We start from the raw sequence: 229,410 nt of genomic DNA on the forward strand, positions 1-229,410 counted from the left end.
CTGCCGGGGATCCCGGCCGTGCGGGCGAACCTCACGGATCTCAGGGCGCTCCTCACGGATCCGGTCGGCGGGACGCTGCGGGACGAACACTGCGTCGTCGTCGGCGAGCCCGGGGACCCCACCGGCATCGGCCTCCCCGTCACCGAGGCGGCCGGCCAGGCCACGGACGTGCTGCTCGTCTACTACGCCGGTCACGGACTCGTCGACGGGCAGGGCCGGCTCCATCTGACCGTGTCACGGACCGACCCGGCACGGCCGAGTGTGACCGCGCTGCCCTACGAGGTCCTGCGGGAGGCGATGGTCGACAGTCGCGCGAAGGTCGGGGTGCTCGTACTGGACTGCTGCTTCTCCGGCCGGGCGACCGGGCCGATGGGGGACGGGCAAGGGCTGATCGGCGGGCAGATGGACATCGCCGGCACGTACGTCCTCGCCTCGTCGTCGGCGACCAGGCCCTCGCAGGCTGTGCCGGGCGCGACCCACACCGCCTTCACCGGGGCAGTGCTCACGGCGCTGCGCCGGCCGGATCCGCCCACCCTGGACGCGTTGTTCGAAGCGGTGCACCATGACCTCCTCGCCCGGTCGTTGCCGCTGCCCCAGCGGCGGGTGGTGAACGCGGCGGGATCGCTGGCCCTGGTGAAGGGCCCTCCTTCCGTGGCGCCGCCCGACGGCACGCCCCGCGCCACGGGGGCGCCGCCGGCCCGGTGGAACCGGCGCGGGTTCCTGGTCGCGGGCACCGCCGCCGGACTGGCTCTCGGCACCGCCGCCGTGGAATGGACCGTCCACGGCGGGTTCGACCGTGACACACCTCCGTCCGGCGGGCCGTCGAAGAGCGGTTCCCCCGGTGTGGAGGTGATCGGTGCGCCTTCGGGGCAGGCCCCTGCCGATCACCAGGGGGCCGTCCAGTCGGTGGCGTTCCGCCCCGGTGGAAGAATCCTGGCCGGCGGCAGCACCGATCGGACGATCCGGCTCTGGACGGTGGCCGACCCGGCGAGAACGACACCGCTCGTCTCCCTGACCGCCCCCACCGACGACGTCGACACGGTGGCGTTCAGCCCCGACGGCGGTCTGCTGGCCGGCGGCGGCAACGACAGGTCGGTGAGGCTCTGGCAGACGACCACCCCGGCCAAGCCGAGGCTGCTGAGCCGGCTGACCGGCCACACCGACGCCGTCTTCGCCGTCGCCTTCAATCCCGACAGCACCGTCCTGGCCAGCGGCAGCGCCGACCGGACGCTCCGCCTGTGGAACGTGTCGGACCCCGCGAAGCCGACAGCGATGGGCCGTCCCGGGACCGGCCACACCGACGCCGTCCTCTCCGTGGCGTTCAGTCCCGACCGGAGCCTCCTGGCCACCGGCAGCGCGGACGACTCGATCCTGCTGTGGAACGTGGCCACCCCGCCGTCCGTCGTGGGCGCACCCGTCCCGGGCCACAGGAACCGCGTCCACAGCGTGGCCTTCAGCCCCGACGGCAAGGTGCTGGCCAGCGCCGGCGGGGACCGGATGGTCCGCCTGTGGAGGGTGACCGACCTCGCGCACCCGACCCGGATCGGCGAGCCCCTGGCCGGCCACACCGACGCGGTCTACTGTCTCGCCTTCACCACTGACGGCAAGCTGCTGGCCAGCGCCGGTGCCGACAGGAAGGTACGGCTCTGGGACCTGACCGACCCGGCGGAACCGGCCCCGCTCGGCCACCCCCTCGTCGGTCACACGGGCGCCGTTCACTCCGTCGCCTTCACCACCGACGGCAAGCTGCTGGCCAGCGCGGGCGCCGACCGCGAGGTCCGGCTCTGGACGGTCGCCCGTTAGGTGTGCCGGCCGGTCCCGGCGCCGGGCGGACCGGGGCCTCTCTTTCGCACCAGGGCGGCTCCGGGCGACGGTGCCTGTCGGCCGGCCCGACCCCGCGACCCCGGCAAGATCCGGAAGGGAGGCCCTAGGAGGCCGTGTCCTCCGCTTCGGGCCGGTTGGCGGTCCACGGCCAGGCGGACTCGCGGCCGGCCTCGATGAGGCCGACCATCCGGAACGCGGCGTCCGTGAGGCCGCCGAAGGTGTGCCGGTGGGGGCCCGCGGGACCGTGGGCGGGCCGGTACCCCGCCAGGTTCCACGTGTAGACGGGGATGTCGGCCGGGACCGGTTCGGCCGGGCCGCCGGGGCCGTGGGGGGCGGCCTGCTCGTCGGTGACGATCAGGACCCGGTCGTGGTCCCGGTAATGGGTGCGCACCGCCTTCGTGGTGTGGGTGCCGCCGAGTGCGTGGAACCGTTTCAGCACCTCGAGGACCGGCTCGCCCGGCTCGAACGGCACTTCTGCGCTGCGCCAGCCGAACTCCACCAGATCCGCCTGCTCGGCGCGCATGGCCAGCGCGGTACCGAACACGGCCGCCGCGTCCGCCCGGGTCAGCCGGGACCGCTCGGAGACGGTGTCCCAGAACATGGAGTCCGATCGGTCCACCAGGACGAGGGTCCGGCCGGGCAGGGCGGGTACGCAGGCCAGGGAGTGACCCAGTGCCCGTTCCAGTGCCGCTGCCCAGCGCGGCGACGGCGCGTGCCGGTGGGCGGCCAGGTAGCGGAAGGGGAACTGCCGGGACCGGGCGACCCCGGAGGCGTCCGAGAGCCGTGCGGCGACCCGGGCCGCGACCTCGTCCGAGATCCCCGCCTCGTCGAAGTTCCGCAGGTTCCGCAGGAGCGCCATCGGCGCCATCGTGGGGATCACGGCTTCCCAGACGGCGGCGTCCACCGGCCCCTGCAGCCAGCCCGCCACGGCCTCCCACGTCATGCCGGCCGCGGCCAGCCGTTCGGGACCGCCCGGCCCGGTCACCACCGCCCGCCGCTCCCCCACGGCCGTCTCCATCAGCGCCCGGTGGGCGGTCAGCAGGTGGTCGGAGGCCGGCGGTACCGCCTGCTCCGGATGGTGGCGGCGGTCCAGGGCGTACCGGAAGAGCGCGGCCTGCCAGGGCTTCTCCGGGTCGGGGCCGGCGTGGACCAGGTTGAGCACGTCGCCGAAGCGGAAGCTCCTGGACGGGGTGTCGTACTTGAGCAGGGACCGGGACGTGTACAGCCGGCGTACGGCGTCGGCGACGCCCCGTTTGACGGGCTGCGGCACGTTCCGCCCGTAGGCCGAGATCCAGTGGGCGAGCAGCTCGCCGGGCTCGTCGGCGCGCTGGAGCACCGAGTCGATCACGGACCGGTTGGACGGGCCGCCGGTCGCCCCGGCCCGGAGCCGGGCCCGTACGTACGCGGCGGCACCCACCAGGGACGCCGTGCGCATGTTGCCCTCGCCGCGGAGCCAGCGCAGCAGGCCGGCCGTCCACACCGGGTCCTGGACGGCGAGTTCACCGACGAGGCGGGTGTACCGGTCGTCCCGGTCCGCGGCGCTCTCGTAGAAGGTCTCCTGGGAGACGAAGTTGCCGACCGCGAGGAGGAACAGTTCCTCGCGGGGCTCCCGGACGAAGGCGGGGCCGCCCTCGTGGGTGCGGAAGTCCCGCGCGGCGGGTGCGTGAGGGCTCCGTGGTGGCTGCGGGGAGCGGGCGGCCGCCGCCGAAACGTGCGGGGCGACGAGCATCTCGGGCCAGATCTTGGAGACGCGTGGGGTGTGACGAGGCAGCGAATCCCCCCGGATTCGAGGCAGGGAACGGCCCGGTCCAGGGGCCGACGCGACGGGTGAGGGCGCCCGCGCCCGCCGAGATCAAAGAGGCGGCGGCGTCACTTGGTTGTCAGAGGAAGTAGCCGCAGCCGAGCGCATCGGAGGCGCGGTCGCGATGCCAACCTACAAGGGCCACCGGGCCGCGCACCAGCGAATTGAATCCGTGGCTCGGCCGACGGTCGTGTGCGGAGGGCGGCCGGCGCCGGGCGGGGGCGGCGCGGTGCCGGAAGGGGAGGCACGGGTAGTCGGGTGTGGGGTCGGTGGGACGGAGGACTGTCACGTGGACGGAGGGCTGTGACGTGGACGCAGGCGGGGTCGGCGGGGCGCGTGGACCGTGGGCGGCGGCGGGCCGCGTCCTGGAGGTCGCCTGCGACGAGTCCGGGTCGGACGGGCAGAACCTGGTCGGCGGGAACACCGAGGTGTTCGCGCACGCGAGCGTGGCCCTGCCGGTGGAGGCGGCCCTGGAGTGCGTCGGGGAGATCCGGCGCCGGATCCGCTCGCCCGCCGAGGAGTACAAGGCGGGTCATCTGCTGCGCGAGAAGCACCGGGCGGTGCTGGTGTGGCTGCTGGCCGAGGACGGGCCGGTGCACGGGCGGGCCCATGTGCACCTGACGGAGAAGGCGTTCCTGGTCGTGGACAGGGTCGTGGGGCTGCTGTCGGCCGGCCCGGAGGACTCCGTCGCCCTGTACCGGCGCGGGCCGGAGGACTTCGGTGCCGCGGGGTGGCGGGAGTTCCTGGTGACCGCCAACGCACTCCTGCGGGTGGGCCCGGGCGGGGCCGGGGACGCGACCGGAGAGGCGTTCTTCACGACCGTCGACCGGCTCGTACGGTCGGCTCCCGGATCCGGGGCCGCGGTGATCCTCGGCCGGCTGGCCGCGGCCCGGTCGCGGGCGGAGGACTACCGGGCCCGGATGCGGACGCTGCCGGCCCTCTTCCCGGTGCTCGATCCGCTGTTCCCGGCGGTCCGGCACACGGCCGCGCACTGGAGCGCGGGCGGGCGGCCGGTGGTGCTCGTGCACGACCGGCAGAACGCGCTGACGCCGGGACGGATCGCCCGGATCGTGCAGTCCGCCCGGCGGGACGGGATCGCGCTGGCCGGGCTGCGGCTGGTCGACTCCCGGGACGACGCCCGGGAGTCGATCGCCGACTTCCTGGCCGGAGCCGCCCGCAAGATCGCCTCGGACGAGCTGGCCGGTGCGGGCGATCCGGAGCTGACGGCCCGTCTGCGGCCCTATGTGGGGGCGGAGTCGGTGTGGAGCGACGCGCGCAGCTGGGCGCGGCTCGCTCCGGGCGCGGAAACCCCGGGCCGGTCTGCGGAGACCGGCCCGGGCGTCTAGATTGCGTGCTGCACGGTGTACTTCCCGCAGGTTCTCCCTCAGGTATCCAGGAGCTGACCCACGTGACCGACAACCCGGCAGCCACCAACGACGTGGCCGCGTCGCTGCGCGCCCGCATCAACACCGGCCAGCCGCACACCGCCCGGATCTGGAACTACTGGCTGGGCGGCAAGGACCACTACGAGGTCGACCGTGCGGCCGGCGACCAGATCCGGCAACTGCACCCGGGTATCGGGGAGTACGCGCGCGCCGACCGGCTCTTCCTGGGCCGGGCCGTGCGCCATCTGGTCGGCGAGGTGGGCATCCGGCAGTTCCTGGACATCGGCACCGGGCTGCCCACCGCCGACAACACCCACGAGGTGGCGCAGCGGATCGCGCCGGAGTCCCGGATCGTGTACGTCGACAACGACCCGCTCGTCCTGGCGCACGCGCGTGCCCTGCTGACCAGCACGCCGGAGGGCCGTACCGACTATCTGGACGAGGACCTGCGCAATGTCGACGCGATCCTCGAACACGCGGCGAAGACACTGGACTTCAGTGAGCCGGTGGCGCTGATGCTGCTCGGGGTGGTCATCTTCGTCGGTGACGAGGAGGATCCGTACGGCCTGGTGCGGCAGTTGACGGACCGGCTGCCCGCGGGCAGCCATCTGGTGCTGTCGCACACCGTCACCAGCCCGTCGATGCCGGACGTGGACGAGGCGGTGAAGTTCTGGAACGAGCACGGCACTCCGAAGCTGACGCAGCGCACGCCGAAGGACGTGGCCCGGTTCTTCGACGGTCTGGAGCTGCTGGAGCCGGGCGTGGTGTCCTGCTCGAGGTGGCGTCCGGAGGGCGGTACCGGGGCCGAGCCGGAGGAGGTCGCGATGTTCGGCGGGGTGGCCCGCAAGAGCTGACCGGGTGCGGGAGTTCGCCGCCACCGGTGAACGCCGTGGCCCCGGACGCCGTATGGAGGTGCGGGCCCTCGACGGTACGGGGGCCTCGCGGTGCCGGTACGGGCAGCGCGCGTTCGGGTTCGGCTTCGGGAGCCATGCATGCGGCACGCACGACGACGGGTCGTCCGGCGAGTGACACGGCTGGCGGCGGTCGGCGGACTCCTCCTGGGGGGCGCGATGGTCACCCAGGCGGCCATGGCGAGCGAAACGCCCCCCGCCTCCGCCAGACCGCTCGCCGCCAGGGGCGACACGGGTGCCGCGCTGGCGGCGCGGCTCGGCACCGCCCGCACGGCGGGCAACTGGATCGGCGCGGACGGGCGGCCGGTGGTGGCGGTGACCGACGCGACGGCGGCGCGGGAGGTGCGGCGGGCCGGGGCCGAGGCCAAGGTCGTCGCGCACAGCATGGACGAACTGAAGTCGGCGACGGCGACGCTGCGTTCCGCTCCCCGGGTGCCGGGCACGGCGTGGGCGGTGGACTACCGGACCAACCGGGTGGTGGTACGGGCGGACCGCACGGTGTCCGCCGGTGACTGGTCCCGGCTGAGCCGGGTCGCCGCCGGGATCGGCGGTTTTGTGCACATGGAGCGGACGAAGGGCGCGTTCACCACGCGGCTGAACGGCGCCCAGCCGATCCTGTCGACGGGCGGCCGCTGCTCGGCGGGGTTCAACGTCACCAACGGGCAGTCGGAGTTCATCCTGACGGCCGGCCACTGCGGGCCGTCGGGGTCCACCTGGTTCGCCGACAACCAGGGGAACCGGCAGCTCGGCACGACGGTGAACAGCGCGTTCCCGGGCAGTGACTTCTCGCTCGTGCAGTACGACGGCGGCAAGGCGGGCGCGGGTGCCGACGTCGTCGCGATCGGCGGCGGCAAGGGGGTGCGGATCACCGGGGCCGCCGATCCGGCGGTCGGGCAGCGGGTGTTCCGCAGCGGCAGCACCAGCGGTCTGCACGACGGCCAGGTCACCGCGCTGAACGCGACCGTCAACTATCCGGAGGGGACGGTCACCGGGCTCATCGAGACGAACGTGTGCGCCGAGCCGGGGGACAGCGGCGGCCCGATGTTCTCCGAGGGCGTGGCGCTCGGTGTCACCTCGGGCGGGAACGGTGACTGCACGACGGGCGGGACGACGTTCTTCCAGCCGGTGACGAAGGCCCTGACGGCGCTCGGGGTCCGGCTGATCGTGTCGGCGCAGAACGCGGGCGGCACCCCTGGCGGCACTCCCTCCCCCGCGCCGTCGGCGGCGGGTGCCCAGGGGGCGATGGCCCCCAGCGCGGCCTCGCCGGGCTCCTCGGCCCCGGTGACGGGCGCGTCGGAGGGCAGCACCCTGCTGGCGCGGCTGACGGACACCCGGAACGTCGGGCCGGGGCTGCTGGTCATCGCGGGCAGCCTGATCGCGCTGGTCGCGACCCGGTACATCCGGGCCGAGCAGGACCGCAAGGCGTATCAGCGGCACTACTCGGCGACGTGGGGCTGAGCGGACGGTCAGGGCACGACGACAGGGGCACCCGTACACTCACGGGTGCCCCTGGTGCGATGTGCGCGAGGTCGGTCAGACCGCCCGGTGCGGGTGCGGGGCCGCGGCGGCCCACTCCATCACGAGGCGCTGGTACTCCGCGCGCTGCTCGGTGGTCAGTGTCCCGCCCGACCGGCGCCACAGGGCCCGGATCTCCTCGTTGACCTCCGCGGCCGATCGCTCGGAGACGGCTTCAACAGTGGTGGACATGCTGTGAAGCATATGCCGACCGAGGTGAAGACGCTGTGAGTAAGTATCCGCAATCCGGACATTACGGACCGTGTTACTCATCACGTCAATGCGCCGGCCCCGCAGGTCGGCCACCGGCTCAGGTGCCCGGCTTCCGGCCGTACACGAAGACGTCGTCGCCGTTCCTCAGCAGGGACCAGTACTTCTTGGCGTCCTTGGTCGTCATGTTGACGCAGCCGTGCGAACCCGGCGGGTTCCACATGCTCAGGCCCACCGAGTGGAAGGCCTGGCCGCCGTCGAAGAACTGGCTGTAGGGCATCGGCACGTCGTAGATGGTCGAACGGTGGTCGATGTCACGCCAGTAGATCTTCTTCAGGCCGGTGCGCGTCTCGTAGCCGTCGCGTCCGGTGCGCACCGGCACCGGGCCGAAGACGAGCCGGCTGCCGTCCTGGACCCAGCTGAGCTGGAGCGTGAGGTTCACGCAGGCGATCCGGCCCTTGTCCACCGGGCACTTGCCGTCCCTGTTCGGCTTGTTCCCGACGGCCTTCTGCTTGTTCATGAGGTCCATCACCCCCCAGGTGACGGAACCGGCGTAGCCGATCGCCGGGGTGATGCCGTGCTTGTTCTGGAAGGCCTGGATGGCCCGGCAGTCGGTGGCGGACTGCCTGCCGTCGACCGGCCGGCCCAGGAACTTCTCCACCTGCTTCTGGTACGGCCCCGTCCGCGTGGTGCAGCTCGCGGCCTGCGCCGGCGCCGCGGTCAGCGCGAGCGCGAGCGGCGCCACCAGTCCCGTGACGCCCAGCGCCACCACGCCTCTTGTGCGTATAGCCCCCATGGCGGCCTCTTCCCCTTCGCCGTGTGCCGGTTCGATCGCCCGGGCCTCCCCGGTGCTCTCCAGCGCGATTCCCGCGGTCTGTGACTACTAGACCCGCCCGGGCGGGGCAGGGTTGTGGTTCCGGTCAGGCTGTGACGAAACGGTGAACTTCAGGTCGTGACGCCCTCGGCGGAGAAGCGGGGGACCAGAGGTCCGGCGGTCGCTCCGGTCTACGCTGCGGCGCATGCACCGCATGCTCGCCGGTGATCTCGCCCGGCTCCCCGAACTGCTGCAGGCCGCTTGTGACATCGCCGCCCGGGAGGTGACGGGACTGGCCGAGCGACCGGTCGCCGCGCCCGGGCCGGTGCCCGGACGGGATCCTCTCCCGGAGGGGGGTACGGGCGGTGACGGCGCGCTCGCCCGGTTCGCCGAGCGGTGGGCGCCCGGCTTCTCCGGCTCCGCCGGTCCGCGCTACCTCGGCTTCGTCACCGGCGGTGCGACGCCCGCGGCCGTCGCCGGGGACTGGCTGACGTCCGCGTTCGACCAGAACCTGTCCGGGGCCGGCGGGTCCTGGGCGCAGGAGCTGGAGCGGGAGACGGTGGCGTGGCTGCGGGAGCTGTTCGGGCTGGGAGAGGCGCACAGCGGGGCGTTCGTGACGGGCGCGACCGTGTCGAACACGGTCGGTCTGGCGATCGGCCGGGAATGGGCCGGTGAACGGCTGGGCGTGGACGTGTCCCGGGCCGGCGCCGCCGCGCTGGGCCCGCTCGACGTGCTCTCGGGCAGCCCGCACTCCAGCGTCACGAAGGCGATGTCGGTGCTGGGCCTGGGCCGGGACCGGCTGTGCCGGGTGCCGCTGCTGCCCGGCAACCGGGAGGCCGTCGACGTGACCGCGCTGGAGGCGGCCCTGGCCGAGCGGGCGGGCCGGCCGGTGATCGTGGTCGCGAACGCGGGCACCGTGGACACCGTCGACTTCGACGATCTGCGGGCGATCGCGGCGCTGAAGGAGCGGTACGACTTCTGGCTGCACGTGGACGCGGCGTTCGGTGCCTTCGCGGCGCTCTCCCCGCAGCACGCCGCGCTGGTCGACGGGCTGGACGCGGCCGACTCGGTCTGCGTGGACCTGCACAAGTGGCTCAACGTCCCCTATGACGCGGCCGTCCAGTTCACCCGGCGACGCGATCTGCAGGTGGCGGTGTTCCACAACGCCTCCCCGTATCTGGGCCTGCCCGGGGACGAACCGGAGTTCCTGCATCTGACCCCGGAGAACTCGCGCCGGCTGCGGGCCCTGCCGGCCTGGTTCTCGCTGGTGGCGTACGGGCGGTCGGGACACCGGGAGATCGTGGAACGCAACGTGGCCCTGGCCCGCACGCTCGGCGCGGGCATCGACGGGCTGCCGGGCCTGCGCCTGCTGGCCCCGGTCCGGCTCAACGTCGTGTGCTTCACCCTCGCCGCGGATCCCTCGCCGGAGCGGGTGGCGGCGCTGGCCCGGGCGGTCGCCGCGTCCGGCGAGGCCTATCTGACCCCGACGGTGTACGGCGGGGTGCCCGGGCTGCGCGCGGCGTTCAGCAACTGGCGCACCACCGGGGCCGACACCGAGCGGGTGCTGCGGGTGCTGGCGGCGGCCTCAGGCTGAGCGCGGCCGGGACGGCGTACGCGGGCCGGTGAGGACGTGGTGCGGGCCCGGTGCCGGCGGCGGTCAGGAGCGTCGTACGGCCGTGTGGAAGCCGGTGTTGACGGCGGTGAGGCCGCCGTCGACCACGAGGGCGGTGCCGGTGATCCAGGCGGCGTCGCGGGAGGCGAGGAAGGCGACCGCGGCGGCGATGTCCTCCGGTTCGCCGACCCGGCCGAGCGGATACAGGGCGCGGACGGCGTCGAGGGCGTCCTCGCGCCCTTCCCACGCCGAGGTGCGGACCGTGCCCGGCACCACGAGGTTGACCCGGACGCCCCGGGCCGCCGCGTGCCCGGCGAGGGTGCGGGTGAGGGAGGCGAGGCCGGCTTTGGCCGCGCTGTAGGCGTGGTTGCCGAAGTCCTGCAGGCCGTTGACGGAGCCGATGCTCACGATCGCCCCGCGGCCGGAGGCGGCGAGGTGGGGCAGCGCGGCCCGGCAGCAGCGGTGGGCGCCGGTGAGGGTGACGTCGAGGTCGTGTGCCCAGGAGTCGTCGGGGTCCTCCTCGTAGCGCGGGACGTCCGGGGTGCAGTGGGCGGCGCAGTTGACGAGCACGTCGAGCGAGCCGAACGCGGTGACGGCTCGGGCGACGGCCGCCTCCACGGCGGTGCGGTCGGCCACGTCGCAGGCGAACGCCTCGGCGGTGCGGCCCTCCCCGCGCAGCGCGGCGGCGGTCCGCTCGGCCTTCGGCAGGTCCCGGTCGGTGACCAGCACCCGGCCGCCCTCCTCGGCGATGCGCCGGGCGACGGCCGCGCCGATGCCGCGGCCGCCGCCCGTGACGAGAACTCCGTGTCCCGCGAACCGTGTCGGATCAGTCATGGGCCGACGGTACGGCTCCCCGGGCCCGGTTTCACCGGTGCGGGGCCGGGTCCGCCGGGATCCGGTGACGTCCGGCACCGGTACCGCGCCCGGTTCTCACCGGTATCCGGTGACATCGGCCGGCTTGCCCGCGTCCTGCACCTCGACCAGGTACCGCCAGGCGTCCGGCCGGCTGCCGTCGAGGTCGGTGAAGCCGTACGCCCGCGCCAGGCCGCCGCTGGAGAGGGACTGCCCGTTGAACCGGGACACGTCCGGGTCGGCGGCCAGGGCGGCGACGGCCCGGCCGGTGAAGCGCGGGGTCTCGGAGATGGCGAAGTGGGGTTCGCGTTCCAGGGCGTCGCGCCAGTTGTCCTCGCGGACGCCGAACGCTTCGAGCATGATCTCCGAGCGCATCCAGCCCGGGGTCAGGGCCACGGCCGTCGCGCCGCGCCGGCCGAGTTCGTGGCCGAGGGCGAAGGCCATGCGCAGGACGGACGCCTTGGCGAGGTCGTAGAAGAAGTTCACGCGGTAGGTGTCGCGGTTGTAGTCGGCGGTGCCGTCGGTGACCTCCACGACCAGACCGCCGGGGTGGCGCAGCAGCAGCGGCAGCGCGTAGTGGCTGGTGACGGCGTGGGTCTCGACGGCCAGGCGGAGGAGCCGGAGCCCGTTGTCGAGGTCGTGCTCCCAGACGGGGGTGTCCCACGAGAACAGCTTCTCGCCGCCCCAGATGTCGTTGACGAGGACGTCGAGGCGGCCCTGCTCGTCCGCGACGCGGTCCACGAGGTCGCGTATGGCGGTCTTGTCCAGGTGGTCGGCGGGTACGGCGATGCCCTGCCCGCCGGCCGCGGTGACGAGGTCGGCGGTGTCCTCGACGGTCTCCGGGCGGTCGTACTCGGAGCGGTGGGCGCGGGTGCTGCGGCCGGTGACGTAGACGGTGGCGCCGGCCGCGCCGAGTTCCACGGCGATGCCGCGGCCCGCGCCCCGGGTCGCCCCGGCGACCAGCGCCACCTTGCCTTCCAGCGGTCCTGACATGTCCGGCCTCCGTGCGGTGCGATGGGTGCGATGTGCTGTCGTGCTCACTGTCACCGGGAAGCCGGACATCCTCTGTCGGTTTTCGCGGGGCGTTCCGTGGCTCAGTGGCCGCGGGCGATCCACTCCTCCAGGTGGGGTGCCTCGGCGCCGACGGTGGTGGCGTCCCCGTGCCCGGTGAGGACCTTGGTGTCCGCGGGGAGGGTGAGGAGGCGGTTGCGGACGGAGTCGATGATCGTCGGGAAGTGGGAGTAGGAGCGGCCGGTGGCGCCGGGGCCACCCTGGAAGAGGGTGTCGCCCGTGAACACGGTGCCGAGGCCGGGGTCGTACAGGCAGACGGCGCCCGGTGCGTGGCCGGGGGTGTGCAGGACGGTCAGGTCGGCACCGGCGGCCTCGATGACCTGGCCGTCGAGGAGGTGCCGGTCGGGGTCGCGGTGGGGGTGGGTCTGCTTCCACAGCGGCAGGTCGTCGGGGTGCAGCCAGATGGTGGCGCCGGTCAGGTCGGCGAGTTCGGGGGCGGCGTTGACGTGGTCGTTGTGGGCGTGGGTGCACACGATGGCGGTGAGGCGCCGGCCGGCGACGGCGCGGGCGATGGCCTCGGCGTCGTGGGCGGCGTCGATGACGATCACCTCTCGCTCGTCGCCGACGATCCACACGTTGTTCTCGACGTCCCAGGTGCCGCCGTCGAGGGTGAACTGCCCGGAGGTGACGAGGCGTTCGATGCGTACGGTCATCAGAACACCACCACCGAACGAAGTACGTCACCGTGGTGCATCCGCTCGAACGCCTGCTCCACCTCGTCGAGTCGGACGGTCTCGGTCACGAACGCGTCGAGGGGCAGGCGGCCTTGCAGATGGAGGTCGATCAGCATGGGGAAGTCACGGGTGGGCAGACAGTCGCCGTACCAGCTGGACTTCAGGGCGCCACCGCGGCCGAACACGTCCAGCAGGGGCAGTTCGAGCTTCATCTCGGGGGTGGGGACGCCGACGAGGACGACGGTGCCGGCGAGGTCGCGGGCGTAGAAGGCCTGACGGTACGTCTCCGGGCAGCCGACGGCCTCGATGACGACGTCGGCGCCGAAGCCGCGGGTCAGCTCGCGGATCGCCTCGACCGGGTCGCTCTCCTTGGAGTTGACCGTGTGGGTGGCGCCCAGCGTGCGGGCCTTGTCCAGCTTGCGGCCGTCGATGTCCACGGCGATGATCCTCGCCGCGCCGGCCAGGCTCGCCCCGGCGATCGCCGCGCCGCCGACTCCGCCGCAGCCGATGACGGCGACCGAGTCCCCGCGGCCCACACCCCCGGTGTTGATCGCGGCGCCGATACCGGCCATCACCCCGCAGCCGAGGAGGCCCGCGACCGCCGGGGAGACGGCCGGGTCGACCTTGGTGCACTGGCCGGCCGCGACGAGCGTCTTCTCGGCGAAGGCGCCGATCCCCAGCGCCGGGGACAGCTCCTGGCCGGTCGCGGCGAGGGTCATCCTCTGCCGCGCGTTGTGGGTGTCGAAGCAGTACCAGGGCCGGCCGCGCAGGCAGGCCCGGCACTGCCCGCACACCGCACGCCAGTTCAGGATCACGAAGTCACCGGGGGCGACGTCGGTGACGCCCTCGCCGACGGACTCCACGACACCGGCGGCCTCGTGGCCGAGCAGGAAGGGGAAGTCGTCCGAGATTCCACCCTGTTTGTAGTGCAGATCGGTGTGACAGACCCCGCAGGCCTGGACGCGTACGACGGCTTCGCCGGGTCCCGGGTCCGGCACCACGATCGTCTCGACCCGTACGGGCTCGTCCTTGCCCGGTGCGATCACGCCGCGCACTTCCTGCGCCATCGTCTGGTCCCTTCCTTCGGTTGCCTTCCGGGCCGACCCTACGCGCGACCGATCGGTAGCGGGACGGACCACGAGGGTGATCGTGGATCTTTCCGCCAGGGGACGCCGGCACCGTCCGCGGACAGCGGTGAGGGCCGCCCCCGGCCGGGGGCGGCCCTCACCTCGCGCGGTCTCGTCAGTGGATGGCGCCGACCAGGCCGAGCAGGGGCGCCGCGGGCGCGATGACCTGCTCCAGCTGGTTCAGCTGGTTCAGCTCACGGAGGTGCTTCAGCTCCCCCACCTGCTCGGAGACCCGCGGGACACGGTCCCGCTGCGGTGCGGGGATGTCACCGCCGGCGAGCGAGTCCAGCGTGGTCAGCACGCCGAGCTTCCCGACGAGCGGTGTGCCGGTGTCCGCCGCGTTCGCCTGCGGTGCGGCGAGACCGGCGATCCCGGCGGCCAGTCCGACGGCGGCGGCGATACGTCGTGTTGAGATCATGTCCTCAGCAACGGCGGCGGGCCCCCGCCGGACACGGGCGGCGGACCGCGCTCACCCGTGAGGCGGAGCGCGACGGCTGCGCTTGCCGTGGCCGCCGGGGCGGAGGAGCCTCGGAGAGGAGGCCCGTGCGGCCCGCTCCCGGTCGGGCCGCGGGCGCCTGAAGGAGGTCACGATGAGTACCACCACGGGGTCCGGTTTCGACACCGAGACACTGCGCCGGGCCATCGAGGGGAACACCGGCAACAACCTGCTGTCGCTCTACGCGGACGACGCGGAGATCCGCATCGTCGACCGCAACAACCAGCCCAGCCACCCGACGGTCCTGCACGGCCGGGGCCAGATCGCCGAGCTGCTGGACGACGTCTACAGCCGCGACATGACGCACAGGCTGGACCAGTGCGTCGTACAGGGCGACCATGCCGCCTACAGCGAGTCCTGCGAGTACGCGGACGGCACCCGGGTCCTCGCCGAGTCGATGGTCACCCTGCGGGACGGCAAGATCGCCGGCCAGCTCATCATCCAGGCCTGGGACGAGTAGGTCCGGGGCGGCCGGGACCGGCGCCGGCGGAAAGGGCAACACAGGTCCAGGTCGGCTGACCTGGACCTTCCCGGTGCGCGCCGGACCGGCTCGGTTACGCTGTCCTCGGGCCGTGACTGGCGCTGAGGTGGAGCACCACCGGGGAGCGGTCCGTGGTGGCTGCCGCGCGCCTGGGCGAGAGAACCGATCCAGCCCAGGAGTGTGCAGCATGACCCAGGCCCGTCTCATGGACGGCACCGCGCTCGCCCGCCGCACGGTCGAGGAGACCGCGCGGAAGGCCGCCGGCCTCACCGAGCGCACCGGCACCGCGCCCTGCCTCGCGACCGTGCTGGTCGGCGAGGACCCGGCCTCGGTGACGTACGTCCGCATGAAGCAGAACCGCTGCCGCAAGGCCGGCATCGAGTCCCGGCACGTGGCGCTGCCCGCGGCCACCACGACCACCGAACTCGTCGGTGTACTGCGGGAGTTGTCGGCCGACCCGGGGGTGCACGGAATCCTTCTGCAGCACCCGGTGGGCGACCACGTCGACGAACGCGCCGCGTTCGAGGCGATCGCGCCGGAGAAGGACGTGGACGGCGTCACCTTCGCCTCGTTCGCCACGATGAGCTTCGGGCTGCCGGGCTTCGTCTCCTGCACGCCGGGGGGCATCCTGCGGCTGCTGGACGAGTACGGCGTCGACCCGTCGGGGAAGCGGGCCGTGGTGGTGGGCCGCAGCGCGATCCTCGGCAAGCCGGTGGGCATGCTGCTGCTGGCCCGGGACGCGACCGTGACGTACTGCCACTCGCGCACCCGGGACCTGTCGGCGGCGGTCCGCGAGGCGGACATCGTCGTGGCCGCGGTCGGCCGGCCGCGGCTGATCCGCGGGCAGGACGTCAAGCCGGGCGCGGTCGTGGTCGACGCGGGCTACAACCCGGGCAACGTCGGCGACGTCGACTTCGACTCGGCAGTGGAACGGGCCTCGCTGATCACCCCGGTGCCGGGCGGGGTCGGTCCGATGACCATCGCCACGCTGCTGGAGCAGACCGTGGAGGCCGCCGCCCGGCAACTCGGGGCCTGAGCGGAGCGGGGCCGCGGGGCGCGGGGGCATGAGGGGAGCGGGCCGCGAGGCGCGAGGAGGCGTGAGCGGAGCGGGCCGCGAGGCGCGAGGAGGCGTGAGAGCGCCGGGGGCAGCGCCTCCAGGCGCTCCACCCCACGACGCCCCGCGCCCGCACCCGTACTCCGGGGCGGTTCGCGTGCAGGTCGTCTCCTAGCCCGACGAGTGCTCGATGTGGGCGGACACCGCCCTCGTCGCGGGGCGGGGGCGTCGGGCGGGCTCGGCGCTGCCGGGCGGACGGGCGACGGAGCCGGGGGCGCAGGCCTCGGGCGGGCTCGGCACTCCCGGACGGCCTGCCGGGCAGGCGGCGCTATCGCCATCGCGGGACTCGGGTGAGCTCGGCGCGGCCTCCCGGGCGGACGGGCGGAGAGGCAGCGCGATCGCCATCGCGGGCCTCGGACGGACTCGGCACTGCCGGATGGGCGGGCGACGGGGGCGCGGGCCTCGGGCGGGCTCGGCACTCCCGGACGGCCTGCCGGAGAGGCGGCGCTATCGCCATCACGGGACTCGGGCGGACTCGGCGCGGCCTCCCGGGCGGACGGGCGGAGAGGCAGCGCGATCGCCATCGCGGGCCTCGGACGGACTCGGCACTGCCGGACGGGCGGGCGACGGAGCCGGGGGCGCAGGCCTCGGGCGGGCTCGGCACTCCCGGACGGCCTGCCGGAGAGGCAGCGCGATCGCCATCGCGGGCCTCGGACGGACTCGGCACTGCCGGACGGGCGGGCGACGGGGCCGGGGGCGCGGGCCCCGGGCGGGCTCGGCGCGGGCGGCGGGGCCGGGGGGCGCGGGCGTCGCGGTGGTCCTGGTGGCGGTGGCCGCCGCCCGAGGGTGGGCCGTCAGGTCGGGGCCCCTTCTGGTCGGCGGCGCCGGTGCGGGTCCGCGGCACCCGGGAAGTGCCCTTCCCGGTAGGGGCGTTGTACGCGTCCAGGACACAGCCCGGCGTGGAACGGCCATACTGGCCGTCGTGCGCGTTGCCATCATGACGGCGGGATCCCGGGGTGACGCCGCCCCCTACACCGGTCTCGGACACCGGCTCGTCCGGGCCGGGCACGAGGTCACCCTGGTCACACACGGCCGCTTCGCACCGCTGGTGGCCGGGTCGGGGGTGCGGTTCCACGCGCTGCCGGTGGATCCGCGGGCGGAGCTGGAGTCCCCGCGCGGCCGGGGCCTGCACCGCAGCACGAGCGGCGCCGGGAAGCTGCTGCGCGTGGTGGGCCTGGCGCGGCGCCTGGCGGGACGCCTGACCGAGGACCTGGTCGTCGCGGCGCGGGACAGCGACGTCCTGCTGCTGTCCGCCTCCCTGGCCCCGCTCGGGCACACGATCGCCGAGGGGTTGCGGCTGCCAAGCCTCGGCGTGTATCTCCAACCCCTCGCCGCCACCCGCGAATTCGCCCCCGCGATGCTCGGCGTCGGCTCCTGGGGCGGGCCGGTCAACCGGCTCGCCGGGCAGGGGGTGGGCCTCGCCGTGGAGCACGTCTTCGCCGGTGCCGTCCCGGCCCTGCGCGAGCGGCTCGCCCTTCCCCCGCTGCGGACCGGTGCGGCGCAGCGCGCGCGGGAGCGGCGGAACTGGCCGGTGCACCACGGTTTCAGCCCGCTGGTGGTGCCCCGGCCCCGGGACTGGCGGGCGGGTCTGGAGGTGGGAGGTTACTGGTGGCCGTACGACGGTGAACAACAACTCCCCGCGAGGGTAAGGGAGTTTCTCGACGCCGGGCCGCCGCCGGTGTTCGTCGGGCTGGGCAGCGCCACCGTGCCGGATGCCGGGCGGCTCAGCGCGCGGGTGGTGGCGGCGCTGCGCCGCGCCGGGCTGCGCGGGGTGATCCAGCGCGGCTGGGGCGGGCTGGCGGCGGACGGGGACGACATGCTGACCATCGGCGAGGTGCCGCACTCGCTGCTGTTCCCGGAGATGGCCGCCGTGGTCCACCACGCGGGCGCGGGCACCACGGCGGCCGGGCTGCGCGCCGGGGTGCCGGCCGTGCCGGTGCCGGTCCAGTTCGACGCGGGTTTCTGGTCCGCCCGGCTGGTCGCGCTGGGGGTCGCCCCCGCCGTCGTACCGCTGCGCCGCCTGAGCGTGGACGCGCTGGCCGCGGCGCTGGTGCGGGCCACCCGGGACCCGGCGTACCGGCGGCGCGCCCGCGCCCTGGGCGCGCGGGTCCGGGCCGAGGACGGCGCCGGGCCGGTACTGGCCGCGCTGGACCGGCTGGGCGGCTGAGGCGGCCCCGGCGGGTCAGCCGGCGGTGAGCACCATCCGGAACCGGGCGGCGCCGGCCAGCATCTTGTCGTACGCCTCCCCGGCCTGCTCCAGCGGAACCGTCTCGGTCATCGGGCGGATGCCGTGCAGGGCGCTGAAGGCCATGGTGTCCTCGATGTCCCGCGAGGTGCCGGAGGCGTGCCCGCGGACCACGCGGCTGCCCAGGATCACCTGGAACGGACTGATACCGAGGGGCTCGGCGTCCGCTCCGATGACCACCAGCTCCCCGCGGGGGGCGAGGCCGTCCACGGTCGCCGAGATGGCCTCGGAGTTCCCGGCGGTGGCCAGCACGGCCTTGGCGCCGCCGAGGGACTGCAGGGCCTCGGCGACCGGGGTCCCGGACGTGCTGTCCACGTAGTGGTGCGCGCCGAGCTGCTTGGCGAAGTCCGCCTTCTCCGCGCCCCGGGCGATCGCCACGGTCTCGAAGCCCATGGCCGCCGCGTACTGGACGCCGAGGTGGCCGAGGCCGCCGAGACCGAGGACCGCGACCAGGTCCCCGGGCCGGGCCGGGCTGTGCCTCAGCCCGTTGTACGTGGTCACGCCCGCACAGGCCATGGGGCCCGCGTCGGTAGCGGCCACCGCGTCGGGAACGCGGGCCAGGGCGTCGACGGGCGCGATCACCTTGTCGGCGAAGCCCCCGTCGTAGGCCCAGCCGGGCACTTTGAGGGTGGTGCAGTCGATGAAGTCGCCCTGGCGGCACGGCACGCAGTGGCCGCAGCTGCCGCCGAACCAGCCGACCGCCACCCGGTCGCCCGCCTGGTAGCCCCACTCCTGGACGCCCTCGCCCAGCTCCTCCACGCGTCCGGCGATCTCGTGCCCGGGAACCACGGGGAAGGTGACGCCGGGTACCGCGGCGTTGACGAACATGGCGTCACTGTGGCAGATCCCGCACGCCTCCACGGCGATCCGCACATGGCCGGGCCCCGGCCGCGGCACCTCGCGCTCGACCAGCTCGAACGCGCCGCCCGGCGCGGTGACCTGCGCGACTCGATAGGTACTCATGCTTCTCTCCGGAGTACGGGTACGACGGTCCCCCGCACCAGCAGACCAGCTCCGGCCCGATCGCGCGCGCCGAGCCCGGCCCGATCGCGCGCGCCGAGCCCGGCCGGGCGGCCCGCGCCGACCTGGCCGGCCACGGCAGCGCGGGCCGGGCGTCAGGGGTGCGCGGGGTGCCAGTCGCCGGGCCGGAGCATGCCCAGCAGCAGCCGGACCAGCTCGTCCACGACCTCGTCGAGCGTGGCGTCCACCCAGCCGGCCGTCCAGTCGTGCAGCAGACCGTTGACGCTGCCGATGAAGGCCGTGGCCGCGAGGCGGTAGTCGCGCGGCGCCGCCTCGCCGCGGGCCACGGCGGCGTCCGCCTCGGCACGGATCAGGTCGACCCAGCGGGCGCGGCGGGCCAGGCGCTGTTCCTCCAGGCGCGGACTGACCCCGATGATCTCCACGAACGCGATGCGGATGCGGCGCGGGTCGCTGGTGATGCCGTGGGCGTAGGCCCGGAAGAGCACGGCGGCGCGCTCGGCCAGCGGCAGGCCCCCGGCGGTGGCGAGGGCGTCCAGGACGGCCTGTTCGGCCCGGCCGTTCACCTCCAGGTGCAGGGCGGCGAGGACGTCCTCCAGGGTGCGGAACTCCTCGTAGAACTGGCGCGTGGACAGGCCCGCCGCCTGGCTCAGCGCGGCCACGGTGGTGCCCCGGTAGCCGGGCGTGTCGCCGAACAGGCGCAGGGCGGCGTCGAGGAAGCGGCGGCGGCGCTCGGCCTGCCGTTCCTCGGCGGACCGTCCGCCGTAGCGTCCCGTCGGCGCTCTGAGCCTGCCCCCCACGCGTCCCCCTCCGTCGTCTCACCGATCACCCCAATCTTGTCGTGCACACATCTTGTCGAGAAGGCGCCCCCCTCCTTACTTTTCAGTAAGTTCACTGTGAAGCCACCCGTGTTCAGATTCCCCCCGAGGAAAGAGAGCCGTCATGGCTGCCTCCAGAACCAGACACCTGTGCTCCGTGGCCGCCGCCCTCGTCCTGACCGCCGCGGCCCCGGCGACCGCCGCCTCCGCAAGCGCAGCCGCTCCGGACGGGCTGCGCGAGGTGCTGTTCGTCGGCAACAACTGGGACGGCACCGCCGATGTGATCCGCTCCTCCGGCGACTTCGCGAAGATCGGCCGGATCGACGTCGTCCCGGACAAGGACGCGCGGATGGCGGAGATCAACGCGGATCCGATCAGGTGGATCTACTTCCAGGCGATACGCAACAGCGTCGGCGAGGGCCACGACCAGTTCGCCGACGACATGTACTCGACTCCGGACGGCCGGTCGGTGGTGGTATCCCGGCCGAGCTTCGCGGACGTCGTCTCCATCGACCTGGCCAGCGGAAAGGTCAACTGGCGCTTCCCGGTCGCCGGTTACCGCGCCGACCACATGGCGGTCTCCCCGGACGGCACCCGGGTGGCGGTCTCCGCCTCGACCGCGAACACCGTCCACGTCCTCGACATCGGCACCGGGAGGCAACTCGGGTCGTTCAAGACCGGCGACAAGCCGCACGAGAACATCTTCACCAAGGACGGCAGGTACATCTGGAACATGTCGATCGGTGACGTCAACACCGCGCTGGACGACCCCGGCTGGGACTGGACGAAGGGCGACCGGCGCATCACGGTCGTGGACGCGAGGACGTACCAGCAGGTCAAGACCGTCGACATGCGGCAGCGGCTGGACGCGTACGGACTGAAGGACTTCTCCGACGCGGTCCGCCCGGCCGTGTTCTCCCCCGACGAGTCCAAGCTGTACTTCCAGGTGTCGTTCTTCAACGGCTTCCTCGAGTACGACGTCGCCGCCGACAAGATCACCCGGATGAAGACGCTGCCGAAGAACCCGGCGACCAGCGAGGACCGCACCACCTGGGTCAACGACTCGCGCCACCACGGCATCTCGATGAACCCCGAGGGCACCAAGCTGTGCGTGGCGGGCACCATGGACGACTACGCCACCGTGGTCGACCGGACGACGCTCCAGGAGGGGCCGCTGGTCACGGCGTCCAAGCCGTACTGGGCGACGGTCAGCGGGGACGGCAAGGACTGCATCGTCTCGGAGAGCGGCGCCGACCAGGTGACGGCGATCGACTTCGCCACCGGCAGGAAGGTGGCGTCGGTCCCGGTCGGCGACCATCCGCAGCGCGTCCGGCTGGGGCACGTCCCGTCCGACTGGACGGGTCCGAGCGGCGGTTGACCCCCGTCGAACCGTGGCCTCCGGGGTGCCCCCACTCGTTCCGGAGGCCACACCCGTGCCGTCAGAACCGCGCCGCCGCCCATCCGGCCAGCTCCGCCTTCGCCGCGCTCAGCAGCTCCGCCGGGGGTGCCGCGGTGCCGTTGGTGACCAGGGCGTAGTGCAGGACGCCGGAGTCCGCGTCGGTGAGCAGCAGCCGCCGGCTCCCCGTACCGCCCGGTTCCCCGGCCACGGCGACCGGGGTGGCGGAGGCGTACGCGGGCGGGGCGTGGACGGCGCCGAGGTCGGAGACGACCGTGGTCGCGGCGGCCGGGAAGGACGCCGGCAGATGCAGTTCGGTGGGTGCCGTGCCGTCGCCGGAGCGCCACACCAGCAGCCCGTACTGCCCCGGGCCCACGAGCTTGGCCACGTTCGGCAGGGACGCCGGCACCGGGTTCCAGGTGAGGGTGGTGGAACCGTCCCGGGAGCGGTCCTCGTAGGTGAAGGCGAGGGCCGTGCCGGCCGTGGCGCTCGGGTAGAGGCGGTCCAGGAGGCGGGCGTCCTGGCGCAGGGCGGCGCTCCCGGAGTCGTTCAGCCGCACCGCCGAGAGGTCCTCGTCGTTCCAGGCGTCCCCGGCGGTGAGCGCCTTGCCGGGGTTGCCGTTCATCAGCTCGTGGTGCCGGCCGTTGTAGAGGTCCCACTGCCACTGGGTGCCGGACAGCACCGGGCCGGAGGCGGCCGGCGCGGTCCACCAGCCGGCCCCCTTCAGGCGGGAGTCGAGGGCCTGGTACATGGCCTTCAGGACGGTCGGCGCCTTGTCGGACACCGTGCCGGACAGGGGGTGGCCGAACTCGCTGACGAGGGCCGCGGTGCCGGCGGCCGCGGCGCGGTCGCGGACGGTGGCGAAGTCGGCGGCGTACTGGCCGTCGGCCGCCTTGCCCCACATCAGGATGCCGGAGATGGCCTTCTGGTCGTAGAAGTGGGTGTTGAACACGTAGTCCGGGCCCAGCGTGCCCGCGTCCAGCAGGCCGCCTTCCTGCTTCTGCGGGGCGAGGTTGGCGTTCCAGAAGAGGTTCGGCTCGACGAGGGCGGGCTTGTCCTGCCAGCCGGCGGCGTCCATGCGGGCGCGGAACCTGACGTAGAAGGGCCAGAGCAGATCCTGCTCCCAGGTGCGCGAGGTCTGCCCGGAGTCGTAGCTGCCGGCGTACGGCTCGTTGTACGGGTCGAAGCCGGCGATGCCCGCGAACTCGGCGTCGCTCAGGTGCCGGCGCAGGTGGGCCATGGTGGCCTGGGCGGTGGCGAGGAAGGCGTCCTGCACCCCGTGGGCGTTGTGCCAGAAGTCGTACTGGGCCTTCCGCACGGCCCCGTTCTGCGTGATGTTCTGACCCCAGAAGAGACAGATGCCGCAGGACTCCTTCGGGTAGCCGCCGGCGTCGACGGCCCACTCGGGGGCGCCGTCACCGGTGTACCAGCTGCCGGTGTCGAACAGGTGCCGGGAGAAGAGGTCCTGGTGGAAGTCGGGCTGGACCCGGATGCCCGCGTCCAGGAAGGCGCGTATCTGTTCGGTCGCGGCGGCCAGGTAGGCGGTGTCCACCTGGCCGCGTACCGGCTCGGCGTGGGCCCAGGACAGCAGGAAGCGGACCGCGTTGCCGCCGCCGAGGGCGCGCAGCGCGGCCGCGGACTTCCGGGCGTCGGCGACCGAGGCGAAAGGCAGGCCGCCGTTCTCCTCCAGTTTGGTCTCGCCCGAGACGTTGTAGCCGCGCAGCACGATCTCGCGGCCCTGGCCGTCGGTGAACCGGCCGTCCCGCACGGTCAGCGGGGCGCCGTCGAACCAGAGGGAGTCGGCGGGGGTGCCGGTGGCGCCGGTGGCGGGCGGGGCGCCCGCCACCGTCAGGGATCCGCCGAGGACGACCAGGACGGCCAGCAGACGCACGCGGAAATTCGGCATGTTCACCACAGTCGGATGCCGTTCCGGAAGCGTCAAGAGGTCCTGACCTCCGAGTAAGTTGACGATTGGTCAGGAAATGGTCTGCTCCCCCGCCCGACCGGTCAGGCTCAGCAGGTACTCCTTCCGGTTCAACGGGTTGTGGTCGGTGCGCGGGCGCTGCGGGACCGTGCCGCGCGTGACCGGGGCGTAGTGGTCGAAGGCCGTCTCCAGCTCGCCCTCGCCCCGGGTCAGTCCCGGCAGCCGCTGCTCCAGCGCGTGCACCCGGGCGGCCGGGACCGTGCCCTCCAGCACACACACCGCGGCCCGCGTGCCGGTGTTCTCCGGTACCGCGCCGAGCCGGGCCAGCACCGGGAGCAGCGCGCCGAGCGTGTCGGCCGGCGCCTCCAGCCGGAAGCGGTGCACCGGCTCGTGCACCAGGGTGCCGGCGCGGCGGAGCGCCTCGATCAGGACCAGCGGGGTCAGGCCCCGGAAGTCGTAGCCGGTGCTCGACATGCTCTTGTCGAAGCCCTGGTGGGCGTGGCTCTGCCGGGGCGAGTAGCCGGAGTGGGTCATGGTGACCGTGCAGTCGGTGACCTGCCAGCCGTGCAGCCCCTGGCCGAGCGTCTCCCGGACGGTGTCCTCGACGGCCTTGAAGAAGGCGTACGGCATCGAGCCCAGCTCCACCTCCAGCCGGAACGCGACGCCCGCGCCGGGCGGGGCGGGGTCGACGCGCAGGCCGACGGTGGCGAGGAAGGGGTTGGGGTCCTTCTTGTTGAACTCGACGGCGTGTCCGGTGCCGGCCGGCCGTTCCACGCACAGGGTCGTCGTCTCGCGGAAGGTGACGTCCAGCCCGTACTCGTCGGCGAGCGTGGCCTGGACGACCTCCTTCTGCACCTCGCCGTAGAGGGACACCGAGGTCTCCCCGCGCAGCGCGTCGTGACGGACGCCGATCAGCGGGTCCTGTTCGGCCAGCTGGGTGAGCGCGAGGTGCAGGGAACGCCGGTCGGTGCCGGGGCCGGGGACGACGACGGTCTCCAGCGTGGGCGGCGCGAAGTGGTGTTCGTACGACCGTCCCGGCGCTCCGAGCGCGTCGCCCACACGGATGCCGCCGAGGCCCCTCACCTTGACGATCCGGCCCGCCCCGGCGCTGTCCGCCCGGGTGTCCGTGCCGTGCTCGAAGACGCTGAGCGCGGTGACGCGTCCTTCGGTGCCGGGGCCACGGCGGCCGTCCCCGAACGGGACCCGGTCGCGGACGCGCAGGGTGCCGGAGAAGAGGCGGGCGTAGGCCACCTTCTCCCCCGCCGGGCCCCGCTCGACCTTGAAGACCGTGCCGGACACGGGGGCGTCCGGGTCGCCGGCGGCGGCCGGCAGCAGCCGCTCGATGCCGTCGATCAGCTCGGGTACGCCGGCGCCGGTGATCGCGGAGCCGAAGTACACCGGGTGGACCGAGGCCTCGCGGGTCCGTGCCGTCAGGGCGCGGCGCAGCCGGGTCTCGGGGACCGTGCCGTCGAGGTAGGCGGCGAGCAGGCCGTCGTCCCGGTCCGCCAGCGCCTCCAGCGCCGCCGTGCCGAGGCCGGGGCGGAACCGGGCGGCGCGCGTGCCGAGCCCGGCGGCCGTGCCCATCGGGACGACCGGCACGGCGAGCCGCTCGGCCATCTGGTCGAGCACGGCGGTGTCCCGGGCGCCGCGCCGGTCGATCTTGTTGACGAAGACCAGGGTGGGGATGCGCAGCCGGCGCAGGGTGCGCATCAGCACGCGGGTCTGCGCCTGGACGCCCTCGACGGCGGAGACGACCAGGACGGCACCGTCGAGCACACCGAGCACCCGCTCCACCTCGGCGATGAAGTCCGGGTGACCGGGGGTGTCGATCAGGTTGACGGTGATGCGGTCGAGCGGGAACGACACGACGGCGGACTTGATCGTGATGCCGCGCTGCCGCTCCAGCGCGAGGGTGTCGGTGGTGGTGCTGCCGGCGTCGACGCTGCCGATCTCGTCGATCACTCCGGCGGTGTACAGCAGCCGTTCGGTCAGGCTGGTCTTACCTGCGTCGACGTGCGCGAGGATTCCCAGATTGAGCAAGTGCACGAAGCGTCATGTCCTTGAGAGAGGGGGCCGTTGCTACCGGGGTGGACATGGACGCAGTGCGCATCTTGGCTCCTGGCTGTCTCGGAAACTCGACCGGTGCAGTGCAGCAGAACGACGGCGCCGGCGCCAACGGATTAACGCTCGACCGGACGTCCGGGGCGGGGGCCGAGCCGAGGAGCGGACGAGGCGGGAGATCCTCCCCGTGGACCGGTCGTACGCCGCCCGGCCGCCGTTCGGGCCGGCCCCGGTCATGTCGGCCGGCGGCTGTGTGGGGGCGCGGTGTTTCGAGCCGGCTCAGGAGGGCGTCGAGAGCGGCACCGTACGGCCGGAGACGTTCGGCCACAGCGACGGGGACGCGTTCGGCCGGCCTCACCCGCGGGGGCGGCACGTGGCGACGGGCACGGTGTACGGGGGAACCGGCGCGCGAGCCGGGACGCACCGCGCGCCGCGGCAGGGGGCGGCCGGCCCATACCACCCCGCATCGACGATCCCCCGCGTGCTACTCGGGGTCGCCGGCCACCCGCGCGTGCAGGTGCTGGTCGTGCCAGCCGTCGGCGTGCAGCAGGGCGCTGCGCTGGGTGCCCTCGAAGGCGAATCCGGCCTTCCGCGCCACCCGGCAGGAGGCGGGGTTGGCCGTCGAGTGGCACAACCGCAGCCGGTGCAGGCCCAGGTCGGCGAGGGCCCACCGGGAGAGCCGCCGGGTGGCCGTGACGGCGAGGCCGGCGCCGCGCGCCTCGGGCAGCAGCCAGTAGACGAGTTCGGCACTGCCACCCGCCAGGTCGATGTCGTTGAGCCCGACGAGTCCGACGGCGGGGCCGTCCGCCCGGGCGAGGGCCCACACGGCGCCGGTCTCGGCCCGCCACCGCGCGTGCATGCGGTCGATCCGGGTGCGGGCCTCCGCGTGGCCGGCCACGGTGAACAGGTTCCACCGCCGGATCGCGGGGTCCTGCCCGGCCGCGACCAGCGCGCCGGCGTCCTCGGCGCGCCAGGGCCGCAGCCGGGTGCCGGCCGTCAGGTCCAGGTCGGGCTGGTCGCGGCCGGCCATGCGGCCCGCGGGTACGACGTCGGGTATGCCGGCGCTGGAGATCATGCGCGGCATCCTCGCACGGCCGGCCGTCAGGGCCGGGGCAGCCGGTGCAGGGTGACGTCCGAGAGCCTCCCGTCGGCCACCGTCGCCGTCAGGTAGGTGCAGTGGGGCTGGCGGCGGCGGTCGGTCGGGGAGCCGGGGTTGAGCAGGCGCAGGCCGCCGGGGGCGGTGGTGTCCCAGGGGATGTGGCTGTGCCCGAAGACGAGGACGTCCAGGTCGGGGAAGCGGGCGGCGCAGCGGCCCTCGCGGCCCTGGGCGGGTCCGGTCTCGTGGACGACGCCGAAGCGCAGGCCGCCCAGCTCGGCGCGGGCGACCTCGGGGAGCCGGGCGCGCAGCTCCGGGCCGTCGTTGTTGCCGTACACCGCGACCAGCCGGCGGCTGCGGCTCTCCAGCAGGTCGAGGGTGGCGGTGTCGACCCAGTCCCCGGCGTGGAACACCACGTCCGCGCGCGGGAGTTCGGCGAGCAGCTGCTCCGGGAGCCGCTTGGCCCGCCTGGGCAGGTGCGTGTCGGACATCAGCAGGAGGCGCACGTCCCCAGCCTAGGCGGCTCGGGAGGTCAGGCGGCGCAGGCCGCTCACGGTGCCGAGCAGGGCGGCGCCGGCGCCGAGGGCGGTGGCCGTGGGGTGCCGCAGCAGGGTCTCCTGCCAGGACCGGGCGTGTGCGCTGTCGTCGAAGGCACCGTGGGCGCCCTGGTCGTCGGCGGGTTCCCGGTCGACCGGTGCGAAGAGGTTGTCCAGGCCGGCGGGCGGGAGACGGTCGGTTTGCTGGGAGTCGATGCCGGTGCGGGCCAGGTAGCGGTCGAGCAGCGCGGGGACGAGCCGGTTGGCCCAGATGGTGGCGACGGTGGACGCGCCGACGTAGTACTGCTTGCGGCGCGGGTGGTCGGCGGCGTACAGCACGCCCCGCGCGGCGACCTCCGGCTGGTAGATCGGCGGGACGGGCATGGGGTGCTTGGCGAGCCGGGAACGGACCCACTCGAACTGGGGCGTGTTCACGGCGGGCATCTGGACGACGGTGATGTGCACGTTGCTGCCCCGGTGCAGCAGTTCGGTGCGCAGGGAGGAGGTGAAGCCGTTGATGGCGTGCTTGGCCCCGCAGTACGCCGACTGCAGCGGGATCGACCGTTCCGCGAGCGCGGAGCCGACCTGCACGATGGTGCCGCGGTCGCGGGGCAGCATGCGCTTGAGGGCCGCGCGGGTGCCGTTGACGAAACCCAGGTAGGTCACCTCGGTGACGCGCTTGAACTCCTCGGCCGTGATCTCCTCGAACGGGGCGAACACGGTGGAGAAGGCGCAGTTGATCCATACGTCGATGGGGCCGAAGGTCTTCTCCGCGGCCTCGGCGGCGGCCTCCAGCTGGGCGGGGTCGGCCGCGTCGGCGACGTGCACCAGGGGCCGTCCGCCGAGGGCGGCGACCTCGTCGGCCGCCGCCTCCAGACCGCCCTCGCCACGTGCGACCAGGACGACGTCGGCTCCGCGCCGGGCGTACAGGCGCGCGGTGGCGCGGCCGATGCCGGCGCTGGCACCGGTGATGACGACGGTGGGCATGTTGTTCCTTTCCTCCTGCGTGTGCGGTGTCCGGTCACTCGACCCGGTAGGGTGCCGCCCGCTCCTCGGCGAGGGTCAGGCCGAGGCCCGGGGCCCCGTCGGCGCCCGGGGTGACGCTGCCGCCGCCGGGGTCGAGTACGCCGTCGAACAGCAGCCGCTCGATGCGGACGTGGTCGTGGAACCACTCCAGGTGGCGCAGGTTGGGTACGGCGGCGGCCACGTGGGCGTGGGCGTGGGGGGCGCAGTGCCCGGAGACGTCGATCCCGCGCGCGTGGGCGAGTGCGGCCGCGCGCAGCCAGACGGTGATGCCGCCGCACCGGGTGACGTCGGCCTGGAGGCAGTCGACGGCCCCGGCGGACAGCATGTGCTCGAAGTACGGGAGGGTGTAGCCGTATTCGCCGGCGGTGACGTCGATCGGGGTGCGGCGGCGGATGTCGGCGAGGGCGGTGAGGTGGTCGGAGGAGACGGGTTCCTCGAACCAGGTGACGCCCTGGTCGGAGAGCGCGTCCGCGAGGCGCAGGGCCTGGCCGGCGGTGTAGCCGCCGTTGGCGTCGACGTACAGCTCGACGGTGTCGCCGACGGCGGCCCGCGCGCGGGCGACGCGTTCCAGGTCGCGGCCCTCCCGGGTGCCCCACGACTCCCCGATCTTGATCTTGACGCGGGGGATGCCCTGTTCCTCGGCCCAGCCGCGCAGCTGGCGCTCCTGCCGGGCACTGTCGTAGGTGGTGAAGCCGCCGCTGCCGTAGACGGGCACGTCGTCGTGGGCGGCGCCCAGCAGGTGGACGAGGGGCAGTCCGAGCAGGCGCGCCTTGAGGTCCCACAGGGCGATGTCGACGGCGGCGATCGCCTGGGCGGCGACGCCGGGCAGCCCGGCGTTGCGCACGGCCCGGCACATCCGCTCGTTGGCGCGCGGCACGTCGTGTGCGGCGAGACCGGTGACGGTGCCGGCGAGGAGTTCGCGGACGAGGTGGGCGGTGGCGGCGGGCGCGTAGGTGTAGCCGAGTCCGGTGGTGGTGCCGGAGCGGGCGGTGACCAGGACGAGGGTGGTCTTGTCCCAGGCGAGGGTGCCGTCCGCCTCCGGGGCGTCGGTGGGCACGGTGTAGACGGCGGTGTCCACGGCCTCGACGGCCGGCCGGTCGCTCACGGTCGCCTCCTCGGCTGCCGCAGAGCGTTCACGGCCCCCACGGCGCCCAGGGCGGCGGCGGCCACGGAGACGGTCGTCGCCCAGCGGGCCGTGCGGGACGGCTCGGCGGGGCGGTCCGCCAGCCGTTCGGGGTGGTCGCTGGGCAGGGTGCCGTCCAGTGCGAGGGCGAGGACCTCCGCGAGGTGGAGGGCGCGGCGGCCGGAGCCGCCCTGTTCGATCTGGGTGCGGCAGCTGAAGCCGTCGGCGAGGACCAGGCTGCCCGGGGCGGCCCCGCGCACGGCGGGCAGGACGCCCTGTTCGGCGACGGCCATGGACACCTCGTGATGACCGCGCTCGAAGCCGAAGTTGCCGGCCAGGCCGCAGCAGCCCTCGTCGAGCACCTCCGCGTCGAGGTGGGCGCGGTGCATGAGTTCGCGGTCGGCGTCGAACTTCATGATGGCGTGCTGGTGGCAGTGGGTCTGGACGGTCGCCTGCCGGGCCAGTCGCGGCGGTTCCCAGTCGTCGGGGGCGTGGTGGACGAGTTGCTCGGCGAAGGTGCGCGTCTGGGCGGCGAGCCGCTGTACGTCCTGGTCGCCGGGCATCAGCTCGGGGGCGTCGGAGCGGAAGACGGCCGTGCAGGAGGGCTCCAGGCCGATGACCGGGGTGCCGGCCTCCAGGTAGGGGCGCAGCACGTCCAGGGTGTGGCGCAGTACCTTTTTGGCGGTGGGCAGTTGGCCGGTGGAGATCCAGGTGAGGCCGCAGCACACCGGCCGGGTGGGGACGGCGACGCGGAAGCCGGCGTCCTCCAGGACGCGCACCGCCGACCGGGCGATGGACGGGTGGAAGTAGGTGCTGAAGGTGTCGGGCCACAGGACGACGGTGCGCGGGTCGGCCGGGTCGGGTTCCTCGCGTCCGCGTGCCTTCCACCACTGGAGGAAGGACTCCTCGGCGAACACGGGTGCCGGGCGGGCCCCGTCGATCCCGGCCAGCCGCTTGCCCAGGCGCGCGAGACCGGGCGCGTGGAGCGCCGAGTTGACCAGGGACGGAGCGGCCCGCGACAGCCGGGCCCAGAGGGGCAGCCAGCCCATGGAGTAGTGGGCCATGGGGCGCAGCCGGCCCTCGTAGTGGTGGGACATGAACTCGGCCTTCAGGGTGGCCATGTCGACGCCGGTCGGGCAGTCGGACTTGCAGCCCTTGCACGCCAGGCAGAGGTCGAGGGCGTCGTGGACGGCGGTGGACCGCCAGCCGTCCTTGATCGCGGAGTCGGCGTGTCCGTCGAGCATCTCGAACAGCAGCCGGGCCCGGCCGCGCGTGGAGTGCTCCTCCTCCATGGTGGCCCGGTAGGAGGGGCACATGACACCGCCGGAGTGGCCGCGGCAGTTGCCGATGCCGACACAGCGCATGACCGCGCGGTTGAAGGAGTGGTCGTCCTCCGGGTAGCCGAAGTGGGTCTCCGGGGTGGCGGGCCGCCAGGCGGGGCCGAGCCGCAGCTGTCCGTCGACCGGGTTGGGGTGGACGACCTTGCCGGGGTTCATCCGGTTGTCCGGGTCGAAGAGGGCCTTCAGCTCGCCGAACGCGGTGACGAGCCGTTCCCCGAACATCCGGGTGAGCAGCTCGCCCCGGGACTGGCCGTCCCCGTGCTCGCCGGAGAGCGAGCCGCCGTAGGAGGCGACGAGGTCGGCGGCGCGCTCCAGGAAGCGGCGGAAGTGGGCCACGCCCTCGGCCCTGGTCAGCCCGAAGGGGATGCGGGTGTGGACGCAGCCCTGTCCGAAGTGGCCGTACAGGGACGGGTGGCCGTAGTCGAACTCGGCGAACAGGTCCTTCAGGTCCCGCAGGTAGTCGCCGAGCCGCTCGGGCGGTACGGCGGAGTCCTCCCAGCCCTCCCAGGTCTCCCGGTCGTCCGGCGGGCGGGCGGTGACGCCGAGTCCGGCCTCACGGGCCTTGAGCATCTTCTGCTCGCGTTCGGGATCGTCGGAGAAGGCGACGCTCGCCTCCTTCTCGTCGCGGCCGATGGCGCGCAGCAGCGCGTGCGCCTGTTCGTCGACGTCCTCCTGGCTGTCGCCGCTGTACTGCACCAGCAGCCAGCTGTCGCCCTCGGGGAGGTTGTCGAGGGAGTCCAGGTAGGCGCCCTCCTCGCGCATGAGCTGGGCCATGCGCCCGTCGAGGGCCTCCAGCTGGCTGGGCGAGCAGTGTTCCAGCAGGCGGGGGACATCGTCGGCGGCGGCGCAGATGTCGTCGTAGCCGAGGACGAGCAGGGACTGGTACGCCGGCACGGGCACGAGGTCGAGTTCGGCGCGCAGGACGGTCACCAGGGTGCCCTCGCTGCCGACGAGGGCCTTGGCGACGTCGAAGCCGTTCTCGGGCAGCAGCGAGTCGAGGTTGTAGCCGGAGACCCGGCGGGGGATGTGGGGGTAGCCGCGGCGGATGTCGGCCAGGTACTCGGTGGCGATGCGGTCGAGTCCCGCGTAGATCTCGGCGAGCCGGCCGCCTCCGGCGACGATCCGGGCGCGTTCGTCGGGCGGGGTGGGTCCGACCCAGGCGCGCTGCCCGTCGTAGGTGAGGATCTCCAGGCGGCGGACGTTGTCGACGGTCTTGCCGTAGGCCTGGGCGGAGGCGCCGCAGGAGTTGTTGCCGATCATCCCGCCGAGCGCGCAGTGGCTGTGGGTGGACGGTTTCGGCCCGAACTGGAGCTTGTGGCGGGCGAGTCGCCGGTTGAGTTCGTCCAGGACGATGCCGGGCTCGACGACGCAGGTGCGCCGTTCGGCATCGACGGAGAGCACTCCGGTGCAGTACTTGCTCCAGTCGATGACGACGGCGGTGTTCGTGGACTGGCCGGCGAGGCTGGTGCCGCCGCCCCGGGAGAGGACGGGGGCGCCGAAGCGGGCGCACACCGACACCGCGCGCGCCCCCGCCTCGACCGTGCGGGGCACGACGACGCCCAGCGGGACCTGCCGGTAGTTCGAACCGTCCGTGGCGTAGGCGCCTCGGCTGCCCGCGTCGAAGCGGACTTCACCGTCCACCTCGGCACTCAGGGCCGCTTCCAGGCCGGACCTGTCCGCAGGGGTCATCTGGGCTCCTCTTCGCTCCGGGACCACCGTGCCGCCGACGCGCCGCGCTGCCGTGCCGCGCCGTTCGCGGCACGGCGAGTACCCCGGCAAATGCTCAGCCAAAACTGAACAGTCCGAACTGGACAGCCGAGACTGATGGTCCTAGCCTGGCGGCATGGCCGACATCTCCGACTCCGCCGCCCGCGCCGCGCGCGATCTGCGCGTGGTGTTCAGCAGGCTGCGGCGCCGCATCCGGGAGGTGGCGCAGGACGCCGACCTCAGTCCCTCCCAGGAGTCGGCGCTCACCCTGGTCGGCAAGCACGGCGCGGCCACGGCCAGCGCGCTCGCCGCCGCCGAGGGAGTGCGCCCGCAGTCCATGGCCACCACACTGGCCGCCCTGGAGCGCCACGGGCTGATCCGCCGCGCCCCCGACCCCGACGACGGCCGCCGCCAGCTGGTAACGCTGACCGACACCGGCCGGGCCCGCGTCGCGGGGAACCGGCAGGTGCGCGAGGAGTGGCTGGCCCGTGCCTTCCAGGACCGCTACACCGAGGAGGAGCGGCGGACCGTGCTCACGGCGCTGGAACTGATGGACCGGCTCTCCCGGCCGTGACACCGGGTCCGCGCCGCCCGCCTCCGGAGCGCCCGCCGCTCCCCCCGACGGGTCCGGCCGGCGGCTCCTGTCCAGGCGATCCCCGGCGTACTGATCCGGTGTCCGCCGCCGCGGCGCCCCCCGTCACCGCGCCGACGGCCGGGCGCCACGCCCCGGCCCTGCCCCTGCTCTTCCGGCTCTCCCGGCTCTCCGGCTGCGCACCGCCGCCGGCGACGACCCCGTCCGGCCGGTCCCCCGGCCGGTCCGCCCCCACCTACCGAAAGGCCTGACCGACCCATGTCGCTCACCGCGCTCGACCCCCGCACCGCACTCGTCGCCATCGACCTCCAGCAGGGCATCGTGGCCATGCCCACCGAGCCGTACCCGGGCCCGGACGTCGTCTCCCGGACGGCCGGGCTCGCCGAGGCCTTCCGCTCCCGCGGTCTGCCCGTGGTCCTGGTCCGGGTCTCCTTCGCGCCCGACGGCGGCGACGCCGTCCCCGGCCGCACCGAGCGCGGGCCGCGCGGGCTGGCCTTCCCCGAGGGCTGGGACACCGTCGTCGACGAACTGTCCGGGCACCCCGGCGACATCCGGGTCACCAAGCACAACTGGAGCGCCTTCCACGGCACCGACCTGGACGTACAGCTGCGCCGCCGGGGCGTCACGCAGATCGTCCTCACCGGCATCGCCACCAGCATCGGGGTCGAGTCCACCGCCCGCGACGCCTACGCGCACGGCTACCACGTCACCCTCGCCACCGACGCCATGGCCGACGCCGACGGCGAGGCGCACGCCAACAGCGTCGAGCGGATCTTCCCGCGGCTCGGCGAGAGCGGTACGACCGCCGAGATCCTGGAGCTGCTCGCCAAGACCCACCCCTGACCGCACTGCCGCGGCCGCGTCGCCCGGCGGCCGTTCAGTCCTCGCCGAGGACGATGTTGTCCTCCGGCTCCGGGCCGTCCCGGTGCGACGAGGCGCCGTCCAGGACGGCGGGCACGCAGGTGCGCACTCCGCGGTGCCGCAGGCGGTGGGCGGTCGCCCAGCCCGTCTCCGCGTGAGGTACGGCCGGTTTCTCGCTGGCATGCGCGGTCACGTCGTTCATCTTCCTTCTGCGTCCCTCCGCTGCGGGAGCGCGTCCCGCCCGCGGTGTGAGAGCCGTTCGCCGGGCCCTGTGGGCCCGGGGCTGCGATCCGTGTCCGACCGGGTCCCCGGGCCGCGGGCGCCGCAAACGGGGCGTCGGGCCCCGGCGGCTCAGGTACGGCCGCCGCCACCACCGCCGAAGGAGCCGCTCGAACCGGGCGACCAGCGGGGGCGGCGCTGGTCTTCGGCGCGCTTGGTACCGACGTTGCCGAGCTGGTGCGGGGTGAGGCGCTCGCTCCCGTCGGCGGCTCGGGGCACCTCGTCGGGCTCGCGGACCTCCTGGGTCTCGCGGACCGGCCCGGACGGCGGCACCCTGGGCTGCTCGTCGGGGCGCGGCGGCGCCGGTTCCCGGTCCCGCACCTTGCTGCCCAGCCGGAAGGCCCAGATCAGTCCTGCGACGCAGGCCACCCCGGCGACGAGGATGAGGACGTACCCGAAGACCTGCGCGCCGGTGGCCGCTTCGTACATGGCAGTGTTCATGACCGCCGGGTACCCGGCCGGGCCCGCCGAATGCGCGGACGGTGCGTAAGAGCAGGTCGACGGCGCGGCGAACGGGTGAGACAGGGGGCAGGACGGCGGACCGGCGGACGGTGCGCCGGTCGGGACCGGCGCCGTCCGTCGGCCGGCGGCGCGCGTCGGTGGGTGCGTCCCCGGCGGGTCGGCGGGTCAGTCCGGGGGCCGGGCCGCCGCGCCCTCCACCTCCGCCTCGACCTCGGCCCTCGGGCGGCCCGTCTCCCTGGCGTACTCGCTCACCGCCGTCTGCACGTCGCGGGCCAGGTCGCGCCAGGCGCGCAGCGCGGTCTCGTAGGTGCCCGACTGGGCCCCGGTCATCCGCCGCTCGGCCGGCGGGCCGTAGGTCGTGCGGAGATCCTCGACCGTGGCGCGGGCCGCTTCGGCCGCGCGCTGCTTCTGCACCAGTTCTTCGAAGGTGTGTGCCACATCATCCGACCCTAGGCACGCGGGCCGGAGCCCGCCCGTCCAACCGGCCTGAACGGCTCCCAGCCGTACCCGGGTGGCGGGTCAGCCGTCGGGCACGAGGTCCGCCCAGACCTGCTTGCCGCCGCTCACCGGGACCGTCCCCCACGCCTCCGACACCGCCTCCACCAGCAGGATGCCCCGGCCACCGGTGGCCTCCCACCCGATGCTGGCGGGCTTCACGGGGCTGCGGGGCGAGGAGTCGGCGACGGCGAGCCGCAGCCGGTGGTTGACCAGGCTCATGTCCAGCCGGACCGGGCCGCCGGTGTGCACCAGGGCGTTGGTGACGAGTTCGGAGACGACCAGCAGGGCCGCGTCGACGGTGTCCGGGGAGACGCCCCAGGAGCGCAGGGTGCGCCGGGTGAAGCGGCGGGCGTGCCGGACCGCCTCCGGCACCCGCCACACCGTCCAGCTCTCCCGCAGCGGCCGTACGGCCATGCCGTCGTAGCGCATCAGCAACAGCGCCACGTCGTCGCCGCGGTGGGCGCCGGTGAGCAGGGCGTCGGCGACCAGGCCCAGGTGCTCGGGGTCGGCGGCGGCCAGTTCGCGGGCGAGGCGGTCCATGCCGGCGTCGAGGTCGGTGCCGGGTGCCTCCACGAGGCCGTCGGTGGTCAGCGCGAGCACGGTTCCGGGCTGGAGGCGCAGCGGGGTCATGGGGAAGTCGGCCTGGGCGAGCACACCGAGCGGCGGGCCGCCCTCGGCCCGCACGATCTCGGTGGTGCCGTCCGGGTGCCGCAGCACCGGCTGCACGTGCCCGGCGCGTACGCACCAGGCCGTGCCCTGTTCCATGTCGACGTCGACATAGGCGCAGGTGGCGAAGAGGTCGGTCTCCATGTCCAGCAGCAGCCGGTTGGCGTGCGCGACGACCACGTCCGGAGGGTGCCCCTCGGCGGCGTAGGCGCGCAGCGCGGTGCGCATCTGTCCCATCAGCGTGGCGGCGCCCGCGTTGTGCCCCTGGACGTCGCCGATGACGAGGGCGACGTGGTTGTCGGCGAGCGGGATCACGTCGTACCAGTCGCCGCCGACCTCCAGGCCCGCCGTGGTGGGCAGGTAGCGGGCGACGGCGACCGCGCCGGGCAGCCTGGGCAGGCGGCGCGGCAGCAGGGTGCGCTGGAGCATGCCGACGAGTTCGTGCTCGGCGTCGAAGGCGTGGGCGCGCAGCAGGGCCTGACCGGCCAGGCCGGCGCAGGCGGTGAGCAGGGCCCGCTCGTCGGGGGCGAACTCGTGCGGGCGGTCCCAGCCGATCAGGCAGGCACCGGCCATGCGACCGCCGGCGGGCAGCGGCAGCACGGCCAGGCCGCCCGGTCCCACCTCGGCGAGCGCGGGCTCCAGCGGGCTGCCGGCGGGCCAGATCCGGGCGCGGCCCTCGCGCAGGGCGGCGGCCAGGGTGGGCATGGCGCGCACCGGTGCGTCGGGCCACTCGGTACGCCACTCGCTGCGCCACACCTCGGGCCACGCCTCGGGCTCGGGCGGGTCCAGGACGGTGACGACCAGCCGGTCGTTCTCCAGTTCGGCCAGGGCGATCCGGTCGGCCTGCAGCGGGCCCCGCAGGGCGGCGACGACGGCCTGGCCGACGTCCTTGACGGTGCCGGCGGTGGCGAGGGCGGCGGCGAGCCGCTGCACCCGGGCCACGTCGGTGACGCCGGAGCGCAGGGTGGAGGCGTCGGCGACCGTGCCGACCAGCCGGGCGGGGCGGCCCTCGCCGCCGGGCTGGAGCCGGCCGCGCAGCCGCAGCCACCTGGGCCGGCCGTTGGGCTGCAGGATGCGGAACTCCAGCTCCCGGTCGCCGATGGACATGTGGTCGGCCTCGACCACGGACATCAGCGCGGGCAGGTCTTCCGGCACCGCGCGGGCCAGCAGCGTCTCCACGCGGCCGTCGAAGCTGTCCCGGCCGATCCCCAGCAGCCGCAGGATGGCCTCGCCGACCTCGACCCTGCCGGTGTCCATGGCGAGGCTGAAGGCGTCCTCGGGCAGCTCGCCGGTGTCGCCGGCGACGGGCGGCGCGGGGACGGCGACCGCGCGGGCGATCAGCTCCAGGCAGGCCCGGTCGTCGGTGCCGAATCCGCCGGGGTGCTCGCCGACGGCCAGCAGGCAGCCGCCGCCGGGCGGGCCGAGCGGCAGGACGGCCAGGGAGAAGTCCGGGGACGGGGTGCGGCGGGCGTCGGGGCACGCGGCCAGCTCGGCGGGGCCGAGCCAGCGGGGGTGTCCGGTGCGGTGGGTCTCGGCGACCGGGAAGGTACCGGTGGCCGGGTAGCAGTCCCGCAGGCCGTACAGGGTGCGGGGCAGGCCGGCCGACTCGGCGAGGCAGAGCTGGGCGGGGTCGTCACCGGGCGTGTACACGCCGGCGAAGGACGCTCCGGCGAACACCAGCGCCTGTTCCAGGAGCCGGCGGAGCCGGTCGGGGGTCGGCGGGGTCGCCATCAGCGAGGCGAGGGCGACTTCGGCACGCTCCGGCGCCGTTCTCGTCCCGCTGACCGCAGCGCCCTCACTCACCACCTCGCCATTACAGCGCGTATGAGCCGCCCGCGCAGCCCCTGTGGCCGGCACCGGACGCCGTCCTTCGGAGCGGGCCGGCCGCGGGGCGCGACGCGGTGAGGCGCGGCCGTGCCGTGCCGCGTCCGGTGCGCCGCACGGGGGCGTGCCGGAGGCGCGACGCCGGGACGAGCCGGACGACAGGCCCAGGGGGCCCGTCCGGATCAGCCCGGGTCCGCGAAGTCCTGCCCGGCACCGTCCGTGAATCCCCTAGGCGGGCGTCGACCCCGAGCCCTCGCTCCGAATGCCCTTGCTCAGGGTGGCCGTCACCGCGGCGGCGGTGACCAGCGCGGGGAAGACCAGCAGGGCCGGCCCCGGGGGCCAGCGGGCGAGCAGCGCGCCGGCCAGGGCGGGGGCGAGCGCGGCGGCCGAACCCGCGGCGAGCAGGACGCCGGCGACCACGCGGCCCTGGAGGTGGTCGGGGGTGACCGCGGCCTGGTGGGCGAAGAGGGCCGCGTTGGCCGTGGGCCCGAGGAACACCGCGGCGGCCAGCGGTACGGCGGCCGGGATCGTGCCGGCCAGCAGCGCGCCCACCGTCATCAGCGCGGCGGTCGTCCAGCACAGCAGTGTGATCAGGGCGGGCAGCCGCAGCCGCCGCTGGAGCGCGGGGGCGGCGAGGGCGCCGAGCAGGCCGCCCAGCGCGAAGACCGTGCCGGCGACACCCACCAGGAACGGGGAGACGCCGGCCCGGCGCAGCGCGAGGGTCATCGCGAAGACCATGCCGGTGAAGGCCATGTTCAGCGGAGCGGCGATCAGCAGCAGGGCCCGCAGGAACGGGTGCCGCAGCAGGAAGCGCAGGCCCTCCCTGGTGGACGCGCCGACGGGCGGGGCGGGCTCCCTGCGGGGCTGTTGGAGGGGGCGGCGGATGCGGCTGACGGCCGCGAGGGAGAGCAGGAAGCTCAGGGCGTCGCAGAAGAAGGGCAGGGCCCGGCCGAGTCCGAACAGCAGGCCGCCCAGGGGCGGTCCGGCCAGCATGACGCCGTAGGTCCGCGCCTCGTTGCGGGCGACGGCGGAGGTCAGCCGGCCGGGGCTGACCAGGCTGCGTACCGAGGCGTGCTCGACGGTGCTGAAGACGGCCGTGGCGGCGGCGCCGGCGACCACCACCGCGAGGATCACCGGCAGGCTCGCCCCGCCGGCCACGACCGCCCAGCCGAGCAGGGCGTACGCGACGAGCCGCAGCACATCGCAGGCGATCATCAGCCGGCGGCGGTCGAACCGGTCGGCGAGGACTCCGGCCGGCAGCCGGCACACCAGCGTGGTGACGAGCCCGACGGTGCCGACGAGCCCGGCCCGCGCCGGGGACCCGGTCTGCTGCAGCACCAGCAGCGGCAGGGCCAGGTCCACCATGGCACCGCCCAGGTCGGACAGGCACTGTCCGGTCCACAGGAGAGTGAAGTCCCGGTTCCGCCACAGGCCGGCCTCCGGCTCCTCGTCCCGGGTCCCGGCGGTGCCCCCGCCGAGCGGCGTCTCGGTCATGCGGAATCCTCACCCCCGGACTCCTTGGTGGGGATCACCAGCAGTTTCGTCACGGAGCCGTCCTCGCCGACGACGTCCCGGACATGGCGGAAGCCCAGGCGCTCGCACATGGCCAGGCTGGCGGTGTTCCCGGCGCCGACCATGCCGTAGGCCTCGGTGAGTCCGAGGTCGTCGGCGGCGTGCCGGAGCAGGCCGCGTACCGCCTCGCCGCCCAGGCCGCGGCCCCAGTAGCCGGGGGCGAGCGCGGTGACGAGTTCGTGGCCGTCGACGTTGCCGGTCGGCTTCACCTCGGCGTGGCCGACGTAGACGCCGTCGAGCCACAGGCCCCAGACGTCGAAGCGGCGCTGGGGATAGACGTCGGTCAGGATGGCGCGGAACAGCTCACGGAGCTGCGGTTCCGGCACGCGGTCCTGGCCCATCCAGCGGCACACCTCCGCGTCGCGCAGCAGGGCGACGAAGACGTCCTCGTGCTCGGGCCGGTAGGGGATGAACTCCAGGCGCGCGGTGCGCAGGACAGGGGTGGTCATGGCGGCTCCTCGGGAGTGATGCGGTGGGGCGTGGGCCGAGGGCGGTGGGGCGCCGGGACGGCGACGGGGGGCGCGTCAGGTGGGCGCGGCACGTGGGAGGGCGTGAGGGCGGGTGCCGCAGGGGGGAGGGCGACGGGTGGATGCGGCAGGCGGATGCCGCGGGTGCAGGGGCGGGCGCCGCCGGGCCGGTGTGTGTCTCACCGGCCCGGCGTGGCCTCGGTGGTCAGGCGCCGGCGCCCTCCATGCGCTCGCGCAGGCTCTTGGGCCGCATGTCGGTCCAGACCTCGTCGACGTAGGCGGAGCACTCGGCCTCGGTGCCCTCCTTGCCGACGGGCTGCCAGCCCGCGGGCACCTCGATGTCGGCGGGCCACAGGGAGTACTGCTCCTCGTCGTTGCGCAGCACCTGGTAGCGGGTGTTCTCGTCCATGTCGTCTTCCTCCGTCGTTCGGTTCGGGTGGGAGTGGGTGGTGCGGGGTGGGTGGTTCGGGGGGGTGGGCGGGAGCGCGGGGGTGGGCGGGGGCCGGGCCGGGTGGAGCGGCGGGCCGGCACCTCGCGGGTCCGGAGGGTCGTCACCGGCCTCCCCGGGCGTGCCGGGCCAGGTGGCGCAGGGCCGCGGCGAACTCCTCGGCCACCCGGCGCACGGTCGCCGTGTCGTGGACGCCGGGCCGGTGGTGCCAGGTGAAGGCGAGCCGGCCGTGCTGCACCGCGCCCACCACCTCCAGCAGGTGCGAGCCGGGGTCCCGGGGGTCGTGGTCCTGCCCGAAGGAACCGTGTTCGGCGCGGACCAGGCCGCCGTCGGCGGTCTCGGGGCGGGCGTCCCACTGGCCCAGGTAGTTGAACACCACCTGGCTGTGCGCGCTGCCGCCGAGGCGTGCGCGGACCTCGGGCGGGCCGAAGGTGCGCAGCGCGCCGAAGCCGATGCCGTTGCCGGGCACGGCCCGCAGCTGGCGGCGCACCGCCTTCACCAGGGAGCGCCAGTCCCGGTCCGGGCCGAGGTCGCCGGGGTCGGGCACCTGGAGGGCGACCGGGTAGACCGTGGTGAACCAGCCGACGGTGCGGGAGAGGTCGACGCCGTCGAGGAGGTCCTCGCGGCCGTGCCCCTCCAGGTCCAGGCGGACCCGCTCGCGCCCGGTCCAGCGGGCCAGCGCCAGGGCGAGCGCGGCGAGCAGGACGTCGTTGACCCGGGTGCGGTAGGCGGCAGGCGCCGAACGCAGCAGGGCCGTGGTGTCCTCCTCGCCGAGTTCGACGCTCACCGTGGCGGCCGGTCCGGCGGCGGGGGGCGCGGGCGGCGCGGGGTCGGTGTCGACCGCCTGCTCCCAGTAGGGCAGTTCGTGGTCGAGGCGGCCCTCGGCGACGTACGCGGCGAGGCCGCGCGACCAGGCGCGGAAGCTGGTGCCGCGCTCCCCCAGCGTGACCGGGCCGCCCTGGAGCGCCTGCCGGTAGGCGGTCTCCAGGTCGTCGCGCAGGATGCGCCAGGAGACGGCGTCCACGACCAGGTGGTGGGCGACGAGGAGCAGGAAGGCGGGCCGGTCGGGCTCCCCGGTGAACAGGGCCGCCCGCAGCTGCGGACCCCGGGACAGGTCGAAGCCGGCGTGGAGTTCGTCGGCGGCCTTCGCCATGGCCGTGTCGGCCTCCTCGGCGGTGAGACCGGTCAGGTCGTGCCGGACGAGGAGGTCGTGGCCCGCGGCGGGCGGCGGGTTGAACTGCCGCCAGCCGTCGGCTTCCTCGGTGAACCGCATGCGCAGCGCGTCGTGGTGCTCCAGCAGCGCGTCGAGGGCGGCGCGCAGCGCCCGCGGGTCGGGGGTGCCGTCGAGTTCGAACAGCGCGGACTGGTTGAAGTGGTGGTGGGCGGCGCGCGGGGTGGTGAGGAACCACTCCTGGATCGGGGTGAGCGGCACCTCGCCGGTCACCGGGCCCTCCCCGGTCCGCTGGGACACCGCCCGGACCACGGTGGCGAGTTCGGCCACCGTCTGGTGGGTGAACAGGTCCCGGGTGGAGACGTGCAGCCCGTCGCGGCGCAGCCGGGAGACGACCTGCATGCTGAGGACGGAGTCGCCGCCGAGCGCGAAGAAGTTGTCGTCGGCGCCGACCTCCTCGATGCCCAGCACATCGGCCCAGATGCGGGCGACGCGGCGTTCGGTGTCGGTGCGCGGAGCGGTCCGGGCGCCGTCCGTGGCCTGCACGGGCCCGGGCGCGGGCAGGGCCCGCCGGTCGGTCTTGCCGTTCGGGGTGAGCGGCAGCCGGTCGAGGGGGACGAAGACCGCCGGGACCATGTGCGGGGGCAGCTGCCCGGCCAGGTGCAGCCGCAGCTCGCCGACGGGCAGGGCGGTGCCGGACGGCTCCGCCGGGACGACGTAGGCGACGAGGCGGGCGGACGCGCCGGGCGTGTCCTCCGCGCGTACGGCCACGACCGCGTCCCGGACCAGGGGGCTGCGGCGCAGGGCGCCCTCGATCTCGCCGGGCTCGATGCGGAATCCGCGCAGCTTGACCTGGTCGTCGGCGCGTCCGGCGTAGACGAGCCGGCCGTCGGCGGTCCAGCGGACCAGGTCCCCGGTGCGGTACATCCGCTCCCCCGGCGCGCCGAACGGGTCGGCGACGAACCGCTGGGCGGTGAGGGCGGGCCGATTCAGATAGCCGCGGGCGAGCCCGGGGCCCGCGAGGTACAGCTCGCCCGTCACGCCGGGCGGTACGGGACGCAGGGCGGCGTCGAGCACGCGGACGCGGGTGCCGGCCGCGGGACGGCCGATGGGCGGGGCTCCGGTGCCGGGGGTGAGCGGGCCGGTCCAGGTGGCGACCACGGTGGCCTCGGTGGGGCCGTAGGAGTTGATCATCCGGCGGCCGGGGGCCCAGGTGTCGACCAGGTCGGCGGGGCAGGCCTCGGCGCCCACGATGAGCGTGCGCAGGCGGGGCAGGGCGGCGGCGGTCTCCGGTGCGACGGTGGCCAGCGCGGCCGGGGGGATCAGGGTGTGGGTGATGTGCCGCTCCGCGAGCACCTCGGCCAGCCGCTCCCCGACCAGCGGCCCCTCCTCTCCGGTGACCAGTGCGGCTCCGCTGAGCAGGGAGACGCACAGCTCCAGCACGGAGGCGTCGAAGCTGGGCGAGGCGAACTGCAGGACCCGGTCGCCGGGACCGGCCGCGTACCGTTCGGCGGCCGCCGCGGCGAAGGAGGCGAGGCCGCGGTGGGTGACCACCACGCCCTTGGGGGTGCCGGTGGAGCCCGAGGTGTAGATGACGTAGGCGGGGTGGGCGGGGGTGAGCGGGGCGGTGCGGTCGGTGTCGGTGGGTGCCGTCTCCGGCCCGTCGGCGGCCCACACCCGGGCCGGGTCGCCGAGGACCAGGTGGGCGCCCGCGTCCCGGATCATGAACTCCCTGCGCTGCGGCGGGTAGTCGGGGTCGACGGGCAGGAAGGCGCCGCCGGCCTTGGCGACCGCGAGCTGGGCCACGACGGCCGCCGCGGAGCGTGGCAGCGCCAGGGCGACGATGCGCTCGGGTCCCACCCCGTCGCCCACGAGCCGGTGGGCGAGCCGGTTGGCTGCCCGGTCCACCTCCGCGTACGTCAGTTCCCGGTCGCCGTCCACGAGCGCCACCGCGTCCGGGGTACGGGCCGCCTGCCGTTCGAAGAGGGCGGGCAGGGTGGACTCGGGCACCGGGCGGAAACTGCCCCGGCCCTGCTCCAGCAGGTTCTTCAGCTCGTCGTCCGAGGTCAGCGGCAGGGCGCCGAGCGGGCGGCCGGGGTGTTCGGCGACGGCGTGCAGCAGGGTGCCGAGCTGGCCGGCCATCCGTTCGGCGGTGTCCCGGTCGAACAGGTCGGTGTTGTAGGTGAGGAGGCCGTGCAGGTCTCCGGAGGCGGTCTCGGCGAACTCCAGGGTGAGGTCGAACGCGGCCTGGTCGGAGTCCGGTTCGACGTCGGTGACGTCCAGTCCGGGCAGGTCGAGGGCGGCGGCCGGGGTGTTCTGCAGGACGACCATGACCTGGAAGAGCGGGCTGCGGCTGGGGTCGCGGACCGGGTCCACCTCGTCCACGACCCGCTCGAACGGCACGTCCTGGTGGGCGAAGGCGTCGAGGACGGTCTGCCGCACGGCGGTGAGGAACCCGGTGAACGGCTCCTCGGCCTCGACCCGGGAGCGCAGCACCAGGGTGTTGACGAAGAACCCGACGAGGCCCTGGGTCTCGGGCCGGTCGCGACCGGAGGTGACGGTGCCGACGGCTATGTCCTCGGCGCCGGAGAGCCGGGCGAGATAGGCCTGGGCGGCGGCGACGAGCGTGGTGAACAGGGTGGTTCCGTGCTCCCGGGCGAGCCGGGTCAGCCGCTGGACGGTCCCGGCGGCCACGACCAGCCGGGTGGTCGCACCGGCGCTGGTGCGTACCGGCGGGCGGGGCCGGTCGGTGGGCAGCTCCAGCGGCGCGGTGTCGGCCAGGTGCCGCTTCCAGTAGGCGAGGTGCTCGTCGGTGCCGGTGGCCCCGGCGGTGCGCTGCCAGTGGGCGTAGTCGGCGTACTGCACCGCGAGCGGGGGCAGTTCGCCTTCCTCCGCGCCGAGTTCGGCGCGGTACAGGTGGGCGAGGTCGCCCAGCAGGACGGAGGTGGACCAGCCGTCGGTGACGATGTGGTGCAGGGTGAGGGTGAGGACGTGGTCGTGCTCGGCCAGCCGGACCAGCCCGGTGCGCAGCAGCGGTCCCCGGCGCAGGTCGAAGGGGCGGGAGCGTTCCTCGGCGAGCAACTCCCGCAGCGCGGAGGAGGGTTCGTCGGCACCGGACAGGTCCCGTACGGGCAGCGGCACCTCCCGGGGCGGGTGGACGAGCTGGACGCCGTGTCCGTCGACGCTGTCGAAGGTGGTGCGCAGCGACTCGTGCCGGGCCACCAGGGCGGCGAGGGCCGCGCGCAGGGCGCCGGTGTCCAGGGTGCCGCGCAGACGGAGGGCGAGCGCGGTCACGTACTCGGCGCCGCCGGGAGCGAACTCCTCCAGGAACCACAGCCGTTGCTGGGCGTACGACATCGGTGCGGCCCCGTCCCGGGCGGCCGGGGCGATCGCCGCCCGGCCGCTGCCCCGCCGGGTGTCGAGCAGGCGGGCGAGGCCGGCCGGGGTGGGGTGGGTGAACACCGCGCGCGGGGTGAGGTCGGTGTCGAAGGTCTCGGCGAGGCGGGAGGCGAGCCGGATGCTGAGGATCGAGTCGCCGCCGAGCTGGAAGAAGTCGTCCTCCACGCCGGGCGGTTCGCTGCCGAGCACCTCGCCGAAGACGGCGGCCGTGCGGCGCTCGGCCTCGGTGCGCGGCTCGACCCGGGTGCGCGCCGGCAGGGCCTGCGGGGCGGGCAGCGCCGCCCGGTCGACCTTGCCGTTGCGGCTGAGCGGGAGGGCGTCGAGCGGGACGACGGCGGTGGGGACGAGGTAGTCGGGCAGGGTGCGGGCGGCGAAGGCCAGCAGTTCCCCGGGGTCCGCTCCGGCCGGTCCGACGACGTAGGCCACGAGCCGTTTGGCGCCCGGCCGGTCCTCACGGACCAGTACGGCGACGTCCACGACGTCCGGGTGGGCGGCGAGCGCGGCCTCGACCTCGCCCGGCTCCACCCGGAAGCCCCGGATCTTGACCTGGTCGTCGGCGCGGCCCAGGAACTCCACGGTGCCGTCCGGCCGCCGCCGGGCCAGGTCGCCCGTGCGGTACATCCGTGCGCCGGGCGGGCCCCAGGGGTCGGCGAGGAAGCGTGCGGCGGTGTCGCCGGGGTGCCCCAGGTAGCCGCGGGCGACACCCTCGCCGGCCAGGTACAGCTCGCCGGCGCAGCCGGGCGGCACGGACCGCAGCCGGGCGTCGAGGATGTGTACGCGCATGTCGTCCAGTGGCCGGCCGATGGGCACGGTGTCCGGCACCGCCGCCGGGTCGCCGAGGGCGTGGGAGGTCGCGAACGTCGTGGTCTCGGTGGGCCCGTAGCCGTCCACGACGGTCAGGCCCGGGCAGGCGGCCAGCACCCGGCGCACGGCCTGGGCGGGGACGACGTCACCGCCGGTCCACACCTGGGCGAGGCCCCGGAAGCAGTCGGGGGCGTCCTGCGCGAGCAGCCGGAACAGTCCGGCGGTCAGCCAGAGCGCGGTCAGCCCGCCCTCGGCGGCCAGCCGGCGCAGCAGGGCCGCGTCCACGGTGCCGTCGGGGGCCACGACCACACAGCCGCCGGTGAGCAGGGGCGCCCACACCTCGAAGGTGGCGGCGTCGAAGGCCACCGGCGAGTGCAGCAGCACCCGGTCGCAGACCCCGCCCGCGAACCGGCTGTCGGTGGCCAGCGCCGCCACGTCCCGGTGCCGTACCGCGACCGCCTTGGGCAGGCCGGTGGAGCCGGAGGTGAACATCACGTAGGCCAGCCGGTCGGGATCGGCGTCCGGCATCCGCGCCGGCAGGCCGGAGCCGGTGCCCGGCGCGTCCTCGGTCCCGTCTCCCGCGCCTCGCGCCGGCCGGCCGAGGTCCGGGCCCGGGGTGCCGCCCCCGGCCGGGCCGCCGGTGCCGGCGGGCGGTGTGCGGCCGTCCCCGGCGCCCGTGCGGGCGGCGGCCACCTCGGCGGCGGTGAGCCGGAGGGTGGTGCCCGCCTGGGCGAGCAGGGTGCGGCGGCGTTCCTCGGGGGCCCGGGTGTCGACGGGGACGTAGGCGCCGCCGGCCATGAGCACCGCGAGCTGGGCGACGACGAGTTCGGCGGAGCGGTCCATGAGCAGCGCCACCCGGTCCTCGGCGGCGAGCCCGCCGGACACCAGCTGCCCGGCCAGCGCGGCGGACCAGTCGGCCAGTTCGCCGTACGTCAGCTCGCGGTCGCCGTCGCGCACCGCTGTCGCGTGCGGGGTGCGGCGGGCCTGCTCGGCGAAGAGGTCCACGGGGCTCGCCGGAGCGGCCGGGCGGGCGGTGCCGTTCCAGGCGGCCAGCAGGTCGCGGTCGGCCGGGGTGAGCAGGTCCAGGCCGGCCAGGTCGGTGTCGAACCCGTCGGCGAGGGAGGTGAGCAGGACGGCCAGCCGGTCCGCGGCGCGCTCGGCGGTGCCGGGGTCGAACAGGGCGGGGTCGTAGGCCAGGTCGAAGCCGAGCCGTCCGGCCAGGTGGGCGCGCAGGCACCAGGGGAAGGTGGTGGCGTCGTCGGCGCGGACCTCCTCGACGCGGACGCCGGTGCGGGCCGTGGCCGACTCGTCCACGGGGTAGTTCTCGAACACCACCATGCTGTCGAACAGCGGCTCGCCGGACGGGACCTCGCTGACGGCCTGGATGCGGGGCAGGGCGAGGAAGTCGAACCGGCGGGCGTCGCTCTGCCGTTCCTGGAGACCGCGCAGCCAGGGCAGCACCGGCCCGGCGGGGACGCGGACGCGGGTCGGCACGGTGTTGATGAACATGCCGATCATGCCTTCGACACCGGGCAGTTCGGCCGGGCGGCCGGAGACGGTGGTGCCGAACACCACGTCGTCCCGGCCGCTGGAACGGGCCAGGAGCAGCGCCCAGGCGCCCTCCACCACGGTGTTGACGGTGAGGCCCGCGCGGGCGGCGGTCTCCCGCAGCCGGCCCGAGACCGAGGGGTCCAGCTCGCGGTGGACGGCTGCGGCGGAGCGGGCCCGGTGGGCCTCGGCGGGTGTGCGGTCGTACGGCAGCGGGGTGCGGGCGGTGAACCCTGCCAGCGCGTCGGCCCAGTGCCGTTCGGCCGCCGTCTCGTCCTGTTCGCCCAGCCAGTGCAGGAAGTCCGCGAAGGGCCGCCGTGCCGGGGGCGCCGGCTCCGGGCCGCCGGTCAGGGCGGCGTAGCGCTCGCACACCTCGGTGAGCAGCTGCCCGGTGCTCCAGCCGTCGAGGACGATGTGGTGGGTGGACCACAGCAGCAGGACCTCGTCGCCGGGCAGGGCGGCCAGGGTGAGACGGGTCAGCGGCGCGGTGGTGAGGCCCATGCCGGCCGCGCGGTCCTCGGTGAGCAGCCGCTCGGTGGCCTCCGCGCGCCGCGCGGGCGGCAGGGCGCGCCAGTCGAGGTGGGTGACGGGCAGCTCGGCGCGGTGGTGGACGACCTGCACGGGGTGGGGCAGGCCCTGCCAGTGGACGCTGGTGCGCAGCGCCGGGGTGCGGTCGGCGACCTGCTGCCAGGCGGCGGCGAAGGCGTGCGGGTCCGCCACCCCGGACAGCCGTACGGCCGTGCGGTCGAAGTAGGCGTGCTCGGTGTCCACCAGGCCGTGGAAGAGCATGCCGGACTGGAGCGGGGTCAGCGGGAGGACGTCCTCGGCGTGCCGGCCGGTGCCGAGGAGCCGGTCCAGCTGCTCCTGGCCGAGTCCGGCGAGCGGGAAGTCGGAGGGGGTGCGGCCGCCCGCGCCGGGGCGGGCGCAGTGCGCCACGATGTCCCGCAGGGCGGTGAGGGTGTCCTCGGCGAGCCGGCGGACGGTGTCCTCGTCGTGGACCGCCGGCGGGTAGGTCCAGCCGAGTTCGAGCCGGCCCTGCTGGACCACTCCGGTGACGTCCAGCACGTACGGGCGGGGTTCGTCCGGGTCGGTGTCGCGGCCGGCCGGGGGCAGGGATCCGTGGATCAGGCCGCCGCTGCCGCCCGTGTCCCACTGGCCGTGGTAGTTGAAGCCGACCTGCGGTGCCGGGGCGCCGGTGAGCGGGCTGCCGGGCAGGAGGTGGCGCAGCGCTCCGTGGCTCAGGCCGCGCGACGGCACGGCGCGGAGCTGCTCCTTGACGGCGCGGAGGGTGTCGTGCCAGCCGGCGTCCGGGTCGACGCGCAGGGCGAGCGGGTACTCCGCGGTGAACCAGCCGACGGTCCGGGAGAGGTCCACGTCGTCGAACAGGTCCTCGCGGCCGTGGCCTTCCACGCCCAGCAGGACGGTGTCCCGCCCGCACCAGCGGGCCAGGGTGCGGCCCAGGGCGCTGAGCAGGACGTCGTTGACCTGGGTGCGGTAGGCCTCGGGGACCTGGCGCAGCAGGGCGTCGGTGGTGTCCTCGTCCAGGGCGACCGTGAGGGTGGCGGCGGTGCCGTGGGTGTTCGGTCCGGGCCGCCCGGCGGGCAGCGCGGCCGGGGCCGCGCCGGTGCGGGTCCAGTACGACAGGTCGGCGTCCAGCGCGCCGGAGCGGGTGTGCCGGTCGAGCCGGGCGGCCCAGTGGCCGTAGGAGGTGCCCGAAGCGGGCAGTTCGATGTCGCGGCCGGCCGCGGCGGCCCGGTGGGCGGTCTCCAGGTCCGCCAGCAGGATGCGCCAGGACACCCCGTCGACCACCAGGTGGTGGACGGTGACGACCAGTTGGGCCGGCCGCTCCGGGCCCCGGTCGAAGAACAGGACGCGGACGACTCGGCCCGCCGGCGGGTCGAGGGCGGCCTGTGCCTGGTCCGTGAGCCGCTGGACCTCGCGCTCCAGCGCCGGCTCGTCCAGCGCGGTCACGTCGTGACGGGTGAAGACGCCGTCCGGGGCCTCGGGCAGCGCCTCCTGGCGCCAGCCGTCGGCGGTGTGGCGGAAGCGGGTGCGCAGGGCGGGGTGGTGGCGCACGAGGGCGTCCACGGCGGTCCGGAGCGCCGGTCCGTCCGTGCCCGCGGCGAGTTCGAGGCGCTGGGTCATGGTGAACCGGAGCCGCTGCCCGGGGTCGCGGCCGTCCAGGTACCAGCGCTGGATCGGGGTGAGCGGCGCCTCGGCCGTCTCCTCGACGGCGACCGGTGCCGGGGCCGACTCGCGTACGCGCAGGGCGAGTTCGGCGATCGTCTGGTGGCGGAAGACGTCCTTGGTGGTGAGGGCGAGTCCGGCCTGCCGGGCGCGGGAGACGATCTGGATGCTCAGGATCGAGTCGCCGCCGAGCGCGAAGAAGTTGTCGCGCGCGCCGACCCGTTCGACGCCGAGTACCTCCGCCCAGATCGCCGCCAGCCGCTGCTCCGTGCCGGGCCGCGGGGCGGTGTACGGGGTGCTGCTGTCGGGCTGGGCGGGGGGTGCGGGCAGGGCGCGCCGGTCGGTCTTGCCGCTGGTGGTGCGGGGGATGCGGGCCAGCGGGACGAACGCGGCGGGCACCATGTGGTCGGGCAGGGTGCGGCGCAGGGCGAGCCGGAGCTCGTCGGCGGACGGGGTGCGGCCGGCGGCCGGCACGACATAGCCGACGAGCATGAGCCGGCCGGCGTGCTCGCGGGCGGTGACCGCGGCGTCGGCGACGTCCGGGTGGTCCAGGAGCGCGGCCTCCACCTCGCCGGGCTCGATGCGGAACCCGCGGATCTTGACCTGCTCGTCCACCCGGCCGAGGAACTCCAGCAGCCCGTCCCGGTCCCAGCGGGCCCGGTCCCCGGTGCGGTACATCCGCTGTCCCGGTCCGCCGAACGGGTCGGCGAGGAAGCGGGCGGCGGTGAGGCCGGGCCGGCCGAGATAGCCGCGGGCCACCTGCGCGCCGGCCAGGTACAGCTCGCCGGGCACCCCGGGCGGCACCGGGCGCAGGGCGCCGTCGAGGACGTAGGCGCGCAGGTTGCCGCCGGGCCGGCCGATGGCGGGGCGGTCGGGCCGGTCGCCGGCGCGGCCGTAGACGGCGTCGACGGTGCACTCGGTGGGGCCGTACATGTTGTACACCGCGACGCCCAGTTCCCGTTCCGCGCGCACGAGTTCGCGCCAGCCAGCCGGGGTGACGGCCTCGCCGCCGACGAGCAGCAGGCTCGGGTGGTGGCGGCCGGGGGCGAGCAGTCCGGCGGCGGTGAGTTCGCGCAGGAAGGACGGGGTGACGTTCACCAGGTCGAGGCGGCGGGCGTCGACCTGGGCGCAGAACGCCTCCGGGTCCATGCGTACGTCCTCGTCGATGAGGTGGACCTCGTGGCCGAGGGCGAGCAGCAGCGGTCCTTCCCAGGAGGTGTCGAAGGAGAAGGAGGCGCTGAGCGCGGCCCGCAGCCGCCGTCCGCCGGCGGTGTGCGGGGCGAGCAGGTTCTCCCGGTGGTCGTGGCAGAGGTTGACCAGCTGCCGGTGTTCGACGGCGACGCCCTTGGGGCGGCCGGTGGAGCCGGAGGTGTAGACGATGTAGGCCGTGTGTTCGGGCAGCAGGGGCCGGATCCGGTCGGCGTCGGTCGGGTCGTGGGCGGGCAGCCGGTCCCAGGGCACGGTGTCGAGGCCGGTGAGCAGGGTGTGCGGACGGGCGTCGGCGAGGAGGAGGTCCTGCCGTTCCTGCGGGAGGCCGGGGTCGAGGCAGAGCAGGGTGGCGCCGGCCTTGAGGACGGCGAGGAGCGCCACCATCAGGTCGGAGGTGCGCGGGAGCCGTACGGCGACGACGTCCTCCGGGCCCGCGCCCCGGGCGATGAGGTGGTGGGCGAGCCGGTTGGCGCGCTGGTCGAGTGCGGCGAGGTCCAGGGTGGTGTCGCGGGCGACCAGGGCGGTGTGGTGGGGGGTGCGGGCGGCCTGGGCCGCGAACAGGGCGGGGAAGGTGCCGTCCGGTCCGGGCAGCGCGGTGCCCTGTCCGAACCGGAGGACCTGCCGGCGTTCGTCGTCGGTCATCAGCGGCAGCCGGCCCACCGGCAGCGCGGGATCCTGGGCGGCGGCCTCCAGCAGGAGGCGCAGCCGGGCGGCGAGGCGTTCGGCGGTGCCGGCGTCGAACAGCCCGGTGTTGTACTCCAGGTGGCCGGTGAGCCCGCCGTCGGTCTCCACGAAGTCGAAGGCCAGGTCGTAGGTGGCGGTGCGGACCGGCGGGGTCAGCGGCTCCACCGTCAGGCCGGGCAGCCGCAGCGGTTCGGTGCCGAGGTTGTGCAGGGCGACCATGACCTGGAACAGCGGGGTGCGGCTGGTGTCCCGTTCGGGCTGGACGGCGTCCACGACACGCTCGAAGGGGACCTCCTGGTGGGCGAAGGCCTCCAGGACGGTGGTGCGCACCTCGGCGAGCAGGTCACGGAAGGGCAGTCCGGGGCGGACCCGGGCGCGCAGCACCAGGGTGTTGACGAACATGCCGACGACGTCGTGGAGTTCGGGCCGGTCACGGCCGGCGGTGACGGTGCCGACGGTGACGTCCTCCTGGCCGGCCCAGCGGGCGAGGAGGACCTGGCAGGCCGTCACCAGGGTCATGTAGAGCGTGGCGTCGGCCTCCCGGCCCCGCTCACGCAGCCGTTCGGTGAGCGCTGCGGGCAGGGTGAAGGTGACCAGGGCGCCGTCCCGGGTGCGGACGGCGGGGCGCGGCCGGTCGGTGGGCAGCTCCAGCGGGGTGACACCGTCCAACGCGTTCCGCCAGTGGGCGAGTTCGGCCTCGGCCTGTTCGGCGCGGCCGCGTTGCCAGGTGGCGTAGTCGGTGTAGCGGACGGGCAGTGCGGGCAGGTCGGGGCGGCGGTCCGCCAGGGCCGCCGTGTACAGCTCGCCCAGGTCCCGGGCGAGTACGCCGGTGGACCAGCCGTCGGTGACGATGTGGTGCGCGGCCAGCACGAGGACGTGCTCGTCGGCGGCGAGCCGGGCCAGGCGGGCCCGGAACAGCGGCCCGGTGGTCAGGTCGAACGGGGTGGCGGCCGCACGCTCCAGGAGGGCGTCCAGCGCGGCGGTGTCCGCGAGGTCGTCCAGCGGGAGGTCGACGGGCCGCGGCGGGTGCACGGTCTGCCGGGCCTGGCCGTCGTGTTCGGCGAACGTGGTGCGCAGGGTCTCGTGCCGGGCGACGAGCCCGTCCAGGGCGGTGCGCAGGGCAGTGGTGTCGAGGGGGCCGCGCAGCCGCAGCACGGACAGGGTGGTGTACTCGGTGCTGCCCGGCTCGAACCGGTCGAGGAACCACAGGCGTTGCTGGGCGTACGACAGGGGTGCCGGCGCGTCCGGGTCGGCGGCCGGGATCACCTCGGCGGTGCTCGCGGCCCGGGGCTCGCCCAGCGCGGCCGCGAGACCGGACGGCGTGGAGTGGGTGAACAGCAGCCGGGGGGAGACGTCCCGGCCGAAGGCGGCGCGCAGCCGGGAGGTGACGCGGACGGCGAGGATGGAGTCGCCGCCGAGGGCGAAGAAGTCGTCGTCGGCGCCGACCTCGCCGGTGTCCAGGACGTCGGTCCACGCGGCGGCGACCAGCCGCTCGGCCGGGGTGCGCGGCGGGATCCGGGTGGTGTCGGCGGCGAAGCCGTCGGGGCCGGGCGCGGGCAGGGCGCGGCGGTCGAGCTTGCCGTTGACGGTGAGCGGCAGCGCGGTCAGCGGGACGTAGGCGGCCGGGACCATGTGCGCGGGCAGCAGACCGGCCAGGTGGGCGCGGAGTTCGGCGGCGGAGGGGGGCGGTACGGCGCGGTCGCCGGTGCCGGTGCCGACGACGTGGGCGACGAGCCGGCGGGTCCCGGCGGTGTCCTCGTACACGCCGACGGCGGCCGCGCCCACGCCCGGGTGGCTGTGCAGGGCGGCCTCGATCTCGCCGGGCTCGATGCGGTAGCCGCGGATCTTGACCTGCTGGTCGGCGCGGCCCAGGTAGTCCAGGGTGCCGTCGGCCCGCAGGCGGACCCGGTCCCCGGTGCGGTACATGCGGGTGCCGGGCCTGCCGAAGGGGTCGGCGGGGAACCGGGTCGCGGTGAGGCCGGGCCGGTTCAGGTAGCCGCGCGCGAGGCCCTCCCCTGCGACGAACAGTTCGCCGACGGCGCCGGGCGGCACGGGCCGCAGCGTGTCGTCGAGGACGTACAGCCGCAGGTCGGGGATGCCGGTGCCGATGGGGCTGGCGGGACCGGCGCCGGCCGCCCGGCGGTCCAGCGGGGCGTAGGTGACGTGCACGGTGGTCTCGGTGATGCCGTACATGTTGACCAGGCGGGGCGCGGTGTCCGGGTGGCGGGCGTACCAGTCGGCGAGCCGGGTGACGTCCAGCGCCTCACCGCCGAAGATCACCGTGCGCAGCGCCAGCCGGGCGCTCACGTCCGGGAGTTCGGCGTCCGCCCGGCTGAGCGGGTGGAACGCGGAGGGGGTCTGGTTGAGGACGGTGACCTGTTCGTCGGCGAGCAGGCGCAGGAAGTCCTCCGGGGAGCGGGCGGTGTCGTCGGGGACGATCACGAGCCGGCCGCCGTGCAGTAGCGGGCCCCACAGCTCCCACACCGAGAAGTCGAAGGCGTAGGAGTGGAACAGCGTCCACACGTCGTCGGGGCCGAAGCCGAACCACTCCCGGGTGCGGGTGAACAGCCGGACCACGTTGGCGTGCGGGACGACGACGCCCTTGGGCCGGCCGGTGGAGCCGGAGGTGTAGATGGCGTAGGCGGGGCTGTCGGGCAGGGCGCGGCGGGCCGGGCCGCCGGCCGGGCGCCGGGCGAGGTCGGCGCGGACGTCCGGGTCGTCCAGCAGGACCCGGGGCAGGGCGCTTGCGGCCGTGTTCTGCCGGGTGGTGACCAGGGCCACCGGCTCGGCGTCCGCGAGCAGGTGCCGGACGCGTTCGGCGGGCAGCGCGGGGTCGATGGGCAGGTAGGCGGCGCCGGTCTTGAGGACGGCGAGGACCGCCACGACGAGGTCGGTGGAGCGGGGCAGGGCGAGGGCCACGAACGTCTCGGGTCCGGCGCCGAGTTCGGCGAGCCGGTGCGCGAGCCGGCCGGAGCGCTCGTCCAGGGTGGCGTAGTCGAGCCGGTCGTCGCCGCAGCTGACGGCCTCGGCGCGGGGAGTGCGGGCGGCCTGGGCGGTGAACAGGGCGTCCAGGGTGTCGGCGGGCCTGCCCTCCTCCGTTGCGTTCCCGTCGGCGAGCAGCCGGCTGCGCTCCTCGGCGGTCGTCCAGGCGAGGGCGCGCACGGGCCGGTCCGGGTCGTCGGCCAGCTCGGTGAGCAGCAGGCACAGCCGGTCGGCGAGGTCGCGTACCGTCGCGGCGTCGAACAGCTCGGGGTCGTAGGCGAGGTCGAAACCGAACCGTTCGCCCTGGTAGGCGCGCAGGACGAGGGGGTAGTTGGTGGCGTCGCGGGCCGAGACGTCCGTGAGGCGGATCCCGGTGCCGGCGGAACGGGCCTGGTCGAAGGGGTAGTTCTCGAAGGCCACCATGCTGTCGAACAGCGGGGTGCCGGCGGGGGTGTCGCTCAGCGCGGTCAGTTCGGCGAGGGAGACCGCCGCGAACCGCCGTGCCTCGGCCTGCGCCTGCTGGAGCTCGCGGAGCCAGTCGGTGGCGGTGCGGCCGCCGTCCACGCGGACGCGGGTGGGCAGGGTGTTGATGAACATGCCGACCATCGACTCGACGCCGGGCAGGTCGTCGGGGCGTCCGGAGACGGTGGTGCCGAACACCACGTCCGGCTCGGCGCTGTAGCGGGACAGCAGCAGTGCCCAGGCGCCCTGCACGACGGTGCCGAGGGTCAGTCCCGCCGTGCGGGCGGTACGGGCCAGCCGCGCGGAGACCTCCTCGGACAGTCCGGCGGCGTGCACGCGGCCGGAGCGGGTCTCGTGGTCGCGGCGCCGGACGCGGTCGACGGGCAGCGGGGTGGGGGTGGCGAACCCGGCGAGCACGGTCCGCCAGTGGGCGCGGGCGGCCTCGGTGTCCTGGCCGGCGAGCCAGCGCACGTAGGCGCCGAAGGGCTGCCGTGCCGGGGGCCGGGAGGCGGTGCCGGCGGTGAGGGCCGCGTACTCCTCGAACACGTCGGTGAGCACCTGGGCCAGGCTCCAGCCGTCCAGGATCAGGTGGTGGGAGGTCCACAGCAGCTGCACCCGGGCCTCGGTCAGCCGGACGAGGGTGAGCCGCATCAGGGGTGCGGTGCCGAGGTCCAGGCCGCGCGCGAGGTCGTCCGCGCGCAGTCGGTCGAGCCGTCGGTCCCGTTCCTCCGCGTCCAGTTCGCGCCAGTCCGTCTGCTCGACGGGGACGGTGACACGGCGGTGCACGACCTGGAGCGGCACCGGTACGTCCTCCCACACCACCGAGGTGCGCAGCGCGGGGGTGCGGTCGGTGACCCGCTGCCAGGCCAGGGCGAGGGCGTCGGGGTCGGTCACCCCGTCGAGCAGCAGGGCGGCCTGGTCGAGGTAGACGTCGTCGGGGCCGCCGACCAGCCGGTGGAAGAGCATGCCCTCCTGCAGCGGGGTGAGCGGCAGCAGGTCCTCGACGTCCCGGCCGTCCCCGGCGAGGCGGTCCACGCCGGCCTGGTCGAGGCGGGCGAGCGGGAAGTCGGAGGGGGTGCGGCCGCCCGCGCCGGGCCGGGCGCAGTGCTCGGTGATGCCCGCGAGCGCGCGGACCATGCCGTCGGCCAGCCGCCGTACGGTGTCCTCCCGGTGCACCTGGTCGCTGTAGTGCCAGGTGATCTCCAGCTCGCCGCCGGCGACCAGGGCGGAGACGTCCAGGAGGTGGTCGAGGGGGGCGCCGGGGTCCGTGTCCCGGCCGGGGACGTCGGCGGCGGGCGCGAAGTCCCCGCCCGGGGAGGCCTCCCACTGGCCGTGGTAGGTGAAGCACACCTGGGGCAACGGGAGTCCGGCGAGGGCCTGCGCCGACGGGTCGGGGGAGCCGAGGTGGCCGAGCGCCTGGTAGCCCAGGCCGCGCCGGGGTACGGCCCGCAGCGCTTCCTTGACGGCCTTGAGCGTGGCCCCCCAGTCGGCCGGGCCCGCCGGGGTCAGGGTGACCGGGTACTGGGTGGTGAACCAGCCGACCGTGCGGGACAGGTCGGCGCCCTCGGCGAGGTCCTCCTCCCGGCCGTGGCCCTCCAGGGCGACGGTCACCCGGTCGGTGCCGGTCCAGTCGGACAGGACCCGGGCCAGCGCGCTCAGCAGCACGTCGTTGACCTGGGTGCGGTAGACGGGCGGCACGCGCCGCAGCAGGGCCTCGGTGGTGGCGCGGTCCAGGCGGGTGCGGACGGTGCGCACGGAGCCGGCGAGGGGGGTGCCGGGGAGGTCGGCGGGGAGCGGGGCGCGCGGCAGCGCGGCCTCCCGGGTCCAGTGCGGCAGGTCGTCGTCCAGGTCGCCGGCGCGGACCCGTGCGGCCAGTTCGCGCGCCCAGTCGGCGAACGGGGTGTGCTCGGGCTCCGGCCGGGGCTCCTCCCCCGCCACGGCGTGCCGGTAGGCCTCTTCCAGGCCGGCCAGCAGGACCCGCCAGGAGACGCTGTCGACCGCCAGGTGGTGGGCGGTGACGAAGAGCCGGGGGCGCTGCCCGCCGGTGAGCAGGGCGGCGCGGAACAGCGCGCCGGTGGCCGGGTCCAGTGCCGCGCGGGCGGCCTCGGCGGCCTCCTCGGGCGAGGTGTCCGGGCCGTGCCGGGTGAGCAGTCCGGTGGCCGGGCCGGTGCCGGGGTGCTGGCGCCAGGTGCCGTCGGTGCGCGTGAAGCGGGTGCGCAGGGCGGGGTGCCGGGCCACCAGGGCCTCCAGCGCCCGTTCCAGCGCCCGCTCGTCCAGGTCGTGCGGCAGGTCGAGCAGCATCGACATGCTGAAGTGCCGCAGCGGGCCGTGCGTGGCGAGGAACCACTCCTGGACCGGGGTGAGCGGGGCGGGCCCGTCCTCGTGCGGGCTCCGGGGGGCGGGCACGGCGGCGGTGCGGCGGGCGTCGGCGGCGCCGTCCGGGGCGGCGCCGTGGATCGCGGCGGCGGCCAGGTCGGCGACCGTCTGGTGCCGGAAGACGTCCTGCGAGCCGATCCGCAGACCGGCGGCGCGGGCCCGGGATACGGTCTGGATGCTCAGGATGGAGTCGCCGCCCAGCTCGAAGAAGTTGTCCGTGACACCCACCCGGTCCACGCCGAGCACCTCGGCCCAGATGGCGGCCAGCGTCTCCTCCTCCGGGGTGCGCGGGGCCACGAACTCCCCCTGGCGCTCGGTGGTTTCCGGCGCGGGCAGGGCGCGCCGGTCCAGTTTGCCGCTGGTGGTCAGCGGCAGCGCGTCCAGCGGCGTGAAGGAGGCGGGGACCAGGGCGTCCGGCAGGGTGCGGCGCAGGGCCGCCCGCAGCTCGGCGGCGGCGGGCCGGGGGGTGCCGGGCGCGGAGACGACGTAGGCGGCGAGGCGGGTGTGGCCGTGCGCGTCGGGTACGGCGACCACCGCGGCGGCGGCGATGCCGGGCAGTTCCAGCAGGGCCGCCTCGATCTCGCCGGGCTCGATGCGGTGGCCGCGGACCTTCACCTGGTCGTCGGCGCGGCCGAGGTAGTCCAGGCGGCCGTCGGCGGTCCAGCGGGCCAGGTCGCCGGTGCGGTACATGCGGGTGCCGGGCGGCCCGTAGGGGTCGGCGGGGAAGCGGGCGGCGGTCAGGCCGGGGCGGCCGGTGTAGCCCCGGGCCAGCTGGGCGCCCGCGAGGTACAGCTCGCCGCCGACGCCGGGCGGCACCGGCTGCAGCCGGTCGTCCAGCACGTAGGCCCGGACGCCGGGCAGGGGACGGCCCACCAGCGGCCGGTCGCCGCCGTCGATACGGCAGTACAGCGCGTCGACCGTGCACTCGGTGGGGCCGTAGAAGTTGTACGCGGTCACGTCCGGGTGGGCCGCCAGCTCCCGCCAGAGCGCGGACCCGACCGCCTCGCCGCCCAGCATGAGGACCCGGGGGCGGTGCCGGGGGTCCGTGAGCAGACCGGCGGGCAGCAGCTGCCGCAGGTAGGAGGGGGTGACGTCGAGGAAGTCGACGCGGTGCCGGACGACGTACTCGACCAGCGCGGCCGGGTCCATCCGGGTCGTCTCGTCGACCAGGTGCAGCGGGTGGCCGTCGGCCATCAGCAGCACGCCTTCGAGGGAGGTGTCGAAGGAGAAGGACGCGGTGAGCGCGACCCGGAGCGGGCCGCCGCCCGCCTCGGCGACGAACCCGGCGCGGTGAGCGGCCAGCAGGTGCGCCGCCGCGCGGTGGGACACGGCGACGCCCTTGGGGCGGCCGGTGGAGCCGGAGGTGTGGATGACGTACGCGGTGTGTTCGGGGTGCAGCGGGGCCCGCCGGTCGGCGTCGGTCGGGTCGGTGTCCGGGGCGGTCGCGGGAACGGCGCGCACGAGGTCCTCGTCCAGGACGAGGGCCGGGCGGGCGTCGTCCAGCAGGTAGCGGACGCGTTCGGCGGGCAGGGCCGGGTCCAGCGGCAGGTAGCCGGCGCCGGACTTCCAGACGGCGAGGATCGCGGTGATCATGTCGGCGGTGCGGGGCAGCCGCAGCGCGACCAGCCGTTCGGGGCCGGCGCCGAGCGCGACGAGGTGGTGGGCGAGCCGGTTGGCGCGGGCGTTGAGCGTGGCGTAGTCCAGCCGTTCGCCGCCCGCGACCAGGGCGAGCGCGTCGGGGGTGCGGGCCGCGCGGCGCTCGAAGAGCACCGGGTACGGGGTGTCGTCCACGGGGTGGTGCGGGCCGGTGCTCCACTCCTGGACGACGCGCCGTATCTCGTCCCCGGACAGCAGGGGCAGACTGCCCAGCGGGCGGTCCGGTGCCTCGGCCGCGCCCTCCAGCAGGCGCAGCAGCTGCCCGGCCAGCCGCTCGGCGGTGGCCGCGTCGAACAGGTCGGTGCGGTACTCCAGCAGGCCGGTGAGCGCCGTGCCGTCCGGCACGAACTCGATGCTCAGGTCGAAGGTGGCGGCCTGCCGGGGCACGGTGACCGGGGTGGTGGCGAGGCCGCGCGGGGCGGTCGCGGCGGGCGGGTCGGGGTGCAGCAGGACCATCACGTCGAACAGCGGGTTGCGGCCCGCCTCGCGGGGTGCGCCCACCGCCTCCACGATCCGCTCGAACGGCGTGTCGCCGTGCGCGAAGGCGTCACCGACCGTGCCGGCCGTCTTCTCTAGCAGCTCACGGAAGGATCCGGAGGCGTCCACCGGGGTGCGGAGCACGACCGTGTTCACGAAGAACCCGACGGCCCGTTCGAGGTCGGTACGGGACCGGCCGGGTGTCAGCGAGCCCACGGTGATGTCGTCCTGACCGGACCAGCGGGCCAGCAGCGCCTGGACGGCCGCGACCAGGGCGGTGTGGAGGGTGCTGTGCTGTTCTCTGGCGAGGTCGCGCAGCCGGGCCGTGAGAGGGGCCGGGACGGTGAAGGTGTGGACGGCGCCCCCGCCCGCCTCCTCACCGCGCCGGGGCCGGTCCAGGGGCAGCTCCGGGGCGACCGCGCCCGCCAACTGCTTCTTCCAGTAGGCGAGGTGGCGCTCCAGGCGCTCGCCGGAGAGCTGTTCGCGCTGCCACACCGCGAAGTCCGGGTACTGCGTGGCCGGCGGGGGCAGGTCCGGCCGGCCTCCCTGGGCGAGGGCGTCGTAGACGCTGCACAGCTCGTCCAGGACCACACCCATCGACCAGCCGTCCGTGACGATGTGATGGGCCGTCAGCAGCAGGACGTGCGCGGTGGCGGACTCGCGCAGCAACAGGGCGCGCAGCAGCGGGCCGTGCCGCAGGTCGAAGGGGCGGGAGTACTCGGCGAGCAGGGCCGCGTCCAGGTCACCGGCGTCCCGGACCGGCAGCGGCACCGGGCCGGCGGGGTGCACGCGCTGCGCCGGGCGGCCGTCGGTCTCCTCGAAGGTGGTGCGCAGGGCGTCGTGCCGGGCCACGACGGCGGTGAGGGCCTCCCGCAGGGCGTCGTGGTCCAGCGGGCCGGTGAGGCGGACGGCGACGGCGCTGTTGTAGCGGGGGTCGCCGGGGCGCAGCCGGTCCAGGAACCACAGCCGCGCTTGTGCGAAGGACAGCGGCAGCGGGCGGTCCCGGTCGGCGCGCGGTATGCCCTGCCGGGCGGCCGGGGCCGCGCCGCCGGCCCGTCCGGCCAGCCGCCGCAGCAGTGCCTCCCGCATCTGGTCGGGCAGTGCCTCGGCGCGGTCCCGCCGGGAGGGCCGGGCGGGTCCGGAGGGGTTCGAGGGGGTCGAAGGAGTCGAAGGAGTCGAAGGAGTCGAAGACGTCATGGTCGTCGGGTCCTCACCGTTCGTGGTCGTGGCCGCCGGCAGCGGCGTCTTCGGAGTCGATGGCGTACGCGGCGTCTTCGGGGCCGACGCCGTACGCGGCGTCCTCGAGTTCGCTCAGGACCTGTTCCTCCACGACGTCCGCCAGGGCGGCTACGGTGCGGGAGACCAGGACGTCCCGGGGGGTGAGCGTGACGCCGAACGCGTCGTTGGCGCGGGAGGCGATGAGCAGGGCGCGCATGGAGTCGCCGCCGAGCAGGAAGTAGTCGTCCTCGGCGCCCACGGCGGTCTGGAGGGTCTCCTCCCAGATCGCCGCCAGCGCCTCCTCGGTGGGCGTGCGGGGTGCGACGTACCCGGCGCCCGGCTGCTCCTCCTCGGCCGGGGCGGGGGCCGGCAGGGCGGCCCGGTCGGTCTTGCCGTTCTCGGTGACCGGGAAGCGGTCCAGCACCATGAACGCCGAGGGGACCATGTGGCCGGGCAGGGAGCGGGCGGCCAGCTCGCGCAGCTCGGGGGCGGTGGGCGGTTCGGCTCCGGGTGCCGTGAGCAGGTGGGCGACCAGGCGCGGCTGTCCCGGTTCGTCCTCGCGTACGGTCACCACGGCGTCCAGCACGCCCGGGTGGCGGACCAGGGTCGCCTCGACCTCGCCCGCCTCGATGCGGTGGCCGCGCAGCTTCAGCTGGTGGTCGGTGCGGCCCAGGTAGTGCAGTTCGCCGGCGCTGTCCCGGCGCACCAGGTCGCCGGTGCGGTACATGCGGGTGCCGGGCGGCCCGAACGGGTCGGCGCGGAACCGGGCCGCGGTCAGCCCGGGCCGGCCGAGGTAGCCGCGGGCGAGTGCCGCTCCCGACAGCCACAGTTCACCGGCGACGCCGTCGGGTACCGGCCGCAGCCGGGCGTCGAGGACGTAGGCGCCGGTGGCGGGCAGCGGGCGGCCGACGGGCGGTGCGGTGCCGTCCGCCGTCAGCGGTGCGGACCAGGTGGCGACGACGGTGGCCTCGGTGGGGCCGTAGGAGTTGACCATGCGGTGGTGCGGGGCCCAGCGGGCGACGAGTTCGGCACCGCACGCGTCGGCGCCGACGATCAGGGTCTTCAGGTCGGGCAGCGTGCCGGGGGTGCCGTCGGGCACGGTGGCGAGCGCGGCCGGCGGCAGCAGGGTGTGCGTGATCCGTCCGGCCCGCAGCGTGTCGGCCAGTTCGGCGCCGAGCAGCGGGCCGGGCCGGGGGACGACCAGCCGGGCGCCGTGCGGCAGGGACGCGCACAGCTCCAGCACGGAGGCGTCGAAGCTGGGAGTGGCGAAGGCCAGCACACGGTCGCCCGGGGCGACCTGGTAGTGGGCGGCCTCGGCGGCGGAGAACGCGGCGATCCCGCGGTGGGTGACGACGACGCCCTTGGGGGTGCCGGTGGAGCCGGAGGTGTAGATGACGTACGCCGGGTCGTCCAGGTCGAGTGCGCGGGTCCGGTCGGCGTCGCCGGGCCGGTGTCCGGGCACCTCGTCGGGCGGGGCGGCGAGCAGGTCGGCGACCTCCTTCGCGTCCAGGGTGAGGGTGGGGGCCGCGTCCCCCAGCATCAGGGCGATCCGCTCCTCCGGGTAGGCGGGGTCGACGGGCAGGAACGCGGCGCCCGCCTTCGCCACCGCGAGCTGGGCCAGCACCATGTCCGCCGAGCGGGGCAGCAGCAGCGCGACGAGGTCGCCGGGTCCCGCGCCCCGGGCGATGAGCCGGTGCGCGAGCCGGTTGGCCAGCGTCTCGGCCTCCGCGAAGGTGAGGAGGGTGCCGGGCGCTTCGAGTGCGGGGGCGGTCGGCCACCGGTCGACGGCTGCCTCGACCAGCGTGGGCAGGGGGGCGGCGGGCACCGGGCCGAGCGCCGGGCGGGCCGGGCCGTGCAGCAGCCGGTCCCGTTGCGCGGGCGGCAGGACGTCGACGTCGTCCAGGCGGGCGGTGCCGTCGGAGGCGGCCAGCGCGTCCAGGGTGTGCAGCAGCTGGGCGGCCAGCGAGGAGGCGGTGGCCGCGTCGAAGTACCGCGGGTCGTAGCCGAGTTCGACGGCCAGCCGGTCGCCGGGCGAGACGACCACGGTGAGGGGGTAGTTGGTGGCCTCGCGGGCGTCCAGGTCGCGCAGGGCGAGCCCGTGCGCCCCGGCGGTGGTGTCCCCCACCGGGTAGTTCTCGAAGACCACGAGGCTGTCGAACAGCGGTGTCCCGTGCGGGAGCCGGGTGAGCGCGTGGAGTTCGTTGAGCGGCAGGTGGTCGTGCCGGCGGTCCTCGGCCCGCTCCTCCTGCACCGCGCGCAGCCACTCGGTGCACCGGGCGCCGCCGTCGACCGCGGTCCGGGCGGGCAGCGTGGTGATGAACAGGCCGGTGACGGTGTCGGCGCCGGGCAGGTCGGCGGGTCGCCCGGAGACGGTGGTGCCGAAGCAGACCTCGCGCTCCCCGCTCCACCGCGCCAGCAGCAGCGCCCAGGCGCCCTGAACCAGCGTGTTGAGGGTGAGCCGGTGCCGGCGGGCGAACTCCGTGAGCCGGCGTGACCGTTCGGCGTCGAGCCGCTCCGACAGCCAGGTGCCGGAGCGGGCCGTGGCGCCCGGGGCGGGCCTGCGGTCGTACGGCAGCGGGGTCGGCGTGGCGAGGCCGGCCAGGGCCTCGCGCCAGTGCTGCTCGGCGGAGCCGGTGTCGCGGGCGGCCAGCCAGGCGGCGTAGTCCGCGAAGGGCCGGCGCTCGGGCAGCCGGGGCCGCTCGCCGCGGGTGAGGGCGGCGTGCGCGGCCGCGACGTCGGACAGGACGTGGAAGACGCTCCAGCCGTCCAGCAGGACGTGGTGGAAGGTCCACACCACGCGGGCCGCGTCCGGGCCGAGCCGGACCAGGGCGAGCCGCAGCAGCGGAGCGCGGTCCAGGGCGACGCCCCGGGCGCGCTCGGCGGCGAGCAGGCGCTCCAGCTCCGCCTCCCGCCGGTCTTCCGGCAGCCCGCTCCAGTCGTGCTCGGTGACCGGCAGGGTCACGCCCCGGTGGACGACCTGGAGCGGCACGGGTACGCCGTGCAGGACGACGGAGGTGCGCAGCACGGGGGTGCGGTCGACGACGTGCTGCCAGGCGGCGGCCAGCGTGGCGAGGTCGCGGGCGCCGTCGGCGACGAAGGTGATCTGCTCGACGTACAGGCCGTGTTCGGCCTCGTCCAGGCCGTGCATCACCATGCCTGCCTGGGTGGGCGTGAGCGGGTAGACGTCCGCGACGTCCCGGCCGTCCCCGGCGATCCGGTCCACGGCCGCCTGGTCCAGCGGCGCGAGCGGGAAGTCGGACGGGGTACGGCCGCCCGCGCCGGGTTCGGCGCAGTGCCGGACGATCGCGCGGAGTTCACCGGCCAGCTCGGCCGCCAGCCGGGCGACGGTCTCCCGCCGGTGCACGGAGCGGGAGTACGACCAGGTGAACTCCAGCCCGTCCTCGGTGACGCGGCCGAGGACGTCGAGGAGGAAGGGCCGGTCGGCGGCGTGGTCCATGCCGCCGGTGAGACCGCCGTGGGGCGCGTGCAGCAGGCCGCCCGGGGCGGGGTTCCCGTCCGGCCGGCCCAGGTAGTTGAAGCAGACGGGCGGCAGGGCGGGCAGCTCGCGGCCGGCCGTGGGGTGCAGGAAGCGCAGCGCGCCGTAGCCGAGTCCGCCGTGCGGTACGGCCCTCAGGTTCTCCTTGACGGACTTCAGCACGGTGCCGGTGCCGGCGTCCCGGGGCACGTCCAGGGCGACCGGGTGGACGGCGGTGAACCAGCCGGTGGTGCGGGCGAGGTCGACGTCCGTGAACGGGTTCTCCCGGCCGTGGCCCTCCAGGGTCACCGCCACCCGGTCCCGGCCGGTCCAGCGGGCCAGGACCCGGCCGAGCGCGCTCAGCAGGACGTCGCCCACGCGGGTGCGGTAGGCCTCCGGCACCTCCTGGAGCAGCCGGCGGGTCTCCTCGGCGTCGAGGCCGGCGGTCACGCTCTCCTCGTCGGCGACGGTGTTCGTGCCGCCGGGGTGGTCGGCCGGCAGGTCGGTGTCGGCGTCGAGGCCCTGCCAGTGGGCGAGTTCGGCGTCGAAGCCGCCGGCCTCGGTGTGCGCGGCGAGCCGGCGGGCCCAGTCCCGGAACGAGGTGGTCTTGGCGCCGAGGGAGGGCCGTTCTCCGTTCCGCAGCGCGCGGTAGGCGGTGTCCAGGTCGTCCAGGAGCAGCCGCCAGGACACGGCGTCCACCACCAGGTGGTGCGCGGACAGCAGCAGCACCGGCCGGCCGCCGCCGTCGGGCCGGCACAGCGCGGCCCGCAGCAGCGGCCCGCCGGCCAGGTCGAAGCCGGCGCCGAGGTCCCGGGCCACCTGGTCCGGGTCCGCGTGGTGGTGCACCTCCAGGTGCGGGGCGGTGTCACCGGGGGCGGTGCCGTACTGCCGCCACCGCCCGTCCCCGGTCCTCTCGAAGCGCGACCGCAGCGCGTCGTGGTGCTCCACCACGGCGGCCAGGGCGGCCCGCAGCAGCCCCTCGTCGGGGTCCGTGGCCAGCTCGTAGGCGACCGTCTGGCTGAAGTGGGCGGGGTCTCCGGTGAGGGTGTCCAGGAGCCAGTGCTGTACGGGGGTGAGCGGGGCGTCGCCGGTCACGGGGCCCTGGTCGGCGACGACCGCGGAGACGGCCGAGTCCGGCAACCGCTCTGCGGCGGCGGCGAGTTCGGCGAGGGTCTGGTGGGTGAACAGGTGCCGGGGGGTCAGGGCGAGTCCGGCCCGGCGGGCCGCGGAGACGATGCGGATGCCGAGGACGGAGTCGCCGCCGAGCGTGAAGTAGTTGTCGTCGGCGCCGACTTCGGGCACACCGAGCACCTCGCACCAGATGTCCGCGAGGGTCCGCTCCGCCTCGGTGCGCGGCGGCCGCCCCGCCTCGCCGCCGCCGGCCGCGGACGGCTGGGGCACGGGCAGCGCCCGCCGGTCGAGCTTTCCGGTGGCGCCGAGCGGGAGCCGCTCCAGGGGGACGATGAGGGCGGGGACCAGGTGGTCGGGGAGGCTCCGGGAGAGGAAGGCCCGCAGCTCGGCGGGGTACGGCAGGTCCGTCCCGTGCGGCACCGCGTAGCCGACGAGGCGGCGGTGGCCGGCCTGCTCGACCACGCGGGCCGCCGCCGCGGCCACGCCCGGGTGGCGGGCCAGCGCGGCCTCGACCTCGCCGAGTTCGATGCGGAAGCCGCGCACCTTCACCTGGTCGTCGCCGCGGCCGAGGTAGACGAGGTCACCGTCGGACGTCCAGCGGACCAGGTCGCCGGTGCGGTACATGCGGCTGCCGGGCGGGCCGAACGGGTCGGGCAGGAAGCGGGTCGCGGTGAGGCCGGGGCGGCCGAGGTAGCCGCGGGCGACGCCGGTTCCGGCGAGGAACAGCTCGCCGGGCGCGCCGGCGGGCACCGGGCGCATCCGGGCGTCCAGGACGTAGGCGCGGGCGCCGCCGAGCGGCCGGCCGATCGGCGGGTCGCGGTCGGGGTCGGCCGGGTCGCAGGTGAAGGCGGTGGCGTAGACGGTGGCCTCGGTGGGGCCGTAGATGTTGCGCACCTCGCTGCCGGGGACGGCGTCGCGGACCCGTCGCACGGTCCGGGCGGGCAGCCCCTCCCCCGCGAGGACGACGGTGTCGGCGGTGATCCGCACGGCGTCCTCGGCGAGCAGCCGGTCCAGGGCGGAGGGCACCGCGCTGAGCAGTCCGGCCCGCCAGGGTCCGGGGCGCTCGGCGAGGGCCAGCAGGTCGCGCACGATCTCCACGCAGCCGCCGGAGAGCAGGGGCGAGAAGATCTCGAAGACGGACACGTCGAAGTTGAGGGAGGTGGAGGCGATGACGTGGGCCAGGCCACGGCCGGTGAACTCGGCGGCGGCCCAGCCGGTCAGGGCCAGCACGGAGGCGTGGCTGACGACGACGCCCTTGGGCCGGCCGGTCGAGCCGGAGGTGTGGATGACGTAGGCGGGGTGGCCGGGCAGCAGGGGGCCGCGCCGCTCTCCGTCGCCGACCGGGGTGTCCGGCACCTCGGTGTCCGGCCGCTCGTCGTCCTCGTCCAGCAGGATCCGGGTGTACGGGCCCTCGGGCAGCCGGCCGGCGGTCTCCGTGGCGGTGATCACGGCGTCGGGCCGTACGTCCTCGAAGAGGAACGCGACGCGCTCGGCCGGGTACTGGGGGTCGACCGGGAGGTAGCCGGCGCCGCTCTTGAGCACCGCGAGGAGGGCCACGGCCAGGTCGGCGGTGCGGGGCAGGCACAGGGCGACGAAGCGCTCGGGACCGGCGCCGGCCGCGATGAGCCGCCGGGCCAGCCTGTTGGAGCGGGCGTCGAGTTCGCGGTAGGTGAGGCTCGTTCCGCCGTGGCGGACGGCGGGGGCGTCCGGGGTCCGCTCGGCCTGCCGCCGGAACGCCTCCGGCAGGGTGTCGTGCGGGGCCGCGGCCGGCCTGCCGCCGAACCGGTCCACCAGCGCGCGCCCCGCGGCCGGGTCCAGCAGCGGCAGGTCGGCCAGGCGGCGGTCGGGGTCGGTGGCCATGCCGGTCAGCAGGGTGCGCAGGCTCTCGCCGAGCGCCTCCACCGTCGCGGTGTCGAAGACGGCCGGGTCGTGGTCCAGGTTCACGGCCAGGGTGTCCCCGGGCGCGACGACCACGCTGAGCGGGTAGTTCGTCGGTTCGACGTCCCGTTCCTGTTCCATGGCGAGGCCGTGCCGGGCCAGCGCCCCCTCGTCGAACGGGTAGTTCTCGAACACCACGATGGAGTCGAACAGCCCGCTGCCGCCCGGGACTTCGCTCCAGGACTGCACCTGGGCCAGGGAGACGAAGTCGTGGCGCCGCGCCTCGGACTGGGCGGACTGCAGCTCGCGCAGCCAGTCGAGCAGCGGCCGGTCGCCGTCGACGCGGGCCCGGGTGGGCAGGGTGTTGATGAACAGGCCCACCATCGACGTGACGCCCGGGAGTTCGGCCGGCCGCCCGGACACGGTCGTGCCGAACACCACGTCCTCGCCGCCGCCGTAGCGGGACAGCAGCAGCGCCCAGGCGCCCTGGAGCACGGTGTTGAGGGTGAGCCCGGCCCGCTGGGCGGTCTCGCGCAGCCGTGCCGAGAGGTCCGGGCCGAGGGTCATCCGCACCGACCCGGAGGAGGAGGCGCGGTGGGCCTCGGCGGGCCGCCGGTCCCGGGGCAGTTCGGTGGGGGCCTGGAAGCCGGCGAGGGTCGCGCGCCAGTACGCCTCCGCCCGGCCGGTGTCCCGCCCGGCCAGCCAGCGCAGGTAGTCGGCGAAGGGCCTGCGCTCGGCCACCTCCGGGCGGCGTCCGGAGGTGAGGGCCGCGTAGCGTTCGCAGACCTCGTCGAAGAGCTGGGCCGCGCTCCAGCCGTCGAGCAGGACGTGGTGGAAGGTCCACAGCAGGCGGACCCGGTCCGCGTCCAGCCGGATCAGCGTCAGCCGCATCAGGGGCGCCGTGCCGAGGTCGATGCCCGCCTCCCGGTCCTCGGCGAGCAGCCGGTCCAGGTCGTGGCCGTGGCCGTCGGACCAGTCGAGGTGGGTGACGGGCACGGTGGCCCGGTGCCGGACCACCTGGAGCGGCTCCGGGGTCTCCTGCCACACCAGGCCGGTGCGCAGCACCGGGTTGGCGTCGGCGGTGTGCTGCCAGGCCTCGGCGAGGGCGTGCGGGTCGGTGACGCCGGACAGCACCAGCTGGACCTGGTTGACGTAGGTGCGGGCGGCGGGGTCGAGCAGGCTGTGGAAGAGCATGCCCGCCTGCATCGGGGTCAGCGGGTAGACGTCCGCGACGTCCCGGCCGTCCCCGGCGATCCGGTCCACGGCGGCCTGGTCCAGGCGGGCCAGCGGGAAGTCCGAGGGGGTGCGGCCGCCGGCGCCGGGGCGGGAGCAGTGGGCGACGATGTCGTCGAGGGCCCGGAGCATGCCCTCGGCGAGCGCGGTGACGGTGTCCTCCCGGTGCCGTCCGGCGCTGTAGTACCAGGTGATCTCCAGCCGGTCGTCCTCGACCCGGGCCACGACGTCCAGCAGGTGGGGCCGCTCGGTGCCTGGTGCCTCCGCGCCGTCCAGGCCGCCGGGTACCGCTCCGAGGAGGGCGCCGCCGTCCGCTGACCAGTCGAAGCGGCCCAGGTAGTTGAAGGCGATACCCGGTGCGGGTGCGCGGGTGAGCGTGGCCTCGCGGGCGAGGTGGCGCAGGACGCCGTAGCCGAGTCCCCGGTCGGGGACGGCCCGCAGCTGCTCCTTGACCGACTTCAGGGCGATGCCCCAGTCCTCCGCCGGGACGGTCAGGGCGACCGGGAAGAGCGAGGTGAACCAGCCCACCGTGCGGGACAGGTCGACGTCCTCGAACAGCTGGTCCTCGCGTCCGTGCCCCTCCAGGCCGACGGCGACGGTGTCGCGTCCGGTCCAGTCGGCGAGGACCCGGCCCAGCGCGGTGAGCAGGACGTCGTCGACGCGGGTGCGGTAGACGCCGGGGACGCGGCGCAGGAGGCGGTCGGTGCGGTCGCGGTCCAGACGGACGGTGACCTCGCGGACGTCGGCCGCGGTGTTGCCGCCGTCGCGGTCCACGGGCAGCGGGTCGGCGCAGGCGCGGGCGGCCCGCTCCCAGTGCGCGAGCTGGGCGGTGAAGCGGTCGTGGTCGCGCAGCCGGCGGGCCCACTCCCGTACCGAGGTGGTGCGGGCGGGCAGCCGTACCGGCTCACCGGACGCGGCCTGGCGGTAGGCGGTCTCCAGGTCCTCCAGCAGGATCCGCCAGGAGACGCCGTCGACCACCAGGTGGTGGGCGAGGAGCAGCAGCCGGGCGGGCCGGGTGCCGTCGGCGGTGAACAGCCGGGCGGTGACCAACGGGCCGGTGTCCAGGCGGAGTCCGCGGTGAGCCTCCGCGGTGACGCGCTCCTCGTCCCGCGGGGCGTGGACCTGGAGCAGCTCGGGAACCGGGCCGTCGGCGTCGGCGATGTCCTGGCGCCACACGTCCTGAGCGCCGTCGAGGACGAACCGGGCGCGCAGGGCGTCGTGGTGGGTCCACAGGGCGGTGAGGGCGCGGTGCAGGGCGTCCGGGTCCACCGGGCCGGCGGTCTCGATGACGACGGACTGGTTGAAGAAGCCGGCGTGGGCGGGGCGCGGGTCCAGGAACCAGTGCTGGATCGGGGTGAGGTCCACCGCCCCGGAGACCGGTTCGGTGCCGGCGACGGCGGGCGCCGTGTCCCCGCCGGCCGCGGCCAGCTCGGCCACGGTGGGGTGCCGGAAGAGGTCGCGCGGGGTGAGGGTGAGTCCCGCGGCCCGGGCCCGGGAGACCACCTGGATGCTGAGGATCGAGTCGCCGCCCAGCATGAAGAAGTTGTCGTCCACGCCGACCCGTTCGACACCGAGCAGCTCGGCCCAGATCCCGGCGAGGACCCGCTCGGTCTCGGTGCGCGGAGGGCGGTGGGCGCACTCGCCGCCCGCCGACCAATCGGGGGCGGGCAGCCGGCGCCGGTCGACCTTGCCGTTGGCGGTCAGGGGCAGTTCCGGCACGGTGACGAAGGCGGCGGGCAGCATGTAGTCGGGCAGTCCGGCCGCCAGGTGGGCGCGGAGTTCGCCGGCGGCGGGCACCTCGGCGCCGGCGGCCGGGACGAGGTGGGCGGCGAGCCGCTTGCGCCCGGCGTCCTCGTACAGGGAGACGACGGCCTCGGCGATGCCGGCGTGGGCGGTGAGGCGGGCCTCGATCTCGGCGGGTTCGACGCGGAAGCCGCGGATCTTGATCTGGTCGTCGGCGCGGCCGACGAACTCCAGCTCGCCGTCGGCGCTCCAGCGCACGATGTCGCCGGTGCGGTACATGCGGGTGCCGGGCGGCCCGTAGGGGTCGGCGACGTAGCGGGCGGCGGTGGCCCCGGGGCGGCCCGCGTAGCCCCGGGCGAGGCCGGCGCCGGCGATGTACAGCTCGCCGGGGACGCCGGGCGGCTGGGGCTGGAGGGCGGCGTCCAGGACGTAGGCGCGCGTGTTGTCCAGCGGGCGTCCGATGGGCAGGACGGCGGGCAGCGGGTCGCCGGCGCGGAAGACGCGGCGGGTGGCGAAGGTGGTGGTCTCGGTGGGGCCGTAGCCGTCCACGACGGTCAGGCCGGGGCAGGCGTCCAGCACCCGGCGTACGACCGCGCCCGGTACGGCCTCGCCGCCCGTCCACACCTCGCGGGCGCCGCGCAGGCAGGCGGGGTCCTCCTGGGCCAGCAGCCGGAACAGTCCGGCGGTGAGCCACAGGCAGCGCACGCCCCGCTCCGTGACGGCGTGCCGGACCTGGGCGGCGTCCAGGTCGGCCGGCGGGGCGAGTACGGCCGTGCCACCGCGCAGGAGCGGCACCCACACCTCGTAGGTGGCGGCGTCGAAGGCGTGCGGCGAGTGCACGAGGACCCGGTCGTGCCCGGCGAAGGCCCGGTCCAGGGCGAGGGCGACGACGTCCCGCTGGCGCACCGCGACCCCCTTGGGGGTGCCGGTGGAGCCGGAGGTGAACATCAGGTACTGGACGTTGTCGGGGTGGACGGCGTGGACGGGCACCGCAGGCTGTGCCGCGCCGGCGGCCCCGTCGGCGCGCGAAACGCCGTCGCCGGCGCGCGGGGTGCGGTCGTCGGCGCGCAGAACGCCGTCGCCGGGCAGCAGTTCCCGCGCGGTCTCCTCCCAGCCGGCGTCGGTGAGCAGGAGGCCGGCGCCGGCCTCGGCCAGTGTTCCGCGGAGCCGTTCGACCGGTGCCCTGCCGTCCAGCGGCACGTACACCCCGCCGGTGCGGACGAGCGCCACCTGCGTGACGACCAGGTCCACGGAACGGTCCATGAGCACGCCGACCGGGCGTTCCGGCCGCACCCCGAGCCCGGCCAGGCGCGCCGCCAGCGCGGCTGCCCGGTCGTCGAGTTCCTGGTAGGTGAGCCGGGTGTCGACGGCGTCCAGGGCGACGGCGTCGGGGGCACGCCGGACCTGGGCGGCGAAGAGGTCCGCCACCGTGGTGTCGGGCAGACCGGTGGCGGTGTCGTTCCAGGTGTGCAGCACCTGCTCGCGGCGGCCGGGGGCGAGCAGCGGGACCCGGGCCGGCGGGCGGCCGGCGCCGGAGGGCAGGTGGGTGAGCAGGACGGTCAGGTACTCGGCCAGCCGCTCGGCGGTGCCGGCGTCGAAGAGCTCGGGGTCGTAGCCCAGGCGCAGCGTCAGTTCGGTGCCCGGGTAGGCGGTGAGGCTCAGCGGGTAGTTGGTGGTCTCGACGCCTTCCAGGCCGCTCAGCGCGAGTCCGTGGGCGGCGGCGAGGTCGTCGTCCACCGGGTAGTTCTCGAAGACCACGATGCTGTCGAACAGGCCGACCCGTTCGGGGAGTTCGGTGAGCGCCCGGAGCCGGGTGAGCGGCAGGTGGCCGAAGCGCCGGTCCTCGCTCTGGTCCTGCTGGAGGGCGCGCAGCCAGTCGGTCAGCGTGCCGTCGCGGGGGACGCCGACCCGGGTGGGCAGGGTGGTGATGAACAGGCCGGTCATGGCGTCGGCGCCGGGCAGCTCCGGCGGCCGTCCGGACACGGTGGTGCCGAACACCACCTCGTCCCGGCCCGCCAGCCGGGCCAGCAGCAGCGCCCAGGCGCCCTGCACCAGCGTGTTCTGGGTCAGTCCGGAGGTCCGGGCCAGCTCCTGCAGCGCCCGGCTCGCGTCCGCGGGCAGCGTGGTACGGACCGCGTGCGTGGACTCGGCGCGGTGGGCTTCGCGCGGCTCACGGTCGTACGGCAGCGGTGTGGCCTCGGCCAGGCCGGACAGGCGCTGCCGCCAGTGCCGTTCGGCGGCGGCCGGGTCGTGCCGGCGCAGCCAGGCGACGTAGTCGCGGTAGGGCGGGCGGTCCGGGAGGGCGTCGGGGGCGGTTCCGGCGTGGTGGGCGAAGACGTCGGAGAGGACCTGGAACAGGCTCCAGCCGTCCAGGAGCAGGTGGTGGAAGGACCACACGACCCGTACGGCGGTGTCGGAGACGCGGGCCAGCAGCAGGCGCTGGAGCGGGGCCCGTCCGAGGTCGATGCCGTCGGCCCGGTCGCGGGCCAGTACGTCGTCCAGCCGGGCGCCGCGCTCCTGGTCCGTGAGGTCCCGCCAGTCCAGGTGGGTGACCGGCACGGCCGCGTGGCGCTGCACGACCAGCAGGGGTTCGGGCACGTCCTGCCACACGGCCCGGCCGCGCAGGACCTCGGTGCGGTCGGTGACGTGCTGCCAGGCCGCGGCCAGGGCCCGCGGGTCGGGGACGCCGTCCAGGACGAACGTCAGCTGCTGGAAGTAGACCCCTCGGTCGTCCTGGGACAGGCCGTGGAAGAGCATGCCGGCCTGGGTGGCCGTGAGCGGGTACACGTCGGCGACCGCCGCCGGGTCGGCGCCGGCGATCCGGTCGACGGCGCTCTGGTCGAGCCGGGCGAGCGGGAAGTCGGACGGGGTGCGCCCGGCGGTGCCGGGCCGGGCCGCGTACCGGGCGAGGTCGGCGAGCGCGTCGGCGAAGCGGCCGGCCAGCTCCGCGACCGTGCCCTCCTGGTGCAGCCGGTCCGAGGAGAACCAGGTGAACTCCAGGCAGTCGCCGTCCAGCCGGCCGACGACCTCCACGGCGTGCGGGCGGGGGGCCTCCGGGTCGGCGTCCAGCTCCAGCGGCCGGACCGTGTCCCGGTACAGGCCGTCGGGGTCCGCGGAGAAGCCCATCCGGCCCAGGTAGTTGAAGCTGATCTGCGCGGCCGGGGTGCGCGGCCGCGCCTCCGGGCCGGCCAGGTGGCGCAGCGCGTCGTGACCCAGACCGTGCCGGGGTACGGCGCGCAGCTGCTCCTTGACCCGCTTCAGTACGGCGTCCCAGCCGGCGTCCTGGGGGACGGCGAGCGCGACGGGGTACCGGGTGGTGAACCAGCCGACCGTGCGGCTGAGGTCGAGCTCGGGGAAGAGTTCCTCGCGGCCGTGCCCCTCGACGTCGACCACGACCCGGTCCCGTCCGGTCCCGGCGCACAGGGCCCGGCCGAGCGCGGAGAGCAGCACGTCGTTGGCCTGGGTGCGGTAGGTGTCGGGCAGGGTGCGCAGCAGGACGGCGGTGTCCTCGGCGCCGATCCGCACGGTCACCGCGCGCTGTGCGCCGTAGGTGCCGGGATCCGCCGCCGGCAGCGCGGGCTCCGTCTCCGGGACCGCCCGGGTCCAGTACTCCCGCTCGTCGTCGAAGCCGCCGTCGGCGGCGTGGGCGGTCAGCCGGCGGGACCAGGCGCGCAGCGGCGAGGACTTCGCGGGCAGTGCCGCCCTGCCGTCCTCGCCGGCCCGGCGGGCCCGGTAGGCGCGGTCCAGGTCGTCCAGCAGCACCCGCCAGGAGACCCCGTCGACCACGAGGTGGTGGACGGCGAGGTGCAGGACGGGTGGCCGGGCGGCTCCCCGGTCGTGCAGCACGGCCCGCAGCAGCGGCCCGCGCGCGAGGTCGAAGGGTCCGAAGTGGGGGGTGTCCGTGTCCGGGCCGGTGTGGCGGGCGAGGCGGAGGCGGGGGGCCCGGTCGTCGATGTGCCAGCGGGCGCCGGGGGCCGCGTCGCCGGCGACGAAGCGGGAGCGCAGGGCGTCGTGCTGGGCGACCAGGTCGTTCAGCGCGTCCTCCAGGGCCGCCGCGTCCAGGTCGTCGGGCACCTGGACGGACAGTGCCTGCGCGTAGTGGCCGGCGCGCTCGGCCAGGGCCTCGAAGAACCAGCGCTGGATCGGGGTCAGGGGGGCCGTGCCGGTGGCCGCCTCGGGTGCGGGGGCGGTCTCGCGGGGGCCCTGGGCGGCGTCCGCGCAGCGGGCGAGGGCGGCGACGGTCTGGTGCCGGTAGACGTCCCGGGAGGTCAGCGGCAGGCCTTCCTGGCGGGCACGGGCCACGACCTGGATGCTGAGGATCGAGTCGCCGCCGAGTTCGAAGAAGTTGTCGTCCACGCCGATGCGTTCCACCCGCAGCACCTCGGCCCAGATCGCGGCGAGGGTGCGCTCGGTGGGCGTGCGGGGGGCGACATGCCGTACGGCGCGCGCGGCGGGGCCCGGGTCGGGGAGCCGGCCCCGGTCCAGCTTGCCGTTCGGGCTGAGCGGCAGACCGTCCAGGACGAGCACGGTCGACGGGACCATGTAGTCGGGCAGGGTACGGCCGAGTTCACGGCGCACGGTCTCGGGTTCCACCCGCTGCCCGGCGGCCGGGACGACGTACCCGGCCAGACGGCGGTGGCCGTCGCCGTCCGTGGTGACGGTGGCCGCGGCCTCGGCCACTCCGGCGCAGCCGCGCAACGCCTCCTCCACCTCGCCGAGTTCGATGCGGAAGCCGCGCACCTTGACCTGCTGGTCGATCCGGCCCACGTACTCCAGGGCGCCGTCGGCGCGGCGGCGCACCAGGTCGCCGGTGCGGTACATGCGCTCCCCCGGCGCGCCGAACGGGTCGGCGACGAACCGGGCCGCGGTCAGCCCCGGCCGGTTGAGGTAGCCGCGGGCCAGTCCGGCGCCCCCGAGGTACAACTCGCCGGTGACACCGACGGGTTGCGGATGCAGGGAGTGGTCCAGGACGTAGGCACGGGTGAGTGCGACGGGCCCGCCGATCGGCGGGGCCTGCTCCGGCAGCCGGTCGTCGGCGAACCAGCCGGTGGCGTACACGGTGGCCTCGGTGGGCCCGTAGATGTTGGCGATCCGGCAGCCGGGCAGGGCGGTACGCAGGTCGTGCAGGGTCTGGGCGGGCAGGGCCTCACCGGCGAGGACGACGGTGTCCGCGGTGACGGGTGCCGTACCGCCCGCGATCAGGCGGGACACGACGGACGGCACTCCGCTGAGCAGCCCGGCCCGCCGGGGGCCGGTGCCGTCGGCGAGGGCCGGCAGGTCGGCGACCACCTCGACGGTGCCGCCGGCGGTCAGGGGGCACAGCACCTCGAAGACGGAGACGTCGAAGTTGAGGGAGGTGGAGGCGATCACATGGTCCAGCCCCGCGGCGCCGAACCGGTCCTCCGTCCACGCGGCCAGCGCGACGACACTGCGGTGGGTGACCACGACACCCTTGGGGCGGCCGGTGGAGCCGGAGGTGTAGATGACGTACGCGGGGTGGTCCGGCAGCAGCGGGCGGGGCCGGTCGGCGTCGGTGAGGTCCGTGTCGGGCACGGCCGGGTCGGCGCAGTCCTCCAGGAACAGCGGGTCGCAGTCCGCGGGCAGGGCGGAGGCGGTCTCCCGGGTGGCGATCACGAGGGCGGGCCGGGCGTCGGCGAGCATGAGCCGGACGCGCTCGGCGGGGTAGCCGGGGTCGACAGGGAGGTAGCCCGCGCCGGAGGTGAGCACCGCCCACAGCACCGGCACCAGGTCGGCGGAGCGCGGCAGGCACAGCGCGACCAGGGTCTCCGGGCCCGCGCCGCGCGCGAGGAGCAGCCGGGCCAGCCGGTTGGCGCGCCGGGCGACCTCGGCGTAGTCCAGCCGGTCCGGGCCGCAGACCACGGCGGTGCGGTCGGGGGTGCGGGCCGCCTGGGCGTGGAACAGGGCGGGCAGCGTGGCGTGTCCGGTGTCCCGGGACCGGCGGGCGGGCGGGTTCCAGGTGTCCACCAGGGTGCGCTGCTCCTCGACGGAGAGCATGGGCAGCTCGGACAGCCTGCGGCCCGGGCCGTCCGCCATGCCCTCCAGCAGGCGGTGCAGGTGAGCGGCCATCCGGGCCACGGTGGAGGCGTCGAACAGGTCGGTGTTGAACTCGGCGGTCAGCACGCAGCCGCCGTCCGTGTCCGGGGTGAACTCCAGCACGAGGTCGAAGCGGGCGGCCGGGCGGGGCAGCGGGTGCTCCGTGAAGCGCACCCCGCCGGAGAGCGGCGGCTCGGGGAACGCGGTCTGCTGCACCACGAGCACCTGCACCAGCGGGGTGCGGCTCGGGTCGCGGGGCGGGGCCAGCTCCTCCACGACCCGGTCGAACGGCACCCCGTCGTGGGCGAAGGCGTCCAGCACCGTCGTCCGCATGCTCTCCACGAACCGGTCCACGGTCGCCCGCTCGTCCACCTCGCCGCGCAGCACCACCGTGTTGGCGAAGAACCCCGGCACCTCCTCCAGGTCCCGCCGGCCACGGCCGGTGGTGACGGTGCCGAACGCGACGTCCCGCTGCCCGGAGTACCGGGAGAACAGCAGCGCGGAGGCGCCCGCGAACAGGGTGAACACGGTGGTTCCGCGTCCGGCGGCCAGCTGCCGCAGCCGGCTCACCAGCTCCGCGGGGAGCTGGTGCCGGTGGGCGGCTCCGGCGGTGGTGCGGACGGCGGGACGCGCCCGGTCGGTGGGCAGTTCGAGGTGCTGGAGGTCCGCCAGGTGCCGCTTCCAGTAGGCCAGGTCGACGCGGTCGGCGTCCCCACCCCGCCGGCCGCGCTCCCACACCGCGAAATCGGTGTACTGCACGGCGGGTCGCGGCAGGCCGTCGGGCTCGCCGGTGGTCTCCGCGTGGTGGAGGGCGGCCAGTTCCCGGGTGAGGACGCCCACGGACCAGCCGTCGGTGACGATGTGGTGCTGGGCGAGGAGCAGCAGGTGGTCCTCGGCGGCGAGCCGGACGAGCAGGGCCCGGGTGAGCGGGCCGGCCGCCAGGTCGAAGGGGCGGCTCAGCTCCTCGGTGAGCAGCGCCTCGGCGGCCTCGGTGCGGCGCGCGCCGGGTACGTCGGTGAGGTCGGCGGTCCGCAGCGGCAGGTCCGGTTCCGGGGCGACGCGCTGGACGCCCTGGCCGTCGGCGGTGGCGAAGGTGGTGCGCAGGGAGGCGTGGCGGGCCGCGAGGCGGTGCAGGGCGCGGCGCAGCGCGTCCGGGTCCACGGGGCCGCGCAGCCGCAGGGACACGCCGGTGTTGTACTCGGTGCCGCCCGGGTTCAGCTCGTCGAGGTACCAGAGCCGCCGCTGCGCGCTGGACAACGGCAGGGTGCCGTCCTCGGGTGCCGGGGGGATCGGCTCCGGCGGTACGGCGGCCGACGGGTCGCCCAGCAGCGGGGCCAGGCCGGCGACCGTCCGCGCGGTGAACACGTCCCGCACCGTCAGCCGCACGCCCAGCTCGTCCCGGATGCGGGCCAGGAGCCGGGCGGCGAGAAGGGAATCACCGCCCAGCTCGAAGAAGTCGTCGGTCACGCCGACCGTGCCGGCCCCCAGGGTCCGGGCCCAGATCTCGGCGAGCGCCCGCTCCTCGTCCGACCTCGGCGCCACGTGCCCGCCCGCGACGGCCCGTTCGGGCACCGGCAGCGCTCTTCGGTCGATCTTGTGCTGCGGGGTGAGCGGCATCCGCTCCAGCACCACGATGGCCGACGGCACCATGTGAGCGGGGAGCAGGGCGGCTAGGGCGGCACGGAGGGCCGCGGGGTCCAGGGGGGCCGGGGCGGCTCCCGGGACGGCGGGCGTCGAGGCACCGGCGCCGTCGGCGGGTGCCGGGGCGGTTTCCGGAGCGGCGGGCGACGAGGCGGTGGGCGGGGTCGCCGGCGCCGGGGCGCCCGACGGGGTGACGTAGGCGACGAGGCGCTGGTGGCCGGGCTCGTCCTCGCGGACGACGACCACCGTCTCGCCCACGCTCCCGGCACCGGCGCGGCGCAGGGCGGCCTCGATCTCCCCCGGCTCGATACGGAAGCCGCGGATCTTCACCTGGCGGTCCAGCCGGCCCAGGAACTCCAGTTCCCCGCCGGCCGTCCAGCGGGCCCGGTCCCCGGTGCGGTAGAGCCGGGCGCCGGGCGGGCCGAAGGGGTCGGCGACGAAACGGGCGGCGGTCAGCCCCGGGCGGCCCAGATAACCGCGGGCCACCGCGTCGCCGCCGACGAACAGCTCACCGTCCGCCCCGGGCGCGACCGGACGCAGCGCGGCGTCGAGGACGTACACCCGGGTGTGCGGCAGGGCACCGCCGATCGTCGGGATGCCCCGGCCGGCGGTGAGCGGCCCGGTCCAGGTGGAGACGATGGTGGCCTCGGTCGGGCCGTAGGAGTTGATCATGCGGCGGCCGGGTGCCCAGCGGTCGACCAGCTCCGCCGAGCAGGCCTCGGCGCCCACGATCAGGGTGCGCAGGTGGCGCGCGGTGCCCTGCGCCGGGTCGGGCAGGGTGGCCAGCGCGGCCGGCGGGATCAGGGCGTGGGTGATGCGGTGCTCGTCCAGGACCGCGGCGAGTTCGTCACCCAGCCAGGGACCGTGCGGCGGTACGACGAGCGTGGCACCGGACAGCACGGAGACGAACAGCTCCAGCACGGAGGCGTCGAAGCTGGGCGAGGAGAACTGGAGCACGCGGTCGCCGGGGCCCACCGCGTACCGTTCCGCCGCGGCCGCGGTGAAGCCGCCGATGCCCCGGTGGGTGACGGTCACGCCCTTGGGGGTGCCGGTGGATCCGGAGGTGTAGATGACGTAGGCGGCGTGGTCGGCGTGGACCCGGGCCTCGGCCGCGGCCCCGTCCTCGGTGTCCAGCAGCTCGCGGACCCGGTGCGGATCGTCGAGGACGACGGCGGGCGCGGCGTCGGCGAGCATCAGCGCGCGGCGCTCGGCGGGGTAGGCGGGGTCCACGGGCAGGAAGGCGGCACCCGCCCGGGCGACGGCCAGCTCGGCCGCTATCAGCTCCATGGAGCGCGGCAGGACCAGGGCGACGACCCGGTCCGGACCGGCTCCCCGTCGAGCCAGGTGTGCGGCCAGCCGGTCGGCACGATCGGCCAGTTCGCGGTAGCTCCAGGTCCGCCGGCCGTCGGTGAGGGCCGGCGCGTCCGGGGTGCGGGCCACCCACGCGCTGAACAGCTCGCCGAGCGTCGGATGCGGCGGCAGGGAGGACGCCTGTGCGGGCTTGTCGTGCAGGTCCGTCATGGGTGAAGTCCTTCGGAGAGCGGAACGATGCGGCGTCGGGGCCCGGCAAGGGGGCTGGTGCGCTGGTTCGGGTGGACACCGGATGCGCGTGGCGGTGCGGCGGCACGGCGGTTCGGGGCGCGTCCTGCCGGTGCCGACGGCGGTGACCCGGCGCGGAACGGGAGGGGAGCAAGCGGGCGGCGCGGGAGGGGCCGGCCGGCGGTGACGGCCGGCCGGCGGTGACGGCCGGCCGGCGGTGACGGCCGGCCGGAGCCGGCCACGGGAGCGGTCCGGCCCTCTGTCCGGGGCGACCGAATCCGCCCGCGGAGACGAGGAGGCGATCCGGTCCGGCCCCGCATCCGGTGACGGCCACAGCCCCGGGAGACCGGAACCGAGACCGGCCTGACCCGGCCTGCTCGAACGAACCGGCCTGGACACACCAGCCCGACCGGACGGACGAACCGAGGACATGCCCGGCCGCATCACGTCAGGCCCGGTGAGGCCGGGTCGCCCGGCCCGGCGACGGGCCGCCCCCCGCGCTCGCTCGCCCCGACTCAGCCGTCGGCGACCCGGCAGGCCATGCGTCCCGAGATCTGCACCCGGTCCACCCGGCCGGAGGCCGGATCGCGGTGGAAGCGGCCGCCGGGCTCGACGCGCCCGGTGTCCGGGTCGAGCAGGTCGCAGGACAGGTCGGCGTAGCAGACCAGCGGGATGGGGAGGTCGCCGTCCACCGACAGGGCCGGCGAGCCGTCCGGGCCGGGGGCGACGCGGTACGTCACGGCGCCGTTGCGGTAGGTGCCCAGGCAGTCGGGCGGCGCGACGGGCCGGCCCCGTTCCGCGAAGCGCGCACCGGCGGGTACGGCGGGCACCCGGATGCCGGCCAGCCGGTCCAGTTCTCCGGCGAGGTCGCGCCACAGCGCGGTGGCGCCCGCGGAGTTGCCGGTGAAGGCGACCACGATCCCGCTCTCCGGGTCGGCCCGCAGATGGCAGGAGGTGCCCTGGGCGTTGCCGTCGTGCCCGCACCACACGCGGTCGTCCCGCTGGTAGAGGGCGACTCCCGCGCCCCAGCCGTCGGCCAGCGCGCCCGGGCGGGCGGCGGTCTCGGCGCGGCGCATCTCCTTGGCGACGGCCGGCGGCAGCAGGTCCGCGCGGCCGACCAGTGCGGCGCCGAACGCGGCCAGGTCCCGGGCGCTCGCGAGCAGCGCACCGGCCGGGGCCTCCAGGGGGGCCAGGTTCTGCCGGGCCGGGAGCGCCTGCCCGGTCGCGGTGTTGACGGCGTGTCCGGCGGCCACGGGGCGCGCGGACACGCCGTCGCCTATGAACGCCGGTATGACACCCAGGGGTTCGAGGAGCAGCGCACCGACCGCCTCGTTCCACGGCATGCCGGTGACCGTCTCGACCAGCCGTCCGGCGGCGACGTAACCGGCGTTGGAGTAGGAGAAGTCGGTGCCCGGCGCGAACAGCGCGTCGCGGGTGGTGCAGACGGCCGCGAGATAGCGGGCGGCGGTGGAGGTGGCGGCGGTGTCCGAGTCCCAACCGGTGGGTAACCCTCCTGTGTGACTGAGGAGTTGGCGGATCGTCACCTCCGGGGTGCCGCTCAGCTCCGGGAGGTGTGCGGCGGCGGGCTCGTCCAGGTCGAGGTCGCCGTCGTCGGCCAGGAGCATGACGAGTGCGGCGGTGTAGGGCTTGGTGAGCGAGCCCAGGGGTACGGCAGTGTCCGCGGTGAAGGGGGTGCCGGTGGCGGTGTCGGCCGTGCCGGTGTGCACGGAGAGGACGTCCGTGCCGGTGTCCAGGGCGAGTTGGGCGCCGGGCACCCGGTGGGTCCGGGCGAGGGCGTCGAGACGGTCCTGCAGTTCCCGGTGCGTCAGGGACGGCGTCCGGGAGGCGGCCGGAGCGGCGGGGATGGTGTACGGCATGAGAAGGGGACTCCCGTTGGGTGGGTCTCATGTGCGGGTGTGCCGGTCCGGCCCTGCACGAGCGGTGTGGGGGCCGGCCCGGGGGCGCTCGTGGCGCCCGGGTTACGGTCTGCCGACCTCGACGGGCAGATGCCGTACGCCGATGATGACGGCCGGGTTCTGGTAGGCGATGTCCTCGTACGAGGGGATCACCAGGGAGCGGAATCGTTCATGCAACATGCGCAGGGCGATCCGCGCCTCCAGCCGGGCCAGCGGCGCGCCGAAGCAGAAGTGGATGCCGTGCCCGAAGGTCAGATGGGGGTTGGGGTTGCGGGCCGCGTCGAAGGCGTCGGGCGCGTCGAAGCGTGCGGGGTCCCGGTTGGCGGTGCCCAGGTGCGCCATCAGGAGGGCGTCGGCCGGGAGGTCGTGGCCGCCGAGGGTCACGGGCCGGGTGACCCGGCGGCCCAGCTCCGGGAAGGGCGGCAGCCAGCGCAGCACCTCCTCGACGGCGGCGGGGATCCGCGCGGGGTCGGCGCGCAGCGCGGCGTCGGTGCCGGGGTGCCGGTCGAAGGTGACGACGGCGTTGCCCAGCAGCGCGGTCGTGGTGATGTGCCCGGCGACCAGCAGCAGGGCCACGAAGCCGACCATCTCCTGGTCGGCGAGGCGGACACCGTCCACCTCGGCGGCGATGAGTCTGCTGGTGAGGTCGTCACCGGGGTGGGCGCGGCGGGCGCGGATGTGGTCGAGCATGTAGTCGTTCATCTCGCGCACGGTGGGGGCGATGGCCTCCAACGCCCGCTCCAGGTCGGCCATGTCGGGCGCCTCGCCGAGCTGGTCGCCACCGAACAGGACGCTCGCCCACTCCTGGAAGAGCCGGTGCTCCTCCGCGGGGATGCCGAGCAGTTCGGCGATCACGATGATCGGCAGGGGATAGGCGAGCGCGTCGACCAGGTCGAAGCGGTCGCGGTCGGCGACCTCGTCCAGCAGGCGGGCGGTCACGGCCTCGATGCGCGGGCCGAGCCCCTGGACCACCCGCGGGGTGAACGCCTGACTCACCAGGGTGCGGAGCTTGCGGTGTTCCGGCGGGTCCATGCCGACGAAGTTGCCCTGCCGGAAGGTCTCGAAGTCGGACTGGGTCGGGGTGAGGGCGGAGAGGTCGGAGGAGTACGTCGCCGGGTCGGCGAGCACGGTGGCGACGGTCTCGTGGTCCAGCACCTGCCAGACCCCCTGCTTCTCGTCGTACCGCACAGGCCCGGCCTCGCGTAAACCCCGCCAGCGGTGGGGTAACTCCTCCAGGAGGAGCCGTTCGCCGGTCGGTTGCCTGCTGGTCACCTTGTCTCCTTGCTAGCGAGTACGGGCATGGAGGAACCGCACACCGGGGTCTGCCACGAGCCGGTGCGGCACGGCAGGGGCCGCGGGTGGTTCCGGACACGGCGGTGTTCCCACTGCCGCGGCATCCGGACGGACCGCGAGAGACGCGAGCCGCGTGGCCTCCTCGTGCGCGGCGGGACGGACGGTCGCCGTCGGCCTGCCGCCGGGGTGGGCCGGGGATGTCGGCGCGGGGCCGGAGCCTCGGCGCGGGGCCGGAGCGTCAGCGCATGCGGTGTCTCGGCACATGGCGCGTCCGCACATGGCGCGTCGACACCCGGTGGCTCAACACATGCGGTGAAGGACGCGGCGGCTGCGCGGCCGGCAACGGCCCCGCGGCGAGCCTGGTGGTACGGCGCGCCAACCCGACATAACCCATCCCCCTCGGCGATACCTCCCGCGCGGCGTGCGCACGGGACCCTCCCGGCTCGTGAACGGACAGCGGAGCACGCTGCCCCGGGCCCTGGAAACGAAGGATGAGAATACGCAGTCGCGACGCGTGCCGCCCCGCGATTGGCAAGATGCGCACCCGCAACACCTTCGTTTCGATGGAACTCGGCCACAGTCTTCACGGTGAGTCACGCGCAAGCAACCCCCTGAAGTTGAACGGAGCGTATTTCGGCGGTGCTTTTGCGTCACGGTCCGGCCACTTCCCCGTGCCAGGTGCACACACGGGACCACGGCCGGATCGCCGCCCCCGCGTGTGCCCCGGCGGTTCGACCGCAAACCGGCCTCGCGGCAAAAAAGTTGCCGCCGGGTACCGGCCGACGGTCCGCCCCCTTCCCCGCCCTCGCGTGCCGGTGCGCGGCCCCGCCGTTCGACCGGTTGGCCGAACCGCCCCTGACCTGGGGTGATGATCCGGCCGACGGGCGTCCCGGGACCGCTGAGCGGGCTGTCCGACGACACGCGCGGCGCTTCGTCCCGGCCCACCTCCGACACGCCCGGACTGCCCCGCATCACCACCCCGGCACGCGCCCCCGCACCGGCCGGTCGGCCGGGAACCCCACCCTCAGCGCGTAAATTCGGCCATCCCGGCGCGACAGGGGCGCACGCGGGAAGCGCGTACGCCACTCGTGCTTCACCCCCGACCGAGGGCCGGTCCGGACAGACGCGACCGGACCTCGCCGCCGGGCCGACTCTCCCTCTCCCCACCCTCCACCTCGCACGCCCCCGACGACTCCCGCGACTCGGGTTGCCCCGACGGCCCGGGGCCCCAGCGACTCCGGCTGCACCGACGGCCCAACGGCTCCCGGAACCCCAACGACTCCGGTGGCCCCGGCGGCCCAGCGGCTCGCGAAGCCCCAACGACTCCGGTTGCCCCGGCGGCCCAGCGACGCCCCGACCCGAGCGCCCCAGCAACTCCCGAGGCCATGACGACCCGGCGACTGCGGCGGCCGGGTGCCCCAGCGGCTCCGGCTGCCCCCACGGCTCAGCGACTCCGACGGCCCCAGCAACTGTGGCGACTCCAGGTGCCCCGACGGCCCAGCGACGCCCCGACCCGGGCGCCCCAGCAACTCCCGAGGCCATGACGACCCGGCGACTGCGGCGGCCGGGTGCCCCAGCGGCTCCGGCGGCCCCGTGGGCCGACGCCCCGGCGACTCCTGCGGCTCCGGTCGCCCAGCGGCTCGCACGGCCCAGCGGCGTCGGCGGTTCCGGCAGCCGCACCAGCCGTTCCGGTTACCTCGGGGCCCGGGCGCCCCACCGACTGCCGAGGCCCGGGCGAACCAGCGACTCCGGCGGCCTGTGTCAGCGGCTCCGACTGCCGGGCGACCCGACGACTCCGGCCGTCCGGCCCACCAACGCCCCAGGCGACCTGCACCACCGGCTCTGGCTGCCCCGAGCCGGGCGACCCACCGACCTCCGAGGACCGGACGACCCAGTGACTCGGCGGGCCGCGTCAGCGGCTCCGACGGCCCGCCGGCCGGGCGACCCGGCGACTCGGGTCGTCCGGCGCCCCAGCGCCCCCGGCTGCCCCGACGACCCGGCGGCCTGCACCACCGGCTCCCCGACTGCCCCCGAGGCCCGGGCGACCCACCGGCTCCCAAGGCCCGGACGCCCCAGCGACTCCGGCGACCCCAGCAACTCCGGCAGCTCCGACGACTGGGCACCCCAACGACTCCCACGACTCCACTCGCCCAACGACTCCGGCGACCCCAGCAGCTCCTACAACTCCCGCAGCTACCCAGCTCCGGCGGCCCCGGCAGCCCCGGCGACCGGCTGCTGGAGCTGCCGGAGTCGCCGGACGGCTCCCGCGGCCCCGGCGGCGCCCGCAGCTCCGGCGGCCCCCGCGCCTCCGGCGCATGGAATCTCCCGGCCGGGGTATTCGGAGCCATCCGACGCGCAGGGCGCGACCGGCGCGGTCCCGTGTGCGCTCGCCGTGCGCGGGGCGTCGCCGCGAGGGAGTCTTGTGCCCGGAGTGCGACGCGCGGCCGTACGAGGAGGTGGTCGGCGTGTCCGACGGGCCAGGGCCCAGGCGGGCGGCGCCGCCCGGGCAGCCGGTGCTGTCGCTCGCGCTGGCCGCGCTGCTGGAGGAGGTGGGGGCGCACTCCGGCGCGGTCTACCTGCTCAGGCCCGGGGAGCCGGTCCTGGAGATGGCCGTGATGGCGGGCATGCCCCGGGCCTTCGCGGCCCCCTGGGAGCGGGTCGGGCTGAGCGCGCCGATCCCGGTCGCGGAGGCGGCACGCGAGAGACGGCTGGTCTGGGTCGGCGGCGAGGAGGAGATGGCCCGCCGCTACCCGCGGATCTCGGTGGTGCTGCCGTACCCGTTCGCGCTGGCCGCGGCGCCGGTGGCGACGGAGCACACGGTGTACGGCGCGGTCTTCGTGACCTGGCCGGGCGCGCATCCCCCGCGGTTGTCGGACCGGGAGCGGGACCACCTGACGGCGGCATGCGAACGGCTGGCGCTGCGTCTGGAACGGGCCGTGCGGGAGCAGCGGCCACTCGGCCACGAGCCGGACGTGCTCGCGGTGCCGGTGTCGGGCGTGGCGGCCGACCTGGGCACGGTGGAGGCGGCACGGATGGTCTCCCGGCTGCCGTACGGTCTGATGTCGCTGGACCTGCACGGCCGGATCGGTTTCGCCAACCCGGCCGCCTCCGAACTGCTCGGCCGGCCGGCCGGAGAGCTGCTGGGCACCCTGCCCTGGGTGTCGGTGCCCTGGCTGAACGACCCGATGTACGAGGACCGGTACCGTGCGGCGCTGATGAGCCAGCAGGTCACCTCGTTCGTGGCGCTGCGTCCGCCCGGCGAGTGGCTGTCGTTCCGGCTGTACCCGAGCACCACCGGACTGAGTGTGCGCGTCAGCCGGGCCCGGGCGGTGGCGGACATGGCGCGCGGGGCTCCGCAGGCGGGGCCGGGCCCGTCCCGGCTGGTGACGATCTCCCAGGTGCTGAGCCTCGCGGGTGCGCTGACCGAGGCGGTCGGGGTGCAGGACGTGGTGCAGCTGGTGTGGGACGAGGTGGCGCCGGCCGTCGGCAGCCAGGCGATGGCGCTGCTGCGGGCGCAGGGCGGCCGGCTGCACGTGCTGGGACACCGCGGTTACCCGGACGCGCGTGTCGTACAGCGGTTCGATGGGCTGCCGCTGTCCGAGCGGTCCCCGGGCACCCAGGCCCTGAACAGTGGGGTGCCCGCGTTCTTCGACTCCCGGGAGCAGCTGGAGCGGCTGTATCCGGACCGGCGCGAGACCCCGGACGGGTACGCGGCCTGGGCGTACCTGCCGCTGATCGCGTCCGGGCGGCCGGTCGGCGCGTGTGTGTTCGCCTACGCCGAGCCGCACGCCTTCCCCGCCGACGAGCGGGCGGTGCTCACCTCGCTCGGCGGACTGATCGCGCAGGCCCTGGAGCGGGCCCTGCTCTACGACGCGAAGAACCGCCTGGCGCACGGGCTGCAACAGGCCCTGCTGCCGCACTCCCTGACCCCGCCGCCCGGCATCGAGGCGGCGGCCCGCTATCTTCCGGCCACCCAGGGCATGGAGATCGGCGGCGACTTCTACGACCTGGTGCCGTCCCGCCCGCTGGCTGCGGCGGTGATCGGGGACGTCCAGGGGCACAACGTGACCGCGGCGGGCCTGATGGGCCAGATCCGCACGGGTGTGCGGGCGTACACGACGGTGGGGCAGGCCCCGCACGAGGTGATGAGCAGTACCAACCGGCTGCTGATCGATCTGGGGACGGACCTGTTCGCCAGCTGTCTCTACCTGCGGCTGGACCCGGCGCGGGGGCGCGCCGTGATGGCCCGGGCGGGTCACCCGCCGCCGCTGCTGCGCCGGCCGGACGGGCGGGTACGGGTGCTGGACCTGGCCGGGGGGCCGCTGCTCGGGATCGACGCCGCGGCCGTGTATCCGACGACCGAGGTGTCCCTGGCTCCCGGGGCGGTGCTGGTCCTCTACACCGACGGCCTGGTGGAATCACCCGGCGTCGACATCGAGGACGCACTGGCCGGCCTCGGCGAGCTGCTCGCGGACGTGGGCCACCAGCCACTGGAGAGCCTGGCGGACGAGGTGCTCCGGCACAGCCTGGCGGCGCGGCAGCGGGTGGACGACGTGGCGGTCCTGCTGCTCCGGGCCAGCGACGACGGCTGAACCCCGCGGGCACCGCGCCGCCCGTCCGCGTCCGGCCGCGGGGCGGGCCGTCCCACCCCGCTCGACGGTGGTCCTACCGTCCGCCACGCGACGGCCGTGTCCAGCCGGCGCGGCTCGGCGGGCTGGTCGGCGGGCTGGTCGGTGGGCTGGTCGGCGGGCTTCGGGCCGCGGCGGCCCGCTCCACGGGCGGGCCGGCCCGGACCGGTTCGCCGGCGGTGACCGCCGGCCCCGACCACCCCGGCGCGCCGGCCGTGACCCGACCACCCCCGGCGCGCAGGCCGTGCCCCGACCGCCTGGCCCCGGCCGCCCGCGTTCCGGCCGGTCCTCCCGCGCCCGGTCACCGCCCGACCGTCTCCCCCACCACGCGGCCGATCACCGGACGCCGCCTCCCCCGGACCCGCTCAGCCGTGGTCCGGCCCTCCCGCCGGAGGGCCGGACCACTCCCCGGCGGCCGGGACCGAGGGGGATGGCCGGCCGGGGAGTCTCGGGGTGGGGCGGTCCGCTCAGCGGGTGCCGGTGAGGGACGACGATCCGTCGTGCGCGGCACCGGAGCCGGAGGCGTCGGCCGGTGCGGACGGGTCGGCACCGCCACCGATCTGGTCGCCACCGGCACCCGACTGGTCAGCGGCACCCGACTGGTCACCGGCACCGGACTGGTCCCCGGCACCCGCCTGGTCACCCGCGCCGGACTGGTCACCGGCACCCGCCTGGTCACCCGCGCCGGACTGATCGCCGGCGCCCGCGCCCGCCTCGTCCCCGGCACCGGATCCGTCACCGGTCCCGGCGCCGGACTGGTCACCGGCGCCCGACTGGTCCCCCGCGCCGGCCTGGCCGCCCGCTCCCGCGCCGCCGTCGCCGAGCGTGGCGCCGGTGGCCTGGAGGGCGGTGGTGACCGGCTGGAAGAAGGTCTCGCCGCCGTTGGTGCAGTCGCCGCTGCCGCCGGAGGTGAGGCCGAGGGCGCTGCCGTCCTGGGTGAACAGCGAGCCGCCGCTATCGCCGGCTTCGGCGCACACGTTGGTCTGGATGAGACCGGTGACGGTGTCGACGCCGTTGGGGTCGGTCTCGCTCTGGAAGTTGACGGTGGCGTCGAGGCCGGTGACCTGGCCGTCGTGCAGCCCGGTGGTGGAACCCATGCGGAACACGGTCGCGCCGACGGTGGCATCGGCGGCCTGCTTGATCTGCACGGTCCGGCCGTTGCCGACGTTGACCTCGCTGGGCGCCTGCGTGTTCGGGTCGTCGTACTTGACGAGGGAGAAGTCGCCCTGGCCGGGGAAGGTGGCCTGGTCGACGGTGGCGATGGGCCCTCCGTTCTGCGAGTCGGACCAGTTCTTGGCGGCGACGCCGCAGTGACCGGCCGTCAGGAAGGCGGGGCTGCCGTCGGAGGCGGTGACGTTGAAGCCGAGGGAGCAGCGGACGTTGCCGCCCTGCACCTGGGAGAAGATGGCGTCGCCGCCGGAGACGAACGTCTTGAAGGTTCCGGAGGACTTCTTCAGGGTCGCCATGTCCGCGCCGAGGCTCTTCACCGTCGACTGCAGCCGGTCCCACTTGGCGCCGGTCACGGTGGAGTCGGCGGTGACGAGGACCTTGTCGGTGCGCGGGTCGACGGCCCAGGAGGTGCCCGGGATCGTGGCCTTGGTCTTCAGCGTCCGCGCGGCGGCCTTGAGTTCGCCGGCGCTGTTCTCCACCTGACGGACGACCGCGCCCGCCTTCTTCGCCTGGAGGATGACGTTGTTGTCGCCGCTGACCACGTTGACGACGAGCTGCTGCCTGCCACTGTCGTAGTACGACCCGGCGAAGGCGTCGCCGAGGATCTTCTGCAGCTGGGCGGCGAGGCCGGAGGCGTCCGACGCCTTCAGGGTCCTGGCGGTGCCGGTCGTGCCCGACGCCTGGTTCTTGTCCTGGGACGCGTTGGCGTTGGGCAGCAGGAGGGCCGCCGCTCCGAGTGCCGCGACACCGCCCACCGCTATCGCGGCCTTGCGCTTGGGCATTCGCTTGTGACTCAAACTTCTCGACCTCCTGGGACGGGGGGCCTGCCGTTCACGGGCAGTTCGTGAGGGAGTGCTGGGGGGAGTACTGGGGGGATGGGTGGGGGATGGGTACCGCGGCGCCTGGATGGCCGTAGGTACGCGCCGGCCGCGTGGTGTGTTCAATTCCGGTTCCGTACGGCCGTGTCGGCGTGGCGAATCGGCCATGCCGGGCGTGTCGCGGCGGGCGGGCGGGAACAATCCCCCATATGACGATGACCCCCGCCGAAGCCGACAAGATCCTCTTGGCCAACTTCGCCCCCTGGGTGCTCGATCTGGGGCTGACCGTCGAGGCGGTGGGCGAGGACCGGGCCGTGCTGCGGCTGCCCTGGTCGGAGCGGCTGGCCCGGGAGGGCGGCGGGCTGTCCGGGCAGGCTCTGATGGCCGCGGCCGACACGGCGACGGTGGTCGCGGTGTCCGCCGCGCGGGGCGGCTTCGTGCCGATGACGACGGTGCAGCAGTCCACGTCGTTCCAGCGCGCGGTGACCGGTGCGGATGTCCGGATCGAAGCGGTCCTCACGAAGCTGGGCCGGCGGATGGCGTTCGCGGACGTCACGTTGAGCGATGCCGCCTCGGGCGCGCTCGCCGCCCGGGCGAGCACGGTCTACGCGATCCTCGGCTGACACGGACAGCTACTGATTGGTAACGGTCAGTCTCGAACGCGAAGCGGAATCCCTCCTTCAGGGAATCTGCACATCCACTACGCGGCCACCTCACCGGCACCCGGGCTTCTGCACATACGCGCGTCCCCGACATGCCTTTGGCGAGGAGTGCCGGATTCGCGGTCCGGCGGGCGAGGCAGCCGGCGCGACGATGGGGTGCCGCATGTGAAGGAGTCGCCGACACCCCGTGCGCACACCTGCACGGATGAACCCCTTCATGAGGCAAGTGCCCAGGTGGGAGCACTCGTTGAATTGGAAGCGCGCCCTGCGTGCGTGCTTTGATCCATCGCACCGCAGGGGTCCGGCGGGCCCGTCGCAGACGGTGCCCGGCGCCTGCGGTCGCGGCCGTCCGTCTGTCCCCAGAGGGGGCCGCTCCCCCCTTGTGAAATATCCATACGAAGGGAAGTTCCACCATGAACTCCACCCCCCAGGTTGAGACCGTCGAGATCTCGGACGCCGAGCTGGACAACGTCTCCGGTGGCCTGTCCTCCAACACCCTCAACAGCACCCTCGGCACCGTGAACGAGATCGCCCCGGGCGTGACCGGTCTGGTCAACACGGTCGTCGGCACCGTCGAGGGCGTCACCGGCCTGAACACCGCCCCGGTCAACGGCCTGGTCGCCGGTCTCTGATCGCACCTCGGTGTCACCCGGGTCCCGGAGCCGTCCCACGGCTCCGGGGCTCTCGGGTGCCCTGAACCCCCTGCGTCCGACCCTCAGGTGAGGCAAGTTCCGTGCAGTTCCGCCAACAGGCCCTCGCCAAGCTCCAGTCGCCGGAGGAGCTGGACCTCCCGGTGCGGCTCGCCCGTCCGCAGGGCTGGCTCGCGCTCGGCGTCACCGTCGTGGTCATGGCCGCCGCCTCCGTGTGGGCGGTGACCGGCTCGGTCGCCTCCACGGTGAGCGCGCCCGCCATCCTCACCCACGGACAGGGCAGTTACGTCCTCCAGAGCCCGGTGGCCGGGCAGGTGACGGCCGTCCTCGCCCGGCAGGGCCAACGGCTGCCCGCGAACGCGCCCGTCCTCAAGGTCCGTACGGAGCGGGGCGACACGGTCGTCCGGACCGTCGCCGCCGGCCGCGTCACCACACTCGCCGCGACCATCGGCCAGATCATCCGGACCGGCACCGACGTCGCCGCGGTCGAGAAGGTCGCCCACGCCTCCGACCCGCTGTACGCGACCGTGTACGTGCCCGCCGAGAAAGCCGCCGCCATCCCCGCGCACGCCTCGGTCGACCTGACCGTCTCCTCCGTACCGACACAGCGGTACGGCGTGCTGCGCGGCGAGGTGAAGGCGGTGGACCGCTCGGCGCAGTCCGCCCAGTCGATCTCCGCGTTCCTCGGCGACAGCCAGCTCGGCCGGCAGTTCACCCGTGAGGGCCGGCCGGTCGCCGTACTGGTGGAACTGGACAAGTCGTCGTCCACCAGCAGTGGTTACCGCTGGTCCACCTCCGACGGTCCACCGTTCCGGCTCGATTCCATGACCCTTGCCACCGGCTCCGTCCGGCTCGCCGACCAGCGTCCCGTCGATTGGCTGCTCCCGTGACCCTCCAGCAGGGAAGAACCCGGCAAACCCGTGGCCGCAGACGGGCGGCTCCCGCCGAGCGCCCGGTCCCGAAGGCCCGTAACGGCACGGTCCGTACCCCCACCGTGCTCCAGATGGAGGCCGTCGAGTGCGGCGCCGCCTCCCTCGCGATGATCCTCGGCCACTACGGCCGGCACGTCCCGCTGGAGGAGCTGCGCATCGCCTGCGGCGTCTCCCGCGACGGCTCGCGCGCCTCCAACCTGCTGAAGGCGGCCCGCGGTTACGGCCTGACGGCCAAGGGCATGCAGATGGACCTGGCCGCCCTCGCCGAGGTGCGGGCCCCCGCCATCCTCTTCTGGGAGTTCAACCACTACGTCGTCTACGACGGCATGGGCCGCCGCTTCGGCCGGCGCGGGGTGTACGTCAACGACCCCGCCAAGGGCCGCCGTTTCGTGCCCATGGAGGAGTTCGACGGCAGCTTCACCGGTGTCGTGCTGGTCCTGGAGCCGGGCGAGGACTTCACCCGGGGCGGGCGCAGGCCCGGTGTGCTCGGCGCGATGCCGGCCCGGCTGCGCGGCACCGCGGGCACCCTGCCCGCCGCCGTCCTGGCCAGCCTGCTGCTGGTCGCGGTCGGCGCGGCCGTGCCCGCCCTCAGCCGCACCTACATCGACACGTTCCTCATCGGCGGCCAGACCTCACTGCTGAGCGTGCTGTTCACGTCGATGGCCGCCTGCGTGCTGCTCACCCTGGTGCTGACCTGGCTCCAGCAGGCCAACCTGCTGCACGGCCGGATCATCTCCTCCACCCTCTCCAGCGCCCGCTTCCTGCGCCATCTGCTGCGACTGCCGGTGACGTTCTTCGTCCAGCGCTCCCCCGCCGACCTGGTGCAGCGCCTGCAGTCCAACGACCAGGTCGCCGAGACCCTGGCCCGCGACCTCGCGGCGGCCGGCGTCGACGCGATCGTGGTCGTGCTGTACGCGGTCCTGCTCTACACCTACGACCCGCAGCTGACGTTCGTCGGCATCGCCGTGGCCCTGCTGAACGTGGTGGCCATGCGGCTCGTCGTACGGCTGCGCGCGACCCGGACGGCGAAGCTGCGCGCGGACACCGCGCGGCTCACCAACACCTCGTACACCGGCCTGCAGCTGATCGAGACGCTGAAGGCCACCGGCGGCGAGGACGGCTACTTCCGCAAGTGGGCCGGGCAGCACGCCACCACGCTGGAGGAACAGCAGCGGCTCGGGGTGCCGAGCGCCTGGCTCGGCGTGGTCGCGCCGACGCTCGCCACCTTCAACAGCGCGCTCATCCTGTGGATCGGCGGGCTGCGCGCCGTCGAGGGGCACATCTCGGTCGGTCTGCTCGTGGCGTTCCAGGCGCTGGTGGCCCGCTTCACCGCGCCACTGACCCGGCTCAACGGCGTGGCGGGCCGGATCCAGGACTTCGCGGCCGACGTGGCCCGGCTGAAGGACGTGGAGAACTTCCAGGCCGACCCGCTGTACGCCCGTCCCGGCGGGGGCGAGTCGGCCCGGCGGCTGCACGGGCACGTCGAGCTGGAGAACATCACCTTCGGCTACAGCCCGCTCGACAAGCCGCTGCTGACGGACTTCGACCTGACCGTCGGGCCCGGGCGGCAGGTGGCGCTGGTCGGTGGCTCGGGCAGCGGCAAGTCCACCGTCTCCCGGCTGATCTCCGGCCTGTACACGCCGTGGGACGGGGTGATCCGCATCGACGGCCGCCGGCTGGAGGACATCCCGCGCGGCGCGCTCGCCGCCTCCGTCTCCTTCGTCGACCAGGACGTCTTCCTCTTCGAGGGCTCGGTCCGCGACAACGTCGCCCTGTGGGATCCCTCGATCCCCGACGAGGCCGTCGTGGAGGCGCTGAAGGACGCGGCGCTGTACGACGTGGTGATGCGCCGGCCCGGCGGCATCCACAGCACGGTGGAGCAGGACGGCCGGAACTTCTCCGGCGGGCAGCGCCAGCGCCTGGAGATCGCCCGGGCGCTGGTGCGCCGGCCGAGCATCCTCGTGCTGGACGAGGTGACCAGCGCCCTGGACGCCGAGACCGAGCAGGTCGTGATGGACAACCTGCGGCGGCGCGGCTGCGCCTGCGTGGTGATCGCGCACCGGCTGAGCACGGTCCGCGACAGCGACGAGATCGTCGTCCTCCAGCACGGCACGGTCGTGGAGCGCGGGCGGCACGAGGAGCTGGTGGCGCGCGGCGGCGCGTACGCGGCGCTGGTCAGGGAGCGGTGAGATGACCTCCGTACACGAAGGGGACCTGGTCCTCGGCGCGCTCGGCTCGCTGGGCACGCGGCTGGACTGCGCCGGTCTGGGCCGGCTGGACCTGGAGGGCCCGCAGGTGCTGTGGCTGGTCGCGGCCGGCGCCCTGGACCTGTTCGCGGTGGACGCGGCCCAGCAGGGCCACTGGCACCACCTCGGCCGGCTGGAGGCGGGCACGCTGCTGCTCGGCCCGGTCGCCGGTCCCCAGCACACCCTCGTGGCCCGCCCGGTCCGCGACTGCGTGGTGCACCGCGTCGGCCTGCGCGAGCTGTACCAGCCGGCGCAGACCCAGACCTGGTCCTACGACGAGTACGGCAACCCGCAGTACGTGCCGCCGACGTCGAGCCCGCTGGAGTACGCGCTCGCCCTCGGCGTCGGCCGCGGCCTGTCCGTGCTGTTCCAGGCGCCGATGGCCGAGGAGCGGGCCGAGGCCCCGGGCGACGACGACGTGTTCTGGATGCAGGTGCCGCCGGGCAGCGTGCAGTACGGCTCGCTGTACGGCGCGGAGGCCGCCGCCGACCTGCTGATGGACCCCGCGCTGTGGCAGAGCATGGTGGACCAGCAGTACCGGCTGCTGACCGCGCTGGACCGGTGGATCGAGCAGCTGGAGCGCACCCACGAGACGCGCACCGCCGCCGGGATCAAGGCCGGTGAGGCGGTCCGCGCCCAGGCCGACCGGACGCTGCTGGCCGCCATCGGCAAGCGCTCCTCGCGCCGTACGACGGCCGCCGACGCCGACGCCACCCACGCGGCCTGCCGGCTCGTCGCCGAGGCCGCCGGGATCCGGCTGGCCGAGCCGGCGCAGAGCGGCACGGAGAGCGACCGGCTGGACCCGGTGGAGCGGGTCGCGCTGGCCTCCCGGGTGCGCACCCGGGCCGTCCGCCTGGACGGGCGCTGGTGGCGGGAGAACGTGGGACCGCTGGTCGGCCACCGGGCGCTGTCGGGGGCACCGGTGGCGCTGCTGTGGCGGCGCGGCGGCTATGTGGCCGTCCATCCCGGGACCGGGCGGGAGACGCCCGTCGAGAAGGCGAACGCGGACGAGTTCGAGCCGCGTGCGGTGATGTTCTACCGGCCGCTGCCCGACCGGGCCCTGGGGCCGCTCGGGCTGCTGCGGTTCAGCCTGCGCGGCACCCGCGCCGACCTGCTGAGCCTGCTGCTCGCGGGGCTGGTGACGGTGGCGATCGGCGCGCTGGTGCCCATCGCCACCGGCAAGGTGCTCGGCGAGTACGTGCCGAGGGCGCAGGAGGGCCTGATCGTCCAGGTGTGTCTGGCGGTCATGGTCAGCGGGGTGGTCGCGGCCGCGTTCACGCTGCTGGAGAACCTGTCCATCCTGCGACTGGAGGGCCGGATCGAGGCGGCGCTCCAGCCCGCCGTCTGGGACCGGCTGCTGCGGCTGCCCACCCGCTTCTTCACCCGGCGCTCGACCGGGGAGCTGGCGAGCGCGGCCATGGGCATCAGCGCGATCCGCCGGCTGCTGGCCGGCGTCGGCCCGGTCGTGGCCCAGTCGGTGACGGTCGGCGCGATGAACCTCGGCCTGTTGTTCTGGTACAACCCGGCGATGGCGACGGCGGCGATCGGGATGCTCGTCGTCATCGCGGCGGTGTTCGGCGGGCTCGGGCTGTGGCAGGTGCGCTGGCAGCGGCGGCTGGTGACGCTCGGCAACAAGCTGAACAACCAGGCGTTCCAGACCCTGCGCGGGCTGCCCAAGCTGCGGGTGGCGGCGGCCGAGAACTACGCCTACGCGGCCTGGGCGCGCGAGTTCGCGCGCAGCCGGGAACTCCAGCAGAAGGTCGGCCGGATCAAGAACCTGACCACGGTCCTCGGCGCGGTCTACCTCCCCGTGTGCACCCTGCTGATGTTCATGCTGCTGGCGGGCCCCGCCCAGGGGACGATGTCGGCGGCGGACTTCCTGGCCTTCAACACGTCGGTGACCATGGTGCTGACCTCGGTCACCCAGCTGACCGGCGCGTTCGTGTCGGCGGTGGCGGCGCTGCCGCTGTTCGAGGAGATCAGGCCGGTGCTGGAGGCCACGCCCGAGGTGCGCACGGCGAGCACCCGCCCGGGCCCGCTGTCGGGCGCGCTGGAGGCCCGCCGGCTCTCCTTCCGGTACGCCGACGACGGCCCGCTCGTCCTGGACGACGTGTCCTTCGCCGTGCGGCCGGGCGAGTTCGTGGCGGTCGTCGGCCCGAGCGGCTGCGGCAAGTCCACGCTGCTGCGCCTGCTCATCGGCTTCGACCGGCCGGTGTCCGGCAGTGTCCTGTACGACGGCCAGGACCTGGCGGCGCTCGACCAGTCGGCGGTGCGCCGGCAGTGCGGGGTGGTCCTCCAGCACGCCCAGCCGTTCAGCGGGTCGATCATGGACGTCATCTGCGGTGCCGAGCCGTACACGCCGGAGGAGGTGATGGCGGCGGCCGAGCTGGCGGGGCTCGCGGAGGACATCAAGCGGATGCCGATGGGGCTGCACACGATCGTCGCCGGCAACGGAGCGGTCTCCGGCGGCCAGCGGCAGCGCCTGATGATCGCCCAGGCGCTGATCCGCCGCCCGCGGATCCTCTTCTTCGACGAGGCCACCAGTGCCCTGGACAACGACACCCAGCGTGTCGTCATCGACAGCACCCGCAAGCTGAACGCCACGCGGATCGTCATCGCCCACCGGCTGTCGACCGTCCTGGACGCCGACCGGGTGATCGTGATGGAGGACGGCAGGGTCGTCCAGCAGGGCACGCCGGCCGAGCTGCTCGCGGACACCGGGGGCCGGCTGCACGAGCTGGTGCGCCGGCAGCTGGCCTAGGGGGTCTCCTCCCGCTCCCCCGGCTCGTCGTGGTGGTGGGAGGGCCTCCAGTGGTGCTCGGTGAACCAGCGGCCGAACAGGGCGCCGCCGTAGATGACGAACCCGACGCCGATGAGCCAGGACTCCACGACGAGGACGGTGCCGACGGCGCCGTAGCTGAGCGCGTTGGTCACGATGAGCGGGGTGAAGACCAGGTAGGAGAAGGCGCGCAGGCCGGCCAGGCCGATGACGGTGGCCACCGCGCCGGGCAGCAGGGAGCGCCAGTGCACCTGCCCGCCGAGCAGGAAGCGCTGCCCCCACCAGAAGAACAGCACACCGCTCAGTGTGGACAGCGCGATCCGCTGCGTGCCGTGCAGCGTCGACTTGGTCGCCACCTCCTGGTAGAGGTACGCCGTCAGCACCACCAGCCAGGTCGCCTGCCGCCACAGGCGGTGCCAGGGGCCGGAGGCCAGGCCCCAGATCCGCTCGTAGGCGTTCTGCACGCTGCCGCCGAAGGACACGCCGAACACGGCGAGCAGGACGCCGCCGAAGACGCTGGTGGTGCCGATGACCTTGCGCGGGGGGCTGATGACGTCGGTGATCACGTGGGCGGACCGGCCGGACAGCCCCATCCCGTCGGTGAGCCAGGAGGCGAAGCCGCCGCGCACCAGGGGGTCGGCCGCGGCGACCACGATGAGCAGCGGTGCCAGCGTCACCAGGGCCAGGGTGGCGAACCCCATGGCCCGGTGCATCAGCTCCAGCTCACGGCCGTGCTCGAACAGGGCCCGCAGGCGCACCCACTCCCACGCGCGGTGCAGGCCGCGCCGCAACCGCCTCACGGCTCCTCCCGTGCTCGCCGCCCACACGCTGCGTTGTGCCGATGCATCCAGCCTGGCACGCGCCGGGCGGCTCGCAGCCGGAGGACGGGCGGGGACGCGGCGCACTGGTGCGCACGGGTGACCGGCGGATGCGGCGACACGCGGGGCACGTCCGCCGTTCGCGGCCGGTACGAGCGGAGAATCGGGCTCCGTGCCTACCACCCATCCTCACGCGCCCGGCGGCCGACGGCGGACGCTGATCGTGAGCGCCGGCATGGGAGCCGGTCACGACACCGTGGCCGCCGAACTCGCCCGGAGGGCCGCGGCCCGGGGCCACGAGGCCCACGTGGTCGACGTGCTGCGGCTGCTGCCGTACGGCCTGGGCACGGGGCTGCGCCGCGGCTACCGGGCGACCGTACGGCATGCGCCGTGGCTGTACGCCGGGGTCTACGGCGCGTTCCTGCGCGGCGGACCCGGGCGGCGGCCGAGCGGGGTCCCGCTGGCCCGGCTGGCCGGGGACCGGCTGGCGGAAGTGGTCGACCGGACGGACGCCGACGTGGTGGTGTCCGTGTTCCACCTGGCGGCACAGCTGACCGGCCATCTGCGGGCCCGGGGCGGGCTGCGGGTGCCGAGCGCCGTCTTCCTGCTCGACTTCGCGGTGCACCGGCAGTGGCTGCATCCGGGCAACGACCGGTACCTGTGCCTCACGGACGCGGCGGCGCGGGAGGTGCGCCGGTCGCTGGCCGTGCCGGTGGTGACGACGGGCCCGGTGGTCGCGCCCGCCTTCCGCGCGCCGGCCCCCGGGGCGGCCCGGTGGCGGGAGCGGTTCGCCGCGCGGGCGCCCGGCCGGCCGCCGGTGCTGCTGTCCGCCGGCGCGTGGGGCGCGGCGTCCCGCCCGGCCGCCACCGCCCGGCTGCTGGCGGCGGCCGGGTACCTGCCGGTGGTGCTGTGCGGCCGCAACGAGCGGCTCCTCGCCGCTCTCGCCCGGGAGCCGGCGGCGCTCCCCCTCGGCTGGGTCGACGACATGCCCGGCCTGCTGGCCGCGTGCCACGCCCTGGTGGACAACGCGGCCGGCCAGACCGCCGTGCAGGCCCTCGCCACCGGCCTGCCCGTCATCGGCCACCGCCCGATTCCCGGCCACGGCACGGACGGCGTCCACCGCATGGCCGCCCTGGGCCTGTCCGAACTGGCCCCGGACGGCCCCGCCCTGCTGGCGGCACTGGGCCGGCTCGGCGAGAACAGCCCGGAACGCGGCGACCGGGCGGCCCGCGGGCAGGCCCTCTTCCGCCGCGACCCGCTGGACTGCGTGACGGACCTCTGCGTGCCGGATTCGTGAGGCGGCGAGACCCGCCAGGGCCCCATCCCTCCCCCGCTCTCCCGCCCCGCCTCGTCCCAAGGCCCCCGGTCCTCACGCCCCCGGCCGCCCGCAGGCGGCACTGCCGCCCGGCTCCGGAGTCGGGCCGTGGTCGCGAAGAGGCCCGACCGTGAGGCCCGCCTTCCGGCAGTCCTGGACGATGGCCGTCACAGCCGGCAGTGTGGCGCGCCAGCAGTCGGGGTACGAGTGGCGGTCGGAGTCGTGCAGGAGGACGGTGCCGCCGCCGCGGAGGTCCGCGGCGACCCGGGCCCGTACGGACTCCGGTGTCGCGTCGGCCGTCCAGTCCCTGCCCCACGCCGACCACAGCACCGTCCGCAGCCCGGCCCGCCGGGCGGCCCACCAGCGGCTGGTGGTGAGGATGCCGTACGGGGGGCGGTACCACCGCGGGCGGTGACCGGTGAGGTCGTGCACCGCGCGGACCGTCCGGGCGATGTCCTCGGCGTCCCGGGCGAACGCGGGGCGCCAGGGCCGGTCGTGGGTCCAGCCGTGCACGCCCAGCTCGTGCCCGCGCCGTACCGTCTCCCGGACCACGTCGGGGTGGCGGAGCGCGTGCTCGCCGAGGACGAAGAAGGTGGCCCGCACCCCGAGCCCGTCCAGCGCGTCGAGGAAGCGCGGGGTCGAGGCGGGATCCGGTCCGTCGTCGAAGGTGAGCGCGACGTGCCGGGGGCGGCCGGTACCGGCGAGTCCGGGGAGGAGCAGCAGCCGTACGCCCGGGAGCCAGCTTGCCGCCGGGCCGATGTGGGCCAGGGCGGCACCGGCCGGCAGCAGGACGGCGGCCGTCCGCCGGGCCCGGCCGGACACGGGGGACATGGGTGACCTACCTCCTCGGGGTGCGGGGCACGGCGGGGGCGGATCCGGGGGACGTCCCCGGGTCCCTGGCGTCCCACTCCCCGCCGACGGACGCGGCGTGGGACAGGCCGATGCTGCCCGCCCCGATCAGGGCGACGCCGATCGCCTCCGGCAGCAGGTGCAGGCCCAGGCGGATCGACTCGGCGAACAGCACCCAGCCGAGGACGACGCTGGTGAGCGCGTCGCCGAGGGTGAGCGCGGGCTGGGAGGCGGTCAGCGAGCCGGCCCCGAACGCGCCCTGGAGCAGCAGGAAGGCGACGAGCCCGGCGGCCCCCATGGCGTACAGCGACCAGTGCCCGAACATCGCCGCGGGGCCGTGCTCCAGCCGTCCCACGGCCTCCTTGAGCAGCGCGGCGGTGAGGGCGAAGGACACGGCGGAGGCGAGGCCGAGCAACGCGGCCCGGGAGGCGCCCCGGGTCGGGCGTGCGGCGGCGACGAGCAGCACGACGGTGCCGAGCGCCCCGCCGCCGCCGAGCAGCCAGTCCGCCGGCCGCGCGGTCGGCCGGCCGGGGGACGGAGTGGCGGCGAGCAGGAACAGGGCGAGCCCGCCGCCGAGCGCGGCGAACGCCAGCCAGGTCCGGCCGTCCGGGCGGCGCCGGAAGACGACGCTGCCCACGGCCAGGGTGAACAGCAGTTCGGCGGCGAGCAGGGGCTGGACCAACGACAGGCTGCCCACGGCCAGCGCCCCGGCCTGCAGCAGGCTGGACAGCGCCAGCAGCCCGGCGCCCGCCAGCCAGTAGGGGCGTCGCAGCAGACGGGTGAACCGGCGTACGACGGAGCGCTCGGCGTCGGCCGCCCCACCGGCCTGGGCCTGCCCCAGCTGCCGCTCCTGCTCCTGCTGTTGCACGGCGGCCCGGCGCTGGAGCACCGAGGCGGACGCGTTGGACAGGGCGGCGAGCAGGGCGAGCAGCACCGTGACGGCGGTCATGGCGGTCATCCGAAGCGGGCGGCGAGCCGCCGGTACAGCCCGGGCGCCGCACCGCGCACCCGGGCGGGCAGCCGTAGCCACCCGGGGACGTACACCTCGTCCCGGCCGTGCAGGGCGGCGGCGCAGACCGCGTCCGCGACGCGCTCGACGGGGACCGGCCGCGGCCAGGCGCGGGTGTAGGGGGTGCCGCGCCGGTCGAAGAAGGGCGTGTCGACCACCCCGGGGACGACGAGGCCGACGCCCACCCCGGTGCCGCGCAGCTCGTAGCGCAGGCAGTCGGCGAAGACGGCCAGGGCGGCCTTGGCCGCGGAGTAGACGGCCTCGCCGCGCACGCCCACGCTGCCGGCGAGGGATCCGATGAGCACGACGCGCCCGGAGCCGGCGGCGACCATGTGCGGCAGCACGTTCCGTACCAGGTGCACGGTGGCCAGCAGGTCGACGCCCACCACCTCGTCGATGCGCGCGGCGGGCATGCCGGTGAAGTCTCCCGCCCAGCCCACGCCGGCGCCCGCCACCAGCAGGTCGAGGCCGCCGAGGTGGTCCAGGGCGAGCGCGGTGAGCCGGCGGTCGGCGCCGGGGCGGGTCAGGTCGGCGGGCAGCGGCACCGCTCCGGCCTCGGCGGCGACCTGCTCCAGTCGGGTGACGTCCCGTCCGTTCAGCGCCAGCCGCCAGCCGCCTTCGGCCGCCAGCCGGCGGGCCACGGCCGCGCCGATGCCGGAGGAGGCACCCGTCACCAGGGCGGTGCCGCCCCGGCCGGGGTGCGGGGCGGTGGCGGCCGTCGCGGCCGGGGCCGGGAGCGGGCGGATGTCGTTCGACGGACCTGCGGGGGACGGGGCATGGGACATGGTGACGACCTCACTGCGACGGCGTGCACGGGCTCGCGAATGCCGGGGCCGAACCTTCGCGGTGTTTCCAGGGCGCCACAGACTGAATCGCCGCGCACGGCGGAGCTCACCGCGATAAAGAAACGTTGCCGTTTCGCTCGCGGTGCCCTAGGCTCGATGTGTACGAAACAGTTTCGTTTACGAGCGAGCTGTTTGCCCTCCCCTCTTGCCCGGAGTGGTTCCGCATGGCCGAGAAAACCCTGGCCGAAGACTCCCGGACCGGAGCGGCGGCGACGGAGCGCGCCCAGGACCCGCCCCGGCGGTGGTGGATCCTCGCGGTCATCGCCATCGCCCAGCTGATGGTGGTGCTGGACGCGACGATCGTGAACATCGCCCTGCCGTCCGCCCAGAGCGACCTCGGCTTCTCCGACGGCAACCGTCAGTGGATCGTCACGGCGTACGCCCTCGCCTTCGCCTCCCTGCTGCTCCTCGGCGGCCGGATCGCCGACCTGTTCGGCCGCAAGCCCGCCTTCCTCGTCGGCGTCGTCGGCTTCGCCGGGGCCTCGGCGCTCGGCGGCGCCGCGAACGGCTTCACCATGCTGGTCGTCGCCCGCGCCCTGCAGGGCGCCTTCGGCGCGCTCCTCGCCCCGGCCGCGCTGTCGCTGCTGAACACCACGTTCACCGACGCCCGGGAGCGGGCGCGCGCCTTCAGCGTCTACGGCGCGATCGCCGGCGCCGGCGGCGCGGTCGGGCTGCTGCTCGGCGGGGTGCTGACCGACGCGCTGGACTGGCGCTGGACGCTGTACGTCAACGTCGCCATCGCGGTCGTCGCCTTCGCCGGCGGCTGGATCCTGCTGGGCAACCACCGCGACGCGGCGGGCGCCAAACTCGACGTGCCGGGCACGGTACTGGTGGCCGCCGGTCTGTTCGGCCTGGTCTACGGCTTCTCCAACGCCGAGACGCACGACTGGGGCTCCCCGCTGACCTGGGGCTTCCTGGTCGGGGGCGGTGTACTGCTGGCGGCCTTCGCCTGGTGGCAGACCCGGGCCGCGCACCCGCTGCTGCCGATGCGCATCCTGCTGGACCGGGACCGCGCGGCGTCCTTCGTGGCGGTGCTGATCAGCGGCGCGGGCATGTTCGGCGTCTTCCTCTTCCTGACCTTCTACCTCCAGCTCAACCTCGGTTTCAGCCCCACGCGGACCGGCGTGGCGTTCCTGCCGATGGTCGGCGCCCTGATGGTGACCGCGCAGGCCGGCACCACGATGCTGCTGCCCCGGCTCGGCCCCAAGGTGGTCATCCCGCTGGGCTTCGCGATCGCCACGGCCGGCATGGCCTGGCTGACCGGCATAGGCCTCGGCTCCAGCTACCTGGGCGCGGTGCTGCCGCAGCTGATCGTGATCGGTGTGGGCCTCGGCCTGGTCATGCCGCCGGCGATGCAGCTGGCCACCGGCGGGGTCGCGGCCGAGGACGCCGGAGTGGCCTCGGCGACCGTCAACGCGATGCAGCAGGTCGGCGGTTCGATCGGCACGGCGCTGCTGAACACCCTCGCGTCGAGCGCCGCCACCGCCTATCTGTCCGGCCGGGACGCCACCAGCGAGCTGGTGCGGGCGCAGGCCACGATCGAGAGCTACACCACCGCGTTCTGGTGGTCGGCGGCCCTCTTCGGCGCGGGCACGGTGGTCGCGCTGCTCTCCTACCGGCGCGGAGTGCCCCGGCAGGACCCGGGCGCCGCACCCGTCGTCCACATGTGACCGCCACCGGGTCCACCAGGGTTGGGGCCGCCGTCCGCACGGAGACGGCGGCCCCTCCCCCGTCCGGCGGGCGCTTGAGACCGCGCCCGCGGGTAACTCGCAGGGGAGATCACCACCACGGCGGAAGGAGACGACCATGCCGGGCGGGAACGACCACGAGGACCGGCCGGAGTCGGCCCTGGAGGAGGTGCTCCGGGAGGTCGAGGAGGCCGAGAAACGCGACGAGGAGAAGACCACCACGGGCACGGACGGCCACGGCACGGACGACTCGGACGGCGGTACGGGCGAGGCCGGCGACGCCATCACCCCGAACACCGGGGCACAGGAACAGGCGAACGGCGACTGAGGCCGGCGGCGGCGGGACGCTCGGACCGGACGCCCCGGCCGGGACGCACCGGCCGGGGCGGGGCAGGGACGGGGCACGGACGGGGCGGCCACGGCTGGTCCGCGAGCGTCCCGGCCCCACAGCTAGGCCCGGGGCCCGGGGGACGGTGGCGGCAGCGGTGAGGCCGGGCCCCGGGACCGTGTGCTCGCCGCCGGTGAGGACAGCCGGCGGCGTCCGTACCCGCGGCCTCGGGGCCCGGCCGAAGGACCTGCCCCCGGCGCGGGCGAAGGAACCCGGCAACACCCGGACCGAGAACGCCGAGCCCAGCCGGAGAGCCCCATCCCCGCCCCCGGCACAGGCGACGGAACCCGGCAACACCCGGACCGAGAACGCCGAACCCAGCCGGAAAGCCCCATCCCCGCCCCCGGCACAGGCGACGGAACCCGGCAACAAAGGCCCGTCCACGTCCCCGGCGCAAGCGACGGAACCCAGCGACACCCGGACCGAGAACGCCGAGCCCGGCCGGAGAGCCCCATCCCCGCCCCCGGCGCAGGCGACCGAACCCGGCAACACCCGGACCGAGAACGCCGAGCCCGGCCGGAGAGCCCCGTCCCCGTCCCCGGCGCGGGTGACGGCGCCCGGCCGCTTCCGCGCCGCGACGGCACTCGCCCCGCACACGGCCCCGCCCCCGGTGCATTCCCGCAGGCCGGGTACCCGGGCCCCATGAACCAGCACGCGCGAGGACCCCTGCTGCCCCCGGACCGCGGCCCGCTCTCCGCCGCGGTCGCCGCGTACCTGCGCGGCACCGGCCCCCTGCCCCGCCCCGCGGACGCCGACGACGCGGACCCGTACGGGGACGATCTCCAGCTCGCCCTGTACCTCTGCTACGAGCTGCACTACCGCGGCTTCGCCGGGGTCCCGGCGGACATCGAGTGGGACCCGGAGCTGCTGCGCGTCCGCGCGGCGCTGGAGCGGCGCTTCCGCTCCGCGCTGCGCGATGACACCCCCGTCCACGACAGCCTGGACGAGGCGCTCGCCGCCCTGCTGGTCGAGCCGGCCGAGGGCACGGGCGTCAGCCACTTCCTGTGTTCCGAGGGCGAGCTGTGGCAGCTGCGGGAGTACGCGGCCCTGCGTTCGCTGTACCACCTGAAGGAGGCCGACCCGCACGCCTGGGTGCTGCCGCGGCTATGGGGCCGGGCCAAGGCGGCGATGGCCGCCGTGGAGTACGACGAGTTCGGCGGCGGCCGCCCGGAGCGGGTGCACGCCCGCCTGTTCGCCGACCTGATGACGGACCTGGGCCTGGACACGGCGTACGGCCGCCATCTGGACGCGGCCCCGGCCGAGATGCTCGCCGTGGTCAACCTGATGTCCCTGTTCGGTCTGCACCGCGAGCTGCGCGGCGCGCTGGTGGGCCACTTCGCCGACGTGGAGATCACCTCCTCGCCCGGCTCCCGCCGGCTGGCCGAGGCGATGCGCCGCACCGGCGCCGGTCCGGCCGCGGAGTTCTTCTACGACGAGCACGTGGAGGCGGACGCGGTGCACGAGCAGGTCGTCCGGCACGACGTGATCGGCGGCCTGCTCGCGGAGGAGCCGGAGCTGGCGCCGGACATCGCCTTCGGGATCGACGCGACCGAGTACCTGGAGGAGCGGCTGGCCCGACGGCTGCTCGCCTGCTGGCGCACGGGACGGTCGTCCCTGCGGGCCCCGCTGGAGACACCGCTTCCGGCACACCGGGAACAGTCGGCGCCACAGGAACGGGAGGCATCCCATGCATCGTGATTCCCCGGGTATCCGGAGGGTGTGATCGCAGTGATGCTTCCGGGTGTGTACGCCCCGCAGGACGATACGGAACTGCTGGCCGAGGCCCTGGACGAGGTGGCCCCGCCACCCGGTAGCCGCGTGCTGGACGTGGGCACCGGAAGCGGTGCGCTGGCTCTGGAGGCGGCCCGCCGGGGCGCCGAGGTGACCGCGGTGGACGTGTCCCGGCGAGCGGTGTGGACGGTCCGGCTGAACGCCTGGCTGCACCGGCTGCCGGTACGCATCCGGCGCGGCAACCTGTTCGCGCCGGTGCGGGGCCGCACGTACGACCTCATCCTGGCCAACCCGCCCTACGTGCCGGCGCCCGACACCGGGCGCGGGCCGCGCGGCCGGTCCCTCGCCTGGGACGCGGGACGTGACGGCCGGCTGCTGCTGGACCCGATCTGCCGGGACGCGCCGGCGCTGCTGAACCCCGGGGGGACGCTGCTGATCGTGCACTCGGCGCTGAGCGGACCGGACCGCACCCTGGAGCTTCTGCGGGCGGGGGGACTCAAGGCCGCCGTGGTCCGCCGCCGCTGGATCCCGCTGGGGCCGGTGCTGCGCTCCCGGGCGGACTGGCTGCGCCGGCGCGGGCTGCTCGCGCCGGCCGAGGACAGGGAGGAACTGGTGGTCATCCGTGCCGAACGACCCTGCTGACCGCGACCGTCCGGCGGACACCCCCGCCGGCCCGGCGCCGGACTCCGCCGCCGGGCGGGCCCGCCGGATCACCATGCAACGGCGCGGGCCCCTCCTGGTGGAAGGGCCCGTGGAGATCGAGTTGGAGGACGGGAGCACGGTCTCCTCGGACCGGTTCCGCGTCGCTCTCTGTACCTGCCGGCGCAGTCGTCGCTACCCCTGGTGCGACACGAGTCACCGGCGCAGGTCCTGAGCACCCCGTTGAAACAGACTGTTTTCCGCCGCTCCCCGGAAGGCCCCCCACGGGCCCGCCGGGGAGCGGCTGTGTGACCGGGTCCGGCGGGCGGCCCCACTCCGCCCGTCGGTCCCGGTGCGAGATCGCAGGTTCCCCGCTGCAGGGGCCGCACTCCCCAGTTGCGGGCCTGATCCGGCGTCCACGGGGACCCGTTGCGATCCCGGTCCTAGAACGCGAACAGGGTTCCGCCGACGGCGTCCCTCATGCACGCGTTGCCGAAGGTGCGCTCGTAGGAGACGCGCTTGCCCTGCCAGACGCCCTGGACGGTGACGACGACGGGGTCGTAGACCTTGGTGCACATCACGTCGCCGGCGGGCTTCAGGGCGTCGAGTTCGCCGCCGACGCCGCGCAGTTCGGCGCAGGCGTCGGCCGCCGCCGGGTGGGTGCCCGAGGCCGTGGGGGCGCAGTTCAGGGTGACGGCGCGCTCCGGTGTGGCCGTGGCCGCGTCGTTGCCGTGCCCGGTGGTGAGCACCAGTGCCGAGGGGGCGTAGAGCGACGACGGGGCGGCGCCCGGTGCAGCGACGGCGGCCCCTGTCAGGGGTCCGCAGACGGCGGCGGCCGTCAGGCCGATGGCCGCTGCCCAGCGCGCGGTGTTCCGCATTGTGTGCATCCTTCCGCTCGAATCGGACGAGTTGCCGCCTCCGGTCCGGTCGGGCGCCGGGGCGGCGTGCGCCACTCTGCCGAGTCCACCGCCGAAACTCACATCGAACCCATGGGTTTCAGTAACCTTTCGTGTTGAATCAGTGGCGTGAAGTCACGGAAATCGAACGGCGGGACCCCGGAACAGAGCCGTTCCCCCGTCCCGGGAGCGGTCGAGTGGCTGAAAATCAGCTGTTCGTTAATCGTCCTGAAACATTCCGGCTCCGTCCGTCGAAAGTCCCTTCATGACTCCTTGTGTTCATGAAGCGATCACCAGGAGCGGGGGCCTCCGCCACCCCCGCAGCCGCCCCGACCCCGCCCCGACCCCGTGCCGACCCTGCCGCTACTGACGTACCGGTCGGTATGGTCGGGTGCGCACGCGGCCGACGACCTCGGGAGGGACGGATGGCACCGCACTGGGCGGACTTCCAGTACGAGATCTATCTGAACGGGACGACCGGGGCGGTGCCCCGGCTCCCCACCGATCCGACCCGGCTGGAGGAACTGGCCGGACACCGGCTGGGCCCCGGCCCGGTGGGATACGTGGCGGGCAGCGCGGGCGACGGCAGTACGGCCCGTGCCAACCGGGCGGCCCTCGACCGGCACCGGATCGTCCCGCGCATGCTGCGGGACGTGCGGCTGCGCGACCTCACCACGGAGGTGCTCGGCCGGACCCTCCCGGCGCCGCTCGCGCTGGCGCCGGTCGGCGTGCTGTCGATCATGCACCCGGACGCCGAGTCCGCCGCCGCGCGGGGCGTGCCGTACATCCTGTCGTCGGCGTCGAGCACCCCGCTGGAGCAGGTGGCGGAGGCGATGGGGGACGCCGAGCGCTGGTTCCAGCTGTACTGGGGCAAGGACCGCGAGGTGACCCGGAGCTTCCTCGCCCGGGCGAGGGCGGCCGGCTTCTCGGTGCTCGTGGTCACCCTGGACACCCCGCTGCTGGCGTGGCGGCCCCGCGACCTGGACCAGGCGTACCTGCCGTTCCTGCACGGCGTGGGCACCGCGAACTACTTCACCGACCCCGCGTTCCGGGCCGGACTCGCCAAGCCGGTGGACGAGGACCCGAAGGCGGCGGTGCTGCACTTCCTCGGCCTGTTCGGGGACGCCGGACACACCTGGCCGGACCTGGCCTTCCTGCGCGAGCACTGGGACGGCCCGATCGTCCTCAAGGGCGTCCTGCACCCCGACGACGCCCGGCTCGCCGCCGACGCCGGGATGGACGGCGTGGTGGTCTCCAACCACGGCGGCCGGCAGGTGGCCGGCTCCATCGGCGCGGCCGACGCGCTCCCCCGGGTCGCGGACGCGGTCGGCGACCAACTCGCGGTGCTGTTCGACAGCGGGGTCCGCACCGGCGCCGACGTCTTCAAGGCCCTCGCCCTCGGCGCCCGCGCGGTCCTGCTGGGCCGGCCCTACGTCTACGGCCTCGGCCTGGACGGCGAGGCGGGCGTGGACCACGTGATCCGCTGCCTCCTGGCGGAGTTCGACCTCACGCTGGCCCTGTCGGGCCACGCGAGGCCGGGTACGGTGACCCGGTCGGACGTGGAGACGGACGGCCCGGCATCCCCCTGACGGCGAGCCGCCGCCGGCCCTCGCCGCCGGCGGCCCCGCGGTGGCCTACGCCGCGTGCCACCGCTGCCCGGCCGACCCGTCGCGGACCTTGACCACGAGGTCGGCGCCCGCCGCGTCCCCGCCGGCGGCGAGCGCCAGGGTCCGGTCCCACCGCGGCAGCAGCTCGCCCCGGGGCGTGAGGTCGTAGCGCACGTCGTCCGCCCGCCCCGACCCGGCGCCCGCGCAGTCGCCGAGCACCACCACGCCGGCGTCGGCGTGCGAGTCCAGGCACAGACCGGCGCCGGCACCGCTGCGCAGCAGCCCGTCGGCCTCGTACGTCCACCGCTGCGTGGCCGCGCCGGAGCACACGGCGAGGACGGTGCTCGCCCCGGCCGCCGGGGTGCCCCGGACGTCCAGGCACAGCCCGGCGGAGTTGCGCAGCGGGCCCGGCCGGCCGACGGCGGGCGGGCCCGGGGTGCCGGACGGGGTGCCGGACGGAGTCGACGCGCCGGGGGCGGCGCCGGTGGAGACGACCGGTTGGGTGCCGTCGCCGCCGTTCGGCCAGGCGCTGATCGCGAGGACGGTCGCGAGCAGCCCGGCCGACGCCACGCCGACGCCGGTCAGCAGTGTCCGGGACGACCAGCCGGTGCCCGGGGCGCGGCGCGCGGTCACCCCGGCGAGGAACCGGGCCGGCAGCCGGGGTCCGCCGTCCCCGGCGCGGCGCCGCCCGCCGCCGCGCCGGCGTCCGCCGGGGCGGCGGGAGCCGGAGCCGGAGCCGGCGGGTCCCGGGCGGCGGCCGGGGCGGGAGTCGAGGTAGCGGCGGGCGCCCCAGCCGAGCACGGCCTCGGCGAGCAGCACGCCCAAGGCGGCGTCGGTGTGGCCGAGTTGCTCGGCCGCGTGCCGGCAGTAGGCGCAGCCGGCCAGGTGCTCCTGGACGTCGGGCAGCAGCGCGCCGCCGCGGCGGATCGGGACGTCGAGCAGGCGGTTGTAGTAGCGGCACTCCTTGCCGGGCGCGAGGTCCCGGTGGGCGCGCACCAGGCCCTCGCGGAACTTCTCCCGGGCCTGTTCGAGTGCGGCCGTGGCGCTGCCGAGGTCCATGCCGAGCAATCCGGCGGGCACGTCCGGCGGTTCGGCCTCGACCTCGGTGTGCCACAGCAGCGCCTGTTCCAGCCGGGAAAGGGCGTGGAACGCGCGGTCGGAGAGGACGCGGTTCTCGGGTGTCGGCGGCTGCCCGGTGCGCGTTCCGCGGGCCCCGGCGGGTTTTCCGAGTCCGGGCAGTACGGCGGTGATCCGGTCGGTGCCGGACCAGTTGACGACCGTGTCCCGGACGGCCACCAGCAGGCGCGGCCGCAGCGCGTCGGCGGGTTCGCCGAGCGCCAGCCTGCCGAGGACCTGGTGGAAGGCGGTGGCGGTGACCATGTGGGCGAGGGGTCCGGGGGCGGCCAGGCAGATGACCGCGTACTCCTGGGCCGGCTGCCAGTGCCGGGCCATCAGGAGGGCGGCCGACCGGGAGGCCTCCGCGTCGGAGCCGGCCCGCAGCGGACCGGCGAGGAACTCGTCGGACTCCCCGGGCTCGGCGCCGGACGGCGGGTAGGCAGGACGAGGGGGGTGGGGGGTGAGCACGGAGCGGATTCCTTTTGGCGCGTGGTGCGAGCGGAAATTCACCGCGTTTGAACCCTTGCACACCCGCCGCACGGGCAACAAGGCGGAGGAATGACTTCGGCCGCATTGAAGAAAAGTCAAAAGGGCGGATGCCGAGGGGTGTTGGCGAAATGCCGGCCTGTTCCGCAGGCGCCCCGTGTGAAGTGCGCGCACGCACCGGCCGGGCGCGCACGCTCCCGCGGCGGACGCGCCGGTGGTGGACTGGGAGCCGGTCCTCCCCCGATGGCCCCGTCCCGGCCGGCGGTCCCGGCGGCTTCCCTCCGCCGGCCGGGACGGGGCCGGCCGCCCGGCGTCCGGTCAGATCTGCCAGGAGCGGAGCCGGTCGGCGGCGCCGTACACGTCGGTCTTGCCGGAGACCAGGTCGCGGGCCAGGTCGACGAGGGCGCCGTGGGGCGGGTCGATGCCGACGCCGCTGACGCACATGTAGGCCACGGCGGTCGCGCAGGCGAAGCGGGCGTTGGCCGCGGGCAGCGGCTTGAGCACGGCGAGGGTGTGCAGCAGCGCGGCGGCGCGCCAGGCCGCGTCGGAGTCCACACCGAGCCGGGGCGGGTCCACCCGGTGCCGGGCGACGGCGGCGACCAGGGCGGACAAGTCGTCTATCGCGGGCCCGCCGGGGAGGACCTCCTCGTGCCGCTGGAGCAGCCAGGGGAGGTCGATGTGGAGGACGGAGGGCATCGCTCAGGCGGCCTCGCCCTTGCCGGGACGCTCGTCGTCGGGGAAGGCCGCCGCGAACTGCTCGGCGTGCCCGGCGAAGAAGCGGCGGAACACTTCGGCGCCCTCCTGCAGGGCACGGTGCCGGGCGATGCCGGCGGCGGCGGCCTCACGCACGAGGGCCTTCATCGACGTACCGCGCTCCTTGGCGATCCGCCGCAGGTCCTCTAGTTCCCGTTCGCTGAACTCCACGTTGAGAGCTGGCATGACCCACACGGTACCGCGCGGGTACTCACGCGTAAATATCCGCATATCAGCAGGGGTCCACTGCGGTACCGGGGCGGTGGTTCACACGTCCAGTCGGCTGATCCGCACCGCTCCCTGCGCCCGGCCCGGGTGCGCGCTGGTGAGGGTCAGGCGGATCCGGGAGCCGCGGGCCGGGTCGAAGGTGATGACCGTCGGGGTGTCGGAGGCGGTGGCCCACTCCGTCGTCGCGCCGGTCACCGGGGTGTAGGCGTGCCCGTCCCAGACCGCGGCCTCGGCGCGCGCGGGCAGGGTGTGGCGGTCGTCGACGGTGAAGGAGACCGCGACCCGGTCGAAGGTCCGGATGCGCCCGAAGTCGACCGACACCCAGTCCTCGCTCCGGGCTCCGTCGAAGGCGGGGAGCAGCGCGGTCGCCGGCTTGGCGAAGGCGTTGGACCAGCCGGTGGCGGGGTCGCCGTCCAGCATCGCGGCGGGCGGGGTGTCCGGGCGGCCGGAGTAGCCGGCGTCGGCGTACGGGTAGGCGGGCGGCGCGGGGTGGCCGGGCGGGAAGGCGGCGGGTTCGGTGGTCACGGCCGGACGGGCCGGGGTCGTGGTCAGGCGGACCGTGGCCGTGCGCAGGCCGTCCACCCGGGCGGTGAGCTCCAGCGTGCCGGGCCGCGGGCCGGAGCGGACGATGGCGAGGGCCTTGCCGTGGAAGGCGGTGCGGGTGCTCGCCTGGTAGCGCTCGGCGCTCTCCTGGCGGCCGTTGTCGACGCCGGCCAGACAGCCGCCGGTGACGCCGAAGGCGACGAGGTGCCCGGCGTCGGGCACGACCACGCCGTGCGCGTCGACGATCTCGGCGGTGACGAAGGCGAGCGAACGGCCGTCGGCGGCCAGGGACGTGCGGTCCGCGGTGAGGCGTACGGCGTGCGGGGCGCCGGCGGTGCGCAGCACGTCGGTGGCGACGACCTCGCCGTCCCGCCGGGCCACCGCCTTCAGTTCGCCGGGCCGGTACGGCACCTTCCAGGTCAGGTGCAGCTTTCCGGCGCTGCCGCCCGGGCTGGTGTAACTGCCCGGGTAGGGGCCGTCGGTGAAGGTCTTGTCGTCGCCGGTGGGCTCGGTGGTCTCCAGGTAGGTGCGGCCGTCGGTGGTCCTCTTGACGTCGAACTCCCGCACCCCGAGGGACTCCCCGTCGAGGAACAGTTCGACGGAGGGCACGTTGGCGTACGCCCAGACCTCGACGGTGTCGCCCTCCTCGTGGTTCCAGGTCATCGGCAGCAGGTGGACCATCGGCTCGGTCGTCCACTGGCTCCTGAAGAGGTGGTACATGTCCTTGGGGAAGCCGGCGGTGTCGACCGCGCCGAAGAAGGACGCCTTCACCGGGAAGACGTCGTACGGCGTCGGCTCGCCGATGTAGTCGATGCCCGACCACAGGAACTGGCCCGCGAACCACTTCCGGTCCCGGTCCTTCTTGTGCCCGTACTCGCCGCTCATCGTCCAGGAGGCGAGGTTGTTGTCGTAGGAGGAGACCTCGCGCCTGCCGGGCGTGTGGTTCTCGCCGGTGTTCAGGTGCTCCGGCTCCTGGTACGTGCCCCGGGTCGAGGTCTCCGAGGAGGACTCGGACTCGAAGAGGAACAGGTGCGGGTACGCCGCGTGCAGGGCGTCGACCGACTTGGCGGTGTTGTAGTTCAGGCCGAGGCCGTCCAGTCTGGCGAGCATGCGGTCGGCCGCGGATCCGGTGGCGGGCACGCCGTGGTACTTGTTCGATCCGATGACGAGCGGCCGGGTGTCGTCGGCGGCCCTGATCGCGCCGATGATCCGGTCGGCCATGGCGAGCCCCGCGGTGGAGGTGGAGTCGGGGATCTCGTTGCCGATGGATTACAGCACCACGGCGGGCGAGTTGCGGGCGGCGAGGACCATCTCGGTGGCGTCCTTCTCGCACCACTCGTCGAAGAACCGCCCGTAGTCGTACCTCGTCTTGCCGGTGCGCCAGCAGTCGAAGGCCTCCACCATCATCACGATGCCCAGCTCCTCGCAGACCCGGATCATCTCCGGCGACGGCGGGTTGTGGGAGGTGCGGAAGGCGTTGACGCCCATCGACTTCATGATCCGCATCTGGCGGCGCACGGCGTCGACGCTGACCGCCGCGCCGAGGGCGCCCTGGTCGTGGTGGAGGTCGACGCCCTTGACCTTGGTGTACGTGCCGTTGAGGGAGAAGCCCTCGTCGGGGTCGAAGCGGAAGGTGCGGATGCCGAAGGGCGTGCGCTGGGTGTCGGTGGTGCGGCCCGCGACGCGCAGCTCGGTGTGCAGGGTGTAGCGGTGCTCCGGGGTCGCGAAGTCCCACAGCAGGGGGCTGGGGACGGTGAGTTCGTGGGTCTCGGCGGCCTCCTGCGACACGGCGGCCGTGGTGGCCGCGCGGGCGACGGTCCGGCCGTCGGGTGCGGTGATCCGGGACCGGATCTCCACGTCCGCGCCGGTGCCGGACGCGTTGCGCACGGTCGTCCGCACCCGGACCAGCGCATGGCCGGCCGAGACCTCCGGGGTGGTGACGTACGTGCCCCAGCGGGCGACGTGCACCGGTTCGGTGATCACCAGACGGGCCTCGCGGTAGATTCCGCTGCCGGAGTACCAGCGGCTGCTCGGCAGCTGGTTGCGCACCCTGACCGCCAGGACGTCGGGCGTGGTCCCGTCGGTGTGGACGAGGTCGGTGAGGTCGAGGGCGAAGCCGGTGTAGCCGTAGGGGTGGCGGCCGGCCTCGGTCCCGTTGCAGTAGACGTACGCGTCCATGTAGACGCCGTCGAACTCGACCGCGATCCGCTTGCCGGCGCAGTCCTGCGGGAGCGTGAAGGCGAGCCGGTACCAGCCGAGGCCGCCGGGGAGGAAGCCGGTGCCGCTGGTGGTGCCGTGCTCGGTGGTGGGGGTCTGCTCGATGCTCCAGTCGTGCGGCACGGCGACCTCGCGCCAGGCCGAGTCGTCGTAGTCGGGGTCGGCGGCCCGCGCGTAGGCGCCGGCCGGGTCGGTGAGGCCGTCGGGGTCGGCCAGGGCGAACCGCCAGCCGTCCCGCAGCGGCACCGTACGGCGTCCCCCGGTGCCGGCCCCGGCGGCGAGGGCGGCCGGGGCCGCGGGAAGGCCCAGGACCGTTCCGGCCGCGGGCGCCGCCGTGGCTGCGACCAGAACCGATCTGCGCGTGACCGTCATGGGCGGCTCTCCCTCGTCAGGACTCAGAAGTACTCACAATTGATCGTGAGCAAACAGATTCTGACGCCCCGACACACACGACCGTCAAGAGTCCGGGCTCCGGCGCCCGCTCCCGGCCGAGGAACGGCCTGATGTCCTCGTCGACCGTGCCCGAACGCGTTCGACGGGTCGGCCACGAAGGCGGGAGTCGGCGTTCACGGCAGGGCGCGACGCACTACGCTGGAACACGGCTGGTGCCACCTGTTCACTGTGAGTGCGCGCTTGGGAGCGGCAAGGATGAGCCGGGTCTATCCGTTCGACGATGCGGCGACGGCCCGGGCTGCCATCGGCGACGACGGGACGCTGACGGAGTGGAACGAAGGCGCCCGCCGGCTGCTCGGCCACCCGGCCGCCGCCGTGCTGGGACGCCCCGCCGCCCACCTGCTGGCCGACGCCGGCCCGCCCGGCCCGCCCCGGGGTCCGCGCTGGTCGGGCACGGTCGGATTGCGCCACCGGGACGGCCGTACCCTCCCCGTGTGGCTGCTCGCCCACCGGCGCCCGCGGCGTGACGAGCACCCCGGCGACTGGCTCGTGGTCACCCCGCTCACCGACGCCCAGCCCCCCGACGCGGACGACCCGCTCGGCGAGGCGGGCCTGATGCAGTCGCCGTGCGCGGTCGCGGTCTACGACGACCGGCTGCGGCTGCGCCGGATGAACACGGCGATGGCCGGCCTCGTCGGACTGCCCGCGGAGCGGCTGCGCGGGCTCCGGCTCACGGAGATCAGCGGCAGCCCGCACAGCGAGGAGCTGGAGCGCGGAATGCTCCGGGTGCTGACCTCGGGCGAGGAACTGGACGTCCAGACCTTCCAGCGCACCGGCGGGGAGGACGGGGCCCACGCCTGGCTCGCCCGCATGGCGCCGGTCCGCGACGGGACGGGCCGGGTGCGGGGGGTGTGCCTGGCGGCGCACGACGTCACCGACAACCACCGGGCCCGGCAGCGGCTGCACCTGGTCAACGAGGCCAGCGTGCGCATCGGCAGCACGCTCGACGTCACCCGGACCGCGCAGGAGCTGGCGGACGTGTGCGTGCCCGTGCTCGCCGACTTCGTCACCATCGACCTGCTGGACATGCGGGAGTACGGCGGCGAGCCCCCCGCCCGCATCACCGCGCCGGTACGGCTGCGCCGCGCCGCCCACCAGTCCGTGCTCGACGGAGTGCCGGAGGCGGTGACCGAGCCGGGCGCGGCGCAGGAGTACCCGGCCTCCTCCCCGCAGGCCGACTCGCTGACAGCCGGCCGTACGATCACCACCTCGCCGGCCGCCGGCGACACGGGCCAGTGGCTGCACTGGCACCCGGAGCGCGGTGAGCGGGCCCGGCGGTTCGGTCTGCACTCCTCGATGGCGGTGCCCATCCAGGCGCGCGGACTCACCCTGGGGGTCGCCGTGCTCACCCGGCACCGCCGCCCGGACTCCTTCACCGCGGACGACGTGCTGCTGGCCGAGGAGATCACCGCGCGGGCCGCCGTCTGCATCGACAACGCCCGCAGGTACTCGCGCGAGCGGGAGACCGCGCTCGCGCTCCAGCGCAGCCTGCTGCCCCGGTCCCTGCCGCGCACGGCCGCGCTGGAGGTCTCCTCGCGCTATCTGCCGGCCGCGCGGGCCGGTGTGGGCGGGGACTGGTTCGACGTGATCCCGCTGTCCGGGATGCGGGTGGCGATGGTGGTCGGGGACGTCGTGGGGCACGGCATCCAGGCCTCGGCCACCATGGGCCGGCTGCGCACCGCCGTCCGTACCCTCGCCGACATCGACCTGGCCCCGGACGAGCTGCTCACCCACCTCGACGACCTGGTGGTCCGGCTGTCGGAGGAGTCCGGCCCCGACGCCGGCCCCGGCGAGGAGGGAAGCCCGGGCGAGGTCGGCGCGACCTGCCTGTACGCCGTGTACGACCCGGTGTCCCGGCGGTGCACCCTGGCCCGCGCGGGGCATCCGCCGCCCGTGGTGCTGCCGCCGGGCGGCACCCCGCATGTCCTGGACGTGCCCGCCGGTCCCCCGCTGGGGCTGGGCGGGCTCCCCTTCGAGTCGGCCGAGGTGGAACTGCCCGAGGGAACCGTGCTCGCGCTGTACACGGACGGGCTGGTGTGGTGCCGGAACCGGGACCCGGAGGCCGGCCGGGAGCTGCTGCACGGGGCGCTCGGTGCGTACGCGGACTCCCTGGACGCGACCTGCGACCGGGTCCTGCACACGCTGCTCCCGTCCGGCGGCGCACCGGACGACGTCGCCCTGCTCCTGGCCCGCACCCGGGGCCTGCCCGCCTCGCAGGTGGCGACCTGGGACATCCCCGCCGACCCGGCGCTGGTCGCGCCGATCCGCAAGCAGGTCGTGGACCAGCTGGACGCCTGGTCGCTGAGCGAGGCGGCCTTCACGGCGGAACTGGTGGTCAGCGAACTGGTCACCAACGCCATCCGGTACGGCGCCCGGCCCATCCGGCTCCGGCTGATCCACGAGGCCGCCACCCTGATCTGCGAGGTCTCCGACACGAGCCACACCGCCCCGCACCTGCGGCGTGCCAAGACCTTCGACGAGGGCGGCCGGGGTCTGCTGCTGGTCGCCCAGCTCACCCAGCGCTGGGGCAGCCGGCACCACGCGGAGGGCAAGACGATCTGGGCGGAGCTGCCGCTGTTCGAGGAGGACCTGTAGGCCCCGGGCGGCGTGTCAGGAGGCCGTCAGCCAGGGCCGTACCTGCTTGCGGGCCTCGTGCAGCCGGGACTTGAAGGTGCCGAGCGGGATGCCGGCGCGTTCGGCGGCCTCGGCGTAGTCGAGCTGGCAGATGTCCCGGTAGACCAGCGGCGCGACCAGGTGCGGATGCTCCCGCTCCAGGCGGTCCAGTGCCTCCAGCAGGTCCACCCGGGAGCCGGCGATCACGCTGGTGGTGCGCGGGTCGACGGCGTGCGCGGGCTCGATGGCCGCGGGCTGTTCGGCGGCCCGCCGCTTCAGCTCCCGGTACTTCTGCCGGCAGCAGTTGGCGACGACGGTGTACAGCCAGGTGCCGAAGCGGCTGCGCCCCTCGAAGCCGGCAAGGTGCCGAGCCACCTGCAGGAGCACGTCCTGGGCGGCCTCCTCGGCGTCCTCCCGGCACGGCAGGAAGCGTGCGCAGCGGCGCACGACCTCGGGCCGGATCTCGGTCAGCAGCCGGTCCAGGGCCGCGCTGTCGCCGGCCGCGGCACGCCGGGCGAACTCCTCCATCGGCGCCGGGTCCTGCACGGACGCCCCCTCCCGGTCGATCTCAGGCCAGGCATGATAGTCGTATGCACCCCCTGGAGCGGATCGGCCGCCACCGCCTCGAACGGCCGCTGGGCAGCGGCGCCTTCGCCACGGTGTGGCTCGCCCACGACCCCGAGCTCCAGGCCCCCGTGGCGGTGAAGGTCCTCGCCGAGAACTGGGCGCACCGGCTGGACGTCCGGGAGCGCTTCCTGTCCGAGGCGCGGCTGCTGCGCCGGGCCGGCTCCGGCCGGGTGGTGCAGGTCTACGACATCGGGGAACTCCCGGACGGCAGGCCGTACTTCGTGATGGAGTACGCGGGCGGCGGGACCCTCGCCGATCTGCTGGCGGACGGTCCGCTGCCGGTGCGGGAGGCGCTGGTGCTGACCGCCGAGGCCGCGCGCGGTGCCGCCGCGCTGCACGAGGCGGGCATCGTGCACCGCGACATCAAGCCCACCAACGTGCTGCTGCACACCGCCCCGGACGGCACCCGGCGGGTGCTGCTGGCCGACCTGGGTCTGGCCAAGAGCCTCGCGCAGGCCTCGGTGCTGACCCTGGCGGCGGGTTCGGCGGGCTACCGGCCGCCGGAGCAGGCCGAACCCGGGGCGGGCATAGACGAGCGGGCGGACGTCTACAGCCTGGGCGCGGTCGGCTACGAGCTGCTCACCGGGACCGTGCCGGGCCCGCCGGGCCAGGTGACCCCGCCCCGGCGGCTGCGGCCGGAACTCGGCGAGGACGTGGAGCGGGCCCTGCTGCGCGCGCTGGAGCCGGACCGGGCGCGGCGCTGGCCGGGCGCCCCGGCCCTCGCGGCCGAGCTGGACCGGCTGGCCGCGGCCGCGGGGCCGGCGGCGTCGGCTCGGTCCGGACGGCGCCTGGACGGGGTGCGCGGCCGGCTCACCACCGTGACCCTGGCCGTCGCCGCGGTCCTCGCCGCCACCGCCGCCGCCGTCACGGTGACCGTGGCCCTGCACCGGGACGGTCCCGCGGACGGCGGGACGCGGGTCGCGGACGCCACCGGGCGGGTCACCCTGCGGGTGCCGGACGCGTTCGGCCGCGAACTGCGCGGCTCCGGCTGGGACCCGGGGGCGCTCGGACTGGCGTCCGGGCACGAGCCGGGCCTCGTGGTGGCCGGCGACCTGTCCCGCTGGTCCGACCCGGGATCCGCCGTGGACGGGGTGTTCGTCGGGGTGAGCGCGCACGGTGACGTCGGCGCGAAAGTGCGGGCCCTCGCCCACTCCCGCTGCCGGTACACGGGCGCCCGCACCTTCGCGGACGCCCGCTGGCAGGGGCTGGTCCGCTCCTGGAGCGGCTGCCCGGACGGCGGTTCGGTCACCGAGTCCGCGCTGGTCCCGGCGGACGGCGCCGCGCACCCGCAGGTGTACGTGCAGGTACGCCAACGGGACGGCGAGGGCGCGACCGACGCCGTACTGCGCTCCCTTCGGGTGGCCTGACGGGCGCCTGACGGGGGCCGGAACGGGGAAAAGAACCCGACAGAATCCGCCGCGTCCCGAACTTTTCCGGCGGTCCGTGCATCGGACGGAGAGGACGGCGCACCCGGCGCCGTAGGCACGCGTCCCGGTCGCGTGCCGTGACCCTCCAGGAGCGTGGAGACATGGTGTACACCCCCCGGTCCGCGCGGCCCGGTGCCCTGCTCGTGGGCACGGTCGCCGTGCTGGGCCTCCTGACCGCCTGCGGCGACGACTCCGGCGCGCACAGCGCCGGGCCGGCCACCGTCGCCGGTACGGCCGCACCCGCACGGGACACCCCGACGACCCCGGGGTCCGCCCCGGCCTCCTCCCCCGCCGGCAGCGGTCCGGTGTCCGTGCCGGAGACGACCGGCTCCCCGGGCCGCACCACGGCCCCGCCCCCACGGGCCTCGACCACGCCGGCCGCGGTGAGCACCCGCTGCCACACCTCCGAGCTGCGCGCCTCCGTGGGCCGCAACGACCCGGGTGCCGGCCAGGAGAACTTCCCGGTGGTGCTCACCAACACCTCCGCGCGCACCTGCACCGTGCGCGGCTACCCGGGCGCGGCCTTCGTCAACGGCTCCGGCACCCAGCTCGGCCCGGACCCGAAGCGGGAGCCCGGCAGCCCGGTGACCCTCACCCTGCGGCCCGGCAAGAGCGCCTGGGCGGGGCTGACCTTCTCCAACCCGGAGATCAGCGGCGCGAAGACGGCCCGGCCGGCCGCGCTGGTGGTCACCCCGCCGGACGAGCGGGACCCGTTGAAGGCGGCCTGGACGGGCGGACCGGTGCCGGTCTCCGGGAACTCCTCGGCCGTCCGGCTGACGGTGCTCGGCCCCGGCACCGGCCCCTGAGCCGGGGCACCCCGCACGCGAACCCCGCTGTCCTCTCCCCCGAGGCAGCGGGGTTCGTCATGACGGCGCCACGACTGTCACAGGACGGCAACAGGCGCCGCCGGCCGCGATCTTTCCTCCGCCTCCCGTCATCGAACCCGGTCGACCGCACTCAGCGCAGGCCCCGCGAGGGCCGTGACCAGGGAATCGGGGAGAAGATGAGCGGGATCTCACGCAGGCGGGTACTGACGGCCGGAGCGGCCGCGGGCGCCTTGGGGACACTGGGCGCCTGTTCCTCCGGCACCGGACTGCGGACCGGCGGGCCTGACCCGGCGGACGGGAAGGGCACCGAGCAGGCCCGGCCGGCGAAGCCCATCGGCGACGGCTCCACCGCCGACACCGGTCCCCAGCCGCACCAGCCGAAGCCGGAGCGGCTGGCGGAGGGCCGGCGGCCGCCGCAGTTCGTGGTGTTGTCGTGGGACGGCGCGGGCGAGGTGAGCAACAGGCTGTTCTCCCGGTTCCGCAAGGTGGCCGCCGACCACGGCGCGAAGATGACGTTCTTCCTCAGCGGCATCTACACCCTGCCCGAGTCCAAGAAGCACCTCTACCGGCCCCCGCAGCACCCGGTGGGCGCCTCCGCGATCGGCTACCTCGCCGACCGGCACATCCACGCCACGCTCCAGCAGGTGCGCGCCGCCTGGCTGGAGGGCCACGAGATCGGCACCCACTTCAACGGGCACTTCTGCGGCGCGACCGGCGTGCGCAGGTGGTCCCCGGCCGAGTGGCGCAGCGAGATAGAGCAGGCCGTCGGTTTCGTGACGCGGTGGAGGACCCACACCGGCTTCACCGACCTCGAGCCGCTCCCCTTCGACTACCGCAAGGAGCTGACCGGCGGCCGCACGCCCTGCCTGGAGGGCCAGGCGAACCTCCTGCCGACGGCCGCCGCACTCGGCTGGACGTACGACGCCAGCTCCCCCGGCGGACTCCAGATGTGGCCGGGCAAGGTGCAGGGCGGGAGGATCTGGGACTTCCCGCTGCAGTCCATACCGTTCGCCGGGCACTCCTTCCAGGTGCTGTCGATGGACTACAACATGATGTTCAACCAGTCCGGCGGCAATCCGCTCGGCGACCGCGCGCGCTACGACACCTGGCGCGCCCAGGCCCGCGACACCTACCTGGCCGGTTTCCGGCGCGCCTACGAGACCAACCGCGCTCCCCTGTTCATCGGCAACCACTTCGAACGCTGGAACGGCGGCATCTACATGGACGCCGTCGAGGAGGCCATCGGGAAGATGGCCGCCTACGACGACGTGCGCTTCGTCTCCTTCAAGCAGCTGGTGGCCTGGCTGGAGGCGCAGGACCCGGCGGTGCTGCGCAGACTGCGCACGCTCCCGCCCGGGCAGTCCCCGGCGGGCGGCTGGGCGGAGTTCCTCGGCGCCGCCGGCAACCGGTCGTCGTAGGGCGTCGCCGGTCATCTGTTTTCATGGGCGTGCACCGTGCGACCACTTCCGGAAGGAACCGCCCTGAACACCCCGCTCGCCGAGGCACTGTCCGCCGTCCTGCTGGTCGCCGTCCTGGCCTGGGCCGTCGTACGGCCCTTCGGGTGGCCGGAGGCGGTGATGGCGGTGCCCGCCGCCGGCGTCGCGGTCGCGACCGGTGCGATCCCGCTCGAACACGCCCGGGCCGAGGCCGAACGGCTCGGCCCGGTGGTGGGGTTCCTCGCGGCGGTCCTGGTGCTCGCCCACTTCTGCGACGTCGAGGGGCTGTTCCGGGCGTGCGGGGCGTGGACGGCCCGGTGGGCGGCGGGCCGGCCGGTGCGGCTGCTGACGGCGGTGTTCGCGCTGGCCTCGGCCATCACCGCCGCGCTCAGCCTGGACGCCACGATCGTGCTGCTCACCCCGGTGGTCTTCGCGACGGCCGCGCGGACGGGCGTACGGCCCAAACCGCACGTGTACGCCTGCACGCACCTGTCGAACACGGCGTCGCTGCTGCTGCCGGTGTCCAACCTGACGAACCTGCTGGCGTTCGCGGCGAGCGGGCTGAGCTTCACCCGGTTCGCGGCGCTGATGGCGCTGCCGTGGCTGGCCGCGATCGCCGTCGAGTACCTGGTGTTCCGGCGGTTCTTCGCCCGGGACCTCACGGCGGCGGCGCCGGCCGGCCGGGACACCGCCGAGGTGCCGCCGCTGCCGCTGTTCGCGCTGGTGACCGTGGGCTGCACGCTGGCCGGGTTCGTGGTGGCGTCGGCGTTCGGCGTGGAGCCCGCCTGGGTGGCCGCGGCCGGCGCGCTGGTGCTGGCCGGGCGGGCGCTGGTGCGGAGGCAGGCGGGCCCGCTGACCGTGGTCCGGGCGGCGGCCCCCGGGTTCCTGGCGTTCGTGCTGGCGCTGGGCGTCGTGGTGCGGGCGGTCGTCGACAACGGGCTGGCGGACGTGCTCGGGCACGTCCTGCCGGACGGCACCGGGCTGCCCGCGCTGCTCGGCATCGCCGCGCTGGCCGCGCTGCTGGCCAACCTGATCAACAACCTGCCCGCGGTGCTGGTGCTGCTGCCGCTGGCGACGCCCGCCGGACCGGGTGCGGTCCTCGCCGTGCTGCTGGGCGTGAACATCGGCCCCAACCTCACCTACGCCGGATCGCTGGCAACGCTGCTGTGGCGGCGTATCGTGCACCAGCACGAGCACGACGTGGACCTCGGGGAGTTCACTCGGCTCGGTCTGCTCGCCGTGCCGTCCTCCCTCGTGGTCGCGGTGGTGGCACTGTGGGGATCGCTGCTGGTGCTGTGACGCGGGAGGCCTGGAAGATGCGGGTGATCGCCTGGCTCGTGGAGGGCACCTGGCCCGCCTGTGTGGACGCGGTGCGCGCCCACGCTCCGGACGACGCCGAGGTGGTGCTGCTCCACGTGAGCGGGCCGGACGTGCCAGCGGTGGCCCACGGGGCCTTCGCGGGGCTGCTCGGACGCCGTCACCCGGGGCGCCTCCCGGCCGAGGGCTGGGGGAGGGATCCGGGTGACCGGCTGGAGGCGCTCGGCGACTCGTCGGCGGCCTCGCTCCTCGCCGCCGCCGCCGAACGGCTGGGCCGGCCGTGCGTGCGCGAGGAGCGGTCGGGCCGGGTCGAGCGGGAGGTGGTGGCCGCCGCCGAGGGGGCAGGGCTGCTGGTGCTGGCCCGGGACGGGGACCGGTCCCGGCTCGGACCGGGAAGTCTCGGCCCGGCCGTCCGGTTCGCCGTGGACCACGCGCCCTGCCCGGTGCTGCTGGTGTGGCCGGAACCGGCACCGGACCTGGGGACGATCCCGCCCCCGCCGCCGCACCACCCCTGACTCAGCGGCGATGCCGCCGCCCGCCCCAGCCGCCCCCGTCCCAGCCGCCGCCACCCCGGCCGCAGTACTCCGGGTACGCCGTGCAGGGGTCGACGGTGGCGGTCGGCGAGGACGTCGGACGAGCCGTGGCCGTGCTCGGCGTGGGCGTGGACCCGGCCGTCCCGGAGGGCGTCGCCGTGGCGGCCGGGGCCGCGGGCGGTGCGGTGGCGGTGGGCACCAAGGTCCTGTCGCCGTCCCAGTCGACGTTCGCCATCCGCAGGTCCGGGCGGGCGGTGTCGACGGACCAGCGCTGGGCGGTGCCGGGGGCGCGGGTCTTCAGCACGAGGGCGCCGGAGCCGTCGGTGGCGGCCGGGGTCAGGGCCAGTCCCTGGTCCGAGCGCGGCACCAGGACGCCCTGGAGGGTGAAGTCGTAGCGGATGTCGCGGGCGGCACGGCCGGTGGCCGTGCAGGGGGCGAGGCGCACCGAGTAGCCGAGGCCGGAGTCCAGGCAGAGGTCGGGGGCGGCGGCGGTGCGCAGCAGCCCGTCGGTCTCGTACGTCCACTGCTGGGTCGGGGCGGCGGAGCAGTCGGCGAGTTCCGTCTCGGCGCCCTCGACGGCCTTCTCCCCGATGACACCGACGCACAGGCCGGAGGCGAGGTTGCGGAGCCTGCCGTGCAGGGCGCCCTGGCCCGGCGCGGTCCGTCCGGCCCAGGAGGGGCCCGGGGAGGCCGCGTCCCCGCCCGGCGTGCGGGACGGCTGGGGACCGGGGGCCGGGCTCCCGCCGGAGCCGAGCGCCGACCACAGCGTGAGCGGCAGTACGACGAGACCGCTGACGGTGACGACGGCCAGCGCGAGGTTCCGCCGCCGTGCACGCCGCGCGGCGCGGTGCGCGGAGCGGGGGGAGCCGGGAGCGGGGGCGGGGGCCGTGCCGGGCGCGGTTCCGGCCTCCCGGACGCCTGGGGGGCTCTCGGGGCCCTGGGGGCCCTGGGAACCTTGAGGGCTTTCGGCGGCGGGGGCGGTGGCCGTTCGGCGTCGGGCCGCGAAGGTACCGCGGCCGGCTGCCCGACGGCGGGGGGCGGCTCGGGGCGGCGCCGGCGCGGCGGGGGGCGCCGGGTCGTCGGGACCGGCGACGTCCGTGCGCTCGGCGGGCGCGAAGGGCTCCCCCGCCCGTCGTGTGAGGGCGTCCCCGCTCGCGGCCGCGAAGGCGTCCTCGCCTCCGGGAGCTTCGGCGTCCCCGCTCGCCGCCGCGACGGCGGAGGCCGTGGGGGCGGGTGCGGCGGGCTCCTCGGCGCGGGCCGCCCGGGAGGCCATGTAGTCGCGGGCGCCCCAGCCGAGCACCGCCTCGGCGAGCGTGAGGCCGAGGCCCTCGCCGAACCGGGTGAGCTGGCCGGCGGTGCGGCCGCAGTGGCCGCAGCCGGCCAGGTGCTCCCGCAGGTCCGGGTCGATGTCGGTGCCGCCGCGCCGGAACGTCACGTCGAGCATGCGCAGATAGCGCCGGCACTCGGCGTCGGGGGCGAGTTCGCGGTGCACCTGGAGGCACTCCTCGCGCAGCCGCTCACGGGCCCGGCGCAGTTCGACGCGGACGTCCTCCTCGTCCAGGCCGAGCAGCGCGGCGGGCACGGCCGGGGGTTCGGCCTCGACCTCGCTGTGCCACAGCACGGCACGGGAGATCTCGGGGATGCGCTGGAACGCGCGGGACACCAGCCGCCGGTCGGGCGGCGGCAGCAGCCGGGCCGCGGCGCGCTCGCCGGTTCCGTCGCCGGGGCGCAGGTCGGGGTGGAGGAGTTCCCGGCGGCCGTCGGTGTCCCACTCGGCCGCGATCCGGCGGACGGCGACCAGGACCTGGGGCCGCCAGGCGGCGGTCGGGCCGGCCTGCCGGAGGGACGCGCCGAACAGCCGGGTGAAGGCCGCCGTGGTGAGCATGCCCGCGGCGCGCGTCCCGTCGGTGCACAGCCGGGCGTAGGCGAAGGCGGCCGCCCAGTGCCGGTCCAGGAGTTCACCGACGGGATGCAGCGCCGGTGACGCTCCCGTCCATTTCTTCAGCTCGGCGCTCAGCTGTTCGTCCGACGGGCCTGCCTCGGTCACGGCCGAATTCCTCCAGAGGTACTACGGGGAATTAGTCCATACCAATGGGTATGGCGAGGTCATGAGGCAGCTCGAACGTCCACCTGAGGCGGCACTTTTGCACAGCCGAACACATCCGAACAAGAGATCTTGCGATTCTCGGTATTCAACGCACGCTTTTTGTCATTGACAATGCGTCAATTGCGGTCTTGTACGAGCGCCGGCGGGGGCGGGTCAGTGGCCGCTGACCGCGCGCGGGGTGTACGGCCGCTGGAGTTCCTCCAGCTCCTTCTCGCTCAGCTCCAGTTCCACCGCGGCCACCGCGTCCTCGATGTGGTGCGGCTTGGCGGCGCCGACGACGGGGGCCGCCACGGTGTCCTGGTGGAGCAGCCAGGCGAGGGCCACCCGGGCGCGCGGCACACCGCGGTCGTCCGCGATCCGGGTGACGGCCTCGACGATCGCACGGTCGCTCTCCAGGTACAGCCGGCTGCCGAAGTCGTCGGTGGCGCTGCGGTCGGTGACCGTGCCCCAGTCACGGGTGAGCCGGCCGCGGGCGAGCGGGCTCCACGGCAGCACGCCGACGCCCTGGTCCGCGCAGAGGGGCAGCATCTCCCGCTCCTCCTCGCGGTAGAGCAGGTTGTAGTGGTTCTGCATGGACACGAACCTGGTCCAGCCGTGCCGCTCGGCGGTGTACTGCGCCTTGGAGAACTCCCACGCGTACATCGAACTCGCCCCGATGTAACGCACCTTGCCCGCCTTGACCAGGTCGTGCAGCGCCTCCATCGTCTCCTCGATCGGCGTCGCGTGGTCGTAGCGGTGGATCTGGTAGAGGTCGACGTAGTCGGTGCCGAGCCGGCGCAGGCTGTGGTCGATCTCGCTCATGACGGCCTTGCGGGACAGCCCCGCCCCGTTGGGCCCCGGCCGCATCCGGCCGTTCACCTTGGTGGCGAGCACGATCTCGTCGCGGTCGGCGAAGTCCCGCAGGGCCTTGCCGACGATCTCCTCGCTGGTGCCGTCGGAGTAGACGTTCGCGGTGTCGAAGAAGTTGACGCCCGCCTCCAGCGCCTGCCGGATCAGCGGGCGGGACGCCTCCTCGTCGAGGGTCCACTCGTGGACGCCGCGGTCGGGCAGGCCGTAGGTCATGCAGCCCAGACAGATCCGCGAGACGTCCAGGCCCGTCGAACCGAGCTTCACGTACTGCATCGTTGCTGCTCCTGCCTTCGGGACGATGGTCATCGCAGAGCCTACGGCGGTGCTGCGGGGACCGACTTGACGCCGCCGCCGTGCGGAGGATGTGATCCTGACACGCGCCGCGCCGCCCGGCGTGGGCAGGACGGAGCGAACGTGTCCCCCTTGGGTGTGCACCGCGCCGGCGGGTCGCGCACGGCCCTCGGCGCCCTGGCGACGACGCTGCTGGTCACGGTGACGGCGCTGGCCGGCTGTGCCTCCGGCACACAGGAGGACAACGGCACGGCGCGGCCCGCCACGGTGCGGCTGCCGCCGCGGCACGCCGGGTTCGACTACCAGATCGGCGGCGCCTACCCCCCGCCCGCCGGCGTGCGGATCGTCAGCCGCGACCGGTCCGACTCCCCCGCACCGGGCCTGTACAACATCTGCTACGTCAACGCGTTCCAGGCGCAGCCCGCCGAGCGCTCCTCCTGGCCGCCCGGCCTGCTGCTGCGCGACGCGCGCGGCGAGGTGGTGATCGACGAGGACTGGGACGAGCCGCTGCTCGACCTCCGCACCCCGGCCAAGCGGGAGCGCGTGGCCCGGCGCGTCGCGCGGTGGGTCGACGGCTGCGCGGACCGGGGCTACGACGCCGTGGAGCCCGACAACTACGACAGCTACACCCGCTCCCACGGGCTGCTCACCGCCTCCGACGCCACCGCGTTCATGGCCCTGCTCTCCCGGCACGCGCACGCCCGGCACCTGGCCGTCGCGCAGAAGAACACCGCGGAGCTGGCCGGGCGGCGCGAGCGGGCCGGGCTGGACTTCGCGGTCACGGAGGAGTGCGGGCAGTACGACGAGTGCGAGGTCTACGCGAAGGCGTTCGACGACCGGGTGGTGGACATCGAGTACACCGACGGCGGCCTGCGCGCGGCCCGCGCCCGCTGGGGCGACCGGCTGAGCATCGTCCGCCGCGACCGCGACGTGTCCACCCCGGACGCCCCCGGGTACGTCCGCAGGGTGCGTCAGGGCGCGGGCCCGGGCGGTACGGCGCTGTGGACGCCGTACCGCCGGACGGCCCGTCAGCCGGTGCTGTCCCGCACGGTGATCGCGCTGACCGGGCAGGCGCGGGCCGCCTCCCGGACGTTCGCGTCGCCCGCGCCGTCCTCGCGGCCGGGCAGGAGGGTGCTGTAGCCGTCGTCGTCCTGGGTGAAGACGCCCGGCGCGGCCAGCGCGCACTGCCCGGCGCCGATACAGACGTCCTTGTCGATGTCGATATGCATGAGCAGAGCCTCTTACCAGGTCACCGGGAGTTCCAGCATTCCCTGGATCGTGTCGCCGGGTTTGAAGGGAATGTCCTCGGCCGGGACGGCCGGCCGCAGACCGGGCAGCCGGGTGAACAGGCTGCCGAGGGCGATCTCCAGTTCCGCGCGGGCCAGGTTCTGGCCCAGGCACTGGTGGATGCCGAAGCCGAACGCGATGTGGTGGCGGTCGGGGCGGTGGAAGTCCAGGGCGTCGGGTTCGTCGTAGACGGAGGTGTCGCGGTTGATCACCGACGTGGAGAAGAGCACTCCGTCGCCGGCCCGGATCGTGGTGCCGGCGATCTCGATGTCCTCCAGCGCCACCCGCTGCAGCCCCTCCGCGATGGACAGCATCCGCATCAGTTCCTCCACCGCGGCGGGCAGCAGCGAGGGGTCGGCGCGCAGCTCGGCCAGCCGGTCGGGGTGCTGGAGCAGGGTGTAGGTGCCGAGGGAGATCATGTTGGCCGTGGTCTCGTGACCGGCGACCAGCAGGATGATGGCGAGCGACACGGCGTCGGTGCGGTCGAGTTCGCCGGTGCGGAGCCGCTGGTGGACCAGTTCGTCGAGGATGCCGTCGCCGGGTTCGGTCTCCTTGGCCTTGGCGTCGATCAGTCCGCCGAGGTACTCCTCCAGCCGCTCGCGGGCGGCGACGGTGTCGGCGCCGGTCGGGCCCCGCAGCAGCCTGCGGGACTGTTCCTCGAAGAACTCGTGATCGGCGTACGGCACGCCGAGCAGGCCGCAGATCACCATGGAGGGCACGGGCAGCGCGAAGGCGGAGACCAGCTCGGCGGGCGGTCCCTGCGCGATCATCGTGTCCAGCAGCCCGTCCACGATCCGCTGGATCCAGGGGCGCAGGGCCGCCGCCCGCTTGACGGTGAACGACGGGATGAGCATGCGCCGCTGCCGGTGGTGCTCGGGATCGTCCAGGCCGAGCAGGGCCACCCTGCGGTCGCGGCCCGCCTCGAACCGGGGCGTGGGCACGGGGAAGCCGGGGCGGCGGCGCTCGGTGGACAGCCGGGGGTCGGCGAGCAGGGCGCGGGCGGTGGAGTGGCTGGTGACGGCCCAGACCTCGCGGCCGTCGTAGAGGGTGACGCGGGACAGGGGTCGCCCGTCGCGCAGCGGGTCGTAGCCGGTGGGCGGGTGGTAGGGACAGGTGCGGTCCTGGGGGAAGGCGACGGGGTCGGCCGGGGCAGCCGGGCCGCTGGTGTCCGTCAGTTCCGTCATGGAAAGACCTCGCAGACGAAAGAGGTGCGTCGTGCCGATCTTCATTAGATGCCCCAGGCATCTATGGGTCGACGTCAAGTTCGGCCACTTCGGTGACCTTCGTCATCTGGCCGAAGTACCCCGTCCGGGGCGAACGGATCGGGCCACCGTCCGTTCGGGGCGCGAGGGATCTTTTCCGCCGCGGGCGGGCAGTGATCGGGTGGCACGGAATCGTTGGACCGAGGAAAGGAAGCGGGACGCATGCCTCTTGAGGGCGAGTACGAGCCCAGCCCGACGCAGTGGGTGCGCGAGCAGGTCGAGCTGTACGAGAGCTCCGGCGGGACGAAGGGGACGACGCTGCTCGACACCGGGATGCCGGTGATCGTGCTGACCACGCGGGGCGCGAAGAGCGGGAAGATCCGCAAGACGCCGCTGATGCGGGTGGAGCACGAGGGGCGGTACGCGGCGGTCGCCTCCCTGGGCGGCGCGCCGAAGCACCCGGTCTGGTACTTCAACGTGAAGTCGGACCCGCACGTCGAGTTGCAGGACGGGCCGCGGAAGCGGGACATGCGGGCCCGAGAGGTCACCGGGGCGGAGAAGGCCGAGTGGTGGGAGCGGGCGGTGGCCGCGTACCCGCCCTACGCCGACTACCAGGAGAAGACCTCCCGGGAGATCCCGGTCTTCGTGCTGGAGCCGCTCGACGAGAGCTGATTCCGGCCGGAGACCGGGCCGTTTCGGAAAAATCTGTTCCGGAGCGTGTGAACCGGGCTCCGGGCGGGCACTGGTGCGTCAGGCCCCGCCGCGTTCCCCCGTCGCGGCGGGGCTTTCTCCTGCCTCGCCCGCCGGCCGGTCGGTGACGTCCAGGAAGATCTGGCCGGCCTCGGGGAACGTCCGGGTGAGGGACCGCTTGATGCGTACGGCGACCTCCTCGACGCGCTCGCTATCCAGGCCCGGCGCCAGGTCGACGCGGGCGGCGACCAGGGTGGAGTCGAGGCCCATCTTCATCGTGAACACCGCCTCCACGCTGTCGATCTCCGGCTGCGCCCGCAGCAGCGCCCGGATCCTGCCGGTCAGCTCCGGGTCGGCGGCCTCCCCGATCAGCTGGGCCTTGGCGTCGCGGCCCAGCCGGTAGGCGACGTAGACGAGCAGCACACCGATCGCCAGCGAGGCGGAGGCCTCCCAGACGACCTGCCCGGTGGCCATGTGCAGGCCCATCCCGATGAGGGCCAGGGTCACGCCGAGCACCGCCGTGCCATCCTCGGCGACCACCGTCCGCAGCGCGGGATCGCGCAGCGCGGCGAGGCCACCACCCTGCCGGCGCACCTGGTGCAGCGCGCGCAGCAGCGAGGCCCCCTCGGCGAGCAGGGCGACCCCGAGCACGATCAGGCCCGCCACGTAGCCGCTGAACTTCTCCTCGGCTCCGCCGTGGAGGGCCTCCACGCCCTGGAAGAAGGAGAAGCAGCCGCCCATGACGAAGATGCCCACGGCGGCGAGCAGGGACCAGAAGAAGCGCTCCTTGCCGTAGCCGAAGGGATGCCGGGCGTCGGCGGGGCGGCGGCTGCGGCGCAGCGCGGCCAGCAGGAAGACCTCGTTGAGGCTGTCGGCGACCGAGTGCGCGGCCTCCGACAGCAGCGCGGGCGAGCCCGCGAGGACGCCGCCGGCCGCCTTGGCAACGGCGATCACCAGATTGGCGGCGAGGGCCACGAGGACGGTGATCGTGGTGTGCCGGTCGGCCTGGGCGTCGGCCGCGGCGCCGGAGGGGGCACCGGCCGGGGCGTCGGCGTCGGCTGTGACGTCGGCCGTACGGGCGGCCGTCTTCTGTTCGGGGGATGTCCTGCTCACCCTTGGCCGACTGCCCCGGACCGGGCGGCTCACACCGTGCGGTCCGGGCGAGGCACCGTGCGGTCCGGGCGAAACGGGGAACGCGGGAGCGAGGAGACTCCGCGACTCCGCGACTCCGCGACTCCGCGACTCCGCGACTCCGTGCGGCGAGGAGGAGAGCATGGGCGGCGACGGCAACAGCGCCTACGGGCACCGGGCCTTCACCCGGTCCAGGAGCCACTTCACGGACCGGATCACCGCCGACGGCCGGGACGGCTGGCCGGTCGAGGCGGGCCGCTACCGGCTGGTGGTGTCCCGCGCGTGCCCCTGGGCGAGCCGGGCGGTGGTCTCACGCCGGCTGCTGGGGCTGGAGGAGGCGCTGCCCATGGCGGTGGCCGATCCGGTCCAGGACGACCGCAGCTGGCGGTTCACCCTGGACCCCGGCGGCCGGGACCCGGTGCTCGGCATCCGGTTCCTGAGCGAGGCCTACGACCGGCGGGAGACCGGCTACCCCGGCGGGGTGAGCGTGCCCGCGGTGGTGGACGTGCCGAGCGGGCGGCTGGTCACCAACGACTACCAGCGGATCACCCTCGACCTGGCCACCGAGTGGACGGCACTGCACCGCGCGGGTGCGCCGGACCTGTACCCGGCGGACCGGCGTGAGGAGATCGACCAGGTGATGGCCGAGGTCTACGAGGACGTGAACAACGGTGTGTACCGGGCCGGGTTCGCCACGCGGCAGAAGGAGTACGAAGAGGCCTGCGCGGCCGTGTTCCGGCGGCTGGAACTGCTCGGTGAGCGGCTGTCCGGGCAGCGGTTTCTGGTCGGTGACACCCTCACGGAAGCGGACATCCGGCTGTTCACCACGCTGGTCCGGTTCGACGCGGTGTACCACGGGCACTTCAAGTGCAACCGCTGGAAGCTGGCCGAGCACCCGGTGCTCTGGGCTTACGCGCGGGACCTGTTCCAGACCCCGGGCTTCGGGGACACGGTCGACTTCGGCCACATCAAGCGGCACTACTACCAGGTGCACTCCGGTATCAACCCCACCGGCATCGTGCCGCTCGGCCCGGATCTCGCGGGCTGGCTGAGCCCGCACGGCCGCGCGGAGCTGGGAGGGCGGCCGTTCGGGGACGGGACGCCGCCCGGGCCGGTGCCTCCCGGCGAACGGGTGCCCCCTCCAGGACACCCCGCATGAGGGACGTCTCACGAGGAAGTAGTCACACATGGTCAAGAACAAGAAGAAGAAGCTCCCGCTGGTCTACCAGCCGGTCGGTTTCGTGCTCAGCTGGGCGGGCGGTGCGCTGGCCGGCATGGCCTTCCGCAAGGCCTGGATGGCCATCCGGCACGAGGAGGACGCGCCCGACGCGCTGGACCCGGACCGTGGCTGGGGCGAGATCCTGCTGGCCGCGGCGGTCCAGGGCGCGATCTTCGCGGTGGTGCGCAGCGCGGTGGACCGTACCGGTGCGAAGGCCATCGCCCGTTCGACGGGCGTATGGCCGGCCACGGACAAGACCGGCCGCGACTGACCCTCCGCCCCGGCGCCGCAGCCCCTGAGCTGCGGCGCCCCCACCGCGGCGGCGCGACCGCGGCGCCCTTCACCCCTGCTTGGGTGCCGTCCGGGGCTGCAGGCGCAGGGTGAAGGAGTGGCCGGCGGGGTCGGCGTAGGCGCGGTGTTCGTGAACGCCCGTGGCGGCCCTCGTCTCGACGGGCCGGCCGCCCAGGGACACGACGCGCCGCTCGGCCTCGTCCAAGTCGTGGACCAGGAAGTCGAGATGCAGCTGAAGGGAGTTCTCGGGGCGCGGCCAGCTGGCCGGGGTGGCGTTGACATCGCGCCGGAAGGCCAGCCGGAATCCGTCGGCGCCGCGCACCTCCACCAGGTTGGCGGACGCGGCGGTCAGCTCGCCGTCCAGCAACTCGCGGTAGAACTCGGCGAGTTCCTCGGGTTCGGAGCAGTCCAGCACCACCATGCCCGCCTTCACCAGTGTCATGGATCCTCCCGGGATCGAGGAAGCGTTGTCCGGGCCGCTCGCTCTCTCGGCCTCTTCCCAGGCGGATATCCCGGGCCGCCCGATTCAGTCGGCCGCCAGCCACTCGCCGTCGCGCATCAGATCACGCCCGCGCAGCTCGTTCGCCTCGCGCCAGGCCTGGATCCGCCGCGGCAGGACCCTGAAGTACAGGTACCGCTCGGCCAGCCGGCGCGGATCGAAGCCGGTCTTCCCGGCGAAGACCTCGGCGTCCTCCTCCGGCAGGTCCTCGGGCGTCACCGCCCGCGCGATCCCCTCGACCACGACGACGTCCCGCGTGGGGCCGATACCGAGCCGGACCCGGCCGCCGGCCACGAGGTTGCGGCCGGTGGGGCTGTCGGCCGGAGTGGCGAGCAGCAGCGAGTCACCGTCCCACACGAAGGACAGCGGGACGAGGTACGGAGCCGCGCCGTCGGGTCCGGCGGTGGCGACCCACGCGTCGACGTCGTTCTCCAGCCGGCGGAGGGTGTCCTTCTTGCGCTGCTCGAAGCCGCGGGCGGGGGGCGGGGTCATGGTGTACGGCCTCCTCGAAGTGATCGCCTGCGATCAGTGTGGCCGGAGGTCCCCGGTGCGCGCACGGGTTCCCCGGGCGTGTCCGGGCGGCGGCGGGGAACAGGTCCGGCGCTGCCGGGCAGGAGCCGGCGCGCATGCCGGCGTCGGGGTGGCGGGCGGTTACCGCGATGTGCGGGCGGGTCCCGGCGGGCAGCGGGCCGTAGGCCGTCCGCCACACCTCCGCCCCCGCCTCGCGCCCGGATGCCCGGCGCCCCTCGCGTCACCGGCCTCACGCACGAGATCCAGGCCGTGGAGAGCATCCCCGGCCTGCTGCCCCGGGCCGGGTTCCCGGACGCGCAGGCGGTGCGGGTCCACCACGCGTTCATGGACCAGGCCCTCGCCTCCGGCGCCCTCGACTCCGCGGGCACGGGCTCCGGGCGATCGGTTCGTCGGCGATCGCGAGCACCGGCTGGTCCTTCCACCCCTCCGGCGGCCACTTCCGGATCAGCGCGGACGACGGCGGGTTCCCACTCTTCGTGCCGCTTGCGATGATCATGTCCGGGTCACCGGTGGCCGGCTGGTCGGCGTGGGTGCGCGAGTCGCCGTACCTCACCACGGGTGCGGGCACCGACGCCGGCTCGCCGAAGCCGCTCGCCCCCTCGAACCGACCGACCTGGAAAGGCATCATGCACGCTGACCTGCTCTTCACCGGCGGCCCCGTCCTCACCCCCGAGGGCCGTACCGCCACGGCCGTGGCCGTCACCGGGGACCGGATCACCGCCGTCGGGCACGCGGAGGTGCGCGGACTCGCCGGTCCTCGCACGCAGGTGGTGGACCTGGCCGGGCGGCTGCTGCTGCCGGGTTTCCAGGACGCGCACGTCCATCCGGTGCCGGCCGGACTGGAGCTGTCCCGGTGCGATCTGACGGGCCGGACGACGGCCGAGGAGACCGTGGCCGCCGTACGCGCCTACGCCGAGGCCCACCCGGAGCGGGAGTGGATCCTCGGCGGCGGCTGGTCGATGGAGGCGTTCGCGGGCGGTACACCGACGAAGGAGCTGCTGGACGCGGTCGTCCCGGACCGGCCGGTGTACCTGCCCAACCGTGACCATCACGGCGCCTGGGTGAACAGCCGGGCGCTGGAGCTGGCCGGCATCGGCCGGGACACGCCGGACCCGGCGGACGGGCGGATCGAACGGGACGCCTCCGGGGAGCCCGGCGGCACGCTCCAGGAGGGCGCGATGCAGCTGGTCGGCCGGCTGGCCCCGCCCGCCACCCGCGCCGACCGGCTGGCCGCGCTGCTGCACGCCCAGCGGCACCTGCACGCCCTCGGCATCACCGCCTGGCAGGACGCGCTGGTCGGTGACTTCCTCGGCATGGACGACCCGGCGGAGGCGTACCTCACCGCGGCCGAGGACGGTTCGCTCACCGCACGGGTCGTGGGCGCCCTGTGGTGGGACCGTGAGCGGGGGGCCGAGCAGATCCCGGAACTCGTCGAGAGGCGGGCCGCCATGAGCCGGGGCCGGTTCCGGGCGGGCGCGGTGAAGCTGATGCTCGACGGGGTCGCGGAGAACCACACCGCCGCGCTGCTCGAACCGTACCTGGACCGCTGCGGCTGCGTCACGGCCAACCGCGGCACGAGCTTCATCGACCCGGCTCTGCTCCCCCGGTACGTCACCGAGTTGGACGCGCTGGGCTTCCAGTGCCACTTCCACGCGCTGGGCGACCGTGCCGTACGGGACGCGCTGGACGCGGTCGAGGCGGCCCGGGAGGCGGGCGGGGCGCGGGACACCCGTCCGCACCTGGCCCACCTCCAGGTCGTGCACCCGGAGGACGTGCCCCGGTTCGCCCGGCTCGGCGCCACCGCCAACATCCAGCCGCTGTGGGCCGCCCACGAGCCGCAGATGGACGAGTTGACGATCCCGTTCCTGGGGCCTGACCGGGCCCGGCTCCAGTACCCGTTCGGGGCGCTGCTGCGCTCCGGGGCGCGGCTCGCGGCGGGCAGCGACTGGCCGGTGAGCAGCCCGGATCCGCTCCAGGGCATCCATGTCGCGGTCAACCGGGTCGAGCCGGGCGGCACCGGGCCGGTGTTCCTGCCGGACGAACGGCTCTCCCTCGCCGACGCGGTGACGGCGTACACGGCCGGTTCGGCGTACGTGAACCATCTGGACGACACCGGCCGGGTGGCGGCCGGCGCGCTCGCCGATCTGGTGGTCCTGGACCGGGACCCGTTCTCGGGGCCGCCGGAGGCGATCGCGGAGACGCGCGTGGCGCTGACCTATGTGGGAGGCGCCTGCGTGTACGCCGCGGGGTGAGCGCGGGGCCGGTCAGTCGCAGCCGACGCCCTCCGCGACCAGCGGCCACGCCTCCACGCCGTGGTCCGTGCGGACGTACGCCGTCGCCCTGTCGGGCGTCAGCCACAGCCGCCGCCCACGGCGGTGGTACCCGGTGTCCCGGGCGTCGGCGGGCATGCGGACCGCCGCCCGGTACGGCGCCCGGAGCAGCCCGTCCCGGCCCAGTACGCCGTCGGGGTCCCGGGCGTAGGTCCGCTTCCCCAGGGCGAGGAAGGCGGCGGACTGCCAGCCGCAGTGTTCCGGCCCGGTCGAGCTGTGGACCGTGGTGACCGGGACCCGGCGGCCCGCGCGGTCGGTCCAGATCTGCCAGTCGGTGGTGGCCGTGAAGCTCTCCGGGAGTTCGGCCGGGTCGCAGGAGGCGCTGGTCTCCGGGCCCCAGCCGGGCCGGCCCTTCTGGTCCTTGGCCACCACGACCGCCACCTTGGTGCGGCCGTGCACGTCGTAGGAGTAGAGGACCCGGTCCCGCTCCCGGCGTTCCACTCGGTAGCCGTGGTCGGGCTGCTCCGGCTGGACCATGTCGAAGTAGAGGGCGAGGCCCTCCGCCGGGGTGTCCCCGCCGTCGGACCTGCTCCAGCCGTCGGGTCCGGAGCCGTCGAAGATCTCCCCGTCGCACTCCAGCGCCCGCCCGGCCGCCCCGGAGGCCAGCCGGGCCGCCTCGGGGGTGCCGTCGTCGAGTTGCCGGGTCGGTACGCGGAGCGGACCGCTGTAGGGGGTCGCCGGAGGGGTGCCCTTCACCACCAGGTCCGGCCGGGGGCCGTCGTCGCACCCCGCCACCGCCGCCAGCACCACCCCTGCCGCCAGCACCGCCCCCGCCGCCACGAGCCTCCCGCGCATGCCCCGCCCCCGTTCTCCCGCCGTCGTGTGCGCTCCTTCGACGCCGTGGCGGGCCGGAACGTTCAGCGGGCCTGCTGGAAGGTTCTCCGGTAGGCCTGCGGGGAGACGCCGATCGCCGCGTGCAGGTGCTGGCGCAACGAGGCGCCGGTGGCGAAGCCGACCTCGGCGGCGATCCGGTCCACCGGCAGGTCGCTGGCCTCCAGCAGGTGCCGGGCGCGGGCCACCCGCTGCTGGATCAGCCAGCGGCCGGGGCTGAGGCCGACCTCGTCGTTGAAGCGGCGGGCGAAGGTGCGCAGGCTCATGCGGGCGTGCCCGGCGAGGTCGGCGAGGGTCAGCGGTTCGTCCAGGCGCCCCAGCGCCCACGCGCGGGTCGCGGCCGTACTGGCGGCGCCGCTCTCGGGGACCGGCTGCTCGATGTACTGCGCCTGGCCGCCGTCCCGGAAGGGGGGCACGACGCAGCGGCGGGCGACGGCGTTCGCCAGCTCGCTGCCGTGGTCGGTGCGGACGATGTGCAGGCAGACGTCGACGCCGGAGGCCGCCCCGGCCGAGGTGAGGATGCGGCCGTCGGCGACGAAGAGGACGTCCGGGTCGAGGTCCACGCGGGGGTGGCGGCGGCGGAACAGGTCGGCCACCTGCCAGTGGGTGGTGGCCCTGCGGCCGTCGAGGAGGCCGGCCTCGGCGAGCACGAAGGCGGCCGTGCAGATGGAGACGATCCGGGCGTCCGGGCGGATCCGGGCGAGGGCGTCGCGGACCCCGGCGGGCAGTTCGGCGGGGATGTGGACGGGCGCCATGGAGGCGACCACGACCGTGTCGGCCGTCGGGAGGACCTCCGGGCCGTGGGCGACGCCGATGGTGAAGTCGGCGTTGGTGCGCACCGGGCGGCCGTCGACCGAACAGGTGAGCACCTCGTAGTGGCCGTCGGCCGCGCCGAAGATGCGGCTGGGGATGCCCAGCTCGAAGGGGTAGACGCCGTCGAGCGCCAGGACGACGACCCGCTCCGGGCGCCGGGGGCGCAGCTCCACATCAGACATGGCACGATTCTATCGAAGGTTGGCTTTCATGCCATTTCCCGGCCGGGCGGGCTCCGGCAGGCTGGGGGACCATGAGCGATGTGAACACGATGCGAGCCATCAGCCAGGACGTCCTCGGCGGTCCCGAGGTCCTGAAGGAAGTACAGGTCGAGCGGCCGAAGCCGGGCCCGAACGAGGTGCTGGTCCGGGTGCGGGCCGCCGGGGTGAACCCCACCGACTGGAAGCACCGGGCCACCGGCGGGTTCCTGGGCGAACCCCCGTTCGTCCTCGGCTGGGACGTCTCCGGGGAGGTCGCGGAGACCGGGATCGGCGCGGCCGCGTTCCGGCCCGGCGACGAGGTCTTCGGCATGCTGCCCTACCCCTTCGGCCACGGCTCGCACGCCGAATACGCCATCGCCCCGGTCCGGGCCCTGGTGCACAAGCCGGCCTCCCTCGACCACGTCCAGGCGGGTGCGCTGCCGCTGGTCTCCCTGACCGCCTGGCAGGCACTGACCGAGCACGCGGACCTCCAGCCGGGGCAGCGGGTGCTGATCCACGCGGCGGCCGGCGGTGTCGGCCATGTGGCCGTGCAGATCGCCAAGGCGCGCGGGGCGTACGTGATCGGTACGGCGAGCGCGGGCAAGCACGACTTCCTGCGGGAGATCGGCGTGGACGAGCCGGTCGACTACCGGTCCACCGATGTCACGGAGACGGTCCGGGACGTCGACGTGGTCCTGGACACGCTGGGCGGCGAGACCTCCGTACGGTCCCTGCGGACGCTGCGGCCGGGCGGTGTGGTGGTGTCGATCCTGCCGGTGGGCGACGACGACTTCTACGAGGAGGCCGAGCGCCTCGGCGTGCGGGCGGTGCGCATGCTGGTCGACGCGGACCGTTCGGGGATGCGGGCGATCGCGGAACTGGCGGAGTCGGGGCGGCTGAAGGCGACGATCGCCGGGACGTTCCCGCTGACCGACGCGGCGAAGGCGCACGAGCTGGGCGACACCGGCCGGACCACCGGGAAGCTGGTGCTGCTGGCGGACTGAGCGGCGCCGGCCGGGCGGGACGGGCCGAACGACACCGGCCGACACGCGTCAAACTCGAAGACATATGTCAATCGAACATGCTCAAATTCCTTCCATCGAGGGTAACTTGACGATCGGGAACCGACGTCGGGGCGCGGGGTGGGAGGTGGTGCCGAGGTGCGACACGAACCCGTACCTCTCACCCGGCAACTGGGCGTGTACGACCACCGCGGGCACACGGTGCTGGAGTTCCGGGGCGAGATCGACATCGCCGCGGCGACGGAGATCGGCCCGTTCCTCGACCGGGTCACCGACCGGCCCGGCGCCCGGGTCGTCATCGACCTGCGGCCGGTGGAGTTCTTCGACTGCTCGGGCCTGCGGCTGCTGTACCGGGCGCGCCTGCGGGTGCTGGAGCGCGGCGGGCAGCTGCACCTGGTGTGCACACACCCGTTGACCCTGCGGGTGTTCCGGGTCACCGGGCTGACCCGGTTGCTGCCTCCCCAGCCGGACCTGGACGCGGCCCTGGCCCGGTCCGAGGCCGCGTCGGGCTCGCTGTGACAGACCGGTCTGTTCCGGCCGTCCGCGGGCATCCGGTCGGCAGGAAGGAGGGCCGTCGCGATGACGACTCCCGTGAGGCGCCTGCCGGGCTGGGCCAAGTTCATGACCATGGCCGTGGCGGCGATCGTGCTGGTGCTCGCGCTGCTGTTCGCCGGGATACGGCTGGCGGTACTGCCGGGCATCAAGGACCTGTTCGGCACCGAGACCGAGGACCGTTCCGGACCCGCGCTGCTCAAGTCCATCCAGGACATGAGCCGTTACGACGCGGCCTCGGGCAACTTCCAGGTCGTCGTGGACCTGGAGAAGGACGCGAAGTTCCTGCCCGACGCCATCCGCGGCACCCGCACCCTGTACGTCGGCGCGGGCACCGTGGACGCCTACGTGGACCTCGGCCGGGTCGGCGACAAGGACGTCACGGTCGACGGCGACCGTACGTCCGCGACCATCCGGCTGCCGCACGCGCGGCTCGGCAGGCCGGCCCTGGATCCCGACCACTCCTACGCCGTGTCCAAGCAGCGCGGCCTGCTGGACCGGCTCGGCGACCTGTTCTCGGACAACCCCAACAGCGAGCAGGCCGTGCAACGGCTCGCCGTGCGGCACATCGGCGACGCCGCGAAACGCAGCGGGCTGACCGCGCGTGCCGAGAGCAACACCACCGACATGCTCCAGGGGCTGCTGCGCTCCCTCGGCTTCACGGAGGTGCACATCAAGTACGGCCCTGATCAGGAGCCGAGCACCCCGGGCAGGGCCAGCGCCCCCAGGACGGTCGCGCCCACCAGCAGCCAGGCCACGTAGTCGCCGACGTGCCCGGACTGCAGGCGCCTGAGGGGCGCGGCCCAGCCCGGGGCGGCCAGCCAGGCCGGGCGGGTGACGGCGAGGCCGGCCAGCGCCAGGGCCAGCGCGGTCGAGGCCACGCCCAGCAGCACGCCGTGCGCGGTCCAGTGCGCGGAGGCGTGCGCGCCGCCCGAGCCGGCCTCGTTGACGGACCGGGCCACCACGGCACCGAAGCCGGGGACCACCCCGATCGCGAGGGCGGCGGCGAGCAGGACGGCGGGCACGGTCGTCATGGTGTCCGGGATCCGCCGCAGCAGCCCGGACGTCTCCGGTTCCTCGTCGGAGCCGCTGGTCTCGTACTCGGCGTCCTCGGGGCGCGGTCCGAGGCCCAGGAAGACGCGGGCGGCGACCCGCAGCACCGCGCCCGCGGTGATCGCGGAGGCGGCCACGTACACCACGGTGAGCGGGCCGCCGACCGCCTCCTCGGTGACCGCCTTGCCCAGCGCCGTACCGAACGGCGGCAGGCCGGCGAGGCCGAGGGCGCCGACGGCGAACATGACCCCGGTGGCCCGCAGGGGCCGGCCCCGGCCGTGCAGCGCGTGCTCGTCGACGCTGGCGAACCGGTCCAGCAGGGCGCCCGCGCAGGCGAACAGCGCGGCCTTCACCCCGGCGTGGCCGAGCAGGTACAGGGCCACGCCGTCGTCGCCCTCGGGGCTGAGGACGCCGAGCCCGACGAGGAACAGGCCGGTGTGGGAGACGGTGGAGTACGCGAGGAGCCGTTTGATGTGCCGCTGGTACCAGCACATGACGGCGCCGGTCACGGCCGTGAGGGCGCCGAGGACCACCAGGGCCCGGGTCAGGTCGGCGGCGGGGATGCCACCGGGACCGGCGAACACGGTGCCGTACACCCGCCACACGCCGTAGGAGCCGAGTTCGACCATGACGCCGGACAGGAGCATGCAGACCGGGGTGGGGGCGACGGCGTGCGCGTCCGGGAGCCAGAAGTGGAACGGCACGGCCGCCGCCTTCACCAGCAGCCCGGTGAGCACCAGCACGAAGGAGGCGAGGACCAGCGCGTCGGGGCCGCCCTGCCCGCCGGCGGCGTCGAGCCCCCGGCCGATCTTCGCCATGGCCAGTTCGCCGGTGCGGGCGTACAGCAGGGCGATCCCCATCAGCAGGGCGTACGCGCCGAGGGAGTTGACGACACCGAAGGTCAGCGCGCCCTGCACGGCCTTGGCCTCGTCGATGCGGTAGCCGGTCAGGGCGTACGCCACCACGCTCATCAGCTCGAAGAACACGAACGCGTTGAACAGGTCGCCGGCCAGGGCGAATCCGCACATGGCGCCCTGGAAGACCAGCATCAGCGCGGTGAACGAGCCGGCGTGGTCCCGCGGGGGCTCGTCGAAGTAGCGCCAGGAGTAGGCGAGGGCGGCGAGGGTCAGCAGGGAGGCGAGCGAGGCCATGCCGAGCGCCGGGCCGTCGCCGACCACCAGGATGCCGACGCTCTCGCCGCCGACGGGCAGCCAGCCGCCGACCCACTCGACCATCGGCGGGGCGGAGTTCAGCAGCAGCACGAGCGCGAGGGCGGCGGTACCGCCGGAGACGGCGAACCCGGTGATCTCGACGGCGATCCGGGGCAGGCGGCGGCCCACGGCCACCAGCAGGGCGGCACCGAGCAGCGGGACCGCGACGATCAGCGGGATCAGATGGTGCATCAGCCGCGCAGCTCCCGCAGTTCGTCGGGGTCGATCGTGCCGTGCCGTTTGGCGATCTGCTGGACGAGGGCGAGCAGCAGCGCGGTGACGGTGGCGCCGACGACGATGTCGGTGAGGGTGAGGGCCTGCACCACCGGGTCGACCACCGGCCGGGAGCCGGGCTTCATGTCGGAGAAGACGGGAGCGGTGCCGCCGTCGCGGTAGCCGACCGCCAGCAGCAGCACGTAGGTCGCGGACTGGCAGACGGCGAGGCACCCGACGGCGTGGATCAGGTTCCGGCTGGTCGCGAGGCCGTAGCAGCCCGTCAGGAAGATGTAGGCGGCCGTCAGGTACGGAAGGACGTGCATCACGGTGTTCACCTCTCGTGCGCTCCCTCGGTCCGTCCCCCGCTCGTCTCCTCGATCTCCACGGCCTGGTCGAGGAAGTGGGCGAGCAGGACGACGACCGCGCCGGCCACCTCCATGCCGACGGCGGCGTTCAGCAGCGGGACGGAGCCGCCGGAGGACAGCGTGTTGAAGGTGCCGTACGGCAGCAGGGTGTTGGCGAGGAAGGCGGTGCCGGCCAGGACCGATGCGGTGCCCAGCACGAGGTAGGCGGCGACCGCGAGGGAGTCGGTGGTCTCGTAGACGCCGAGCGGGCGGACGCGTTCCAGCGCGCGGTAGTCGGCGCCGAGGTAGAGCAGGTGCAGGGCGGTCGCGGCGACGACGCCGCCCTGGAAGCCGCCGCCGGGGCTGAGCTGGCCGTGGGCGATGACGTACAGGCCGGTGAGCAGGGCGACGGGCAGCACGAGCAGGGCGTAGCGGCGGACCGGGCGTGCCACCTCGGCGGGTTCGGGCCGTGCCCGCCGCTCGTCGCGGGCCTGGCGCAGCAGCACCACGCAGCCGAGGACGGCGGCGAACAGGATGCTCATCTCGCCGAGGGTGTCGTAGGCGCGCTGGTCGAAGTTGACGGAGGCGATCGTGTTGGCGGTGTGCCGGGCGAGGGAGGCGTGCACGGCCCGGTCGCCGTACGGGTGCCGGCGGCCGCCGAAGTCCGGCAGGCGCAGGCAGGCGGCGGCGAGCAGGGCGGCCAGGCCCGCGCCGCCGACGGCCAGCAGGACCAGCCGCAGCCGGCTCACCTCGGCCCCTCCTTCGAACGGCCCCGGCGTCTGATCTTGCGCACCGACAGCATGATCAGCAGCGGGGTGAGGGCGGAGCCGACGGCGAGCTGGGACAGGCCCACGTCGGGGGCCTGGAGCACGGTGAACAGCGCGGCCAGCAGCACGCCGAGGACGGACAGCACCAGCGCCTGACGGGCGGGGTCGCGCTGGGCCACGGCCGCGGTGGCGGAGGCGGCCGCGAGTACGAGGACGACGACGATCAGCGCGTCGGACACAGGGCACCCGCCTTCCGCACACCGACCGTCGCATCCCCGGCGCCCCGGGCTCCCCCGCCACCGGCCGGGCCCCACGCCCCGCCGTCCCCGACACGCCCCGCCTCCCGGCCGTCCGTCACCGGACCCCACACACCGCCGGCCACGACGCACCCAACGGCCCCGCCGCCCCTCACCGGACCGACCACCCCGCACACACCCCGAACTCCCCCACCACCAGCCGAACCCCACACCCCGCCGGCCACGGCGCAGCCGACAGCCCCGCCGCCCCTCACCGGACCGACCACCCCGCACACACCCCGAACTCCCCCACCAGCAGCCGAACCCCGCACACCGCCGGCCACGGCGCACCGGACCCCGCGGCCGTCCGTCACCGGGCCGGCCACCCGGCGGGCGCCCGGGGCTGTCCCGGAAGGGGCACCGGAGCCGCCCGTGTCCCGCGTCCCGTCAGCCACCGCCCACCCCCCGGAACCCGCCCGCCAGCGCACGGGAGGCGATCAGGTTGCCGCTGATCAGCAGGGCGGCGATCACCAGGAGCTTCACGGTCGCCCGGCCCGGGTCGCCGGCCACGCACACGGCGAGGACGACCACGGCGCCCAGTGCCGCCGCCGCCCAGGTCAGCGCCCGGCCACTCGGGCGCTCACCGGCCAGGTCGTCGGAGAGGAGGCGGGCGAAGACCAGGGTGCCGACCGGGCCGAGGAGGGCGAGGAGCAGGGCGAGGTCGACGTAGGAGGGGCGGCCGTAGCCCTGGGCGAGGAGCAGCAGGGCCGGGCAGACGGCGGAGGTGGTCATGTTCTGGGCGATCACCCGGCGGGCCGGCGGGCCGGTGGTCACGCCCCACAGGGCGGCCGCGCCTCCCCCGCCCAGCTCGACGGTCGCCGCGAGGATCCAGCCGTTCACCGCCAGGTCACCGCCCGCCGGCCGGCCCGGGCCAGCAGGGCGCCCGCGGCGGCGCAGCTCGCTCCGACGATCCGTTCCAGGGTGTCGACCGTGCTGATGAGCACCAGCCACAGCAGCGCCAGCGCCGCCCACCAGGCGAGGAGTTCACCGGCGGCGAGGACGGCCGCGCGGGCCGTACGGCGGGTCATGCGGCACCTCCTGGAGTCCGCTGTGCTCGGGTACGCGGCGATGTGTCCGGGGTGCCGCTGGGGGCATCCAAGCACCGCCGGACCCGGGCGGGAGCGGCGGCACGCGGGTCCGCACCCACAGTGCCCCGGAGGCGTGAACGGAAACCCGGGGCGGGTGCGCGCGGGCGGCGGCATCCTCGGCCGGGGTGCGGGTAACCGACTTTCCGGACCCCGAAGTTGACCCCTGGAGGACCGTATGGCCCGCACCGTCCCGCGACTGCCGGAGCTGCTGCGCACCCCCCGGAGGCGGCAGCCCGCCGAGGCGGTCAGGCCCCGGCTGCCGGAGCTGCTGCGCACCGCCCGGAGGCGGCAGCCGGCCGAACCGGTCCGGCCGCGGCACGCGCTGCCGCTGCCCGTCCGGCTGCTGGCGATGCTGGTCGCGTTCGCGGCGATGGTGGCGTTCGCCGTCGTCCTGGCCCGCATCACGCTCCAGCCGTCGCCCGCGTCGGTGTCGTTGACGCACAGCAACCTGCACCCGGGCCGCTCGCTCCACGCCTACCTGACGCAGGCGTCGGCGCGTGACGCCATCCGGCAGGTCGGCGGAAACCTGTTGCTGGGCGTGCCGTTCGGGGTGCTCGTGCCGGTCCTCGCGCCGCGCGCCCGGGGCGCGCTCCAGGTGCTGGCGCTGACCGCGCTGGTGATGCTGATGGTGGAGCTGGTCCAGGGGGCGGTGGTCACCGGGCGCGCCTTCGACATCGACGACGTCATCCTCAACTCGGCCGGGGCGCTGGTGGGTTGGCTGCTGCTGGGGCGGCTGCTCGGGCGAGGGGTGCACCGGCGGGTGCAGGAACCGTCGGCCGGGTGATCGTCGGCAACAGGTCCGTACCAGAGTATTGACGCCCCCTTATCTCACTCCTTAAATCAAGAGGCGCACAGCTCCCGCCCCCACACCGAACGGAGAGCCATGGCCTCCCCGCGCCTGCTCCGCAGATGTCTTCTCGCCGCACTGTCCGCCGCCCTGGTCGGTTCCGTCGCCGTCGGCCCGGCCCGGGCCGCCGAGCGCGGTGCCCCGGCGGCAGCGGCCGTCACCACCTTCTCCGACACCTTCGAGGGACCCGCCGGCGCCGCGGTCGACGCCTCGAAGTGGACCCTGGAGACCGGGGACAACGTCAACAACCACGAGCGGCAGTACTACACCTCCGGCACCAGGAACGCCGCCCTCGACGGCCAGGGCCACCTGGTGATCACCGCCCGGAAGGAGAACCCGGCCGGCTACCAGTGCTGGTACGGCAGCTGCCAGTACACCTCGGCCCGGCTGAACACGGCCGGGAAGTTCACCGCCCAGTACGGCCATGTCGAGGCCCGCATGAAGATCCCGCGCGGGCAGGGCATGTGGCCCGCGTTCTGGATGCTCGGCACGCCGGTCAACTGGCCGGACTCGGGCGAGATCGACGTGATGGAGAACGTCGGATTCGAACCGTCGACGGTGCACGGCACCATCCACGGCCCCGGCTACTCAGGCTCCGGCGGCATAGGCGCCGGCTACACCCTGCCGAACGGGCAGGCCTTCGCGGACGCCTTCCACACGTTCGCCGTCGACTGGGCGCCCGACTCGATCACCTGGTCCGTGGACGGCAACGTGTACCAGCGCCGCACCCCCGCCGACCTGGGCGGCAAGACCTGGGTCTACAACAAGCCGTTCTTCCTGATCCTCAACCTCGCGGTCGGCGGCTACTGGCCCGGCGACCCGGACGGCTCGACGCAGTTCCCCCAGACACTGGTGGTGGACTCGGTGTCGGTGACCACGAGCGGCGGCACGGCCGGTGCGCCGATCCGGGGGCTTGCGGGCAAGTGCGTGGACGTGGCGGGCGCGAACCCCGCGAACGGCACCCCGGTCCAGCTCTACGACTGCAACGGCACCGGCGCGCAGTCCTGGACCGTCGGCTCGGACGGCACGCTGCGGGCGCTCGGCAAGTGCCTGGACGTCACGGGCAACGGCACCGCGGACGGCTCCACCGTCCAGCTGTGGGACTGCACCGGCGGCCCCAACCAGAAGTGGACCGTCACCGGGGCGCGCGACATCGTCAACCCGCAGGCGAACAAGTGCCTCGACGTCACGGGCAACAACGCGGCCAACGGGACACGGCTGCAGATCTGGACCTGCACGGGCGGCGCCAACCAGAAGTGGACGGTGGGCTGAGCCGGACGTGCCGACCGGTCAGTGCAGCCTCCAGGTGTACTTGTCCCCGCCCACGAAGCGGACCACGTCCGGGTCGTCGAGGTCGTGGATGGGGATGCCGTAGGCGGCAGCCGTCTCCAGCACGTCGGTGACGGTCCTGGCCTGACCGACCACCTGACCGTCGATCTCCATGATCCGGAAGGGCGGCTCACCGTGCCGTCCCGGGCACACCCCGAGGACCAGGATCCGCGGATGGGAGATGTGGGGAGCTGCTTGTTCGGTCATGCAATCGAGGGTAGAACGCATCCCGCGCCGACGGGTCGTCCACCGGAACCGTCCAGCGGACCGGCTCAGGGGCGGCGCCAGTCGTCGCTGGTCAGGTGGGAGCCGGCCTGCGGACCCATACGGAGCATGCCGCCGTCGACGCTCCAGGAGGCGCCGGTGACGTAGGAGGCGTCGGGGCTCGCGAGGAACGCGATCACCGCGGCGACCTCGCGGGCGTCGCCGGGCCGGCCGAGCGGCACGCCGGGGCGGCGCTCGGTGTGGACGTCGGTGTCCTCCTGGCCGGTCATCGGGGTGGCGATCTCACCCGGCGCGACGGCGTTCACGGTGATGCCGTGCTCGGCCAGTTCCAGGGCCATCACCTGGGTCAGCAGGCCGAGGCCGCCCTTGGCCGCGCAGTAGGGGGCCGCTCCGACCCGGGGCTGGTGCTCGTGCACGGAGGTGACGTTCACGATCCGGCCGCCCTCGCCCTGCCGGATCATCCGCCGCGCGGCCCGCTGCCCCAGAAGGAACGGGCCGACGAGGTCGACGTCCAGGACCCGGCGCACGTCGGTCAGGGTCAGGTCCAGGTAGGGGGTCATGGTGCCCGTACCGGCGTTGTTGACCAGGACGTCGATCCGGCCCAGCTCCTCGCACAGCTCGTCCACGGTGTCGGCGGCCTCGGGCAGCCGGGTGAGGTCCAGCCGGGCCACGGCGGCGCGGCGGCCGGCGCGGCGGACCTCCTCCGCGGTCTCCTCGGCACCCTTCTCGTCCGCGTGCCAGGTGATGCCGACGTCCAGGCCCGCCTCGGCCAGGCGTACGGCGGTGGCCCGGCCGATGCCGGAGTCCGAACCGGTGACGATCGCTGCGCGGGGCATGGCCGACCTCCTCGAGTGAGCGTGGGCATCGCAGTACCCGGGGGTGCGGAGGGCAAACGGGGTTCACCGAGCGGGGCGGTGCGGGCGGGTGGCCGGTCGCCCGGGCGGTTCCCCGCGCCCTTCGGTGCGTCCGGTGCGACCTTGGTGTGCATGGACCCCGTCGCCGCTCTCGACCGGATCGCCTTTCTCCTGGAGCGGGCGCTCGCGCCCACCTACCGGGTACGGGCCTTCCGCACGGCTTCCCGGACGCTGGCCGCACTGCCGGAGAACGAGGTGGCCGAGCGGGCCGCGGCCGGGACGCTGGAGTCGTTGAAGGGGGTCGGGCCGAAGACCGCGCAGGTGGTGCGGGAGGCCCTGGCCGGGGAGGTGCCCGCGTACCTGCGCAGGCTGGAGGAGGAGGCGGGGGCGGCGGCCGGCGCCCAGGGTGCCGGTGCCGAACTGCGGGCGATGCTCCGCGGGGACTGCCACACGCACTCCGACTGGTCCGACGGGGGCAGCCCGATCGAGGAGATGGGGCGGGCGGCGGCCGATCTGGGGCACGAGTGGACCGCGCTCACCGATCACTCCCCCCGGCTGACCGTGGCCCGCGGGCTGTCGCCGGAACGGCTGCGGGAGCAGCTCGCGGTGGTGGCGGAGCTGAACGCCCGGTGGGCGCCGTTCCGGCTGCTCACCGGCATCGAGTGCGACATCCTGGAGGACGGCTCGCTGGACCAGGAACCGGAGCTGCTGGAGCAGCTGGACGTGGTCGTGGTGTCGGTCCACTCCAAGCTGCGGATGGACGCGCGGTCGATGACCCGCCGGATGGTGGCCGCCGTGCGCGATCCGCACGCCGACGTCCTCGGGCACTGCACCGGACGCCTGGTCACGGGCCGGGGGCGGCCGGAGTCGCAGTTCGACGCGGACGAGGTCTTCGCCGCCTGCGCCGAGTCGGGCACCGCCGTGGAGATCAACAGCCGTCCGGAACGGCTGGACCCGCCGCGGCGGCTGCTGCGCCGGGCGGTGGAGGCGGGCGTGCTGTTCTCGGTCGACACCGACGCGCACGCGCCCGGCCAGCTGGACTGGCAGATCCTCGGCTGCGCCCGGGCCGAGGAGTGCGGGGTGCCGCCCGAACGGGTGGTGACCACCTGGTCGGCCGAGGAGCTGCTGGGCTGGACCCGTGAGGGGCGACTGCCTGCACGCGTGGCGGGGTCCGGACGTGGTACACGGAGCGGAAGCTGACAGATGCCCACAGGGCTGAGAGAGGACCCGGTATGGACCGTGCCGCCGTGTTCGACGTCGACGGAACCCTCGTCGACACCAATCACCTGCATGTCGTCACCTGGTGGGAGGCGTTCCGGCAGGCGGGGCACGACGTCCCCATGCACGCCGTGCACCGGGCCGTCGGGCTCGGCTCCACGGACCTGGTCGCCCATCTGCTCGGCGACGACCGGGACCGGGACCAGGACGCACGGCTGAGCGCGGCGCACACGGCGCTGTACGGGCAGTACTTCGACCGGCTCCCCGCGCTTCCGGGCGCCGGGGAGCTGCTGCGGCGGCTGCACGGGGACGGCTGGACGGTGGTCCTCGCCACCTCGGCGAGCGGTGCGGAGCTGGGCGCCCTGCGCCGGGCCATCGACGCGGACGAGGCCATCGCGGCCACGGCGAGCGCGGACGACGTGACGCGGGGCAAGCCGGCCCCCGAGCCCGTGGAACACGCGCTGGAGCTGGCCGGGGTGCCGGCCTCGCGGGCGGTGTTCGTCGGGGACACCGTGTGGGACATGCGGGCGGGAAGCAAGGCGGGGGTGCGCTGCGTGGGGCTGCTGTGCGGCGGGATCCCGCGCGCCGACCTGGAGGAGGCCGGGGCGGAGACGGTGTATGCCGACCCGGCCGACCTCCTGGCCCGGCTGGACGGCAGCCCGCTGGGCTGAGCGGCCCCGGAGGTGACGCAGGTCACGTGCGGGTATGGAACACCCGGATGTGGTTGCCCGTTGAACCAACCGTGGGTGTGGATGGGACAGTGTCCCCGGGCCTCACCTTTTGCCCACAGGGACGATCGTTCGGCTGAAGCCCTGTGGAGCGTCTCGCCGAGAGGCGACCGCCATCCGCACCCACCACCTGACCGCCCCGGTCGTGATTCCCCCGTCACGGCCGGGGCTTTTCCTTGCCCGTCGCCCGTCGCCGCTGCCCCTGGCCCGCCGGCCACCGCCGGTTGTCGGCTGTCGGCTGCCCGGAGGGCCGCGTGTGCGGGTCCGGCCGCCGGGTACCCGGCCGCTCGTCGCAGCCTCCGCCGATGCCGACGAGAGGAGCCGAAGGTGAGCAGCTCAGCGGGCAGCAGGGTGGTCGTGACAGGGGCCACCGGCAACGTCGGGACGAGTGTGGTGCGTCTGCTCTCGGAGGACCCCGGTGTGAAGTCGGTGCGGGGACTGGCCCGGCGGACGCCCCGGTGGTCGCCGCCGAAGACCGAGTGGTCCGCCGTCGACCTGGGCTCGGACGAGGACAACCTCGCCGAGCGGTTCGAGGGTGCCGACGCCGTGATCCACCTGGCCTGGGCGTTCCAGCCGACGCACGATCCGGCCACCACCTGGCGGACCAACGTGCTCGGCAGCATCCGGGTCTTCGAGGCCGTCGCCGCGGCCCGGGTGCCGGTGCTGGTGCACGCGTCCTCCGTCGGGGCGTACTCACCGGGCCCGAAGGACCGACCGGTGGACGAGTCCTGGCCGACCCACGGCTGGCCGGATGCCGCGTACTGCCGGGAGAAGGCCTATCTGGAGCGCACCCTGGACGTGTTCGAGCGGGATCACCCGGAGGTGCGGGTGGTCCGGATGCGCCCGGCGTTCCTGTTCAAGTGGGAGTCGGCGAGCGAGCAGCGGCGGATCTTCGGCGGGCGGTTCCTGCCCGGCCCGCTGGCCCGGCCGGAGCTGCTGCCGTTCCTGCCGGACGTCCCGGGACTGAGGGTCCAGGCGCTGCACACGGACGACGCGGCCGAGGCCTACCGGCTCGCCGTGCGCACGGACAGCGCGCGGGGCGCCTTCAACCTGGCCGCCGATCCCCCGCTGGACGCGGGCGTCCTCGCCGAGCTGCTCGGCTCCCGGCCGTTGCGGCTGCCGCGTACGGCGGCCCGCTCGGCGATCGCCGCCGCGTGGGGGCTGCACCTGCTGCCCGCCTCCCCGCACCTGTTCGACGCGGTGCTGCGGCTGCCCCTGATGGACTGCGCACGGGCGCGCGCCGAGCTGGGCTGGGAGCCACGGCGCACGGCGACCGAGGTGTTCCGGGAGTTCCTGGACGGGCTGCGGAAGGGCGGCGGGATGGAGACCGAACCGATGCGCGGACGGAGGGTCGGCTGAGCCGGGCGACGAACGCCGGCCCGGTCGGGGCGAAACGCCGGTACAGCCGAGGGAGAACGGAGAACGTCATGTCTGTGCAGAAACCCGGGCCCGGGTCGAGGCCGGTCCCCCGGGACATGCCCGACCAGCAGGCCCGTACCGACGAGGACCCGTGGGACGTCGCCCCGACGCGCCCGCGGGACGACGAACCGGACGAGGACGCCGTACCGGACACGGACGAGGCCGGTACCGGCCCCCGCGGTTCCACCCGGAGCGGCACGGTCCACCCGGAACACCCGGGTCCGCAGGAGCCGTCGGCCTGAGCGGCGCCATCCCGGGGCGGACCGCCGCTCCGGGCCGGGGAAGACGCCCCGGCCGGCGAGGACGCCCGGTTCAGTGGGGAGCCCGGTCCTGGAGGGCAGCCCGCCAGGCGGGGAGACGGGGCTCGGTGGTGGGCTCGGGACGGCGGCCGCCGGCGGCGAAGAACTCGGCCAGGGGGAGGATCGCCGCCCCGACCGTGACCGCGTCCGGGCCGAGCCGGCCCAGGTCGATGGTGACCTTGTCGGCCGGGTGCCGCAGGGCGTACGTGGTCGCGTGCCGGCGTACGGAGGGCAGGAAGCGGGTGCCCAGCTGGAGGCCCGCCCAGCCGCCGATCAGGATCCGTTCGGGCTGGAAGAGGTTGATCAGGTCGGACAGGCCGGCGCCCAGGTACTCGGCGGTCTCCTCCAGGACGGCCAGCGCGACCGGGTCGGCCGTGCCGCCCTCCGGCGGGTACGCCGCGGCGAGCATCGCGGTGAGCGCGGTCTCCTCGTCGGTGCCCGAGGGCGGCCGGCCGCCCTCCTCGCGCCAGCGGGCCAGCAGCGACTCCGCGCCCGCGTAGGCCTCCAGGCAGCCCGGCGCGCCGCAGCGGCAGCGCCGCCCGCGCACCCGGACCGTCAGATGCCCCCACTCCACGGCGCGCCCGTGCTCCACCTCCGGTGTGACCAGGCAGGCACCGACACCGGAGCCGAAGAGCACGACCACGGCGTTGCGGGCGCCGCGCCCGGCGCCGAACCACATCTCGGCCTGACCGAGGGTCTTGGCGCCGTTGTCGATGAAGTACGGCACCCCGTCCGGGAGCGGCGAGGCCGAGCGGAGCAGCTGCTCCAGCGGGACCGCGTCCCAGCCGATGGTCTGCCCGTGGACGACGGCGCCCCGGTCCGGGGTGCGCTCCACGATGCCCGGGACGCCGACACCGGCACCGAGCAGTCGCCCCGGGTCGGCCTGTCCGGCGGTGAGGACCTCGGCGACGCCGTCGCGGATGTGGCCGGCGATGACGTCGACGTCGTAGCCCTGCGGGGTCAACGGCCTCTCCACCCGGGCCAGTTCGGTGAGGGCCAGGTCGAACAGCTCCACCCGGACGCGGGTCTCGCCGACGTCGACGCCGATCATCTGGCCGCTGCCCGGGGCGACCCGCAGCAGGGTGCGGGGCCGGCCGCCGTCGGAGTCGACGCTGCCCGCCTCCTCGACCAGCCCGTCGGCGATCAGGTCCGCGACCACGTTGCTGACCGAGCCCGAGCTGAGTCCGGTGGCCGGCCCCAGCTCGAACCGGCTGAGCGGTCCGTCGAAGTACAGCCGCTGGAGCACCGCCGTACGGTTGCCTCGTCTCAGGTCGCGTACCGTGCGCCCGTTGCGCCCCGCCATGTGGCTCCCTTCACGAACCGTGCCCGACCTGCAACATACCCCTTCAGGCAGCCGGAAGCGACATTCTGCCAACCCTTAGTTCACGCTGTGATCTAAGGCGGAGGCTTTCGATGTCGCCGAGAGCGGCGACCGGCTCCGGCGCGACCCTCTCCCGGGTCCACCGCAGCCGGTTCCGCGTCGACCGCCCGGGCACCGTCCCGACCAGCGAACTCACCGCAGTCCGCCATCTGGCGCCCCCCTCCGGCGGCGGCTCAGCCCGCCGCGTACACGTCCTCCACGTAACGCCCGTCCGCCACCAGCGCGTCGAGCCACCGCTCGGCCGCCGCCCGGTCGGCGCCGGGGACGTGTTCCCGGTACAGGGTACGGAAGGCCTCACGGACGCCGGGGGCCATGCGGGCGCCGTCGCCGCAGACGTACACGCGGGCGCCCGCGGTCAGCAGCCGCCACACCTCGTCGCCCTCGGCGGCGATCCGGTGCTGCACGAAGGCGGCCCCGTTCTCCGGGGCGGCGCTGAAGGCCGGGCGCAGGGACACCGCTCCGGCCCGCTCGGCGGCCGCCAGCTCCTCGGCGTGCAGATAGTCGGCGCCGGGGGCGTCACAGCCGAAGTAGAGGAGCGCCGCGGGGAGTGCGGTGCCTGCCCGGCGGGCGGCGAGGCGGTCGGCGACGGCACCGCGGAAGGGGGCGAGCCCGGTGCCCGCGGCGACCATCACGACGGGCGCCGAGCCGTCGATCCGGAACGCCTCGCGGCAGGGCTGGACGCGGGCGTACACGGTGTCGCCGGGGCGCAGGGAGGCGAGATGGCCTGAGCCGGTGCCCCGGTAACGGCCCTTGCCCGACCGGGCCGGTGCGTCGAGCACGGACACCATGAGGTCGGCGTGGCGGGGGTCGGCCGCCGGCGCCGAGGAGATCGAGTAGTGGCGGGGCCGCAGCGGGGTGAGCAGGTCGAGCAGGAGCGGCCAGCCGAGGGCGCCGCGCAGGGCGGGGTGGTCCTCGGCGAGTTCCACGAGGGTGCGCGGGTCGTCGCCGGTCAGGGCGGCGAGGGCGGCACGCTCGGGTGGGCAGGGGTTGGCCTCGGCGAGGAGGGCCCGCTGCCGTGCGGTCGGCCGCTCCTGCAACTCGACGTGGTGCGTGAGCAGTTCGCGCACGGTCAGCGGACGGTCGACGGCGAGGCCGTCGCGGCGCGGGCGGCCGGCCCGGATGTCCAGGACGGCGTCGGCGTCGAGGCCGAACGCGGCCACCGCCCGGTCCACCAGCCGCGGGGCGTTGGCGGGCAGCACGGTCAGGTGGTCGGCGGTGCGGTAGGTGACGCCCTCGGGCAGCGCGATGCGCAGGAACCGCTTGGTGCGGGGGTGGTCCGCGGCGGTGAGGTCGTAGGCCTCGGTGACGGTCATCGGGACCAGACCGTGCCGTTCGGCGAGGGCGTCCAGCGGGCCGCCGGTCAGGGTGCGCACCGTGTAGGCGTGGGCGGACTCGGCGGGGGTGTCGACGCCGGCGTCCGGGTCGCCGTACTCCGTCAGCAGCGCGGTGCGCAGCCCGGCCGTGAACTGCCGTACCGTGCCGGCGAGATCGCCGGAGGCGTCCGCGGCGGCGCGCTCGGTGAGGCGGGTGGCGCCGAGTTCGGCGAGGCGGGCGTCGACGCGGGTCGGGACCTGCTGGTAGGTGGCGGCCCAGTTGCGGTCGCCGACGCCGAGGACGGCGTAGGTCACGCCGGTCAGGTCGGGGGTGCCGTCGAGCCAGGCGGTGAAGGCGACGGCGTCGTCGGTGGGGCGGCCGTTGTAGGAGGCCGCGGTGATGACGACGGGCCGGTCCGTGGGCAGACCGTCCGCGTACGCGTCCAGGGCGGCGACCTCGGTGGCGCAGCCCACGGCCGCGGCCTCGTCGGCGAGCTGGGCGGCGAAGTCACGGCAGGTGCCGTAGTTGCTGCCGTGCAGGAAGAGGGCGCGGGTGCCGGGGCGGACACGGGCCGGGAGGGCGTCCGGGGCGGGGGTGCCGGCGGCCGGGGCGGGGACGGCGCCGGGCAGGGGGGCGTGCACACGGTCGGCGGGGGTGCGCGGGGCGAGCGTGAGGGTGAAGCCCTCGGGCTTGAGGGTGAGGGTCTCCTTCACGGTGAGCCGGTAGCCGGCGTGGTCGTGCAGCCGGTAGCGGTGGACCAGAAGGGCGAGCAGCATGGTCGCCTCGTGCAGCGCGAACTGCCGTCCGATGCAGGCGCGTTCACCGGTGCCGAACGGCTTGAAGGCGTGCACCGGACGGGCCGCCTCGGCCTCGGGGGTGAACCGCTCGGGGTCGAACAGCTCGGGGTTGTCGCCCCACACGGGCTGGCGGTGCAGCATCGGCGCGAGCACGGTGACGGCCTGGCCGGCGCGCAGCGGGATCCGGCCGCCGAGCAGGGTGTCCTCGCGGGCGTGCCGGCTGAACGCGGCGGCCGTCGGCCACAGCCGCAGCGCCTCGTTGAGGACCTGGCGGGTGTAGGTGAGCCGGCCGATGTCCTCGTACGTCGGCTCCGGATCCGGGGTGTCGCCCCACAGCGCGTCGGCCTCGCGCTGCACGAGCCGGAGGACGGCGGGGTGCTTGGCGAGGTAGTACAGGGCGAAGGACATCGCGCCGGAGGTGGTCTCGTGTCCGGCGATCAGGAAGGTGATGACCTGGTTGCGGATGTTGGCCGGGTCGAGGGTGGCGCCGTCGGCGGGGTGCGGGGCACTGAGCATGAGCCCGAGCAGGTCCTCGGCGCCGCTCTGGTCGGTGCCTGCGCGTGCGGCGATCACGTCGTCCACGACCCGGGCGAGGTGGGCTGCGTCCCTGCGGAAGGCCGCGTCGGCCGCGGAGTGGTCCGCGTCCGGGGTGCGGGCCAGGCGGGTCATGCTCCACTCCAGGCAACGGACCATCGACTCCACGAAGGGATGCGGCTCGTCGCGCTCGAAGGAGCCGAAGTCGTAGTCGAACCCGGCCAGCCCGATGGTGTCGAGCGTCATCCGGGTCATGTCGTCGGGCACGTCGACGGGCCGGCCGTCCCGCGCCGCGCGGTCCCAGGAGTCGATGAGCCGCCGGGCCACCTTCAGCATCACCGGGTGGTAGGTGCGCATGGAGCCGAGCGCGAAGGCGGGCATCAGGATGTCGTGCGCCCTGGCCCAGTTGGGTTCGTCGTTGTACGCCGTGAACAGGCCGTCGGCGGCGAACTCGCGCACGTTCTCCAGGGCGGGCCCGACGTGCTTGGCGAAGCGCTCCTCGTCGGCCAGGTCGGCGACCAGGCCGGCGTCGGCGACGAACATCGCGTCCCGGCCGTGCAGCCGGCGCACCAGCACCGGCCCGTGCTCCCGCATCAGCCCCATGATCTGCTGGATCGGGGTGCGGCCGGGACCGGTGGCGGTGATGTCGACGACGGGGACGCCGGCCAGGGGCGCGGCCGGGCCGGTGTGCAGTGCGGTGGGGGGCATGACGCGACAACTGCCTTTCGCGGTAGCGGACTACTGCGTCCAGGGTGGTCGACGGCCGGCCGGCGGCCGCGCCACCGCACTACACGTTCGTGCAGTGGAAAGTCGGCACCGGGGCTTGCGCGGGACCGTCCGCGCCGCGCGGGAGCTGCGCGCGACCCCGGCGCCCGCCGGCCGGACGACCGGCGGCGCCGGGTGCCGCATCGGGTCGGCGGCCGGCGGGGCCGACGCCCGGCGGGGCCGGCGTCCGACGGGTCACCACCCGAACGGTCACCGCCCGACGGGTCACCATCCGACGGTTCGTCGCCCGGCGGGGTCGTCGCCCGACGGGTCACCGGCCGACGGTTCGTCGCCCGGCGAGGTCGGCGTCCGACGGGGCCGGCGCCCGAGGGGTCACCACCCGAACGGTCACCATCCGACAGGTCACCGCCCGACGGGGCCGTCGCACGGCGGGGCCGGCGTCCGACGGGTCACCACCCGACGCGTCAGCATCCGACGGTTCGTCGCCCGACGGTTCACCGCCCGACAGGTCACCGCCGGACGGGGCCGGCGTCCGACGGGTCACCACCCGAACGGTCACCGCCCGACGGGTCACCATCCGACGGTTCGTCGCCCCACAGGTCACCGCCCGACGGGGCCGGCGCCCGACAGGTCACCGTCCAACGGTTCGCCGCCCGGCGGAGTCGGCGCCCGACGGGGTCACTGCCCGACGGTTCACCGCCCGACGGTTCGCCGCCCGACGCGTCACCGTCCAACGCTTCGCCGCCTGACGAGGTCGCCGCCCGACAGGGTCGGCGCCCGGCGGGCATCGCCCCCGTGCGCCGCGCGGCGGGGCCGGGGTCGCTCGGCCCGTCGGAGTGGCCCCGTCCTGACGGCCGGGCGGGCACCGCGATGCGTACGGGGTGCGAGGTCCGGCCCTCCGGCAGCAGTCAGCTCCCCCGAGTTGCCGCTGACCTGCCGCTTCCTCTTGGATGGCAGTCGGCCGGCGGACCGGGAGGTGCCATGGAAACGGGTGGGGCCGACGCGGTGGTCTGGCGCAATCGTGCGCTGATGCTGTTCGACCGGGTGGCGGTGCCGGTGGCGGTGTGCGATGTGTACGGCCGGGTGGTGCTGGCGAACCCGGCGATGGCCGCGGAGTGCGGTACGACCCCGGGCCGGCTGCGCGGCCGGCACGTACTGGAGCTGTTCCGGCCGCAGGAGGCCGGACAGGTGGAGCGGATCGCCGAGGCGCTGCGGTTGCGGCACCGCTCCCGCTACCAGGTGTCGGTGTGCTGGCCGGCGCCCGGCGGGGGCGAGCGGTACGGGGAACTGACGGCGGATCCGGTGAGCGACACCGTGGAGGAGACACCGGCGCTGCTGGTGATGCTGCGGTTGGGCGGCCAGCGGTCCGCACCGGAGCCGACGCCGGAACCGGTGCGGACCACGGAGGTGGAGCGGCGGGTACTGGCCCTGCTGGCCGGCGGCGCGACCACCGCCCGCGCCGCCCGTGAACTGGGCCTGACCAGGGACGGCGTCACCTATCACCTGCGCCGGCTGTCGGCCCGCTGGGGCGCCGCCAACCGCACCGAGCTGGTCGCCCGCGCCTACGCCCTGGGCGTCCTGGCGCCGGGCGCGTGGCCACCGGAGCCGCAGGTCACCGAGGGGCCGTGAGAGGCCGGGAAATTCATTGGCCCCGCCTTCCGTCGGCTAAATAGGATAGCCACGAACCTAGAGACCCTAGGTATGCCCCGAACCCGGAAGGACTCCCCCATGAGACCGCTCACCGAGCAGGACATCCGCACCTCGTTCGTCAACTGCTCGAAGGGTGAGGCCAAGCGGCTGGCCGTCCCGCGTAACCTCGACGAACGCCCCTGGGACGACCTGGACTTCCTCGGTTGGCGCGATCCCGGCGCCCCGGACCGCAGCTATCTGGTCACCGAGCGGGACGGCCGGCTCACCGGCGTCTCCCTGCGCTTCCCCGCCTCCCAGCGCGGCTTCCTGCACCGCAGCATGTGCTCGGTGTGCCTGACCACGCATCCCGGCGGCGGGGTCTCCCTGATGACCGCGCGGAAGGCGGGCGCGGCGGGCCGCGAGGGCAACTCGGTCGGGCTGTACATGTGCACGGACCTCGCGTGTTCGCTGTACGTCCGCGGCAGGAAGGTCCCGGAGTCCGGCGCCCGGTTCGAGGAGAGCCTGACCCTGGAGGAGCAGATCGCCCGCACGCGCGGCAATCTCTCCGCCTTCCTCGACAAGCTGTACGCGTAAGTCCCTGGCCGAAAACGGACGGAAACAAACGCAAACAGTCCGCAAACGGCCACGTTCGATGCCCCCGAGGATGGGGAACAGGCCAAGGGATGCACGACGTACAGAAGTGGACCGCGGGGCTGCTGCGTCTGGCGCGACGCCGGCGGGAGCCGGTGGTCGTCCAGACGCTGCGGTCGGCCGCGGCGGCGACGGTCGCCTATGTCATCGCGCTCCGGCTGAGTCCCGAGCCCGCCCCGCTCACCGCGCCCCTGACCGCGCTGCTGGTCGTCCAGGTGACCTTCTACGCCACCCTCACCAACGGCATCCGCCGGGTGAACTCGGTGGTCGCGGGGGTGCTGGTCGCCATCGCCTTCAGCGTGCTGGTGGGCCTGACCTGGTGGAGCCTCGCGCTGCTGATCGTCGCCGCACTCGCCGTCGGGCACCTGGTGCGCGTCGACGAGTACGTCGCCGAGGTGGCGATCAGCGCCATGCTGGTGCTCGGGGTGACCACGGTCGGGTTCACGGCGTGGGCGCGGATCGTGGAGACGCTGATCGGCGCGGTCGTCGGCACCGCCTGCAACCTGCTGCTCCCGCCCCCGGTGTGGGTGGACGAGGCCGGCCGGTCCATCGAGGACCTGGCCCGGCGGGTGCGGCAGCTGATGCTGCGGATGGGTGAGGAGGCCGCCGGCCGGATCCCGTGGGAGCAGGCCGCCGAGCGACTGCACGAGGCGCGCCGGCTCGACCACGACATCGTTCAGGTGGACGCGTCACTGCGACAGGCCGAGGACAGCCTGCGGCTCAATCCCCGGGTGAAGGAGGGACTGCTGCACCGGGTGGTGCTGCGCACCGGTCTGGACACCCTGGAGATCTGCACGGTGGTGCTGCGGGTGCTGGCCCGCTCCTTCACGGACCTGGCGAAGGCCCGCGGGTCCGAGGAGCTGTTCCCGCCCCGGGTGGGGGCGACCGTGGAGCAGCTGCTGTCGGAGATCGCCGACGCCATCGTCAGCTTCGCCGTGCTGGTGACCACCCATCTGAGCGAGAACGCCGAGTCGGCGGAGGAGCGGCTGAGCGCCGAACTGCGCACGGCGGCCGGCACCCGGGACCGGCTGGCCGAGCTGCTCCAGGAGGAGATCCGCAAGGACTGGGCGCACTGGCAGCTGCTCGGCGCCGTGCTGACCGAGACCACCCGGATCATCGACGAGCTGAACACCGAGCACCGCGCCCGCCGCCTGCTGGAGGAGCTGGACCGGGTCTCGCGCGGGCAGCGGAGCAAGCTGCCCCGGCTGGCCTGGCTGCGCGACCGCCTGGGGGTGCAGGAGGAGCTGTGGCGGAACCGCGCGGGGTTCGGCGAGCGTTCTCGGTGAGAGAGCCGCCGGGGCGGGCCGGCGTCGAGGGCGAGGGAGCGTGCGCATGACCGGTGGCGGAGTCCGGATCGACGGGAACGTACTGCGGCTGCCCGGCGGGGTGGCGGTGCGGTTCGTCCGCACGCTGCGCCTGCCGGAGAGCGGCACCCATCCGTTGCCGCCGGGCCTGGGCGAGTTCCCGGTCCGCCGGGTGGCCGACCACGCCGACCGGGTGCCGGAGCGGATGCGGGCGCGGGGCGGCGTGATGCTGCCGGTGTACCTGCGCGAGGCGATGTGGCTGGACTTCGGCGGCACGGTGGAGCCGGCCGCGCTCCAGGTCGGCGTGGGCAAGGTGTGCGCGGTCTCCGGCAAGCCGTGGCGTGACCGGCTGTCCCGGGGGCCCCAGAACTACGTGGTGCTGCCCCGCCAGCCGTGGCTGGACGGCATCAACTCCGGCAGGGGCACGGTCCGCCAGTTCGTGGCCGTACCGCTGGGGCTGGGCGCCACCGTCGAGGGGCAGGTCACCGGCGAGGAGGTGTGGGGCGGGGTCCAGCTCCAGTCGTTCCCGCTGCGGGCGGAGGCCCTCGCCGAGTGGCGACGCCGGGAGCGGGAGCGTACGCGGGCGCTGCGGCAGGGCCCGCCCGGCGGCTACGGGTCGCCGGGCGGGTACGGGGCGCCCGCCGGGTTCGGCGCGACGCCGCCCCCGGCCGCGGCGGCCCCCGGCGGAGCGCCGCCGCCCCCGCCCGCCGCGCCGTTCGGCGCCCCCGCGTCCTTCGGCGCCCCCGGTTCCCCGGCCGCCGCTCCCCCGTCGGCCGCTCCCCGGCGCGCCGCGGTCATGGGGCTCGGCGCGGGCGGCTCGATGCGGCAGGAGGTCTACCGGGACGACCGGCCGCTCGACGACTGGTCCGAGGACCCGGCCGGTCGGGTCTTCGTGCACCTGGTCACGCCCCCGGAGTGGCGCCGGATCACCGGCGAGGAGCCCCCGCCGTCCCCGGTGGACCGGGCCGCGTACACCCGGGCGGGCCTGCCCTGGTACGACTACTACGACGAGGACGCCGAGGACCTCGCGCCCGCGGACCCCCTGGAGGCGGTCAAGCCGGTCGGCGAGTGGCTCGGGGACGACCTGGACCCCTGGCAGGCGCCGTCCGCCGGGCAGGTGGCACCGCTCAAGGACGCGCCGGGCAGACCGGTGGAGGACGGGGAGTGGTAGCCCCGCCGGTGCCGGACCCGGTACCGGCCCCGGTGTCCGTGCCGACCCCGTCCGCCACCACCCTCTCGTTCCCGCCGGTTGCAGTACACGCAACGCCCGTTGCCCGGCTTGCCCTTGGCGGTGCGCACGGGCCAAGGTGGCTGTCACGAGGAGGCGACCGACGAGCTGGGGTGCGGTATGGACACGGAGTCACGGACGGCGGGTGAGGGAGCCTCCCCGCCCCGGCGGGACCGCGGGCGCGGCGGCTGGACCAGACGGCGGTTCGTCGGGGCGGTGGCCGGCACGGCGGCCGTCGTGGCGGTGCCGTCCCCGGCGGCTCCGCCGGCGGACCGCGCGGCCCCCGCGAGCCGTCCACAGGCGGATCCGCCGTCCCGCGGGCCTTCCGGTCCGCGCCCGCTGTACGTGGGCACCTACACCTCCGTCGACGGCGGCGGCACCGGCATCGGTCTCGCGTCGTACGACCCCGGGTCGGGCCGGATCACCGGGTCGGGCACGCTCGGCGGGGTCCCCGACCCGTCCTACCTCGCGGTGCACCCGGACGGGCGCACCCTGTACGCGGTGGACGAGCGGCAGGACGGCGGGGTGACGGCGGTGCGCCTGGCGGACCGGCGGGTCCTCGGTACCCGGAGCACCGGCGGTGCCGGGCCCTGTCACCTGTCGGTGCACGCGAGCGGGCGCTGGCTGCTGAGCGCCAACTACGGCTCGGGCAGCGTCGCCGTGCACCCGGTCGACGCCACGGGCGCCCTCGGCGAGCGCACCGACCTGGTCACGCACGGTTCTCCGCCGCCTGGCCCCGGGCAGCAGGGCCCGCACGCCCACCAGGTCCTCACGAGTCCCGACGGCGGGCACGTCCTCGCCGTGGACCTCGGCACCGACACCGTCTACACCTACCGCCTCGACCAGGCGAAGGGCACGCTCACCGAGGTCGCGCAGGCGCGCACCCGGCCCGGCGCGGGTCCGCGCCACCTGACCTTCCACCCGGGCGGCCGGTACGCCTATCTGGCCAACGAGCTGGACGACACCGTCACCGTGTGCGGCTACGACCCGGGAACCGGACGCCTGACGATCGGCGAGCCGCAGCCCACGGGATCGCGGGGAGGGACGAACTACCCGGCGCAGGTCCTGGTGACGGCGGACGGCCGGTACGCCTTCCTCGCCAACCGGGGCCACAACAGCCTCGCCCGGTACGCCGTCGAGGCGGGCGGGGCCGGGCTGCGGCTGCTCGGCACGGTACCGGTGGGCGGGGACTTCCCGCGGCAGATCGCGTTCGCCCCGGACGGCCGGCTGCTGTTCGCGGCGAACCAGCGCTCCGGCACGGTCACGGTGTTCCGCGTCGACCCCGCAAGCGGCGGGCTCCGCCCGACCGGCGAGCCGTTCGCGTCACCCGTCGCCGTCTGCGCGCTGCCGCTGTAGCGCGCGGGGGCAGGCGGCCGCACCGGCCTGGGCCAGCAGGGCGTGGACGCGCTCGGTGAGCTGGGCGATGTCGTCGGCGGGGGTGTGGAAGGGCAGCCGTACGTCGCCGTGGGCGCGGGTGCGTTCGATGCGCAGGGTCAGTCCGTGCCGGTCGACGGCGAGCGGCGCGACCCGGGTGGCGGCGTGCAGACTCTCGGGCCGGACCAGGCGGGTCAGGCGTTCGACGGCGTCCGGGTGGGCGTCGGCGAGGTGGGTGAGCAGCCGGGCCTCGGCGCCGGCGAGGGGGTCGGGCCGGGCGGCGGCGAACTCGTCTGGGTCCACCACCACCGCTCCGGAGGACCGGCGCAGCACCACGCGGGCGGGCCGGAAGAGGAGGGTGCCCTCGGACGGGGTGAGCCGGCCGGAGAGCCAGAGCCGGGCGCGGACGCGGTGGCGCACCGGGACGGGGGCGACGTCGGCGAACTCCAGCAGGGCGGAGGGCTCCTGGCGCGGGGCGCACAGGACCGCGCCGAACAGGGCGCTGTCGTCGGGCACCGCCAGCCGCACCGCGCCCTCCTCGGTGACCGAGTGCGCGCCGACGTACTCCTCGCGGGCGCCGTCCGCGGTCACCGCGCACGACCACGCGGTGGCCAGCACCGATCGTGCCCGTTCCGCCGCGCCGGGCGCGGCCGTCCAGTCCTGCGTGTCACCCATCCGAGACCTCCTTAGGTAAGCCTTGCCTAACCTATCGGAGATCGGGGCGCGCGCCAACCACGCCCCACGGCGGGCGGACGTGACGACACCCGTGACGGGCCTACGGCAGGACGCCCAGCAGCGCCCGGGCACACAGGTCGCGCACCTGCTCGCGGCTCAGGTCGCCCTCCCCGCGCAGCCATTCGAGGCACACCGCGGTGGTGAAGGCGAGCCAGCCGCGCACCGCCAGCCGCACCTGGGGGGCGGTCTGGACGACGGGACCGAACTCGGGGTCGGCCGCGAGCGCGGCCAGGATCTGCTTCTCCTGTGCCGCGAGGGCCCGTTGGTAGACCCGGCGCACGGCCCGGTCACCGGCCGCGTCGGCCCGGTGGAAGGCGCGGAAGCCGTGGGCGTGGGCCTGGACGTAGCCGAGGTAGGTGTCCAGGCCGGCGGCGAGCTGCTCGCGTACCGGGATCCCGGGCTCGGCGGCCGTCATGCGCAGCATCCGCGCGCTCTCCCGCTCGACCACGGCGGCGAAGAAGTCCCGCTTGGTCGGGAAGTAGTGGTACAGCAGCCCGCGCGACACCCCGGCGATCTCGGCGACCTGCTCGATCCACACCTCGTCGTAGGGGCTCTCCGAGAACAGCCTGGCGCCGACCGACAGCAGCTGCTCACGGCGTTCCCCGGTGCTGAGTCTGCGCCGGGCGCGCTCCCCCTGGTTCGCGGGCATGGCGTCACTTTACTTGACGTGGATTCAACAACGGGACCACACTGAACCGCGTTATTGAACCCACGTACAACACGCGCGCGCCACTGCTTCAACCGTCCGCTGGATCAAGGGAGATCGCGTCATGGCGGGGACGACGGAGACCATGGGGACCGGGCTGCCGAGGGGTTTCCGGAGCGCCGAGCAGGGCTGGCCCGAGCTGCACCGCATCCCCCATCCGCCGCGCAGGCTGCCGCTGCTCGGCGATGTGCTCGGCGCCGACCGGCACCGGCCGCTGCAGGACTCGATGCGCTTCGCGCGCCGGCTGGGGCCGGTCTTCCGGCGCCGGGCGTTCGGCAGGGAATTCGTCTTCGTGTGGGGGTCGCGGTTCGTCGCCGACCTCGCCGACGAGTCCCGGTTCGCCAAGCACGTCGGCCTCGGTGTCGCCAACCTGCGGCCGCTGGCCGGCGACGGCCTGTTCACCGCCTACAACCACGAACCCAACTGGCAGCTGGCGCACGACGTGCTGGCGCCCGGGTTCGGCCGGGAGGCCATGGAGGGCTACCACGGCATGATGCTGGCCGTCGCCGGCCGGCTGACCGACCACTGGGACCGGCAGCTGGCGGCGGGGCGCACGGTGGACGTGCCCGGGGACATGACCCGGCTGACCCTGGAGACGATCGCGCGGACCGGCTTCGGGTACGACTTCGGGTCCTTCGAGCGCGAACGCCCGCACCCCTTCGTCACGGCGATGGTCGGCACGCTCACCTACGCCCAGCAGCTGAACAGCGTGCCCGGACCGCTGGCCCCGCTGCTGCTGCGGGCCGCCGCCCGGCGCAACGCGGCCGACATGGCGTACCTCGACCGCACGGTGGACGGCCTGGTCGCCGCCCGGCGCCGGTCCGGCGGCGGTGGCGAGGGGGACCTGCTGGACCGCATGCTGGCGACCGCGCACCCGGAGACCGGGGAGCGGCTGTCGGCGGAGAACGTCCGCAAGCAGGTGATCACGTTCCTGGTGGCGGGCCACGAGACCACCTCGGGCGCGCTCTCCTTCGCGCTGTACCACCTCGCCCGGCACCCCGAGATCGCCGCCCGGGCCCGCGCCGAGGTGGACCGCGTCTGGGGCGGCACCGAGCAGCCCTCCTACGACCGGATAGCCAAGCTGCGCTATGTCCGCCGGGTGCTGGACGAGTCGCTGCGGCTGTGGCCGACCGCGCCCGCCTTCGCCCGCGAGGCCCGCCAGGACACGGTCCTCGCCGGCGAGCACCCGATGCGCCGGGGCGCGTGGGCCATGGTGCTGACCCCGATGCTGCACCGCGAACCGGAGGTGTGGGGCGAGGACGCGGAGCGCTTCGACCCGGACCGCTTCACCCCGTCGGCCGTACGGGCCCGCCCCCCGCACGTGTTCAAACCGTTCGGCACCGGCGCCCGGGCCTGCATCGGCCGCCAGTTCGCCCTGCACGAGGCGACCCTGGTCCTGGGACTGCTGCTGCGCCGCTACGACCTGTCGGCCGACCCCGGTTACCGCCTGAGGGTCACCGAACGCCTGACGCTGATGCCGGAGGGACTGCGGCTGCGGCTGGAGCGACGGCCGCAGCGCCCGGAAGGGACGCCGGCCGGCACCGGCACACGGCTCCACCGCACGGGCGCGGCCGAGCCTTTCTGAGCAGCGGAGCGCGCGGTCCGCCGCCGTCCGGGCCGGTTACCGGCCGAACACCTCGAAGGCCACCGCCGGTGTGCCGCCGAAGCGCTTGCCGGTGGCGGTGGTGGTCTCGGTCAGGAAGTCACGGACGTAGACCTCCGGGTCCTGGTCGGTCAACGCCTCGATGTAGGTGCGGTGTTCGAGCAGCGAGCGCACCGCCCGGTCCAGGCCGGGCGTGGCGTCGACGGCGTGGGTGGGGCTGCCCGAACCGGCGACGGCCACCCAGCGGACGCCGTTCCAGGGTTCGAGGCCCTGCTCGGCGAGTTCCGGGAAGATCCAGCGGTTGCCGGCGTCGGCCGCGGCGTCCAGGGTGGCACGGCCGACGGCGACGTGGTCGGGGGTGTTCCAGGCGACCCCGCCCCAGGTGTCGCGGTGGTTGAGGGTGACGACGAGTTCGGGGCGGTGGCGTCGTATCGCGGCGGCGATGTCGCGGCGCAGCGCGGTGCCGTACTCGATCACCCCGTCCCGGTGGTCGAGGAACTCCACGGTGGTGACGCCGACCACGGCGGCACTGGCCCGCTGCTCGCGCTCGCGCAGCGGGCCGCAGACGGCGGGGTCCAGGGTGTCGATGCCCGCCTCGCCGCGGGTGGCCAGCACATAGGCGACCTCCCGGCCGGCGTCGGTCCAGGCGGCGACGGCCGCGGAGCAGCCGTACTCCAGGTCGTCGGGGTGGGCCACCACGGCGAGGGCACGCCGCCAGTCGCCGGGCAGGGGCTCGAGCTGAGTGATCTTGGACTCCGTCATGGGCGCACACTATGCCGCCCCGTCCCCCGCGCAACTCCTTTTGCCGGCCGCCCGGTCCGCCGCGTGCGTCACACCTCGTCGCGCACCAGCGCCAGCAGCCGGTCCAGCACACGGGACGCGCCGACGCGCAGGCCGTCGTGCTCGTACTCGTTGGTGACCCAGGGGCGCAGCCCGCGGATCGCGGCGGCGGTCTCCAGGGAATGGCCGGCGTCGACGAACATGTCGTCGTGGTAGACGGCCGCGGCGACGGGGACCTCGTTGGCGGCGAGGCGGGCCGGGTCGTACAGCGGGCGCCAGTCGGTGCGGGCGGCGAGCAGGTCGGCGGTCTCGCGCAGGGGCCGCAGGGCCGGGTCGGTCTCGAACATCCAGGGGTGGACCGTCTCGCCGGTGAAGAGCACGGGACCGTCGCCGGTGAGTGCCTTGGCCGCGTCGAACCGGGGGAACTCGGCGCGGACGCGTTCGGCGGCCCAGGCGGTGGGGCGGGCGTCCTGGCCGTAGATGGTCTCGTGGACGAGGGCGTAGAGGGGGTGGCCGGCGTACGACAGCAGGGTCTGCGCCTGTTCCTGGAAGGCGTCGGACAGTTCGTGGCCGGCCGGCGTGCGGACGAAGGCGTCCTCCAGCAGGAGGTGCAGCCGGTGGCTGCCGTCGCTCGTGCCGAGCATGAGGCCGAGGGACTGGAACGCCTCCACCGTGAAGCGGTAGCCGTTCGGCAGGACCACGTCGTGGGTGAGGAGGTGGTCGGCGATCCGGCGGGCCCGTTCCACGTCCTGCGGGTAGCGGTCGTAGTGGGCGGCGACCTTGCGCTCGATGCGCGGGTAGGCGGCCCGGTAGACGTCGTCGGCGTGGGCGTGCAGGGAGGGCAGGCCGCCGGTGATGATCGCGGTCTGGACGCCCTCGGGGGCGAGGGAGAGGTACGACACCGTGCAGAAGCCGCCGAAGCTCTGGCCGAGCACGGTCCACGGGGCGCCACCGGTGAGCCGCGGCCGGATGGCCTCGCAGTCGCGGACGATGGAGTCGGCGCGGAAGCGGGTGAGGTAGTCGGCCTGTGCGGCGGGGCCGCCGCGCAGCGGCAGGGTCTGCCGGGTGGCGGGCGTGGAGCGGCCGGTGCCGCGCTGGTCGAGCAGGAGGACGCGGTACTCCTTCAGGGCCCGGTCGAGCCAGGACTGACGTCCGACGAAACGATTCGCCCCGAAGCCGGGGCCGCCCGTGAGGTACACCAGCCACGGCAGGTCCTGCCCCGTCTTGTCGCTCGCCACCGCCTCGCGGGCGTACAGCTCGATGGTCTCGCCCCCGGGGTCGGCGTGGTCGAGGGGCACGGTGAAGCGGTGGTCGGTGAGGACGACGCCGGGCTGACGGTAGCTGAGGCTCAACGGGTCTCCTGGGACGGACGGTCTGGACAGGTCCCAGTTGAGCACATCGACGGGCGCGGGAGGAGCCCCGGATCAAGGGCGGCCGCTGAACCTCCGGCCGGTGCGGTGCTCAGCGTGCGGCGAGGCGGGAGCGCCGCACCACCGGTCCCGGCGGGAGCACCACGCGCCGTTGCTCGTACGTCCGTCCCCCCCTCGCCCTGCGCGGTCTCCTCCGGCAGCAGTTCGGCGGCGAGGGCGCCCCTGGTGACGGCCCTGACGTGCCGGCCCGGGTGTCAGCGATCGTCGCGGCGCAGTTTGTACCGCCATACCGCGTCGAGGTCGTACTCGTATGGGGCGCCGGGCGGCGCCGGTGGAAGGCGGCGTGCGCCTTCCACGCACCGCTCGTCGTCATGGCGGGCGAGCCCGTACACGGCGACGACCCGGACCTGGCGGACCGGATCGTCCAGCAGCTCTGCCATGCCGTCGGCGAGGGCGGGATCGCGGTCCTTGCCGTCGGCGACCGTGCGGCAGGCTCGCTGCCGCACCTTTGCGTCGGGGTCGGTCATCAGACCCAGCAACGTCTCCCGGACGACGGGGGAAAAGGCCCGTGACCACAGGTCGAAGGCGGAGGCTACCGCGCGCCGCACCCGGACGTCGGGATGGCCGCCGTGTGGCAGGAGGGCTGCGTCGGCGCGCGGGTCGGCGTGCTCGGCGAGGCCGTTCAGCACCTCGGTGAGCACGGCGGCGTCAGTCTCCCGGCCCGACCAGTCGACGAAGAGCTCCAGGGCGGGGCCCGCGAAGGGTTGCTCGTCGCTCTGGTCGAACAGGTGGGTCAGTCGCAACACCTCCGCACCGAACAGCCGGTGAGCCGGATCCGGGTGGACGCGCAGGGCCGCAGCGGCGTCCCAGGTGTCCTGGTCGCGGCGGTTCGCCAGAAGCATGGTGGACGTCTGCCATACGGCGTGCTGCTGGTCGGGGCGTGTCAGTGCGCGGTCCATCAGTTCCTCGAAGGAGGTCTGGATGTTGAGCGTGGCCTCCAGATCCGTGAGGATCGCCGCGTGCCCGTCGCGCACGGTCAGCCCACCGAGGGAGAGCTCGTCGACGACCGTGAACTCGTCGTCCCGGACGCGGGTTGGAGCCACGGGGCCCTGCGCGCCGGTACGGCGTCGCAGTTCCGCTTCGGTGCCCGTCTCATGCCAGTGCCGGGCGAGGTTCCGCATGTCCAGTAGCTCGGCCTCGCGGTGGCGCCACCGGGACTCATCGTGCAAGACGGCCTCGACCAGCGTCGGCGAGCCCGAGTCGACGGCCTTGCGCAGTGGCGGCACACCGTCCGGTCCGCACTGCCCGGGGTCGGCACCGTGCTCGGCCAGTAGATGGGCGGCGGTTCCGGCGTACAACTCGATCGCCAGGCACAGTGCTGGTGTTCCCCGTCCGTCACGCACGTCGGGGTCGGCCCCCGCCAGAAGCAGGTGTCCCATGGCGTCGGTGTCCCTGGCCCGTACTGCGGATATCAGGAAAGGGCCGAAGTCCGCTTCGCCGCTCATGTCCACACCGGTGCTCACTCCCATGCCCCCGTCACGTTCTGGCCGCTCGTCAGTCTAGGACGTCACCTTTCGGCGAGCCGACGGTGGCCGACGAGAGCCGCGGCCATGCCGACGAAGGCGAGGAAGTGCTCAGCTTTGCGCTCGTAGCGGCGGTGCAGGCGGCGGCAGCCGGCCAGGACACGGTGCGCTCGACCACCCAGCGGTGGTGGCCCAGTCGCTGGGAGGACTCGATGCCCTGGCGGGCGATGCGGTGGTGAACGCCGCGTCGGCGGAGCCATCGGCGCAAGTGGTCGTGGTCGTATCCCTTGTCGGCATGCAGCTTGGCCGGGCGCCGACGGCGCAGTCTTGACGCCCGCGGTCCGCCGGTCGTGGCCGGTGCGACCGGGGCGGCCGCTCTCGGCCACGTCCCCGTACAGGCCCGCGCACGGGCACGTCGGAAACCTGACCGCGTTGCGCACCCTGCTGGCAACCGGACGCTCACCGGTACACGCCCCACGGCGACAGCGGGCGGTGGCGGGCGGCCGAGGCCCGGTTCGCCACGCGGTGAGCCGTGGCTTCCGCTCGGCGCGACACCGCCGACTACCCTGCACTCGTCCGACGACCGACACCGAGGAGCCGCGATGCGTGTCGCCCTGTTCCTGACCTGTGTCAACGACACGCTGTATCCGGACACCGGGCGTGCCGTGGTGAAGCTGCTGACCAGACTGGGTGTCGACGTCGACTTCCCGATGGGCCAGAGCTGCTGCGGGCAGGCGCACTACAACACCGGCTACCGCCATGAGGCCGAACCCCTGGCCCGCCGCTTCTCCGATGTCTTCCGGGAGTACGAGGCGATCGTGACGCCGTCGGGTTCGTGCGGGGCGATGGTGCGGGAGCTGTATCCGCGGATGGGGGAACGGGCGCGGGCCGAGGGACGCGGGGACGGTCTCGCGCGGACGCTGGCGCCGGTGGTGCCGAAGACGTACGAGCTGACCGAGTTCCTGGTGGACGTGCTCGGGGTGACGGACGTCGGCGCCTGCTTCCCGCACAAGGTGACGTACCACCCGACCTGTCACGGGCTGCGCGGGCTGGGGCTCGGCGACCGGCCGCGCCGGCTGCTCCGGGCCGTCAGGGGTTTGGAGCTGGTCGAGCTGCCGGGTGCCGAGGAGTGCTGCGGGTTCGGCGGCACGTTCGCGCTGAAGAACGCGGAGGTGTCGGCGGCGATGGGCGTGGACAAGGTGCGCAACGCCGAGTCGACGGGTGCGGAGGTGCTGTGCGCGGCCGACAACTCCTGTCTGATGCACCTCGGCGGCACGATGAGCCGGCTGCGGACGGGGATGCGGCCGGTGCACATCGCGGAGATCCTGGCGAGCACGGAGGAGGAACCGGCGGTATGACCGCAACGACCGAGGAGGGACCGGCGTGACCGGAACGTTCGTCGGCATGCCGGCCTTCCCGCAGGCCGCGCACGACGCCGTCCACAACCCCACCCTGCGCGGCAACCTGCGGCACGCGACCCACACCATCCGGGCCAAACGGGCCAGGGCGGTGGGCGAGTTGTCCGACTGGGCGGCGCTGCGGGAGGCGGGCAGCCGGATCAAGGACCACACGCTGCGCCATCTCGACCGGTACCTGGTCCGGCTGGAGCAGTCGGTCACCGCGGCCGGCGGTACGGTCCACTGGGCCGCCGACGCCGACGAGGCCAACCGGATCGTCACCCGGCTGGTCAGGGAGACCGGCGAGTCGGAGGTCGTCAAGGTCAAGTCGATGGCCACCCAGGAGATCGGCCTCAACGAGGCCCTGGAGGCCGAGGGCATCCGCGCCTACGAGACCGATCTCGCCGAGCTGATCGTCCAGTTGGGCGGGGACCGCCCCTCGCACATCCTGGTCCCGGCCATCCACCGCAACCGGGGCGAGATCCGGGACATCTTCCGCGAGGAGATGGGCAGGTGGGGCCGGCCCGCGCCGGACGACCTCACGGACACGCCCGCCGAACTCGCCGAGGCCGCCCGGCTGCACCTGCGGGAGAAGTTCCTGCGCGCCAAGGTCGGCGTCTCCGGCGCCAACTTCATGGTCGCCGAGACCGGCACGCTGGTCGTCGTGGAGTCCGAGGGCAACGGCCGGATGTGCCTGACCCTGCCGGAGACCCTCATCTCGGTGGTCGGCATCGAGAAGGTCGTCCCCACCTGGCGGGACCTGGAGGTCTTCCTCCAGACCCTCCCCCGCTCCTCCACCGCGGAGCGCATGAACCCGTACACGAGCATGTGGACGGGCACGACGGACGGCGACGGTCCGAGCGCCTTCCACCTGGTCCTGCTCGACAACGGCCGCACCGACACCCTCGCCGACCGGGTCGGCCGCCAGGCGCTGCGCTGCATCCGCTGCTCCGCCTGCCTGAACGTGTGCCCGGTGTACGAGCGGGCCGGAGGGCACGCGTACGGCTCGGTGTACCCGGGCCCCATCGGCGCCATCCTCAGCCCGCAGCTCCGGGGCACCGGGAGCGACATCGACGCCTCCCTGCCGTACGCGTCGAGCCTGTGCGGGGCCTGTTACGAGGTGTGCCCGGTCGCCATCGACATCCCCGAGGTGCTGGTGCACCTGCGGGAGCGAGTCGTGGAGGGGGGTCCGGCGGTACGGCAGGGCAACAAGGTGGTGCTCCGGCCGGCGAAGGGGCACGCGGCCGAGCGGGCGGCGATGCGGGCGGCGCGCTGGGCGTTCAGCCACCCGGACGCCCTGCGCGCGGGCCAGCGGCTGGCCTCCCGGACCCGCAGGCTGCACCCCCGCACCCTGCCGGGGCCCGGCCGGGCGTGGAGCGGTGCCCGGGACCTGCCGGCCGTGCCGCCGGAACCCTTCCGGGACTGGTGGCAGCGCACGCGCGGCGGGAAGGACGGTGCCGAGTGAGCAGCAGGGAGCGGATCCTGGGCCGGGTGCGGCGCGCGCTCGCCGATGTGCCGCCGGACGACCGGTCCTACGAGGAGGCCGTGCCGCGGGCCTATCTGCGCGAGCACGGGCGGCGGACCGTCGAGGAGACGGTGGAGCTGCTGGCGGAGAACCTGGCGGACTACCGGGCGGTCGTGCACCGCAGTGGTCCGGAGCGGCTGCCCGCGCTGATCGGCAGGTTGCTGGCCGAGCGGGGCTCCCGGGAGGTGCTGGTGCCGGCCGGGCTGCCACCGGAGTGGACGGCCGCCGCGGACGCCGTGCGGATCGACGACCGGGCGGCGGACACCCCGCGGCGGCTCGACCGGGTGGGCAGCGTGGTGACGGGGTGCGCCCTGGCCATCGCCGAGACCGGCACGATCGTCCTCGACGGCTCCCCGGACCAGGGGCGGCGCCGTGTCTCGCTCGTCCCGGACCACCACATCTGTGTCGTCCGGGTCCCGGACCAGGTCGTGTCCTCGGTCCCGCAGGCCCTCGAACGGCTCGACCCGGTCCGCCCGTCGACCTGGATCTCCGGCCCGTCGGCCACCAGCGACATCGAGCTGGACCGGGTGGAGGGCGTGCACGGCCCGCGCACCCTGGAGGTGATCCTGCTCGGCTGACGATCCCGCTTGTACGAGAGCGGTCGTAGTTTGACAGTCCTCGTACTTTGTCGCAGAGTGGTCCGCGATCACCGGTGCGACAAGGGGGAGTTGGCATGGCGAAGACGGTGCGGTTCCACGAGACCGGCGGGCCGGAGGTGCTGCGGCTGGAGGATCTGGAGCCGGGTGAGCCGGGTCCCGGGGAGGTACTGCTGCGCATCGAGGCGATCGGTGTGAACCGGGCCGACGGGCTGTTCCGCGGCGGCCGCTACATCGAACCGGTCAAGCAGTTCCCGGCCCGGCTCGGCAACGAGGCGGCGGGCGTGGTGGAGGCCGTCGGCCCCGGGGTGACCGGTGTGGCGCCCGGCCGGCCGGTCAGTGTCGTGCCGAACTTCTCGCACAACGACTACGGCGTGTACGCCGAACGCGCGCTCGTGCCCGCCTCCGCGCTGCTCCCCCGCTCCCCCGGGACGGACCCGGTCAGCGGGGCGGCGGTGTGGATGCCGTACCTGACCGCGTACGGCGCGATGGCGGAGGTCTGCGGGATCCGGGCCGGAGACGTGACCGTGGTGAACGCGGCCTCCAGCAGCCTCGGCCTGGCCGCGATCCAGACGGCGAACCGGCTCGGCGCCACGCCCGTCGCCGTCACCCGGACCCGCGCCAAGCGGCAGCGGCTGCTGGACGACGGCGCCGCCGAGGTGATCGTCTCCGACGAGGAGGACGTGGCCGCGCGCGTGCTGGAACTGACCGGTGGCCGGGGCGCCGAGCAGGTCCTCGACGCCGTCGCCGGACCGGGCGTGCGGGAGCTGGCCCGGGCCGTGGCCGCCGACGGCACGCTGCTGCTGTGGGGGATGCAGAGCGGCGAGCCCACCCCCTTCCCCGGCTTCGACCTGGGCATGCCCCCGCTCGTCATGCGCACCTACACCGTGACCCGCGAGGTCCTGGCGGTCCCGGAACGGATGCGGCGCGCCGTCGCCTTCGTCGACTCGGGGCTGCGCACCGGCACCCTGCGCCCGGTCGTGGACCGCACCTTCCCGCTGGAGGACGTCGTCGAGGCCCACCGGTACATGGAGGCCGGGACCCAGTACGGCAAGATCGTGCTGACGACCGGGCACTGAACGGCCCGCTGTCCGCCGGTCGGGGCACGGCGGGATGAGCCCGCGGGCCCGCTGCCGTAGCGTGAGGGAATGATCCGGTTCGAGCAGGTCACCAAGCGGTATCCGGACGGTACGACGGCCGTGGACGACCTCTCCTTCGAGGTGTCCGAGGGCGAACTGGTCACGCTCGTCGGCCCGTCCGGGTGCGGCAAGACGACCACCATGATGATGGTGAACCGGCTCATCGAGCCGACCTCCGGCCGGATCCTCGTCGGCGGCGAGGACATCGCGGCCGTCGACCCGGTCCGGTTGCGCCGCCGGATCGGGTACGTCATCCAGCAGGTGGGTCTCTTCCCGCACCGCACCGTCCTGGACAACACCGCGACCGTCCCCGCGCTGCTCGGCTGGAAGCGGGCGAAGGCGCGGGCGCGGGCGGCCGAGCTGCTGGACCTGGTGGGCCTCGACCCGAAGACGTACGGGCCGCGCTACCCGGAGCAGCTGTCCGGCGGGCAGCGGCAGCGGGTCGGCGTGGCGCGGGCGCTGGCCGCGGACCCGCCGGTGCTGCTCATGGACGAGCCGTTCGGCGCCGTCGACCCGGTGGTGCGCGAGCAGTTGCAGGACGAGTTCCTGCGGATGCAGGCCGCCGTGCGCAAGACGGTGCTGCTGGTCACGCACGACATCGAGGAGGCCGTCCGGCTCGGCGACCGGATCGCCGTGTACGGGCAGGGCCGCATCGAGCAGTTCGACACGCCGGGCACGGTGCTCGGGGCGCCCGCGACACCGTACGTCGCCGGCTTCGTGGGCGCGGACCGCGGTCTGAAGCGGCTGTCGGTCACCGCGATCGAACGGGACGACCTGGAGCAGCCGCCGGTGGTCCGGCTGGACGAGCCCGCGGCAACGGCGCTGGAGCGGCTGGGGGCCGAGGGCGCCCGCTGGGCGGTGGTCCTGGACGCGGGCGGTGACCTGCACGGCTGGGTCGGCATCGACGAACTGGCGGTGGGCGGCACGGTCGGGGACCTCACCCACCGGATGACCGCCTGGGTGCCGGTCGGCGCACCGCTGAAGCAGGCGTTCGGGGTGATGCTCCAGTACGACGCCGGGTGGGTCGCGGTGCTGGAGGGGGCGCGGTTCCTCGGGGTGCTGACCCCGGCCAAGCTGCACGAGGCGCTGCGCCGCTCGGTGGACGCGGACGCGCGCGGCGTGAGACGGGGGCAGGTGCCGTTCGACTCGGTGGCGGACGCCTGACCCGGGTCACTTCAGCAGGCCCTTGTCCCTCAGATAGGCGCGGGCCACGTCGGCCGGCAGCCTGCGCCAGCTGTCGACCTGCTGGTTCATGGCGGCCAGGTCTTCGGTGGTGAGGACGTCGTTGAGCCTGCCGAGCGCCTTCGCCACACCGGGGCCGCCCGCGCGGGCGCGGTTGACGACCGGGACGACGTAGTCGGCGTTCTGCAGGTGCCGGTCGTCGGCGAGCAGGACCAGGCCGAAGGAGCCGAGCGTGGCGTCGGTGGTGGTGGTCAGCACCATCTGGTCCCGGCCGGCCTGCACCGCCCGCTTGGCCTGGGTGGTGCCGACGCCCTTGGGGTCGACGCCGGTGATGTCGATGCCGTACACCTTCCGCAGCCCCGGCGCGCAGTAGGGCCGTTGCACGCACTCGTCGCCCGCCGCGAGCCGTACGCGCAGTCCGGAGGCGCCGAGGTCGCTGAGGGTCCTCAGCCGGTGCCGGCGGGCGTAGGCGGCGGTCACCGCGAAGGCGTTCTGGTCGACGGCCCGGCCCGGCGGGAGGACGGTGAGGCCGCGGGGCGCGGTGAGGCCGCGCAGCACCCGCATGGTGGCACCGAGGTCGGGCGAGCCGGCCGGTGCGGCGTCGGCTCCGTGCGTCTTGGCGCCCAGCCAGTCGGCGAAGGTGGCCGCGTACTCGGGGACGACGTCGATCTGGCCGGACTCCAGGGCCGGTTCGTACAGTTCCCGGTTGGCGACGGTGAGGAGGGACGTCCGGTAGCCGGCCCGGTTCAGCAGCTGGGCGTACAGCTGGGCGAGCAGGTCGCTCTCGGTGAAACCGGCGGAGCCGACGGTCAGGTGGCGGCTGTCGCCGGGCGGTGCGGTGACCCGGCCGCGGTTCTCCAGGGAGGGACCGGTGGCGCAGGCGCCCAGCGCGAGGAGCGCGAGCGCGGCCAGTGCCGTACGGCCCCTCACCGGCCGTTCCCGGCCCAGGCCGGTGCCAGCCGCTCGGCGATCTCGAAGACGCCCTCGACGACGAGCGCGAACAGGGCGACGAGCAGCGCGCCCGCGACCACCTGGGGGGTGCTGGCCAGGTTGAAGCCGGCGGTGATGATCCTGCCGAGACCGCCGCCGCCCGCGAGCGCGGCGATGGTGGCGGTGGCGACGAGCTGGACGGCGGCGATCCGCACCCCGTTCAGCAGCAGGGGGAGCGAAAGGGGCAGTTCCACGTGGAACAGCAGCTGCCGGCCGGTCATGCCCATGCCCCGAGCCGCCTGGACCACACCGCGGTCCACCTCGCGCATCCCGACGTAGGCGTTGGTGAGCAGCGGCGGTACGGCGAACAGCACCAGGGCGACCACCGTCGGCCCCTCGCCCCATCTGCCGACCGGGGTGAGGAGCAGCAGGACCAGCACGGCGAAGGTGGGGACGGCCCGGCCGACGTTGGAGATGTTCACGGCGAGCGCGCCGCCCTTGCCGAGGTGGCCGAGGAGGAGCGCGACGGGCAGGGCGATCAGACAGCTGAGGAGCAGGCAGACGACGGTGAGCGCGAGATGCTGGAGCAGCCGGTGCCGGATGCCGTCGTCGCCCGACCAGTGCGCGGGGTCGGTGAGCCACTCCCAGGAGGCGGTGAGTGTGCTCATGCGCGGGCCTTCCGCGGCCGGACGGGGCTCATCCGCGGGCCGCCCGTGTCCAGGGGGTGATCAGCCGCTGCACGCCCAGCAGGAGCAGGTCGGCGGCGACGGCGATCAGCACGCACAGCACGGACGCGGTGAGCACCTGGGCCTTGAAGTAGGTGTTCATGCCCGCGTAGATGAGGTTGCCGAGCCCGCCGAAGCCGACGATCGCACCCACCGTGACCAGGGAGACCGCCGAGACGGTGGCGATGCGCAGGCCGGCCGTCGCGGCGGGCAGGGCGAGGGGCAGCTCGACGGTGAGCAGCAGCCGGACCGGACCGTAGCCGAGGCCGCGCGCGGCCTGCCGGGTCTCCTCCGGGACCGCGCGCAGGCCGGCGAGGATGTTGCGGACCAGCAGGGTGAGCGAGTACAGCACCAGCCCGGCGACGACGAGGCCGGCCGAGAGGCCGTAGAGGGGCAGGAGCAGGGAGAACATGGCCAGCGACGGGATGGTGTAGAGGATCGTCGTGACCGCGAGCACCGGTCCGGCCGCCCAGCCCCAGCGGCGGGCCAGCACCGCGAGTGGCAGGGCGACGGCCAGACCGATCAGGACCGACAGGAAGGTCAGCTGGAGGTGCTGGACGACCGCGTCCAGCAGGATCTGGCGGCGGGTGCTCAGATAGGCGCCGCAGATCCATTCGTTGCGCGCGAGGCAGTCGTCCGGGGGCGCGGTCACGGTCTCATTGGACCCGGCGGGCGACCGGGTCGGCACGCTGTGCTGGCCCGTCCGGGGGCACCGCGCCCCCTGGGGACCCGGCGGCTTCCCGGCTGCCGCGCTCCCCGGATCCCCAGGGGGCGCGGGCGCTACCCCACGCCCGCCGCGTCCAGCAGGACGGTCGCCGTCGCCGTGGCGAGACCGTCGTCCAGGTGTTCCACCCGTGCGCCGGCCCGGGCGCTGGCGCCGTCGAAGACCAGCGCGAGCTGGCGGGCGAGCAGCTCGGGGTCGCGGGCGCCGCCCCGCTCCGCCTCCGCGCGGAAGCTCTCCGCCAGGGCGTCCTTGACCCCGCGGGCGACCACGCTCGCCGGGTGTTCCGGGTCCTTCAGTTCGACCAGCGCCGCCAGGTAGGGGCAGCCGTGGTAGTCGGGGTCCGCGGAACCCTCCTGGAGCCGCTCGAAGACGTACAGGATGCGCTCGCGCGGGGTCGCGGCCTCCGCGTCGGGGTGCGTGAACAGGGTCAGGTACCGCGGGATCCGCCGCTCCAGGCCGGCGGCCAGCATCTCGTCCTTGCTGTCGAAGAGCTGGTACATCGACCGCTTGGAGACACCCGCCTCGCGGCAGAGCGCCTCCACCCCGATGGACACGCCGTCGCGGTAGGAGAGCCGCGCGGTGGCGTCGAGGAGCCTCTCGCGCGGGGACGCCTTCTGTGTGCCGGCCATGGGGCGAGGTTACCGCGCGGCGAAACCGATCGGTGTGTCGCGGAGGCGCATCCCCATGGCGCGAGAGCTGAACAAGCGCTTAGATAGGAGGGCGGAGGCCGAGAACCGCACAGGCCGACCCAGCCGTCCACGACTCCCCGAACCACCGGAGGCCCCGTTGTTCACGTCCGTCGACGACGTCTCCGCCCGCCTCGCCGGGACCGGCTACCTCGCCTCGCCCGCCGTCGCCACCACCGTCTTCCTCGCCGCCCGGCTCGGCAAGCCGCTGCTGGTCGAGGGCCCCGCCGGGGTCGGCAAGACGGAGCTGGCCAAGGCCGTCGCCCAGGTCGCCGACGCCCGGCTGGTCCGCCTCCAGTGCTACGAGGGCGTCGACGAGTCCCGGGCCCTGTACGAGTGGAACCACGCCAAGCAGCTGCTGCGCATCAGCGCGGGCCGCGACGAGAGCTGGGACGAGACCCGCACCGACATCTTCAGCGAGGAGTTCCTGCTCCCCCGCCCGCTGCTGACCGCCATCCGCGGCGACGAGCCGACCGTGCTGCTCATCGACGAGACCGACAAGGCCGACGTCGAGATGGAGGGGCTGCTGCTGGAGGTGCTCAGCGACTTCCAGGTCACGGTCCCGGAGCTGGGCACGGTCACCGCGACCCGCCGCCCGTTCGTCGTGCTCACCTCCAACGCCGGCCGCGAACTGTCCGAGGCGCTGCGCCGCCGCTGCCTGTTCCTCCACATCGGCTTCCCGGAGGAGGATCTGGAGCGGAGGATCGTACGGCTGAAGGTGCCGGGCCTCGGCGAGGCGCTGGCCGAGTCCGTGGTCCGGGTGGTCGGCGCGCTGCGCGCGATGGACCTGCGCAAGGTGCCGTCCGTCGCCGAGACCATCGACTGGGCGCGCACCCTCCTCGCTCTGGGCGCCGGCACGCTGGACGAGACCGTCGTACGGGACACCCTCGGGGTGATCCTCAAGCACCACGACGACATCCAGAAGGCGGCGGCCAAGCTCGACCTGGACGCGCTGTGACCGCCGTCGCCGACCGGATCACCGGCCTGGCCGCGGCGCTGCGCGCGCACGGGGTGCGGATCGGCACCGGTGAGACCGTGGACGCGGCCCGCGCGGTGGAGGCGCTGGGCCTCGCGGACCGCCAGCTGCTGCGCGAGGGGCTGGCCGCGACCCTGCTGCACGGCCCGGGTCAGCGAGCCGTGTTCGACGCGGTCTTCGACCTGTACTTCCCGCGCGGTGTCGGCGGCCCCGGGGACGGCCACCCTCGGGACCGGGAGACGTTGCGCGACCGGCTCGCGGACGCGCTGGCCGCCGACGACCGGGCGCTGATGGCGCAGTTGGCGGCGGAGGCGGTCGACGGCCTGGGCGGGTACGGGAGTTCGCCGGGATCGGACGGCTTCTCGGCGTACCAGACCCTGGACCGGCTGCGCCCCCAGACCCTGCTCGCCCGGGTCCGGGCCGACGTCCGGGGCCGGGGCGGCAGCGGGTTCGCGGACCGGCTGCTGGACGACGAGATCAGGCGCCGTATCGAGGAGTTCCGGCGGATGGTCGGCGCGGAGGCCCGGCGCCGGGTCGCGGAACGGCGCGGGCGGGACGAGATCGCGCGGCGCGGTGTCCGGCCCACCGCCGACCGGGTCGACTTCCTGTACGCCAACCGGGACCAACTCGCCGAGCTGCGCAGGGCGGTCCAGCCGTTGGCGCGCAAGCTGGCCACCCGGCTCGCCGCACGGCGCCGCCGGGCCGCGCGTGGCACGATCGACCTGCGCCGCACCCTGCGCTCCTCGCTGTCCACGGGCGGCGTGCCGATGCGGCCGGTGCTGCGCCGGCGTCGCCCGGTCCGCCCCGAACTCGTCCTGCTCTGCGACGTCTCCGGCTCCGTGTCCGGCTTCTCCGACTTCACCATGCTCCTCGTGCAGGCCCTGCACGACCAGTTCCGCAAGGTCCGGGTGTTCGCCTTCGTCAACCGGCTGGACGAGGTCACCGGCCTGCTCGGTCACGGCCGTGCCGACCCCGACGGGCTCGGCACCCGGATCCGCGCGGAGGCCACGCTCACCGGCTGGCACGGCAGCAGCGACTACGGCATGGCGCTGGGCGAGTTCACCGAGCGGTACCTCGGTGCGGTGGGCCCGCGTACGACGGTGTTCGTGCTCGGTGACGCGCGGACCAACATGAGCGACCCGAACCTCCCCGCGGTACGCGAACTCGCCCGGCGGGCCCGACGCGTCTACTGGCTGAACCCCGAGCCGCGCGACCGCTGGGGCACCGGCGACTCGGCCGCGCCTGCCTATGCCGAGCTGGTCGAGATGCACGAGTGCCGCACGGCCCGACAGCTCAGCGGGCTGATCGCGGCGCTGCTCCCGGTGTGACGCCGGGCGGCCGGACGTGATGCACTGGCCGGCGAGGCCGTGATCCACCGGCTGCCGACACCGTGGACGACCGGCCGACAGCACCGGCATCCGCCGGCCGACGACACCGAGACCGCCCCGAGGACACCGCCATGCATCACCCTCCCGTGCCGTTGGGCACCTTTCCCACCCCGCTGGAGCCGGCGCCCCGGCTGGCCGCCGCGCTCGGACTGGGGCCGGACGACCTGTGGGTGAAACGGGACGACCTGACCGGCCTCGGCGGGGGCGGCAACAAGATCCGCAAGCTGGAGTGGACGATGGGCGCGGCCCTCGCCGAGGGCGCGGACACGGTCGTGACCACGGGTGCCCCGCAGAGCAACCACGCCCGGCTGACCGCCGCCGCGGGCGCCCGGCTCGGCCTGGACGTCGTCCTGGTGCTGCGCGGCACTCCGGGCACCTCGCACTCCGGGAACCTGGCCCTGGACGGCCTCCTAGGCGCCCGGCTCGCCTGGGCCGGCGAGGTGGACCAGGCCGGGCTGGACACGGTGGCGGCCGAGGTCTGCGCGCGCCTGCGGTCCGGCGGCGCCCGCCCGGCGCTGATCCCGTTCGGTGGTTCCAGCGCCCTGGGCGCACGCGGCTACCTGCGCTGCGGCGAGGAGCTGCGCGAGCGCCTCCCGGACCTGCGGACGGCGGTGGTGGCGCTCGGCTCGGGCGGCACGATGGCGGGCCTGGTGGCGGCCCTCGGCAGCGGGTCGGTGCTGGGCGTCGACGTGGGCGCGCTGACCGACCCGGCCGCGGCGGTGTCGGACCTCGCCGCGGCCCTCACGGACGGGGAGGTCGCGCCGCAGGAGCTGCGGATCCGCCGTGACCAGGTGGGCGCCGGGTACGCCACCCTCACCACCCCGGTACGCGAAGCCCTCCGGCTCGCCGCCCGCACCGAGGGCCTGGTCCTGGACCCGGTCTACACCGGCCGCGCCCTGGCCGGGCTCAGGGCAGCCGTGCTGGCCGGCGACATCCGCCCCGGCGAGAAGACGGTCCTCCTCCACACCGGCGGCCTGCCCGGCCTGTTCGGCCACCCGGACGCGGTCGCGTTCGCGGAGGAGGGTGCGGAGGCCTTCGACGCGTGAGGCGGGGGCCGCGCGCGGCCCGGACGGAGCCCCACAGCGCCGCCCTTGCCCGGACTGGCCCCCGACACCGGCCCGGACGGGGCCCCGCCCACGCCCGGCACCCGCCCGCACCGCACCGCACCGGCAATCAGTTCGGCACAGGCGTGTCCGGGCCGCACCCGGTGCGGCCCGGTGGGGAGGTCTCGCGAGCGGGGCCCGGCGTTCCCGCCGCTAACCCTTCGCGTACTCGTTCGCCATCGTCCCGGCGAAGTCGTACACCACGACCTGTTCGTCACCGACCACCCAGGCGTCGTGGCCGGGCGGGCAGACGAAGACGTCGCCCGGGCCGACCTCGGACTCGCCGCCGTCGTCCATGCGGAGATGCATGCGTCCCTGCACCACGTACCCGTTGTGGTGGACCATGCAGCTCTCGGTGCCCGCGATCGGTGCCACACACTCCGACCAGCGCCATCCTGGTTCGAACGTGCCCACCGCGAAGTCGAGCCCGGTCAGGTGGAGCGCTTCGAGGTGGCCGCGGGGGAAGTCGCGCCGCTCGTCCGGCTTCTCGACCGTCTTCACTTCCAGCATGACGGTGTCCTCCCTTCCGGCCGCTGACCGCGGCCGGGGCCGGCCTCCGTCCACGGTGGCCTCGGACGGCACCGGTGCTGCGGCGGCGGCCGTACCCCACGCCACCATCGTCGGCCCCGCGACCCGGCCGCGCCAACCAGGCCGTGCGGGACAACGATGTCAGCTCCGGACCTCCGCCCGGCGCACGCTCCGCACGGCGACGAGGTAGGCGACGTCCAGCAGCAGGCAGCCGGCGTAGAGGTAGCGCATGAGAGCGGTGTCATGGCGGGGAGCCGGGCCGGGGTCGGTGAGCATCGCGAGGGAGGCGCAGGCCGTGCCCAGCAGCTTGGTCAGGGCGATGCCGGTGGACTGGCCTCGGGTGCTCCGGCGGGCGGCGAGCATCGCGAGGAACATGGCGGACATGGCCAGGTTGCTGCCGAACGCGGTGACCGCACCGCCGCCCTCGTCGAACTGCTCGGAGGCGAGGTCCATGCCGGGGTAGGCCAGGAGGAGCAGCGCGGCGAGGGCCGGCAGGTACAGCGGGCCGGGCAGGTACGGGAATTCGTCGCGGCCGTGGCGTACCACCGTGTAGCCGATGGCCAGGTCGAAGCAGAACCAGACGATGTTGACGACGTGCATGACCCCGGTGGGGGGCCGCACGAACGCGAACCCGAACTCCCAGCTGATGTTGGTGGCGAAGGCGACGACCGGCATCCCGAAGGTGCGCTCCCGCAGTCCCGTGCGGATGAGCAGCACGTAGGCCGCCGTCCAGAAGACGCCCGTGCCGAGCAGCAGAGCCGTGTGCACCGCCTGCATCCATACCCCCGCCAACCGGCCGTAGGGAGCGCGTCGTTGACTACTCTGGCACGGTGACAGCCGACGACACACCGTCGATCGCGACGGACGACACCGCGGACCCGCCCCTGTGCGCCCTGCCCCGGCGGGCCGTCGCTCTGCTGGAGCGGGTCGACGCGCCGCCGCGCCTGGTGGCGCACCTGAGGGCGGTGCACGACGTCGCCGTCCGGATCGTGGCGTGGGTGCGGGAGCACTGCCCCCGGCTGGAGTTCGACGCGGAGGCGGTGCTGTTCGGCGCGGCCACGCACGACATCGGCAAGGCGCTGCACCCGGCCGAGCTGTCCGGGCCCGGCGCCCGGCACGAGGCGGCCGGCCGGGAGTTGCTGCTGGCGCACGGGGTGCCCGCGGAACTCGCCCGGTTCGCCGGCACGCACGCCTCCTGGACGGCTCCCGGCACCGGTGTGGAGGACCTGCTGGTCAGCCTGGCCGACAAGGTCTGGAAGAACAAGCGCGTCCCCGAGCTGGAGGACCTGGTGGTGGCACGGCTGGCGGGGGCCGACGGGCGCCCGGCCTGGCAGTGGTTCATGGAGCTGGACGAGACCCTCACCGCCCTCGGGGAGGGCGCCGACCGCAGACTCGCGTACCAGATGTCCCACTCCCTCACCCGGAGGTGACCGTGTTCACGCTCCCTCTCGGTGCCGACGGCACCGCGTTGTGTCCGCTCCCGCCCTGGCAGGCCGAGGAGTTCCTGGCCCACATGGACCGGGGGCGGGAGTTCATCGGGCGGTTCAACGGACTGCCGGACGTGGTCACGGACCTGGCGTCCAGCCGGGCGTTCCTTCAGGCCTACGCCGCGAAGGAGGCGGCCGACGCGGGCCTCATCCGGGGGATCCGCCTCGACGGCGTCCTGGTGGGTGCGGTGATCCTGCGCCGGCTGGACGTCGCGGAGGGCACGGCGGAGGCGGGCTGCTGGCTGGAACCGGCCGCGGTGGGCCGGGGCCTGGTGACCCGGGCGGCCCGCCTGCTCGTCGACTGGGCGATCCGGGAGCGGGGCGTCCACCGCGTCGAGTGGTGGGTGTCGGCCGGCAACGCGCCCAGCATCGCGGTCGCCCGTCGGCTCGGCATGCGCAAGGAGGCCGTGCTGCGCGGGAGTCACCTGTACCGGGGCGAGCGGCACGACGAGGAGATCTGGGCCGTGCTGGCGCCGGAGTGGCCGCCCCCGCCCGGAACCGGCGCGTCCTGAGCCCCGCTCCCCCGCAGCTACCAGGTGCGGGCCGCCCGCAGCAGCAGGGCGCGGACGCGGGCGACGTCCGGGTTGTCGGAGGCGCCGGGCCGCTGGACCAGGAAGCCGGTGTTGATCGGCGGGTCCTCCGGTTCCAGCAGCGCGACGAGCGCGCCGGAGTCCAGCAGGTCCTGGCACAGGTACCGGGGCAGCACGCCGAACCCGGCGCCCGCGGCCACCGCCGCGAGGACGCCGCGCAGGTCGGGCACGGTCACCGCGGCGGTACGCGACAGGCGCCGGCCGAAGACGTGCCGCCAGTAGCGGCGGGCGATCGGCAGGTCCTCGGCGTAGGTGACGAGCGGGACGCCCTGCAGCACGGCGGGGTCCAAGGCGCCCCGCACGGGAGGCTTCCGGCCCCCGGTGGGCGGGGGGCTCGGGCGGTCCGCGAGCCGTTCGGCCCAGACGGGGGCGGCGACCAGCACGAACTCCTCGTCGCTGAGCGGTGCGGCCTGCAGGGTGCGGCCGCGCGGGCGGTGGGTGGCGATCACCAGGTCGTGCCGGCCGGCGCGCAGCTCGTCCAGCAGCGGATCGGTCAGCCCGGTCGCCACCCGCAGCCGTACGCCCTCGGCGACCAGGGGGGCGAGGGCCGGCAGGGCCGTAGTGCACAGGAGTTCCGCCGGTCCGGCCAGGTGGACGGGCTCGGCCCGGGTGCCGGCGGCCGGGGCGGGGCCGGCGACCGCGGCCAGCTCGTCCAGGGGCGCGGCGATCCGGGCCGCCAGCTCGTCGGCCACGGGCGTCGGCGTCACCCCGCGCGGCAGCCGCTCGAACAGCTCCCGTCCGGTCTGCCGTTCCAGCGCGCGCATCTGTGTCGTCACCGTCGGCTGCGACAAGCCCAGCAGGCGGGCGGCGCCGGTGAACGACCCGGAGCGGTACACCGCGAGGAAGGTACGCAGCAGGTTCAGGTCGAGGGAAGCGGTCTCCACGCTCCGAGTATCACCGCCGCCACCTGTGGCACCGGCGGGGGCCGGCGGCGCGGAGCCGGTCACCGGGGTCGACGGGGACGGGCCGGGCCACCGCCGCCCGCCCCGGAGCTCCCCGCGCCGGAGCTGCCGGCCCTGTCCGGCCCTGCCGCCGGGGCCGCGTGGAGGGGCGCTGGGCCGAGAGGTTGCCCCGAGCTCCTGTTCTGCGAGGCCGGCCGATCTCCCGCATAGTGGTCGCGGTGGCCTCTTCCAGGGGCAGCCCAGCCGGCCCGGTCAGTGCCTCCGTGCCCTGACATCGTTGTCCGGCGCTCGGCGGCCGACACGGGAAGGACCCGCACCTCGGAAGCGACGCGCCCAGCGGCGCGCAAAGGAGGCTGTATGCCGTCCGACGACACGGCAGTGCCCGTCTGCCCCTTCGACTTCGCCGACGCGCTGGATTTCGACCCCGCGCTGGCCGCGCTGGCGGGGCGCGGACCGGTCAGCAGGATCCGGTTGCCCTACGGCGAGGCCGAGGCGTGGCTGGTGACCAGCTTCGCCGGCGTGCGTCAGGTGACCTGCGACCCCAGGTTCAGCCGGGCGGCCATCGTGGGACGCGACTATCCGAGGATGACACCCGAGCCCATCGTGTCGCCGGAGTCGATCAATGTGACGGACCCGCCGCACGTCACCCGGTTGCGGCACGTGACGGCCCAGGCGTTCACCCGGGAGCGGGTGGCGGCCATGCGGCCGGCCGTGGACCGGGTGGTGGCCGGGCTGCTCACGGCGATGGCCGAGCAGGGGCCGCCCGCGGACCTGGTGACCCACCTGTCGGTCCCGCTTCCCCACCTGACGATCTGCGAACTGCTCGCCGTGCCCGAGGCCGACCGCGACGAGCTGCGCGCGTACACGATGCGCCTGCTGGCCACGTCGCCGGACGCCCGGCAGGACGCGGCCGACGCCAAGGCCAGCCTCCGGAAGTACTTCGCCGAACTCATCCCGGCCCGCCGGCGCGCGCCCGGCGAGGACCTGCTCAGCGCGATGGCCACCGCCGAGGTGCCGCCGGGCGAGGAGCCGCTCAGCGACGACGAGTTGGCGGTCCTGGCGGTGACACTGATCCTCAGCGGCAACGACACCGCGACCTGCCAGATCAGCAACATCGCCTATCTGCTGCTGACCCGGCACGAGGAGCGGGCGGCGCTCGCCCGTGACCCGGAGCGGTTCCCCGGCGCGCTGGAGGAGCTGCTGCGGTTCATCCCCTTCCGCAAGGGCGTCGGGATCCCGCGGATCGCTCTGGAGGACGCGGAGATCGAGGGGACCGCCATCAAGGCCGGCGACTACGTGCACGTGTCCTACCTGGCGGCCAACCGCGACCCGGCCGTCTTCCCCGACCCGCACACGCTCGACCTCGAACGGCCCGTGCGCCCGCACATGACGTTCGGCTGGGGCGGGCACCACTGCCTCGCGGCCCCGCTCGCCCGGGCGGAGCTGGACAGCGCGGTGACCGGTCTGCTGGCCCGCTTCCCCGACCTGCGTCTCGATGTCGATCCCGACGACATCGAGTGGGACACGGGCACCATCCGCCGTTTCCCGCTGCGTCTGCCGGTCACCTGGTAGGGCCGGAGCGGACGTCGGCCGTCCCACTCGAAGAGCCGTTGCCGAAGAGCGCTCGGAGGTACGTCTCCGGGCGCTCGGTGACCGGTGCGGGGGCCGGCCGGCTCCTCGGCGAGTGCTGCCCGCCACGCGTGTCCGCTCGCCACTCCCCTCCCCCGACGTCGACGTCGAGCCGCCGCGTCCGTGCGGCGCGCGGGCTGACGGTGACAGCCCGCGCGCCGATCGTGTGACCGGCGTCACTCTCCCCGGGTGTCACAGGGCGGCGGCCGTCGGCATCTGGTGAATGTGGCACGGTCGGGAGCGGACAGGCGGGAGCGGGGCATGAGCGGGGAGCGCGGCACGGACGAGGTCACCGGACGGCACGGGGGGCGCGTGGCCGAACCGCGCGGGGAACGCCCGGACCTGGCCACCGAGGCGTTCGTCGCCCACCGGAATCTGCTGTTCACCCTCGCGTACGAGATCCTCGGTTCGGCCGCCGACGCGGAGGACGTGCTGCAGGAGACCTGGCTGCGGTGGGCGGGTGTCGATCCGGAGGCGGTGCGCAACCGGCGGGCGTACCTGGTCCGGGTCACCACGCGTCAGGCGCTGGCCCGGCTGCGTACGCTCGCCCGGCGCAAGGAGTCGTACATCGGTCCCTGGCTGCCCGAGCCGCTGCTGACCGCCCCCGACGTCGCGGAGGACGTGGAACTGGCCGACAGCGTCTCGATGGCGATGCTGCTGGTGCTGGAGACCCTCACGCCGACCGAGCGGGCGGTGTTCGTGCTGCGCGAGGTGTTCTCCGTGGAGTACGACGAGATCGCCGAGGCCGTCGGCAAGAGCCAGGCCGCGGTCCGGCAGATCACCCGCCGGGCCCGCGCCCACGTCGCCGCGCGCCGGCCCCGCGGGGCCGTCTCCGCGGCCGAGACCCGCGCCGCGCTGGAGGCGTTCCACCAGGCGGTCCGGACCGGCGACCTCCAGGGGCTGCTGGACGTCCTCGCGCCGGACGTCGTCTTCCTGGGCGACGGCGGCGGTGTCGCCCAGGCCGCTCCGGCGCCCGTGGTCGGGGCCGAGCGGGTGGCCGCGCTGGCCGCCGGGCTGGGCAGGTTCGGTGCCGCGGCGTCGCTGCGGCCGGCCCAGGTCAACGGCTATCCGGCGCTGGTGTTCCGGCTCGACGGCAGGATCGACACGGTCATCGCGGTGCACCTCGCCGACGGCCTCATCAGCGGCCTGTACGCCGTCCGCAACCCCGAGAAGCTCTCGCGCATGGAGCGGGAGACCGTCCTGCGCCGCTGAGCCCGGGCAGGGCTTACGGAGTCGTGACGTGGCTGCGCGGCCTCGCTGCACGCCACCGCGACGGGCCTAGCGTGGGCACATGCGGGTTCTGGTCACCGGCGGTGCCGGCTTCATCGGGTCTCATGTCGTCGAGGCGCTGCGGGCGCACGGGCACGAGGCGGTGGTGTTCGACGTACGGGAGGATCCTGGCGCCGACGTACGCGATCCCCAGGCGGTCGCGCGGGCCCTGGCCGGTGTGGACGCCGTCTGCCACCAGGCCGCGATGGTGGGGCTCGGGACGGGGTTCGCGGACGCGGCCGAATACGTCTCCCGCAACGACCTGGGCACCGCCGTACTGCTCTCCGCCATGGCCGGGGCGGGGGTACGGCGCCTGGTGCTGGCCGGGTCGATGGTGGTGTACGGGGAGGGGCGGTACGTGTGCCCGCGCGACGGGGTCGTCCGGCCGGGGCCGCGGACTGTCGCCGATCTGGACGCGGGGCGGTTCGAGCCGAGGTGCCCCGAGTGCGGCGCGGAACCGGCTCCCGGGCTGGTCGGCGAGGACGCGCCGGCCGACCCGCGCAACGTGTACGCCACGACCAAGCTCGCGCAGGAACACCTGGCCGCCGCCTGGGCGCGGGCGACCGGGGGGTCCGCGGTGTCGCTGCGCTACCACAACGTGTACGGCCCCCGGATGCCCCGCGACACCCCGTACGCCGGTGTCGCCTCCTTCTTCCGGTCCGCGCTCGCCCGGGGCGAGGCTCCGCGGGTGTTCGAGGACGGGCGGCAGCGGCGGGACTTCGTCCACGTGCGGGACGTGGCCGCCGCCAACCTCGTGGCGCTGGAGGCGGGGTCGGCCCCGGGGCTGCTGACCGCGTACAACACCGGCAGCGGTGACCCCCACACGGTCGGGGAGATGGCCCGCGCCCTGGCCGACGCCCACGGCGGCCCCGCGCCGGTCGTCACCGGGGAGTACCGGCTGGGGGACGTACGGCACATCACGGCCGACTCCGCACGGCTGCGGGCCGAGCTGGGCTGGAAGCCGCGGGTGGGGTTCGCGGAGGGGATGTGGGAGTTCGCGGCCGGGTGACGGGGAGCGGGGCGAACGCCGGGGACGAGCGGGAACGAGGCGAGCGCGGGGTGAGCGTGGGGAGCGAGGCGCGCCGGTGTGGACAGCGGCTGCGGTGCCTCGGCGCTGCGGAGCGTACCCGGCCGGCCGGGCCGGGCGGCGCGTCGGCGACCGGCCCCCGGCTCTCATCCCCCGGCCCCCGGCTCCCGGCTCTCGGCTCTCAGCCCCCAGCCCGCGGCTCGCGGCTCGCGTGGTCGAACGTCCCGGGGGCGGTCCGGTCCGGCGGCTTCACGGGCGGCCGGGGCGCACCCGCCGGACCGGGGTTCCGGCGGGGGTGGTCATGGTGCGGGAGCCGCGGGAAGGGTGACCTCGAAGCGGCAGCCGCCGGGGATGTTGCGTACGGTGGCCCGGCCCCGGTGGGCCTCGACGATCCCGCGCACGATGGCGAGGCCCAGTCCGGCCCCGGCCGGCGGGGTGCGGGCGTGGGTGCCGCGCCAGCCGGTGTCGAAGACGCGGGGCAGGTCCTCCTCCGGGATGCCGCCGCAGCCGTCCGTCACGGACAGGACCACGCCGTCGGACGAGCGCTCGGCGGCGACGGCCACCGTGCCGTCGGCGGGTGTCCGGCGGATGGCGTTGACCAGCAGGTTGCCCAGGACGCGGCTCATCTCCTTGGCGTCGACCTCCACCGGGACCGGCTCCACGCGGTCGCCGACCAGCCGTACGCCGTGGGCGCGGGCGAGCGGGTCGGCACCCGCGAGGGCGTCGCCGACGAGGTCGTAGAGGGAGATCCGCGACGGTGCCAGGGGGAGGGTGCCGGCGTGGATGCGGGAGAGTTCGAACAGGTCGCCGACCATGTCGTTGAGGCGCTCCACCTCGGTGCGCATCTGCTTCAGATAGCGGTCCGGGTCGGCGGCGACGCCGTCCTCCAGGGCCTCCGACATGGCGCGCAGACCGGCGAGCGGGGTGCGCAGGTCGTGGGAGATCCAGGCGACGAGTTCCCGGCGCGAGGTCTCCAGCAGGCGTTCCCGTTCCCGGGACTCGGCGAGCCGCGCACTGGTGGCCGCCAGCTCGCGGCTCAGCTCGGCCAGTTCCGCGGTGGCCGGGCCCACCGGGGCGGCGAAGTCGCCGGCCTCGCCGAACGAGCGTGCGGCCAGGGCGAGTTCGTGGCTGCGGGCGACGACCCAGCGGCCCAGCACCAGTGCGGTGACCAGGGAGACCACGGCCGCCATCGCGACGACCGTCGTCACCACGGTCAGGTCGTGCGGGGAGAGGAACATCGCCCAGGCGACCGCGAGGGTGCCGGCGAGGACGCCGCCCACGCCGACCGCGGCGACGACGGCCAGGGACACGGTGAGCGAGCGGCGCCGCAGCAGCCGTAGCGCGGCGGCCCCGGCCAGGCCGGTGGCGGCGGCGCCGGCGAAGGCGTACAGGGCGATGAGGAGGGTGTCGCGCATGTCAGTCCTCCCCCGCCCGGCCGCCCGGGTCGAAGCGGTAGCCGACGCCCCACACGGTCTGGATCAGGCGCGGCCGGGCCGGGTCGTCCTCGACCTTGCCGCGCAGCCGGCGGATGTGGACCGTCACGGTGGAGAGGTCACCGAAGTCCCAGCCCCACACCTCGCGCATCAGGTCCTCCCGGCCGTACGCCCGGCCCGGGTGCCGCAGGAAGAAGGCGAGGAGGTCGAACTCGCGCAGGGTCAGGGCGAGTTCGGCGCCGTTCTTGGTGGCGCGGCGGGCGGCGGGGTCGACGGCGAGACCGGCCGCGGCCAGCGGGCCGGCGGGCGTGCCCGGGCGGGCTCGGCGCAGCACCGACTGCACGCGCAGCACCAGTTCACGGGGGCTGAAGGGCTTGGTCACGTAGTCGTCGGCGCCGACCTCGAGGCCGAGGATGCGGTCGTCCTCGTCGCCGCGGGCGGTGAGCATGACGACCGGCACGGAGGCCCGGGCACGCAACCGGCGGCAGACCTCCAGGCCGTCCATCCCGGGCAGCATCAGGTCGAGCACCACGAGATCGGGCCAGTGGGCGGCGGCCCGGGTCAGGGCGCCGGGGCCGTCGTCGGCCCGGTCCACGACGTACCCGGCGCGGCCGAGATACCCGGCGACGACCTCGGCGACGGTCGCGTCGTCGTCCACGACCAGGACCCGGGCGGACACGGGGGCCGCGTCCGATGCGGTGCCGGACACGGGAGCCGGGGCGACGGAGCCGGGGGCGGAAGCTGGAGGCATGGCGACGGGGCCGGGGGCCGATGCGGTGCCGGACACGGGAACCGGTGCGACGGAGCCGGCGCCGGACACGGGAACCGATACGGCGGCGCCCCGTGCGGACGCGGAGGCCGATGCAGTGTTGGACGCGGAGGCCGGGGCGACGGAGCCGAAGGCCGGAGCGGGAGGCATGGCGGCGAGGTCGGGGGCCGGTGCGACGGAGCCGGTGCCGGACACGGGGACCGGTACGGCGGCGCCCCCTGCGGACGCGGAGGCCGATGCAGTGTTGGACGCGGAGGCCGGGGCGACGGAGCCGGGGGCCGGAGCTGGAGGCATGGCGACGGGGCCGGGGGCCGATGCGGTGCCGGACACGGGGGCCGGGGCGACGGAGCCGGGGGCGGAAGCTGGAGGCATGGCGGCGAGGTCGGGGGCCGGTGCGGCGGAGCCGGTGCCGGACACGGGGGCCGGTACGGTGGCGCCCCCTGCGGACGCGGTGCCGGGCTCGGGGGCCCGGGCGGGAGTGCCGGTGCCGGACACGGGGGGCGCGGTGGGGCCGGGGGTGGGGTCGGCCGTGGCTCCGGGCAGGTGCGGCTGTTGCATGGTCCCAGCCTCGCACCGGCTCCTCGTGGCTGTCCCGCCCGAGGCGCCGCCCCGCCCCCGACGTCCGCGTTTCGTAAGGAGCGCCAGTCCGTGATGTCCGTTTCGCGTTCGTAGGGTGAACGGCGTGACGACCTCTTCTCCCTCAACACCGGCGAGCGTGGACGTGGTGCTGCCCTGCCTGGACGAGGCGGCGGCCCTCCCCTGGGTGCTCGCCCGGATCCCGGCGGGCTGGCGCGCCCTCGTGGTCGACAACGGCTCCACCGACGGCTCGGCGGACATCGCCCGGGCCCTCGGCGCGACCGTCGTCCACGAACCGCGGCGCGGTTTCGGTGCCGCCTGCCACGCCGGGCTGACCTCCGCCACGGCCGACGTCGTCTGCTTCTGCGACTGCGACGCCTCCCTCGACCCCGGCGATCTGGTGCCCTTCGTCCGGGACGTCCTCGACGGCCGGGCCGACCTGGTCCTGGGACGGCGGCGGGCGCGGGGCCGGGGTGCCTGGCCCGCGCACGCCCGGGCCGGCAACTTCGCGCTCGCGCGGCTGCTGCGCCGCCGTACCGGGGTGCGGCTGCACGACCTCGGTCCGCTGCGCGCCGCCCGCCGGGAGCCGCTGCTCGCGCTCGGTCTCAGCGACCGGCGCAGCGGCTATCCGCTGCAGATGGTGGTGCGCGCGGCCGACGCCGGCTGGCGGATCGCCGAGCGCGACGTGCCCTACCTGCCGCGCTCCGGCGCCTCCAAGGTGACGGGCACCTGGCGGGGCACCTGGCAGGCGGTGCGGGACATGAGCCGGGTGCTGGCCGAGCCCCCGGCCGGCGGGAGGGCGGCCTCGTGACCACACTGCTCGTCATCGCCAAGGAACCGCGGCCGGGGCGGGTGAAGACGCGTCTCTCCCCGCCGTTCAGCCCCGCGCAGGCGGCGGCGCTCGCGGAGGCGGCGCTCGCCGACACGCTGAGCGCCGTGGCGGCCGCCCCCGCCACCCGGCGCGTCCTGGTGCTGGACGGGACTCCCGGCCCCTGGCTGCCGCCCGGTTTCGACGTCGTACCGCAGTGCGCGGGCGGTCTGGACCTGCGGCTCGCCGACGCGTTCGCGAGGTGCGAGGGCCCCGCCCTGCTCATCGGCATGGACACCCCGCAGGTGACGCCGGAGCTGCTCACCGTGGACTTCTCCGGTCACGACGCGTGGTTCGGGCCGGCGGAGGACGGCGGCTTCTGGGCGCTGGGGCTCGCCGAGCCCGATCCGGGCCTGCTGCGGGGCGTGCCCATGTCGACACCGCGGACGGGTGCCGTCCAGCGGGAGCGGCTGGTCGCGGCCGGGCTGCGGGTGCGCGACCTGCCCCGGCTGCGGGACGTGGACACCGCCGCCGACGCCGCCGCGGTCGCCGCCCTGGCGCCGCACGGCCGGTTCGCCGCGCGGCTGGCCCGCTGCACCGCCGGCTCCGGATCCGGGGCCGGCCGGTGAGCACACGGGCGGCCCTCGCCTGGGCGGGGGCCGATCCCTACGCCGCCGCGCTGCGCACCGGGCGCGGCCCGCTGTTCCTGCGCCGTACCGACGGCTGGCTGCTGCCGCTGGAGGTCGAGCGGTGGTGCGCGCGGGCGGACCCGGTGGACCGGGCGGTGCTGGACCGGTGCGAGGGCGCCGTCCTCGACGTCGGCTGCGGGCCGGGGCGGTTGGTGGCGGAGCTCGCGGCCCGGGGCCGTACCGTCCTCGGCATCGACGTGAGCGAGGCCGCCGTCGACCACACCGTGCGCACCGGCGGGCAGGCGCTGCGGCGCTCGGTGTTCGATCCGCTGCCCGGCGAGGGACGCTGGGACACGGTGCTGCTGATGGACGGCAACATCGGCATCGGCGGCGATCCGCGCGCCCTGCTGGACCGGGTCGCCCGGCTGCTGCGCCCCGGCGGTCTGCTGATCGCCGAGACGGCGGCGGTGGACGTCGACGAGCGGTCCGAGGTGCAGGTCGTCACCGGGTTCGCGGCCGGGAGCGGGACGGGTGAGGGCGGCGGCGAGCCGACGGCCGCGGTTGGCGAGGGCCCATGGGTAGGCGGCGAGCCGGCGACCGCGGTTGGCGAGGGCCCATGGGTAGGCGGCGAGCCGGCGACCGCGGTTGGCGAGGGCCCAGGGGGAGGCGGCGAGCCGACGACCGTGGTTGGCGACGGCCCAGGGGGAGGCGGCGAGCCGGCGAGGGCGGCCGGCGGCACACCCACGGCCGCTCAGGCCGGCGGCGGCCCCTACCGCGGGACGGGCGGGGGCGCCTTCGATCGCGGGGCGCGTCGCGACGGCCCCGACCGCGGACCGGTGGGTGGCGGCGGCGCCTTCCCGTGGGCGCGTCTCGGTACCCCGGCCCTGCTGCGGTACGGGGGTCGGGCGGGCTGGCGGGCCGTCGGTCAGTGGGCCGCCGGCGGGCGGTGCTTCGTGGCCCTGCGCACCCGCAACCCCAGCAGCAGCGCCGAGCCGCCGAAGAGGACCGCGCTGATCAGCAGCCAGCGGGCGAGGAAGCCGTCCGCCGAGAGGCCGGTGGCGGACCGGTAGCGCCGGTCGGTCATCCCGCTGATCAGCGGGAACCACACCAGCAGGAGCAGTCCGGACAGGGCGGCCGGGACGCGGACGTACGGCGTCCCCTCCCGGCGGCCGGCGGCGCCGAGCCCCCGGACGACCGCCCGGTCCGCGAGCGTGTACAACGGCAGCAGCAGCAGGTCGTGCAGCAGGGCCGCCCCCACCAGCCACAGGAGGACGGCCCGCCAGTCACCCGCGAGCAGCCGCACCCCGGCATAGCCGGCGAGCGCGAACGAGCAGGCCAGCAGCAGGATCTGGAAGGGATTGCCGAGCCGCGGGCGCGGACGCATCACAGGTCTCCGAAGGTCAGCCGGGCCACCCACTTGGTGTTGAGCACACCGGGCGCGGCGGGCACGATGATCCGCGCCGGGTAGCCGTGGTCGGGGGACAGGGTCTCGCCGTTGACGTACAGGGCGAGCAGGGAGCGCGGGTCGGCCACCTGGTTGGCACGCAGGGCGGCGCGGCGGAAGGCGCCGTGCCGCTGGAGCGACTCCGCGAACACGTCCGGCGGGTCGCCGTCGTGGCCGACGAGCGCCGCGAGGTCGCGCAGCCGCACCCCGCGCCACCACTGGTCCGCCGTGGACCAGCCCTCGACGCAGGCGATCGGCAACGACGAGCTGTGCAGCGGCATGCGGAGCAGGTCGGCGTGGCTGAGCCGCACGGTTCCGCCGGACCCGGTGACGACGAGCCGCCAGGCGTCCTCGTGCGTGTCGGCCGGGGTGATCCCGGCGTACGCGGCCGTCTTGTTGATCTGGAACCCGTTCGGCCCACCGCCGGGGTCGGCCCCGCCGTGCGGCGCGAGCAGGGCCGTACGGCGCAGCGGGCCACCCAGGCTCTGCCCCACCGTGGTCACGAACAGCAGCAGCGAGCCACCGCCGACCAGTGCCAGCGCCCCGCGCCGCGAGACGGTGGGCGGGTCGGGGCGCGGGGCGACCAGGTCGCCCTCCTCGCGCACGCGGTCGTCCCCCTCGCGCACGCGCCGCCGCAGGTTCCGCAGCGCCGTCGGCGCCTTCAGCACGGCGTGCGCGACGAACGCGGCGAAGAAGACCCAGGCGCCGTAGAAGTGCAGCGGATAGAAGGAGCCCGGGAAGACGTAGTCCAGCTGGACGTTGAGCACACCGGTCGTGAACTCGAACAGCCCGCCGCCGACGAGCAGCAGCAGCGAGGCCCGCTCCAGCGCGTGGGCGAGGGAGCGGGCCGGGGGCAGCGCGAAGAGCCTCGGCACCACCGACCACAGCTTGGCCAGCAGCACCGGGATCAGGACGATCCCGAGGGTGACGTGGACGCCCTGGGTGAGCCGGTACAGCCACACCGGACCGGTCGGCCAGGCGAAGAGGTAGAAGCCCAGGAGTCCCTTGTCCGGGGTCTGGTCGTTCACCGGGGACAGGTCGGGGTTGTACGCCGCGTAGGACACCAGGCCGGTCACGAACAGCACGGTGATGCCGGCGAGCAGCACCACACCGAGCACCGAGGTGAACCAGGGGCCGCGCAGCGGGCTGCGCCAGAAGCCGGGTGAGCCGGGAAACCGTGGGTGGTCGTCTCGCATGCTCCGACGGTAGGCCGGAGGAACGCCCGGACCAGGGCCACGACCCATGACGAAACGCTGACGTCCGGCCATCGGTCCATCCGTTCCCCCGGTCGCCGCCCTAGCGTTCCGGTGTGACCCAGGCTCCCCTTCGCGACCGGTACGCCGGCCTGCGCGCCGACCTCGGTGCCGCTGCGGCCGCCGCCCTGCTCGTCCTCGTCGCCGTGCTCGTCGGCCGGCACGTCCAGGACACCCGCCGCACCCTGTTCGTGCACTGGCCGCCGCTGTTCGCGGACTGGGACCCGCACCTGGGTCCGGGGACGCCGGCCGCCGTCCTGGTGGCGGTCGCCGTGGTGGCCTACGGGCCCTTGGCCGCCGCCCGGCTGCGGTGGCGGCGGCTGCTCCTCGTGGCCTGGGCCGGGGCGCTGGCCTGGACGTGGTCGCTGGCGCTGGTCGACGGCTGGCGGCGGGGGGTGGCCGGGCGGCTCACCACCCGCAACGAGTACCTCACGGTCATCGGGCGCTTCCACGACGTCCCGGCCGCGCTGCGCGACTTCACCCACCACATCGTGAGCGGCTCCCCGCAGCCCTGGCCGGCGCACATCGCCGGGCATCCCCCGGCGGCCACCCTCACCTTCGTCCTCCTGGACCGGATCGGTCTGCGCGGCGGCGGCTGGGCCGGCGCCTGGTGCGTCACCGTCGGCGCGACCGCCTGCGTGGCGGTGCTGGTGACGGTGCGGGCCCTGGCCGGCGAGCACCTGGCCCGGCGGGCGGCACCGTTCCTGGTGCTGGCCCCGGCCGCCGTGTGGGTGGGCGCCTCGGCCGACGGGTACTTCGCGGCGGTCGCCGCCTGGTCCGTGGCGCTGCTGTCCCTCGCGGTCACCGGGCGGTCCCGGGCGTGGGCGGCGGGCAGCGGGCTGCTGTACGGCCTGACCTGCTACCTCTCCTACGGCCTCACGCTCTTCGCGCTGATCGGGGCGGCGGTGCTGGTGGCAGGGCGGCGCGGGCTCCGCGAGCGACCGGCCCTCCTGCTCTGCCTCGCGGCCGGTGCGGCTGTCGTCCCCCTGGCCTTCACCCTCGCCGGCTTCGACTGGGCGGACGGGTACCGGCTCCTGGTCACGCGCTACTACCAGGGCGTCGGCGGCACCCGACCGTACGGCTACTGGGTCTGGGCCAACCTGGCCTGCACGACCCTGACCACCGGCCTGGCCACGGCGGCGGGCCTACGGCGTGCCGCCGCGGCACTCGCCCACCGGCACGGCCCACCCCGGCCCGACCCCGACCCCGATCCCGACCCCGATCCCGCCACGCCGAAATCCCCACCCGCCCCGACCGAGAACCGGCCGACCCCGTCCGAGAGCCGGTCGACCCCGGCCGAGAACCGGATGGCCCCGGCCGAGAACCGAACGGCCCCGGCCGAGGCCCAACCCGCCTCGGCCGAAGTCCGCCTCGCCTTCCTCGTCGCGGCAGCCGTCGTCGCCGTACTCGCCGCGGATCTGTCCGGGATGAGCAAGGCCGAGACGGAGCGGATCTGGCTGCCGTTCGCGATGTGGCTGCTCGCGGCCGGCGCGCTGCTGCCGCGGCCGCGCGCCTGGCTGGCCGCGCAGGCGGTCCTCGCACTCCTGCTGAACCACCTGCTGTTCACCGGCTGGTGACCCGACCGGCCCGCAGGCAGCCGCGTGGTCCCCGCACGGAGCCGCGTAGTCCGCGCTCGGAGCCGCGTAGTCCGCGCTCGGAGCCGCACGATCCCGCACGGAGCCTCTGGGCCCCGGACGAGCGGTGCCCCTCCCGTACGGGGGCGACCGCCGCCCGGGAGGGCATGGGCAGCGGTCGCCCGGGGCGGGGGCGGGGGGGGGGGGGGGGGGGGGGGGGGGGGGGGGGGGGGGGGGGGTGGGGGGGTGGGGGGGGGGGGAGTCCCCCCCCCCCTCCCCCCCCCCCCCCCCCCGCTGCCCGCCCCGTCGCTCAGCCCTCCCGGCCGGACACCCGGGACCGGAAGCGCCGGTACAGCACCGTGCCGCCCATCAGCGACGCCAGGCTCGCGGCCGCCGCCGCCCACGCGCTGTCCGCTCCGGTGTGCGCGAGGGTGCCGGTCGGCCGCGGCACCACGACCGGGGTCGGCTTGGGCAGCGTGTGCGCCTTGGGGGGGTGGTGCGGCCGGGGCGTGCTCGGCGGCTCGGAGTGCGCCGGCGGGGTGACCCGGGTCGGCGGCTTCGGCGCGGACGGTGTGGTCCGGCCGGGCTCGTCCGGGTGGTCGACCGACCCGTTCACGGACGTGTTGCCGAAGACGGGGTTGCCGATGCCCACCACGTTGACGGTGTTGCCGCTGACGTTGACCGGCAGATCGACCGGGAGCTGGATACCGTTCCCGGAGACGAGGCCCGGGGAGTTCTGCGTACTGGAGTGGGCCGTGGCCCCGCCCGAAGCGGTGGACCCGCCCGACGCCGTGGATCCGCCGGACGCCGTGGACCCGCCCGACGCCGTGGGCTTCTCCTTCCCGGTGGCGTGGCCGCCTGTGTTGGCGCAGCGGTTGCCCATCGCGGGGTTGAGCAGCCCGGCCACGTTCACGGTGTTCCCGCACACGTTCACCGGGAGGTGCACCGGCAGCTGGATGCCGTTGCCGGAGACCACCCCGGGCGAGCCGGCCGCGGTGCCTTCCGCGGTGGAGTCGGCGTACACCGGCCCCGCCACTGCCATCGCACCGGAGGCGGCGGCGACTGCGATCACACTGTTTCGGGTAACCCGTTTCATCGGTTCCCTGTCCTTCCACATACGGTCGCGGGCACTCACCCGCATCCGGTGAAACGCTGGCCAAACCGTGCAAGTTATGGCTTATCAACCTTTCGCCGGTACAAGAGGCGCATGCGCGGCCCTCCACCCCCGGAACAAGCCGTTCCGCACCGGCACCCGCACACATGGCCGAGCGTGCCGCAGCGGTGGAACCGGGGAACTGGTAGCTGTCGTACGGCAGCCGCTGCCGTGATCCATCGACCGAGGAACCGACCGAGACGAGGAGCGATGGCAACCACCGTGCACGACACCAGGGCCACGACCGCACCCGCCAGTCTGCAACTGCCCGGGACCCTGCTGGGTGTGGGGCTCGGCGGATTCGTCGACGGGATCCTGCTGCACCAGCTCCTGCGCTGGCACCACATGCTCAGCAGCACCGATCACGACCGTATCGGCGTGCGGTACTACGACCCCCACACCGTCTCCGGGCTGCAGATGAACACTCTGTGGGACGGCGTCTTCCACACCGTGTGCTGGCTCGCCGTCCTCGGCGGGCTCGCCGTCCTGTACGCGCGGGTGACCGCCGGCCGGCGCCGGGTGTGGGCCTCCCGGGTGCTGTGGGGCTGGATCCTGGCCGGGTGGGGGCTGTTCAACCTCGTGGAGGGCGTGCTGGACCATCACATCCTGGGCATCCACCATGTGCACAGCGGTCCGCACCAGATGTGGTGGGACGTCGCCTTCCTGGTCCTGGGCGCCCTGCTGCTGGCCGGGGGGTGGCTGCTGCAGCGCGGCGGTCGGTCCTTCGACCCCACGGCCGCCGGCGCCGGACGCGACGGACGCGACGGACGTGGCGCCTGATGGACCATCACCTGCCCCACGGCCCCCACCAGGAGAGCGGCGGCACCGCGGGGGTGCTGCTGCCGGCCCTGGCGCTGCTGGTGTGCGCGGGCGGCTATCTGCTGCTGGCCCGCCGGGCGAGCCGCCGGAACCCGGCGCGGGGCTGGAACCCCTGGCGTACCGTCGGATTCGGCACCGGGGTGGCCCTGCTGGCGGTGGCGTTGCTGCCGCCGCTCGCCCCCTTCGCCCACCGCGACTTCCGCGGCCACATGACCCAGCACCTGCTGATCGGCATGTACGCGCCCCTCGCGCTGGTGCTCGGCGCCCCGGCCACCCTCCTGCTGCGCGCCCTGCCCGCGCCGCGCGCCCGCCGTCTCACCGCACTCCTGCACAGCGGCCCGGCCCGCCTGCTCAGCCACCCCGTCGTGGCGCTGCTGCTGTCCACGGGGACGCTTCCGGTCGTGTACTTCACCCCGCTCTACGACAGCGTGACGGCCCATCCGGCCGGACACTGGCTGCTCCACGCGCACTTCCTGCTGTCGGGGTGCCTGTTCGCGCACTCCGTCGCCGGCCCCGACCCGGCCCCCGCCCGGCCCGGCGTGCGGGCCAGGCTGGTCGTCCTGGGGTGCGCCATCGCGGTGCACGCGGTCGTCGCGCAGCTGATGTACGGCGGGTTCTGGGTGGACGTCCACGCCCCGGTCCCGGAGGTCCAGGGGGGCGCGGAGATCATGTACTACGGCGGTGACCTCGGCGAACTCCTGCTCGCGGCGGCGCTCGTCGCGACCTGGCGTCCGGAGCGGCGCGGGATCGGGAGGCCCGCGGTGCGTGCTGCGCGCAGGCCGTCGCCGGCCTCGCTGTGCGGCACGGCGGCCACCGTGCCCCAGGCGACCGTCCCTAAAGCCACCGCCCCCGAAGCCCCCGCCCCCAGAACCACCACTCCCAAGTAGTGGAATATTGAACAACTGCGTTCCGTTGGGGCCGTCGAAGGAGGTCACGAGTGGAGACGCAAGTGAAGCCCACGTACTACGACCACGGGACCCCGGCCGAGCGCTGGGAGCGCGCGCAGCGGTACTTCGACGCCAAGGACTACGCGGACGCGGCCCGGGTGCTGGCCGCGCTGGTCGAGGAGGTGCCGGAGCAGACGGGACCGCGGCTGCTGCTCGCCCGCGCCTACTACCACTCGGCCCAGCTGCGCCGCGCCGAAGCCGAGCTGCGGACCATCGTGGAGCGGGACCCGGTGGAGCACTACGCCCGGCTGATGCTGGGCCGCACGCTCGAACGGCAGGCCCGGCACGAGGAGGCGGAGCGGCACCTGCGGATCGCCGCGGCGCTCGCCGGCGACTTCCCGGAGGTCCCGCAGGAGTGAGCGCGCCCCATCCGGCCGGGGGCCCGGTCCCCCGAGGGGGCCGGGCCCCCGGCCGGTCACAGCGGGGTCGCCGTGTGCAGGATCAGGAACAGGGTGACGGCCGAGTTCGCCGACGACATCGCGGAGACCAGCGCGCCCGCGGCGGCGCCCCAGGCGGCCAGGCCGACCGAGGTGAACGCCGACGGCCAGGTGCGGGCCGCGGGGGCGGGGGCCAGCAGTGCGGCCACCCGGCGCGGCACGGGACCGGTCGCCGCGAGCGCCGCCAGGGTCGGTGCCGGGGTGCCCGGGGACAGCAGGGCCGCCTTGCCGATGGCGCGGGCGACCGTGCGCCGGTCGCCGACCGCGCGGGCCGCCTCCTCGTCCGCCCACCGCTCGGCCGTGTAGACGACGGCGGTGCGCAGCGGTCTCAGGAACGGGTTGGCGCGGGCCGCCAGGTGCGCGGCGAGCAGGTGACGGTGGTGACGGGCGGCCAGGTGGGCACGCTCGTGGGCGAACAGCGCGCGCCGCTCGGCGGGCGCGAGCCCGGCCAGCAGCGCCGTGGTGGCGACGATCCGGCCCCGGCCGCCGGGTAGGGCGTACGCGTACGGCGTGCGGTCGGGCAGGACCGCGACCGTGCGCCCCGGGACGCCGTCCAGCGCGCGGCGGGCGCGGCGGGTGACCCGGCGGTGCCGCCACAGAGTGCGGGCGCAGGCGGCGGTGACCAGGCCGAGCGCGGGGATGGCGGCCCGGCCGGCCACCTCGTCGTGCGGGACGGCGGCCCGCACCTCCGGGTCGGACCAGCCGTCAGGCAACGGGTTGCCGGGCAGCTGGGCGGTGCCGACCACCATCAGCAGGGCCAGGCACAGCGTGCTGCACACGGCCATGACGACGGCGACCGCGGTCAGCAGCCGGGTGGCGGTGCGCGGGTGCAGCCGGGTCTCGGCGAGCCGGGCGACCGGCCACGCGGACAGCGGCAGCACCAGCGGCAGGAAGACGAAGACCCCCATGAGCGGTCAGTCCTCCGGACCGCCGGCGTCCGGACCCGGGATGTCGAGCAGGGCCCGCAGCACCTGCTCGTCGCCGGGCGGCAGGGCGGTGACGAAGCTGGCGAGGACCGCCTCCCGGTCCCGTTCGCCGTCGAGGAGGCGGCGCATGCGCAGCGCCGCCAGCCGGGCGACGTCGGCGGTCGGCGTCCACACGAAGGACCGGCCGTGCCGTTCGCGGGCGACGACGTCCTTGGCGAGCAGCCGGGTCAGGATGGTGACGACGGTGGTGTAGGCGAGGTCGCCGCCGAGGCGCTGCTGCACCCAGGCCGCGGTGACCGGCCCGTCCGCCTCCCGCAGCGCGCCGAGGACCTGGCCCTCCAGTTCGCCCTGTCCACGCCGTCGGGCCCGGCCGCCCTCCGGTGCCGTCCGCGGTGTCATGTCCGGTTCCCTCCCCCGTCCTGCCTCGCTCGCTCACCCGCCGTTCCACGCTACTTCACGCCGCTGACACTCCCGTACCCGCGGCGCCCGCGCCGGTGCGCGATCTCGCCGAGGACGATGTCGACGGCGAGGAAGCCGGCCAGCGGGATGCCGAGCAACGGCACGAACCAGCCGAGCACGGCCACGGCCGCGAGCGCCGGTACCAGCAGGTACGGCGGCACGTCCGCCCACGCGCCGCGCGGGATCGGCCGGCCGAAGGCGGAACCCCGGCCGCGCTGCCACCACAGGCGGTAGCCCCACAGGACGAGCAGGACCAGCGCGAGGGCGAGCAGCGCGAGGGCGATCTGGTTGACGAGTCCGAAGAGGGAGCCGGTGTGCAGGTCGATGCCCCAGCGGGTGAGCTTGGCGAGCACCGGGTAGTCGGCGAAGCGCAGTTCGTCGGTGACCTGCCCGGTGGCCGGGTCGACCGCGACGGAGTCCTGCTTCTCGGGCCAGCTGCGCTGGATCTGCCGGACGACGTAGGCGCTGTCCGTGTCCGCGGGCGGCACGATCTCGACCGGATCGCCGAGCCCCTCGGCGCGGGCCGCCGCGAGCACCTGGTCCAGCCCCACGCCGTGCTCGGCGGAGCCGGCCGTACCGCGGCCCGCCGTGCCGTGGCCCGCGTGCTCGCCGCCGGCCACGGCCGCCGAGACGGACGGGGTGGCCTGGCCCAGCGAGGTGCGCAGCTCGTCGATGTTCGCGCCGGCGTACGCCGACCAGGTCAGGCCCGTCGCGGACAGGAACAGGAACCCGGCGGCCGTCCAGACGCCGACCGTGCCGTGCAGGCCGAGGGTGCGGCGCCGGCCGCTGGTGCCGCGCACCCTGCGCAGGGCGCGGCGCCGGGAGAACCACAGCACCAGGCCGCCGCCCGCGATCACCCACAGCCAGCTGGCGGCCAGCTCGCTGTAGAGTCGGCCGGTCTCGCCCAGGTGCAGGTCCCGGTGGAGTCCGTCGATCCAGGTGCGCAGGGGCAGCGCGCCGGTCGCGCCGTACTGTTCGAGCGCGCCACGGACCGTGCCGGTGTACGGGTCCACGAACACGGCGAGGGTGTGTCCGGGGTCGACGCCCCGGACGCCGGAGAGCAGCACCCTGGTGGTGGCGCCGGTCTCGGGCGCGGGGCGCACGGCCGTGACGGTGCCCTCGGGGTGGGCCTGGCGGGCGGCGGCCACCTGGGCGGAGACGGGCAGCTCGCGCTCGCCGGCCGGGACGGTCAGCTCATGGTCGTACACGAGCCTCTCGGCCTGGAACGAGCCCGCGTACAGCAGGCCGGTGACGGCGGCGACCAGCAGGAAGGGTGCGACCAGAAGGCCGGCGTAGAAGTGCAGGCGCAGCACGAGGGGGCGCAGGGGTGCCCAGGGGCCGCGGGCGGCGGGGCGGGACGCCTCGGCCGGGGTGGCGGGGGGAGCGGTGGTCATCGGCGGGGTTCTCCGGGGACTCGGTACCGAGGTCTGGCCGTCGGCGGGGAGGCGGGGGCGCACCAGTAGTCGGCCCGGTGGGCGGCCGGGTTCCCCGGGGTGTTGGTGAGCTGTGCCACAGCGGGCGGGACGGGCATGGCATCCTGACGCGATGGCACCTCCCCGTGATCACGCACCGCTCGCCGAGCGGGTCGAGGAACTCCTCGCCGCCGGCGGCCCCTTGCCCATCGTCGCGGCCGGCCGGCCGGTGCTGCGGCGCCCCGCCGAGCCGTACGACGGCCAGCTCGGCCCCGCGCTGCTGGCCCGCTTCGTCGAGGCCCTGCGCGCCACCATGCACGCGGCCCCCGGTGTGGGGCTCGCCGCGCCGCAGGTGGGCATTCCGCTGCGGATCGCGGTCATCGAGGACCCGGCCCCCGTGCCGGAGGAGGTCGCGGCGGCCCGGGGGCGGGTCCCGCAGCCGTTCCGGGTGCTGGTCAACCCGGTGTACGAGCCGGTCGGCACCGCCCGGGCCGCGTTCTTCGAGGGCTGTCTGAGCGTGCCGGGCTGGCAGGCGGTGGTGGCCCGGCACGCCGAGGTGCGGCTGCGCGGCGAGGACGAGCGGGGCCGCGCCCTGGACGAGGTGGTCGGCGGCTGGCCGGCCCGGATCGTGCAGCACGAGACGGACCACCTCGACGGCACGCTCTACCTGGACCGGGCGGAGCTGCGCTCCCTGTCGACCAACGAGGCGGTGGCGGCCCTGTGGGCCCAGCCGGCACCCCGGGCCGCGGCCGAGGCCCTGGGCTTCGAGCTGCCTTAGGGGACGCGTTCCGGATCAGTCCGGGTGGCGGCGTCCGGCACGCGCCCCGGTGCGTGCCGGACCGCCCGGGGACGCCGGTGATCCTCCGCCTGGCGACGCACCCCACCGGACACAGCGGCCCGATCGGGCGTCCCGCGAACGAACTTCCCCCGGGCTTCCGCTCAGTTGTCCCGGTACGCCTCCAGCAGCCGCAGCCACACCTCGCTCAGCGTGGGGTAGGACGGGACCGCGTGCCACAGCCGGTCGAGCGGGACGCGGCCGGCGACCGCGATGGTGGCCGAGTGGACGAGTTCGCCGACGCCGGGGCCCACGAAGGTGACGCCGCGCAGGATCTCGTCCTCCAGGTCCACGACCATGCGGGCGCGGCCCTTGTAGCCGTCGCCGTACAGGCCGGCGCCCGCGACGGAGGAGAACTCGACGTCGACGGCGCGGACCCGGTGGCCGGCCTGTTCCGCCTCGGCGAGGGACAGCCCGACCGCGGCGGCCTCCGGGTCGGTGAAGACGACCTGGGGTACGGCGTGGTGGTCGGCGGTGGCGGTGTGGGCGCCCCAGGGCTCCTCCGCGACGGTGCCGCCGGCGGCGCGGGCGGCGATCGCGGCGCCCGCGATGCGGGCCTGGTACTTGCCCTGGTGGGTGAGGAGGGCGCGGTGGTTGACGTCGCCGACCGCGTACAGCCAGTCGGTGCCGGTGACGCGCAGGCTGTCGTCGACGTCGAGCCAGGAGCCGGGTTCCAGGCCGACGGTCTCCAGGCCGAGGTCGTCGGTGTGCGGGACGCGGCCGGTGGCGAAGAGGATCTCGTCGGCCTCGATCCGGTCGCCGGCGGAGGTGACGGCCACGACCGTGCCGTTCTCCCGGCTGACGGACTCCACGGAGGTGCCGGTGCGGATGTCGGTGCCCGCCTCGGCGAGGGCCTCGGCGACGAGTTCCCCGGCGAACGGTTCCATGCGGTTCAGCAGGCCCTTGCCGCGCACCAGCAGGGTGACCCGGGAGCCGAGGGCCTGCCAGGCGGTGGCCATCTCGGTGGCGACGACGCCGCCGCCCACGACGATCAGCCGGCCGGGGGCCGTCTTGGCGCTGGTGGCCTCGCGGCTGGTCCACGGCCTGACGTCGGGGAGGCCGGGCAGGTCGGGCAGCTGGGCGCGGGTGCCGGTGGCGACGGCGACGGCGTGCCGTGCGGTGAGGGTGGTGACGGTGCCGTCGGGGGCGGTGACGGTGACCGTGCGGGGACCGGCGAGACGGCCGTGGCCGCGGTGGAAGTCGGTGCCGGTCCCCTCCAGCCAGGCGACCTGGCCCCCGTCCTGCCAGTGGGAGGTGTACTCGTCCCGGCGGGCCAGGACGGCCGGGGTGTCGAGCGGGCCCTGGACCGCCTGCGCGAGGCCGGGCAGCCGGCGGGCGTCGGCCTGCGCGATGACCGGCCTGAGCAGCGCCTTGCTGGGCATGCAGGCCCAGTACGAGCACTCGCCCCCGAGCAGTTCGCTCTCCACGAGGGCGGTGGTCAGTCCGGCGGCGCGGGCGCGGTCGGCGACGTTCTCCCCGACGGGTCCGCCCCCGATCACCACGACGTCGTACGCGATGGATTCCGTTTCCGTCATGGGGTCAGTCTGGTGGGTGGTGTGCGCCGTGGCCACACGGGTACGCGCGCGGAACACAGGCGTGCGCGGGCGGAATAGGCGGCCCGGCGACCGTGTTTCCGCCGTCGGCACACCCCCTACACCAGGAAGTGGGAATCACGCCATGAGCAGCACCGTGGAGCTGACCAAGGAGAACTTCGACCAGACGGTCAGCGAGAACGAGTTCGTTCTCATCGACTTCTGGGCGGAGTGGTGCCCTCCGTGCCGGCAGTTCGCGCCGGTCTACGAGAAGGCCGCGGCGGACAACCCCGATCTGGTGTTCGGCAAGGTGGACACCGAGGCGCAGCCGGAGCTGGCCGCGGCCTTCGAGGTCCAGTCGATTCCGACGCTGATGATCATCCGCGACCAGGTGGCGGTCTTCGCGCAGCCGGGCGCGCTGCCCGCGCCGGTGCTGGAGGACCTCATCGGCCAGGCCCGCAACCTCGACATGGACGAGGTCCGCAAGAGCATCGCCGCCCAGCAGGGCGGGGCGCAGGAGTAGCCCGTACGGGGGCCGCGGTCCCGGGTCAGCTGGACTCGCGCCGGATCACCGAGGCCCCCAGCAGGGTGTGCACCTCCGGCTCACCGCCGGGGTCGCGCACCGCGCGGTCGACCAGCCCGGCGAGGTCGCGGCCCGAGGGCAGGTCGATGTGGACGGTGCTGAGCCGGGGGCGCAGCAGCCGGCCGAGCATCAGGTCGTCGGCGCCGATCACCGCGACGTCCTCGGGGATGCGTACACCCTCGTCCTGAAGGGCGCGCATCAGCAGCATCGCGTACTCGTCGTTGTAGGCGAACACCCCGTCCAGCCCCAATCCGGGCCAGCGGGCGGCGAGTTCGGCGGCGGACTCCTCGGTGTAGCCGAGTGGCAGCTCCGTCACCGCGGCGTCCGTGCCGCGCAGCGCCTCGCGTACTCCGGCGAGCCGGGGCCGCGCGTAGACGTCGAGTCCCGGCTCCCCGGGCATGACGACACCGATCCGGCGCCGGCCCCGCTCGTACAGGTGGGCGCCCGCGCAGTGGCCGACGGTGGCGTGGTCCATCAGCAGGGCGTGGGCCCCGTCGACGCGGGCGGGGCCGAGGGTGACGACGGCCCGGGCGCCGGAGCGCTTGAGGAGGGCGACGCCCTGGGGGCCGAGGCCGGTGCCGGGCACCAGGACGGCGACCGGCCGCAACTCGGCCCAGGCGCGGGCGGCTTCGTCGCCCTGGAGGCCGACGCTGCCGTACTGGACGACGGTGTATTCGAGCCGGCCGAGCGCCCACTGGAGTTCGTTCAGGAACCCGCTGTAGAGGGGGCCCACCGGGATGGCCGGGGCGGGCATGAGGACCGTACGGCTGTGTCCGGCGCGCAGGCTGCGGGCGGCGGCGTGGGGGACGTACCCGAGCTCCCGGGCGGCCTCGTGCACGCGTCGGCGGGTCGCGTCACTGATCCGTACGGCGCTGGTGTTGTTGAGGACGTAGGAGACGGTCGCGCGCGAGACGCCGGCGAGACGGGCCACATCGGCGCTCGTGGGCGTGTTCGGTATCTGCACCATGACAGACCGCATCTTGGCAGAGGAGCGGGGGCCGGGAGCGGGCGGGGCAAGGTGGTTCATGCTTCGACAAACTCGGCATATGCGCAGGGCACCGTCGCCTCCGCCGTCGCGATCCTGCCGGCGGAAGGGCTCCGCGAGGTGACCCCGCGGAGGCTCGCCCAGGAACGCGCCACCGGTCCGGCCTCGCTCCGCGCCCGCCTCCGCGACACCGACGCACCGCACGCGGCCGTGCTGGACGAGCTGCCCGGCACGGCCGGCCCGGCACCGGCCGGGGCAGCCGGCGGGAACGGCCGGGGGCGGTGCTCACCGCCTCCACCGCAGCGCTCCTGGAGCACCGATCCCTGGCCCGTTCGGCGCTGACCGCCCGGCCGAGCGGCCCCCACCACCCGCGCCTCGCCGAGACCCCGCTCGGCCTGCCGGACGCGGGCGGGGTGCCGTGCCGTCCGCCCGGGCGGGCCTGGGGCGTGGACCCGCCGCTCCGGCACGCCACGGCGGCCGCCGCCGAACACGCCGGGGAGGAGCCCACGGGCGACTTCACGGCACCGGCCCGGGCCCTGCGCGAGGCGCCCGCCGCCTCGTACCCGCCCATCGCCACCTACCCGCACACCGCCACGCACGCCGGAGCGCCGCTCTCCGGCGCCCCCGGGGCGCGCCTGTCCCGAGCGGACGCGCCGCAGGGGGTCGTGGAGATCACCCGGGGGAGGTCTGACCGGATCCGCGGGACCGCCCGAGACCCGCCTCAGCGCGGCGGTTCGGTGCGGGTCACCCGGGCCACCAGGTCGAGCCAGCCGGCTTCCAGGCGTTCCATGGGCATGCCGCGCTGGCGGGTCAGGTGGTGGATCAGGGCGGGGTCCAGCGAGGTCAGCAGGGTGTGGGCGAGCAGGTCGCAGTCGGCGCCCGGCACGATCTGGCGGAGCAGCACCATGAGGTGCATGCGCAGCGACCCGGCCGCGGGATGGGTGAACCGGCGGGCCGGCTCCGGCTGGGCGGCCAGGTGCAGATCCAGCTGCTCGACCGTGCGGTACAGCACCGCGACACCGAACGCCCGCAGCCGCTCCAGGGGCGGCGAACCGGGACCCAGCGGCGGGGGGCCGCCGAGGAAGTCGGCCTGGAGCTGCTTGGCCGAGTGGTCGAGGAGGGCCGTCAGGAGTCCGGTGCGGTCGCCGAAGCGTCGGAAGACGGTGCCCTTGCCGACGTTGGCCGCCGCGGCCACCGCCTCCATCGTGACCCCCGCCACCCCGTGCTCGGCGATCAGCCGGGCGGCGGCCTCCAGCAGCCGGGCCCGGTTGCGGGCCGCGTCGGCGCGCAGGCACGGCTCGTCGGAAGCCGGGCCGATCTCCAGCACGGGGGATGTCTCGAGGGGCTCTTGAGGCTTCGGGAAGGGCGGCGGAGCGCTGGACATGACGACAGCGTAAAGCATCGGGAAGAAAACTGGACCGCGGTCCGCTTGGAGTGGTACACACTTAAACGGACCCCGGTCCGGATCGTGCCAACGATGTTCAAGCCCCTTGGAGTAGCCATGTCTGTCCGCATCCTCGCGCTCGTCGGCAGCCTTCGCGCCGGCTCGCACAACCGCCAGCTCGCCGAGGCGGCCGTGAAGCTCGCACCGGAGGGCGCCGAGGTCGAGCTGTTCGAGGGCCTGGCCGACGTCCCGTTCTACAACGAGGACATCGACGTGGAGGGCGACGTCCCGGCCGCCGCCGCCAAGCTGCGTGAGGCCGCGCAGGCCGCCGACGCCTTCCTGTTCTTCTCCCCCGAGTACAACGGCACCATCCCGGCCGTCCTGAAGAACGCCATCGACTGGCTGTCCCGCCCGTACGGCGCCGGCGCCTTCGGCGGCAAGCCCGTCGCCGTGGTCGGCACCGCCTTCGGCCAGTACGGCGGCGTGTGGGCCCAGGACGACACCCGCAAGGCCGTGGGCATCGCCGGCGGCAAGGTGATCGAGGACATCAAGCTGTCCATCCCCGGCTCCCTGACCCGCTTCGCCGAGACCCACCCGTCCGACGACGCCGAGGTCGCCGCCCAGCTGACCGAGGTCGTGGCCCGCCTGCACGGCAACGTGCCCGCGGCGGTCTGAGCCGTACGAGGAGCGCACGGGAGCCGGACACGACCGCCCGGTCCGAGCCGCACGACGGCGCACGGGAGCCGGACGACCGCCCGCGAGGGCGCACGCCGACTGCCCGCAGGGGCCGGAGCCGACGAGGCTCCGGCCCCTGCCGCATGCGGGCACGAGCACCGGCACGAGGATCACGGCGTCCGAGGCGAGCCCGGTACGGTCCGGCCGACGGGCCCGACGCGAAGGCAGCGGCGCCCGGCACGGAGCACCCTTGGAGTCGGGAGCGCCCTCGGAGTCAGCCCGGAGGACCCTCGGAGTCAGCCCGGAAGACCCTCGGAGTCAGCCCGGAGCGCCCTCGAAGTCAGCCCGGGTCCGGCCGTCCCCCGGCGAGTTGCTCCGCCAGCGGGCTGCGCCGGTACAGCACGCGCCGCCCGTCCCGGACGCGGGTCACCAGGCCGGTCGCGTGCAGGACCCGCAGCTGCTGGGAGACGGCGCTCGGGGTGACGCCCAGGCGGCGGGCGAGCTCGACGGTCGGCAGGGGTTCGGCGAGCAGCCGGAGCAGCGTGGTCCGGGGTGCCCCTAGGAGCGCGGTGAGGGCGGAGGCGTCGGGTGCGGGCTCCGGTTCCCACAGGGTGGCCGTGCCCCGGCCCGGATAGACCAGCATCGGCGGCGCCTCGGCGCTGATCGGCGGTGCCGGCTTGTGCGCGAACACCGAGGGCATCAGCCGCAGCCCCCGCCCCTCGCCCGCGACCTCGTGCCGGCCGGTCATCCGGGCGATGGTCAGCACCCCGCCGCGCCAGCGGAGGTTGGGGTGCAGCCCGGACAGCAGCGCTCCGGCACCGCCGGTGGCCAGCCGGTCCGCCCGGTGCCGGACGTCGGCCTCCAGCACCAGCCGGATCCGCGGCCAGTACGGCAGCAGGGCGGACTGCCAGTAGCGGGCCAGCACGGCGCACAGCGTGTCGAGGAGCTCCCGGACGGGCTCCTCCCCAGGCGTGGCGGCCTGCCGCAGGGCCGGGGGCAGCGGCCGGGGCGCGTGCGCGGCGCGCAGGTCGTGCCGTACGACCTCCGGGGGCGTGGCCCGGACGACGGCCAGTTCCTCCTCGAAGGCCGGGGCGTGGACGGCGGGCCGCGGGGTGAGGAAGTCCGGCAGCGCGAGGGTGGGGCCGACCAGGGACGACAGCAGGGGTCCGTCGCCGGGGGCGAGGGCGGCGAGCGCGGTACGGCGCCAGCCGTGGTGCAGGGGGTGCAGGGCGGGGGCCCGCAGCACCCGCAGGCTCTCCATCAGCTGGCCGAGCGGGGAGATCGCGAACCGGGTGTCGGCGAGGTCGTCCACACCGAGCAAAAAGCTGATCATGTAGCCCCCGGCTGAATCCTTCGACAACCAGCCGCACGTGCCCTGGACTTCGGCACATGACGGATCACCGCACCGGGCAGCGTACCCCGCTCCCTTCCGCCTCCTCCCGGCTCGTTCCCCTGATGGCACTGGCCTGCGGGGTCGCCGTCGGCAACGTCTACCTACCGCAGGCGGTCGCCCCGCTCGCGGCGGCCGGCCTCGGCGTCTCCCCCGGCGCGGCGGCGGGCGTGGTCACCGCCACCCAGTTCGGCTACGCGGCGGGCATCTTCCTGCTCGTCCCGCTGGGCGACCGGGTGCCCGCCCGCCCGCTGCTGGTCACCCTGCTCGGTCTGACCGGCCTCGGCCTGTGCGCCGCCGCGTTCGCGCCCGCGCTGCCGCCGCTGCTCGCGGCCGGCGCCCTGACCGGGGCGGCCACGGTGATCGCGCCGCTGGCCGGCCCGCTGGCGGCCGGGCTGGTCCCCGAGGAGCGGCAGGGCGTCGTCGGCGGCACCCTGCTCAGCGGCTGTCTCGCCGGCATGCTGCTCTCGCGGACGGCCGGCGGGGTCCTCGGCGAGCGGCTGGGCTGGCGGGCGCCGTACCTCGTCGCGGCCCTGCTCACCCTGGCCGTCGCGCTGCTCCTCGCCCGCGCGCTGCCGGTCACCCGCCCGGCGTCCCGGCGGCCGTACCCGCGGCTGCTGGCCGACCCCCTCCGCCTGCTGTGCCGGGAACGGCGGTTACGCCGCTCCTGCTGGTACCAGGCGGCGGTGTTCGCCGGATTCTCCGCCGTGTGGACGGGGCTCTCGCTGCTGCTGACCGGGCCGGCGTACGGGCTGGGCGCGTCCGCGGTCGGGCTGCTCGCGCTGGTCAACGCGGTGACCCTGCTCGTCACCCCCTTCGCGGGCCGGCAGGTGGACCGGCGCGGCCCCGACCGGGTGAACCTGGTCTGCTTCCTCCTGGTCGCCGTCTCCGCCGCGCTCCTCGCGCTGGGCGGTCTCGGCGGCACGGCCGGCCTGGTGGCGCTCGTGGCGGGGACGCTGCTGCTGGACGTCGGCATGCAGTCGGGCACGGTCGCCAACCAGGTCCGCGTGCACGCCGTCGACGCGGGCGTCCGCAGCCGCCTCAACACCGCGTACATGACCTGCGCCTACCTGGGCGGCAGCACCGGCTCCTGGCTCGGCACACGGGCCTACGCCCGGTACGGCTGGAGCGGGGTGTGCGGACTGGTCGCCGTACTGACCGCGGCGGCGCTGCTGCGCCACCTGGCGGCCCGCCCCGCCAGGCCCGCTCCGGCCGCAGGCCCGGCCCCGGGCCGGCGGACCGCCGCCGTGGCAGGTCGTCCTCCGGGCTTGAGGGGGTAGACGGCAGACGACCGCGTGCGTGGGGCACGCGTGCTCGGGCAGTGATCGCCGGGCGTCACGGAAAGGAGCTGCCATGTCCCTGGTCCCGCCGCCGTTCGACCCGGAACTCGCCGCCGTACTGGAGTCGTTCCGGGGCGTGGTCGCGCCCGGGTTCACCCCGGACGACGTCGAGGCCGCCCGGCGCGGCGCGGCGGTCTGCGAGCTGGTCGACGTCACCCTGGAAGGTGCCTTCGAGGCGGAGGACCGCACGGTACCCGGGCCGGAGGGCGCCCCCGGTGTCTCCCTGCTCGTGTGCCGGCCGACGGCCGCTCCGGCGGGGCTGCCGGTGATCTACCACGTGCACGGCGGCGGCCTGGTGGCCGGCACCAACCGGGCGGGCGTGACCGAACCCCTGGCGTGGGCGCGGGAACTGGGCGCGGTCGTGGTGTCGGTGGAGTACCGGCTGGCACCCGAACACCCGCATCCGGCGCCGGTCGAGGACGTGTACGCGGGACTGCTGTGGACGGCGGAGCACGCGCGGGAGATCGGCGGCGACCCGGACCGGATCGTCGTCGCGGGCGCCAGCGCGGGCGGTGGTCTCACCGCGGCGCTCGCCCTCCTCACCCGGGACCGGCGGGGCCCGCGCCCGCTCGGCCAGCTGCTGATGTGCCCGATGCTGGACGACCGCAACGACACCGTCTCCAGCCGCCAGATGGCCGGCCGGGGCCTGTGGGACCGGACGGCGAACGAGACGGCCTGGACGGCCCTGCTCGGCGACCGCCGGGGCTCCGCGGAAGTCTCCCCGTACGCGGCACCGGCCCGGGCCGCCGACCTGTCCGGTCTGCCCCCGGCCTTCCTGGACGTCGGCTCGGCGGAGACCTTCCGGGACGAGGTGGTCGGCTACGCGTCCCGGATCTGGCAGGCCGGCGGCGTGGCCGAGCTGCACGTCTGGCCGGGCGGCTGCCACGGCTTCGACGCCCTCGCCCCGGACGCGGCCCTCTCCCGCACGGCCCGCGCGACCCGGGTCGCGTGGCTCCGCCGGCTGCTGGACTGATTCCCCCACGCGACGCACCGGACGTCCAGGCGCTATGTGCCTGGACCAAGGGTTCTCCGTGCATACGGACAGCTGGTTCGAGGTCGAGGGCCCGGAGCAGCACGGCGAGGAGCCCTGTGACCTGGTCGAGGCGGAACACGCCTTCCCCGCGGCCCTGCACCACCGGGCCTCCGTCGGCGGGTGCCGTGGGCTCCCAGCCAGGTCGGACGGCCCGAGAACGAGACCTCGCCGCTCGCCCCTATGCATTCCTCGACGAGGCGCGATCGGTGGCGCTCGGCGAATGGGCCGTGCACTTCTACGACAGCGACCACAACCGCGAGTCGCCCGAGCACGGCTTCTTCCAAGCCTCCGGCACGGTCGAGAACCTCGCCGAGCGGCGCGCCGACTGGTTCGAGCGCCTGCCGAGCCGCCCTGTCATGCGTGCCGAGTGGCCGTCCGAGGCAAGGGCGTCCGCAGTCCGCTTGGAGTCCGCCGACACTGCAAGGGATTCGTGACGAGCAGCGCCTTCTCCGTCGACGGGTCACCGGCTCGCCAGCTCCGGCTCTCTGTCCTGATCCATCGGACAGGACAGAGCCGCCCCTGCCCGCCGCTCAGCGGGGCGACGGCCTCATGCGGATGTCACCGGCTCTCTGGCGGACGCGCGTCGCGTAGTCGGGCGGTCGAAAGGCACCCACACATGGCCGTAGAAACGCTGGACAGCGTCGTCGACGCTGCGGATGAATCCCGTCTCCGCGTTGCCTCGGCCATGCCCCATGGACTTGAGCAAGGAAAGGCGGAAGCCCGTGATACGTGCACCCTCTGCCTTGGGCAGCAGGTCGGCGGGCTCGGGGCGCAACCGCTCCAGCGTGCCGCGGGGGCCACCTGTCTCACCGTCGAGCAGTGTCTCGATATGCAGGTCGGCCGGTGCCTCCGCCAGGCATCGGATGAGCCTCTTCACCCACGTCAGGGGATAGCCCTGGGCCGGCGCGGGAACGTCCGTGGAGACCCGCAGTTTGCCGGTGCGCAAGTCGGCGCCGACCGACAGCACACCGGGAGCGCCGTCGATGCGGAGTTCGGCCTGGAGTCGGCCCTGCAGGCACAGCCGATCGGCTTGGGCCTGGCGCAGTTCGCGGGGGTCCCTGCCCCGCTTGCCCCGCTGGACCGGGAGCACCTTGCGGCCGAGTTCGCCTCCGAGCCCGAGGCAGACCTGGCGGATGAGCCGTTCCCAGCTCTCCACGACGTCGAGTGCCCTCGGGTCGCCCTGGCACAGGGTCTCGTCGTCGATGCCGTTGCGCACGGGCACCCAGGCGGGGCCCATGTTCTGGAACCCGTGACAGCCGGAGTTCTCGTGCTGGAGGTAGCGCAACAGTTCCTGGAGCAGCCAAGCGTGCGCCGCGTTCCCCACGCCTTCATGCCGGATCAGCACGTGTGCCTGGTAGGCGACCTCCGCCCAGGACAGGTGCCACAGGGCCACCTTGTGCTTGCGCCGCCCGTCGGTCTTGACGTCCACGAGCGGACTTCCTTCCAGGGCGACGTCGTTCGACAGCGTGATCACGGCTTCGTACCCTCGGCGTGCGGCGATGTCCATGTACGCCTGCACCTGGTCGCTCTTGAGCGCGTTCCCGTTGGTCTTCGTCTCGATCAGCGCGGTCCACAACTTGCCCGCCCGCTCCACGCGGACGACGCCGTCCGGTCGTCGGGGTGTGTCACCGTGAGGTAGGGAAACTTCGACGAACGTCTCCATGCGGCCCGCCGGCGCGCCGAAGCCGGCCATGAGCCGTCTGCCGAACTCCGGCACCTGGGCCATGACCGACAGCAGGACCGAGGTCGCGCGCACCTCTCGGTCCCGGTCGCTCTTGAGCGCCGAGACCGGGAACAACCTCGCCTCCCTCCACGTCTCGTTCTCGGCGAGAGACTTCTTCGCCGCCTTGGGAAGGGTGATCTTCCGCTTCGCCGTACGGGGGCGTGGCGTCGGACCGGGCACTCGGTCCGCATCGTCCGGCCGACGCGGGGAGGGCACGGCGGGCAGTGCCGGCTCACGAGCGGGCTCGGAGGCTTCGGCCGTCATGCCTTCCTCGTCGCCCGTGCCGTCGTCCAGTGCCGACTCCGCTGCGGCGTCGTCATCGACGTCGACACCGAAATCCGTCGCCAGACCGGCCAGACCGTCGGCGTATCCCTGCCCTACGGCACGGAACTTCCATGCGCCGTCGCGGCGGTACAGCTCGCCAAAGATGACCGCGCTCACTGATCGGGCGTCGTCGATCGCGAATCGGAGGAGACCTTCGCCGGTGCCATCGGAGAGGGTGACCGTGAGGTCCTCCAGGTCACCGAAGTGGGCACCGCCGTACCGGCTCGCGGCGATGACCATCCTGTCGACATCCTCCGGTACGGCCGTCAGGTCGAACCCGATCCGGTCCTCGTCACCCTGCTCGACCGGGACCTTGCCGAGCAGCTGGACACTACCGTCGGATGCAACCGGGTTGTTGTAAAAGTAGAAGTCGGCGTCGCTGCGCACCTTGCCGTTCGGCCCCAGCAACAGAACCGACACGTCAGCGTCGCCCTCGCCGCTCGTGCTTGCCCAGCGCAGGCTGACGATGACCGAACCGACGTTGTCACTGAGGGCCGAAAGCGTCGCATTCGAGCCCTTCACCATCTCCCGCACCGACAATCCCCCCAGATTGTTGCTTTTCCATGCGCGCACGTCGTCCGAGCCCATCACGTGACTCTTTGTGATGTGGCCCACAGGGGAAAACTGTAGCCCTCAGCCATCGCCACCACGTCCGATGGCCGAATTGCGTTCTTCTCAGGGTGCGGTGGGGGAAGACCGCTGCATCCCCTGAGCAGGACATCGCGTGAAAACCACGCTCACGCCCCGCTCTGACGTTACCGTTCGGTAGACATCGTGCCCGGAGTCTCCCGGAGGTGCTCGCCCATGACGCCCGACCGTGCCGGCCGTGCCGCCGGACTCGTGGAGGCCCGGCGTTCCCTCGCCCGTGGGGAGGTGACCTCCCGGGCGTTGGTGGAGGAGGCGCTGGCCCGGATCGAGGCCGCGCAGCCCACGCTGAACGCCTTCCGGATCGTACGGGCCGAGGCCGCGCTCGCCGAAGCGGACGCCGCGGACCGGGAGTTGGCCGCCGGGGTCGCCAAGCCGCTGCTCGGGGTGCCGGTGGCGGTGAAGGACGACATGGACGTGGCGGGTGAGCCGACCGCGTTCGGCTGCCGGGGTGCGTTCCCGCCGGCGGCCGCGGACGGTGAGGCGGTACGGCGGCTGCGCGCGGCCGGCGCGGTGATCGTCGGCAAGACGAACACGTGCGAGCTGGGACAGTGGCCGTTCACCGAGGGGCCCGCGTTCGGGGAGACCCGCAACCCCTGGAACACCGGGCACACGCCCGGCGGCTCCTCGGGGGGCTCGGCCGCCGCCGTCGCCGCGGGGCTCGTCCCGGCCGCGCTCGGTTCCGACGGCGCCGGCTCGGTGCGCATCCCCGCCGCCTGGACCCGTCTGATCGGCGTCAAGCCGCAGCGGGGGCGGATCTCGACCTGGCCGTGGGGCGAGTCCTTCCACGGCATCACGGTCAACGGCACCCTCGCCCGGACGGTCGCCGACGCGGCCCTGCTGCTGGACGCGGCGAGCGGCAACCACGACCGCGACCCGCACCGGCCGCCCGCGCTGACCGTGGCGGACGCGGTCGGCCGTGACCCGGGCCGGCTGCGTGTCGCGCTGTCCCTGAAGCCGCCGTTCACCGCCGTACCCGTCCGGCTGGACCCGGAGATCCGAGCCCGGGTCGTGGAACTCGCCGAGAAACTGGCGGGATTGGGGCATGTGGTGGAGGAGGCCGATCCGCCGTACGGGCAGATCGGGCTGGCCTTCGTGCCCCGGGCCACCGCCGGGATCGCCGAGCGGGCCCGCCGGGCCCCCGACCCCGCGCTGCTCGACCCGCGCACCCGGGAGGCGGCCCGGCTCGGCAGGCTGCTGGGCGGGGTGCCGTTGCGGGCGGCCCGGCGCGCCGAGGCGGTGCTCCAGCGGCGGATCGGCGCGTTCTTCGGCGCGTACGACGTGGTGCTCGCGCCGACGACGGCCCTGCCCCCGCCCCGGATCGGCGCCTTCTCCCGGCTCGGCGCAATGGCCACGGACCGTGCCGTCATCGCCGCCTGCCCCTACGCCTGGCCGTGGAACGTCCTCGGCTGGCCGGGCGTGAACGTACCCGCCGGGTTCGCCGGCCCCGGACTCCCGGTCGGCGCCCAGCTGCTCGGCCCGGCCCACAGTGAGCCGCTGCTGGTCTCCTTGGCGGCGCAGCTGGAGGCGGAGCTGCGCTGGCACGAGCGGTGGCCGCCGCTGCGGGCGGACGCGGACGGGCCGGTCGCGTGACGGCGTTCCGCCCGTACGCTGGGGCCATGGGAGACGCGTCGATGGTCGGGCTGATCGGACGGGTGACGGGAACGGTCGGGCCCGGGCTCGTCGGCGAGGTGATCGTGCGGGTGCGCGGCGGCGCGGAGCACTTCCTCGCCCACCCGGCCGACGGCACGGCCCGGATAGCGCCCGGGACGGTGGTGATGGTCGTGGAGCACCTGCCGCCGAGGACGGTCTACGTCACGGCCGCCTACGACAGTTGAGCGGCGGTCGCCCCAGGTGAGGGCGGCCCGCGTCAAGATTGTGACAAGGAATCCCCGGTGTCTTCACCACGGGATCCGGCAGGCGCACACTCCCTTCGTTCGGTGCCGAACGGGCACCATGCAAAGGGGGCGTATGCCGATGGTTGTCGGCGTCGTTGCGGGGGCGGTCGTGGTGGCCGTCCTCGTACTGATCGGTCTGTTCAAGCTGATGTGGCGGGTCGCCGAGCCGAACGAGGCGCTCATCATCTCCGGGTCCAAGCACCGCACCGAGGGCCTGGAGGAGGGCATGGGCTTCCGCATCGTCACGGGGCGGGGCACGCTCGTGCTGCCCGGGGTGCAGGCGGTGCGCAAGCTGTCGCTGGACCTGAACGAGACCGAGCTGCACGTGGACTGCGTGACGCACCAGGGCATTCCGCTGAAGGTGCGCGGCGTGGTCATCTTCAAGGTGGGCGACGACTTCGTGTCGATCGCGAACGCGGCCCGCCGGTTCCTGGACCAGCAGCGGCTGATGGCGGAGCGGGTGCACAACGTCTTCGCCGGTCATCTGCGGTCCATCGTGGGCGGGCTGACGGTCGAGGACATGATCCGCGACCGGGAGAAGCTGACCGGGCAGACCCGGGCGGCCTGCGGTACGGAGATGGAGAAGCTCGGTCTGATCGTGGACTCGCTGCAGATCCACGAGATCGAGGACCCGACCGGGTACATCCAGAACCTGGCGATGCCGCACGCGGCGGCCGTGCAGCGGGACGCGCGCATCGCCCAGGCCGAGGCGAACCGGCTGGCCACGGAGGCCGAGCAGCAGTCGTTCGCGCGGATGGCGGAGGCCACCCGGGACAGCGAGATCCTGCAGGCCGGCTACCAGGCCGAGCGGGACAAGGCGGCGGCCAAGGCCCAGCAGGCCGGCCCGCTCGCCGCGGCGGCGGCCCGCCAGGAGGTCGTCGTGCAGGAGACCCGGGTCGCCGAGCTGGAGGCGCACCGGCGTGAGCAGCAGCTCCAGGCGGACGTCCGCAAGCCGGCCGACGCCACGGCGTACGAGAAGCGGACGCTGGCCGAGGCCGAGCGTGACGCGCGGATCTCGGCGGCCCAGGCGAAGGCGAAGGAGACGGAGCTGGCCGCGGCGGCCGAGGCGACCCGGGTGAAGACCGCCGCGGCGGCCGAGGCCGAGGCGACCAAGAGCCGGGGCGCGGCGACCGCCGACGCCACCCGGGCCACCGGTGAGGCCGAGGCCGCCGCCGCGCAGGCGAGGGGCCTGGCGGAGGCCGAGGCGACGCGGGCCCAGGGTCTGGCCGAGGCGGAGGCCATCAAGGCCCGGGCCGCGGCCCTCGCGGAGAACCAGGAGGCGGTCGTCGCCCAGCAACTCGCGGAGAAGTGGCCGGAGATCGTGCAGGCGGGTGCGTCCGCCTTCGGCAACGTCGACAACATGGTGCTGCTCAACGGCGCCGACGGCATGGGCGAGTTGTTCGCCAAGGCGCTCACCATGGGCGGTACGGGACTGGGCCTGGCCCGGAAGCTGCTTTCCACGGTGGGCGAGAACGGGCAGCCGGTGAACGGCGTTTCGCCCTCGCCGAACGGCCTGGTGACGCCTCCGTCGCAGAAGGTGCCGGTGGACAAGGAGCGCTGAGGAAGGGCTGTCGTGCGCGGCCGGGGTCCCTCACCAGGGGCCCCGGCCGCACGTCCGCACGAGCCGGTCGACCGTCTCCGGGGTGAGCGCCGGGTTCGCGGCGGCGGCGTGGGCGAGTTCCGGGTCGGCGAGGAGTTCGGCGACCCGGGGCGCCGGGAGGTTGGGGTGGCGGGCCAGCGCCGCACGGACCTCGGGGTCGGGGTCACGGGTGAGCCGTTCGGCGACGGCCGGCCCGGTGTCCGGGTCGCGGGCCGCGAGCGCGCGGACCGTGGGGTCGGCGTGGTCGGCGAGGTGGGCGAGCCCGGTGCGCGGGAAGTGGGTCAGGGTCGGCAGGCGTTCACGGTCCGGGCCGGTGTACTCCAGGAAGGCGCGCAGGAGGAGGGCCGGCGGTGCGTCCGGGTGGTTCTGGGCGAGCAGGACGCGGACGCCGAGGTCGTCGTCGGCGGCGAGGCGTGCCACCAGGTCGGCCGGCAGCGTGTGTTCCCGCGCGGCCTCCCTGCGGAGCAGCGGGTGCGTGGAGAGGGCGTCCCGGCGGACCTCGGCCGGGTCGCGGGGTGTCCCGGGCGCCGGGCGGAAGCGGAACGCGCGGTCCGTCGGCACCCGGTAGTCGATCCGGGCGCGTTCCCGCTCGGTGAAGGCGGGGTGGACGGAGACGGCCAGCCGTACCTCCGGGTCGGGGTCGGTCGCGAGCGTACGGCGTTCACCGGGACCCAGCCGCGGATGGCGGGCCACCGCCCTGCGCACGGCCGGCTCGGGGTCGGCGACGAGCGCGTGGCGTTCGGCGGCCCCCAGGTCGGCGCGGCCCGCGATCCGCTCGCGCACCTCCGGGTCGGGGTCACCGGCCAGAAGGGCCACCACGTCGGAGGGAAGGGTGGGGTTGAGGGCGATCGTGGCCCGTTCGTCGGCCTTGGCGGGCGCGGTGAGGACCCTGTCCACGACGGCTCTGCCGAGCGCCCGGTTGAGGAGGATGTCGGTGCGGGCGTGGCAGGGCCGCGCGGGCAGCCGGTCCTCCACCCACGCGGGGTCCTCCCAGCGCCGCATCTCCCGTGCCCGCTCGCGCACCTGTACGTCCGGGTCGGCCAGCAGGGCGGCCCGCCGCTCGGCGGACAGCGACGCCCAGTGGCCGACGCCCCACCGGCGGACCTCGGCTACGGGGTGTGTGGGCAGGGAGCGGATCAGCTCCCGGGACGTCTGCTGCCAGAACCCGGCCGAGCCGAGCGGTTCCTCGCCGTCGTAGGTGGTGATCATGCGGACGACGGTCTCGTCGGGCAGGGGCCGGTACGGCAGCGGCGTGCGGGGCCCCTCGGTGAGGTGGCAGCGGACGGTCCAGTCCGGATCGTCCACCAGCCGGGCCCGCTGGGCGGGGTCGGCATGGGGGTTGACGGCGAAGAAGCCGCGGGTGCGGGGGTCGGGGTGCGCGATCACCGCGTCCACGACGGCGGCCGGCAGCGCACGGTCCCGGCACAGCACCATGCGTACGGCGAGCGGCGCCTCGGCCAGCAGCCGGAGCAGGACGTCCTGCGGCACGGCCGGGTTGAGCGCCAGTCCGGCCAGCCGGCGCGTCGGCAGGTCGGCCTCCGCCCGGATCTGTGCGGGTGTCGGCATGTTCCGTGGTCCCCCCGGTCGTCCCCGGGCCGGCCGGTGACCCCCGGTCGCCCCCGGCCCGACCCTACGGGATCACACCGAGAGCAGGGAGATTCCCAGGGCGATCAGGGCGCCGGCCTTGAGCACCTCCAGCGCCACGTACCACAGGTGGCTGCGCGAACGGGGCAGTTCCTCGCCCGCGAGGACCCGGTCCGACCTGCGGTTGAGGCGGGGGCGGACGACGGCCAGCTGGACGGCGAGGAGTGCCGCCACCGCCGCGGTCAGCCCGACGACCCCGGCCGGGGCCTCCCCCACGGCGACGGAGGCGGCCACGGTGACCGCGAGGACGGCCTCCACCGCGTTCAGCGCCCGGAACACCAGCCGGCCGATGCCCAGTCCGACGGGGATCGTCACCCCGGGGGCCCGGAACTTCAGCGGGGCCTCCAGGAAGGAGATCGCCAGCACCATCCCGAGCCAGACGAAGGTGACGGCGGTGGCGGCGGGGGCGGGGAGCATGAGTGGGGGGCCTTTCCGCGGTGTGGGTGACGAGGTCGGTCCGGACGGGGTGTTCGGCGGGGCCGATGCGGGTCAGCCGCCCGGCGCTCCGGCCAGGTGGGCCACGCAGGAGTCGGGTTCGGCGAACGGTTCCAGCGCGGTGGCCGTCACGGGTGCGCCCAGCCGCGCCAACGCCCCCTGCATCAGGCCCAGGTGGAGCGGACACACCAACCGGCTCCGCTCCTCGGCCAGTTCGAGGAAGGGACAGTGCCGCAGCCGGATCCGCTCCGGCGGCCCGCCGGGCTGCTCTCCCCCTTCCGGCCGCGGTGCGAAGCCCAGGCCGTCCAGCAGGGCGAGCAGCCGGGTGACCGACCTCTCGGGCGTCGGGGGTTCGTCCGGCGGGAGGGGATCGGTCAGGAAGCGGCCCCAGGAACGGCCCGCTTCCGTCAACTCCGCCCGGGCCTCGGCCGGGTCGGCGGCCGCCCACCGGCTGAGCAGCACGCGGGCGAGCAGCTGGTAGTCGCGCAGGCCGCCGCGGTCCATGCCGGGGCGCGGGGTGTAGACCGCACGGGGCCGACCGCGTCCCGTGGGCGCCTCGGTACGGCGCTCCACCCGGCCGTCGGCCACCAGGGCGTCCAGGTGGAACCGCACGCTGTTGGGGTGGAGCCCCATCCGCTCGGCGGTCTCCGCGACCCCGAGCGGCGCGGGCGCGGTGCGCAGCACGTCCAGCACTTCCCGGCGGCGCGGGCTCTCCCGCGTGCTCACGTCCGGTACTCCTTCCACCCGCGCCCGTTTTTCACGAATCCTACATGTATTAAATGTAAGGTGAGCGGGGAGCGGGGCAGGGACAGCAGGAGCCGAGAGGAACACCAGATGACGTCGCCGTCCGCGATGGACACCACGACGGCCGGCCGCCCGGCGGCGGACCCGCGCGTCCTGTGCGACGTCCGCGCGCTGGCCGACGCACCGCCGGCGGCGTCCGGCGTGCTGTGGAAGCTGGCGGAGAGCGGACGCCAGCTCGACGCGAACGTGGTCCGGCTGGCCCCCGGCGCCCGGATCACGGCGCACACCGAGGCGCAGCTGGACGTGCTGGTCCTGGTCGTCGCCGGGGGCGGGACGCTCGGCGACGGCACCCCGGACATGGCGGAGCCGCTCGCCGAGGGCGCCCTGGTCTGGCTGCCGCACGGCGCCGCCCGCAGCATCACCGCCGGCGCGGCCGGACTGACGTACGTGACCGTGCACGGCCGGCGCCCGGGCATGCGGATCGGCGCGCGCCCCGGCACGGCACCGGCCCGGAACCCCGGCGACGCCGGCTCCGGGTGACGCACGGACACCCGCGTGCCGCCGGGCACCCGCGTCGCGTACGGACGTCCGTGTGACGTACGGGTGTCCGACGCGCGTCGCGCGGACCACTAGGGTGCCTCCGTGAGCACGTTCACCGAAGAAGACGTCCCGGGCCCCCGCGGCCCGCACACCACCACCGAGGCCGACCCGCGCGAGGTCGGCCGGGTGCGCACCGAGTACTCCCCGGCCCACGACGGAGACCCGGATCCCGGGGAGATCGTGTGGACCTGGGTGCCGTTCGAGGAGAACGACGGCCGGGGCAAGGACCGCCCGGTGCTGGTCGTGGCCCGGGAGGCGGCGGGCACGTTCCTCGCCGTGCAGCTCTCCAGCAAGCGGCACGACGGCGACCGCGAGTGGGTGGCGATCGGCAGCGGACCCTGGGACCGGTCGGGCCGGGACTCGTGGGTCGACGTGGACCGGGTGCTGCGGCTGCACGAGGAGGGCATGCGCCGGGAGGCGTGCGCGCTGGGCCGCATGCGCTTCAACCTGGTCCGCCAACGCCTCCACGAGCGCTACGGCTGGACCTGACCCGACCGGTCACCTGCCGCCTGCCCATGGCCACCCGCCGGCCGTCCCGCCGTCGTGCGACGACCGTCCCGCCGTCGTCCGCCGGCACCGGCCATCCGCCGCCGACCGCGGCCACCGGCCGCCCTCCGCACGTTTCCGGCCGCCGGCACCGGCCGGACACTACGGAAAGGCCCGCGCGAACGCCTCCCGTACAACGGCCCCCCGCGTCCGGTCGAGCACCCCGAAGACGACGTGCTCGAAGGAGCGGGCGAACCGCCCGCCGGGGCCCAGCAGCGTCCGGAAGGCGCCCGCGACCTGCGCCGGGTCGTTCTGGAAGACACCGCATCCCCAGGCGCCCAGGACCAGTCGCCGGTAGCCGTGGGCCGCGGCGGTCTCCAGGACGCGTTCGGCGCGTACGGCGAGGGCGCCGGGGATCGCGGCGGCCCGCTCCGGCGCCGTACGCCGGATCACGCCCGCGTTGGGCGCGGCGGCCGTCAGGAAGCCGGCGAGGTACGGCTCGGCGAGCAGCCGTCCCCGGTCGTCGCGGAAGACGGGGACGGCCGGGGAGTGGATCACCCGGTCCGTGTAGAACGGGTCGCGGTCGGCGCGGTGGTGGTCGTAGAAGGCACGGGCGGTCAGCAGGCAGGTGTGCAGCGCGGACGCGCGGCACAGGGCCTCCTCCTGGGCCTGCGCGCCGTTGAGGTAGCCGCCGCCCGGGTTCCGGGCCGAGGCGAAGTTCAGGACGGCCACGGGGGCGGCGGCAGCGGTCAGCCGGCGGGCCGCCTCCAGGCTGCTCTCGCCGGTGACCTCGTGGACCGTGTCGCTCACGGGCGGTGCCGCCGGGACCGGCACCGGTGCCGGCCCGAACATCCGGGTGCCCGCCCGCGCGGCCTCGACGGCGCCGGCGAGCACCACCTCCCGGCCACCCGTCCCCCGGCCACCCGTCTCCAGGTCACCCGTCTTCCGGCCGCCCACCGGCATCCGGTACCGGCCCACGGCCACGATCCGTTCGGTCTCCTCGGCGATCCCGCGCAGGCGCGCGCTCACGGCGCCACCCCCGTGGGCGCCGCGACCGCGGCCCGCGCGGTCTCCCCCGTCGTGCTCATGTACGCATCCTGGGTGATGCTGGTGAGGCGGTGCAACGAGGTTTCCCGCGCCCGAACGGCCAACGGCCCGGACACACGGAAGGAAGCGGAAGGAAGCGGAAAGAAGGAGAAGGAAACGGAGGTGACGGATCCGGAACGTCCGGGTTGGCACCCTTGTGCGAACGGGCACGAGGGTTTTGGGTGGGACGAGTGCCTGTCCGGCCCACACCCCGGGCCGGTGGCATGGAGGAACTTCAGGAGGATCCCGACATGTCCGACACGCAGAGCGACGGCGGTGACTGTACGAACCACCGCACCGCCGTCACCGAGGCCGAGGTGGAGGCCCTGGTCCGGGGCATCTGCTTCAAGACCGGGCCGCCCCGCACCCTCGGTGTCGAGCTGGAGTGGCTGGTCCACTCGCTGGAGCTGCCGCAGCTCCCCGTCTCACCCGAACGACTCGAAGCGGCCTACGCCACCCTGCGGACCGTACCCCTCGGTTCGGCGTTCACCGTCGAACCCGGAGGCCAGCTGGAGCTGAGCTCGCCGCCCGCCGCCTCCCTGATGGAGTGCGTCGACACCGTCTCCGCCGACCTGGACGCCGTCCGGGCCGTGCTGGCCGAGGACGGTCTCGGGCTCGCGGGCATCGGCCACGATCCCTGGCACGCGCCGCGCAGGTTCCTGCACGAGCCCCGTTACGACGCCATGGAGACCTGCCTGGACCGCACCGGTCCGGCCGGCCGGCACATGATGTGCGCCTCGGCGTCCGTCCAGGTCTGCGTGGACGCCGGCCACGAGGAGCCCGGCCCGCTGGGCCACGTCCGGCGCTGGTGGCTGGCGCACCTGCTGGGCGCGGTCCTGGTGGCCGCGTTCGCCAACTCGCCGCTGCTCGGCCGGCGGCCCACCGGCTGGAAGTCGACCCGGCAGCTGATGTGGATGGAGATCGGTGCCGGCCGGGCCGGCGCTCCCCCGCTGCACGGCGAGCCACGGGCCACCTGGGCCCGGCACGTGCTGGACTCGCCGGTGATGTGCGTCCGCCGGGACAGCGGGCCCTGGGATGTGCCCGAGGGGCTCACCTTCCGGGAGTGGACGCGCTCCGGCGGCCCCCGGCCGCCCACCCGGGAGGATCTCGACTACCACCTGACCACCCTGTTCCCGCCGGTCCGGCCGCGCGGTCATCTGGAGCTGCGGATGATCGACGCACAGCCCGGGGAGGACGGCTGGCTGGTGCCGCTCGCGGTGACGGCGGCGCTGTTCGACGACCCGGAGGCCACCGAGACCGCCTACCGGGCCGTGAAACCACTGGCCGAGCGGGCCCTGACCATCCCCGCACCGCACAACCCGCTGTGGGTGGACGCGGCCCGGCACGGGCTCGCCGACCCGGAGCTGCGCGAGGCCGCCGGCACCTGTTTCGCGGCCGCCCTGGAGGCGCTGCCCCGGCTCGGCGCCACCACCCGGATCACCGACGCCGTGGCGGCGTACCGGGAACGCTACGTCGCCCGGGGCCGCTGTCCGGCCGACGACCTGCTGGACCGGCTGCCCGCCGCCGACCCGCCCCGTTCCGGCCCGGCCGGGGACACCCCCACCGCCCACCGGAGGAAGGACATCCGTACATGACCGCCCCCGAGACGGAGACCACGCCGACGGACACCGAGGCCCTGCGGGAGCGCGCACTGGCCTCCCTCACCACCGCCCGTGACCGCACCACGCTGCTGACCTCCTGTGTCGAGGAACCGGACCTCACCGCCCAGCACTCCCCGCTGATGTCCCCGCTGGTGTGGGACCTGGCGCACATCGGCAACCAGGAGGAGCTGTGGCTGCTGCGGGCGGTCGGCGGCCGGGAGGCGATGCGGCCGGAGATCGACAGCCTGTACGACGCCTTCGAGCATCCGCGGGCCGAGCGGCCCTCGCTGCCGCTGCTGGCGCCCGCCGAGGCCCGCCGGTACGCGGCCGAGGTCCGCGGCCGGGTGCTGGACCTGCTGGAGGCGGCGGACTTCCACGGCACCCGGCTGACGGAGGCCGGCTTCGCCTTCGGCATGGTCGCCCAGCACGAACAGCAGCACGACGAGACGATGCTGATCACCCATCAGCTGCGGAAGGGGCCGCAGGCCCTGACCGCCCCTGATCCGGAGCCGCTTCCGCTGTTCACCGGCCCGGCCGAAGTCCTCGTCCCGGGCGGCCCCTTCACCATGGGCACCTCCGGTGAGCCCTGGGCGCTGGACAACGAACGCCCGGCGCACCCGCGGGAGGTGGCGCCGTTCTGGATCGACACGACCCCGGTGACGAACGCGGCGTACCAGGCGTTCATCGAGGACGGCGGCTACGACACCGAGCGCTGGTGGTCGCCGGAGGGCTGGGCGCACATCAGGCAGCACTCCGTCACGGCCCCGCTGTACTGGCGGCGGGACGGCGGCCAGTGGCTCAGGCGCCGGTTCGGGATCACGGAGCCGGTCCCGCCGGACGAGCCGGTGCTGCACGTGTGCTGGTACGAGGCGGACGCCTACGCCCGCTGGGCCGGGCGGCGGCTGCCGACCGAGACGGAGTGGGAGAAGGCGGCCCGCTTCGACCCCGTGACCGGCCGCTCCCGGCGCTTCCCGTGGGGCGACGCCGACCCGGCGCCCGAGCACGCCAACCTGGGCCAGCGGCACCTCAGGCCCGCCCCGGCCGGCAGCTACCCGGCCGGTGAGTCGCCGCTGGGGGTACGCCAGTTGATCGGCGACGTGTGGGAGTGGACGGCGAGCGACTTCCTGCCGTACCCGGGTTTCCAGGCCTTCCCGTACAAGGAGTACTCCGAGGTGTTCTTCGGACCGGAGTACAAGGTGCTGCGCGGTGGTTCGTTCGCCGTGGACCCGGTGGCCTGCCGGGGCACGTTCCGCAACTGGGACTACCCGATCCGCCGGCAGATCTTCTCCGGGTTCCGCACCGCCCGCTCGGAGGGCGTCTGATGTGCCGACACCTCGCCTACCTGGGGCCCGAGGCGCCGCTCGGCCAGGTCCTCGCGGAGCCCCCGCACAGTCTGGTCCGCCAGTCGTGGGCGCCGCGCCGGCAGCGGCACGGGACGGTCAACGCCGACGGTTTCGGGGTGGGCTGGTACACCTCGGAGGACCCCGTCCCGGCCCGCTACCGGCGGGCCGGACCGATCTGGGCCGACCTGTCCTTCGCCGACCTGGCCCGGGTCGTGCGCTCGGGTGCCGTGCTCGCGGCCGTCCGGGACGCGACCCTCGCCGGGGCGGACGCCGAGGCCGCGGCGGCGCCGTTCGCGGCCGGCCGGTGGCTGTTCAGCCACAACGGGGCGATAGCGGGCTGGCCGGAGTCGGCCGCGCCCCTGGTGACCGCGCTGCCGCCGGTCGACCTGCTGTCGCTCCAGGCCCGCACCGACTCGGCGTTCGTCTGGGCACTCGTCCTGCACCGCCTGCGCGGCGGCGACGAACCCGACCAGGCCTTGGGCGAAGCGGTGCGCCGACTGGCCGCCGCCGCCCCCGCCTCCCGTCTCAACCTGCTGCTGACCGACGGAACCACGATCGCCGCCACCGCGTGGGGCGACTCGCTCTGGTACCGCACGGAGCCCGGCCGGAGCACGGTCGTCGCCTCGGAGCCGTACGACGACGACCCGCTCTGGCAGGAGGTCCCCGACCGCACCGTGCTCACCGCGAGCCGCGCCGGCGTGCTGCTCGCCCCGCTGGAGGATCCGGCGGCCGCAACCCCGAAGGAGCCCTGCCGTTGAGCCCCCTGCACGTCACCCGTACCCTCCCCGAGGACGCGACGGACGCCGCGCTGCGCGCCGACGTCCTGCACGGCCTCACCGTCACCCCGAAATGGCTGCCGCCCAAATGGTTCTACGACGCCCGCGGCAGCGAGCTGTTCGAGCAGATCACCGGGCTGCCCGAGTACTACCCCACGCGGGCCGAGCGGGAGATCCTCGCCGCGCGGGCCGGTGAGATCGCCGCGGCGAGCGGTGCCCGTACCCTGGTCGAACTGGGCTCGGGCTCCTCGGAGAAGACCCGCTATCTGATCGACGCCCTCTCCTCGCTCGCCGTCTACGTCCCGGTCGACGTCAGCGAGAGCGCCCTCGTCCAGGCCGGGCAGGCCCTGATCGAGGAGCGCCCGGACCTCGACGTCCACGCGCTGATCGCCGACTTCACCGCCCCGCTGACCCTGCCCGCGACACCGGGACCCCGGCTCGTGGCGTTCCTCGGCGGCACGATCGGCAACCTGCTGCCCGCCGAACGCGCCGCGTTCCTGGCCTCGGTGCGCTCGCTGCTCGCCCCGGGCGACGGGCTGCTGCTCGGCACGGACCTGGTCAAGGACGAGTCGGTGCTGGTCCCGGCCTACGACGACGCGGCCGGGGTGACGGCCGCGTTCAACAAGAACGTGCTGGCCGTGGTCGACCGTGAACTGGGCGCCGACTTCGACCCGGACGCCTTCGACCACGTGGCCGTGTGGGACGCCGAGCGGGAGTGGATCGAGATGCGGCTGCGCTCCCGGACCGCGCAGACGGTGAAGGTGCCCGCCCTGGGTCTCGCCGTGGACTTCGCGGCGGGCGAGGAACTGCGCACCGAGGTGTCGGCCAAGTTCCGCAAGGACGGCGTGACGGCGGAACTGGCCGCGGCCGGACTCCGGTTGACCCACTGGTGGACGGACGCGCAGGACCGCTTCGCGCTGTCGCTGAGCGTGGCCGGGTGAGCCGGGCCCCTGCGGCGGCCGTGACCGTGCGGTCAGCCCACGTCGGGGGCGAGCGCCTCGGTGATCTTCCGTGAGGCGCGGCGGGCCTCGGTCGCCGGGTCCGCGCCTTTCAGCACCCGGGTCATGTACTCCTTGATCGGGTTGTCGGCCTCCACGTCGGCCCACTGAGGGGTGGTGGGGGTCGCCCTGCCGTGCGCCGCGCCCGCGGCCATGGCGGCGACCCCCTCCTCGTCCGCGACCGCGCCGGCCAGCGTGGTCTTGTTGGGCACGTAGTTCATGGTGCGGGCGAGTTCGGTGTCCCACTTGGCGCCGGTGAGCGCCGCGACGACGGCGGTCGCGGCGAACTGGTCGTCGGTGTTGCGCGGGACGACCAGGTCGGAGCCGCCGGTGAAGACGGCGCCGGGCCGCCCGGCGGTCCTGCCGGGGACGGGGAAGAAGCCGAGCCTGCCCTTCAGTTCCGGGGTCTTCCGGAGGACCGACTGGGCGAGTCCGGGTACGGCGATGATCTGGGCGACCCGGCCTTCGGCGAACACTCCGGCCTGCGGCGGGTGTTCCTCGTCGGCGTCCGCGGGGCCCCGGCCGAGCGCCTGGAGCCTGCGGTAGAAGTCCATGCCGCGCAGGGCGGCCGGGGTGTCCAGGGTGCCCTGCCAGGCGTAGTCCTTCTCCCGGGCGAGGTCGCCGCCCTCGTCCCAGATGAAGCCGGAGAGCGTGTACCAGTCCTGTCCGGCGAGGTAGATGCCCTGGTTGCCGCCGGAGTCGAGCTTCTCGGTGGCCGTGAGCCATGCGTCGCGGGTCTCCGGCGGACGGGTGATGCCGGCCTGCTCGAACAGGTCCTTGCGGTAGATGACGACCCGGTTGGCCGCGTACCAGGGGATGCCGTACTGCTTGTTGCCGTCCTTGCCGGGCTGGGCGAGACCGGGCAGCCACTTCTCCTTGCCCCAGTCCCGCATCGACTCCAGCGTGAGGTCCGCGAGCCGGCCACCGTCCGCGTACAGCGGCACCTGGGTGTTGCCGACCTCGATGACGTCCGGGCCGTCGCCGGAGTCCGCCTTGAGCGCGGTGCGGACCTTCTGGACGATGCCGGTCCAGTCCTGGATGCGGATGTCGAGGCGCAGGTCCTCGTGGGTGCGTTCGAAGTCCTCGGTGAACCGTTGCAGGAACTCCCTGGAGGCGCTGTCCTTCATCAGCCACACGGTGACGGTCTTCCGCTCGTGGTCGCCGGGCAGCATCCCGCAGCCGCTGACGAGGGTTCCGGTGACACACACGAGGGCGAGCAGACGACGTCTCACGAGGGGTCCTGTTCTGTCTGGCTGGGGTGCTGGGACAGGGAAGGGGGGCCCGACGTGGGGGGACGAGCGCGGGGCTCGTACGGGTGTGGTGGATTTTGGTATGGACCAATGCGGAGGTCAAGGGCTACGGCGGTTCGGCCGTGACGCCGTGCGGGCCGGGCGGGGATGCGGCACGGTGGAGTACGGCGTGACACCCGCGCGGAGAGGAGCCCCCTCATGACCCACCACACCTACCGGCTCACCGAGATCGTCGGCAGCTCTCACGAGGGCGTCGACCAGGCCATCCGCAACGGCATCGAACGCGCCGGCCGGACCCTGCGCAACCTCGACTGGTTCGAGGTGACGCAGATCCGCGGCCAGCTGGGGGACGGGCAGGTGGAGCACTGGCAGGTGTGCCTCAAGGTGGGCTTCCGCATCGAGGACGACGAGTGACCCGCCCCGTCAGGTACGCCCCTCCCGCTCCTGCGCCTCCCGCAGCGCGGCCGACTGCGCGGCCCAGCGGGCCCGTACGACGGTGAACCCGGCGCGTTCCGCGTCGTCGCACACCAGCTCGT

General features: G+C 74.9%; 172 protein-coding genes, 3 pseudogenes and 1 riboswitch (2 of these 176 cut by a window edge). Of the genes and pseudogenes, 86 read left to right on the forward strand and 89 right to left on the reverse strand.

Annotated elements, in window-relative coordinates:
- A protein-coding gene (locus tag ACZ4VF_RS00935; protein WP_467922324.1) for a caspase, EACC1-associated type crosses the window boundary here: on the forward strand, window positions 1-1,803 show its 3' portion. The gene continues 72 nt to the left of window position 1, outside the view; only the last 1,803 of its 1,875 coding nucleotides appear in the window; its start codon lies off the left edge, out of view; the stop codon is at window positions 1,801-1,803.
- Window positions 1,804-1,927: 124 nt separating this feature from the next.
- Here ACZ4VF_RS00935 and ACZ4VF_RS00940 read toward each other — a convergent pair whose 3' ends face one another.
- Window positions 1,928-3,553 (reverse strand): TROVE domain-containing protein, encoded by a 1,626-nt coding sequence (locus ACZ4VF_RS00940; RefSeq protein WP_467922325.1) that lies wholly within the window; start codon window positions 3,551-3,553, stop codon window positions 1,928-1,930.
- Between the two features lie 380 nt (window positions 3,554-3,933).
- On the opposite strand from ACZ4VF_RS00940, the gene ACZ4VF_RS00945 reads away from it, so the two are divergent.
- From ACZ4VF_RS00945 to ACZ4VF_RS00955, 3 genes are all read left to right on the forward strand, one after another.
- Window positions 3,934-4,971, forward strand: coding sequence for a hypothetical protein (locus ACZ4VF_RS00945; protein WP_467922327.1), 1,038 nt, complete (start codon window positions 3,934-3,936; stop codon window positions 4,969-4,971).
- A 62-nt stretch (window positions 4,972-5,033) separates the two neighbouring features.
- Window positions 5,034-5,864 carry an SAM-dependent methyltransferase gene (locus ACZ4VF_RS00950; protein ID WP_467922328.1) on the forward strand — a complete coding sequence of 277 codons (831 nt, stop codon included), beginning with the start codon at window positions 5,034-5,036 and terminating at the stop codon, window positions 5,862-5,864.
- Between the two features lie 138 nt (window positions 5,865-6,002).
- On the forward strand, window positions 6,003-7,379 hold the full coding sequence (locus tag ACZ4VF_RS00955) for a S1 family peptidase (RefSeq protein WP_467922329.1): 1,377 nt from the start codon (window positions 6,003-6,005) through the stop codon (window positions 7,377-7,379).
- A 75-nt stretch (window positions 7,380-7,454) separates the two neighbouring features.
- Here ACZ4VF_RS00955 and ACZ4VF_RS00960 read toward each other — a convergent pair whose 3' ends face one another.
- Window positions 7,455-7,640, reverse strand: coding sequence for a hypothetical protein (locus ACZ4VF_RS00960; protein ID WP_467922330.1), 186 nt, complete (start codon window positions 7,638-7,640; stop codon window positions 7,455-7,457).
- A gap of 106 nt (window positions 7,641-7,746) precedes the next feature.
- Window positions 7,747-8,442, reverse strand: coding sequence for a L,D-transpeptidase (locus tag ACZ4VF_RS00965; protein ID WP_467922331.1), 696 nt, complete (start codon window positions 8,440-8,442; stop codon window positions 7,747-7,749).
- 223 nt (window positions 8,443-8,665) lie between these two features.
- On the opposite strand from ACZ4VF_RS00965, the gene ACZ4VF_RS00970 reads away from it, so the two are divergent.
- Complete coding sequence (locus ACZ4VF_RS00970) at window positions 8,666-10,054, forward strand: pyridoxal phosphate-dependent decarboxylase family protein (protein WP_467922332.1); 1,389 nt, start codon at window positions 8,666-8,668, stop codon at window positions 10,052-10,054.
- Window positions 10,055-10,117: 63 nt separating this feature from the next.
- On the opposite strand, the gene ACZ4VF_RS00975 is transcribed toward ACZ4VF_RS00970, so the two are convergent.
- The 5 genes from ACZ4VF_RS00975 to ACZ4VF_RS00995 form a co-directional block, all read right to left on the reverse strand.
- A complete protein-coding gene (locus ACZ4VF_RS00975; protein WP_467922333.1) occupies window positions 10,118-10,906 on the reverse strand; it encodes an SDR family NAD(P)-dependent oxidoreductase in 789 nt (262 codons plus the stop codon).
- A 96-nt stretch (window positions 10,907-11,002) separates the two neighbouring features.
- The gene (locus ACZ4VF_RS00980; protein WP_467922335.1) at window positions 11,003-11,917 is read right to left on the reverse strand and encodes an SDR family oxidoreductase; all 915 of its coding nucleotides are present in this window, start codon (window positions 11,915-11,917) and stop codon (window positions 11,003-11,005) included.
- 101 nt (window positions 11,918-12,018) lie between these two features.
- Window positions 12,019-12,648: an MBL fold metallo-hydrolase gene (locus tag ACZ4VF_RS00985; protein WP_467922336.1), complete on the reverse strand. Its 630-nt coding sequence runs from the start codon at window positions 12,646-12,648 to the stop codon at window positions 12,019-12,021.
- Window positions 12,648-13,736 (reverse strand): S-(hydroxymethyl)mycothiol dehydrogenase, encoded by a 1,089-nt coding sequence (locus tag ACZ4VF_RS00990; protein WP_467922337.1) that lies wholly within the window; start codon window positions 13,734-13,736, stop codon window positions 12,648-12,650. Before ACZ4VF_RS00990 ends, ACZ4VF_RS00985 begins: the two co-directional genes overlap by 1 nt.
- A 175-nt stretch (window positions 13,737-13,911) precedes the next feature.
- The gene (locus ACZ4VF_RS00995) at window positions 13,912-14,214 is read right to left on the reverse strand and encodes a hypothetical protein (RefSeq protein WP_467922338.1); all 303 of its coding nucleotides are present in this window, start codon (window positions 14,212-14,214) and stop codon (window positions 13,912-13,914) included.
- A gap of 172 nt (window positions 14,215-14,386) precedes the next feature.
- Between ACZ4VF_RS00995 and ACZ4VF_RS01000 the strand changes: the two genes are divergently transcribed.
- From ACZ4VF_RS01000 to ACZ4VF_RS01010, 3 genes are all read left to right on the forward strand, one after another.
- Window positions 14,387-14,752: a nuclear transport factor 2 family protein gene (locus tag ACZ4VF_RS01000; RefSeq protein ID WP_467922339.1), complete on the forward strand. Its 366-nt coding sequence runs from the start codon at window positions 14,387-14,389 to the stop codon at window positions 14,750-14,752.
- Window positions 14,753-14,854: 102 nt separating this feature from the next.
- Window positions 14,855-14,935: riboswitch (ZMP/ZTP riboswitch) on the forward strand.
- A 25-nt stretch (window positions 14,936-14,960) separates the two neighbouring features.
- Entirely contained in the window at window positions 14,961-15,809 is an 849-nt protein-coding gene (locus tag ACZ4VF_RS01005) for a bifunctional 5,10-methylenetetrahydrofolate dehydrogenase/5,10-methenyltetrahydrofolate cyclohydrolase (RefSeq protein ID WP_467922340.1), read from the forward strand.
- 1,015 nt (window positions 15,810-16,824) lie between these two features.
- A complete protein-coding gene (locus tag ACZ4VF_RS01010) occupies window positions 16,825-18,054 on the forward strand; it encodes a glycosyltransferase (RefSeq protein ID WP_467923734.1) in 1,230 nt (409 codons plus the stop codon).
- A gap of 15 nt (window positions 18,055-18,069) precedes the next feature.
- Here ACZ4VF_RS01010 and ACZ4VF_RS01015 read toward each other — a convergent pair whose 3' ends face one another.
- Together ACZ4VF_RS01015 and ACZ4VF_RS01020 are read right to left on the reverse strand one after the other, a co-directional pair.
- The gene (locus tag ACZ4VF_RS01015; RefSeq protein ID WP_467922341.1) at window positions 18,070-19,095 is read right to left on the reverse strand and encodes an alcohol dehydrogenase; all 1,026 of its coding nucleotides are present in this window, start codon (window positions 19,093-19,095) and stop codon (window positions 18,070-18,072) included.
- A 152-nt stretch (window positions 19,096-19,247) separates the two neighbouring features.
- Window positions 19,248-19,910: a TetR/AcrR family transcriptional regulator gene (locus ACZ4VF_RS01020; protein WP_467922342.1), complete on the reverse strand. Its 663-nt coding sequence runs from the start codon at window positions 19,908-19,910 to the stop codon at window positions 19,248-19,250.
- A gap of 142 nt (window positions 19,911-20,052) precedes the next feature.
- Here ACZ4VF_RS01020 and ACZ4VF_RS01025 point away from each other — a divergent pair, with 142 nt between their 5' ends.
- Window positions 20,053-21,306 carry a YncE family protein gene (locus tag ACZ4VF_RS01025; protein WP_467922343.1) on the forward strand — a complete coding sequence of 418 codons (1,254 nt, stop codon included), beginning with the start codon at window positions 20,053-20,055 and terminating at the stop codon, window positions 21,304-21,306.
- A 61-nt stretch (window positions 21,307-21,367) separates the two neighbouring features.
- Here ACZ4VF_RS01025 and ACZ4VF_RS01030 read toward each other — a convergent pair whose 3' ends face one another.
- The 7 genes from ACZ4VF_RS01030 to ACZ4VF_RS01060 form a co-directional block, all read right to left on the reverse strand.
- Entirely contained in the window at window positions 21,368-23,230 is a 1,863-nt protein-coding gene (locus tag ACZ4VF_RS01030) for an endoglycosylceramidase (protein WP_467922344.1), read from the reverse strand.
- A 69-nt stretch (window positions 23,231-23,299) separates the two neighbouring features.
- Entirely contained in the window at window positions 23,300-25,294 is a 1,995-nt protein-coding gene (locus ACZ4VF_RS01035; RefSeq protein ID WP_467922345.1) for a GTP-binding protein, read from the reverse strand.
- A gap of 499 nt (window positions 25,295-25,793) precedes the next feature.
- A complete protein-coding gene (locus ACZ4VF_RS01040) occupies window positions 25,794-26,384 on the reverse strand; it encodes a GNAT family N-acetyltransferase (RefSeq protein WP_467922346.1) in 591 nt (196 codons plus the stop codon).
- A 26-nt stretch (window positions 26,385-26,410) separates the two neighbouring features.
- Complete coding sequence (locus tag ACZ4VF_RS01045) at window positions 26,411-26,911, reverse strand: metallophosphoesterase family protein (protein ID WP_467922347.1); 501 nt, start codon at window positions 26,909-26,911, stop codon at window positions 26,411-26,413.
- Between the two features lie 9 nt (window positions 26,912-26,920).
- The gene (locus ACZ4VF_RS01050; protein WP_467922348.1) at window positions 26,921-27,928 is read right to left on the reverse strand and encodes an SDR family oxidoreductase; all 1,008 of its coding nucleotides are present in this window, start codon (window positions 27,926-27,928) and stop codon (window positions 26,921-26,923) included.
- A 34-nt stretch (window positions 27,929-27,962) separates the two neighbouring features.
- On the reverse strand, window positions 27,963-29,072 hold the full coding sequence (locus ACZ4VF_RS01055; protein WP_467922349.1) for an enolase C-terminal domain-like protein: 1,110 nt from the start codon (window positions 29,070-29,072) through the stop codon (window positions 27,963-27,965).
- Window positions 29,069-32,119 carry an FAD-binding and (Fe-S)-binding domain-containing protein gene (locus tag ACZ4VF_RS01060; protein ID WP_467922350.1) on the reverse strand — a complete coding sequence of 1,017 codons (3,051 nt, stop codon included), beginning with the start codon at window positions 32,117-32,119 and terminating at the stop codon, window positions 29,069-29,071. Before ACZ4VF_RS01060 ends, ACZ4VF_RS01055 begins: the two co-directional genes overlap by 4 nt.
- 154 nt (window positions 32,120-32,273) lie before the next feature.
- Here ACZ4VF_RS01060 and ACZ4VF_RS01065 point away from each other — a divergent pair, with 154 nt between their 5' ends.
- Both ACZ4VF_RS01065 and ACZ4VF_RS01070 read left to right on the forward strand, forming a co-directional pair.
- Complete coding sequence (locus tag ACZ4VF_RS01065) at window positions 32,274-32,711, forward strand: MarR family winged helix-turn-helix transcriptional regulator (protein WP_467922351.1); 438 nt, start codon at window positions 32,274-32,276, stop codon at window positions 32,709-32,711.
- A 276-nt stretch (window positions 32,712-32,987) separates the two neighbouring features.
- Window positions 32,988-33,572 carry an isochorismatase family protein gene (locus tag ACZ4VF_RS01070; protein ID WP_467922352.1) on the forward strand — a complete coding sequence of 195 codons (585 nt, stop codon included), beginning with the start codon at window positions 32,988-32,990 and terminating at the stop codon, window positions 33,570-33,572.
- Window positions 33,573-33,606: 34 nt separating this feature from the next.
- On the opposite strand, the gene ACZ4VF_RS01075 is transcribed toward ACZ4VF_RS01070, so the two are convergent.
- The 11 genes from ACZ4VF_RS01075 to ACZ4VF_RS01125 form a co-directional block, all read right to left on the reverse strand.
- The gene (locus ACZ4VF_RS01075; protein ID WP_467922353.1) at window positions 33,607-33,792 is read right to left on the reverse strand and encodes a hypothetical protein; all 186 of its coding nucleotides are present in this window, start codon (window positions 33,790-33,792) and stop codon (window positions 33,607-33,609) included.
- A 149-nt stretch (window positions 33,793-33,941) separates the two neighbouring features.
- Window positions 33,942-34,310, reverse strand: coding sequence for a DUF6479 family protein (locus ACZ4VF_RS01080; protein WP_467922354.1), 369 nt, complete (start codon window positions 34,308-34,310; stop codon window positions 33,942-33,944).
- 186 nt (window positions 34,311-34,496) lie between these two features.
- Window positions 34,497-34,769, reverse strand: coding sequence for a hypothetical protein (locus tag ACZ4VF_RS01085; protein ID WP_467922355.1), 273 nt, complete (start codon window positions 34,767-34,769; stop codon window positions 34,497-34,499).
- Between the two features lie 81 nt (window positions 34,770-34,850).
- Window positions 34,851-37,301 (reverse strand): SpoIIE family protein phosphatase, encoded by a 2,451-nt coding sequence (locus tag ACZ4VF_RS01090; RefSeq protein WP_467922356.1) that lies wholly within the window; start codon window positions 37,299-37,301, stop codon window positions 34,851-34,853.
- A gap of 246 nt (window positions 37,302-37,547) precedes the next feature.
- Window positions 37,548-38,813, reverse strand: a complete 1,266-nt coding sequence (locus tag ACZ4VF_RS01095; protein ID WP_467922357.1) for an MFS transporter — start codon at window positions 38,811-38,813, stop codon at window positions 37,548-37,550.
- The gene (locus ACZ4VF_RS01100; RefSeq protein WP_467922358.1) at window positions 38,810-39,340 is read right to left on the reverse strand and encodes a GNAT family N-acetyltransferase; all 531 of its coding nucleotides are present in this window, start codon (window positions 39,338-39,340) and stop codon (window positions 38,810-38,812) included. Before ACZ4VF_RS01100 ends, ACZ4VF_RS01095 begins: the two co-directional genes overlap by 4 nt.
- Window positions 39,341-39,563: 223 nt before the next feature.
- Window positions 39,564-39,767, reverse strand: coding sequence for an MbtH family protein (locus ACZ4VF_RS01105; protein ID WP_467922359.1), 204 nt, complete (start codon window positions 39,765-39,767; stop codon window positions 39,564-39,566).
- A 142-nt stretch (window positions 39,768-39,909) separates the two neighbouring features.
- Window positions 39,910-59,958: a non-ribosomal peptide synthase/polyketide synthase gene (locus tag ACZ4VF_RS01110; RefSeq protein WP_467922360.1), complete on the reverse strand. Its 20,049-nt coding sequence runs from the start codon at window positions 59,956-59,958 to the stop codon at window positions 39,910-39,912.
- A 13-nt stretch (window positions 59,959-59,971) separates the two neighbouring features.
- The gene (locus ACZ4VF_RS01115) at window positions 59,972-78,655 is read right to left on the reverse strand and encodes a non-ribosomal peptide synthetase (protein ID WP_467922361.1); all 18,684 of its coding nucleotides are present in this window, start codon (window positions 78,653-78,655) and stop codon (window positions 59,972-59,974) included.
- Between the two features lie 533 nt (window positions 78,656-79,188).
- A complete protein-coding gene (locus tag ACZ4VF_RS01120; RefSeq protein ID WP_467922362.1) occupies window positions 79,189-80,550 on the reverse strand; it encodes a serine hydrolase domain-containing protein in 1,362 nt (453 codons plus the stop codon).
- Between the two features lie 102 nt (window positions 80,551-80,652).
- Window positions 80,653-81,777 (reverse strand): cytochrome P450, encoded by a 1,125-nt coding sequence (locus tag ACZ4VF_RS01125; protein WP_467922363.1) that lies wholly within the window; start codon window positions 81,775-81,777, stop codon window positions 80,653-80,655.
- Window positions 81,778-84,338: 2,561 nt separating this feature from the next.
- Between ACZ4VF_RS01125 and ACZ4VF_RS01130 the strand changes: the two genes are divergently transcribed.
- Window positions 84,339-86,474 (forward strand): SpoIIE family protein phosphatase, encoded by a 2,136-nt coding sequence (locus ACZ4VF_RS01130; protein ID WP_467923735.1) that lies wholly within the window; start codon window positions 84,339-84,341, stop codon window positions 86,472-86,474.
- A gap of 503 nt (window positions 86,475-86,977) precedes the next feature.
- Here ACZ4VF_RS01130 and ACZ4VF_RS01135 read toward each other — a convergent pair.
- Window positions 86,978-88,462: a S1 family peptidase gene (locus ACZ4VF_RS01135; protein ID WP_467923736.1), complete on the reverse strand. Its 1,485-nt coding sequence runs from the start codon at window positions 88,460-88,462 to the stop codon at window positions 86,978-86,980.
- Window positions 88,463-88,707: 245 nt separating this feature from the next.
- On the opposite strand from ACZ4VF_RS01135, the gene ACZ4VF_RS01140 reads away from it, so the two are divergent.
- The 5 genes from ACZ4VF_RS01140 to ACZ4VF_RS01160 all read left to right on the forward strand — a co-directional run bounded on the left by ACZ4VF_RS01140 (window position 88,708) and on the right by ACZ4VF_RS01160 (window position 95,749).
- Complete coding sequence (locus ACZ4VF_RS01140; RefSeq protein ID WP_467922364.1) at window positions 88,708-89,121, forward strand: PaaI family thioesterase; 414 nt, start codon at window positions 88,708-88,710, stop codon at window positions 89,119-89,121.
- A gap of 452 nt (window positions 89,122-89,573) precedes the next feature.
- Window positions 89,574-89,792, forward strand: coding sequence for a type A2 lantipeptide (locus tag ACZ4VF_RS01145; protein ID WP_467922366.1), 219 nt, complete (start codon window positions 89,574-89,576; stop codon window positions 89,790-89,792).
- A 101-nt stretch (window positions 89,793-89,893) separates the two neighbouring features.
- Window positions 89,894-90,700 carry a hypothetical protein gene (locus ACZ4VF_RS01150; RefSeq protein WP_467922367.1) on the forward strand — a complete coding sequence of 269 codons (807 nt, stop codon included), beginning with the start codon at window positions 89,894-89,896 and terminating at the stop codon, window positions 90,698-90,700.
- Complete coding sequence (locus ACZ4VF_RS01155; protein WP_467922368.1) at window positions 90,685-92,931, forward strand: NHLP family bacteriocin export ABC transporter peptidase/permease/ATPase subunit; 2,247 nt, start codon at window positions 90,685-90,687, stop codon at window positions 92,929-92,931. Before ACZ4VF_RS01150 ends, ACZ4VF_RS01155 begins: the two co-directional genes overlap by 16 nt.
- Before the next feature lies 1 nt (window position 92,932).
- On the forward strand, window positions 92,933-95,749 hold the full coding sequence (locus ACZ4VF_RS01160; protein ID WP_467922369.1) for an NHLP bacteriocin export ABC transporter permease/ATPase subunit: 2,817 nt from the start codon (window positions 92,933-92,935) through the stop codon (window positions 95,747-95,749).
- Here the strand turns inward: ACZ4VF_RS01160 and ACZ4VF_RS01165 are convergent.
- Window positions 95,746-96,567: a ribonuclease BN gene (locus tag ACZ4VF_RS01165; RefSeq protein WP_467922370.1), complete on the reverse strand. Its 822-nt coding sequence runs from the start codon at window positions 96,565-96,567 to the stop codon at window positions 95,746-95,748. The genes ACZ4VF_RS01160 and ACZ4VF_RS01165 overlap by 4 nt on opposite strands.
- A 190-nt stretch (window positions 96,568-96,757) precedes the next feature.
- Between ACZ4VF_RS01165 and ACZ4VF_RS01170 the strand changes: the two genes are divergently transcribed.
- Window positions 96,758-97,882, forward strand: a complete 1,125-nt coding sequence (locus ACZ4VF_RS01170) for an MGDG synthase family glycosyltransferase (RefSeq protein WP_467922371.1) — start codon at window positions 96,758-96,760, stop codon at window positions 97,880-97,882.
- Between the two features lie 72 nt (window positions 97,883-97,954).
- Here ACZ4VF_RS01170 and ACZ4VF_RS01175 read toward each other — a convergent pair whose 3' ends face one another.
- From ACZ4VF_RS01175 to ACZ4VF_RS01185, 3 genes are read right to left on the reverse strand one after another with little or no spacing between them, the layout of a single operon-like run.
- On the reverse strand, window positions 97,955-98,731 hold the full coding sequence (locus ACZ4VF_RS01175) for a polysaccharide deacetylase family protein (RefSeq protein ID WP_467922372.1): 777 nt from the start codon (window positions 98,729-98,731) through the stop codon (window positions 97,955-97,957).
- A 7-nt stretch (window positions 98,732-98,738) separates the two neighbouring features.
- The gene (locus ACZ4VF_RS01180; protein ID WP_467922373.1) at window positions 98,739-99,698 is read right to left on the reverse strand and encodes a DMT family transporter; all 960 of its coding nucleotides are present in this window, start codon (window positions 99,696-99,698) and stop codon (window positions 98,739-98,741) included.
- 5 nt (window positions 99,699-99,703) lie between these two features.
- Entirely contained in the window at window positions 99,704-100,543 is an 840-nt protein-coding gene (locus ACZ4VF_RS01185; RefSeq protein WP_467922374.1) for an SDR family NAD(P)-dependent oxidoreductase, read from the reverse strand.
- A 224-nt stretch (window positions 100,544-100,767) separates the two neighbouring features.
- Here ACZ4VF_RS01185 and ACZ4VF_RS01190 point away from each other — a divergent pair, with 224 nt between their 5' ends.
- The 5 genes from ACZ4VF_RS01190 to ACZ4VF_RS01210 all read left to right on the forward strand — a co-directional run bounded on the left by ACZ4VF_RS01190 (window position 100,768) and on the right by ACZ4VF_RS01210 (window position 105,284).
- On the forward strand, window positions 100,768-102,273 hold the full coding sequence (locus tag ACZ4VF_RS01190) for an MFS transporter (RefSeq protein WP_467922375.1): 1,506 nt from the start codon (window positions 100,768-100,770) through the stop codon (window positions 102,271-102,273).
- 136 nt (window positions 102,274-102,409) lie between these two features.
- A complete protein-coding gene (locus ACZ4VF_RS01195) occupies window positions 102,410-102,619 on the forward strand; it encodes a hypothetical protein (RefSeq protein WP_467922376.1) in 210 nt (69 codons plus the stop codon).
- 702 nt (window positions 102,620-103,321) lie between these two features.
- Window positions 103,322-104,377: an iron-containing redox enzyme family protein gene (locus ACZ4VF_RS01200; protein WP_467922377.1), complete on the forward strand. Its 1,056-nt coding sequence runs from the start codon at window positions 103,322-103,324 to the stop codon at window positions 104,375-104,377.
- 33 nt (window positions 104,378-104,410) lie between these two features.
- Entirely contained in the window at window positions 104,411-105,052 is a 642-nt protein-coding gene (locus ACZ4VF_RS01205) for a HemK2/MTQ2 family protein methyltransferase (protein WP_467923737.1), read from the forward strand.
- Window positions 105,033-105,284, forward strand: a complete 252-nt coding sequence (locus tag ACZ4VF_RS01210) for a CDGSH iron-sulfur domain-containing protein (RefSeq protein WP_467922378.1) — start codon at window positions 105,033-105,035, stop codon at window positions 105,282-105,284. Before ACZ4VF_RS01205 ends, ACZ4VF_RS01210 begins: the two co-directional genes overlap by 20 nt.
- A 208-nt stretch (window positions 105,285-105,492) precedes the next feature.
- Here the strand turns inward: ACZ4VF_RS01210 and ACZ4VF_RS01215 are convergent, their stop codons facing one another.
- A complete protein-coding gene (locus tag ACZ4VF_RS01215; protein WP_356155184.1) occupies window positions 105,493-105,927 on the reverse strand; it encodes a protease inhibitor in 435 nt (144 codons plus the stop codon).
- 443 nt (window positions 105,928-106,370) lie between these two features.
- On the opposite strand from ACZ4VF_RS01215, the gene ACZ4VF_RS01220 reads away from it, so the two are divergent.
- A complete protein-coding gene (locus ACZ4VF_RS01220) occupies window positions 106,371-107,534 on the forward strand; it encodes a lactate 2-monooxygenase (RefSeq protein ID WP_467922379.1) in 1,164 nt (387 codons plus the stop codon).
- Between the two features lie 45 nt (window positions 107,535-107,579).
- Here ACZ4VF_RS01220 and ACZ4VF_RS01225 read toward each other — a convergent pair whose 3' ends face one another.
- From ACZ4VF_RS01225 to ACZ4VF_RS01240, 4 genes and pseudogenes are all read right to left on the reverse strand, one after another.
- Complete coding sequence (locus tag ACZ4VF_RS01225) at window positions 107,580-109,136, reverse strand: RICIN domain-containing protein (protein ID WP_467922380.1); 1,557 nt, start codon at window positions 109,134-109,136, stop codon at window positions 107,580-107,582.
- 336 nt (window positions 109,137-109,472) lie between these two features.
- A complete protein-coding gene (locus ACZ4VF_RS01230; RefSeq protein WP_467922381.1) occupies window positions 109,473-109,850 on the reverse strand; it encodes a toxin Doc in 378 nt (125 codons plus the stop codon).
- A 3-nt stretch (window positions 109,851-109,853) separates the two neighbouring features.
- Window positions 109,854-110,093: a hypothetical protein gene (locus ACZ4VF_RS01235; RefSeq protein WP_467922382.1), complete on the reverse strand. Its 240-nt coding sequence runs from the start codon at window positions 110,091-110,093 to the stop codon at window positions 109,854-109,856.
- Window positions 110,094-110,174: 81 nt separating this feature from the next.
- Window positions 110,175-113,267, reverse strand: a pseudogene (locus ACZ4VF_RS01240) (glycoside hydrolase family 2 TIM barrel-domain containing protein).
- 276 nt (window positions 113,268-113,543) lie between these two features.
- On the opposite strand from ACZ4VF_RS01240, the gene ACZ4VF_RS01245 reads away from it, so the two are divergent.
- Window positions 113,544-115,943 (forward strand): SpoIIE family protein phosphatase, encoded by a 2,400-nt coding sequence (locus tag ACZ4VF_RS01245; RefSeq protein ID WP_467922384.1) that lies wholly within the window; start codon window positions 113,544-113,546, stop codon window positions 115,941-115,943.
- A 15-nt stretch (window positions 115,944-115,958) separates the two neighbouring features.
- Here ACZ4VF_RS01245 and ACZ4VF_RS01250 read toward each other — a convergent pair whose 3' ends face one another.
- Window positions 115,959-116,507, reverse strand: coding sequence for an RNA polymerase sigma factor (locus tag ACZ4VF_RS01250; RefSeq protein ID WP_467922385.1), 549 nt, complete (start codon window positions 116,505-116,507; stop codon window positions 115,959-115,961).
- 44 nt (window positions 116,508-116,551) lie between these two features.
- Between ACZ4VF_RS01250 and ACZ4VF_RS01255 the strand changes: the two genes are divergently transcribed.
- The 5 genes from ACZ4VF_RS01255 to ACZ4VF_RS01275 all read left to right on the forward strand — a co-directional run bounded on the left by ACZ4VF_RS01255 (window position 116,552) and on the right by ACZ4VF_RS01275 (window position 122,110).
- Window positions 116,552-117,955 (forward strand): serine/threonine-protein kinase, encoded by a 1,404-nt coding sequence (locus ACZ4VF_RS01255; RefSeq protein WP_467922386.1) that lies wholly within the window; start codon window positions 116,552-116,554, stop codon window positions 117,953-117,955.
- A gap of 161 nt (window positions 117,956-118,116) precedes the next feature.
- Entirely contained in the window at window positions 118,117-118,821 is a 705-nt protein-coding gene (locus ACZ4VF_RS01260; RefSeq protein WP_467922387.1) for a DUF4232 domain-containing protein, read from the forward strand.
- Window positions 118,822-119,018: 197 nt separating this feature from the next.
- The gene (locus ACZ4VF_RS01265; RefSeq protein WP_467922388.1) at window positions 119,019-120,260 is read left to right on the forward strand and encodes a polysaccharide deacetylase family protein; all 1,242 of its coding nucleotides are present in this window, start codon (window positions 119,019-119,021) and stop codon (window positions 120,258-120,260) included.
- 36 nt (window positions 120,261-120,296) lie between these two features.
- Window positions 120,297-121,577: an SLC13 family permease gene (locus tag ACZ4VF_RS01270; protein WP_467922389.1), complete on the forward strand. Its 1,281-nt coding sequence runs from the start codon at window positions 120,297-120,299 to the stop codon at window positions 121,575-121,577.
- A 17-nt stretch (window positions 121,578-121,594) separates the two neighbouring features.
- The gene (locus ACZ4VF_RS01275; RefSeq protein WP_467923738.1) at window positions 121,595-122,110 is read left to right on the forward strand and encodes a universal stress protein; all 516 of its coding nucleotides are present in this window, start codon (window positions 121,595-121,597) and stop codon (window positions 122,108-122,110) included.
- A 1-nt stretch (window position 122,111) separates the two neighbouring features.
- On the opposite strand, the gene ACZ4VF_RS01280 is transcribed toward ACZ4VF_RS01275, so the two are convergent.
- Together ACZ4VF_RS01280 and ACZ4VF_RS01285 are read right to left on the reverse strand one after the other, a co-directional pair.
- Window positions 122,112-124,013, reverse strand: a complete 1,902-nt coding sequence (locus ACZ4VF_RS01280; RefSeq protein ID WP_467923739.1) for an RICIN domain-containing protein — start codon at window positions 124,011-124,013, stop codon at window positions 122,112-122,114.
- A gap of 375 nt (window positions 124,014-124,388) precedes the next feature.
- Window positions 124,389-125,357 (reverse strand): aldo/keto reductase, encoded by a 969-nt coding sequence (locus ACZ4VF_RS01285; protein WP_467922390.1) that lies wholly within the window; start codon window positions 125,355-125,357, stop codon window positions 124,389-124,391.
- Window positions 125,358-125,564: 207 nt separating this feature from the next.
- Here ACZ4VF_RS01285 and ACZ4VF_RS01290 point away from each other — a divergent pair.
- Window positions 125,565-126,347: pseudogene (locus ACZ4VF_RS01290) on the forward strand (endo alpha-1,4 polygalactosaminidase); the annotation flags it as partial.
- Between the two features lie 56 nt (window positions 126,348-126,403).
- Here the strand turns inward: ACZ4VF_RS01290 and ACZ4VF_RS01295 are convergent.
- Entirely contained in the window at window positions 126,404-126,604 is a 201-nt protein-coding gene (locus ACZ4VF_RS01295; RefSeq protein WP_189299357.1) for a ferredoxin, read from the reverse strand.
- Window positions 126,605-126,616: 12 nt separating this feature from the next.
- On the reverse strand, window positions 126,617-127,846 hold the full coding sequence (locus ACZ4VF_RS01300; RefSeq protein ID WP_467922391.1) for a cytochrome P450: 1,230 nt from the start codon (window positions 127,844-127,846) through the stop codon (window positions 126,617-126,619).
- Window positions 127,847-128,086: 240 nt separating this feature from the next.
- Here ACZ4VF_RS01300 and ACZ4VF_RS01305 point away from each other — a divergent pair, with 240 nt between their 5' ends.
- Window positions 128,087-128,536, forward strand: a complete 450-nt coding sequence (locus ACZ4VF_RS01305; protein WP_467922392.1) for a nitroreductase family deazaflavin-dependent oxidoreductase — start codon at window positions 128,087-128,089, stop codon at window positions 128,534-128,536.
- A 78-nt stretch (window positions 128,537-128,614) separates the two neighbouring features.
- On the opposite strand, the gene ACZ4VF_RS01310 is transcribed toward ACZ4VF_RS01305, so the two are convergent.
- Window positions 128,615-129,667 (reverse strand): cation diffusion facilitator family transporter, encoded by a 1,053-nt coding sequence (locus ACZ4VF_RS01310; protein WP_467922393.1) that lies wholly within the window; start codon window positions 129,665-129,667, stop codon window positions 128,615-128,617.
- A 160-nt stretch (window positions 129,668-129,827) separates the two neighbouring features.
- Here ACZ4VF_RS01310 and ACZ4VF_RS01315 point away from each other — a divergent pair, with 160 nt between their 5' ends.
- Together ACZ4VF_RS01315 and ACZ4VF_RS01320 are read left to right on the forward strand one after the other, a co-directional pair.
- On the forward strand, window positions 129,828-130,844 hold the full coding sequence (locus ACZ4VF_RS01315; protein ID WP_467922394.1) for a glutathione S-transferase family protein: 1,017 nt from the start codon (window positions 129,828-129,830) through the stop codon (window positions 130,842-130,844).
- 28 nt (window positions 130,845-130,872) lie between these two features.
- Window positions 130,873-131,175: a DUF4235 domain-containing protein gene (locus ACZ4VF_RS01320; protein ID WP_467922395.1), complete on the forward strand. Its 303-nt coding sequence runs from the start codon at window positions 130,873-130,875 to the stop codon at window positions 131,173-131,175.
- Window positions 131,176-131,244: 69 nt separating this feature from the next.
- Here ACZ4VF_RS01320 and ACZ4VF_RS01325 read toward each other — a convergent pair whose 3' ends face one another.
- Window positions 131,245-131,637 (reverse strand): VOC family protein, encoded by a 393-nt coding sequence (locus tag ACZ4VF_RS01325; protein WP_467922396.1) that lies wholly within the window; start codon window positions 131,635-131,637, stop codon window positions 131,245-131,247.
- 84 nt (window positions 131,638-131,721) lie between these two features.
- Window positions 131,722-132,186 (reverse strand): pyridoxamine 5'-phosphate oxidase family protein, encoded by a 465-nt coding sequence (locus ACZ4VF_RS01330; RefSeq protein ID WP_467922397.1) that lies wholly within the window; start codon window positions 132,184-132,186, stop codon window positions 131,722-131,724.
- 665 nt (window positions 132,187-132,851) lie between these two features.
- Here ACZ4VF_RS01330 and ACZ4VF_RS01335 point away from each other — a divergent pair.
- Entirely contained in the window at window positions 132,852-134,477 is a 1,626-nt protein-coding gene (locus tag ACZ4VF_RS01335; protein ID WP_467923740.1) for an amidohydrolase, read from the forward strand.
- Window positions 134,478-134,489: 12 nt separating this feature from the next.
- On the opposite strand, the gene ACZ4VF_RS01340 is transcribed toward ACZ4VF_RS01335, so the two are convergent.
- The gene (locus ACZ4VF_RS01340) at window positions 134,490-135,350 is read right to left on the reverse strand and encodes a hypothetical protein (RefSeq protein WP_467922398.1); all 861 of its coding nucleotides are present in this window, start codon (window positions 135,348-135,350) and stop codon (window positions 134,490-134,492) included.
- A 62-nt stretch (window positions 135,351-135,412) separates the two neighbouring features.
- Window positions 135,413-136,381: a GlxA family transcriptional regulator gene (locus ACZ4VF_RS01345; RefSeq protein WP_467922399.1), complete on the reverse strand. Its 969-nt coding sequence runs from the start codon at window positions 136,379-136,381 to the stop codon at window positions 135,413-135,415.
- A gap of 71 nt (window positions 136,382-136,452) precedes the next feature.
- On the opposite strand from ACZ4VF_RS01345, the gene ACZ4VF_RS01350 reads away from it, so the two are divergent.
- From ACZ4VF_RS01350 to ACZ4VF_RS01360, 3 genes are all read left to right on the forward strand, one after another.
- Complete coding sequence (locus tag ACZ4VF_RS01350; protein ID WP_467922400.1) at window positions 136,453-137,403, forward strand: NADP-dependent oxidoreductase; 951 nt, start codon at window positions 136,453-136,455, stop codon at window positions 137,401-137,403.
- Window positions 137,404-137,559: 156 nt separating this feature from the next.
- The gene (locus tag ACZ4VF_RS01355; RefSeq protein ID WP_467922401.1) at window positions 137,560-137,940 is read left to right on the forward strand and encodes an anti-sigma factor antagonist; all 381 of its coding nucleotides are present in this window, start codon (window positions 137,560-137,562) and stop codon (window positions 137,938-137,940) included.
- Window positions 137,941-138,000: 60 nt separating this feature from the next.
- Complete coding sequence (locus ACZ4VF_RS01360; protein WP_467922402.1) at window positions 138,001-138,735, forward strand: DUF4230 domain-containing protein; 735 nt, start codon at window positions 138,001-138,003, stop codon at window positions 138,733-138,735.
- Here ACZ4VF_RS01360 and ACZ4VF_RS01365 read toward each other — a convergent pair.
- The 6 genes from ACZ4VF_RS01365 to ACZ4VF_RS01390 form a co-directional block, all read right to left on the reverse strand.
- On the reverse strand, window positions 138,663-140,429 hold the full coding sequence (locus ACZ4VF_RS01365) for a complex I subunit 5 family protein (protein ID WP_467922403.1): 1,767 nt from the start codon (window positions 140,427-140,429) through the stop codon (window positions 138,663-138,665). The two genes, ACZ4VF_RS01360 and ACZ4VF_RS01365, sit on opposite strands and share 73 nt — an antisense overlap.
- The gene (locus ACZ4VF_RS01370; protein ID WP_467923741.1) at window positions 140,429-140,776 is read right to left on the reverse strand and encodes a sodium:proton antiporter; all 348 of its coding nucleotides are present in this window, start codon (window positions 140,774-140,776) and stop codon (window positions 140,429-140,431) included. The genes ACZ4VF_RS01365 and ACZ4VF_RS01370 overlap by 1 nt, the downstream gene beginning before the upstream one ends.
- A gap of 8 nt (window positions 140,777-140,784) precedes the next feature.
- Entirely contained in the window at window positions 140,785-141,546 is a 762-nt protein-coding gene (locus tag ACZ4VF_RS01375; protein ID WP_467922404.1) for an MnhB domain-containing protein, read from the reverse strand.
- Window positions 141,543-141,803, reverse strand: a complete 261-nt coding sequence (locus ACZ4VF_RS01380; protein WP_467922406.1) for a Na(+)/H(+) antiporter subunit B — start codon at window positions 141,801-141,803, stop codon at window positions 141,543-141,545. The genes ACZ4VF_RS01375 and ACZ4VF_RS01380 overlap by 4 nt, the downstream gene beginning before the upstream one ends.
- 444 nt (window positions 141,804-142,247) lie before the next feature.
- A complete protein-coding gene (locus tag ACZ4VF_RS01385; RefSeq protein WP_467922407.1) occupies window positions 142,248-142,700 on the reverse strand; it encodes an MrpF/PhaF family protein in 453 nt (150 codons plus the stop codon).
- The gene (locus ACZ4VF_RS01390) at window positions 142,697-142,888 is read right to left on the reverse strand and encodes a hypothetical protein (protein ID WP_467922408.1); all 192 of its coding nucleotides are present in this window, start codon (window positions 142,886-142,888) and stop codon (window positions 142,697-142,699) included. Before ACZ4VF_RS01390 ends, ACZ4VF_RS01385 begins: the two co-directional genes overlap by 4 nt.
- A gap of 235 nt (window positions 142,889-143,123) precedes the next feature.
- Between ACZ4VF_RS01390 and ACZ4VF_RS01395 the strand changes: the two genes are divergently transcribed.
- Together ACZ4VF_RS01395 and ACZ4VF_RS01400 are read left to right on the forward strand one after the other, a co-directional pair.
- Entirely contained in the window at window positions 143,124-143,732 is a 609-nt protein-coding gene (locus ACZ4VF_RS01395; protein ID WP_467922409.1) for a VanZ family protein, read from the forward strand.
- A 99-nt stretch (window positions 143,733-143,831) separates the two neighbouring features.
- Window positions 143,832-145,067: a lectin gene (locus ACZ4VF_RS01400; RefSeq protein WP_467922410.1), complete on the forward strand. Its 1,236-nt coding sequence runs from the start codon at window positions 143,832-143,834 to the stop codon at window positions 145,065-145,067.
- Window positions 145,068-145,085: 18 nt separating this feature from the next.
- On the opposite strand, the gene ACZ4VF_RS01405 is transcribed toward ACZ4VF_RS01400, so the two are convergent.
- Window positions 145,086-145,331 carry a hypothetical protein gene (locus ACZ4VF_RS01405; RefSeq protein ID WP_467922411.1) on the reverse strand — a complete coding sequence of 82 codons (246 nt, stop codon included), beginning with the start codon at window positions 145,329-145,331 and terminating at the stop codon, window positions 145,086-145,088.
- Between the two features lie 65 nt (window positions 145,332-145,396).
- Entirely contained in the window at window positions 145,397-146,185 is a 789-nt protein-coding gene (locus ACZ4VF_RS01410) for an SDR family oxidoreductase (protein ID WP_467922412.1), read from the reverse strand.
- 150 nt (window positions 146,186-146,335) lie between these two features.
- On the opposite strand from ACZ4VF_RS01410, the gene ACZ4VF_RS01415 reads away from it, so the two are divergent.
- The 4 genes from ACZ4VF_RS01415 (at window position 146,336) to ACZ4VF_RS01430 (ending at window position 149,810) form a co-directional block, all read left to right on the forward strand.
- The gene (locus ACZ4VF_RS01415; protein ID WP_467922413.1) at window positions 146,336-147,403 is read left to right on the forward strand and encodes a PHP domain-containing protein; all 1,068 of its coding nucleotides are present in this window, start codon (window positions 146,336-146,338) and stop codon (window positions 147,401-147,403) included.
- Between the two features lie 32 nt (window positions 147,404-147,435).
- Window positions 147,436-148,092: an HAD family hydrolase gene (locus ACZ4VF_RS01420; RefSeq protein WP_467922414.1), complete on the forward strand. Its 657-nt coding sequence runs from the start codon at window positions 147,436-147,438 to the stop codon at window positions 148,090-148,092.
- 384 nt (window positions 148,093-148,476) lie between these two features.
- Window positions 148,477-149,508 (forward strand): SDR family oxidoreductase, encoded by a 1,032-nt coding sequence (locus ACZ4VF_RS01425; protein ID WP_467922416.1) that lies wholly within the window; start codon window positions 148,477-148,479, stop codon window positions 149,506-149,508.
- Between the two features lie 68 nt (window positions 149,509-149,576).
- On the forward strand, window positions 149,577-149,810 hold the full coding sequence (locus ACZ4VF_RS01430; protein ID WP_467922417.1) for a hypothetical protein: 234 nt from the start codon (window positions 149,577-149,579) through the stop codon (window positions 149,808-149,810).
- Window positions 149,811-149,880: 70 nt separating this feature from the next.
- On the opposite strand, the gene ACZ4VF_RS01435 is transcribed toward ACZ4VF_RS01430, so the two are convergent.
- Together ACZ4VF_RS01435 and ACZ4VF_RS01440 are read right to left on the reverse strand one after the other, a co-directional pair.
- Window positions 149,881-151,170: an ROK family protein gene (locus ACZ4VF_RS01435; protein WP_467922418.1), complete on the reverse strand. Its 1,290-nt coding sequence runs from the start codon at window positions 151,168-151,170 to the stop codon at window positions 149,881-149,883.
- 251 nt (window positions 151,171-151,421) lie between these two features.
- Entirely contained in the window at window positions 151,422-154,601 is a 3,180-nt protein-coding gene (locus ACZ4VF_RS01440; RefSeq protein ID WP_467922419.1) for a cytochrome P450, read from the reverse strand.
- Window positions 154,602-155,600: 999 nt separating this feature from the next.
- On the opposite strand from ACZ4VF_RS01440, the gene ACZ4VF_RS01445 reads away from it, so the two are divergent.
- From ACZ4VF_RS01445 to ACZ4VF_RS01465, 5 genes are all read left to right on the forward strand, one after another.
- The gene (locus ACZ4VF_RS01445; protein ID WP_467922420.1) at window positions 155,601-156,248 is read left to right on the forward strand and encodes a PAS domain-containing protein; all 648 of its coding nucleotides are present in this window, start codon (window positions 155,601-155,603) and stop codon (window positions 156,246-156,248) included.
- A gap of 99 nt (window positions 156,249-156,347) precedes the next feature.
- A complete protein-coding gene (locus ACZ4VF_RS01450) occupies window positions 156,348-156,842 on the forward strand; it encodes an FBP domain-containing protein (protein ID WP_467922421.1) in 495 nt (164 codons plus the stop codon).
- 89 nt (window positions 156,843-156,931) lie between these two features.
- A complete protein-coding gene (locus tag ACZ4VF_RS01455) occupies window positions 156,932-158,185 on the forward strand; it encodes an FUSC family protein (protein ID WP_467922422.1) in 1,254 nt (417 codons plus the stop codon).
- 46 nt (window positions 158,186-158,231) lie between these two features.
- Window positions 158,232-159,374 carry a hypothetical protein gene (locus ACZ4VF_RS01460; RefSeq protein ID WP_467922423.1) on the forward strand — a complete coding sequence of 381 codons (1,143 nt, stop codon included), beginning with the start codon at window positions 158,232-158,234 and terminating at the stop codon, window positions 159,372-159,374.
- Between the two features lie 177 nt (window positions 159,375-159,551).
- Complete coding sequence (locus tag ACZ4VF_RS01465; RefSeq protein WP_467922424.1) at window positions 159,552-160,787, forward strand: lactonase family protein; 1,236 nt, start codon at window positions 159,552-159,554, stop codon at window positions 160,785-160,787.
- Here ACZ4VF_RS01465 and ACZ4VF_RS01470 read toward each other — a convergent pair.
- Together ACZ4VF_RS01470 and ACZ4VF_RS01475 are read right to left on the reverse strand one after the other, a co-directional pair.
- Window positions 160,755-161,480 (reverse strand): DUF2470 domain-containing protein, encoded by a 726-nt coding sequence (locus tag ACZ4VF_RS01470; protein WP_467922425.1) that lies wholly within the window; start codon window positions 161,478-161,480, stop codon window positions 160,755-160,757. The genes ACZ4VF_RS01465 and ACZ4VF_RS01470 overlap by 33 nt on opposite strands.
- A gap of 100 nt (window positions 161,481-161,580) precedes the next feature.
- A complete protein-coding gene (locus ACZ4VF_RS01475) occupies window positions 161,581-162,189 on the reverse strand; it encodes a TetR/AcrR family transcriptional regulator (protein ID WP_467922426.1) in 609 nt (202 codons plus the stop codon).
- Between the two features lie 121 nt (window positions 162,190-162,310).
- Here ACZ4VF_RS01475 and ACZ4VF_RS01480 point away from each other — a divergent pair, with 121 nt between their 5' ends.
- Window positions 162,311-163,831, forward strand: coding sequence for a cytochrome P450 (locus ACZ4VF_RS01480; RefSeq protein WP_467922427.1), 1,521 nt, complete (start codon window positions 162,311-162,313; stop codon window positions 163,829-163,831).
- Window positions 163,832-163,867: 36 nt separating this feature from the next.
- On the opposite strand, the gene ACZ4VF_RS01485 is transcribed toward ACZ4VF_RS01480, so the two are convergent.
- The 4 genes and pseudogenes from ACZ4VF_RS01485 to ACZ4VF_RS01500 all read right to left on the reverse strand — a co-directional run.
- A complete protein-coding gene (locus tag ACZ4VF_RS01485; protein WP_467922428.1) occupies window positions 163,868-164,611 on the reverse strand; it encodes a PIG-L deacetylase family protein in 744 nt (247 codons plus the stop codon).
- Window positions 164,612-164,679: 68 nt separating this feature from the next.
- A complete protein-coding gene (locus ACZ4VF_RS01490) occupies window positions 164,680-165,981 on the reverse strand; it encodes an alpha/beta fold hydrolase (protein ID WP_467922429.1) in 1,302 nt (433 codons plus the stop codon).
- A gap of 272 nt (window positions 165,982-166,253) precedes the next feature.
- On the reverse strand, window positions 166,254-167,438 hold the full coding sequence (locus ACZ4VF_RS01495) for a hypothetical protein (RefSeq protein ID WP_467922430.1): 1,185 nt from the start codon (window positions 167,436-167,438) through the stop codon (window positions 166,254-166,256).
- 128 nt (window positions 167,439-167,566) lie between these two features.
- Window positions 167,567-167,841, reverse strand: a pseudogene (locus ACZ4VF_RS01500) (transposase); the annotation flags it as partial.
- A gap of 283 nt (window positions 167,842-168,124) precedes the next feature.
- Between ACZ4VF_RS01500 and ACZ4VF_RS01505 the strand changes: the two are divergent.
- The 5 genes from ACZ4VF_RS01505 to ACZ4VF_RS01525 all read left to right on the forward strand — a co-directional run bounded on the left by ACZ4VF_RS01505 (window position 168,125) and on the right by ACZ4VF_RS01525 (window position 173,343).
- A complete protein-coding gene (locus ACZ4VF_RS01505; protein WP_467922431.1) occupies window positions 168,125-168,880 on the forward strand; it encodes a (Fe-S)-binding protein in 756 nt (251 codons plus the stop codon).
- Between the two features lie 25 nt (window positions 168,881-168,905).
- A complete protein-coding gene (locus ACZ4VF_RS01510) occupies window positions 168,906-170,384 on the forward strand; it encodes a LutB/LldF family L-lactate oxidation iron-sulfur protein (RefSeq protein WP_467922432.1) in 1,479 nt (492 codons plus the stop codon).
- Complete coding sequence (locus tag ACZ4VF_RS01515; RefSeq protein ID WP_467922433.1) at window positions 170,381-171,022, forward strand: LutC/YkgG family protein; 642 nt, start codon at window positions 170,381-170,383, stop codon at window positions 171,020-171,022. The genes ACZ4VF_RS01510 and ACZ4VF_RS01515 overlap by 4 nt, the downstream gene beginning before the upstream one ends.
- A 95-nt stretch (window positions 171,023-171,117) precedes the next feature.
- On the forward strand, window positions 171,118-172,119 hold the full coding sequence (locus ACZ4VF_RS01520; protein ID WP_467922434.1) for a zinc-dependent alcohol dehydrogenase family protein: 1,002 nt from the start codon (window positions 171,118-171,120) through the stop codon (window positions 172,117-172,119).
- Window positions 172,120-172,188: 69 nt separating this feature from the next.
- Complete coding sequence (locus ACZ4VF_RS01525; protein ID WP_467922435.1) at window positions 172,189-173,343, forward strand: ABC transporter ATP-binding protein; 1,155 nt, start codon at window positions 172,189-172,191, stop codon at window positions 173,341-173,343.
- 6 nt (window positions 173,344-173,349) lie between these two features.
- Here the strand turns inward: ACZ4VF_RS01525 and ACZ4VF_RS01530 are convergent, their stop codons facing one another.
- The 4 genes from ACZ4VF_RS01530 to ACZ4VF_RS01545 form a co-directional block, all read right to left on the reverse strand.
- Window positions 173,350-174,291, reverse strand: coding sequence for an ABC transporter substrate-binding protein (locus tag ACZ4VF_RS01530; protein ID WP_467922436.1), 942 nt, complete (start codon window positions 174,289-174,291; stop codon window positions 173,350-173,352).
- The gene (locus tag ACZ4VF_RS01535; RefSeq protein WP_467922437.1) at window positions 174,288-174,959 is read right to left on the reverse strand and encodes an ABC transporter permease; all 672 of its coding nucleotides are present in this window, start codon (window positions 174,957-174,959) and stop codon (window positions 174,288-174,290) included. Before ACZ4VF_RS01535 ends, ACZ4VF_RS01530 begins: the two co-directional genes overlap by 4 nt.
- Window positions 174,960-174,987: 28 nt before the next feature.
- Complete coding sequence (locus tag ACZ4VF_RS01540) at window positions 174,988-175,668, reverse strand: ABC transporter permease (protein ID WP_467922438.1); 681 nt, start codon at window positions 175,666-175,668, stop codon at window positions 174,988-174,990.
- Window positions 175,669-175,796: 128 nt separating this feature from the next.
- Complete coding sequence (locus ACZ4VF_RS01545) at window positions 175,797-176,369, reverse strand: TetR/AcrR family transcriptional regulator (protein WP_467922439.1); 573 nt, start codon at window positions 176,367-176,369, stop codon at window positions 175,797-175,799.
- A gap of 157 nt (window positions 176,370-176,526) precedes the next feature.
- Between ACZ4VF_RS01545 and ACZ4VF_RS01550 the strand changes: the two genes are divergently transcribed.
- The 3 genes from ACZ4VF_RS01550 to ACZ4VF_RS01560 all read left to right on the forward strand — a co-directional run bounded on the left by ACZ4VF_RS01550 (window position 176,527) and on the right by ACZ4VF_RS01560 (window position 179,836).
- Window positions 176,527-177,384: an AAA family ATPase gene (locus tag ACZ4VF_RS01550; protein WP_467922440.1), complete on the forward strand. Its 858-nt coding sequence runs from the start codon at window positions 176,527-176,529 to the stop codon at window positions 177,382-177,384.
- Window positions 177,381-178,730, forward strand: a complete 1,350-nt coding sequence (locus ACZ4VF_RS01555; protein WP_467922441.1) for a vWA domain-containing protein — start codon at window positions 177,381-177,383, stop codon at window positions 178,728-178,730. The genes ACZ4VF_RS01550 and ACZ4VF_RS01555 overlap by 4 nt, the downstream gene beginning before the upstream one ends.
- A gap of 131 nt (window positions 178,731-178,861) precedes the next feature.
- On the forward strand, window positions 178,862-179,836 hold the full coding sequence (locus ACZ4VF_RS01560; RefSeq protein ID WP_467922442.1) for a D-cysteine desulfhydrase family protein: 975 nt from the start codon (window positions 178,862-178,864) through the stop codon (window positions 179,834-179,836).
- 210 nt (window positions 179,837-180,046) lie between these two features.
- Here ACZ4VF_RS01560 and ACZ4VF_RS01565 read toward each other — a convergent pair whose 3' ends face one another.
- Window positions 180,047-180,403 (reverse strand): cupin domain-containing protein, encoded by a 357-nt coding sequence (locus ACZ4VF_RS01565; RefSeq protein WP_356160564.1) that lies wholly within the window; start codon window positions 180,401-180,403, stop codon window positions 180,047-180,049.
- Between the two features lie 159 nt (window positions 180,404-180,562).
- Window positions 180,563-181,189 (reverse strand): transmembrane-type terpene cyclase, encoded by a 627-nt coding sequence (locus ACZ4VF_RS01570; RefSeq protein WP_467922443.1) that lies wholly within the window; start codon window positions 181,187-181,189, stop codon window positions 180,563-180,565.
- A gap of 62 nt (window positions 181,190-181,251) precedes the next feature.
- Between ACZ4VF_RS01570 and ACZ4VF_RS01575 the strand changes: the two genes are divergently transcribed.
- On the forward strand, window positions 181,252-181,851 hold the full coding sequence (locus ACZ4VF_RS01575) for an HD domain-containing protein (RefSeq protein ID WP_467922445.1): 600 nt from the start codon (window positions 181,252-181,254) through the stop codon (window positions 181,849-181,851).
- Between the two features lie 2 nt (window positions 181,852-181,853).
- A complete protein-coding gene (locus ACZ4VF_RS01580) occupies window positions 181,854-182,420 on the forward strand; it encodes a GNAT family N-acetyltransferase (protein WP_467922446.1) in 567 nt (188 codons plus the stop codon).
- Window positions 182,421-182,437: 17 nt separating this feature from the next.
- Here ACZ4VF_RS01580 and ACZ4VF_RS01585 read toward each other — a convergent pair whose 3' ends face one another.
- On the reverse strand, window positions 182,438-183,382 hold the full coding sequence (locus tag ACZ4VF_RS01585; protein WP_467922448.1) for a LysR family transcriptional regulator: 945 nt from the start codon (window positions 183,380-183,382) through the stop codon (window positions 182,438-182,440).
- A 375-nt stretch (window positions 183,383-183,757) separates the two neighbouring features.
- On the opposite strand from ACZ4VF_RS01585, the gene ACZ4VF_RS01590 reads away from it, so the two are divergent.
- From ACZ4VF_RS01590 to ACZ4VF_RS01600, 3 genes are all read left to right on the forward strand, one after another.
- Window positions 183,758-184,972 carry a cytochrome P450 gene (locus ACZ4VF_RS01590; protein ID WP_467922449.1) on the forward strand — a complete coding sequence of 405 codons (1,215 nt, stop codon included), beginning with the start codon at window positions 183,758-183,760 and terminating at the stop codon, window positions 184,970-184,972.
- A 318-nt stretch (window positions 184,973-185,290) separates the two neighbouring features.
- Complete coding sequence (locus ACZ4VF_RS01595; protein WP_467922451.1) at window positions 185,291-186,241, forward strand: RNA polymerase sigma-70 factor; 951 nt, start codon at window positions 185,291-185,293, stop codon at window positions 186,239-186,241.
- A gap of 79 nt (window positions 186,242-186,320) precedes the next feature.
- A complete protein-coding gene (locus ACZ4VF_RS01600; RefSeq protein WP_467922452.1) occupies window positions 186,321-187,307 on the forward strand; it encodes an NAD-dependent epimerase/dehydratase family protein in 987 nt (328 codons plus the stop codon).
- Between the two features lie 317 nt (window positions 187,308-187,624).
- On the opposite strand, the gene ACZ4VF_RS01605 is transcribed toward ACZ4VF_RS01600, so the two are convergent.
- Window positions 187,625-188,740, reverse strand: coding sequence for a sensor histidine kinase (locus ACZ4VF_RS01605; protein WP_467922453.1), 1,116 nt, complete (start codon window positions 188,738-188,740; stop codon window positions 187,625-187,627).
- Between the two features lies 1 nt (window position 188,741).
- Window positions 188,742-189,509: a response regulator transcription factor gene (locus ACZ4VF_RS01610; protein ID WP_467922455.1), complete on the reverse strand. Its 768-nt coding sequence runs from the start codon at window positions 189,507-189,509 to the stop codon at window positions 188,742-188,744.
- A 691-nt stretch (window positions 189,510-190,200) separates the two neighbouring features.
- Here ACZ4VF_RS01610 and ACZ4VF_RS01615 point away from each other — a divergent pair.
- From ACZ4VF_RS01615 to ACZ4VF_RS01625, 3 genes are read left to right on the forward strand one after another with little or no spacing between them, the layout of a single operon-like run.
- On the forward strand, window positions 190,201-190,914 hold the full coding sequence (locus ACZ4VF_RS01615; RefSeq protein ID WP_467922457.1) for a glycosyltransferase family 2 protein: 714 nt from the start codon (window positions 190,201-190,203) through the stop codon (window positions 190,912-190,914).
- On the forward strand, window positions 190,911-191,540 hold the full coding sequence (locus ACZ4VF_RS01620) for a TIGR04282 family arsenosugar biosynthesis glycosyltransferase (RefSeq protein ID WP_467922458.1): 630 nt from the start codon (window positions 190,911-190,913) through the stop codon (window positions 191,538-191,540). Before ACZ4VF_RS01615 ends, ACZ4VF_RS01620 begins: the two co-directional genes overlap by 4 nt.
- The gene (locus tag ACZ4VF_RS01625) at window positions 191,537-192,610 is read left to right on the forward strand and encodes a class I SAM-dependent methyltransferase (protein WP_467922459.1); all 1,074 of its coding nucleotides are present in this window, start codon (window positions 191,537-191,539) and stop codon (window positions 192,608-192,610) included. The genes ACZ4VF_RS01620 and ACZ4VF_RS01625 overlap by 4 nt, the downstream gene beginning before the upstream one ends.
- 313 nt (window positions 192,611-192,923) lie before the next feature.
- Here the strand turns inward: ACZ4VF_RS01625 and ACZ4VF_RS01630 are convergent, their stop codons facing one another.
- Entirely contained in the window at window positions 192,924-194,180 is a 1,257-nt protein-coding gene (locus ACZ4VF_RS01630) for a molybdopterin-dependent oxidoreductase (protein ID WP_467922461.1), read from the reverse strand.
- 113 nt (window positions 194,181-194,293) lie between these two features.
- On the opposite strand from ACZ4VF_RS01630, the gene ACZ4VF_RS01635 reads away from it, so the two are divergent.
- The gene (locus ACZ4VF_RS01635) at window positions 194,294-195,814 is read left to right on the forward strand and encodes a hypothetical protein (protein WP_467922462.1); all 1,521 of its coding nucleotides are present in this window, start codon (window positions 194,294-194,296) and stop codon (window positions 195,812-195,814) included.
- 307 nt (window positions 195,815-196,121) lie between these two features.
- Here the strand turns inward: ACZ4VF_RS01635 and ACZ4VF_RS01640 are convergent, their stop codons facing one another.
- Window positions 196,122-196,907, reverse strand: a complete 786-nt coding sequence (locus ACZ4VF_RS01640) for a chaplin (protein WP_467922463.1) — start codon at window positions 196,905-196,907, stop codon at window positions 196,122-196,124.
- Window positions 196,908-197,174: 267 nt separating this feature from the next.
- Here ACZ4VF_RS01640 and ACZ4VF_RS01645 point away from each other — a divergent pair, with 267 nt between their 5' ends.
- From ACZ4VF_RS01645 to ACZ4VF_RS01655, 3 genes are all read left to right on the forward strand, one after another.
- Window positions 197,175-197,744, forward strand: coding sequence for a DUF2243 domain-containing protein (locus tag ACZ4VF_RS01645; RefSeq protein WP_467922464.1), 570 nt, complete (start codon window positions 197,175-197,177; stop codon window positions 197,742-197,744).
- On the forward strand, window positions 197,744-198,670 hold the full coding sequence (locus ACZ4VF_RS01650) for a cytochrome c oxidase assembly protein (RefSeq protein WP_467922465.1): 927 nt from the start codon (window positions 197,744-197,746) through the stop codon (window positions 198,668-198,670). The genes ACZ4VF_RS01645 and ACZ4VF_RS01650 overlap by 1 nt, the downstream gene beginning before the upstream one ends.
- Before the next feature lie 62 nt (window positions 198,671-198,732).
- On the forward strand, window positions 198,733-199,089 hold the full coding sequence (locus ACZ4VF_RS01655; protein ID WP_467923742.1) for a tetratricopeptide repeat protein: 357 nt from the start codon (window positions 198,733-198,735) through the stop codon (window positions 199,087-199,089).
- 56 nt (window positions 199,090-199,145) lie between these two features.
- Here ACZ4VF_RS01655 and ACZ4VF_RS01660 read toward each other — a convergent pair whose 3' ends face one another.
- From ACZ4VF_RS01660 to ACZ4VF_RS01670, 3 genes are read right to left on the reverse strand one after another with little or no spacing between them, the layout of a single operon-like run.
- Window positions 199,146-200,075: a M48 family metalloprotease gene (locus ACZ4VF_RS01660; RefSeq protein ID WP_467922466.1), complete on the reverse strand. Its 930-nt coding sequence runs from the start codon at window positions 200,073-200,075 to the stop codon at window positions 199,146-199,148.
- A 6-nt stretch (window positions 200,076-200,081) separates the two neighbouring features.
- Window positions 200,082-200,492, reverse strand: a complete 411-nt coding sequence (locus ACZ4VF_RS01665; protein ID WP_467922467.1) for a BlaI/MecI/CopY family transcriptional regulator — start codon at window positions 200,490-200,492, stop codon at window positions 200,082-200,084.
- Window positions 200,493-200,542: 50 nt separating this feature from the next.
- Entirely contained in the window at window positions 200,543-201,946 is a 1,404-nt protein-coding gene (locus ACZ4VF_RS01670) for a PepSY-associated TM helix domain-containing protein (protein ID WP_467922468.1), read from the reverse strand.
- A gap of 151 nt (window positions 201,947-202,097) precedes the next feature.
- Here ACZ4VF_RS01670 and ACZ4VF_RS01675 point away from each other — a divergent pair, with 151 nt between their 5' ends.
- Entirely contained in the window at window positions 202,098-202,742 is a 645-nt protein-coding gene (locus ACZ4VF_RS01675; RefSeq protein WP_467922469.1) for a peptide deformylase, read from the forward strand.
- A 161-nt stretch (window positions 202,743-202,903) separates the two neighbouring features.
- Here the strand turns inward: ACZ4VF_RS01675 and ACZ4VF_RS01680 are convergent, their stop codons facing one another.
- On the reverse strand, window positions 202,904-204,334 hold the full coding sequence (locus tag ACZ4VF_RS01680; protein WP_467922470.1) for a dihydrolipoyl dehydrogenase family protein: 1,431 nt from the start codon (window positions 204,332-204,334) through the stop codon (window positions 202,904-202,906).
- Between the two features lie 142 nt (window positions 204,335-204,476).
- On the opposite strand from ACZ4VF_RS01680, the gene ACZ4VF_RS01685 reads away from it, so the two are divergent.
- A complete protein-coding gene (locus ACZ4VF_RS01685) occupies window positions 204,477-204,854 on the forward strand; it encodes a thioredoxin family protein (protein ID WP_467922472.1) in 378 nt (125 codons plus the stop codon).
- A 25-nt stretch (window positions 204,855-204,879) separates the two neighbouring features.
- On the opposite strand, the gene ACZ4VF_RS01690 is transcribed toward ACZ4VF_RS01685, so the two are convergent.
- Both ACZ4VF_RS01690 and ACZ4VF_RS01695 read right to left on the reverse strand, forming a co-directional pair.
- Window positions 204,880-205,881 carry a LacI family DNA-binding transcriptional regulator gene (locus ACZ4VF_RS01690; RefSeq protein WP_467922473.1) on the reverse strand — a complete coding sequence of 334 codons (1,002 nt, stop codon included), beginning with the start codon at window positions 205,879-205,881 and terminating at the stop codon, window positions 204,880-204,882.
- Between the two features lie 739 nt (window positions 205,882-206,620).
- Window positions 206,621-207,301: a TetR/AcrR family transcriptional regulator gene (locus ACZ4VF_RS01695; protein WP_467922474.1), complete on the reverse strand. Its 681-nt coding sequence runs from the start codon at window positions 207,299-207,301 to the stop codon at window positions 206,621-206,623.
- A gap of 99 nt (window positions 207,302-207,400) precedes the next feature.
- Between ACZ4VF_RS01695 and ACZ4VF_RS01700 the strand changes: the two genes are divergently transcribed.
- Window positions 207,401-207,958 carry an NAD(P)H-dependent oxidoreductase gene (locus ACZ4VF_RS01700; protein ID WP_467922476.1) on the forward strand — a complete coding sequence of 186 codons (558 nt, stop codon included), beginning with the start codon at window positions 207,401-207,403 and terminating at the stop codon, window positions 207,956-207,958.
- A 340-nt stretch (window positions 207,959-208,298) separates the two neighbouring features.
- Here the strand turns inward: ACZ4VF_RS01700 and ACZ4VF_RS01705 are convergent, their stop codons facing one another.
- Window positions 208,299-209,291 carry an ArsR/SmtB family transcription factor gene (locus ACZ4VF_RS01705; RefSeq protein WP_467922477.1) on the reverse strand — a complete coding sequence of 331 codons (993 nt, stop codon included), beginning with the start codon at window positions 209,289-209,291 and terminating at the stop codon, window positions 208,299-208,301.
- A gap of 56 nt (window positions 209,292-209,347) precedes the next feature.
- On the opposite strand from ACZ4VF_RS01705, the gene ACZ4VF_RS01710 reads away from it, so the two are divergent.
- The 3 genes from ACZ4VF_RS01710 to ACZ4VF_RS01720 all read left to right on the forward strand — a co-directional run bounded on the left by ACZ4VF_RS01710 (window position 209,348) and on the right by ACZ4VF_RS01720 (window position 212,155).
- Window positions 209,348-210,628: an MFS transporter gene (locus ACZ4VF_RS01710; RefSeq protein WP_467922478.1), complete on the forward strand. Its 1,281-nt coding sequence runs from the start codon at window positions 209,348-209,350 to the stop codon at window positions 210,626-210,628.
- A gap of 73 nt (window positions 210,629-210,701) precedes the next feature.
- The gene (locus ACZ4VF_RS01715) at window positions 210,702-211,661 is read left to right on the forward strand and encodes an alpha/beta hydrolase (RefSeq protein WP_467922480.1); all 960 of its coding nucleotides are present in this window, start codon (window positions 210,702-210,704) and stop codon (window positions 211,659-211,661) included.
- A 266-nt stretch (window positions 211,662-211,927) separates the two neighbouring features.
- Window positions 211,928-212,155: a hypothetical protein gene (locus ACZ4VF_RS01720; protein ID WP_467922481.1), complete on the forward strand. Its 228-nt coding sequence runs from the start codon at window positions 211,928-211,930 to the stop codon at window positions 212,153-212,155.
- 113 nt (window positions 212,156-212,268) lie between these two features.
- Here the strand turns inward: ACZ4VF_RS01720 and ACZ4VF_RS01725 are convergent, their stop codons facing one another.
- Complete coding sequence (locus tag ACZ4VF_RS01725) at window positions 212,269-214,293, reverse strand: TerD family protein (RefSeq protein WP_467923743.1); 2,025 nt, start codon at window positions 214,291-214,293, stop codon at window positions 212,269-212,271.
- A gap of 279 nt (window positions 214,294-214,572) precedes the next feature.
- On the opposite strand from ACZ4VF_RS01725, the gene ACZ4VF_RS01730 reads away from it, so the two are divergent.
- From ACZ4VF_RS01730 to ACZ4VF_RS01740, 3 genes are all read left to right on the forward strand, one after another.
- Complete coding sequence (locus ACZ4VF_RS01730) at window positions 214,573-216,006, forward strand: amidase (RefSeq protein WP_467922482.1); 1,434 nt, start codon at window positions 214,573-214,575, stop codon at window positions 216,004-216,006.
- A 26-nt stretch (window positions 216,007-216,032) separates the two neighbouring features.
- On the forward strand, window positions 216,033-216,251 hold the full coding sequence (locus ACZ4VF_RS01735; RefSeq protein WP_467922483.1) for a hypothetical protein: 219 nt from the start codon (window positions 216,033-216,035) through the stop codon (window positions 216,249-216,251).
- Between the two features lie 133 nt (window positions 216,252-216,384).
- Window positions 216,385-217,872 (forward strand): SPFH domain-containing protein, encoded by a 1,488-nt coding sequence (locus ACZ4VF_RS01740; RefSeq protein ID WP_467922485.1) that lies wholly within the window; start codon window positions 216,385-216,387, stop codon window positions 217,870-217,872.
- Between the two features lie 30 nt (window positions 217,873-217,902).
- Here ACZ4VF_RS01740 and ACZ4VF_RS01745 read toward each other — a convergent pair whose 3' ends face one another.
- The 3 genes from ACZ4VF_RS01745 to ACZ4VF_RS01755 all read right to left on the reverse strand — a co-directional run bounded on the left by ACZ4VF_RS01745 (window position 217,903) and on the right by ACZ4VF_RS01755 (window position 220,716).
- Entirely contained in the window at window positions 217,903-219,477 is a 1,575-nt protein-coding gene (locus ACZ4VF_RS01745; protein ID WP_467922486.1) for a hypothetical protein, read from the reverse strand.
- 72 nt (window positions 219,478-219,549) lie between these two features.
- Window positions 219,550-219,972, reverse strand: coding sequence for a hypothetical protein (locus ACZ4VF_RS01750; protein WP_467922488.1), 423 nt, complete (start codon window positions 219,970-219,972; stop codon window positions 219,550-219,552).
- Between the two features lie 72 nt (window positions 219,973-220,044).
- On the reverse strand, window positions 220,045-220,716 hold the full coding sequence (locus tag ACZ4VF_RS01755) for a helix-turn-helix transcriptional regulator (RefSeq protein ID WP_467922490.1): 672 nt from the start codon (window positions 220,714-220,716) through the stop codon (window positions 220,045-220,047).
- 108 nt (window positions 220,717-220,824) lie between these two features.
- On the opposite strand from ACZ4VF_RS01755, the gene ACZ4VF_RS01760 reads away from it, so the two are divergent.
- Window positions 220,825-221,274: a hypothetical protein gene (locus tag ACZ4VF_RS01760; protein ID WP_467922491.1), complete on the forward strand. Its 450-nt coding sequence runs from the start codon at window positions 220,825-220,827 to the stop codon at window positions 221,272-221,274.
- A gap of 102 nt (window positions 221,275-221,376) precedes the next feature.
- Window positions 221,377-221,823, forward strand: coding sequence for a type II toxin-antitoxin system PemK/MazF family toxin (locus tag ACZ4VF_RS01765; RefSeq protein ID WP_467922493.1), 447 nt, complete (start codon window positions 221,377-221,379; stop codon window positions 221,821-221,823).
- A 159-nt stretch (window positions 221,824-221,982) separates the two neighbouring features.
- On the opposite strand, the gene ACZ4VF_RS01770 is transcribed toward ACZ4VF_RS01765, so the two are convergent.
- Entirely contained in the window at window positions 221,983-222,849 is an 867-nt protein-coding gene (locus ACZ4VF_RS01770; protein ID WP_467922495.1) for a TIGR02452 family protein, read from the reverse strand.
- A gap of 308 nt (window positions 222,850-223,157) precedes the next feature.
- On the opposite strand from ACZ4VF_RS01770, the gene egtA reads away from it, so the two are divergent.
- From egtA to egtD, 4 genes are read left to right on the forward strand one after another with little or no spacing between them, the layout of a single operon-like run.
- Window positions 223,158-224,501, forward strand: coding sequence for an ergothioneine biosynthesis glutamate--cysteine ligase EgtA (gene egtA, locus ACZ4VF_RS01775; RefSeq protein ID WP_467922496.1), 1,344 nt, complete (start codon window positions 223,158-223,160; stop codon window positions 224,499-224,501).
- Window positions 224,498-225,829 carry an ergothioneine biosynthesis protein EgtB gene (egtB, locus tag ACZ4VF_RS01780; protein WP_467922497.1) on the forward strand — a complete coding sequence of 444 codons (1,332 nt, stop codon included), beginning with the start codon at window positions 224,498-224,500 and terminating at the stop codon, window positions 225,827-225,829. The genes egtA and egtB overlap by 4 nt, the downstream gene beginning before the upstream one ends.
- Entirely contained in the window at window positions 225,829-226,608 is a 780-nt protein-coding gene (egtC, locus tag ACZ4VF_RS01785) for an ergothioneine biosynthesis protein EgtC (protein WP_467922498.1), read from the forward strand. Before egtB ends, egtC begins: the two co-directional genes overlap by 1 nt.
- Window positions 226,605-227,567 (forward strand): L-histidine N(alpha)-methyltransferase, encoded by a 963-nt coding sequence (egtD, locus tag ACZ4VF_RS01790; RefSeq protein WP_467922500.1) that lies wholly within the window; start codon window positions 226,605-226,607, stop codon window positions 227,565-227,567. The genes egtC and egtD overlap by 4 nt, the downstream gene beginning before the upstream one ends.
- A gap of 32 nt (window positions 227,568-227,599) precedes the next feature.
- Here the strand turns inward: egtD and ACZ4VF_RS01795 are convergent, their stop codons facing one another.
- Window positions 227,600-228,856: an extracellular solute-binding protein gene (locus ACZ4VF_RS01795; protein ID WP_467922501.1), complete on the reverse strand. Its 1,257-nt coding sequence runs from the start codon at window positions 228,854-228,856 to the stop codon at window positions 227,600-227,602.
- Between the two features lie 216 nt (window positions 228,857-229,072).
- Here ACZ4VF_RS01795 and ACZ4VF_RS01800 point away from each other — a divergent pair, with 216 nt between their 5' ends.
- Window positions 229,073-229,288, forward strand: coding sequence for a dodecin (locus ACZ4VF_RS01800; RefSeq protein WP_467922502.1), 216 nt, complete (start codon window positions 229,073-229,075; stop codon window positions 229,286-229,288).
- Between the two features lie 9 nt (window positions 229,289-229,297).
- On the opposite strand, the gene ACZ4VF_RS01805 is transcribed toward ACZ4VF_RS01800, so the two are convergent.
- A protein-coding gene (locus tag ACZ4VF_RS01805; protein WP_467923744.1) for a phosphatase domain-containing protein crosses the window boundary here: on the reverse strand, window positions 229,298-229,410 show its final stretch. Its footprint extends 379 nt past the window's final position; the window shows 113 of its 492 coding nt (coding positions 380-492); its start codon lies off the right edge, out of view; its stop codon occupies window positions 229,298-229,300.

The sequence above is a fragment of the Streptomyces sp. NPDC029151 genome (assembly GCF_055564315.1).

Excerpts from the sequence above, each read along its gene's own strand:
- ACZ4VF_RS00940 (WP_467922325.1), bottom strand. The coding sequence starts at position 3,553 with ATGCTCGTCGCCCCGCACGTTTCGGCGGCGGCCGCCCGCTCCCCGCAG.
- ACZ4VF_RS00955 (WP_467922329.1), top strand. The coding sequence starts at position 6,003 with ATGCGGCACGCACGACGACGGGTCGTCCGGCGAGTGACACGGCTGGCG.
- ACZ4VF_RS00960 (WP_467922330.1), bottom strand. The coding sequence starts at position 7,640 with ATGCTTCACAGCATGTCCACCACTGTTGAAGCCGTCTCCGAGCGATCG.
- ACZ4VF_RS00965 (WP_467922331.1), bottom strand. The coding sequence starts at position 8,442 with ATGGGGGCTATACGCACAAGAGGCGTGGTGGCGCTGGGCGTCACGGGA.
- ACZ4VF_RS00970 (WP_467922332.1), top strand. The coding sequence starts at position 8,666 with ATGCACCGCATGCTCGCCGGTGATCTCGCCCGGCTCCCCGAACTGCTG.
- ACZ4VF_RS00975 (WP_467922333.1), bottom strand. The coding sequence starts at position 10,906 with ATGACTGATCCGACACGGTTCGCGGGACACGGAGTTCTCGTCACGGGC.
- ACZ4VF_RS00980 (WP_467922335.1), bottom strand. The coding sequence starts at position 11,917 with ATGTCAGGACCGCTGGAAGGCAAGGTGGCGCTGGTCGCCGGGGCGACC.
- ACZ4VF_RS00985 (WP_467922336.1), bottom strand. The coding sequence starts at position 12,648 with ATGACCGTACGCATCGAACGCCTCGTCACCTCCGGGCAGTTCACCCTC.
- ACZ4VF_RS00990 (WP_467922337.1), bottom strand. The coding sequence starts at position 13,736 with ATGGCGCAGGAAGTGCGCGGCGTGATCGCACCGGGCAAGGACGAGCCC.
- ACZ4VF_RS00995 (WP_467922338.1), bottom strand. The coding sequence starts at position 14,214 with ATGATCTCAACACGACGTATCGCCGCCGCCGTCGGACTGGCCGCCGGG.
- ACZ4VF_RS01000 (WP_467922339.1), top strand. The coding sequence starts at position 14,387 with ATGAGTACCACCACGGGGTCCGGTTTCGACACCGAGACACTGCGCCGG.
- ACZ4VF_RS01005 (WP_467922340.1), top strand. The coding sequence starts at position 14,961 with ATGACCCAGGCCCGTCTCATGGACGGCACCGCGCTCGCCCGCCGCACG.
- ACZ4VF_RS01010 (WP_467923734.1), top strand. The coding sequence starts at position 16,825 with ATGACGGCGGGATCCCGGGGTGACGCCGCCCCCTACACCGGTCTCGGA.
- ACZ4VF_RS01015 (WP_467922341.1), bottom strand. The coding sequence starts at position 19,095 with ATGAGTACCTATCGAGTCGCGCAGGTCACCGCGCCGGGCGGCGCGTTC.
- ACZ4VF_RS01025 (WP_467922343.1), top strand. The coding sequence starts at position 20,053 with ATGGCTGCCTCCAGAACCAGACACCTGTGCTCCGTGGCCGCCGCCCTC.
- ACZ4VF_RS01030 (WP_467922344.1), bottom strand. The coding sequence starts at position 23,230 with ATGCCGAATTTCCGCGTGCGTCTGCTGGCCGTCCTGGTCGTCCTCGGC.
- ACZ4VF_RS01040 (WP_467922346.1), bottom strand. The coding sequence starts at position 26,384 with ATGATCTCCAGCGCCGGCATACCCGACGTCGTACCCGCGGGCCGCATG.
- ACZ4VF_RS01050 (WP_467922348.1), bottom strand. The coding sequence starts at position 27,928 with ATGCCCACCGTCGTCATCACCGGTGCCAGCGCCGGCATCGGCCGCGCC.
- ACZ4VF_RS01060 (WP_467922350.1), bottom strand. The coding sequence starts at position 32,119 with ATGACCCCTGCGGACAGGTCCGGCCTGGAAGCGGCCCTGAGTGCCGAG.
- ACZ4VF_RS01065 (WP_467922351.1), top strand. The coding sequence starts at position 32,274 with ATGGCCGACATCTCCGACTCCGCCGCCCGCGCCGCGCGCGATCTGCGC.
- ACZ4VF_RS01070 (WP_467922352.1), top strand. The coding sequence starts at position 32,988 with ATGTCGCTCACCGCGCTCGACCCCCGCACCGCACTCGTCGCCATCGAC.
- ACZ4VF_RS01075 (WP_467922353.1), bottom strand. The coding sequence starts at position 33,792 with ATGAACGACGTGACCGCGCATGCCAGCGAGAAACCGGCCGTACCTCAC.
- ACZ4VF_RS01080 (WP_467922354.1), bottom strand. The coding sequence starts at position 34,310 with ATGAACACTGCCATGTACGAAGCGGCCACCGGCGCGCAGGTCTTCGGG.
- ACZ4VF_RS01095 (WP_467922357.1), bottom strand. The coding sequence starts at position 38,813 with ATGACCGAGACGCCGCTCGGCGGGGGCACCGCCGGGACCCGGGACGAG.
- ACZ4VF_RS01100 (WP_467922358.1), bottom strand. The coding sequence starts at position 39,340 with ATGACCACCCCTGTCCTGCGCACCGCGCGCCTGGAGTTCATCCCCTAC.
- ACZ4VF_RS01105 (WP_467922359.1), bottom strand. The coding sequence starts at position 39,767 with ATGGACGAGAACACCCGCTACCAGGTGCTGCGCAACGACGAGGAGCAG.
- ACZ4VF_RS01110 (WP_467922360.1), bottom strand. The coding sequence starts at position 59,958 with ATGACGTCTTCGACTCCTTCGACTCCTTCGACTCCTTCGACCCCCTCG.
- ACZ4VF_RS01115 (WP_467922361.1), bottom strand. The coding sequence starts at position 78,655 with ATGACGGACCTGCACGACAAGCCCGCACAGGCGTCCTCCCTGCCGCCG.
- ACZ4VF_RS01120 (WP_467922362.1), bottom strand. The coding sequence starts at position 80,550 with ATGCCGTACACCATCCCCGCCGCTCCGGCCGCCTCCCGGACGCCGTCC.
- ACZ4VF_RS01135 (WP_467923736.1), bottom strand. The coding sequence starts at position 88,462 with ATGCCCAAGCGCAAGGCCGCGATAGCGGTGGGCGGTGTCGCGGCACTC.
- ACZ4VF_RS01140 (WP_467922364.1), top strand. The coding sequence starts at position 88,708 with ATGACGATGACCCCCGCCGAAGCCGACAAGATCCTCTTGGCCAACTTC.
- ACZ4VF_RS01145 (WP_467922366.1), top strand. The coding sequence starts at position 89,574 with ATGAACTCCACCCCCCAGGTTGAGACCGTCGAGATCTCGGACGCCGAG.
- ACZ4VF_RS01160 (WP_467922369.1), top strand. The coding sequence starts at position 92,933 with ATGACCTCCGTACACGAAGGGGACCTGGTCCTCGGCGCGCTCGGCTCG.
- ACZ4VF_RS01175 (WP_467922372.1), bottom strand. The coding sequence starts at position 98,731 with ATGTCCCCCGTGTCCGGCCGGGCCCGGCGGACGGCCGCCGTCCTGCTG.
- ACZ4VF_RS01180 (WP_467922373.1), bottom strand. The coding sequence starts at position 99,698 with ATGACCGCCGTCACGGTGCTGCTCGCCCTGCTCGCCGCCCTGTCCAAC.
- ACZ4VF_RS01185 (WP_467922374.1), bottom strand. The coding sequence starts at position 100,543 with ATGTCCCATGCCCCGTCCCCCGCAGGTCCGTCGAACGACATCCGCCCG.
- ACZ4VF_RS01190 (WP_467922375.1), top strand. The coding sequence starts at position 100,768 with ATGGCCGAGAAAACCCTGGCCGAAGACTCCCGGACCGGAGCGGCGGCG.
- ACZ4VF_RS01195 (WP_467922376.1), top strand. The coding sequence starts at position 102,410 with ATGCCGGGCGGGAACGACCACGAGGACCGGCCGGAGTCGGCCCTGGAG.
- ACZ4VF_RS01200 (WP_467922377.1), top strand. The coding sequence starts at position 103,322 with ATGAACCAGCACGCGCGAGGACCCCTGCTGCCCCCGGACCGCGGCCCG.
- ACZ4VF_RS01205 (WP_467923737.1), top strand. The coding sequence starts at position 104,411 with ATGCTTCCGGGTGTGTACGCCCCGCAGGACGATACGGAACTGCTGGCC.
- ACZ4VF_RS01215 (WP_356155184.1), bottom strand. The coding sequence starts at position 105,927 with ATGCGGAACACCGCGCGCTGGGCAGCGGCCATCGGCCTGACGGCCGCC.
- ACZ4VF_RS01220 (WP_467922379.1), top strand. The coding sequence starts at position 106,371 with ATGGCACCGCACTGGGCGGACTTCCAGTACGAGATCTATCTGAACGGG.
- ACZ4VF_RS01230 (WP_467922381.1), bottom strand. The coding sequence starts at position 109,850 with ATGCCCTCCGTCCTCCACATCGACCTCCCCTGGCTGCTCCAGCGGCAC.
- ACZ4VF_RS01235 (WP_467922382.1), bottom strand. The coding sequence starts at position 110,093 with ATGCCAGCTCTCAACGTGGAGTTCAGCGAACGGGAACTAGAGGACCTG.
- ACZ4VF_RS01245 (WP_467922384.1), top strand. The coding sequence starts at position 113,544 with ATGAGCCGGGTCTATCCGTTCGACGATGCGGCGACGGCCCGGGCTGCC.
- ACZ4VF_RS01255 (WP_467922386.1), top strand. The coding sequence starts at position 116,552 with ATGCACCCCCTGGAGCGGATCGGCCGCCACCGCCTCGAACGGCCGCTG.
- ACZ4VF_RS01260 (WP_467922387.1), top strand. The coding sequence starts at position 118,117 with ATGGTGTACACCCCCCGGTCCGCGCGGCCCGGTGCCCTGCTCGTGGGC.
- ACZ4VF_RS01265 (WP_467922388.1), top strand. The coding sequence starts at position 119,019 with ATGAGCGGGATCTCACGCAGGCGGGTACTGACGGCCGGAGCGGCCGCG.
- ACZ4VF_RS01275 (WP_467923738.1), top strand. The coding sequence starts at position 121,595 with ATGCGGGTGATCGCCTGGCTCGTGGAGGGCACCTGGCCCGCCTGTGTG.
- ACZ4VF_RS01280 (WP_467923739.1), bottom strand. The coding sequence starts at position 124,013 with ATGCTCACCACGGCGGCCTTCACCCGGCTGTTCGGCGCGTCCCTCCGG.
- ACZ4VF_RS01285 (WP_467922390.1), bottom strand. The coding sequence starts at position 125,357 with ATGCAGTACGTGAAGCTCGGTTCGACGGGCCTGGACGTCTCGCGGATC.
- ACZ4VF_RS01295 (WP_189299357.1), bottom strand. The coding sequence starts at position 126,604 with ATGCATATCGACATCGACAAGGACGTCTGTATCGGCGCCGGGCAGTGC.
- ACZ4VF_RS01300 (WP_467922391.1), bottom strand. The coding sequence starts at position 127,846 with ATGACGGAACTGACGGACACCAGCGGCCCGGCTGCCCCGGCCGACCCC.
- ACZ4VF_RS01305 (WP_467922392.1), top strand. The coding sequence starts at position 128,087 with ATGCCTCTTGAGGGCGAGTACGAGCCCAGCCCGACGCAGTGGGTGCGC.
- ACZ4VF_RS01315 (WP_467922394.1), top strand. The coding sequence starts at position 129,828 with ATGGGCGGCGACGGCAACAGCGCCTACGGGCACCGGGCCTTCACCCGG.
- ACZ4VF_RS01320 (WP_467922395.1), top strand. The coding sequence starts at position 130,873 with ATGGTCAAGAACAAGAAGAAGAAGCTCCCGCTGGTCTACCAGCCGGTC.
- ACZ4VF_RS01325 (WP_467922396.1), bottom strand. The coding sequence starts at position 131,637 with ATGACACTGGTGAAGGCGGGCATGGTGGTGCTGGACTGCTCCGAACCC.
- ACZ4VF_RS01330 (WP_467922397.1), bottom strand. The coding sequence starts at position 132,186 with ATGACCCCGCCCCCCGCCCGCGGCTTCGAGCAGCGCAAGAAGGACACC.
- ACZ4VF_RS01335 (WP_467923740.1), top strand. The coding sequence starts at position 132,852 with ATGCACGCTGACCTGCTCTTCACCGGCGGCCCCGTCCTCACCCCCGAG.
- ACZ4VF_RS01340 (WP_467922398.1), bottom strand. The coding sequence starts at position 135,350 with ATGCGCGGGAGGCTCGTGGCGGCGGGGGCGGTGCTGGCGGCAGGGGTG.
- ACZ4VF_RS01345 (WP_467922399.1), bottom strand. The coding sequence starts at position 136,381 with ATGTCTGATGTGGAGCTGCGCCCCCGGCGCCCGGAGCGGGTCGTCGTC.
- ACZ4VF_RS01350 (WP_467922400.1), top strand. The coding sequence starts at position 136,453 with ATGAGCGATGTGAACACGATGCGAGCCATCAGCCAGGACGTCCTCGGC.
- ACZ4VF_RS01360 (WP_467922402.1), top strand. The coding sequence starts at position 138,001 with ATGACGACTCCCGTGAGGCGCCTGCCGGGCTGGGCCAAGTTCATGACC.
- ACZ4VF_RS01365 (WP_467922403.1), bottom strand. The coding sequence starts at position 140,429 with ATGCACCATCTGATCCCGCTGATCGTCGCGGTCCCGCTGCTCGGTGCC.
- ACZ4VF_RS01370 (WP_467923741.1), bottom strand. The coding sequence starts at position 140,776 with ATGCACGTCCTTCCGTACCTGACGGCCGCCTACATCTTCCTGACGGGC.
- ACZ4VF_RS01390 (WP_467922408.1), bottom strand. The coding sequence starts at position 142,888 with ATGACCCGCCGTACGGCCCGCGCGGCCGTCCTCGCCGCCGGTGAACTC.
- ACZ4VF_RS01395 (WP_467922409.1), top strand. The coding sequence starts at position 143,124 with ATGGCCCGCACCGTCCCGCGACTGCCGGAGCTGCTGCGCACCCCCCGG.
- ACZ4VF_RS01400 (WP_467922410.1), top strand. The coding sequence starts at position 143,832 with ATGGCCTCCCCGCGCCTGCTCCGCAGATGTCTTCTCGCCGCACTGTCC.
- ACZ4VF_RS01405 (WP_467922411.1), bottom strand. The coding sequence starts at position 145,331 with ATGACCGAACAAGCAGCTCCCCACATCTCCCATCCGCGGATCCTGGTC.
- ACZ4VF_RS01410 (WP_467922412.1), bottom strand. The coding sequence starts at position 146,185 with ATGCCCCGCGCAGCGATCGTCACCGGTTCGGACTCCGGCATCGGCCGG.
- ACZ4VF_RS01415 (WP_467922413.1), top strand. The coding sequence starts at position 146,336 with ATGGACCCCGTCGCCGCTCTCGACCGGATCGCCTTTCTCCTGGAGCGG.
- ACZ4VF_RS01420 (WP_467922414.1), top strand. The coding sequence starts at position 147,436 with ATGGACCGTGCCGCCGTGTTCGACGTCGACGGAACCCTCGTCGACACC.
- ACZ4VF_RS01430 (WP_467922417.1), top strand. The coding sequence starts at position 149,577 with ATGTCTGTGCAGAAACCCGGGCCCGGGTCGAGGCCGGTCCCCCGGGAC.
- ACZ4VF_RS01435 (WP_467922418.1), bottom strand. The coding sequence starts at position 151,170 with ATGGCGGGGCGCAACGGGCGCACGGTACGCGACCTGAGACGAGGCAAC.
- ACZ4VF_RS01440 (WP_467922419.1), bottom strand. The coding sequence starts at position 154,601 with ATGCCCCCCACCGCACTGCACACCGGCCCGGCCGCGCCCCTGGCCGGC.
- ACZ4VF_RS01445 (WP_467922420.1), top strand. The coding sequence starts at position 155,601 with ATGGAAACGGGTGGGGCCGACGCGGTGGTCTGGCGCAATCGTGCGCTG.
- ACZ4VF_RS01450 (WP_467922421.1), top strand. The coding sequence starts at position 156,348 with ATGAGACCGCTCACCGAGCAGGACATCCGCACCTCGTTCGTCAACTGC.
- ACZ4VF_RS01455 (WP_467922422.1), top strand. The coding sequence starts at position 156,932 with ATGCACGACGTACAGAAGTGGACCGCGGGGCTGCTGCGTCTGGCGCGA.
- ACZ4VF_RS01460 (WP_467922423.1), top strand. The coding sequence starts at position 158,232 with ATGACCGGTGGCGGAGTCCGGATCGACGGGAACGTACTGCGGCTGCCC.
- ACZ4VF_RS01465 (WP_467922424.1), top strand. The coding sequence starts at position 159,552 with ATGGACACGGAGTCACGGACGGCGGGTGAGGGAGCCTCCCCGCCCCGG.
- ACZ4VF_RS01470 (WP_467922425.1), bottom strand. The coding sequence starts at position 161,480 with ATGGGTGACACGCAGGACTGGACGGCCGCGCCCGGCGCGGCGGAACGG.
- ACZ4VF_RS01475 (WP_467922426.1), bottom strand. The coding sequence starts at position 162,189 with ATGCCCGCGAACCAGGGGGAGCGCGCCCGGCGCAGACTCAGCACCGGG.
- ACZ4VF_RS01480 (WP_467922427.1), top strand. The coding sequence starts at position 162,311 with ATGGCGGGGACGACGGAGACCATGGGGACCGGGCTGCCGAGGGGTTTC.
- ACZ4VF_RS01485 (WP_467922428.1), bottom strand. The coding sequence starts at position 164,611 with ATGACGGAGTCCAAGATCACTCAGCTCGAGCCCCTGCCCGGCGACTGG.
- ACZ4VF_RS01495 (WP_467922430.1), bottom strand. The coding sequence starts at position 167,438 with ATGGGACACCTGCTTCTGGCGGGGGCCGACCCCGACGTGCGTGACGGA.
- ACZ4VF_RS01505 (WP_467922431.1), top strand. The coding sequence starts at position 168,125 with ATGCGTGTCGCCCTGTTCCTGACCTGTGTCAACGACACGCTGTATCCG.
- ACZ4VF_RS01520 (WP_467922434.1), top strand. The coding sequence starts at position 171,118 with ATGGCGAAGACGGTGCGGTTCCACGAGACCGGCGGGCCGGAGGTGCTG.
- ACZ4VF_RS01525 (WP_467922435.1), top strand. The coding sequence starts at position 172,189 with ATGATCCGGTTCGAGCAGGTCACCAAGCGGTATCCGGACGGTACGACG.
- ACZ4VF_RS01535 (WP_467922437.1), bottom strand. The coding sequence starts at position 174,959 with ATGAGCACACTCACCGCCTCCTGGGAGTGGCTCACCGACCCCGCGCAC.
- ACZ4VF_RS01545 (WP_467922439.1), bottom strand. The coding sequence starts at position 176,369 with ATGGCCGGCACACAGAAGGCGTCCCCGCGCGAGAGGCTCCTCGACGCC.
- ACZ4VF_RS01560 (WP_467922442.1), top strand. The coding sequence starts at position 178,862 with ATGCATCACCCTCCCGTGCCGTTGGGCACCTTTCCCACCCCGCTGGAG.
- ACZ4VF_RS01565 (WP_356160564.1), bottom strand. The coding sequence starts at position 180,403 with ATGCTGGAAGTGAAGACGGTCGAGAAGCCGGACGAGCGGCGCGACTTC.
- ACZ4VF_RS01590 (WP_467922449.1), top strand. The coding sequence starts at position 183,758 with ATGCCGTCCGACGACACGGCAGTGCCCGTCTGCCCCTTCGACTTCGCC.
- ACZ4VF_RS01595 (WP_467922451.1), top strand. The coding sequence starts at position 185,291 with ATGAGCGGGGAGCGCGGCACGGACGAGGTCACCGGACGGCACGGGGGG.
- ACZ4VF_RS01600 (WP_467922452.1), top strand. The coding sequence starts at position 186,321 with ATGCGGGTTCTGGTCACCGGCGGTGCCGGCTTCATCGGGTCTCATGTC.
- ACZ4VF_RS01605 (WP_467922453.1), bottom strand. The coding sequence starts at position 188,740 with ATGCGCGACACCCTCCTCATCGCCCTGTACGCCTTCGCCGGCGCCGCC.
- ACZ4VF_RS01610 (WP_467922455.1), bottom strand. The coding sequence starts at position 189,509 with ATGCCTCCAGCTTCCGCCCCCGGCTCCGTCGCCCCGGCTCCCGTGTCC.
- ACZ4VF_RS01630 (WP_467922461.1), bottom strand. The coding sequence starts at position 194,180 with ATGCGAGACGACCACCCACGGTTTCCCGGCTCACCCGGCTTCTGGCGC.
- ACZ4VF_RS01640 (WP_467922463.1), bottom strand. The coding sequence starts at position 196,907 with ATGAAACGGGTTACCCGAAACAGTGTGATCGCAGTCGCCGCCGCCTCC.
- ACZ4VF_RS01645 (WP_467922464.1), top strand. The coding sequence starts at position 197,175 with ATGGCAACCACCGTGCACGACACCAGGGCCACGACCGCACCCGCCAGT.
- ACZ4VF_RS01650 (WP_467922465.1), top strand. The coding sequence starts at position 197,744 with ATGGACCATCACCTGCCCCACGGCCCCCACCAGGAGAGCGGCGGCACC.
- ACZ4VF_RS01660 (WP_467922466.1), bottom strand. The coding sequence starts at position 200,075 with ATGGGGGTCTTCGTCTTCCTGCCGCTGGTGCTGCCGCTGTCCGCGTGG.
- ACZ4VF_RS01665 (WP_467922467.1), bottom strand. The coding sequence starts at position 200,492 with ATGACACCGCGGACGGCACCGGAGGGCGGCCGGGCCCGACGGCGTGGA.
- ACZ4VF_RS01670 (WP_467922468.1), bottom strand. The coding sequence starts at position 201,946 with ATGACCACCGCTCCCCCCGCCACCCCGGCCGAGGCGTCCCGCCCCGCC.
- ACZ4VF_RS01675 (WP_467922469.1), top strand. The coding sequence starts at position 202,098 with ATGGCACCTCCCCGTGATCACGCACCGCTCGCCGAGCGGGTCGAGGAA.
- ACZ4VF_RS01680 (WP_467922470.1), bottom strand. The coding sequence starts at position 204,334 with ATGACGGAAACGGAATCCATCGCGTACGACGTCGTGGTGATCGGGGGC.
- ACZ4VF_RS01685 (WP_467922472.1), top strand. The coding sequence starts at position 204,477 with ATGAGCAGCACCGTGGAGCTGACCAAGGAGAACTTCGACCAGACGGTC.
- ACZ4VF_RS01690 (WP_467922473.1), bottom strand. The coding sequence starts at position 205,881 with ATGGTGCAGATACCGAACACGCCCACGAGCGCCGATGTGGCCCGTCTC.
- ACZ4VF_RS01695 (WP_467922474.1), bottom strand. The coding sequence starts at position 207,301 with ATGCTTTACGCTGTCGTCATGTCCAGCGCTCCGCCGCCCTTCCCGAAG.
- ACZ4VF_RS01700 (WP_467922476.1), top strand. The coding sequence starts at position 207,401 with ATGTCTGTCCGCATCCTCGCGCTCGTCGGCAGCCTTCGCGCCGGCTCG.
- ACZ4VF_RS01705 (WP_467922477.1), bottom strand. The coding sequence starts at position 209,291 with ATGATCAGCTTTTTGCTCGGTGTGGACGACCTCGCCGACACCCGGTTC.
- ACZ4VF_RS01710 (WP_467922478.1), top strand. The coding sequence starts at position 209,348 with ATGACGGATCACCGCACCGGGCAGCGTACCCCGCTCCCTTCCGCCTCC.
- ACZ4VF_RS01715 (WP_467922480.1), top strand. The coding sequence starts at position 210,702 with ATGTCCCTGGTCCCGCCGCCGTTCGACCCGGAACTCGCCGCCGTACTG.
- ACZ4VF_RS01725 (WP_467923743.1), bottom strand. The coding sequence starts at position 214,293 with ATGGTGAAGGGCTCGAATGCGACGCTTTCGGCCCTCAGTGACAACGTC.
- ACZ4VF_RS01730 (WP_467922482.1), top strand. The coding sequence starts at position 214,573 with ATGACGCCCGACCGTGCCGGCCGTGCCGCCGGACTCGTGGAGGCCCGG.
- ACZ4VF_RS01735 (WP_467922483.1), top strand. The coding sequence starts at position 216,033 with ATGGGAGACGCGTCGATGGTCGGGCTGATCGGACGGGTGACGGGAACG.
- ACZ4VF_RS01740 (WP_467922485.1), top strand. The coding sequence starts at position 216,385 with ATGCCGATGGTTGTCGGCGTCGTTGCGGGGGCGGTCGTGGTGGCCGTC.
- ACZ4VF_RS01745 (WP_467922486.1), bottom strand. The coding sequence starts at position 219,477 with ATGCCGACACCCGCACAGATCCGGGCGGAGGCCGACCTGCCGACGCGC.
- ACZ4VF_RS01750 (WP_467922488.1), bottom strand. The coding sequence starts at position 219,972 with ATGCTCCCCGCCCCCGCCGCCACCGCCGTCACCTTCGTCTGGCTCGGG.
- ACZ4VF_RS01760 (WP_467922491.1), top strand. The coding sequence starts at position 220,825 with ATGACGTCGCCGTCCGCGATGGACACCACGACGGCCGGCCGCCCGGCG.
- egtA (WP_467922496.1), top strand. The coding sequence starts at position 223,158 with ATGTCCGACACGCAGAGCGACGGCGGTGACTGTACGAACCACCGCACC.
- egtB (WP_467922497.1), top strand. The coding sequence starts at position 224,498 with ATGACCGCCCCCGAGACGGAGACCACGCCGACGGACACCGAGGCCCTG.
- egtC (WP_467922498.1), top strand. The coding sequence starts at position 225,829 with ATGTGCCGACACCTCGCCTACCTGGGGCCCGAGGCGCCGCTCGGCCAG.
- ACZ4VF_RS01800 (WP_467922502.1), top strand. The coding sequence starts at position 229,073 with ATGACCCACCACACCTACCGGCTCACCGAGATCGTCGGCAGCTCTCAC.